The organism is Streptosporangium sp. OZ121, assembly GCF_051918885.1.
Taxonomy (GTDB): domain Bacteria; phylum Actinomycetota; class Actinomycetes; order Streptosporangiales; family Streptosporangiaceae; genus Streptosporangium.
In genome coordinates this window covers 169308-391433 of sequence record NZ_JBPXMC010000001.1, presented here as the reverse complement: position 1 = coordinate 391433, position 222126 = coordinate 169308, and the positions used below count along the sequence as shown (strand labels likewise).

Here is a 222126-nt window from a genome sequence, read left to right as displayed (position 1 = left end):
AGGAACCTGTACGTGTAGCGGAAGGAGACGTACGGGAGGCTCACGTCGGTGACCTCGAAACACCGCTCCACCGGTCCGCTTCCCGGGACGTCGCGGATGATCTGAGCATCGTCGGCGGCCCATTCCTCCCAGGCCCGGCGTTCGGGACGCCTGGTCTCGAACACGAGGTGGCCACGTGGGCGAAGCGCGGCGTGGATGCCTCGGAGGGTCCGTGTCCAGTCGTCGTCGGTGAGGAAGACCTGTGCCACGTTTCCCGTCATCACCGCGAGATCGGCGCCGAGCGCCGGAACCGCCGTGACATCGCCGTGCACCCAGGTGATCCTCGCGGCGTGATCCTTCGACCTCGCCACCTCGAGTGACGCCTCGGCCGGATCGACACCCACGACGGTACGGCCGCTCTCGGCGAGCAGGACGGCCAGGCATCCCGTCCCGCAACCGACGTCGAGCACACGGTCCGCGCCCAGCTCGCCGGCGATGTCGAGGTAGGCGGTCAGATCGTCGCGGTCCCCGTCGAAGACGTCGTAGACGGGTGCGAGACGAGGGTGAGCGAAGATCGCATCAGGCACCCGGCGACCATATCCGCGTTCAGGCGCTCCGGCGACGGATTATCGGCCGCCGGTGGTCGAGGGGCCGCGCCGGGCCTCCGGGTCACCGCGCGTCGAAGGTCGTCCTGGACTCCAGGATGCCGGCGGCGTTGCTCTCCGCCCAGCCGGCCAGGCCGCGGACGACCCCGAGCAGGTCGATCCCGCGCGGGGTCAGCGCGTAGTCGACGCGCGGCGGGGTGGTGTCGTGGACGGTCCGGGTCACCAGGCCGTCTCGCTCCAGCCCTCGCAGCGTCGCGCTGAGCATGCGCTGGGTGATGGGCTTGCTCATCCGGCGCAGTTCGTTGAACCGCCGGGTGGTGTCGCCCAGCTGGCAGATGACGACCACCGACCACTTGTCGCCGATCCGCTCGAGCACGTCGCGGACCAGGGCGCGGCCCTGCTCGCACACGGGGGTGATGTCGTCCGTCTCGATGGTCGGATGCGCCATGGTCGCCAGTATACGAGAGATACCTGGTTCTGTCCTGGGTGGTTCTCCCGGGGATACCTGGGCACGTTGAAGTGCTCTCTTGCCGCCGCCTCCGCTCCGATGCAATGGTACGAACTACAGACCTGGTATATAAAGAGAACTGCTCTGGAGCTGCGGCTATGCAAGTAATTGGGTTGTACGAGTTCGGGGGACCCGACGTGCTGCGGGTCGTCGACCTTCCGGAGCCGCACGCCGGACCCGGTGAGGTGCGGGTGCGGGTGCACGCGGCCGCGGTGAATCCGGCGGACACGCTGATGCGCGCCGGCGTGTTCGCGCAGGCGTTCGCCGGGGTGCCGGCCCCGTACGTCACCGGGATGGACATCGCCGGCGTGATCGACGAGATCGGCCCGGGGACGGAGACCGAGCTGTCCCCGGGGGAGCCGGTGATGGCGATGGTGATGCCGATCGGCCCGGCCGCGGGGGGCTACGCCGAGTACGTGGTGCTGCCGGCCGGCTGGGTCGTCCGCGCGCCGGCGGGCGTCGATCACGCGGCGGCGGCGACGCTGCCGATGAACGGGCTCACCGCGCTGCTGGCACTCGACCAGCTGGCGCTCGCGCCTGGCTCCGTCCTCGCCGTGATCGGGGCCGCCGGGACCCTCGGCGGCTACCTGGTCCAGATGGCCGCGCACGCGGGGCTGACCGTGATCGCCGACGCCGCGCCCGCCGACGAGGCCCTGGTCCGCCTGTCCGGCGCGACCGAGGTCGTGGCCAGGGGATCCGATGTCGTCGACCGTATCCGGGCCCGGTATCCGGACGGCGTGGACGCGGTCGCCGACACGGCGCTGGTCGGGCCGCGACTCCTCGACGCCGTACGCGACGGCGGCGTGTACGCCCGGTTCCGCACCGGCGATGAACCCGGCGGCCACGAGTTCGACGGCGACGGCCCGATCACGGTGCAGACGACGTTCGTCCCCGACTACGCGGGACGGACGGACAAGCTGGACCAGATCCGCCGGCTCGCCGAGGCGGGCGTGCTCGTCCCGCGCGTCGCGGCGACCCTGCCCGCCGCCGAGGCGGCCGACGCGCACCGGCGGCTCGAGGCCGGCGGCGCCCGCGGCCGGTTCGTGCTCACCTTCTGACCTCACCGACTCTCACTGACTCTCACCGACTCTCACCGACGAAACCTCACCAACTCTCACCGACAAAGGAGTAGTCATGTCCGCACGCTTCGCGGGGAAGGTCGTCCTGATCACCGGCGCCACCTCCGGCATGGGCCGTGCCGCCGCCGAGCGGATCGCCGCCGAGGGCGCGAAGGTCGTCCTGGCCGCCCGCGGCAAGGAGGCCGGCGACGCGCTGGTGGCCGGCATCCGCGCCGCCGGAGGCGAGGCCACCTTCGTCCCGGCCGACGTGACGGTGGAGGCCGAGGCGGCCGAGCTGGTCCGGCAGGCGGTGAGCCGGTACGGCCGGCTCGACGGCGCGTTCAACAACGTCGGCGCCGCCACCGCGATCGGCCCGGTGACCGGTATCGACGGCGACGCCTGGCACGCCGACCTGGCGCTCAACCTCAGCAGCGTCTTCTTCGGCCTGAAGTACCAGATCCCCGCCCTGCGGGACGCCGGTGGCGGCGCGATCGTGAACAACGCCTCCAACCTCGGCGTCGTCGGGGCGGCGGGCATGGCCTCCTACAGCGCCGCCAAGCACGGCGTCGTCGGGCTCACCCGCTCGGCGGCGCTCGATGAGGCCGCGGCCGGCGTACGGATCAACGCCCTGATCACCGGCGGCGTCGACACCCCGCTGCTGCGCGGCAACCTGGGCCCGACACCCGAGGAGTCCCTGCGCGCGGCCGAGGCGATGCATCCGCTCGGGCGGATCGCCCAGCCGGACGAGATCGCGGCGTTCGCGGCGTTCCTGCTGAGCGACGAGGCCAGGTTCATCACCGGGGCCGCGCTCGCGATCGACGGCGGGATGACCGCCGCCTGACGACGGATCCCGCCGTGGCGGGCGCCGGCCGCCGAGGCGCGGGCGGTGCGGGGCCCGCCGGCCACGGCGCCGTCGCGACCTTTCCCGACGAACGATCGACGTCTCATCCTCCGTGACCCCGTCACGGACAACCGTTCAGGAGCGCCACATGACCACCGCGGGTAACGACGACGCGCTGCGGCGCCTGGCCGACATCGAAGAGATCAAGCAGCTCAAGGCACGCTACTTTCGGCTCCACGACACCAAGAAATGGGACGAGTGGGTCAGGCTGTTCACGCCGGAGATCCATCTCGAGATCGATGGGACGGTGCTCCGCGATCCCGCCGAGCTGGCCCGCATCACCAGCGGCTGGAACGGGAACGCGATCGCCGTCCACCGGGGCTTCATGCCCGAGATCGACATCACCGGTCCCGACACCGCCACCGGCATCTGGAGCATGGACGACTATCTCGAATGGCCCGAGAGGGACGGTCTGCCGCAGGGGATGCGGGGCTACGGGCACTACCACGAGGAGTACCGGAAGATCGACGGCAGATGGTTGATCAGCCGCCTGAGGCTGGATCGCCTGAAGCTCGAGGTCTTCGAGGGCGGCCTGCCTCCCGTGTGAGGGTGATCCCCGAGCGCCCGATCCCGGGCTCGTCACCGGCTCACCAGCTCACCGGCTCACCGCGGAGGCCAGGGCGCGCACCCGCTCGGCGTGCCGGTCGTGGCCGATGACGACCGGTGGCTCGTTGTACGGCATGGCGTCGGAGGAACGGCGCAGCTTGACGTACTGCCCGCAGGCGTCGACGGCGTAGGGCTCCATGTCGTCCTGGAGCGCGCCGATCACCGTGATCCCGTACGTCTCGCCGATCCGGCGGAACAGCGCCACCGCCTCCCTGCGGTGCTCCTTGCCGAGGTTGCGGCCCAGCTCGTCGAGGACCAGGCACAGGTGCCCGCCGCCCGAGGACGCGATCGCCGCCGCGCAGACCAGCTTCACCGCCTTCTCGTCCATCAGCGCGGTGTTGGCCCGCCGGTTGTACGGCACGAACCCCTGCCCCTCGCCCCTGCGCCATTTGGGCGTCACCCGCCACGCCCAGCGCTGCTCGGGGTCGGCGGGCGCTGGCGGGACGGGGAACTCCAGCGTCGCGCCGTAACCGCCGTAGGAGGTGTCGAGCTTGTCGAACTCCTCGGCCACCCGGGTCAGCCGCGCCCTGATCGCGGCGGTCAGCGCGGACCGGTGCACGGCGGTGGACTGGGCCGCCTCCTCGGCACCCCTGGCGGCGGCCGTCAGGTCGCGCTGCCGGGTGACGATCTGCGTCTCGATCTGGCGGCGCCGGTGCCGCTCGTAGTCCTCCTGACCGCGCAGGTAGGACGCGAGCGCCGAGCACACGCCGGGGAACGTCGCCTGCTCGCGGGCGGTGCGCCCGGCGCCCGGCGCGGTCCTCTCCCTGACCAGGAAGCGCAGCTCCTCGGGCATCTCCTCGTCCTCGCCGGGGAAGGTGTCGCGCAGCGCCTCGTCCAGGCGGCGCTCGGCGGCCCGCCACCACTCCTCGGACGTCAGCGGGCGCTCCTGCTCGTCCAGGGCGCCCAGCCATTCGCGGGCTCCGTCGACGGTGCCGCCCCAGTCACCGGCCAGCGTGTCCAGCCCGAGCGCGTCGCGGTCGGCGGTGATCCTCGCCGCCTGATCCGCGGCCTGGTCGCGGTCGGACTCGTGCCGGGCCCTGCGGCCCTCCAGACGCTCGATCTCCATGTTTCTCGTACGGGCGCGGAAGTCCAGGGCGCTCGCCCGGCGTTCGGCCTCGTCGACCTTCGGCGCGATCCCGGCCAGCGCCTCGGACAGCTCGGTGAGCGCGGCCCGGCGTTCGGCCAGCCGCCGCTCGATGTCGGCCAGCTGCACGGACGCCTTCGCCCCGTCGAGCCTCCTGCCCGCCTCGGCCACGGCGTCCTCCGCGGCCCGTACGACCGCCGCCGCGCTCTCCTGGGTGTCACGCGCCCGGTGCAGGCGCTGCTCGGCCGCCTTGATGCGGGCCTCCCTGCCGGTGACCGCGACCTCGAACGATCCCACGACGGTGACTCCCGCCGCGCTGACCAGCACCGACCCGGGCAGCGCGCCCAGGGCGCGCGCGGCGGCCGCCAGGTCGGCCGCGTCGACGATCACCGCGTGCTCGTGCGGCCACCCGCGAGCTCCCAGCGCGGGGGCGGCCGCACCGTCTCGACGCGGCGCGGCCTCGTCGTCGCGGGCCTGCTCGGCGACGTCGATCGCGTCGAGCAGGCCGGTCGCCCCGACACCCGCCTCGGCGAGCGCGTTGAGCTGGGCCGCCGCCGGGCCGCCCTCGGCGTCGTCCAGCGCGGCCTTCGCCCCCTCGGCCTCCCGGTCGGCCACGCCCAGCGCCTTCAGCGCCTCGTTCAGCCGCGTCCTGGCCTCGGCCAGCTCGGCACCCGCCGCCTCCACGTCGCGCCCGTCGGCCAGGCGGCGCTGCTCCTCGAGACCGGGAATCCAGCCGCGCAGCTCGTCGACCGAGTTCTCCGCCACCGCCCGGTCGGCGTCCAGCTTCGCCGCGCGTGCCTGCAGGGTGGTCAGCTCCCTGCGGGCCTCGGCCAGCCCGCGCTCCAGGGTGTCGTCCTTGAGCGTGGTGATCTCGGCCCTGACCTCGGCGATCGCCTCCGTGGCACGGTCGCCCGCCGCGCGGACCCGCTCCAGCTCGGCCGCCAGCGCCTCGTCCCGCTGTCCGGCGTCGGCCAGCCTGCGCGCCAGTCGCCCCCGCCAGCAGCGCAGCGCGTCGGCCAGCCTGACCCGGGCCCGGTCACGCCTGTCGAAGGTCTCCAGGAGCGTACGGGACTCGCCCTCGAACTCCCGGAGCAGCTCCACGGCCCGCGTCGCCCGCACCCGCCTGGCGTGCTCGTCGCGGCGGGCCTCCCGCTCCTGGTCGAGCTCGGAGTCCAGGCCGGTCAGCGCGGCGATCGCCTCGAAGACCCGCTCGGGGGAGATCTCGTTGAGCGGCTGGGAGAGCAGGTTGGTGGCGACCTTGCTCCGTACCGAGGTCGACAGGAACGACACGCACCTGACGCGGTCGCCGTACAGGACCCTGGTCAGGTCGCGCGCCACCACGTCGCGGCGTCCCGCCGAGCGGGGCAGCGCCGCCCACAGCTCGTCGGCCCGCGCCACCCGCTCGGCCTCCGAGGCCGCCACCGCCAGGTGCACCCCCTGGATCCACCTGATCTCCAGATGCGGGGCCTCCTGGTTGACCCGCAACCACACGGTCACCGCGTCGTCCAGGGAGGCGCGGTCCGGGGAGCCGGTGTCCGAGGAGGCCGTGTCCCCGGTGTCCCCGGAAACCGTGCCCGAGGAGCCGCCAGAAGAGACGCCGTCCACGGGGCCGGCGTTCGCGGAATCGGTGTCCGCGGGGCCGGTGGGGACGGAGTCCGTGGGGCCGGAGCCGGTGTGCGCGGGGTCGGCCGCCGCGAAGACGCCGACGATGTAGCCGTGGTCGGCGCTGGCCCACGTCCGGCCACCGCCGCCCGCCGCGAGCTCGGCGTTGAACAGCAGCTCCGCGACGGATTTCGCCCCCGAGGCGAAACGCCACTGCTCGTCCCCGAGCAGCGCGGTGATCATCGCGATGAACGACGACTTGCCCGCGCCGTTGGAATCCTTCGGCCCCGCGCCCGCGACCACGATCAGCGTGCCCGGCACGGTCGGCACCGGGTGGGTCGAGAGCCGGGAGATGTTGACCGGCTGCACGGCGATCAGCACCCGGTCGCCCACCACGTTCTCGCTCGGGGCGGTGGCGCGGGTCGTCTCCACGGGGACCAGGGTCGCCTGCGTCCCGCCCGGGTCCCCGGCGGTCTCGGAACCCCTGGTCCTCCCGCTCCGGGCGCCCTCCGCCCGGACGTTCCCGGCGCGAGCTGCTCCGGTGGCCTCGCCCGGGGAGGCCTTTCCGGCCCCGGTTCCGGCCCCGGCCGTGCCGGTGCGGTTCTCCGTGGCCCTGGCTCGGCTCCCGCGTGAGCTCTTCTCGGCCTGGCTCCGCTGGTCGGTCAACCCCGTCGTTCCTTTCTTCCATCCTGCTTCCGGCGCCTGGAGCGCCGGGTCTCCGGCACCCGCCCCGGGGTCCGCTCATCGTGAGCGAGGGCCTCTTCGCGTCCGCTCGGCACCGGGCCCACCGGGGTCTTTGGCGCCACGCCTTCGCGAGGGGCGGTCTTTCCTGACCCGTTCACCGCCGGTTGGCCCGTACGGCCGCCGCCAGCGGGGTGTGCGGTCCCGCGGCGAGGATCAGCTCCTCCTGCAGGCGGCGCCTGGCCTGCGGGGTCAGCCGGTGGAACTGCGGCCCCGGCACGTAACCCCCGGCCTCCTCGCCCGCCTTCACCTGGGTCACCAGGCCCGCGTGGCGCAGGACGCGCAGCGCGGCGTCCAGCTCACCGATCGGCAGCCTGGTGTGCCGCCGGAGCTCGTCGACCTGGGCGGGGAACGGCGAGAGCCAGCTGTCGGCGGGCAGCAGGCCGTCGGCCCGCGGGATCGCCACCGAGTGGATCAGCACGAGCACCAGAACCGCCCGCTCGGACTCACCCAGAGCCGAGCCCGCTCCCGAGGTGGCACCCGTCCCCGGGACCGTTCCCGCTTCCGAGACCGTTCCCGGCGCCGGGCCCGATCCCGCCCCCGAGCCCGCCCCCGGCCCAGCGGGCACGCCCCCTCCCGCGAGCGTCTCGGCCGCGTAGCCCGAGGTCCACGCGTCGCGGTCGTGGACGAGGACCCGGCCGCGGCGCTCCAGCATCTCGGCGAGCGCACGGCGCAGCACCGGGTCGCGCAACGCGGGAAAACGGGCCTCGTGCACCGGCTCGGCCGCGTGCTCCACCGTCATGAAGGCCGCCACGACCTCGGCCCTGCGCCGCTCGTCGAACGGGCCGAGCAGATCCTCGTCCACCTCCTCGGGAACCGTGACACCGGCCCCCGCCTCCGCGCCGTCAAGGACGCCCTCGGCGACCGGGAGCACCTCCGGGCCGCCCGGAACCTCCTCACCGGCGGGCAGCCGGCGCATCAGCTCCCGCAACTGGGCGTGCGACGCGGCGGGCCAGGAGGCGCACCGGGGGCCGAGCCGTACGAGACCGCCGGTGACCTCCAGCCAGGCTGAGTCGTGCAGGCGGCGCAGCGCGCCGACCGCCCAGTTGCGCATGAGGTCGTCGCCGCGCCCGATCAGCGCCCGGTACGCCGACAGCACGTCGTCCACCGTGGCCGCGGTGCCGGGCCAGGGGTCGGCGGACAGGTCCGTCCAGCAACACCGCAGCGCCGCGGCCAGCACCCGCCGGGTCTCCCCGGATCGTTCCACCGCCATCGGCGCGACCTGGTATTCCTCCAGGAGCGACGGGGTCGCCCCGTCGGGCCAGACCGGCAACGCCAGGCCCGTCCCGTCGCCGCGCCCCAGCCGTGCCATCCCGGCGGGAGCCGCCTCTCCGGCTCCGAGCGGGAGGGGACCGCCCGCCCTGGCGCGGACGTGCGCCGTCCGGGACGGCTCGGTGCCGGCCGCCGGGGCCGTCGCGGCCGGTGTGCGTCGCGGATCAGCCGTCACCGCCGGTCCTTTCGAGGTGGCCGTGGGAGAGCCAGGCGGGCTCGCCGCCGGGGTCGGCGGTGAGCCCGTCGGACCAGCGCAGGCGGTAGGGGGAGTCGGGACGCAGGTCGGCGGAGACGAGGTCGGCCAGCAGCCGGCGGGCGGAGACCCACTCGCCGTCGGCGGTGAGCAGCTCCTCCAGCCGGACGGTGGAGCGCCCGGCGAGCGCGGCCTCGGCCACCGCGGTCAGGTGGTCGAGGCCGTCGGTGCCGGGATCGTGGGTGCCGGCGGGGCCGGGGTCGGGCAGGGCCGAGCGCGGGGGAGTGGGCTGGGCGGGTGCCGGGCGGGGGCTCTCGTCCACGGCCCTGACGATCGCCGCCGGGTCGTGCCAGGGGGCGGGGGCGTCGAAGACGAACCCGTCGAGCACCGCGGCCAGGCGCTCCCTGCTCGCGGTCTGCGCGAAGGTGCGCCAGGTCTCCGCGGGGAGCAGCGTCAGGTTCCTCGTCGTGCCCGCGGAGTCGGCCAGACGCCCGGCGGCGCGGCGCGAGGCGTCGCTGTAGGAGTAGATCGCGGCGCGCAGCTCGGTGCAGGTGCGGTCGAGGTCGGGCCAGCGGGTGAGGATGGTGCCGTGCAGGCTCTGCGCCCGCCGGGCGATCTCCTCGGTGCCCCACAGCTTGGGCGCCTGCTCGCGCAGCTCCTCGATGGTGCCGCCGGTCAGGGTGATCAGCTCCAGCGCCCACAGCCGGAAGGCGCGCGACAGGTTCTGCGCGCTGGCGCGGGCCTCCTCCATCGTCGTGCGGGGATCGGCCACGTTGAGGTCTTCGAGCGCGAGCAGGCGGTGCATCTCCGACTGGCCGCCGTCGTCCATCATCCGGCGGATGAACATCAGCCCCACCACGCTGGTGAACGACGCGCGGTAGCGGAGCTGGTTGGGCTTGGGGAACACCTCGCGGATCGCGCCGAGACCGCGCAGGACCCGGAGCCGGTTCTCGAACCGGTCGAGCGGGTAGGCCCGGCAGACGTGGCGCATCTGCTCGTGGGTCAGCCACTCCTCGCCCGCCTCGGCGAACGCCGCGAACAGCGTCTCGGCGATGTCGACCAGCGCGGGGTCGTCCACCACCGCGCCGCTGTCGCGGGCGAGCGCCGCGAACATGCGGCGGTAGGTCGAGAGCACGGCCTCCTCGGTGAGGGCCGAGTCGAGCGTGATCTCGTGGTTCGTCTCTGGCACGCGCCCTACCGTAAGGCTTGCGCCCGACAATCCTGACCCGGACCGCCGAGAAGTGGACGTGCCCTACGGGCGGACACGGCTGAACACGGGCCGCCCGGCCCGGCGCCGGCTGCCCGCTCGGGCCTCCCGCGGTCGTGACCACTCAGGCCGGACGTCAGGGGGCGGTGGCGGTCGCGGGCAGGACTCCGGCCTGCCGGAGCCGGTCGCGGGCGGCCTCGATGGCCTCGGGGGTGGTGGCGAAGACACGGCCGGCCCGGTCGAGGTGGGCGATGACGCCAAGGGCGTGCAGGGGCTGGTGGTGGCCCTGGCGGATACCGGAGACGTAGACGGTGATGCCACGGCGTTGCAGCCGCTCTATGGCGTCGCCGAGGACCAGGGCGCCGCTGGCGTCGATGGTGGTGACGCGGGACATGCGCAGGATCACCACGGAGACGGCGGCGACCTCGGACAGCTCCAGCAGGAAACGGTGGGCCGCGGCGAAGAACAGCGGCCCGTCCAGGCGGTAGGCGACGATGTGCTCGGCGAGCAGGGCGTGTTCCTGCTCGCTGTGGTCGCCGGGCAGCTCAGGATGGATCGGCGTCATGTCCAGGCGGACGTCGCGCGCGATGGAGCGCAACGCCAGCGCACCGGCCACGATCAGGCCGAGGATGACGGCCTGGACCAGGTCGAGCGCCAAGGTGGCGACCGCGGTCAGTACCAGGACGACGGCGTCGCCGCGGGTGGAGTGGATCATGGCTTTGACCGAGCCGACCTCCACCATCCGCACCGAGGTGGCCAGCAGCACACCGGCCAGCGCGGCGAGCGGGATCCGGGCGACCAGGTCGGCGGCGAGGAGCACGATCACGGTCAGGATGCCCGCGTGGGCCAGCGCGGCCAGCCGTGACTGGGCGCCGGAGCGGACGTTGACCGCGGTGCGGGCGATGGCACCGGTGGCCGGGACGCCGCCGAACAGCGGGACGACGAGGTTGGCCAGCCCCTGGCCGAACAGTTCCCGGTCGGGGTCGTGCCTGTGGTTGACGCTCATGCCGTCGGCCACGGCGGCCGACAGCAGTGACTCCAGCGCGGCCAGGGCCGCGACGGCGACCGCGGGGGCGAGCAGCGAGCTCAGCGCGCCCACGTCCATGAAGGCCAGCGAGGGAGCGGGCAACCCGGCGGGCAGGTCCCCGATGCGTGCCACCGGCGGATCGGCCAGTTGCGTCAGCAGGGTGGCGGCGGCCACGGCGAGCAGGGAGAAGGGTACGGCGGGCCGCCATCGCGCCCCCAGCAACATCACCGCGGCCACCGTCAGGGCGATGGCCGGGGCCCACCACAGCGGCTGGGCGAGGAAGTCCCGCGCGGCCTGCCAGGCCACGGCGAGGACCTTGTCCCCTTCCGGGGTCGGCACGCCCAGGGCGGCCGGAACCTGCTGCAGGCCGATCACGCAGGCGATGCCGATGGTGAAGCCCTCCACCACGGGGGCCGGCACCAGGGCCATGTACCTGCCCGCGCGGCCCAGCGCCAGCGCGATCAGCAGCAGCCCGGCCAGCACGCCGACCATCAGCACACCGGAGGCGCCGTGAGCGTGCATGATCGGCACCAGCACCACCGTCATCGCCCCGGTCGGGCCGGACACCTGCAGGCTCGAACCGCCGAACAGCGCCGCCAGTACTCCGGCGACCACCGCGGTGGCCAGGCCCGCCGCGGCGCCCATGCCCGAGGAGATGCCGAACCCCAGCGCCAGCGGCAACGCCACGATCGCCACCGTGAGCCCGGCCAGCAGGTCACGGCGGGGACGGCGGCCCATCGCGGCCAGTTCCCCGCCCTCGGGCAGCACACCGCGCAGGCGGGCCCAGCCCGAGGAGAGCAGGGGGATCACGAGGTGCCGGTCTCGGTCTTGATCAGCTCGCTCAGCAGCTCGTGCTGCCCGGTGAGCATCTGCGTCAACAGCCTGCGCGCCGCGCGCAGCAACTCCGCCACATCACCACCGGCCAGGGCGTAGACCACGGTGGAACCGTCGCGGTGCGCGGTGACCATCCCCGAACGGCGTAGCACGGCCAGATGCTGCGACAACCCCGTCGGTTCCACCTCGATGGCGGCCAGCAGGTCCCGCACCGGCATCGGCCCCTCCTGCAGCAGCTCCAGCACCCGGATCCGGACGGGGTGGCCCAGCAGCCGGAACAGCTCCGCCTTGGCCTCGTACAGCGGGACCGACATCACAGAGCGGTCCTCTCACCCGGCCCGGCCTCACCCTGGCCGATCGGCACACCCTGCGTGCGGGCCAATCGCGTCACATGCTCCCACTCCGCTTCGGCCGTCATCAGCTCGCCGACGTCGTCGCCGTGGCGGGCCGCCTCCAGCGCCGCGGCCGCCCTGCGTGCCCTTTCCCTGACCGCGGTAGCGAAAGACCCGTTCACGGCACACCCCTGATCTCGGTCTCGTCCAACGGCACCATCATGTACTCAATTGCGTAAGTTCGCAATTTATGAAACGTAGACAGGATACCGCGGTCACGGTCCCACCGCCTCACCGGCCCGGCTCACCGTCCGGGCCGCCCCGGTGTCATCGCCGGCCCGCCCGGTCGAGTTCGGTCCGTCGGCGAGGTCGGCGAGGTCGGCGAGCGGAGACAGGCCGGGGCCGGGAACGTGGGCGGTTCGGAAAGCGCGATGGGAGCGCGCCCACGATTCTCCGGCAACTATTCGCAACATTTAAGACAGATCGCAACATCCGACGTACGGTCGGAGAACCAACCCCCCGCGGTGACAAGGTGATGGAGATGGCGACCTCCACAGCACGCATCGACGAGGCCAAAGGCATTCTCGCCGCCAGGCTCAGGGCGCTCCGCGCCGACGCCGGGCTGACGGGGCGAGCGCTGGCGGCGAAGACCGGCCTGGACCACACCAAGATCTCCAAGATCGAGAACGCGGTCCAGATGCCCAACCAGGCGGACATCCGTACGTGGTGCGAGGCCTGCGACGCGGACGAGCAGGTGGTCGACCTCATCGCGGCCGCCCAGAACATCGACGCGATGTACACCGACTGGCGCCGCCTGGAGGAGAGCGGCCTCGGCCACGTCCAGCGCTCCTTCCAGCCGCTGTACGACAAGACCCACCAGTTCCGCGTCTGGCAGCATTCGGCCGTGCCCGGCCTGCTCCAGACCGGTGACTACGCCCGGGGCCACCTGCGCGCCATCATCGACTTCCGCGGCATCCCGGACGACATCGAGGCCGCGGTCGCGGCGAGGCTGAAACAGCAGGAGATCCTGCGCAACGGGAGCAAGCGGTTCGCGTTCATCGTCGGGGAGCAGGCGCTCCGCATGCCGCTGGTCGGCCCCGAGCAGATGGCCGCCCAGCTCGACCGGCTGGCGGAGCTGACCTCCGGCACCGCGAACGTGTCCTTCGGCATCGTCCCCGCGACGATCAGGCCGCCGCTCATGCCGCCGGAGAACTTCTGGATATACGACGCCAACCGGGTCCGCGTCGACACCGTTCCCGGCCAGATCCAGCACAAGGCCCCCAGCGACGTGGTCGTGTACGAGAAGGCGTTCCAGGCGCTGAGCGGTGCCGCGGCGTACGGGAAGGAGGCCCGCGACATGCTGCGGGCCGCGGCCGGTGGGTTCCGCGAGAAGTGACGCTCCACGGGGAGGGAAGCCCGCAGGAGGCGAAGATCGGTGAAGGGGATGCTCCGCGAGGGGCGAACGCGCAACATCACGCAACATCGTTGAGGCGGGCACCCGAAGATCCTTACCCTCGCCAGCGTGACCGTTGATCACAGAATCCCCGAAGACCTCGCGCCTCCTCCCGCCGAACTCCGGGCCCGTGAACTGGCGGCCCTGCTGGCCCGATCCCACAACATCCCGGCGGACGTCCACCGCCTGCCGTCCGGAAAGATCGTCATCTCCGTTTACTACGGCCTGGTCGCCCGCCTGGACGACGCCTGCCGCTTCTGGTGGATGGTCCCGGTGCCCGCGGACCGGGACAGGCCGCTGTGGACGAGTGCCACCACCCCGGTGGCGGCGGCGATACGGATAGCCGCTCACTACCGGGAACTGCGGGCCCGCCCGCTGGTCCACCTGATACGCGGCGGCTACCTGCTGACCGACGTCCTGATGGAACACCACGAGGCCGCCGCCCCGATCTGACGGCGCCGGCCGGGCCTGTCATGGTTCGACAGCTCTTGCCGAGCACTTCCTGGTTCGATGGCAGTCGCCGGTGTCGTCCCGGTTACGGACCGCAGCCGGAACCGCCTTCCCGGAGCCCGCCCCCGGCGTCCGGCGAGCACGAGGCCGGGCGCTCCGGAGAGAGGGCCGCGCGGCCCGTCGTGGCCGATGCCCGCGGCCGGTTCGACGGTTTCGCACGGGTCGCGCGGCCCTTTCGAGAGGGCGCCCGCCGGCCACCGGCCCTCATCGGGTGCGCGGTGAAGTCTCCGACCTGCGCGAATCACGGTTCAATGCCCCGTGTTTCGTGTTTAACTCGGACTTGCGGTAGTCACCCGACTTCCTTGGGTAGTGTCCCCGGGCCAGATGAGAGCGCGCGGTGTAGCAAGGGGGAGACGATTCATGATCAGCGTCCTGATCGCCGAGGACATGCATCTCGTCCGGGGAGCCATGGTCGCCCTGCTCTCCACGGAGAGTGACATCAAGGTCGTCGCCGAGGTCGGTCACGGCGACGAGGTGGTCCGCTCCTGCCTGCTCCACCGGCCGGACGTCGCGCTCATCGACATCGGCCTGCCCGGCACCGACGGTCTCACCGCGACGGCGGAGGTGCACCGCAGGCTTCCCGAGTGCGGGACGGTGATCCTGACCGGGCTCGCGACCCCGGCCGCGCTGCGCCGGGCGCTGGACGCCGGGGCGCGCGGCTTCGTCGTCAAGGACGCCCCCGCGGGACAGCTCGCGGGCTGCGTACGCCGGGTGGCCGCCGGTGAGCGGGTCGTCGACCCCGAACTGGCCGTCGCCGCCCTCAACGCGAAGAGAAACCCGCTCACCGCGCGCGAGCTGGAGGTCCTGCAGGCCGCGGCCGAGGGGGCGCCGGTCGGGGAGATCGCCGACCGTCTCTGCCTGTCCGGCGGCACGGTACGCAACTACCTGGCGCGAATCCTCAACAAGGTCGACGCCCGCACGCGGGTCGAGGCGGTGAGGATCGCCAGGGAGGCGGGCTGGCTGTGGTCCCACGACCTGACCGAACCGACCCTGAGCCGCTACCGCTCGCTCAACTGACCGCGCGCCCCGCCCCGCGGCCCCCGGCCGGGGGCTTCGCGGATCCGGCGCCCGGTGCCGGCCAGAAGCCGAGATTGTGGTCGGCGGCGTAGTCGACCGGTTTGATCGCGTCCGGCTCCAGGGACTGGGTGTACGGGACGGGGGCGGCACGGTCGAAGCGCTCCCAGCGGGGCAGCCCCTTTCCGTTGGGATCGCCCGTCCGGGCGAAGTTGGTCCAGTAGGCGATCATCTGGTCGGACAGCCTCCGCTGGGCCGGGGTGAACGTGACCGCCTTCTCGGTGAACAGGTACGGCATGTCGCCCGCGTGGTAGGCGCCCCAGGGAAAGTCCGTCCCCAACGGCAGGAACATCGGGGCCCGGCGGTCGGCGAACTGGTAGGCGTACGTCGGCGCCTTCCCGCTGAGCAGCCCGTTCTGCTCGAAGGTGGCCCTGGCCCACATGCGGTCGGTGATCACGGCGGCCCACGCCAGCCCCGGCGAGCCGTACCGGGCGACCGGATACTCCGCGCGCACCCTCGCCGCGTCCTTGCCGAACGCGGTTCTCAGCAGCCTGCCGTACCGCTCGGCGGTCACCGGCTTTCCCGCCGCGTCGTGGAACAACCCGACGAAGATCCGGTGCTCGTCGCGAGTCGCCCCGGAGATCACCGGAACCCGGTGGAAACGACCTGCCCGCAACTCCGCGGACGGCGGTCCGGGCAGCGTCTCGCCCCCGTAGGCGTATGTCTGGAACATGTTCATGATCTGCGGCACTTCGAGGATCTTCTCCACCGGCAGGGCCCGCAGGCAGCGGAGATCCTCGCAGCCGAGCCGCGGGGCCACGTACGTCCCCATCTTCTCGACCTCCGCCACCGGGCGCCAGGCGTAGGACGGGTAGGCGGGGACGCCCTCACCCATGCTGCCGGCGAGCATGTCCATCATGCCCTCGCCGCTCTGCATGACGGCCCGGTCGAACAGGCCTCCGCCGCCCGGCGAGGTCAGGTGCCCGCTGATGCTCAGCGCGCCCCACGAGACGCCGAACGCCGTCACGTTCGCCGGGTCCCCGCCGAACGCGGCGGCGTTGCGGCGCACCCAGCGCAGAGCCGCCTGCTGGTCCTGCAGGCCGTACGTGCCCGACCCCTCGAGCCCCGGGTACCCGAAGCCCCCGAACACCCCGAGCCGGTAGTTGATCGTGACGACCACCACGTCCCCGCGGGTGGCGATCCGGCGCACATCGCTGAGGTCGCCGGAGCCCAGGGCCCCGTCGCCGTGGATCCACACCATCACCGGCCGGTTCTTCCCCGGAGTGCGCGGCGCCGTCACGTTGAGGAACAGGCAGTCCTCGTCGGAGCCGGTCACCTTCGCGTAGTCGCTTCCCACCTGCGGGCACACGCTGCCAGGCCTGGTGGCCTCCCTGATCCCGCTCCAGGGTCTCACCGGCGCCGGCGAGTTCCACCGCAGCCCGCCCACCGGCGGGGCCGCGTAGGGAATCCCCTGGAAGATCCGGTGCTCGCCCGTCACCGTTCCCCGTACGGCTCCCGCGTCCGTCCGGACCACACTCTCGCCGGTCTTCTCCGGCGCCCGCGCCGCGGGCACGCCCGCGCACGCCGGCACCAGCATCGTCGCCGCCATCGCGGCACTCGTCGCCTTTCGTCTCATGCCCTCCACGCTGTCAACGGACGGGCCGCTCCAGCAGATCCATCGATCCCGAACGCCCCAGGACAAATGTCCTCACCTGAGCCGAGGCGGCGGTTCAGCCGAGGATCTGGACGTACCCGTCGGTCCCGTGAACGCGGATCCGCTGCCCGTCCCGGATCAGCCGGGTGGCCTGCTCCACACCCACGACGGCCGGCAGGCCGTACTCCCGCGCGATCACCGCCCCGTGCGTCATGAGGCCGCCCACCTCCGTCACCAGCCCGGCGACGGTGACGAACAGGGGGGTCCAGCTGGGGTCGGTGTAGGTGGTGACCAGGATGTCACCCGCCTCGAGGTCGGCCCGCGCCATGTCCAGGACGACGCGGGCACGGCCCTCGACGGTCCCGGCCGAGACCGGGAGGCCGGCCAGCGCGCCGGGCGGGGCGTCGTCACGCCGGTACCGGCCGTTGAGGGCCTCACCGTCCGAAGTGAGGACCCGGGGCGGTGTGAGCGCCTCGTACGACCGGAACGCCTCCCGCCTTTCCATGATGAGCCCGGCGTCCACGTCGCCGGTGCGCACGACTTCCCGCAACTCCGCGAACCGGAGGAAGAAGATGTCCTCCTTCTCGCGCAGGGTGCCGGAGCGGACGAGGCGATCGGCCTCCCGCAGCAACGCCTGCTTGTAGGCGAAGTAGCGGCTGACCATGCCGTACTTGGGGTACTCCCGGTATCCGGCGAAGGCGCGGACGCGGTCGATCATCCGCTTGGTCTCCTCGGCCTTCCGCTCCCCGCCGGGCAGGGCGCGCAGTCGCGTCAGAAGTTCCTGTTCCTTCCGCCGCGACTCCAGGCGTCCTTGCTCGAAGTGTCGTTCGCCGGCGCCCGGCTCGAAGTTCCTGACGTTGCCGAGGATGGCGGGCACGAGCGTGGCGGGACGCTCGCTCCAGCGGGTTCTGGTGATGTCGATCTCGCCCGCGCAGCGCATGCCGTACTCGTCGAGGTAGCCCCGGATGGCGTCACGTGCCTCCCGTCCGCCGGCCGGCCCGGCCAGCTCGTCCAGGAAGCCGTCGCCCTCCCGGCCCTCGGCCGCGACGCGGTGCAGGAACGCCACGACCTCCGCGTGCGGCCGGATCGTGTCCGCGACGTCGAGGAGCGCCAGCCCCATCTCGGAGGTGACGTTGTGGGGGACGGATTGGGTGAGCGCGTCGGCCGCGTTCTTCTCGCCCAGCCACGCCTCTAGGTGGTCGTTGAGCCACCAGGCCGCCTCCATCCCCGCCATGATCACTTGATGGCTCCGCGGATCGAACAGGATGCGCCTCAGCTCCGCGATGTCGGCCTCGATGAAGTCGAGCAGCGCCGGCCCGGACAGAGTCCGGATCTCGCTCCGCAGGGTGGCGACGGACGCCTGGCTCTGCCGGATCAGCTGGGTGACAACGGCCGGATCGGTCTCGATCGGGGCGGGTGGGCCACCGGCGGGCGCGGCGACGGAATCCTCGTCCGCGAGCAGGCGGATGAAGTCACCGCGGTCCAGGACGCTCTGCAGCGCGTCCCGGATCAGCGGGTCGGACCTCCCCAGGGTCCCGATGAGGTTCGCGCGACCGGCGGCCGTCGCCAGGACGGGGGCCACGTCGACGAACAGCCGCCCGCCCGCCTCGTGCATCGGCCGCGGGGTCGTCAGCTGCCACACGGAGAGTCCCAGCGGCTTCATCGCGTCGGTCATCATCTGCTGGTGACCGACGGAGACGTAGACATGGTTCTCCTGGTCATCGCTCCCGGGGAGGGGGAACAGGGTGGTGATCGGCCGGCTCTGGACGATGTGGAAGTCATCGCCGGCCAGGCACCATTCGATGTCCTGGGGCCTGCCGAAGTGCGCCTCGACGTGCCGGCCCAGCCGCACCAGGCGCACGACCTGCGCGTCCGTCAGAGCCGGCTGCGTCTGCCGCCGCGGCTCGACCGGCGCGTCATGGGTACCGCCTCCCGGCGCCGCCTGGACGGACCGCGGCTTGGTGGCGACCGCCGTGGTGACGACCTGATCGTCGCGCACCGTGTAGACGTCCCCGGCGACCAGGCCGGAGACGAGCGCCTCGCCGAGCCCCCAACCGGCCTCCACCGTGGCGATCTTCCGGTTCGAGGTCACGGGGTCCGCGGTGAAGAGGATCCCGGCCGCGTCGGGGAACACCATCCGCTGCACGACCACGGCCATCCGTACCTTGCGGTGGTCGAAGCCGTTACGGCGCCGGTAGGTCACCGCCCGCTCGGTGAACAGCGAGGCCCAGCACCTTCGGACGTGGTGGAGGATCGCCGGCAGGCCCACGACGTTCAGGTACGAGTCCTGCTGGCCGGCGAAGGACGCGGTCGGCAGGTCCTCGGCCGTCGCGCTGGAACGCACCGCGTAGGAGGCCCGCTCTCCGAGCCGGGCGAGCGATTCGCCGATCGCCGCCTCGAGATCGTCGGGAATCGCGACGCCTTCGACGGCGCGGCGGACATCGGCGCTCAGGGCGCGGATCGCCGCGCGGTCGTCCGGGTTCACGCGCGACAGCAGGTCGAGCGACGCGTCGACCGACGGCGCCTCGGCCACGATCCGCTGGAAGGCGTCCGTCGTGACGCAGAAGCCGTCCGGCACGCGGACGCCGTCGATTCGCGAGAGCTCGCCCAGTTGCGCCCCCTTTCCGCCGACGTCCGCGATGTTCGTCGAGTCGATCTCCTCGAAACCCAGCACGTAACCCAATTTCGTTGCTCCATTGCTTGTCGGGCCGGTTCGCAACGGGCAGTATGAGGCACTTTCCGGTGTCTCATGAGGCGCGCGGATCTGATAGAAAATGAAAGTGGCGGGGAGTGGCACGCGGCCTGACCCGGCCTCCCTTCACCGGCATCCCGGGCCGCCGTTCACGCTCGGCGGCGGTGATCTCCTGGACACCGGCCGGCGCCCGCACCGAGCCCCCGCGCCGGCCCCCGCGCCCTGCCCCGACCTGCCGCAGGGTGCGGTGGACGTGGACAGGGACGCGTACGCGGATCGCGGGCCCCCCGGGACGGACGGCCGGGCCCTCGGCGACGACCGGCAGGATCTCGATCGCGACGGACCCGGCCGGACGGTCCCGGTTCTGCTCCTTCAGAGGCTGCGGGCGGTGATGTCGCCGTGGGAGGTGGTGGCGCGGATGTCGAGTTCGGTGGTGCCGTTGTTCTTGAGGGCGTTGCTGACGCGGCCGTAGCCGGTGCCGGCGTCCAGGGCGGCCGAGACGCCGGCGGCGGCGGCGACCGAGATGTCGCCGGACTGGGTGCTGAGCACGACCGCGCCGCGCACGGCCTCGGTGATCCGGATGTCGCCCTTCGCGGTGCTGATCTCCGCGGGGCCGCTGAGCCGGCCGACCTCGACGTCGCCGTCGATCGCGGTGAGGCGGACGCTCGCGGCCTCGTCGATCTTGATCTGGCGGTACGCGCCTTCGAAGGCGACGTCACCGAGGCGTCCGACGCCGCGGAGCTCGGCGGCGGCGGCCCTGGCCTCGACGCGGGAGCCGGCGGGCAGCTGGACGGTGATCTCCAGGGATCCGGAGGGGCCGGAGAGCCGGTTGCCGAGGGTCGAGGTCGTGATCCGCAGGACGCCGTCGGCGTAGGCGACGGTGGTCTGCTCGGCGGTCTTGGTGTCGCGGCTCCTGGAGGGGTCGGCGGGCAGGACCTCGACGGTGGTGTCGGCGCGGTCCGCGGCGATGAACTGGACGCGTCCGGCGGGGATGTCCAGGACGGCGGAGATCGGGGCGGGGGTGTCGAACTTCTGCATCGTGCTCTCCCGTGCTCACTCGTTGTTTCTGACATTGGAAACGCTACGTTGCGTTCCTGAATCTGGCAACATGTTTGTTGCATGCAAAGGACATTTTCGCAGTTGAAAGCCCGTAAACTGTTGCAACGATCCTGATTCTAAAGCAACGGAAGATGCTCTGATCATTGCAATGAATGAGAAGTGAACGCTATGGTGAGGGGATCAGGGACCACCACGAAGGATCACCAGGGAGATCGCGATGCCGGGAGGCAGGCTCACCCAGCAGGACCGCTGGCAGATCGCGCTGGCGGCTGGCCGACAGCCTCCCCTACGCCGAGATCGCCCGGCGCCTCGACCGCCCGACCTCGACGATCACGCGTGAGGTGATGCGCAACGGCGGCCCTGCCGCCCACCGCGCCACCGAACGCCGCGCCAACCGGCGCAGGCCCACCTCCTCCCGAGGGCCGGACCCGGTTCCCCAGCCGCACGGACGCGACGCCGAGGCCGTGGCCGAGTACGAGGAGACGTTCACCACCGTCCTCATGGCCTCAGGCCTGACCAAGATGACGGCCCGGGTTCTGACCTGCCTGTTCACCACCGACGCGGGCAGTCTCACCGCGTCCCAGCTCGCTCGGCACCTCCAGGTCAGCCCGGCGTCCATCTCCAAGGCGATCGCCTTCCTGGAGAGCCAGAGCCTCGTCCGCCGGGAACGCGACGAACGTCGCCGCGACCGCTACGCCGTCGACGACGAACTCTTCTACCAGGCGACGATCGCCGGCGCCCGATCCAACGACCTGCTCGTCGAGACCGCACGCCAGGGCGTCGCCGTCCTCGGCCCCCACACCCCCGCCGCCGACCGCCTGGAGAACATCGCCCGCTTCCTCGACTTCATCAGCGAAAGCATCACCCGCGCCGCGGAACAGGCCCGCGAGGTCCTCCACACCAGACCAGGAAGAACCTCGAACGACACCGCCCGGCCAGGTCCGGATCACGGATAGGCAGCCGTCTCGATCGTCACGGCCATGAGACGAGGCCGGCCGCGGACGGCCGCCGATCCAGGAGTGCACACCCTGTCGAAAACGGACACGAACTCCAGGTTTATCGACAGGAGCAGGCCCGATCATGGTCCGCTCGGGCGGCTGTGCCGTAGATCTGGTGGAGGCAAGGAGAGCCACGCGGCCACCGAGGTCGGGGTGCACGCGTGGCGCGAACACACGTCACCACCAGCCGAAACGGAGAGTGCACACGAATGCGAGTCGAAGAGAACTCCCGCGGGCGACGGACGGGAACCGGCATGCGCACCTGGCGGAAACCGTCGAAGCTCGCGGCCGCGGCCGTGATGGCCGGATGCCTCGCGTTGACCGCGACCTCGGCGGCGGTCGCCGACGCGGGCCCGGCCCGGGAGAAGGCCGCGCTCACCTGTGGCGCCGGCGTGTTCCTCGACGGCCTCCGGGCCCTCGCGGTCACCGAGAACGGCCGCGACGAGGTGTTCATCACGAGCGGTGGCACGAAGATCTGGCCGGTGACCGGGCCCTACGTGTCGATGGCCGCGGGCCAGCGGGTCGAGGTCGACAAGTGCGTCCCCGTCGGCGCCCAGCTCCGCCTCATGGAGTACGACGACATCGATCCCGACGACCTCATCGGCGGCGTCACCATCAACCGGGACGCGACCTGGGACTACGAGTTCTGCTGCGGCGATGGCGGCCGGTACCGGCTCGGGGCCGTCCAGTAGCCCGCCCCCCGGCACGGCACCGCCTCCGGCCCGCTTCGGCCGGCCGGAGGCGGCGCGGTGCTCTCGCGGTGTTCCGAGGAGGTCTCGCGAGAGGTGCCGAGCCGGCCCGCCGGACCTCACCCCGCGGACGGCCGTCCGGACGCCGGCCGGTGACCGTGGAGATCTGGGAAGCCCTCACGTGCCGGCCTCCAGGCCGGTGTGGGCGGCCAGGAAGGCGAGCATGTCGGCGGCCAGGTCGACGGCGCGGCCCGCCGAGCGGGAGCCGTGGCCGACGTCGCCCTCGTGGCGCAGCAGGATCGGCCGCGAGCCCGACGTCGCCGCCTGCAGCGCCGCGCACATCTTGCGCGCGTGCATGGGGTCGACCCGGGAGTCGCCGCCGAACGTGGTCAGCAGCGTCGCCGGGTAGTCGACGCCGTCGACGACCCGGTGGTATGGGGAGTAGCCGAGCAGCCAGCCCAGCTGCTCGGGGTCGTCGGCCGAACCGTACTCCGAACGCCACACCGGGCCGAGCCCCGACCGCTCGTACCTGACCATGTCGAGCAGCGGCGCCGAGCAGACGGCGGCGGCGAACAGGTCGGGGCGCTGCGTCAGCGCGGCGCCCACCAGCAGCCCGCCGTTCGACTCGCCGCACGCGCCCAGCCGTGCGGGGGTGGTCCAGCCGTCCGAGACGAGTTTCTCGGCCGCCGCGGCGAAGTCGTCGAAGACGTTCTGCTTGCGCTCCAGCATGCCGTCGCGGTGCCAGGCCGCCCCCTCCTCGCCGCCGCCGCGCAGCTGGGCGAGGGCGAAGACCCCGCCCGCCTCGACCCAGGGCAGGATGTAGCTGGAGTACGACGGCGCGAGCGAGAGCCCGAACCCGCCGTAGCCGTACAGGATCGTGGGCCTGGGGCCCGAGCCGGGGCGGGCCAGCACGACCATCCGCACCGGCGTGCCGTCCGCGGAGGCGCAGACCACCTGGCGGGCCTCGAGCTCTGGCACCTCCACGGCGCCGGGCGCGGCGCTCCACAGCGACGTCCGCCCGGTGCGCGCGTCGTAGTGGTGCACCCCCGCGGGCGTGACGCTGTCGGTGTAGGTGAACCAGACCTCGTGGCCGCCCTCGGGGCGGGTGGTCATCCCCCCGGCGGAACCGAGGCCGGGCAGCGGCACCGAACCGCGCCGTCTCCCGGTCGCCAGGTCGTGGACGCTGATCTCGCCGACCGCGTGCCGGGTCCAGCCGACGAGGAGCGTCTGCCCGGCGATCGCGAACTCACCGATCACCGCCTCCGGATCCTCCTCGACCAGGCCGACCCAGTGCTCGGGGCCCGGCCGCGCCGGGTCGGCCACGCACAATCGCCCCCGTGGCGCGTCCAGGGTGGTGAGCAGGTACAGGCGCCCGTCGCGGCCGACGGCGGGCGCCGTCACCGCGCCCGCCCCCCGCTGGATCACCCGCAGGTCGGGGCGCTCGGGGGAGGAGGACGACAGGTCGGCCAGCCAGAGGTCGTTGCCGCCGCCCGCCGTCGCCGAGACCGTCAGCCAGCGGCCGTTGTAGCTGATCCCCAGCCCGTACGAGCGCTCCTCACCCATGATCACGGCGTCGTCCTCGGCGGGGGCGCCGAGCCGATGCAGGCATACCTGGCGGGAACGGACGTAGAAGAACGCCTTCCCGTCGGGCAGCCACGCCACGGGCGCGTACCGGCAGCGGTCGATCGGGCCGTCCACCGTCCGGCGGGTGGCGACGTCCATGACCCGCAGTTCCGACCGCTCGTCCCCGCTCCTGGACAGCTGGTACGCCACCAGCCTTCCGTCCAGGTCGGGCTGCCAGTGGTCGAGCGTGGTCAGCCCGCTCGGGTCGAGCTCCATCGGGTCGAGCAGCGTCTCCTCCACCCCGTCGGGGCCGGTGCGGTAGAGGACCGCGTGCTCCTGGGAGGCCGTACGGCGCAGGAAGAACCGGCTGCCGCCGCGCCACATCGGCGTGCCCACCGTCCCGGCCCCGGTCAGCGCGGCCACCCGCGAGTGCCACAGGTGGCGGCCCGGCAGCGTGCCCGCGTGCTCGCGCCAGAGCTCCTCCTGGGCGGCCGTCCAGCTCCGGGTCTCCGGGCTGTCGGGATCCTCCAGCCACCGGTACGGGTCGGGCACGGCGTGGCCGTGGAGGTGGTCGACGACCGGTTGCCGCTCGGCGGGAGGGTAGATCATCGGCTTCCTCCGATGTGGAGATCTCGGGCTCTGGACGGGAAACGCGGTGAGGACGTCACGGCACCAGCTCCTGCGCGCTCGACGGGTTCCACTGCCCGGCCAGGTCGGCGTAGAGCGGGGAGGCGGCGAGCATCTCCTCGTGCGTGCCCAGCCGGACGCTGGTGCCGTCCATGACGAGGACCCGCCGGGCCCGCAGGGCGGAGGTCAGCCGGTGGGCGATGACGAGCAGCGTGCCGCCCCGGCGGGCGAACGCCTCCTCGGCGCGGGCCTCGGCCGCCGGGTCCAGGTGACACGTCGCCTCGTCGAGGATCACCAGCCGGGCCGGGGCGAGATAGGCGCGGGCCAGGGCGACCAGTTGCCGCTCGGCGGGCGACAGCAGCCCCGAGTGGATCTCGGTGGAGTAGCCGCCCAGCCGCGCCACCAGGTTCGTCAGGCCGACCGCGGCCACCGCGTCGTCCACCGCCTCCGGCGAGGCGGCGGCCAGGTAGGTCAGGTTCTCCAGCAGGGAGCCGCGGAAGACGTACGCCTCCTGCGGGATCAGCACCCGGTCGGCGGGGTCGAGCCGGTCGGCGGGCACCCCGCACACCAGGACCTGGCCCGTCCCCGGCGCGAGCACCCCGGTCAAGAGCGCGGCGAGCGTGGACTTGCCGATGCCGCTGGGGCCCACGACCGCGATGTGGTCCCCCTCGGGGACCGACAGGTCCAGGCCGTCGATCACCGGCTCCGCGTGCGGGCCGTACGCGAACGTCACGCCGCGCAGCTCGGCCGCCCCCGCCCCGCCGTCGCCGCCGTCCCGTGCCGCGATCCGCCCGCGCGCCCGTACGGGCGGGTCGCCGTCGCGCAGCAGCCGGCCGAGCGCCACCCGCAGCCGGACCCCGTTGATGCCCAGCCCCTCCACGAGGTTGCCGAGCGCGGGCGTCAGCGACTGCGTGACGTAGGCCAGGGCGCCCAGGATCACCCCGGCGCCCGCGCCCTCACCCACCAGCCAGGGGGTCCCGGCCAGCACCAGCAGGACCGGCAGCCAGCCGCCCACCGCCAGCGACAGCGTGCGCAGCGCGGTCACCCGCGCCAGCGACCGGGCCGCGCGGGCCTGCTCTGCCACCCGCAGGCCGACGTCGCCCGCCACCCGCTCCTCGGCCCGGCAGGCGGTGATGTCGCGCAGCCCGCCCACCATGGTGGCCAGCGACCCGGCGGTGCGCTCGTCGGCCAGGATGAAGTCCCGCTGCCGCCTGGCCAGGGCGCGCAGCGACAGCAGGAAGATGACGAGACCGGCGACGAAGGGGGGCAGCACCAGCGCGAGCACCTCGGGCACGAGGGTCGCCAGCCCGAGCATGACGCTCACCACGGTGAACGCGAACGACCTGACCACCGTGATGACCGAGGCGAAGGCGTCGCGGGCCAGCTCGACCTGCAGGTTGGAGCGGGCCACCGCGGCCGCTCCCGGTCCCCGTCCGGACATGACCGAGTGGCGCAGCGCGTCGTCGACGACGTGCGCGAGGAGTTCCTCGCGGAACGGCTCCACGATCGCGGCGACGGCCATCACCACCTGCCGCGCGCCGACCGCGGCCAGCAGCCACACGCCGCCGAGCAGCGCCAGCCAGGCGAACCCGGTCGCGGGGCGTCCCGCGCCGAAGCCGTCGTCGATCGCCCGCGCGATGGCCAGGCCGATGACCAGGGAGGGCGCCGTCTCCGCGACGGACCAGCCCGCGAGCCTGACCAGCTGGTACGGGTCCCTCCTGAGCGCCCGCCGGAGGGGTCTGTTGACGACGTGCCCGTTCGGAGGGCTCACGACGTGCCCGCCCGGAAGGAGGCGCCCGCCTGGAACGACGCGCCCGCCGGGGAGGAGACGCCAGACGGGAAGGACGCGTCGTCCGCGGAGGACGTGTCCGCCTGGAAGACGGCGCGGTAGGCCGGGTCGGCCCACAGTGCCCGGTGCCCGCCGCACGCGCGCACCCGGCCGTCGTCCAGCCAGATCACCCGGTCGGCCGCCGCGGCGGTCGCCACCCGGTGGGTCACGATCAGGCGCGTGCGGTCGCGCAGCTCCCTGGAGAGCGCGCGGGCGACCTGGCGCTCGGTGACGGTGTCCAGGCTGGAGGTGGCGTCGTCCAGGACGAGCAGGCGCCATCCCTGCGCGAAGGCGCGGGCCAGGCCGAGCCTCTGCCGCTCACCGCCGGACATGGGCGCCTCCTCCAGCGGCGTGTCGTACCCCAGGGGAAGCCGCCGGACGAAGGCGTCGGCGCGGGCCGCCCGCGCCGCCGCCCGCACGACCTCGTCCCTCCCGTCCGTCCGGCCGTCCCGGTCGTCGTGCCGGTGGCCGGACCCGGTGCCGGTACGGGTGCCGCGACGGCCGCGGCCGGAGGCGCCGTGGCGGCCGGTGCCGGGGGTGGCGGCGGGAGCGTCGAGTCCCAGGGCGACGGCGGCGCCGACGGTGTCGCCGAGCAGCGCTGGGCGCTCGAAGGCGTATCCGACGGCATGGCGCAGCGCCTCGCGGGATAGGTCGGGCAACGGCACGCCGTCGAGGAGGACCGTGCCGTGCCGCGGGTCCACCAGCCGCCCGGCGACCGCGGCGAGCAGGGACTTGCCCGCCCCCGAGCGGCCGACCACGGCCACCGCCTGCCCGCCGGGGATGACGAGATCGACGTCGCGCAGGCCGCCCGCGTCGACGCCGCGAAGCTCGAGCGTGCCGGGACCGGGAGGCAGCGGGCGCGTGCCGTAGGCTCGCGGGCTCTCGGCGGTCAGCTCCTCCACCCTGGCCGCGGCGGCCCGCGCCCTGGCCAGGCGGCTGACGTAGCCCAGCGCCGAGCCGAGACCGGCGCCGAGCACGACGTAGCGGGCGGCGGCGTACAGCTCTCCGGCCGTGAGGTCGCCGGCGGCCAGGCGCAGCCCGCCCACCCCGAGCACGGCCACCTCCAGCAGCGGGACCACCGCTCCCGCCTGCACACCGGCCCGCGCGTTGGCCCGCCACATGTCCATGGCGTGCCCGCGCAGCCGGGGCAGGGCGGTGAGCACCCGCGCCCGCTCCTGGTCGGCGGTGCCGGCCGCGGCGATCGTACGGGCCCCGGCGAGGGCGTCGACCAGGCGGGCGGCGATGTCGCTCTGCGCCGCCTGGTAGTCGCCCGCGATGGAGGTGCTCACGGTGAGGAAGGCCCGCAGGACGAGCGCGATGAGGACGAGCCCGGCGACCAGCGTCACGGTCAGCAGGGGGTCGATGAGGGTGAGGGCCACCACGCCGCCCGCGGTGGGGATGACCAGCGCGGCCCCGGTGACGATCGACTCGGGGGCGCGCCCGATCTCCTCGGTGTTCAGGCCCATCCGGGTGACCAGGTCCCCCTCGGGGAACCGGCGGGTGATCACCGGCCCGACACCGAGCACGTTCCGTACGACCCGGTTCCTGAGCCAGGCCGAGGAGCGCGCGCCGCTCGATCCGGCGGCCCAGACGCCGAGGGTGTCGCAGAGCACGGCCAGGATCACGGCGGCGGCGCAGGCACCGAGCCAGGTCGCCGCGCCGGTGCCGCCACCCGTACCGGCCACGAGCTCGTCGACCGTCCTGCCCAGAATGAACGGGAGCGCGAGCTGCGCGAACGCGCCCAGGACGGAGGTGACCGCGAGGACGGCCAGCCAGGGTCCGCTACGCCGCACGGTCTCGGCCACCAGCCGGTCCGCTGCCCGCACGTTGGCTCCTCCCCGAACCTTCCCGACTTACCGAACTTCCCCGACTTCGTGAACTTCCCCGACTTCCCCGATGTGCCCGACGCCCCGAACGTCCTCGACGTCGCGGACCTCCCCGGTCTCCCGGCGTCCGCAGCGTCCTCAGCGTCCTCAGCGTCCTCAGCGCCCGCAGCGTCCTCGGCGTCCTCGGCGTACCGGACGCTGCCGGAACGGGAGTGCCCGGGACGGCCGCCGTCGCTGGCCGTCCCGGGCACGGGGTCTCACTAGTGGCAGAGCACGACGCTCAGGTTGCTGGGCTTGCCGGACTCGCAGCCGAGAACCGTCAGGGTGCTACCGCCACCGCCACCGCCACCGCCGCCGCCGGTGGGGGCCTCCAGGGACTGCAGGTCGAGAAGGACCATGGGATTGCCTCACTTCTGATGGGAACCGATATCGGGAAAACCGGGTGCCTAGTGGCAGAGCAGGAGGCTCAGGTTGCTGGGCTTGCCGGACTGGCAGCCCAGGACCGTGAGGGTGCTGCCGCCGCCACCGCCGTGGCCGCCGCCGTCGGGGGTCTCCAGGGACTGCAGGTCGAGAAGGACCATGGGATTGCCTCACTTCTGATGGGAACCGATATCGGGAAAACCGGGTGCCTAGTGGCAGAGCAGGAGGCTCAGGTTGCTGGGCTTGCCGGACTGGCAGCCCAGGACCGTGAGGGTGCTGCCACCGCCGCCGCCACCGCCGCCGGTGGGGGCCTCCAGGGACTGCAGGTCGAGAAGAACCATGTCGTTACACCTCCTTCGATGTCGATGTGTCGTGGGGGCCAAACCACCCGGCGGATCCGTGCGCGGACACCCCTGCCGGGGCGCTCGTGCCGCCGGGCGGCTCGATGAAGGGGAGGAACACCGGCCGGTCGTGCAGCACGGCGCTCATCGCGAACAGGACTCCGGCCGTACCGGTCGCGAAGTCCATGGAGAGCCTGAGCAGCTGGTTGCCGGGGAAGGCCAGCCCGCCGCCGTGGGGCAGCGCGTGCCAGTCCAGCCCGCGGAGCTGCTCGGCCAGGTCTGTGCGGCCGGTGTGGCCGGTGTGGGGGGCGTTCGGCTCGGGCCCCAGGCCCCAGCCGAGCCCGCCGATCATGCCGCTCCGGCCGGTGAACAGGCCGGACTGCACGAAGTAGCGTCCCCGGGTGACGCGCCGGCAGCCGTCGAGCGCGGCGCGGAAGTCCGCGTCCTCGCGGTGGGCCAGGTAGCGGGCGAGGACCAGGCCGATGCCCACCGACCCCTCGTCCAGGTAGGGCAGCGTGCGCCAGCCCTGGTCGACCTGGAGGGTGCCGTCCTCGCCGGTGACGCAGCGCCGCAGGTCCTGCCGGAGCGCCACGGCCGCCCGCTCGAGCAGCGACGCGTCACCGGTGCGCTCGTAGGCGTGCAGGAAGAGGAGTGCGGGTCCGGAGGAGCCGTACATCAGCCCGGCCCGGGGGTTGGCGCCGCCGCTGATCTCCGGCACGTCGTCGGGCCCGCCCAGCCTGTCGGAGCAGATGCCGGTGATCTGCAGGGCCACCTCGGTGAAGGTCCGCTCGCCGGTGGTCCCGCCCAGATGGAGAAGGTTCAGGCCCATGCCGGCCAGGCCGCTGAACAGCCCGAGCTCCAGCGACTCCCACTTCTGGCGCAGGCACAGGTCGGCGGTGTCGATCGCGTCCTGGCGGTGTCCGAGCAGGTCGAGGACGTAGGCCACGCCGTGCAGGCCGTCGTAGAACCCGATCCCCGTCCCCGGGTCGGGGGCCAGTGCCCTGGCGCGCAGCCAGTCCTCGTACTCGGGACGGCGCTCGGCTCCGGTGGCGGCCAGCGCGTAGAGCACGCCCGCCGCGCCGTACGCGAGGTTGACGCCCCCGCCGGGCTGGAACTGGGCGACGTCGCCGGGGAAGAGCCGGTCCTCGCGCTCGGGGGTGGCGCTCGCCAGGATGGACCTGGTCATCGCCTCCCTGAGCCGGGGCCAGTCGTCGAGCCCCGGCTTCGGGTACGGCGTGGCCGCCACGGGCTCGGGGCCCGCGACGGTCAGGACCGCCTCGTCGAGCACCTCGCGCGGTACGGGGAAGGTCTCGCCGATGATCCTGGCCAGCTCGGTCACCTTGGCGCGGTCGAGCGGCAGCATGATCGTGAGCTGCGGGGCGAACAGCCCGAGGCAGAGGCAGGCGAGGGCGTACAGGTCGACGTCGACGCCCTGCCGGTCGGCCGGCGCGCCGAACGCCGGGTGGGCGAGTGCCGCGCGGCCGCGGTCCTCGATGAGGGTCGCCACCTCGTAGTCGATCAGTGCCAGGCGGCCGTCCTCGGTCACGAGGATGTTGTTGGGGTGCAGGTCGCCGAAGACCACCCCGCGCCCGTGCAGGGACTCCACCGCCCGGCGTACCTTGGGGAGCGTGTCGAGCACCCAGCCGGTGTACTCGGCGATGGCCTCGTCGTCGCAGGTCGCCCTGGTCAGCGGGTACTTGTGCACGAGCTGCCGTTGGAGCGGGTTGCCGTCGACGAACTCCTCGACCAGGAAGTGGTGCCCGCCCAGGGTGAAGTAGTCGATCAGCGCGGGCACCGCGTCCAGCCCGGCCAGGCGCTCCAGCATGTCGCGCTCGTGCGCCAGCCGCGCCACCGCGTCCCGGCCGGCGGCGTCCAGGCCGGCGTGCGGACGGGCCTCCTTCAGCACGACCCGCTCCCCGGTGCGCAGGTCCTCTCCCAGGTAGACGCCGCCGCCGTTGGAGAACTGCATGACGCTCTCGACCCGGTACGGCAGTCCCTCGGTGGTGACCGCGTTGCGGGCGGCCACGTGGGGTTCGAGGAAGGCGGGCAGCGTCACCCAGGACGGCACGCCGAAGGCGGGCTCCCGCACGTCGGGGACGAGTCGCCCCTCACCGTCCTCGATGGCCAGCACCAGCTCGCCGTTGTCGGCCAGGCAGCGCCGTCCGGCGAAACCGCCGTACCGCACGAAGAGCGGGCCCTGGCCGTAGCGCAGGTCGCTGAGGATGTACGGCCCCTCGACGCCCCGCAGCAGCTCGTCGAGCTCCTTGAGCGTGAGCTCCAGCTGCGCCTCGTCCACCGGGTAGATCGTCACGAGCTTCCCGCTGGCGCCGCGGGGGGCGGCCTTGGAGTTCAGCATGGTCATGACCGGCAGGCTGCGCAGGAACTTGAACGCGATGTCGCGGGGGACGCAGTAGTCCCAGACCGCCTCTATGGCGCGGTCGGCGTCCTCGGCGCGGGCAGAGACGTGGATCTTCCAGCCCTGGGCGGGAGTGCGGCCGGCGAGCGGCGCGTAGTGCATCCAGGTGTCGGTCGCCTGGTGCTGCCAGCCGTCCGGGACGTCCCGGGCAGCGAGCGCGAAATCGGGGTGATCCCCCCGGCGGCCGTCAAGCGTGTCATAAAAAAGCGGGTCCGCCAGGCAATAAAGTTCATACTGGTCATCCACGGCATTCTCCCCTGCTGTCTTCCAGAAGAGAGAATTACGGATAACCCGAGAAACCACTAGTTACAAATTAAACCACTCGTATATGCGAAACTCACAGTGTCAACCGTGAAGGTGTGCGCTACCTGCGCTTTCGCGGCGGACGTGAAGGTTATTCGGAAAAATTACCAGGAACTTCGGCTATCAGGGTGAACCACCCGTCCGCGCCGCCGACCGCCCGCACCGTGCCGCCCAGCTCGCCCACGCGGTGGGTCAGGTTGTCCACGCCGCTGCCGGTGGAGTGCGCCTCCCGCCGGGGAGCCCCGTCGTTGACGACGGTCAGGCGCAGCCGGCCGTCGTGCTCGACCAGCTCGATCGCGCACCGCTTCACCTGGCTGTGCCGCAGCATGTTCGTCACGCCCTCGCGGACCACGGCGCCCAGCGTGGCGCTCACGGCCTCGGGAAGCTCGTCCACGTCCACCCGTACCGAGCAGTAGGCCCCGAAGCCCTCCATCAGGGTCCTGGCCCGCGCGGCCTCGCCGGAGAACGACAGCCGGTGACGGGCCTCCGACACGTTCCGTACGGCGTGCGCGGCCTGTCGCACCGCCCGCAGCACCTCTTCCAGGTCCTCGCGCAGGCGCGCGTCGCCGTTCGCCCTGCGGTGGGCCAGCTCTCCCTTGATGGACGCCAGCCAGAGCCAGTGCCCCACGATGTCGTGCATGTCGCGGGCGAACCCCTCGTACGCTCTGGTGAGCGCCCTCTCCCGCTCGGCGCGAAGCCGCCTGAGCCGCCGGAGGAGCGCGAGCGTCACGCCCAGCGAGACCAGCAGGACGCTCGCCCCGGCCGCTCCGACGAGGTAAGCGGGGTGGGGCATGGAACGCCTCTCGCAGGAGAATGATATTCCCGATGATAAACTCGAAAAATTATCTGAGCGTCATTCAGAGGTGCGGTTACGGGGCGTAACCAGGCGAGGGGTGAGTGCCTGGTAATTACCCCAACATCATGATATGCATCGCACAATTAGGCGAATCTCGGAGAAGTGGACACGCCGGGGGCCACGCTCCCGTTCCGGGCGCGCCGCCCGGACGGACGCCCGTCGTGACCGGACGCGGCCGGATCTCCCGAAGCCGCGGCATGGCGACGAACCGTTACGGCGAGTGACCGTTGAATACGGTTCCGCGCCCTTGCCGATCTCGCTCCCTCCCATACGCCGTCGTGATGAGAGGCCACCGCAGGGGCGGCCCCGGACGGCGGCGACGGCGGCGACGGCGGCGACGGAGAACATGACGGCGGACGCGAAAGGGAACCCGAGGGGCGCGACGGCGGGGCGGACCTAGCCGGAGCGAGGCGGGACGGAGCCGTTCAGAGCAGTGCGAACGCCGGGGGGAGCAGCAGATAGGACCCGGCCACCAGGCACGCGCCCGCCACCACCAGGAAAAGGAACACCCAGAACCCGCCGGGCAGGAAGGTCAGCCTGGCGAGCTGGTCGGCGTCGGAGTCGGGCGCCTGGTGGCGACGCCGCTTGCGCTGGAGCTCCACGATCGGCCGTACGCCTCCCAGCAGCAGGAACCACACGGCCAGGTAGGCCAGGATCGCGTCCATGTCGGGCGCGGCGTACCAGGTGAAGGCGAAGATGGCGCCCCCGGTGGCCAGCAGGCTCACCACGCCGAACAGGTTGCGGATCAGCAGCAGCATGCAGAACAGCAGCCCGATCACCATCGTGATCAGCACCGCCACGTAGCCGGAGGCGGTCAGCCACGCCCCGCCCAGTCCCAGCAGGGAGGGGGCGACGTATCCGGCGGCGGCGGTCAGGATCATGCCGAACCCCCGGGGCTTTCCCCTGGTAAGGGTCACGCCCGAGGTGTCGGAGTGCAGCCGGATGCCCTCCAGCTTGCGCCGGGTGAGCAGGGCCACCAGCGCGTGCCCGCCCTCGTGGGCGATGGTGATCAGCCCTCGTGACAGCTGCCACGAGGTGGACCACGACACCACGCCCAGCGCGACCAGGGCGGACAGCAGCACGACCCACAGGGGCGGCCCGGAACGGGTCGTGGTCAGGGTCACCCAGAGGTCGGACAACGCTCGTTTCTCCTTTGCGGCGTGAGAGCAAAGCGTCCCACGACTGCCGGTGTGCTGGCGATAAAGTCGGAACCGTGCCGAACATGATTCCGGAACTCGCGGACGCGGGCGTCCCCGCCCGGTGGCGAGGGCTGGGCCTGCCCGGTCTGGCGGACGTGCACGTCCGCTTCCTGCCGGAGCGGATGGAACGCCGAGTCTGGCACCATTTCGAGCACGGCAGCCCCTGATGGGGAACGGGTGGCCCCGAGCGTCCCCCACCCGTACGCCCACCGGCTCCACGCGCTCGACCGCCTCGGCCCCGGCGACGGCCGGCTCCGCGCGGTGTGCTGGCACAACGCGGGCAATCTCCCCGACCTTTCCGCGCACTACACTCGGTCGGCAGGATGTTGATGACCGGGAGAAACTCGTGAACGATCGGAACGCCGAGCTCATCAAGACGTTCTACGAAGCCTTCGCGCGCCGCGACGCCGCCGCGATGGAGCTCTGCTACCACCCCGACGTCACCTTCGGTGACCCCGTCTTCCAGGACCTCGAAGGACGCGACAGGGTCATGGGCATGTGGCGGATGCTGCTCGGCCGCAGCGCCGACCTCAACGTGACCGTCCGCGACATCACCGCCCGCCCGCACGAGGGCACGGCGCACTGGACCGGCCGTTACACCTTCGGCAAGACGGGCAGGAAGGTCGTCAACGAGGTCGACGCCCTCTTCCGCTTCGAGGACGGCCTGATCGTCCGCCACCACGACGACTTCGACCTCAGGCGCTGGTCCAAGATGGCGATGGGCCGGCCGGTCGGTATCGTCCTCGGCTGGACCCCGATGCTCAGGGCGAAGATCCGCACCACCGCGATGCGGTCGCTGCAGGAGTTCATGAGCGCCCGATGAGGAGAGACGCGTGACCGACCGGCGAATGCGGGGCCTGCGGAGCCTGATGCGCGGGCGTCCCGGCACCGGCCGGGAGTCTCCCGAGCGGTCGATGGATCCCAGGTCCGTCGGCGACGGGCGGCCGGTCCCGCCCCGATCGCGCGTCATCGACAACGCGATCTACGTCAACGGCCATCGAGCCGCGACCCCCGAGTCGCTGCCCGACGCCTTCGAACGTCTGAAGAACACCCCCGACAGCATGGCCTGGATCGGCTTCTACCGGCCGGAGGACGGTGTCATCCTCAACGTCGCCGAGGAGTTCGACCTGCACGAGCTGGCGGTCGAGGACGCCATCGTCGCCCACCAGCGGCCCAAGGCCGACCGCTACGGCGACACCCTGTTCGTGGTGCTCCGCCCGGCCCGCTACCTCGACGAGGCCGAGGAGGTCGACTTCGGCGAGCTGCACGTCTTCGTCGGCCGTAACTTCGTGATCACCGTGCGGCACAGCGAGGCGCCCGACCTGTCGCAGGTCCGCCGCCGCATGCAGCACGACCCCGAACTGCTCGGCCAGGGCCCGCAGGCGGTGCTCTACGCCATCCTCGACGCGGTCGTGGACGGCTACGCCCCCGTTGTCGCCGGCCTGCAGAACGACATCGACGAGATCGAGGTCCAGGTCTTCGGCAACGAGCCCGGCGTCTCCCGGCGCATCTACGAGCTGTCGCGCGAGGTGATCGAGTTCCAGCGGGCCACCCAGCCGCTCCTCGGCATGATCGAGGGTTTCATCGCGGGGGCCGCCAAGTACGGGGTGGACCAGGAGCTGCAGAGATACCTGCGGGACGTGGCCGACCACGCGATCACCGTCGCCGAGCGGGTCAGCGGCTTCCGCCAGATGCTCCACGACATCCTCGTGGTCAACTCGACCATGGTCGCCCAGGCCCAGAACGAGCACATGACCAACCTCACCGAGGCGAGCAACGCCCAGAACGAGGAGGTCAAGCGGATCTCCGCCTGGGCCGCGATCCTGTTCGCCCCCACTCTCGTCGGCACCATCTACGGCATGAACTTCGACGTGATGCCCGAGATCCACTGGAAGTGGGGCTATCCCTTCGCGGTCCTGCTCATGGCGGGCGTCTGCCTCACGCTCTATCTGGTGTTCAAACGCCGCGACTGGCTCTGACCCCGCCACGGGCCCCGGACCACCGGCCCGGGGCTCACGGCGAAGGACGCTCCCATGGTTCGTCAAGCGGCAGAAGCCAGATCTTCTTGTGCTGGCCGAGGCCGGCAGATCCCGTTGAGGACACCGCGGTCAGTCAGATGACGAGCCAGACCTCACCGGGAGGCGTTCACCTCCATCCTCGCTGTCAGCTGAGCTTGGCCAGGATCAGGTCCAGCTTGCCCTCCATGGAGTCCATCCGGCCTTCCACGGAGCCCATGCGGCCTTCGAAGGACTCCATGCGGCCTTCGAAGGACTCCATGCGGCCTTCAAAGGACTTCATCCGGCCTTCGAAGGCCTCCATCCGGGTGTCCATCTTCGCCTCAAGGCCGTCGACCTTGGCGTCAAGGTTGTCGACCTTGGTGTCGAGGCCGTCCACCTTGGTCTCCAGGCCGTCCACCTTGATCTCCAGGCCATCTACCTTGGTCTCCAGGCCATCTACCTTGGTGTCGAGGCCGTCCACCTTGGCGGAGAGGGCGAAGAGATCCTCCTTGGTGGCCATCCGGTTCATGATCTCTTCGAACATCGGCGCGGTGTAGGTCATGACCTCCTCGCGGATGATCTTGGGAAGATCGTGCAGTGTCTCCTTGATGTCCGCCAGGTCCCTGCCGGTCCTGAAGGCCCAGGCCTCCAGGTCCGCCACGCGCTGAACGGTGCTCTTGGTCGCCACGTCGGGCATGGTACCTCCTGCTCGGGGGAATGGAGGGTCGGCCTGCCGGCGGGCCGGGGCCGCGACCCGTGACGGCATGTGAGCAATTGAACACGTTCCGGTGGGGCGGTGAGGCCGATTCCGGGATTCCGGACCGAGGGGCGGATCAGCCGAGCAGCTTGCGGGCGGCCGCCTCGATCTCGGCCTCCGACAGCAGCACGTGCCGGGCCGCCTCACCCAGCGGGATGAAGCTGTCCGAGGAGGTCACCCGGGCGATCCTGCCGGTGAAGCCCGCGTCGAGCAGCTCGGCGACGATGCTCTCCGAGACGCCCCCGGTGCGGCGGGTCTCGTCGGCGATCAGCACCTTGCCGGTCAGCTCGGCGGCCCGCATCAGATCCTCCACCGGAAGGGGGGAGAGCCAGCGCAGGTCCAGGACCCGGCAGCCGTGCCCCTCGGCGGTGAGCCTCACCGCGGCGCGCAGGCTCATCCGCAGGCCGTTGCCGAAGGTCACGATGGTCAGGTCGCGGCCGTCGCCGTAGCTGCGGGCCCGCCCGATCGGGATGTGCGTCTCCGCCCATCGGGCCGGGGGAGCGTACGGGGCGAGCCAGCCGCTGTCGCCCTCCTCGAACATGTCGCGGGTGTTGTACAGGGCGATGGGCTCGAGGAAGACGCAGACACTGCCGTCGACACGGGCGGCGGCCAGGCAGGTGCGCAGCATCGAGGCGGCGTCGTCGGGCCGGGCGGGGGAGGCCACGACCAGGCCCGGGATGTCGCGCAGCGCGGCGACGGAGTTGTCGTTGTGGAAGTGGCCGCCGAAGCCCTTCTGGTAGGCGTAGGAGGCGACGCGCACCACCATCGGGTTGCGGAAGGCCCCCTGGGAGAAGAACTGCAGCGTCGCGGCCTCGCCCCGGATCTGGTCCAGGGCGTTGTGCAGGTACGCCAGATACTGGATCTCGGGCACCGGCAGCAGGCCGGAGACCCCGGAGCCGAGCGCGAGGCCGAGCACGGCCTGCTCGTCCAGGTGGGTGTCGAACACCCGGCCGGGGCCGAAGCGCTTCTGCAGGCCGCGCGTGACGCCGTAGACGCCGCCCTTGCGTGCCACGTCCTCACCGAAGACCAGCACGTCGGGGTGGGCGGCCAGGGAGTCGGCGAGGGTGCGGTTGACGGACTGGGAGAAGGTGAGCGGGCCCTCCTGCTCCGGGAGCCTGCCGGCGAAGGCCCTCGCCCTGGCCTCCGGGGCCGCCGCCCCGGTGCCGGCCGCGGCGACGGCCGCGGGAGTGCGCGGGGCCAGCGGCTCCACGATGTCGAAGGCGGAGACGAGCCGGGGCCGCCGGGAGCTCTCCATCGCCATCTTGAACAGGTGCTCGCGCGTCGTCTCGTACCGGAGCAGCAGCTCGTCGGGGGTGATCAGGCCTGCCTCGACGAGCAGCCTGGCGGTCGCCACGAGCGGGTCGCGCTCCAGGTCGGCGTCGATCTCCCGCTTGGTCCGGTAGGACAGCTCCACGTCCGAGCCCGCGTGGCCCATCAGCCGGACGGTGCCGACGCGCAGCAGGGCGGGGGCGCGGTGCGCGCGGACATGGTCGGCGGCGGCCAGTGCCACGTCGTGGACGTCGGCGAGATCGCAGCCGTCGGCCTCGAAATATCTCATCAGCGGGTGGTGGGCGGCCCTGATCCAGCCGTCGGGGGTGCGCACGCTGATGCCCAGTCCGTTGTCCTCGCAGACGAACAGGATCGGCAGCGCCAGCTTCTGGTACGAGCCGTAGGCGGCCGTGTTGAGGCCCGACAGGGCGCTGGCGTGGTTCATCGAGGCGTCACCGAAACTGCACGTCGCGATCGCGTCGGCGGGCCACGGCCCCGGCAGGCCGAGCTGGCGGGCGCGCTCGATGGCGAAGGCCACGCCCACCGCGCGGGGCAGGTGGCTGGAGATCGTGGAGGTCTGCGGGATCACCGCCAGGTCGGGGTGGCCGAAGACCTTGTGCCGCCCGCCCGCCATCGGCTCCTCGACCGAGGCGGTCAGGCCGAGCAGCACGTCGCGCAGCCCCTCCTCGGGCAGCCGGCCCGCCATCGCCGACCGGGTCAGGTAGAAGGCGCCCGACCGGTAGTGCAGGAGGGCGGGGTCGGTGGCGCGCAGCGCGGCGGCGACCGCGGCGTTGCCCTCGTGGCCGGCCGAGCCGATGGTGTAGAAGCCCTGGCCCTGCTCGCGCAGCCAGCGGGCGGTGACGTCCAGCAGCCTGCTGCCGAGCTGGAACTCGAACAGCTCGCGGCAGCGGGCGCCCGTCAGGGTCGTGCCCTCCCGCACGGGCAGGCCGGGATCGCGCGGCGCCCCGGGGGAAAGGGCGGTCACGGCCTCGGTGAAATGGGTCTCAACAGTGTCGCGCGCCACAGCCCGATTATGTCCCCCATGGATGGACGCCGTCCTCAACCTTGACATCTTTGATGCGTACGGACTCGCGGGCCGATCGCGTTTAACCATTATTCATGACAGCTTGTCAGGGTTGTTTTCACCGATCCGCCCGGTGAATGAACCGGGACCCTCATCCCAGGTCTGACCAGCACAAGGGGCGGAAGCCCCGAACGGTGGGAGCACATTCGTTTCCGGGTCCTGTGTTGCCATCCCCGGGCATCTCGCGCCCCTGTTGCCACAAGCCGTTCCTCCTGCGGACTTCTCCAGGGGGGTGTCTTTGCCATCCGCGGACACAGCGGCTGCCAGCATCTTCGGAGTTCACGTCCATCACACCAGTCACATCGGTCACATCAGTGGAGGCGCACATGCTTGGAAAACTGATTCTCACCGGGGCGGTGGGGGCGGCCGTCATGCTGCCGGCCGCCGCCCACGCCGCCGTGCCGTTTTTGGATACGGCGTCGCCCGTCCCTGCGCTTTCCGGCGACACGCCGGTACCCGGGATACCGGCCCCCGCCGCACCGGCCGCCTGGAGCGCACCGGCGCCCGGAAGCGCACCGGTGCCGGGGGCCGCATCGATGTCCGCGCTGTCACCCTCGGCCGAGACACCGCCCCCGCCCGCCCCGGTGTCGGGGACCGCCCCGGCGCCCACGGCCGGGGTACCCGGGACCCCGCCGCCGCCGGACGACCAGTTGCCGCCCGGCACCACCCCGCCGGTCGACACCACCCCGCCCGGCGCCGTCCCGCCCGGCACCACCCCGCCGGTCGACGCCGTCCCGCCCGGTGCCGTCCCGCCCGGCACCACCCCGCCGGTCGACGCCGTCCCGCCCGGTGCGGTCCCGCCGGTCGACGGCACCCCGCCGTCGGGCGTCGTGCCGCCCGTGGCCGTCCCGCCGGTCCCGGTCGCACCGGCTCCGGTGATATTCGCCGCGCCGGGCACCCCGCTCGCGGTCACGTCGGCCGTCGCCGCCTGGGCGAGCGTGCTCTGCACGCCGACCGCCGTCGTGGCGGTGGGGTCCTGCCTGTGACAGGTTCGTACCGGTGATCCGAGATCCAGGCCCGTGACCGCCCGGTTCCGGTGACATGCCGGTGACAGATCGGCGGCCGTGCCGGTGACCGGCCGCGGTACCGCTCCCGCGGGCCCGGGCGGCACGTGTTCCGGCCCTGACCGGTTATGAGCGCCCTCCCGCTTACGAGCGCCCTCCCGCCGCCCCTCGGGCGGGAGAAGGCGTCTTTGCCGATACGGACCGCAAAACGCGAAGAGTCTTGGAAAAGCACACCCTTCCCGGCAGGCGGATCGGAGAAGGATGGAAAGGAGTGACGGGGGAGAGGAGCCGTGATGCCGGTACAGGACGACGGGCGGCCGGTGGTCGCCGGATTCGACGGTTCGGCGGAGAGCCGGCTGGCCCTGCGGTGGGCCGTCGAGGAGGCCCGCCTGAGATTTCTCCCGCTGCTCGTCTGCCACGCCTGGCAGTGGCCCTACCCCAGGCTCTCCCTCGCCCCCGAGACCACCGAGGTCGTACGCCGCATGGGCAGGCGCGTCCTCGACAGCGGGCTGACGATGGTGCGCGAGCTGGCGCCCAAGGTGAGGGTGCGCGGGCAGCTGGTGGAGGGGACACCGGCCGCGGCCCTGGTGGGCCTGTCGGGCGCCGCTGAACTGATCGCGATCGGCCCGCGTGGCGCCGGCAATCCCGACGAGCTGAGGATAGGCTCGACCGTCGAGGTCGCCGCGCACGCCCACTGCCCGGTGGCCGTCGTCAGGCGGTCCGGCCACCCGCGCGCCGGCCGCGTGGCGATCGCGGTGGAGGACTCCGGCCTCGACTCGCCGGAGCTGGGCATCGCCTTCGAGGAGGCGAGGCTGCGCAGGGCGGCGCTACTGATCATCTGCCTCTGCCCCGAGAACGCCCACGACACCAGGCAGGCGGCCGTCCGCTTCAACACCGACGTCGCGGTGTGGGAGGAGAAGTACCCCACCGTCGAGGTGGAGAGCCTGATCGAGACCCGCTCCCACGTCGAGGTGCTCCGCCACGCGGCCGACCGTTCGGACCTGCTGGTGGTCGCCGACCGGGAGCGGGACGACCCGCTGGATCCCGCCATCGGCCCGGTCTGCCAGGTGATGCTGCGCGAGGCGCCGTGCACGGTCGTGGTGACCCCCTCGCAGGCGTGGCACCCGTCCCCGCGATGGGAACGCCTCGTCAGGAGTTAACGCTTCCTAACCCTGGGCGGCGGCCAGCGCCGCACGGGCCATGCCGCGCAGCAGCTCGGCCATCGCCGCGGGCGGCAGCTCGCCCGCGCTGTGCGGGGTGGAGTTGAGCAGCCCGAAGACGGCGTGGGTCGCGGCGCGCAGCCCGGCCTGCGGGCGTCCCGGGTAGAGCTCGCTCAGCACGGTGACCCACTCCTCGACGTACAGCCGCTGGAGCCGGCGGATCCGCCGCCGGGCGGGCTCGGGGACGTTGCCCAGCTCCCTGTCGTGCACGGTGATCAGCGCCGGATGGCTGAGCGCGAACTCGATCTGGCAGCCGAGCAGGGCGTCCAGCGCCTGCTCCGCGTCGGGGGCCTCGGTCACGCGGCGCGCGCCCGAGGTGTGCAGGCGCTCGCTGACGTCCAGCAGCATCTCCGCGAGCAGGGCCTCCTTGCCGCTGAAGTGCCGGTAGAGGGCCGGGCCCGAGGTGCCGACCGCGCTGCCGATGTCCTCGATCGAGACGCCGTGGAAGCCGCGCGCGGCGAACAGCTCCGCCGCGGCGTCCAGGATCTCCGCGCGTCGTGAGCCGCGGTTGCGGGTGGAAGGCTGAGCAGTCGTCACCCCTCGCATGGTAGACGGTAACGTTAATAATGACTAACATCTGCGATGGAGTTGATGACCGGTGACCCAGCGGCGGCGAAGCCGGGCGGATCAGACAGGCCGGGCAGGCCGGACGGGGAGGCTCGGATGAGTGGCTGGCCGGTGCTGCGAAGCGCCTGCGACCCGGGCGGCGAGGAGTTCAAGCGCAACGCCGAGGTCAACGAGCGCCTCGTCGCCGACCTCCGGGAACGCGTCGCCGCGGCGGGCCTGGGCGGCCCGGAGAGGTCGCGCGCCCGGCACGTCTCCCGGGGCAAGCTGCTGCCCCGCGACCGCGTCGACTCCCTGCTCGACCCGGGCTCGCGCTTCCTGGAGCTCTCCCAGCTGGCCGCGGGAGGGATGTACGGCGACGCGGCCCCCGCCGCCGGGATCATCACCGGGGTGGGCCGCGTCTCCGGGCGCGAGTGCGTCGTCGTCGCCAACGACGCCACCGTCAAGGGCGGCACCTACTACCCGATCACCGTCAAGAAGCACCTGCGGGCCCAGGAGGTCGCCCTCCACAACAACCTGCCGTGCGTCTACCTCGTCGACTCGGGGGGCGCGTTCCTGCCCAGGCAGGACGAGGTCTTCCCCGACCGCGAGCACTTCGGCCGGATCTTCTACAACCAGGCCACCATGTCGGCGCGCGGCATCCCGCAGATCGCCGCGGTCCTCGGCTCCTGCACGGCGGGCGGCGCGTACGTCCCGGCGATGAGCGACGAGGCGGTGATCGTCCGCAACCAGGGCACGATCTTCCTCGGTGGCCCGCCGCTGGTGAAGGCCGCCACCGGCGAGGAGGTCAGCGCCGAGGAACTGGGCGGCGGCGACCTGCACGCCCGCGTCAGCGGCGTCACCGACCACCTCGCCGACGACGACCGCCACGCGCTGCGGATCGTCCGCGACATCGTCTCCACCCTCGCGCCGCGCACGCCCTCCCCCTGGGAGCGCGCGCCCTCCGAGGAGCCCGCGCACGACCCCCGCGACCTGTACGGCATCGTCCCCGCCGACACCCGCACCCCGTACGACGTCCGTGAGATCATCGCCCGGATCGTCGACGGCAGCAGGTTCGGCGAGTTCAAGGCCGAGTACGGCGCCACGCTCGTCACCGGGTTCGCCCACATCCACGGCCACCCCGTCGGGATCATCGCCAACAACGGCATCCTGTTCGGCGAGTCGGCGCTCAAGGGCGCCCACTTCATCGAGCTGTGCGACCGGCGCAACATCCCGCTGGTGTTCCTGCAGAACATCAGCGGGTTCATGGTCGGCAGGGCGTACGAGGCGGGCGGCATCGCCAAGCACGGCGCGAAGATGGTCACCGCCGTCGCCTGCGCCCGGGTGCCCAAGTTCACCGTGGTCGTCGGCGGCTCGTTCGGGGCAGGCAACTACGCGATGGCCGGGCGCGCCTACTCGCCCCGGTTCCTGTGGATGTGGCCGAACGCGCGCATCTCGGTGATGGGCGGCGAGCAGGCCGCCAACGTCCTGTCCACGGTGGGCGACGCCGATCCCGACGCCATCCGCGCGCAGTACGAGGAGCAGGGCAACCCCTACTACTCCACCGCCCGCCTCTGGGACGACGGGGTCATCGACCCCCTCGACACCCGTACCGTCCTGGGCCTGGCCCTGTCCGCCTCGGCCAACGCCCCCCTCGAACCCGTCGGCTACGGCGTCTTCCGGATGTGACCGCACCCATGACCCACTCCACCTCCTCGGTTTCCCCGACCCACGCGCCGCCACCCCGCGGGGGCCGGATGTTCGACACCGTCCTCGTCGCCAACCGCGGCGAGATCGCCCTGCGGATCACCCGCACCCTCAGGAGGCTGGGCATCCGCTCCGTCGCCGTCCACAGCGACGCCGACACCGGGGCACGGCACGTCCGCGAGGCCGACGTCGCGGTGCGGCTTCCCGGCGGTTACCTCGACATCGACGGCATCCTCGCCGCCGCGGCGGCGACCGGCGCCCAGGCGGTGCACCCCGGATACGGCTTCCTCGCCGAGAACGCGGCCTTCGCCCGGAGCTGCGCGGAGGCCGGGCTCGTCTTCGTCGGCCCGCCGCCGGAGGCCGTGGAGGCGATGGGCGACAAGATCCGGGCCAAGGCCACCGTCTCCGCGGCCGGCGTCCCCGTCGTCCCCGGCGGCGCCGAACCCGGCGACGACCTGACCGAGGCGGCCGTACGGGTCGGCTTCCCCGCGCTGATCAAGCCCTCGGCGGGCGGCGGGGGCAAGGGCATGGTGCTCGTGCGCTCCGCGGCGGAGCTGCCGGAGGCGCTCGCCTCCGCACGGCGCACGGCCGCCGCCGCGTTCGGCGACGCGACCCTGCTGATCGAGCGGTTCGTGGAGAACCCCCGGCACATCGAGATCCAGGTGATGGCCGACGCGTACGGCGGCGTCATCCACCTGGGCGAGCGCGAGTGCAGCCTGCAGCGGCGGCACCAGAAGATCGTCGAGGAGGCGCCGTCCCCGCTCCTCGACGCCGCGACCAGGGCCGCCATGGGCGCTGCGGCGGTCGAGGCCGCCAGGTCCGTCGGCTACACCGGCGCCGGGACGGTCGAGTTCATCGTCCAGGGCGCGACCGGCGACTACTACTTCATGGAGATGAACACCCGCCTGCAGGTCGAGCACCCCGTCACCGAGCTGGTCACCGGCCTGGACCTGGTCGAGCTCCAGCTCAGGGTCGCCGCCGGCGAGCCCCTCCCGCTCACCCAGGACGAGGTGCGCCTCGACGGCCACGCCGTCGAGGCCCGCGTCTACGCCGAGGACCCCTCCCGGGGCTTCCTGCCGACCGGCGGCCGGGTCCTCGCGCTGCGCGAGCCGCCGGGAGTGCGGGTCGACTCCGGTCTGATGGCCGGCGGCCTGGTCGGCAGCGACTACGACCCGATGCTGTCGAAGGTCATCGCCTGGGGGCCCGACAGGGCGGCCGCCCTGCGGCGGCTCGACGGCGCGCTCGCGGCCACGGCCGTGCTCGGGGTGCCCACCAACATCGCCTTCCTGCGGGCACTGATCGGCCACCCCGCCGTGGTCGCCGGGGACCTTGACACCGGCCTCGTGGAGCGCCACCTCGGCGAGCTGGTCCCCCGCGACGGCGTTCCCTCCGTCCCCGACGACGTCCTGGCCGCCGCCGCCCTGGTCCTGCACCGCGAGCACGTGCCCGCCGTGTCCACCGGCAGGCCCGCCGACCCGTGGGACGTCCCCGACGGCTGGCGGCTGGGCGAGGCGGCCTGGACCGTCTACCGGCTGGAGACCCGTGATGGCGTCCGCGAGCTCAGGGTCCGCGGCCTGCCCGCCTCGGGAGCCGAGATCCGCCTGCCCGAAGCCGGCGTCGTGCGGGCGCGGCTGGCCGAGGAGGGCGCCGAGGGCGACGACCTGCTCGTCACCCTCGGCGAGACCGCGAGGCGCTACGCCGTCGCCAGGGACGGCGACGGCGGCGACACGATCTGGCTCGGCCGCGACGGAGACGCCTGGGCTCTCACCCGCCGCCACCTGGGCGACCCCGGCGACCGGACCGGCGCGGGCGGCCCGGGGGACGGGCAGGTCCGCAGCCCGATGCCGGGCACCGTCCTCGTGGTGAAGGCGGGCCTCCGGGAGCGGGTCGCCGAGGGGCAGCCGCTGCTCATCGTGGAGGCGATGAAGATGGAGCACACCGTGACCGCGCCGATCGGCGGGATCGTCGCCGAGCTGCGGGTCCGGGCCGGCCAGGCGGTCGCCATGGACGCCGTGCTGGCCGTGGTCCGCGAGGAGGAGCCGTGACGGCCTCCGCGCCGGTCGCGGAGGCCGTACGGGAACGCGGGGAGGTCGCGACGCGGGCGGTCAGGTGGGCCGTGAGGCACGGCGACGGAGAGGTCACGGCCGGATGGGTCGCCGAGGTCGCGACACCGGCGGCCCGTCCGGCCGTGCGGCGCGAACCGGTGAGGGTCCGGCCGTGCGGCGCGAACCGGTGAGGAGGGCATGATGCGCGAGCCGCAGCGGGTCCGGGCGGCGGGGCTGCCCGAGCGGGTCACGATCTACGAGGTCGGGCCGCGCGACGGGCTGCAGAACGAGGCCGCGGTCGTTCCCGTCGAGGTCAAGGCCGAGTTCATCGCCCGGCTGGCCGCCGCGGGACACCGCGTGATCGAGGCCACCAGCTTCGTGCACCCCAAGTGGGTGCCCCAGCTCGCCGACGCCGCGGAGCTGCTGGCTGGCATGGAACGGGTTCCCGGCGTGCGCTACCCGGTCCTCGTCCCCAACGAGCGTGGCCTCGACCGCGCCCTCGAACACGGCGTCGACGAGATCGCGATCTTCGCCAGCGCCACCGAGACCTTCGCCGGCAGGAACCTCAACCGGACGCTGGAGTCACAGTTCGAGATGTTCGAGCCGGTCGTCGCGCGGGCGCTGGCCCACGGCCTGAAGGTCAGGGCGTACGTCTCGATGTGCTTCGGCGACCCGTGGGAGGGCCCGACGCCCGTCGCCCAGGTCGTCTCCGTCGGGCGCAGGCTCCTCGACCTGGGCTGCTTCGAGCTGTCGCTCGGCGACACCATCGGTGTCGGCACCCCCGGCCACGTCGCCGCGCTGATCGAGGCCTTCGGCGGCCCCTCCCGGCTCGCGGTGCACTTCCACGACACCTACGGCCAGGCCCTGGCCAACACCCTCACCGCCCTGCGCGAGGGGGTGACCGTCGTCGACGCCTCCACCGGTGGCATCGGCGGCTGCCCGTACGCCGAGAGCGCCACCGGCAACCTCGCCACCGAGGACCTGGTCTGGATGCTGCACGGCCTCGGCGTCGAGACCGGGCTGGACCTCTCCTCGCTGGTGGAGACCAGCACCTGGCTGGCCGCGCGGCTCGGCCGCCCCAGCCCGTCGCGGGTCGTCCAGGCCCTGGGCGAGAACCCGTCCCGCACCACCGCAGAGAACGCCGAGGAGTGATCATGCCCAAGCTGACCGAGGAGTACGAGGAGCTTCGCAAGACCGTCGAGGCGTTCGCCCGCGACGTGGTGGCCCCGGTGATCGGGGACCTCTACGAGCGCGAGCAGTTCCCCTACGACATCGTGCGGCAGATGGGGGCGATGGGCCTGTTCGGGCTGCCGATCCCCGAGGAGCACGGCGGCATGGGCGGCGACTACTTCGCGCTCTGCCTGGCCCTGGAGGAGCTGGCCAGGGTCGACTCCAGCGTGTCGATCACCGTCGAGGCCGCGGTGTCGCTGGGCGCGATGCCGATCTACCGGTTCGGCACGCCCGAGCAGCGCGCCGAGTGGCTGCCCAGGCTGACGTCGGGCGAGATGCTCGGCGCCTTCGGGCTCACCGAGCCCGGCGGCGGCTCCGACGTGCCCGGCGGCATGCGGACCACCGCCGTGCTGGACGGCGACGAGTGGGTGATCAACGGTACGAAGGCGTTCATCACCAACTCCGGCACCGACATCACCGGCGTCATCGGCGTGGCCGCGATCACCGGCGAACTGGCCGGGGGGAAGAAGGAGATCTCCACCATCCTGGTGCCGTCCGGCACCCCCGGCCTCACCGTGTCGAAGAAGTACTCCAAGGTGGGCTGGAACTGCTCCGACACCCGCGAGCTCTCCTTCGACGACTGCCGAGTCCCGGCGGGGAACCTGCTCGGCGAGCGCGGGCGCGGCTACGCGCAGTTCCTGCAGACCCTCGACGAGGGCCGCGTCGCCATCGCCGCCCTGTCCACCGGCCTGGCCCAGGGCTGCGTGGACGAGTCGCTGCGCTACGTCCGCGAGCGCCGGGCGTTCGGCCACCCCATCGGCCACTACCAGGCCATCCAGTTCAAGATCGCCGACATGGAGGTCCGCACCCACAGCGCCCGCCTGGCCTACCACCACGCGGCCGAGAAGATGCTCGCCGGCGAGCCGTTCAAGAAGGAGGCCGCCATCGCCAAGCTCGTCGCCGGCGACGCCGCCATGGACAACGCCCGCGACGCCACCCAGATCTTCGGCGGGTACGGGTTCATGAACGAGTACCCGGTGGGCCGCTTCTACCGCGACGCCAAGATCCTGGAGATCGGCGAGGGCACCAGCGAGGTGCAGCGGATGCTGATCGCGCGGGAGCTGGGGCTCTCCGGCCTCTGACCTGCTGAAACCTCGATCACGCCGAAGGTCATTTGGTGGTTTAACTACCAACTGATGATCTTTCGGCGAGGGCTCAGTTCTGTCTCAGTTCTGTCCACTCGCGAGGCGAAGATGGCTCATGCGCTTGTCGATCGCCTCGCGGGCCCGCTCATATGAGGTTGTTTGCATATGGGCATAAACACGGAGAGTGAACGCCGGGTCGGAATGCCCAAGATACTCGGCAAGCTCGTTGATCCCGACCCCGGCGGGGAGGGTGACACTCGCGTAATAATGCCTGAGCTGGTGCGTCCCCTGCTTCCTGTTGGTGACGTATCGGCGTCGTCCTCGCGCGTCCTTCGCCAGTTCGGTGATGATCCCTACCTTGACCAGTGCGGGCTTCCAGATCGTCTCGTCGTAGTTCCGCTGGCGGATATGAAGATCATCGGTTAGCCATCGAAACAGCACGTTGTATGTTCGAGGCTTCCCGCTCAGCTTCTCCCAGGGAAGCGTGTACGGCCGTGGCTTGTAACGCTCAATATGGGAATGCAGGTATAGGGAAACCCATTCTGGCATCGGGACGACTCGCTCTTTGTCGTTTTTCGGCAAGGCGAAGACGAACTTACTTCCGAGCTTCTTAACCTGTCGCCGTACATGAATGACTTTCTCGTCGAAGTCGATATCTTCTAGTGCGAGCCCGAACCACTCGCCTGAGCGCATTCCGCATCCGGCGCCTAGAACAGGCATGGCACGGAGATGCTCGGGGTGGACGTCAATAATTGACCAGATCACGTCGTCCGGCCAGGCGATGATCTTTTCTTCGGTGTTCTTAGAGACCTTGATGATCCCTGACTTGGCTGGATTTTTCTTGATCTTTTCGTCTGCAAGGGCGAGGTCGAAGATTCCTTGCAGGACCAGAAGAACGCCTCTGACCGTGGACGTTTCAAAACGGCCGGAGAGTTCAGTGAGGAACTTTTGAATCTCTGACGGTTTGATTGAACCCACTTGGCGTTTTCCGTACTTCGGCTCTATGTGGAGCCGGTAGTGCGATTCGTAACGAATTACGCTTGACGGGTCGATTCCGGCCCGTGAGGTTATCCAGCGCTTGCCGTAGGTGCCGAAGAGAATCTTGCCTGCCGCCGCCTCGATATATTCGCCCCGAGCTAAATCCTCCTCCATCTTGCGAGCGTATTTCCTGGCATCCTCCTTGATGCGCCGTGTTGCGGTCTTTTCCTTGCCGTCCGGTCCGATCCAAACACCCTGCCATCGGCAGGCTTCGCGACTGCCGCCGTTGTCGGGATGTTTGGCGGTTTTCTTCTTTTCCAGCTCGCCGTCGACGTTTTCTACGGTGGCGAACCACAGGTCTCTAACCCGTGCCATTTGGCTCTCCTTGAGGGGGTGTCACTAGCGTCGTTTCGCCGCTGGGTAGCGTCGGTGATCCGTCCCGGCTGCATCCATTGCTGAATGCACAGCGTGTTACTTACGTAACTCTTCGACGTCTTTAGTGATCTTGAAGGCGCGCCTCGAATGTCCAAAGCTGACGCGATATGGTGTGGATAATGCGTCATGTACGTCAGATGCGTCAAGGGGCTTCGGGGTGTTCACCTGAGTCCCGCCTGGCATCTCAGGTACCTGGGGAGCCGCCACCCGAAAACAAAAATGCGCCCCCCGTGTAGGGGAGCGCCGGAGACAACCTCACCTACCCGCCGACCGGCTCTTAGGTTTGGCCGCCGTGCGAGCTGATCGAGCGGTAGGAAATGCCTCAACTTACTTGGAGCCGACAATATCATCTCGCCAAGCGTCTAGCCTTTCGCGCCCGAAAATCGACGGATCAGCGCGCTGGCTAGACGTTCCCCTGGGCCACAGTGCTGCGGTAAGCAGCCATTTCCAGATCCCCCGCGCCCTCCTGTACAGCCCCGACCACAGCGGCCTCGCCGTGGCCGTCTGGTGCCTGTACGAAACCCTCGAAGCCCCCGACCTCCTCGGCGGCCGGAAGCCTGCGCGCGCACGACGCTCATGGAGTGCCGAGCACCTCGGCACCACCGAACGCACACTCGACCGCGCCCGCACTCAGCTCCTCGCCGCAACGGTCAGCAGGCCGTGGCTCGTCCGCGAAGTGCGTGGCCGCAAACGCTCGACGCTTCACCGCGTGCTCGGCCGGCCCCGCGAAACCGGCGCACCCTACGCCGCGGTGCCCGCCTGGACGCTGGACCTCGTCCACGCCGGAACGAGCCGCCCCGAAGGGTCGGTGTCGCCGGACACCTGGCGCACCTACGCCGTCCTGGTCGACCGCCTCGACGTGCAAGGACACGACCTGACCGTTGCCCGCCTGGGGGAGTGGCAGAGCGGTTCGGCCGACACCGCGCGCCGCCGCCTGCACGAGCTGGAAACGGCTGGGTGGGCGGTGGTCCGGCGTACCTCGGGCCGGTGGATGCATGTGCGCGTCATCTACTACAAAGACCTGGTGGGGGGCACGGAACGGGGAGAGCGCGAGGAGACGACCCCTTGCGAATCCGGGGAGGCACCCCTCGCAGATCTGTCTACCCACCCCCTCGCAGATTTGACGAGTCAACCCCTTGCAGATCTGTCGACTCCATATGAGACACCTTCAGAGGATTCACCCTCAAAGGACACACCTTCAGAGGATGATCTTTCTCCTCTCGCCGTAGGCGACTACCTCGCCGTACGCGTGCACGCGCGTACGGCTGACGCCGAGAGGAAGATCAACGAAGGGGGAGTGCGTGCAGCCCCTCGGCGGGCCGGGCCCAGGCCCAAGGGCGCGCCGAGCGTCATGGCCCTGCTCCCGCTCGACTGGCAGGCCCGCATGACCGCTGCGGAGATCGAACGGGTCGTGACTGCCATCGAGGACGAGATGAGCACCGGCCGCACCGTCGCGGACATGCAAGCCCGCGTCCGTCGCCGCCTGCCTCACTGGCGCGGTCGTGAGGTGCGTCGTCCTGTCGCTGCTGCCCTGATCGTGGTCCGGCGCGGCTACGACTGTCCGCACCTGGCCTGCGAAGACCATGTGCTGCCGTCCGGGCAGGAGTGCGGGGCGTGCGCGGAGATCGGCACGCAGGTCAACCGGGCACGGCGGGCCGTGTCGTGACGATCCCGGACGTTCCGAAGGCCATGCCCGAACTAGTCGACCAGGCCCATCCCCGCTTCCAGCGGCTCGAGAAACTGGAATCCGCAGGAGCCTAGCAATCGGTGAGAAAGCCCGGCCGTACGCGATACGTAACGGACGGCCGGGCCGCTCGAAAAGCTGCCGAAGTGTCGGGCGCCGTCGGTAACTGCCTGCAGCTACTCAAGCGACCTCGGGCCAAAGAAGGTGTTCGCATCCGTCTTGGCGATTGCGCGCGCTTCTTTCTCTGAGATGCCGGAGGCCCCGCGCAGGTCCGTGCCACGCAGGTCCGCGGCGGCGAGGTCCGTTTCGCTCAGGTCCGCGCCGCTCAGGTCCGCGCCACGCAGGTCAGCACCGTACAAGCCTGCAGAGCTCAGGTTCGCGTCACGCAGGTTCGCGCCACGCAGGTCCGCACCGGTCAAGCCTGCAGAGCTCAGGTTCGCGTCACGCAGGCCCGCGCCACGCAGGTCCGCACCGTACAAGCCCGCGCGACTCAGATCCGCGTTGTACAGGAACGCTTCACTCAGGTTTGCATCGCTCAGGTCCACGCCGCCTAGGTTCGCTTCAAACAATTTGGCGCCTTTGATACGTGCCTCACTTAAATTGAAATAGGACGAAGGGGCGGGGTAAGTATCCGGTTGGTAAATCTTTTTTCTACGGCCGAAGACTGTTAGTGCCGCCTGGATTTCTGTTGAGGGTTTTTCTGAAAGTTTGGCTGTGGGTTTGGGGTCATGCTGTCGGACGAAAGCAGTAAGCACGTCGTAGATCGTTTGGTGGTCTCGGGGTGAGTCCTTCGCCAGGCGCTCCAGCGCGTAGATGCCACCTAAGCGGACATCGTCCTTGTCAGAGCCGAGCTGTTCAACGGCTTTGGTGTAGCGGTCGGTAATCTGCCCTTGCTCGGCGATGCTCTGAGCTTGGCGGGAGGTTTCGAGGCTCTGGGCGGTGTACCAGAGCCCTTGGGCGGTGAATACGACACCACCGATCACCACCAGGCCAGTTGCGGCTTGCACCAGAGTGTGGCGGGCGGCGTTGATTGCCTCAACACGTTCGTGCGCCGACAGCTCGCGCCGATCTTCCTCAGTCAGCGGGCGTCGCTCCCCGGCCAGTCGACGCGCTCCAGGGCCGAGCAGAAGCGCGAGCACCAGCGAGACGACTCCCGTTAGCGCGATGCCGAAGCAGACCCAACGCACCCAGTCCGGCACCGCCACGTTCAGCGCCACCATCCCCGCAGCAGCAGACGCACACAGGATGGCGATCACTACGAGGATCCAGAGCCACCGTTTCCCCGGCCGAGGCGTGGTCGGCTCGGGCTCGCTGGGCATCGGAGATTCCTCAACGCCCGAGGGCTCTGGTTCGGGGAGGGCAGGTGCTTGAGAGGAGGATCGCATCAGCTGTACCGCTGCGGCCCCCAGAGCCACGCCTACCAGCGCCCGCTTCACCCACTTGTCCGACATACCGCCATTCCACCTGTCGGTGCCGTCCGACGAGGAGCGAATCAGCCAGAAAGTCACTCATTGAAATCGAGTCGTATTGCAGAGGTAGCGGGCGGGCGTTTCAGGTTGGCGATGCCCGACGCGTCCGACGCGTCCGACGCGTCAGATCGTGTTTTCGTTCTCCATGTGCGTCACGTGTGCGCGTCTGAGCTTCACGGTGAGCGTGTTTCAGTGTGCGTCTGGTGTGATACGCGTGTGCGCGTCGCGCGTTCCTTAGAGACCGTTTCAGCGCTTCACCTGCAATGATCAAGCTGATTCCTTAAAGGTACGCATTGCTCTCGTGAGCTGATATGATCAGAACAGCACCACGCAAGATCGAAAAGCCTCCTACCAGCACAAACACCCCCGGAGAACAACGTGACCGCCACACTCGACACCGCCGAGTTCCACGTCCCCCTCCCCGCCGACGTGGCCGAAGACGCACAGGACGCCCAGGCCAGCGCCTTCCACACCATCGAGGCCATCGAGTGGTCCGCCACCGCGCACCTCATGAACGGCAAGACCGTCACCGCCGACGAATGGAACCGCGCACTCCAGGACGTGAGCAACCGCATCCGTGCCGTCGCACGCTTCATCGCCTCCGACTACGTCGACGAGGACGGCGGCACCTACGACGACCTGAGCCACTACCAGGGCAGCCAGGTCATTGCAGCGGCGATCTCCACCGCCTATGGCATCCTCGCTCGTGGGTAGCGGTTCCGATTCCCACGCAGTCCAGCACCGGCCCCCCGAACACATCGTTCGGGGGGCCGACCACATTAAGGAGCACCGGCAGTGACCACCGCGCCCAACTTCGTCGTTCCGCTCCGGATTCCGGAAGTGAACGGCACACGCCGGAAGTTCGTCGTCCTCGACGACAACAGTGACCTGACCTGCTACTGCGGCAACACCCCCTCGTACGCCGGATTCCGCGAGGTCACCCCCGAAGGCGTCTCGACCGACCCTGACGAGAACTGGCTGGGCCACTACGAATGCAGCGCCGTCGACTGCGGCGCCATGATCGACAGCTGGGCAGCGGTCAGCGTCGAGCCGATCGCCCTCGCCGACCAGCTCCTGACCAGCCTGCGCATCGTCGCCGAGCTCGACGACGACACCCAGCCTGAATACGCCGAGATCCACGCAGACCTCAAGCGAGCGCTCGTCACCCTGCTCGGCACGCAGTCGGTGGAGCCGGTCGAAGCTGGCTACTCGATCAACTACGCCCTCGACACCGGCCAGCCGATCGTGGCGGCCGTCTTCGAACAGGGCGGCTACCTCTAACCGCTGACCGCTCCACCCCACCGATCACCGGCCCCGCGAACACTTCGCGGGGCCGTTCACATTAAGGACACCAGATGTACGCGAACACCCTGCCCACCATGCGCGTCGCCGCCCAGGCATGTCGGGAGGCAGCGAAGAACGGCGTCCCCACCAAGGCCCTCGACACCATCGTCTGGTTCGCCAACGCCAGCGGCGTGTGGAACGACGAGACCCTCGACGCCAACAGGGCGAACGTCTACGACCTCGGCAGCCACACCTACTACAACCTCTGCCAGATGCACACAGTGAACACCGGCAGCTCGCCCTACCCGGACGAGTCCGACACGTTCGACGACATCACCGAGGAAGACCTGCCGACGTTCATCACGTCCGTCCTCAACTGGTTCGACGCGAACGACGATGCCGACGAAGCCACCCCGCCGGCCGGGGCGCCACCCGAGGTCCCCAACGGCTTCAAGATGGCTGAGCACCTGCTGGCCGTGATGCGCCTCGCCAACGCCTCCGACATCCCCGGCTTGCCCAATCAGACGGGGCGCCGCGAAACCGACGGCGTGTACGGACACACCCACGAGGCGCTGATCCGGCTCCTCCGCGTCATCGGCTGGCCCCGAGAGATGGCCGTCGAGGCGATTCTCCACGCCATCAATGAGGGCTGCACGATGAGCGCCGCCCTGTTCGCCTGCCAGACGGGCCGGTGACCGGCATGACCACCGCAACCGCGACCGTCACTGAAGCCCAGGCCGAGCAGGTCCGTGTCGCCATCGCGAACCTTTTCGGAGCCGACCCGGTCCTGATGGAAGAGGGATGGGACGACGTCGACGGCCGAGTCATCGCGTGGGAAGGCGACCCGTACAACTGGCCGCAGTACGTCCCCTATGGCGGCACCGACTGGGAGAGCGGCTACGAGTTCCCGCCGATCAAGCTGCCGGGCGGCGTCTGGATCGAGGCGATCAACCACTACAGCGTCGCCGTCCTCCGCGCCTGAACGCGGCGATGGCCGGACCCGCCACAGGTCCGGCCATCTCAACACCAACCACCAACAGCGAATCAACCAGCCCGGCAAAGCTGGACGTTTCTGATCTTAACGTACGAAACCACCGTAAAACGCCGAGCCGAACGGAAGATCATGAAGCAGGTCGTCGAAGCCCACCGTACGTACCGAATCGCGTTGCCGGAAGAGGACTGGTACGAGCCGACCCACATCAGCGACACGCACCACGTGGCGAAGCTGATCCGGGCCGCGCGCGGCTCCGGCCTGCACATCCAGGTCACCCCGGTCACCAGGCTCCGCGCCGCCAACGCCTGCTCCTGGTGCCGCGCCCGGCCGCGCGGCTGGGAGCACGACTGCGACGGCCCTTACGAGTACTCCGTATGCGACGACGACCAGTGCCGCGAGGCGCGACGCCGCGCCTACGAAGGCGAGATCGCCTACCCCTCGTACTACTAACCCCCGGAAAGGCACCACCACATGACCGCCACCACCCTTGAGCCCGGCGTCTACACGAAGAACGACCGCGTCTTCGAGGTCAAGAAGAGCCGCCGGTACGGGCTCCTGCAGGTGAAGCGCATCGAAGTCGTCGGCAAGAAGGTCCGCCGCAGGCCCGCGGGCATCTCCCTCCGAGAGCTCACCCCCGCCGACGCGATCGGCCAGGACGCCGCGGCCTCGTTCGGCAAGCAGTTCGGGATCTGCTGCATGTGCTTCCGGCTGCTGAGCGACCCGACGTCGGTGTCTCTCGGCATCGGGCCCGTCTGCCGCAAGACGTACTTCCCCAACCTCGGCCGCTAACCACCATGGGCCGCCCGGCCTGGGCGTGCCCTGACCTCTGAAAGGACTTCGGATGCTCGACACCAGCCGCTACCCCGACGACTACGACGACGAAGACGGCTTCTACACCGACGACAGCCCCGACATGGACGGCTTCGGCAACTGCTACTCCGACGCCGACCCCGGCCTGTAGAGAAAAGGACCACACCATGCCGTACCAGCCGAACCGCACCGCCACCCAGATCATCAAGCAGCTCACGGGCGCGGGATTCACCGTCAGCGTCCCCGGCGAGCCCAGCCGGGCCCGCTACACGCTGACCTTCTACCGGAGCGTGCACTTCGGCACCATGGACGTCAGCGCGGCGAAGGGGCGGGCGCTGCGGCTGTCCATGACCAACCAGCTCAACGGCAGGACCAAGACCGCCGAGGGCGCGGTCAAGATCCGCAAGCTGCTCAACGACCTCCCGCAGGAGTCGTGAGATGGGCGCCCCCGGCCGCATGATCATGACGACGAAAGCCGGACTGACCGGCTGGACCGTCACCTCCGAACCGTCGTACGGCGACGGGCTCACGCACCTGGTCTTCACCCGAGACGACTGGGAAATGACCGTGAGCTTCGACAGCCAGGCCCCGCGCTACGCCACCATCAAGCAGCCCGGCAGCAACTCCATCGGCGCCCTGTCGGTGACCATGGTCGACCAGTACCTCCGAGGCAACCGTCAGCGGATGTCCGAATTCCCGGCCGGTACCCGCGTCGTCTGCGGCGGCCGGCCCGGCACGGTCGGCCACATCCGGCCCACGCAGGACGGGGACGTGCGAGTCCTCGTCCGCTACGACGACCGCACCGTGGGCGAGCCGTCCACCACCCACCTCCAGCTCGAAGGAGCCGCCGCGTGAACGCCGTCATCGAGTACGACCCCATGCGAGGCAACCACGGCGACGTGCGGCTGCTCGTCGACGACCGCCTCGTGGAGAAGGCCGTCTACCGCAACGCGCCCGAACGCGAAGCCGGAGCGTGGGAGCTGACCATCCTCACCCCGGACGGGAAGCCCATCGACGAGTACCGCGGCAACCGCTACACGGCGGCGATGTCGGTTCTGCGTGAGCGGCTCCGCGTGGTCCACGGCGTCGCCTCCGGCGACATCACCGAGCGGTCCACCGCCAACCACTCGATGTAAGCGGAACCGATTCCCACGCCACCAACAGGAAGGAAACCCTCATGACCACCCTGACCGCGCCTCTGCGCGGAGAGCCGCTGCTGGCCGCCAGCATCGCCGCCATCGAGGAGGCCCAGGCCCTCAAGGAGCGGATCAAGGCCGGATCCGTCGACCCCGACCCGCGCACGCCGATCACGCTGTGGGACCAGCGCGTTTGGCGTAACGAACTCTGCATGCCTGGCTGGTACGGCACCACGCTGTGCCTCGCTGGATGGGCCGCCCAGCTGGGCGGAGGTGAGTGGTTCATCACCTACAGCCCGGACGGGCCGCTGATGGCCGGACAGCCCACCGACCTCCCCAAGTACAGGTGGGCGCCCCTGCTGGACTACATGGTGGCCGCGCCCGGCGATCCCGAGCACGCGATCACCGAGCACTCCGGCCACCGGATCATCCCCGTCCAGGCCAAGGCGATGCTCTACCTCGGCCTGAAGCCCATGATCTGCCGCGACGAGGACGGCGAAATCGAGCGCGGCGTCCACCACGAGATGTTCCTCGGCCACCTGACCTTGAGCGACCTGCGCCACTGGTACGACCTGCTTTACGTCCCCTTCTGACCCACCCCCGCGCGCTGGCCCCGCTCGGGCGGGGTCAGCGCGTGGAAATCGGAACTGATTCCCACGAGGAGAACCGTGATCACCATCAGCCACAGCCACGAAGAAGGAACCCTGCTCGACGGCTCCCAGAAGGGGGACGGCGTCTACGAGATCGTGAAGAAGCACGGCTTCAGCTTCTTCCCGTCGATCCGTGCCATCGGCATCCGCCAGTCGCGTGACCGGGTCGCCAACCGCTACCGGATCAACGCGGCGGCCGAGGCCCTGCGCGCCGCCGGGCACGAGGTGACCGTCGAGATCGACGACACCTTCCGCGACCGCGCCGACGTCCTCGCCGACCAGGGCGACCGGCTCGACGATCGCCGCCACGCCCTGGCGCGCAAAGCTGAAAAGCGCGGGGGCGAGGCCGACGCCGCGTTCAACCGGGCGGATCAGATCGCGGAGCGCTTCGCCGGAGGGCAGCCGATCCTCGTCGGCCACCACTCGGAAGGGAGGGCCCGCCGCGACCGCGACAGGGTCGACCAGGCCATGCGGACGGGCCTGGACAAGAGCAAGGAAGCGAAAGAGGTCGCGCGCCGCGCCAACGCGGTCGGCCGGAGCGCCGCCTACTCGGCCACGCCGGCCGTGACCGAGCGGCGCATCAAGACCGCCGAGTCCGAGCTGCGCGTCATCCAGAAGAACCTGGACGGCTACACCCGGCGGCACCTCGACCACGCTGGCGAGCCGTACTACATCGAGGACCACAAGCCCGCCACTGGCAACTACCGGGAGCAGCTGCTCGCCCGCCAGGCCCAGCTCAACAACCAGCTCGAATACGACCGCGCGCAGCTGCAGGCGGCGATCGACGCCGGGGACCACGTTTCCTACGGCCCGCATAACGTCCACGTCGGCGACACGATCCGCTCGTGGGGTGGCGCCCGCGTCGTGCAGAAGGTCAACAAGGTCACGGTGGTGGTGCCTTCGGGCTACTCCTGGCCCGACAAGGTGAAGTTCACCGACATCAAGCAGGTCGAGTGCCCTCACGGCGACGAGCCGGTCACGCTCGCTGCGAAGCCGCGCGCCCGCGCCGCCAAGAAGCACCCCGAGGTCACGGCGCCCACCCCGGCGGTCGACCTGGAGGAGCTGAAGAGGAAGGCAGCGACCGTGCTGCTCTCCGTGCCGCTCCGCTTGGAGGCGTTCGTCTCCCCGCCGGACATCGCGGAACTGGTCGTTGACCTCGCCCACGTCAAGCCCGGCATGACGGTGCTGGAGCCGTCCGCCGGCGCCGGGGCTCTCCTCCGGGCGGCGGCGGTGGGGCTCGGCGCGACCGTCGACTGCGTGGAGCTGGCCCCGCAGCTGGTGGCGTTCCTCCGAGACAGTGGGCACGCCCGGAGGGTCCTCCACAGCGACTTCCTCACCGTCGACCGGGACCTCCTGGACCCCGCCTACGACCGGGTCGTGATGAACCCGCCGTTCAGCGACGGCCAGGACGTCGCGCATGTCGCCTACGCCCTGAGTTTCGTCAAGCCGGGCGGCTACCTCGTCGCGGTCATGTCCAACGGGGTGACGTTCCGGAAGGACAAGGGCTACCCGGCGCTCCGTGACCTGGTGGAGGCCCGCGGCGGCGAGTTCATCACGCTGCCCGACGACACCTTCGCGCCGTCCGGGACCAACGTCAAGACGGTCATCGCGGTCATCCCGGCGCTCGCCGACGCGTAGAGGGCGAGCCCGTGCCTATCGGGCTCGCCCTGCCAGCACATCGTACGGCCCCGCCCGCTTTCCGCGTAGGCGGGGCCTTCCCCTCTTGATGATGCGAAGGACAGCACCACATGCTGAACCGATTTGTCGGCGTCGACGACCTGAAGATGACGGTCCAATACGCCGGTGGCGGAGGCGACTTTGAAGGTAGCCGCCAAGTCCCCGGCGTGAGCCTCCGTTTCGCCGCCAACCACGACAAGGACTGTGTCGACACGCACGCTGCTAACCACCCCGAGGGGGAGCACTGGCTGGGCGACGTGCAGCAGGCAGACGCCATCCATAAATTCCCGTACGCGCCGCTGTTCTGGTCCTCTCCGGCGTGCCCGGACTACAGCAACGCCAAGGGCGTCAAGCGGACCTTCGACAAGGAGAATCAGCTCGCGCTGTGGGGCGGCGAACTGACCGACGAACAGAAGAAAGCCGTCCGCTCCCGCGCCCTCATGGAGGAAACCGTCACCTACCTGCGGCACTGCCAGGAGGTTCACGGCAAGCCGGTGCTCGGCTTCGGAATCGAGAACGTCCCGCAGGCCCGGTTGTGGGCGTATTGGGACCGCTGGATCGATGAGCTCAAGAAGCTCGGCTACCCCCGCGGGCGGCTGATCGCGATCAACTCGATGCACATTCAGCCGCGGCTGACCCTGCCGAGCATGCAGTCCCGCAACCGGCTGCTGTTCGCGGCCGTACACGAGAGCGTCGGACGTGAGCCCGACTGGGACAAATGGCTACGGCCGCGCGCCTACTGCTCTCAGCACGAGGGGTGGATCCAGGCGGTCCAGTCGTGGAAGAAGCTCGGCCAGGACATGGGCGTCTACGGCATCAAAACCGGCCAGTACGTCTACCGATGCCCGCTGCACTCCTGCCGTGGGCAGATCGTGGAACCGCCCGTGCTGTCGGCATCGGAATGTATCGACTGGACCGACCTTGGCACTCCGATCGGCGACCGGCCCAAGACGGCGAAGAAGCCGCGCGGAATGGAAGAAGCCACGCTGCAGCGGATCGAGATCGGGGCCATGAAGCAGTGGGGAGCTTTCCTCACCCCGACCGGCGGCACCTGGAACAGCGACCCGTACAGCCTGGACGAGACGATCAGGACGGTCACCACACGGGAGAACACCGGTCTTGTCGTTCCTCTGGAAGGCCGGGACAAGCCGGCGGCCTCGACCGACGAGCCGATACGCACGCAGACGACGCGGCGAGAGACGGGGGTGGCGTTCCTGCCGCCGCTAGTCACTCCGATGCGTGGAGGCGGCGACAAGCACCAGGCCCGCCGCGCCGACGTCAGCCCGGTACACGCGGTCACTGCGGGCGGCAATCACCACGGGCTGATCATCCCGCCCGAGTTCGAGACGAGGCCGGAGCCGCTGCTCATGTCGTACTACGGCAAAGGCAGCGTCCTTCCGGTGTCCGACACGATCGGGACGATCCCGACCCGCGACCGGTGGGCGCTGCTGACCCCAGATGGCCGCCTCGACATCGACAAGATCCGGTTCCGGATGCTGAAGGTGCCCGAGCTCAAGCGGGCCCAATCCCTGCCCGCTGGATACATCCTCACGCCGAAGGACCAGCGAACCCAGGTGCGGCTGATCGGCAACGCCGTCCCGCCGCTCATGTCCGAGATGGCGATGTGTGCGGTGGTCGAGGCGATCAGGGGCGCCGACATCGAACGATTCGTCACCAGCGTCTGACCGGCCGACGTGCTGAGACCGCCGCTGTACCTGACGCCACCGAGCACCGAGCCGATCCGCGCGGAGATGCGCGCGGGCCGGCTCGGCGCCATCATCACCCCGGCGCAAGGCAACCGCATCCCCGCTGAAGGCATGGTCGGCATCGACAACGGAGTGTTCACCGGCAAGTACCCGGGCCGCAAGAAGTTCCTGGAGTGGCTGCGCCAGCTACGCGACAAGTTCGACGTTGAGAAGCGGTGCCTGTTCGTGGCCGCCCCCGACGTCGTCGGCAACGCGTACGAGACCGAGCTGTTGGCCCGCCCGATGTTGGAGGAGATCCGCAAGCTGGGATTCCCGGCCGGGCTGGTCGCGCAGGACCACATGGAGCTGAGCGCCTGGGATCCGTGGGATGAGGCGGACTGCTTGTTCGTGGGCGGGTCGACGGCGTGGAAGTTGTCGCCCGCCGCGGCGAACATCTGCCGGGTCGCGTCATCGCTCTGGAAACACATCCACGTCGGCCGGGTCAACTCCTTGTTCCGCTACCGGCACGCCGCGCACCTCATGGATGCGGACTCCGTTGACGGCACCTACCTGACGAAGGCCCCCGACAAGAACCTGCCCAAAGTCCTGAGCTGGCGAAAGAAGGTCTTCACCTCGTCGGCCTTCTTCGGCCATCGACTCCTCACCTCCGACCCCTGGGACGGCGGCTACGTCCTCGTTCCACCGCGTGAAGCCACCCAGCTCGACCTCTTCGACGCCCTGTCATGAAAGGAATCACCGTGTCTGCCATCAACCCCGAGACCTGCCTCCTGTGCTGCAGGCCGACGCACTACCGGATGCCGCAGCTCCTGCCGTACCTGATCGAGCGGGCATCGGACCAGGCCGGATTCATTCAGTTCGCCGTCGACGGAGGCCTCGATCCGGTCACCATCGCCGAGGCGGTGGAGGACACGGCCTACGACTGGAACCGGCTGATCGACGCGCTCGCCGAGGCCTGGCCCAGCACGCCCATGGAGGTCATCCAGGCGCAGGCCGCCGCGTTCGTCGCGGCGGCCCCCGCCTTCGGGTCCGCTTGACGGTGACGGGATCCGAGGAATGATCATCAGCCAGTTCGACGCAGAAAAGGCCACACGATGAGCAGAGCCAGAGCCGAACGGCTCGAACGTCTCCGCGAACTCTGCTTCACGCAGAAACGCCCCATCCCAGTGGGGGCCGCGGCCCGGCTGCTCGACGTGGACGAGCGCACCGCTCAGCGGTACGCCCGCGAGATCGAGGGCGGCATCGACCGGCGCACGGGCCGGTACAACGAGCTGTACCCGCTGATCCTGGCCCACCTGCAGAAGTACCCGCGTTCGTTGTTCACCTCGGGGGAGATCGCCCGCGTGATCAACCGCGTAACGGTCAGGTGGTGCCACTCGTCCACCGCCGCCACGACCCTCGGGCGGATGGAACGCGAAGGGCTCGTCACCTCTTCCAGCGGTGTCCGCTCCAACCTGTACTACGACACCCTGCAGAAGGTCATCTACTGGCGCCTCGCGGAGCAGGAAACCCCGTAGCGAGCTGGACGGGCGCTGACCTGCGGCGTTTCCTTCCCGCCGTCGACCTGCGCCCGTTCTGTCCGAAAAAAGCCCTAATGGGGCTTTACGGCATGTCTGTCTGGGCCCTACTTTTCAATATCAACAAGAGCTATGGGAGAGCACGTGACCAAGAGCGCGATCAAGAGCATGACCAAGAAGGAACTCACCGAGGCCGTCGCGGAGCGGCTCGGCGTGAAGAAGATCGAAGGCGTCAGGGTCGTCGAGGCCGTCCTGGACATCATCGAGCAGACCACCGCCTCCGGCAGGCCGGTGAACGTCAAGAACTTCGGCAAGTTCGAGCTGAACCACAAGCCCCCGCGTGAGGGCCGTATCCCCAGCAGCGGGGAAGTCGTGCCGTTCGAGGAGACGTGGACGCCGAGGTTCACCCCGGGCGCCGGCTTCATCGGCCTGGCCCGCCAGACGCAGAAGAACAAGCAGTAGAAGCGGCACCGACCCCTCATGAGGCGATCCGAGAAAGACGCGCGCCTGGCCGAGCTGTACGCGCAGGTGCCCGACGTCGGCTGTAAGGGCCTGTGTCACCACTCCTGCACAGTGATCCCGCAGGGGCCACGCGAGGGGCAGCGGACCCGGGCGGCCGGGTTCCGCCTCCCGCATTGGCAGGACGCGGCTGATCGGATGCTCCGTGGCGAGAACGTCGTCTGCCCTGCCCTGTCGGCCGAGAACCGGTGCCAGGTGCATGACGAGCGGCCGATGATCTGCCGCCTGTACGGCGCGGTCGAGGGCCTGGCGTGCCCGCATGGATGCGAGCCCGAAGGCGGTCTTCTACCGGCCGCCGAAGGGTGGCGCCTGAGGGACGCAGTCCTGGAGCTGTAGCACGGACGGGATGACGGGCGCGGGCCGCAGGGGCCGCGCCCGTTGACGGTATTGTTGAGTGACCAGAGGGACGAACCTTGACAGCCCTGGGCGTCGAGGCGAACGACCCTCAGGGCATCCTCGCCGCCTTGTAATGGATGACGGCGCACTGCTCAGATACCCGGACGGAGCTACCCATGCCGAGGGCCAGATGGACCGACGAGCAGCTGCAGGGGATTCGGGAGTCTTACCCAACGGAAGAGCCGGTCGAGGCGATCGCTGCGCGGTTGAACATGAAGGTTGAAGCCGTCGTCAACGCCGCCCGGACATTGGGTGTGCGCAGGCCCACCGGCTTGAAGCCTTCGCGCACCAAGTGGCTCCTCACCGAAGATCAGAAACGTGACCTGTTGGCCGCGTACGGCACCGATGAGCCTGTGGCCGAGATCGCTGCGAGGCTCGGCGTCCCGGACTATGTGGTCAGAACCCACGCCCAGGAGGCGGGCGTCCGCCGGCCAGCCAGCGCCCCTTCCGACTGATGTGCAGCTCCTCGAACGGCCCGCGGGATCGATCCCGCGGGCCTCACTCTTCTTCGGCGGCCGGCCCGAGCCGGTCGACGGTAGGGATGCCGAGCTTGTCGAAGTAGTCGTTGAGCGCGTCGTTGAAGAGGTCCGTGCCGCCGAGCTGTTCCTTCTTGCAGGCGGCCACGAGCCTGGCTCTGGTGTTGGGCTGGAGCCGGACGCCTATCTTGCGGGTTGTGTACCCGTTGGGTTCGGCAGGTACGAGGCCGGGGTTGCGGGGGATCGCCAGCTCGCTGTCGGGCTTCATGGTCTTGGGGATGCGCAGCTTGTCGCAGTAGGCGTTGATCGCGTCCTCGAACGTGTCTTGGAGGCTCCGCTGGGTCTGCTCCCAGAAGGCGGTGAGCCGGGCGTCGGTGTCTTCGCGCAGGTGCGCGCCGGTCTGCTTTAGCTTGGTCCAGACGGCTTCGCGGTGCCGTATCTGTGCAGGGCGTTGCCGTGGTAGCGGTTCCGATTCCGACGCGGCTGAAGTCTGAGGCGCGGATGCTTTCGTGCGGGGCATGTGGCGTGGCTCCGTGGCTGGCGGTGTGGCTGTGGTGGTGATGCGTGGCGTGTTTCTACGGTACGGCGTTTTACAGTTCTTGTCGCCTTTCCGTTTATGCGCTTTGTCTGATTTGTGCGCTATGTCCACTTGTTCAGCGAAGGTATACATGCATTCATTCATGGTATGATCACCGAAGGTGGTCGAGAGAGCGAAGCAAGATCACCACCGACCGAACCCCTGACCAGCGGAGAAACACCATGTCCACCACATCAAGCCCCGTGGGAATCGGTCCCGATTCCAGCAGGCGCGGCGAGTTCGTCGACTTCACGAACACCGACACTCGCGGTCTCGGCGTCATCGTCGAAGTCGTCTGGGACGGCGACTACGGAATGGCCAACCTCGTCAACCACAGCTACGAGCGCGACCGCGACGAAGAGACCTCCGCGAACGTCCTCGACCTGCGGCCCCCGACCGACGTGGAGCCCGAGGAGATGGTCCACCTCCTCGCCATCCGAGCGCGGATTCTCTCCCCGAACCCCGAGAAGCCTGTCGCGTTCATCCACGACGGGCACCTGATCTGCCCGGCCTGCGCCGCCCAAGACCGCATCCTCGAGTTCGCCGAGGCGTTCAAAGCCCACACGCTCACCGTGGACGGCGACACGCTCAGCGCCAGCAACGAAGCCGCCACCTTCGAGACCGACCGCTTCGAGTGCAACGCGTGCGGCGCCGAGGTCGAGATCCCCGACTCCATCAACATCATCCACAGCTGAGGAGCACCATGGAACAGTTCAACCTGGCCGACGTCGACGACGCCAGCGCCGCCCTGGACTACGTGTTCAGGCGGCTCAGGACGCCGCTCATCGTCCGTGCCGCCGCCGGACAGGGGCGGGTGCGCGCCATCGGGCTCATCCCCCGCACCGTCACCGCCTGGCACAACCCGGAGAGCTTCGCGCTGCAGGTGGACGACAGCGCCACCGGCCTCCCGATCACCTTCCACGGCGTCATCCAGATCGGCGAAGTCCCGCCCGCTACGGAGGGGCAGTGACCCCGCCGCGCGAGGAGTTCTACTACCTCGCCTACGCCTGGGACGTCACCACGGCGAAGGCCTTCGCCGCCGGCCGCGAACCCACCGGCAACCTCGTCGTGAAGGAGTGGGCCGGGATCCTGTCCACGATCGAGGTCGACAAGGACGCCGCCGCCACGGTGGACCTCGGGGAGCCGATCATCGTCGTGCCTATCGACGATGCCGGGCACTTCCCGATCGACGGCTGGCACCGCATCACTCGCGCCCTCCGCGACGGTGTTCCCGAGCTGAAAGCGGTCATCCTCACCGCCGACGAGGAGCGCCAAGCCCGCATCTACGGCGGCGACATGGGGCACCCGCTCCGGCGCCCGGCCCGCGCGTCCACCCGGGGGAGCCGATGAACCGAAACCCGGTGACTCCTCATGATCAGCGAGTGGCCCAGCGGGTCGCCAACGTCCTCGACTACGCCGGCCGCGTCGTCGCCGGGCTCCAGCGCGGCGACTGGGCGTGGGTCTCGGAGAAGTGCGACGAGTTGCGCTACGAGGTCGGGCTGCTCGGTACGCTCCTCTACCCCGACCACGGACGGCCGCCCCTCGACCCCGCGAAGGTGCGCGAGCGGGCGCTGGCCCTGCTGGCGGCCGACCGGGCCAAGGCCATCACCGACTACCTGGACGACGAGCGGGAGAAGACCACGAATGCCTGACTCCACGATCCTGGCCGCACTCAGCGGTCTGAGGTTGCTGCCCCGCGGGCGCCTCCCGGGATGGCGTGTCGATCTCGACACGCGCGTCCTGCTGTGCGACATGGATCCTGCGGCGCCTCTTCGCACGCGGCTGGACATGCTCCGCGTGTGGAGCGCGCTCCTGGGCGTTCCGATCGGCTACGACCGCCACTCGAACCGGTACCTCGCTGGTTACCTGCACGTGAAGGTGACGCGCAGCGGCGTAGACGCCAGGGTTCGGGCGTTCATCACCCACGCGGAAGCCGAATCGGCCGAGGTGCTTGATGTCCTTCACGGCCAGGAGGAGAACCACGATGGCTAGACCCCGCACCTACGCGCCTGGCGATCGGGTCGCCTTCAAGACTCACGACGGCACGGGAATCAAGTTCGGGCTTGTCGGCAAGGTCGTCGAGGTCATCCGCCGCAGCAACCCACCGTTCTTCGGTTACCTGATCTCCGTCAACGGACTCGAACCCACGGAGTTCCAGGGCGCGCTCGTCACGGACCCGCCGCGGCCACTGCTCGACGAGTGGCGGAAGTGGAACACCGAGTGCCTCGGCCGCGAGTTCGTCGCCGGTTTGAACGACAAGCGGCTTGCCCAGCTGCGCCGCGAGTATGTCGAGGCGTATCCGCGTCTGTCGCGGGACTTCCCGCATCACATCCCGAACCGAATGCCCGGCGTGGAGCCGCTGCACCACGTCACGATCACCCGCACCACCACGCGCCACACGAACCGCTCCAGCAACGGCGCGTTCGAGCGGCAGATCGCGAAGGTGGTGGTGGCTGCGCTGCACCTGCGGCTGGGGGCCGCGCTGCGTCGAAAGCCGGGCCTGGGCCGACCAGCTCAAGGGCGAGCACGAAGCCGCCCCCGACACCGAAAACCTATCGGCCATCGTGGGAATCGGTTCTGATTCCCACGGCAGCGCCGACCCCACTCAACACGGAAGGAACACCCCCATGAAGACCCACATCGCGTTCATCCTCGACGAGTCCAGCTCAATGTGGATCGTCAAGGAGGAGACGGAGAGCGGCCTGGCCGCGTTCCTCCAGGAGCAGCGCGACGTCCCGGGCGAGACCACGGTGTCGCTGTACCCCTTCAGCAACACCATGAGGGTGGCGTACGAATACCGGCCGCTGGCCGACGTCCCCGCGTTCGAGCTGAAGCCGGAGGGCTACACCGCGCTGCTCGACGCTGTCGGCCAGAGCATCCGCAGGATGCGGGAGCACTTCGCGCAGATGCCCGAAGGTGACCGGCCTGACCAGGTCATCGTGGTCATCCTCACGGACGGCGAGGAGAACGTCTCCCGCGAGTACTCGCGGGAGCGGGTCAAGCGGAGGATCACCCGCCAGACGGAGGTGTACGGCTGGACGTTCGTGTTCCTCGGCGCTGACCAGGACGCGTTCCGCGCCGCTGGCGGGATGGGCATCGGCCGCGAGTCCACGCTCTCCTACGGCTCCGACCGCACGGAGGAGAGCATGACCCGCGCCGGGATGACGGTGGCCCGCGGGACGAGGACCGGCACCTTCGCCTTCACCGACGACGACCGGAAGGCCGCCGAGTAAGGACAGCTCACCTCGGGGCGGCGGCCGGCTGGCCGCCGCCCCGCTCGTTTCGGCCAGCAGCGACACCGAGAGGAACAAAAAGATGGGTACGGACGTCAGCGCCTACATCACCCGCAAGGAGATTCAGCAGGTCGTGGGCCTCCTTGGGGTCACTCCCGAAGACTCCAACGAGTGTGTGTACATCGACTCGAACACCATCAACGGCCAGCACGAAAACCCTGTCGGCATCCACCGTGCGGCCCGTCAGGTCGCCGAAGAGCGTGACGACGAGGATTTCGACCCCGGCACCTCGCCCGAGCTGTTCGATATCGACTACGAATTCGACGACCACGACAACGCCAAGCGGGTGGTCACGGCGATCGAGGAACACGACCCGGACGCGGACCGCCGCATAGCCCAGGAGATCGTCCGGGCGCTCACCGAGAGGTTCGGAATCGAGACCCCCGGCCTGACCGACCTCGGCCTGACCGGCGACCAGGCCGCCGAGCTGATCCGCCTCGGCGCCGCGGTGTGCGTCGGCTACCAGCACGAGAACGACGCGATGGCGTGGGCGCTGGACTTCTTCGCGGACACGGACGCCATCGTTGACCTCGGCGCGGACTACTGGATGCGCCTCCCGGAGAAGTTCGGTCCGCAGTCGTGAGCCTCGACCCGTGGAGGCTCGTGGCGGACCTGGTCCGCGACTCCATGCAGGCCGCCCTGCGGGAGCGCGCCGACGAGCTGTTCGCGCAGGTCGAGGGGCAGCTGTACGCCAGCGGGTTCGTTCTCCGCAAGAAGGTGAAGCCGGCCCCGCCAGAGCAGCCCCGGCCCGTCATCCGGCGGTACACCGAGCCGGGCCGGGCCCGCACGCTGGTCGCGGTGGTGCCCTGCTGCGACCGGCGGGTCAGCTTGGAGCGCGACACGACACCCCTGGTGGTGTGCCTGCCGTGCCGCCGCGCGTACGACGTTGCGCTCATCCAGGAGGAGGACAGCGGATACGCAACGGGCGACGGCGGCTTCATCGCGGCCTTCACCGTCCGCGACGACCTCCCGGTGGCCGCGCGTCTACGCAGCAAGCGGCCAGCGGCGTAAGCCCCTGACGTGACGAAGCCCCGGCGCTGCCAGCGTCGGGGCTTTCGTGTTTCCAGCGGTCAGCCCCATGGAGCCTGTATAGGGAAAGTATGCTTACGTACCTGGAATGTAATACCGTGCTCGGCATGAACCGACGAGGACACCGCGGCCCCGTGCCGGTCTACCAGCAGATCGTGGCCAGCATCAAGGCCGACATCGCGGCCGGCGTGCTCAAGCCGGGCCAGCTGCTGCCCAAAGAGGACGACCTCGCCGAGCAGCACGACGTGTCTCGGGTGACCGTCCGCAGAGCTCTCGCCGTGCTCCGCGAGGAGGACGTCATCTACACCGAGCACGCCAAGGGGTCCTTCGTCGGCCCGAAAGACGCCCCGCAAATCCGGCCCCCGTGGCCGTTTGAGCAGGTGGCCGCGCAGGTGACTGAGCTGATAAACAGCGGCGAGTACGAGCCCGACACGGTGCTGCCGTCCGAAAACGAAATGATGGAAATGCACGGCGTGGCGAAGAACACCGTCCGAGCTGCCATGGATCTGCTGCGGGAACAAGGACTGGTCTACACAGTTCCCGCCATAGGGACGTTCGTTACAAAGCGCGACCAGGCAGAATGACGTGCGGAGCCGCCAAGAAGCTGCAGTTCACGGCGGCTCCGTGTCTATTCTCAGTCTCCGGTACGACCGTCCTGGAGACCCTGCTCGTAGGCGTCGGCTCTGGTAGGCCGAACGGGGCGGCGCCGGAGGACCGTCATGGTTGCGGCTCCTGCTGCGAGGCAGGCCAGTACCGCAAACACGGCAGTAGCGACAGGTGCGTCATCGGTCGGGTTGGTCAGGATTTTCTCGGCCATCACGATGTATGTACCTGTTCCGGCGAGGAAGGCCAAGGTGATCACGGCCACCACAGTTGCTGTTGCTCTCATGGTGCCTTTCTCGCGTTGTCAACTTTCCGTACTTACACGTCAACAGTGCCAGCGAGGCGGATGCCACGCTACGTCTACATCCTGGGATGACCCTACATCGTTACGGTTTCGCCCACCTCAGGCGGAATGAGGCATGCCGGATCGGCTTGTCCTCTTCAATCGTTCCATGTCGTATAGGTGGCATGTCGGGAATACGGCGCCCTGAAATTGTAGACAGAGGCGGCTGAAACTACTTCTATGGTCACTCATCGAGCGCGTGACACACCGCTCTAACAATCGGGGCGGGCGGTCAGTAGCGTCCGCCCATCTCGCATCACCTCCTGGGAGAGACCATGAAGACCCCGTTTGGCCTGCGCAGACTCCTCGCCACCGTGTCCACCGCGGGACTGCTGGCCGTGGCCGTGGCCCCTGCGTCGTACGCCGAGCCCACCCCCGCCCCCACGCCGACGGAGACGTCCGAGACGTCTCCGACCCCCACGCCGAGCCCCACCGCCTTCACCCCGAAGACGGTCACCGACACCCGCACCGAGACCACGAGCAGGAGGACGAACCCGAACGGCACCGTGACCGTCACCAAGACCGTGACCGTCACCACGAGCACCGTCACCCAGACCGTGACCACCGAGCCGGCCGGGACGCCGGACCTGACTCCGTCCCCGACGACGAGCGGACCCGTGGACCAGACGAACGGCCACACCGGCGGCATGTAGAGCACAAGATCGACAGCTGAGACCACTTCGTCGACCTGGAGGCACCTTGACCCGCCGTGATCGCCATTGGCTGATCAGCACGTTCAGCATGGCCGTGGTCGGCTGGGCCACCGCAGTTGGCACCGCGCTGCTTCCCGTCATCCATGACGTAGACGTCAGCGTGAACGGTGTCCTCCTGCTGCTCATGTGGGTTGTCACCATCCCGGCACCCACCACGGTTGTGCTCATCATGTGGCATCTCCACAGCATCGCCCTGCAAAAGGCCTACGAACTTGGGCAACGGCATGCACGGAACCTCGACAACATGCACAGGAAAATGTCACACATGGCTGCCATGCTGAATTGATCATCGGGTAACGGACAACAGGAAGTGATACTTTGCACCGGGTCCCCGGCCTCAGCGCAGGGCAGGAACGTATCTATCGCTACCTGCTCACCGAAGGGTTCACCAGCCACAACGACCTGGTGAAGAGGTTGGGGCCAGAGGTCGACGAGGACTTAGTCGATGACGACCTGTGGGTGCTACGGGAGCGGGGCCTGGTCCACAGTGATCCGCCGGTGGCGCGGCGCCCTTCGCGGGCGCTGCAAGGCGACCTCTTGGAGAGAGAGGCGCAGCTGCGGGAGTTGATGTCATACGTTGACGAGCTGGACGAGCTGTTCGACGCCAACAACTCCCCGGTCGATGGCCATCCCGTTGAGGTGCTGTCGACGCTCGACAGCATTCAGCAGTACTTCGAGCACATCCACGCCACGGCGCGGCATGAGGTCATGCAAATCGTTACGCATCCCTTCATGCCGCTGAGTCCTCCGAGCGGGCCGGCCATGTCCGCCGACGCCGACGAGGACCATCCGGCCAAATGTCGGGTCATCTACGAGCAGCGCGTCTTCGACAACGCCGCGGCGGTCGCCGGGCTCACGCATTCGGTGGAGCGGGGCTGCGAGATCCGCCTAGCGGATCGCCTGCCTCACAAGCTCCTCATCGGTGACCGGGCTCTGGCGATGACGCCGAGGTACCCGCGGGGTCACCACGACAGTCGGCCGATGTTGCTGGTTCATCCCGGCACGCTGATGGACTTCCTGGTCATGGTGTTCGAGACCGAGTGGGACCAGGCTTTGCCGATGCAGACAGATCCCGGCCAGTTCACAGAGAACGGCCGGGATCTGGATACGCAGGAGATGCTGATCGTGGAGATGCTGTCAGGTGGCGCTCACGTCGAGCGGATCGCCAGTGCTCTGGGGGTCCATAAGCGGACGGTGGAGCGGAAGGTCGGCGAGCTGAAGCAGAGGGCGGGAGTAGAGACCCTGTTCCAGCTCGGGACGCACGCCGGCCGCCACTGGTTGCGCTAACGGTCATCTCGGCCGCAAGATGTGCAGCTGCGCTTCGAAGGACTTCAGCGTGCTGTCGAACTGCGCCAGGAGGACTTTCTCCATCCGGGCGCGATCCTTGTCCGACGCGGGGAACGCGCGGACCTCTTCCAGCATCCGCTCCAAGTACTGCAGCACCGATTCTTGGGTGACGTCCAGGTCGATGGCCGCTGCCACCGGGTCCGCTTCGGCTTGGTTCTTGATGTAGTCGTTGAACAGCTCGGCCGCGGTGTCGTGGCCGGCCTCCCGTATGTCGTCGGGGGTGATGGCGTCAGTGCGCGAGAGGTCGTTGATCGCCGCGGCGGCGAACACGATTTCGCGGTCGCTGATCTTCTTCTTGGTACCGGCTTCGATGCGTCTCCAGTTGGCTTCGCTGAACACTTCGCCGGACAGCTGGGAGGCGCGCGTGGCGGCGGCGCGTACGGAGATGGCCCGCTTGAGCGTCCCCGGGCTATTTCGTCGCTCCTCGATGAGGCGTGCGATGGGTGGCGGTTGGCGTGTGGTGGGCATGGTGCTCGTACTGTCCCCTCGTGGCGGTTATTGCGCTATCAGAGCGTCGCGCAACGGTACCAATAAGAGTGTCGCGGAGTACACATGCAACCGTAACCTTTCGCTACTTTGTGTGACATTTCCTTCTGACGCGTCAGACGCATCGGACGCATTTGACGCACTTCTACGTTGATCTATGCGTCAAGAGACGGTAATGTCGGTCCTGTCGGTACACCTATGGATGATCAAGGCTCTTGATCGCTCACAGGACCGTGCACAGCCCTATGACGAGGAACGGAACCATATGAACGACACCAGCACCAGCACCGCCACCGCCCCGCAGATTCTCCGCTGGGAAGAGCCTGTGCCGCTCCGCTCGGCTTCTCAGGACCTCGCCCACCTCGCGGACGCCATTCGCGCCCAGCCCGGCAAGTCCGCAGTGATCGCGGAGCACCCCAACACCAAGGAGGGGAAGCGCATCGTCGCCACCCTCACCAACGCCGTGAAGTACAAGCGGCGGGGCTTCTGGCACGCTGACGGCGACTTCCACGTCACCACCCGCACCGAGCGCATCGACGGCGTCGGCGCCGACGCTGAGGGTGGCAAGGTCATCCGCGTCTTCGTCCGTTTCGACGCACGTGGGTAGCGGAACCGATTCCCACGTCCTGAGCAGCGAAGAGTACGTGATCGGCGTGGCTGCGCTGCGCGTAGCCGAACACCAGCGCTGCCCCGCCGGGCCCGTCTGGCACGGCATCCTCACCGAACTTCTCGACGGCGACGCGGCCGAAGCCGACCGCCTCGTCGTCGAGGCCCGCCGACAGCTCCAGACCAGACAGGAGGTCACCCAGTGAGATCATTCACCTTCGCCATCCCCGGAGACGACGAGCTCACCGACTACCTGAGGGCCATCAAGCCCGACGACCACAACCACCCCTACGCCCCCGCGGCGACGCTCTGGCCGCGCTACCGCGAGCAGGGCAACGCCGCCGAGCAGGCGCTCACCTGGGCCGACAACGACGAATACCGCTGGGTCGAGCAGAACGACAGGGGCGCCTGGTGACCACCCTGGTCACGCCGACCGGCCGGTTCCTCGGTCAGTGGCCGTCCAACACGCCGGAGTGGTACGCGGCCCGCGCGCACCGCATCGGCGGGTCCGACGTCGCCGCGATCGTCCGCCTGTCGAAGTGGCAGTCGCGATACGCCCTGTGGTGCGAGAAGACGGGGCTGGTCGAGCCTGACCCGCCGAACAGCCAGCAGTCGCGCGGCCACTTCCTGGAGCCGGGGGTCGCCAACTGGTTCGCTTATCAGCACCCCGACGTCGAGGTGGTCGAGGCGGGCACCTGGACTCACGTCGACCCCGAACGGGACTGGCAACTCGCCAACCCTGACCGGCTGCTCGTGCGTGACGGCCAGGTGGTCGCCGGGCTGGAGATCAAAACCGATGTCGACGGTCGCGACTGGGGCAAGCCGGGCACCGACGAGATCCCGCTGTACTACCTGACGCAGGTCAGGTGGTACATGGACGTGCTCGGCCTGGACGAGTGGTGGGTCGCCGTACTCGGCTCCCACCTGGAGTTCTCCGAGTACATCATCCGCCCCGACATCGACGACACCCTGTATCTGCGTGACGCGGCCGAGGAGTTCCTCCGGTCCATCGCGTGGGACGAGATGCCGACGATCGACGGGCACGATGCCACCTACCGGACGGTGCGCAAGCTGCACCCGCTGATCAATTCCGGCGAGAAGTTCGCCCTTCCGGACGACCTCGCCGCCGAGGTACTGCCCGCCCTGGCCGAAGAGAAGTCGGCCAAGGAAGCCGCACAGAAGGCCCGCGCGAAGCTGCTGGCCGCGATGGGGAACGCGTCCCATGCCTATTGGGACGAAGAGCCAGTCGCGCGCCGCCAGGCCAAGGGCGAAGGCACCCCTTACCTCGTCGTCGAGAAGAACCTGCCCGCCATCCCTGAACTGCTAGGAGCCGCAGCATGACCACTGACAACCTGCCTGGGATCCGCAACGCCGAGCTCGCCCAGCGGATCGAGTACTCCCAGCAGCTGGCCTTCTCAAGCCTCCTGCCCGCCCAGTACATCAAGCAGCCCGCGAACGTGCTGTGGGCGGTGGAGTTCGGCCGGTCGGTCGGGATCGACCCGATGACGGCGATCACCGAGGTCCACATCATCAAGGGCAAGCCGTCCTCGTCGGCGGGCCTGGTCAGCGCTCTGGTGCGCAAGGCCGGACACAAGATGCGGACCTGGATCGAGCGTGACGAGAACGGCGTCCTCGCCAAGGCCGTCTCGACGATCCACCGCAGCGACGACCCCGAATTTGAGTTCCGCTCCGAGTGGAACATCGCCCGCGCCCAGACCGCCGGACTGATCAAGCAGAACGAGAACTACGGGAAGTACCCGGAGGGCATGCTCGTGGCCCGCACGCAGACCGAGGTCGCGCGCATGGCCTGCAAGGAGGCCCTGTGCGGGCTCGGCTACACGCCCGAGGAGCTGGGCGCCACCGTGAACGAGGACGGCTCAGTCGTCATCACTGACGCACGCCAGGTAGAGGTCAAGCCGGGCCAGTCGATCCGCGAAGCCGCTGAAACCATCAACGACGCCAACGTCACCGTGATGGCCTCCAACACGCAGCTTCGCAAGCTCGCCGAGCTGATGACCGCCAAGGGCGTCACGGACAAGCTCGGCTACCTGCACGACGTGTTCCCGGACTACACGTTCCAGTCGGCCGCCGACCTGACGGCCGCGCAGGTCTCGGCGGCGGAGAACGCGCTCAACCGGGGTGAGCACCTGCCTGCCGCTGCGGAGACCGGTCAGCCCGAGGAGCCCACCGAGCCGCCCGCCGAGGAGCCGGTGGCCGCGCCGCCGGCCGGGGCGGCGGACGAGGAGCCCAGCCGGAAGGCTCAGCACACCGACATGGGCATCTGGTTCGGTGAGGCTGGGATCACCCATCACACGGGTACGGGCATGAAGGCGAAGAACGACGCGGCCCGCTTTGCGTGGATCGCCGAGCACCTGGGCCTGACCGTCACCTCCACCAAGGAGCTGAACGCCACCCAGGCCGACAAGGCGGTCCAGCTGCTCATGCAGCAGGCCGCCGCCCGCCGCGAGGACCTGAAGCAGCGGATCGTGATCGTCTGGACCGACCTGGGCGGCAACAAGCAGGATCTGACGCCCACGCTGGAAGCGGCGATGAATGTGGGCCTGAACCAGGCTGGCAACGCTGACCTGGACAAGTTCCTGAAGAAGCTCAACGACGGGGAGATCGTCCCGGGCGGTGCCCAGTGATCCACAACTCGATGTCCGGTGAGCAGTACGTCGTCCGCTTCCAGCGGACCGCCATGATCGTGCTCGCCGATCCACTGCCCGTGGACACCCTCGACCCCCGCTATTCGTCCTGCGTCGAGCACCGCACCGCGTGCGACTGCCGCGAAGCACTGCTCTCGGAGAACATCCGCGAAGAGCGTGACAGGTGGGAGCACGCCAAGCAGATCTTCAACGAGCTTCTGCAAGGCCACCCCACCTACGCCTACGACGAGCAGGGCCACCGGGACGAGCAGGCCCAGTGCAAATGCACCGGCTGTGTGATCGCCCGCCGCCTCCACCTCCGAACCATCGGCGATGTCGCCCGCGACCGCGAGGCATGGCGCCGCCGGAACGAACCGCCGTTCTGATCGAGCTCACCGGCCCCGCCGCGGCACGCGGCGGGGTCTCTCCACCGCCACTAAGAGGAGTCCCCAGTGAAGAGCATCACGGTTGAGTACGACGACGTGACCCCCGAGCGGATCGGCCGTTCGCTGACCGACACCGAGACCACCCTGTCGATCGGCAATCGCCGACTTCCCGCGCTGCTGACCGACCGGGCTTCCCTTCTCGAAGCCCTGAGCATCTCCGACGTCCTCCGCGCCGCGAACGACGCCTGGCGCGCGAACATCGTGGGCGCGCTTCGCGCCCTCGACGCCGCAGAGGCGGCCCGCGAGAACGCCACCACCTGACCCCTCGTCCACGCCACGACGACAGCAGGAGACCCCTGATGACGTACGGACACATCACCCCTCAGATCGCCACCGACGTGCTCGCCTTCTGGAACGGCGGCCGGATCTCCAGCCGGTTCCACCTTCACCTGCTGCAGGCCATCGCCGAAGCAGACGACACGGACCGCAGCAGACTCGCCGCCCAGTACCCCGCCTACGTGGCCGCCTACGAGCTGGCCGCACACACCGATGGAGGCAGGGACATCCTCCACGCCCGCACCACCGACAGGAGCGAATAGTGACCGCCCTGACCATGCCGCAGAGCCAGCTGGACGCCATCCGCTGGCACGCGGGGGAGACGGCGACCGCCTACACCAACCTCGGCCTTCCACCCAGCCAGGCAGCGCAGGACCGGCAGGCCCTCCTCGGTGAGCTGGACGCCCTCGCTCAGGCCGCCCGGAACTCGGGCGAGGCGCACCTGATGATGGGCGAAGGGATTCGGGACGCGATCCGCGCCGACCGCGACCACGGCCCGAACGCCGGGATGAGCATCATCACGAACTACGCCGACGCGGCCGGCCTGCTCGACGCCCTGGACGAACGGCTGCCCACCTTCTACGTCAACCGTGACGACGGCTACCACTGGCTGACCTGCGGCCGGTGCGAGGAGCCGCTGCTGCAGGTCGACGCCGGGACCTCCCTACCGCAGATGAACAAGGTCACGTGGGCCCACGAATGCACCACCCAGGACGCCGCGGCGGGGGAGCAGTGACGAAGCCCCTGATCCTCCTCGCCGCCATCGCCCTGGTGGTGCTCTGCATCGTGCTCACGAAGTGGATCGACACCCGCACCAAGGGCGCCCGCGCCGACCGCCGGACGCTCCGCCGCTACGAGGAGCTCGTGGCCGAGGTCCACGCCCTGGCCCTCGCCAACTCCGACCTCGACCCTTCCGCCCAGCTCATCGCGGAAAAGATCCGCACCTCCCACCCCTCCCGAAAGGCCGTCCGATGAAGCTCAAGACCGTTTCTACCCTCGCCCTGCTGGCCCTGGCCACCACGGCGTGCGCCTCCGTCAACACCGAGTACGACGAGACGGCGATCGTCTACTACGGCGCGATGGGCGGCGCGACGAAGTTCGAGAAGTGCATCGCCCCCGCGAAGCGGGAAAGCGTCAGCGTCAGCGACAACTCGTGGACCTACCCGTACGGGCAGCGGAGCTACGACTTCTCCGGCGCCGAGGCCGGAGAGTCCAAGCCGCTGAAGGTCGTGTCGCGGGACAACGTCGAGATGACCGTGAGCGGCCTGGTGACGTTCACGCTCAACACCGAATGCAAGACGCTGCAGGAGTTCCACGAGCGGATCGGCAGCAAGTTCTCAGCCTTCTTCTACGGCACCCAGTCCGAGGAGAGCCTGGTGGGCTGGGGCAAGATGCTGAACACCTACATGCGGGTGCCGCTGGACAGGGCGCTGGACGCCGCCTCACAGGAATTCGAGTGGCGGGGGCTGTTCAACGACCCGAAGGTGAAGCAGGCGTGGGAGAAGCGGGCGGGGGAGCTGGCCGCTCAGTTCATCAAGGAGACCGCGCAGGGGCAGTTCTTCTGCAGCCCCGCCTACGTCCCCGCCGCGGCGCCCGCCGCAGGTAGCGCCGCCCCGGCCACGCCGGCCAGCGGGTGCGGCAACATCGTCCTCACCATCCAGAAGCCCGAGCCGCCGGCCGCCCTGGTGAACGCGCTCGCCGCCGAGCAGATCGCCAAGACGGAGAACGCGGCCCAGACCCAGCGCAACGCCAAGGTCCGCACCGAGATCGAATCGATCAAGGACCTGGCCAGGGTCCTCGGCCCGCAGGGCGCCGTGCTCTGGCAGGCCATCCAGAAGGGGCAGGTCACCGTCGTCCCCGTCCCGCAGGGCACCGACCTGAACGTCACGGCAGGCAAGCCGTGAACCTCCCCACGAAGCTCCCCGCAGAGCTGACGCAGCAGCAGAAGGCGTGGGCCTTGGGAATCGGAACCGCTTCCCTCATGGCGTTCGCGCTGCTCGCCGACATGTGGGCGCTCGTTCTCGCGGCGCTGTCCCTGTCCGTGGGGATCTCGCTCGGCGTCATGGGCGGTGCTGAACTCGGCCGCCGGAGGAAAGCCCTCGAACTGGACACGGCGTGGGGGCACTACACCGCCGCTGCGGACCTGGTCGACCGGCTCCACGCCGACAACGCGGAGCTGAACCGTCGCGCCGTAAGCGTCGAAGCCGACCTGACGAGGTGCGTGGCCGAGAACGCCAAGCTCCGCGCGCAGCTCGCCGAGCAGGCGGGCAACGCTGCGTGATCGACGTGATCCACGACGTCCTGGCGGTGATCGGTGCGCTCAGCGTGCTGATCACCGTCGGGGCGTTCCTCCTCGGCGGGATGTTCCACCGGGACGCGCTCCGCCGCCAGCAGGCCCGGCGCGACCAGCGGGCCCAGCAGCCCGCCGAGGAGGTCGCCGCCGACCTCGCCCTGTGGTCCGACTACTGGACCGACCACGACCTGCACAAACTCGACCCTCTCAAGGAGGACAAGCAGTGACACTGCCCCGCGTGATGGGCTGGGACCTGGCCGCTGAGCAGTCCGGAGTTGCCCTGCCAGACGGCACCACCACGGTAATCAAGGCGAAGAAGGTCACCGGCAGGGCGCGGACCTTCGACGACGACATGAGGCGCCTCGACCTCGTTGACCGGCGCTCGACCGAGCTCATCGCCGCCTACGAACCGACCCTCGCTGTCATCGAGGACTACGCCGCGGGCATCCGGGGCAACCCGGTTCACCGGCTCGCCGAGTGCGGCGGCAAGGTCCGGTTGAACTGCTGGCGCGCGGGCGTGCCGGTCGCCCTGGTGAACGTGCAGCACGTCAAGGAGTACGCCACCGGCAAGGGCGGCGCGAGCAAGAGCCAGATGGCCACTGCGGCGCTGTCCCGGGCCGGCCTGGTCTTCCCCACCGAAGACGAATGCGACGCCTGGTGGATCCGCGCGATGGGCTGCGACTGGCTCGGGCACCCGGTCGTTGACCTGCCCAAGGCGCAGCGCGCGGTGCTGGCCAAGGTGAAGGACTGGCCGGAGATGGCCCGATGACGAAGCGCCGCGGCGTGACCGCGAACCTCGTCATCGTCGACGAGGCCACCCACTACGAACCGGCGGCCGACGACGTCGACGAGCTGGGCGACCTCGGCGTCCCGGTCATCGTCGAAGGCCAGGTCGTCGGCCACCAAGACCCGATTTTCCCCCTTGACCTGCCCATGCGAAACGGGAGCACCCAGCCATGAGCGCCATTCTCGAAGGCACGCTGTTCGAGGCCGCGACGGACGTCATTGACGAAGTGCTCGCGGAGAGGCGGCCCAGTGCTCTCGCCATCCTGCAGGCCCTCAACGACGCCGGATACGTACTCTTGCCGCCGGCCAAGCGGAAAAGCCCTGAGTGGCTGCCGGTGGGCGCCTCCAGCATGGACAAGGTGCGGCGGTGCGCGGAGGTCCTGGCCTCCGGCCTGTCGAACGAGGCGGCCGCCATGGAGCTGGGCGTGTCCGTGCGTACGGTCGAGCGGCACGCCGCGGCGGCCCGCGCTCTCGGGCTGCTGCAGCGGGGACGGCGGCGCAGATGAGGTGCCGTTCGTGCAGCAAGAGCTGCAAGACCCGGATCTGTCTCGCCTGCGTCAGGAAGCAGGCGGGAGTGACGCCGCCGGAACCCACGCCGGAGCCGGAGCCGGAGCCGCCTCAGCCGAAACCGGCTCGTGTGAGGAAGGCGCTGGTGCGGCAGAGGGCCATGGCTCCGGTCCGCTGGCACAAGGACGCCGCGTGCAGGGGGATGGACCTCCACCTGTTCTACGGCCCGTCCGACGACGAGCCTCCCGAGGGCACCCGCCAGCGGGAGGCCCGAGAGAAGCGGGCGAAGAAGGTCTGCTTGACCTGCCCCGTCATGGCGAAGTGCCTGGAGTGGAACCTTGAGTTCGGCCCTCACCAGTACGGCGTGGGCGGCGGGCAGACCGCTGAGGAACGCCGCGAGCTGCGGAAAAAGAAGCCGAGCGGCACGCGGGACGCGTCGTGACCGGGGGACTGAACCAGGACACCGAGAACGCCATCAGGGCGCTCGCGCATCGCGTCTACGAACGTGACCACCAGGACCCGGCGGAGCGGGCCACGCCCGTCGACTTCGCCTTGGAGTTCGTAACGGCGTTACGCGGCCGGGGCTGGCGCTGCACCAACGCCGGACAAGCCCCACAGACCACGGCCCGGTCAGGGCCGGACACCTACAGCAGGGGTGCGGCGCTCGCCCGCCAGCTCCTGCAGAAGCTCCCAGACGACGAATCGGAGAACAACCCGCATGACTGAGCAGCTGATCCCCTACGACAACTTCGGCAACCTGATCCGTGATCCCCGGGCGGAGCGCTTCCTCCACCCGGAGGTGCCGATCCACGAGCGGCCGGCCGAACGGTTCACGGCGACGCTCACCCTCGGCAAGTCCATCCGGACCGGCGCGTCCACGTACGTCACGTGGTTCGACGAGGAAGGCCACCTGTACCCGATGTACCTGTCGGCCCTGATGGAGGTCCTGAAGACCCAGGACCTTTCCAAGGGGGTCGTGACCGCCGAGTGGATGCCCGTACGGCAGGGCCTGTACTTCGGCCTGCGGCTGTACGTCGACTACGAGGCGCGTCGCGCGACGTACGCCTACGCCAGTGAGTAGCCCGTCCGATCTCGTGCTCGTCGACCGCCTGGCGCTGCGGGTCGCGCTCGACTTGCTGATGAAGATCAACCCGCGGCCTCGGTACGGCAGGGCCGCGATGTTTCGCCTCGCCCAGGCGCTCGCCGAGCGCTCCGAATGGGAGCACCTCGACGGCACCGTGTGCGTCGCCGGACACCGCGCGGACGCCCGCTGTGCCGAGGGCGGCGGCCCGGTCCGTATCCGCAAAGCCGCAGCTTCGAAGCGCGCGGCCTGCATCAACAAGGAGATGCCCATGGGTGACGCAGACGTCAAGGCCGCGGTCGTCGAGGCCGTTCGCGGCTTCGATTTCGGCGACTACGGCCTGGACAGCTTGGACGAACTCAAGGACGAGCAGTGGGTGCCCGACCTCGCCCAGGCCGTCGTCGACCGGATCGCGCGCCACGCCGCCGCGAAAGCCGAGGGCTGATGCGGCCCCACCCGATCTACCACCGTTGCGCCCTCACCCCTGACTGCAAGGAGATGATCCCGATCGACCACCTCATGTGCCGCCCCCACTGGAGACGGGTCCCCCGGGAGATCAAGGGGCGCGTCACCCTGACCTACCGGCGGCGCTCGGCCGACTGGGAGGTCTACGCGCAGGCCGTACAAGACGCCAAAGCCGCCGTCTGGAACACCCTTGGAAGGAACCGCTGATGTCCCCCTCGACTGAACCGCGCACTCTCACCGACTGGCGAGGCAACCCCTACACGCTCGGCACGCTGATCTTCTACCCGCGCATGTCCGGCCGCAGCTGCGAAATGGTCGAGGCGGTCGTCGTCGACATCTACGACGTCGTACGCGACCCCGACAAGTGCAGATGGGTCCGCTTCGACCCCGCCAACCCGCGCCACCAGGCCACTTCCAAGGGAGACCGTGTGACCCGCGTCGTGGTCCAGCCGACCGGGCTCGGCTCCCGCGACTTCTTCCGTTCTCACACTCGCCTGGCGCGTGACGAGGCGGGGGAGATGGTTCGGGACGAGCAGGGCGGACCCGTCTGGGAGACGCCCGAGATCAAGCCCGTCACCCTGATGATCACCAACAACGTCACCGTGCCCGCGCCGCGCGCTGGGCGGGCCGATGCGTAAGCGCTCCAACGCGGTCACCCTGGGCGCGCTCACCGCCTTGTCGGCGATGGTCATCGCGGGCTGCGCCATCGAGGGCGAGGTGGTCAGCGCCGACTGCTTGGACGCCTACGACTGCGCCGTCACGGCCGAGGAGGAGGTGACCGCCGACTGCGTGGACATCTACAGCCTCGCCGAGGACGGTTCCTACCAGCAGTTCGAGGACCGCTATTGCGAGGGGGGATCGCACCACGGCTACACCTACGTGTACGGCGGCAGCTCGTCCGGCGGGCGGATCCACGGCGCCACCTCGATCCGGCCGAGCAACGTCAAGATCACGTCCCGTGCTGGCCGAGTGATCGTCAGCGGCGGGTTCGGCGGCCGAGGCGGCGGGGGCGGCAGCTGATGAGCGACAGGTCAATCCTCACCACCGACCAGATGGAGCAGCTGAGCGACATCCTCCAGGGGATCCTCGCCAACTACGCCGTCAGCACCGACCTGGCCGCGCACATCTTGGCGAACTTCTCCGCCGAGGTCGACAACTGGTCCGGGGCGCGGCCGTTCGTCCTGGTCTACACCGGCTGGCGCGGCGCCAGCCGCGACCGGGTCCGCGCGGACCTTGACGACGTCCTCAAGCGGGTCGGCCCGTTCCACCTCATCGTCGGCTACAACGTCGAGGAGGACGAACCTGACGGAGGCGACCGGTACGCCTACGAATGGGCGACCACCACCCCCGGAATCACCGTGGAAACCCGGCCGGCGCCGTGGCACATCCCGAAGTTGAAGCGCGCGGCCGGCCCGTACCGCAACGGCCTCATGCTTGGCCTGGCCATCGGACGCGGCGGCCCGCACGGAGTCCTCGCCCACCTGCACAAGGAGTCGCGCGGCGCCGCCGGAACCGCCGCGTTCGCTGAACACCTCGGCGTCCCGATATGGAAGAGGCCCGCATGAGCAGCCCCGCCGGCCTCCCGCCGTTCTCCGGCGACGAGCCGACATGCCTGAAGTGCGGGTACGAGAAAGCCAGCACCATGTACCTCCACCACGGCGAATGCCGCCACACCCACCCCGGCGAACACCTCATCGAGGGCTTCAGGCCGAACGAGCGGCTGCACCGCGAATGCTTCCGATGCGGCTACGCGTGGGACGAAGCCATCGTGCCGCCCGAGCTCACTGCGGGGAGGACAGCATGAGCCGCGCCACCGACGTGAAAGACCTGCTCGACGAAGAAGCCAAGGAGCAGGATCTCCTCGTGGAGTCCCACGGCCAAAAGTGGAAGGTCACCAACCTCAATTCGGGGCTGGTGAAGTTCCTGCCGAAGAACGGGGCCGGCCGGTCCCTGAAGAACTTCCGCACGCAACTCCACAGCTTGCGTCCCCCGCCCAGTCCCATGCTCGCCGCCACCGAGGGAACCGACTCCATGCCCCGTGACACCTGGTGGAAGGTCGAAGACCTCATCGCCGCAGCCCGCATGCAAGGGCTCCGCCCCTACGTGTCCGGCGGCATCTTGTGCGTGCCCGGCGACCTCGACGCCCAGCCGATCGCCGAGATGCTGCGCGACCGCGAAGCCGAGGTCGTCGCCTACCTCGCCCCTGCCCACGCCCAACCCAGCCAGAGCGAAAGTGACCACATGCCGAAGATCGCCGACACCGCCCGCATCGACCGCACCGGGCCCGCGCGGAACATCGCGGGGGACGCGGAAGCCCTGTGGTCCCTCCTGCGGGAGGAGGCCCGCAAGCAGGGCGACAAGCCCGGAACGAACGCGGGCGTTCCCGGGGTGCTGTGGGCGGGTGCGCTCATCCGCATCGTGCAGGAGATCGGTGAGGGCTGGGACGCCATCCACGTGCAGGAGGTTCGTCAGTACCTGAACCGGACCGAGCACACACACTGCCAGCGGCCCAAGGCCAAGCCGCCCATCTGGTGGATCGCGGACAGTTGGAGCGACGGGGGACTCACCGTCACCCGCATCCCCGAAGCGTGCGACCTCGAGAGAGCGGAGCCGCAGCAGCCGAAGCCCGTCGCCGAGCCCGAGCCGGCTGCGGCCCCGGGCGGAGCGTTGGCCGCGCTGCGCGCCCTGGACCGGCGCATCACCACCGCCGAGCAGCGCGCCGCCGACGCGGAGAAGGCGCTCAACAAGGAACGGGGGGAGAAGTCGGACCTGCTGACCGAGCTGGACGAGGTGCGCGCCGAACGGGACCAGGCGGTGCGCGACCGCGATAAGGCGGTGGCTGAGCTGGACCTCATCAACGCCATGCTGGGCAAGCTCGGCCTCGGCGGCGCGTAGTGATCGGTTCCGATTCCCAGGGGGCGGAGGGGCTGAGTGTTTTCCGTCGTTGATGTCGGCTGGTGCAAGGGCTCGAAGGGGAAGCGGCCGTGCGGGCAGAAGGTCAGGTGGACGGAGACGGAGGCCGGGGTGCCGTTCGCGGTGAACCTGGCCCCGGACCCGGGCGGCAACGTGGCGGTGTTCCGCGACGTGCGGGGGAAGCTGCGTTCGCGTCGCGTCACCGACGACCGGCCGCTGTTGCCGTACGAGCGGCTGATGATGCCGCACGTCGCGACGTGCAAAGCACCCCCGAAGCCGAAGCCGCCGCCGCGGCGACCACCCAGGCCCACGCCGCCGGCGGGCGCCTACTACACGGTGCTCGGCGTCGACCGGGACGTGGACGAGGTCACCCTGAGGCGGGTATACCGTCGCCTCGCCCGGGAGCTGCACCCCGACATGAACCCGGACCCGGTCGCTCAGGAACGCTTCAAGGAGGTGGCGGAAGCGTATGAGGTGCTGTCTGACCAGGCGAAACGGCGGATCTACGATCTGACGGGCCGCCGCCCGAGATGAACGCCGGAATCGGAACCGCTTACGGTGGCTGGACGCCTCTTCCCTCAGTGGCTCCGCTGATAGACACGAAGGAGAGGCGGCTACATGCCGTGGTTCAAGGTCGACGACGCTTTCCACTCGCACCTGAAGGTCATGCAGACCAAGGCGGCGGCCCTGGGGCTGTGGGTGGTGGCTGGATCGTGGTCGTCGGCGAACCTGACCGAGGGGTTCATTCCGGACGCTGTGCTGCCTCGGCTGATGCCTGGCGCGAAGCGTCTCGCGAAGGATTTGGTCGAGTGCGGCCTGTGGGAACGCACTGACAAGGGCTTTACTTTTCATGACTGGGATGATTACAACCCCACCGCTGAGGAGGTGCGCGAGGACCGGGAAGCAGCGCGGGAACGCATGCGGAAGCTGCGGGCTCGGCGACGTGGACAGCAGGATCTAGCAGGGGAAACGTCGGAGTCGCGTGAGCTGCTGCCTGCCTCTGACGCGTCGGTTGTTCGCCCGAACATCCTGCGAACGTTCGCGGAACGTTCGGACGATGTTCGTAACCCCGTCCCGTCCCGTCCCGTCCCGGTCCAAAGTGCAAATACATCTAGTCAGTCATCTACAGGTAGTGGGGTGGTCGGCCACCAGACTGATGATCATGACTTTCATGAACTAGACGAAATGATCACCCGCCTGCTCGCTTCGCTCACGACGGACCCCATCACCGGCCACCACGCCGCATGGGTCCGGCAGACCATCCTCGGCAAAGCACGCGGACAGATCCGCGACCGCAGCGCCTACATCCGCCGAGCACTCCAACAAGACGCCCGCCCCTACCTGCCCCAGCAGCACACCGCCGCGGCGAACACCACCGGCCGCTGCACCACCCACCACCAGACGATGCCCTGCAGAGGATGCGCCGCCGACCTCAAGGCACGAAAGGACACCGAATGACAGCCCTCACGATCATCGCGGGCATCCTGCTGTACGCGGCCGGCTTCGTCGCCGCCCTCTGGCCATTCGTCCTGCTCATTGTCGCCTTCATCACCCCATGGGTGGGGCTCTACCGCATCACCACCCGAGACCGACGTGCACGAAAGCACACAGAAGCGGCATAAGATCACCCCACCCCACCACGGAAACCCGTCAGCGAGCCCCCGAGACATCCCCTCGTCGCTGACGGGTTTTTGGCGTTCCAGACGCGTTCTGATGCGTCTGACGCATACGACGCAGGCACATGCACCACGTACAACGCTCTGAGAGCTTCACTGAGGCGCGAACAGAGGGTGTCCGGTATCTCGTCTACCCCTCATGATCGAAAACGCTTACAGAGGATTACAGGGCTTTGGAGTGAATTCGAGAGAGCTGGAACTGGCTGTCTGGTCGGGAGGCGCGAAAGTCGGCCAGGATGCGCCAATCCACAAGGTGGCGAACGTGCGGATTTATCGAACGCGCGTTCGATATCGATTCGCCGGACCGTGGAATGCCAGGTCGGGGCTGTTCCTGAAATGTTATGTAGTTGGCTCAGAACCGTTATGTAGTTTCCGGCTCTCTGACCATAGGTTTCTCGGCATGCACACAGACACGAGAGCGACGATCACGGCAGGCGCTACCGGCGCCCTGCTCGCGTTCGCGCTGCTCCAGACACCAGGGGTCGCGACCTTCGTGACCGACCGCGCCGCACTCGCCATCGAACCCGGACCGCAGGGACCGCAGGGCGAGCCCGGACCCGCCGGACCCGCCGGACCCCAGGGACCCGCAGGACCCCAGGGACCGCAGGGACCCGCCGGACCCGCCGGACCTACCCCGACCACCCTGCCCCAGGGTCCCGAAGGTCCTGCCGGACCCGCCGGACCGCAGGGCCCCCCCGGACCGCAGGGACCCGCCGGGGTCAACGGCACCCCCGGACCCGCCGGACCGACCGGACCCGCCGGACCCAAGGGAGCCGACGGCACCCCCGGAAAGACCGGTGCCACCGGACCCAAGGGAGCCACCGGACCGCGCGGACTCACCGGACCGCGCGGACCCGAAGGGAAGCCCGCACCCACCCCCACGGGGCGGTATCTGCGCGGACCCGCCGGACCCGCCGGACCCGTTGGCCCGACCGGACCGCCCGGACCGCAGGGCGACGCCGGACCGCGCGGACCGCAGGGACCCGCCGGACCGCAGGCAACCGACGCGTCTTCCACGACGCGCCCGGACCCGCGCAACGACGCGACGGACGACGACACGACCGATCTCACGGGGACGGATCTCGTGGCGAACGCCGCGCCGTACGTGGCCGTGCCCCTCGCGCTGCTGTTGGCCGTCGCTGCGGTCGTGGTCGCGATCCGGCGACGCCGTAAGCCCGTGGGAATCGCTTCCGATTCCCACGCTCCGACCAGCGAGAACACCGACCCGACTACCGACGACCAGACCGACGCAACCGAAGTGATCAAGCCCCACACCGACCGCTAGACCCCACGCCCCGCCGCACCGTGCGGCGGGGCACCTCTCGAAAGGACACGCCACCATGGCGAGCACGACCCGCAAGACCAGCACCACCCCCAAGGCGACCGACGCGACCGACGCGCCGACCACCGACGCGCCGACCACCGACGCGCCGACCGTTGAGGCCACCCCCACCACCGACGCGCCGACCGAGACCACCGACGCGCCGACCGAGACCCCGGACGCGGTGGAAGTCGAGATCGACGAGAGCGCCGTTTTCGCGGAGCGCATGGAAGCGCTCTTGACCACCCTCGGAGAGGCCGCCAAGGGACACACCACGGGCAACAGCGGCCCCCTGGCGCTGTGCATCCGTAGCGCCGTCGAGAACTGCCGCCCGACCCTCCCGGAGTGGGCGGGAGCGATTGAGAACGGCCTCACGCCGTACGAGCCCATCCTCACCACCGACAAGGAGGGCAACACGAAGCGCGGCGGGAAGTACGCCATGCCGCCCCGCTTGAAGGCCGTTGAGAACTACGCCGCTGGACTGGAGTGGTTGGGCCTGTCGAAGACGGCCACCCTTGCCATCTGGGAGCCGACCGAGAACGAGCTGATCAGCCTGTTGGCGGAGGACGACAAGACCGCCGCAGCGATCAAGCGCGCGACCGCGAAGGACAGCGCGGCCAAGAAGCAGCGTGAGGAGGAGGTCAAGGCCACCACCAAGAACGCCGTTGCGGTCGCGAGCAGCATGGAGAAGATGAACCTTCCCGCCCTGGCGATCGACACCCCGGTAAGGGCCGTGGTCGCGGATGCTCTCGCGTCCGGACTGCTCACGTTCGCCCTGGTGAACGCCGCCATGGAGGCCGCGAAGCTGGAATTCCGCCTCAGCGAGACGCCGCCCGTTCCCGCCGAGTAACCCCGTGGGTGCCCGTGGCCACGGTCACGGGCACCCGCCCTCTCCCCACCACCACAGCCACGCCATGAAGGGTCACGACATGATCAGCAGGGACAACGCCACCCTTGCCAGGGACGCCGCCTACTACGCGATCCGCGCCGTTCAGACGCACACGGAGGACTGCGACAGCTGCAGCCCCGAGCCCGAGACCAAGCCCGAGCCGTGCAAGGTCATCGGGCACTACCGCGCCAACGCCGACAAGCTGTGTGCGGAAGCGCGACACGCCCTCACCGCCTACGCGCCGAAGGGAACGCAGGTCATTTACCAGGGCATGCACGAGGAGTTCCACGGTGAGTACACCGTCACCGGTCCGGCGCGTCACTGCGCATGGGGTGCGTACGACCTGACGCGCGATGACGGCCAGGTGTTGCACGCCGCGCCGCTCAACTCGGTTCACCTGACGGAAGCCGCAGCAGCCGAGCGCGACAGGATGAACGCCGCCCGCGCCGCCGTCGCCGCCGTCCTTCAGGTCCTGGAGTCGCGCGGCCTGGTCTTGAAAGTCACCGTGGACAGGACCGACAACGGCAAGGTGTTCATTGCCTGGTCATCGCTGGACTTCTTCCGGCTGCAGCAGCGCGCGGCGATGATGGAGAGCGCCGAGACGCGACAGTACCTCGCTGGCGCGTTCCGCCTGTTGACCACACTGCGGACCGCAGCGCAGCGGGACAGAAGCGAGGAAGTGAAGAAGGTGACCACGACAGCGCGCGCCATCTTGGCCCGCACGACGACGCGGAGGAACACGCCGCGCGCGTAGCGCGGACCGAACGCGCGAGCGTGGGAATCAGCACCGATTCCCACGCTTTCGCGCGAGACCCGACCCCCCTTGCCGACAGGGGGGAGGGGGTGCCTGCGTCTTGGTCCTGGACGAAAGTAAATGATCTTGTAGTGTTGTGGCCTTCGGTTCCCTCGGGAGGTGTGCGTGTCGGTTGCGTGTGTGGGTCCGTGTAATGCCAGGTCACGCGAGGTGTGGGGGAAGCATCTGGTTGCGCGGGAGCGTCATGCGGATGCGGTGGACGCGTGGGTGGTGGACGGCGAGGTGGGGGAGTGTCCGCCGGAGCCGGTGGCGCCTTCGGTGGTGTGGCTGCCTGGTGATCCGCTGGTGTGTGGGCTGTGCCGGGGGTCGACGCGGTCGGCTCTGCTGGAGGTGGACGCGCTGGCGTCGAAGGCGTCGAGGGAGGTTGATGGTCACCGGCCGCCGACGAAGTGGTCGCGGGTGTCGGGGTCGAGGCCGAAGCCTGCGGTGTCGCCGGTGGCGGAGATGCTGGATGACCTGGTGGGCGATCTCCTGCGGTTCGAGGATGGGTATCGCCGCGCGGTGCGGTGGCCTGCTCGGGTGTCGTTGGGCCGGGGCGCTGATGTGCGGTCGCGGTCGGTGTCGTATCTGGTGGATCACCTGCCGGGGGTGCTGGCGCGCGAGGAGTTCGTGGGCCTGGTCGACGTGTCGCTGAACTGGCTGCGGCGGCTGAGCGAGGAACCTGGGTGGTCGCCTGCGCGGTGCCGGTGCGGTGAGCGGGTGCTGAACTGGGACGCCCGGACGGGGTTCTTCGTGTGTTCGGCGTGTGGACGCCATGTGTCGCAGGTTGAGGAGCGGGGCCTGGTCGCCGACGAGGCCGGGTAGCGGTTCGGCTTGCGGCTGGTCACGGGCTGTGTAACACTTCGGTTCGACGGAGAGACGTGTGCCCTCAAGCTGATTGCTTGGGGGCTTTTCTGTTGTCCGGGGGTGATTGTGTCCCCTGTGACGGCGACTATGGCGGCGGCGCGGCTGGGCCGGTCTGCGGTGACGATTCGTCAGTGGGCTCGACGGTATGACGTCCGCCGGTTCGACGCCCGGGCGGGCGCCGCGGTGGTGTACGACTTCGCGGATCTCGCGACGATCGAGGGCTGTATCTGGCGGGGCGATCCGGTGCCGGCCACGCCGGAGGGCCGCGACGAGCTGCGAGCGTCGCTCGCGGTCGCGGCGGCTTAGCTGATGTAGTTGACGAGCACACCGATCGGGACGGACATGAGCAGGCCGGCGCCGAGAAACAGCATCTCGCGGCGTCGCTCGGCGCGGATGGTGGCTTTGGTCTCTCCGACGAGAATCTGCCGGATGTTCTCGGCCTGCTCCTGGTCGACGGCGAGGAGCCGCTGCTGTTCTTCGGCTTGGGCGATGAGTTCTTCGCGGGCGGCTTGTTGAGCGGTGAGGTCGCGCTGCAGGTCGGCCATGAGGGTGGCGGCTTCGGCGAACGCCTTGTTGACGCGCTCGACACGAAGACGGAGCCCTTCGCCGGGATCTTCCTCTGCGTGCGTGAGGCGCTGGTTCGTGCTGTGTCTCTCCATCAAGATGGCTATGACGGTCATAGGCACGGCGAACACGAGGGGAATAACAACTAAGTCCCATGGTGGCCTGCCGTTGACCTTGACGAAGAGCGCGATCAACGCACTTCCAGTGAAGAAGAGCGTGGCGGTAACGAACAAGCCAAAAGTGATGCGATTGAGTTTTCGTGGGTTCACTCGTCTATTCGATCGCGGCGAGATGGATGCGTGTCGGCTTGTGATCAGATCGCTACCTGACCACATGCGCGCTGGAATCGCGTTCGGTTTGATCATGCGTTCATGATCGCTAAGACAGGCACATAATCCAGGTTATGTTCCCCTTTGTCTGTTACCCTCGCGAGTGATCATTTGCCCTCGCGAAAGAAGATCAACATGAGCGACCCTCGCGCCAACGAGGCAAGCCAGTGACCGCCGAACTCGTCGCCCCCACGGGCGGCACCGTCGCGCGCCCCCTCGACCTCCCACCCCTCGTCATCGAGATCACCGGGATGTGGCTGGAGAGCCGCAAGTCGCCGAACACCCGGGCGGCATACCGGCGAGACATCCGGAAGTGGTTCCGCTACTGCGAGCGGACCGGCCTGGATCCGCTGGAGATGAAGGTCCGGCACGCCGAGCTGTTCGGACGGTGGCTGGTCGAGCAGGCGACAGAGGACGAGGAAGATCCGCCGAAGCCGAAGACGGTCGCGCGGGCCATGTCGACGGCGTCGGCCTGGTACAAGTACCTGATCAAGAACGACTACGTGAACGAGAGCGGCATCCCGGTGACGAACCCGTTCGCCGAGGCCGACCGGCCGAACATCCCCCGCAAGCACTCGGAAACGCAGGCGCTCACCAGGCCCGAAGCGCGCGCGATGGTCGAGACCGCCGACGCCGACCACGGCGGATCCCGGTTGCGCACCGCGGCGCTGATCCGGGTCCTGGTCGAGCTGGGGATTCGGATCACGGAGGCGGTCGACGCCGAGATCACGGATCTGGGCTACGCGCGCGGCTATCGGACGTTGAGCGTCACGCTCAAGGGCGACAAGCCGCTGATCCGGAAGCTGCCGGTGGAGACCGCTTACGCCGTTGACCAGTACCTGGCTGACCGGGCGGCGCGGGCCGGCGTGGAGCTGCGGGACCTGCGCGGTCCGCTGTTCGCGACCGCCTCGGGCAAGGCGTTCCGCCGGGAGAAGGCCTACGAGCTGGTCCAGCGGATCGCCAGGCAGGCCAAGATCGACGCCAAGGTGACGCCGCACACGCTGCGGCACACCTGGGCGTCGCTGGCCGAGGAACTGGGCGCGACGCCGCGCGAGATCCAGGAAGCGCTCGGCCACGAAAGCATCGATACGACCGAGATTTACCTGCACTCGCGGGACATGTTGGAGCGGGACCCGTCGCAGCTCGTCGCGGCGGCCATCGAGTAGGGAGGCCCCGGTGGCTGCTGCTACGCACGCCTGGCTCCACCTCTGCGGGGTGCTCACCGTGGGGGCGTGGAGGCGCGGCGCGGGCTGCGCCGGGTGCCGGATTTCCGTGGAGCACGCCGAGGACGTCCAGCAGTTCAAGCTGTCCCGAGTCTGGTAGGTCGGGCACGGAATTCGGACGTTCTTCACGAAGAGTCGTTTTCCGGACAGGGACGCGTGTGCATGCGCGTCCCTGTAGTCGTTTCTGACGGACGATCACGCGCACGCGCGTATGAGTTAGATCAGTCAGAAGATGATCAGCTCAGAAACGATCTCAGAGCGTCGCGCCTGATTACCGACGTTCCGCAGAACTGAATACGGAGGCCCCTCGCCGTGGTGCTACGCCCGCCGTTCTCCTACTACGGCGCCAAGGGCCGCCTCGCCCCCTTCATCGTCTCCCTGCTCCCCGCCCACGAGGTCTACTGCGAGCCCTTCGCCGGATCCGGCGCCGTCTTTTTTGCGAAGACCCGGTCGAAGATCGAGACCCTGAACGACCTCAACGGCGACCTCGTCACCTTCATGCGGATGCTCCGCGACCGGCCGCGCGAGCTGCAGCGAGCCATCCAGTTCACCCCGTACGCCCGCAGCGAGCACGCCGCGGCGAAGCTCGGCGACACCTCGGTATCCGACCTCGAACGCGCGCGCCGCTGGTGGATCCAGTGCAGCCAGTCGCGTTCCGGGGAGGCCGGGGCGTCCTGGCGGCGGCCGACGTCGCGGACCAGGGTCAACAACCCCGCCGGATCCAAGCGGGCCGGCGCGGCGCTGCGCTGGCACGCCGCCCGCCTCCGGGACGCGTTCATCGAGCAGGTCGACGCCTTCGAGCTGATCACCCGCATGGACTCGCCCGAGACGACGTTCTACCTCGACCCGCCTTACCTCCGGTCGACGAGGAACACCTTCGGCTCCGGCCACTACGTCAAGGAGATGGACGAGGCGCCCGAGCACCGCCGCCTCCTCGACATCATCACCCGGTGCCGCGGCGGCATCGTCCTGTCCGGCTACCGCTCGCCCCTGTATGACGAGGCCCTGGCTGGCTGGCGCCGCGTCGACTACCGGGTACGGCAGTCCGCCTCCGACGCCCGGACCCACGCGGTCGAGTCCCTGTGGATCAACCGGTAGCGGTGGCACTTCACCTCGTCCCCGTCACCTTCGCCCAGGCCAGCGCCCACGTTGAGCAGGAGCACCGCCACCACCGTCCGCCGCCGGGACACAAGTTCTCCCTCGGGGTCTCCGACGAAGATGGGGTGCTGCGAGGCGTCGCCATCGTTGGCCGGCCGGTCGCCCGAGGGCTGCAGGACGGCCGAACCCTGGAGGTCACGCGGACCGCGACGGACGGCACCCGCAACGCCAACAGCATGTTGTACGGCGCGGCCTGGCGGGCGGCGAAGGCCCTCGGCTACGTCCGCATGATCACTTACACGCAGGACGGGGAGAGCGGCGCGTCCCTGCGCGCCGCCGGCTGGCGGCCCGTCGCGCACTGCCCGCCCCGGCCCGGATGGAACTGCCCCTCCCGCCCCCGCGCGGCGAGCGGCAACGACAACATCGCGCGCACCCGCTGGGAGATCAGCTCCCAGTGACCTCCGTCTCACCCCTCGGAGAGCCCTCATGTACTGGCACGCCACCAACTACGCCAAGCAGGACGGCCGACAGCCGGGCCAGCTCGCGCACCGCTCCTTCTGGCTCGGCGACGCCCCTCGGCTCATGCTGTGGTGTCGCCTCCGTGGCCACCGCCCCGTCGTCGACGGCTACGACCCCCACCGGCCGGGCGGCGACGCCGCGCGCTGGGTGTGCTGCGACCGGTGCGGAGTCCGGCCCGAACCGCAGGGCAGCCCCGACCCCGAGCAGTACGCGGTCGGCGATCCGTACACCGGCCCGTACATCCCGCTGATCAGGGTCCTCGTGGCGCGCTCGATCGCCTCGGCGCTGGGCTTGAAGCCCACGCTGAACACCGACGACCAGGGGAGGCCCGGCCCGTGGCCGGACAACCCGGGCGGCACGGTCGGCGCTGAGGTGATCGTCGGCAAGACGTTCGGCGTGTTCTCCATCGCGGTGGAGGTCGGCTCCGCTGGCGAAGAGCACACCCTGTCCGCACACCTGCGAATCAACCCGCTGGGCGCCATCTACCTGCACACCGAGCGGTTCGGCACCTGGCTGCAGCGCCGCCTGATCCCGAAGGGCTACGACTCGCGGAGCATCAGCCTGGGCCTGGGCGACTGGCGGCTCCGCTGGCAGATCTGGGCGGTGAGCAACTCCTGGTCGCGGGACACGCCCCGCTGGCAGGACGGCTCCCTGAGCCTCGACCTGATGGAGCAGCTGCTCGGCCCGAAGCGCTACAGCTACGAGGACGTCGGCATGCCCGTGCTCGTCCCGCTTCACCTCGCCGAGGGGGAGGCGTACCAGGTGCGGCTCCGGCTCAAGCGGGTCCGGTTCGGCCGGCCGAAGGGCCGCCGCCCGAAGATGTCGTGGTCGGTGGAGTGGATGGCGGACCGCGGCATCCCCACCAAGCCGACAGAGCGCGACGGCGAAGGCGTGACGAGCGCGGCGGTCACGGTGCCTGACGAGTCGGTGGCCGCCGGCGCCTGGGACGTGACGGCGCGCGAGCTGATCACGAAGTGGATCGAGGAGCAGCGCGCCCGGTACGGCTACCGGCCGGGCAGCTCGGAGGCGGACGGCGACGCAATCCGCCCTTAGCGGTCGGGATGGTCGTCGGCGAAGTGCGCGGTGATGGCTTCCTCCACCCGGAGACGCCTGGCGTCGCCGCGGGCGTTGGCCCTCGCAGTGAGCGCTGCCGTCACGTCCTCTGCGGCGTAATCCAGCGGCAGCACGAGCCGTACAGGCTCCGTATCCGGGTTCTCGTCGTGATACCAGGGACACCCGTCGAGCGGACAGCGGATGCGCGCGGTGCCGCTGAGCGGGTGTGGGATCGAATACGGGAACTCCGGCGCCGGGATGATGCTCGGCGGCGCAGGTGGCGCTTTCGCCGCCTCCCGATGCGCGCGAAGAACATCATCCAGGCCGTCCTGACGTAGTCGCGCCACGGCGTCCTCGATCTCAGCGAAGTCGTCGCTCATTTCTCTCCTCGCACGGTGGCTTTGCCCTGCTGCTTGGGACCGCACCTGACCGTCGTGCAGGCGAAGGCCCGGCCCGCCCACGCGACTCCATCACATCATCTTGCCCTCGCCCGGAGGTGCCGTGTCCGCGCTCGTCCCCCAGACCTACCGCATCGTCGCTGTCGACGACCTGCAGCCGCACCCCGACAACCCTCACAAGGGCGACCTCGACGTAATTCGAGAGTCCGTTCGAGAAAACGGGTTCTACGGCGTGGTGCTGGTCCAGCAGTCCCGGATGCGGATCATCGCGGGCGAACACCGCTGGCGCTCCGCCCGCGAGGAAGGCCTGGTCGGGCTACCCGCCGTGCTGCTCGACGTCACCGACGAGCAGGCCAAGCGCATCATGCTGGCCGACAACCGCTCGGCCGAGTTCGGCGGCTACGACGATCAGGTGCTCGCCACCCTCCTCCAGGGCCTGCCTGACCTGAGCGGCACCGGCTGGTCCGACGACGACCTCACCGACCTGCTCGACGACCTCGGCGGCGTCGAGATCGTCACCGACGAGCCCGCAGACCCTCGGCGCTCCGCGCCGCCGCCCGCGCCCGAACCGGAGACCGCGAGCAGCAGCCGGCCGGGCCCGCCGCCGCCCCCCGCCGAGGAGCACGACCTCGAGGACGAGGAACACGACGACGCCGGCCGGGCGGACGACGCCCCGCCGCCCCGCCCGAAGGCGGGCACCACCGCGGACCTGATCCTCACGGTGACGGCTGCCGAGCACGACGAACTGACCGACCTCCTCGGGAAGGTCCGGGCCCGCGACGGCGAGGCCACGACCACCCAGATCATCATGGCGGCGCTCCGCGCCTACGCCGCCTGACACGAAAGGGCGGCGTTCCCCTCATGGTTGTCAGCAAGTCGCGGCAGGTCGAGATCTCCCAGCGCCGCCACCAGGCCGTACAGATGCGAACCGCCGGTGTGTCTCCCACGGTCATCGCGGAACGTCTCGGCTACTCGGGCGCGGCGGCCGTCAGCAAGGACATCGACCGCGCGCTGCAGAAGGCGGCCAAGCAGGAACACCTCGCCTCCGAGCAGCTGCTCAAGCTGGAGATCGACAGGCTCGACCGCATCATGGCGGCGCTGTGGCCGAAGGTCATCAAGGGCGACGTCAGCGCAGCCGAAACGGCGCTGAAGACCATCAACCGGCGGGCCGCCCTGCTGGGCCTGGACCTGATCAACCGCAACGGCGTCGCCGACACCGACATGGCGTCGCTGCTGGGCAGCATGCTGGCGCAGCTGCAGCAGCGCTACATCCCGGCGGATCCCGACACCGACACCATCGTTGAGGCCGACATCATCTCTGAGATCGAGTCCGGAGACGACGAATGAGCCTCGGCGAGGTCGTGTCGCTGTCGCCGAAGCAGGAACGCTCGATCGCCGAGTCGACCGCGCGCCTGAACATCTGGAGCGGCGCGATCCGGTCGGGCAAGACGATCGCCTCCCTGCTCAGGTGGCTGATGTACGTGGCGAACGCTCCTCGGGGCGGCGCCCTGGTGGTCGTCGGCAAGACGGCCGACACGATCGCCCGAAACATCTTCGATCCGCTGATGGATCCCGCGATCACCGGCCCGCTGTCGCGCCGCATCCTCTACACCAGGGGCGCGCCGACAGCCAACATCCTCGGCCGCCGCGTGGAGATCATCAGCTCCAACGACGCCCGCGCGGAGAACCGGCTGCGCGGCATGACGTGCGCCGGGGCCTACGTCGACGAGGCGACGCTGATCGAGCGGTCTTTCTGGGACCAACTCCTCGCCCGCCTGAGCGTCAAGGGCGCGAAGCTGTTCGCCTCGACGAACCCGGACTCGCCGACGCACTGGTTGAAGAAGCACTTCCTCGACCGGGCCGCCGAGCTCGACCTGGCTCACTGGCACTTCACCTTGGATGACAACCCGGCGTTGGACCCGCTCTACGTGGCGAATCTCAAGCTGGAGTACACGGGCCTCTGGTACAAGCGGTTCATCCTGGGCTTGTGGGTCGTCGCCGAGGGCGCGATCTACGACATGTGGGATCCGGACAAGATGGTCGTGGACTCGCTGCCGCCCATGGAGCGCTGGCTGAGTCTGGGCATCGACTATGGGACGGTCAACCCCTTCGACGCGGTTCTCGTGGGCGTCAGCGTCCCCGACCTGCTCGGGCAGCGCCGCATCTACCTCGCGAGCGAGTTCCGGTGGGATTCCCGCGTGGAGCGCCGACAGCTCACCGACGCTGAATACTCCAGGCGGCTCACCCGGTGGCTGGAGGACCAGCCTGACACCTACGGGCCGGGTACGCGTGGAGTTGTCCCCGAGTGGATGATTGTCGACCCGTCCGCCGCGAGCTTCATCACGCAGCTCCACCGCGACGGGCACGCGCCGACGATGGGCGACAACAGCGTGATCGACGGAATCCGCACCGTCTCCAACCTCATCGCCGCCGACCAGATGCGGGTTCACCGCTCCTGCGAGGGATTCCTGGGCGAGATCGGCTCGTACGCGTGGGACGACAAGAAGGCCGAGCGGGGAGACGACGCCCCGGTCAAGGTCGATGACCACGCGCTGGACGCCGTCCGGTACGCGCTGCACACCACGCAAGCCGCCTGGGTGCCGCTGATGGATCTCGCTGCTTAAAGACGCGCACCCCGGGCTGGGGGTGCGTCGCTCCGCGCGGACCTCCGTCCGCGCGTTGAGCACCGGTGGTCTCGGCTTCCCCGCAGTTGAGGGGCTGCGGGTGAGGCCGAGACCACCCACTTCTTCTGACCTCACCCGAGGAGAGACATGCCCGACTTCCAGTTCAACATCAGCAAGGGCAGGGCCACCGAGCTGTACACCCGGGTCAAGACCGGTGATCCGGCGACCAGCGCGCTGGTCCTGGTCGCTCTGGCCGAGACGGGTATCGAGACCGACGCGGTTCTCGAAGACAAGGACACGCTTGCCGATGTCCTGTCCGGCAGCACCAACGAGGCGACCAACGTCGGTTACGCCCGCAAGGTCCTGTCGGCCGCTGACCTGACCGTGGTGGTCCCCGACGACGTGAACGACTGGGTCGACCTGGCCCTGCCTGACGCGACGTGGGCCAACGTGCAGGCGGGTACGGACTGGTCGAAGGTCCTGGTCTGCTACCGGCCCGCGACCGGCTCCCCGGACTCGGCGATCGTGCCCCTGACCTCGCACGATTTCCCCATCAAGCCGGACGGCTCGAACGTCGTCGCCCAGGTTGACCCCAGCGGCTTCTTCCGGGCGGCCTGATGGCCAAGTCTGGATATTCCGCGCTCATGCCCGCCCAGGCCCTGCTCGTCGCCAACACGGCGCGGAGCATCCTCGGCGTGCTCGCCCCGAGCAGCTTCGGCCTCGACCTCAAGAAGATCCGGGTCGGCCTGTACGGCACCTCCGCGTCCGGCGTGCCCGGCGACATCGAGCTGTGCGCGGCGACGTTCGCGACCAGCCCGCCGGCCGCCTCCATGGCTTACGCCGCGGTGGTCACTCCGCAGCAGCTCTACGGCCGAGTCATCACCCCGGGGTTCCTCGCGGCGGCGTCGTGGACGACGGAACCGACCGTCCTGACCGTGCTCGACTCCTGGCCGCTGTCGCCCAACGGCGGCGTGGCCTTGTACGACATCCCGCTCGGCGACACCCCGGACTGCGCACCCGGTACCGGGTTCGTGCTGCGAGCGCGGTTCGCGGCGGGCGTGAACATCAGCGCGGGCCTGCAGGTCGAGCGAGCCTGAACGGAGGGCGGCCGAGATGCCCGTAGTCGAGAACTTTGACGGCGGTGTCGTTGTCCCCGTCACCGGCAACTGGGTCCGCACGATCGAGCGTGCCCGCTCGGGCACCCTCTCCCTGGCGAACAACATCATCGGCAACAGCCAGACCGCCGACGCGGTCATGCAGGTGCCGCTCAGGGCCACGACGCTCCAGTTCTGGTATTCCGTCTCCTCGGAATCGGGCTTCGACTTCTTCAAACTCATCATCGGCGGCGTCGAACGGCTGTCGGTCTCCGGTGAGATCGGCTGGACACAATCAGCGGTGTTCGACGTGTCGGCCGTCACGCAGGTCACTTTCCGCTACGTCAAGGACGGCTCGGATGCGGCCGGAAGCGATGGCGCGTACATCGACGACGTGACGTTCGAGCTGGCGCCGCTGACCACACCGATGACGAACAGCTTCAACGGCGGCACCAACGCCACCGCCATCACTGCGGCCAACTCGGGCGGTGCCAGCGGCAACGCGCTCACCAACATCGTCGGATCGCCGCAGTTCAGCAACGCCCTGGTGCGTGGCGAGTCCGGCCTGTCCGCCGTCAACGCCGTCGTCGGCGCCGACACCCACGTGGATTGGGTGAACGTACCGCCGTCCGGCGATGTTTTCTGCGCCCGCCTGTACATCCACCGCCTGGGAGTGTTCCCCGGGTATAAGGGCCTGTTCGCCCTCCTCGGACCATCCGGGGTCGTGTCGAAGTCGTGGATACACCCTGCTGGCCGAGTCGGCGTGTGGACAGGATCGACGACTGCGCAGGTGATCAACGCTCCCGTGGGCATCCCCGTTGGCCAGTGGGGGCGCGTCGAGTACCGCTACACCATCAACGCGGGCGGCACCGGCACCGTCGAGGTGTGGACCTACCTCGATCCGGAGTCCGACACCCCCGACGACTACTCCATCTCGGCGTCCATCGCCTGGCCAGGCGGTAAGCCGCAAGCTGCGGAATTCCACCTGCACCGAGATGCCGATAGCTACTGGCATCTCGACGACGTCGCGATCGGCCCGGCCAAGCTCGGCCCGGCCCCGTCCACGGCGAGCCTGCGACCCCGCGGTCCCGTGGGCGGCTCGAAGGCGGCACATCGGGTTGCCTCGTGGTGAGGGGGCCTGAGCGATGCCGCGTCTAGGCCGCAGCCTTCTCGGTCGCCCCATCCTCGCCCGCCGTCGCTCTGCGGGCCCGACCGCTGCGCAGGTCGTCGAGACCGGCGTCGCGCAGCCGCTCACCCGGGTCAAGGCCCGCACGCTGGGCCTGGTCATCGAGACCAGCACGGCGAGCCCGCTCATCCGGGCCAAGGCCCGCACGCTCGGGCTGGCCGCAGAGGCCGGCAGCGCCGCCCCGGTGCGACCGGTCAGGGTGCGCGCGCTCGGCCTGGTCGTCGAGACCGGACAGCCGGCGCCGATCACGCGCGTCAAGACCCGCGGCCTCGGCCTGGTCGTCGAGACCGGCACCGCCCGGCCCCTGCGCGGCTGGGCGGCGATTCGCCTGGTCACCGGAACCGGGCAGGCGCGGCCGATCAGTCCGGCTAAGGCCCGCACGTTGGGCCAGGTCATCGAGACGAGCACGGCCCAGCCGATCGGCTTCGCGCGCGGAGGGCGCCTGACCCAGGTCGTCGAGGTCGGCGCAGGCCTCCCGCTCGGCCGGATCAAGGTCCGGACGCTGGCGCCCATCACCGAAACCGGTACCGCGCAGCCCGTACAGCCGCAGCCGCCGCTCGTCGGTGTCCTCGGCCAGGTCGTTGAGATCGGCACGGCCAAACGAATGCTGCGCCTCACCCCGCCGCTGCACGCTGGCGCCCCCTACGTGCTGTGGCAAACCGGCTCGCCCTACGTGGCCTGGCAGGCATCGCCGCCCTACACCACATGGTCCGCCGATCCCCCGCGAACGTAGGAGGCCCGTTGGACCCGATCTCGTCACTGAGCCGCCCGTACCTCTACATCCCCGTCACCGGCGCATCCGGCTCCGAGGCGGTCGAGATTGCGTTCGTCAACGTCGGCGCCGAGCCGGCCGAAGACGACTGGCTCCCCGCGGAGTGGTCCGGCATCACCGCGAAGGGCGCGGTCGCGCGCATCCTCATCGGCCCCGGCGGGGTGGTCGCCCTGCCGGACGGCACCTACATGGCGTGGGTCCGCGTGAACGGCGCCGTTGAGCGGCCCGTGCTGCGCTCCGGCGCCGTCCCCATCATCTGACAGGAGAGACCCTCATGTCCCCACTGCCGACGACGGGCCGGATCGTCCGGTATCGCGGTAAGCACGGGCTGCACGCGATCAGGGCGGCGATCGTCACCGCCGACGTCCACACGCTGGACCCCGAAGGCGTCGCGGTCGGCGCGGTGCCCAAGCTCGACAGCGAGTTCCACGTCCACCTGTGGGTGTTCACCCCCGGGCAGATGGGCGGGTTCCACGAGTTCAACGTGCGTCCGGGGACCGAGCCGGGCACCTGGCACTGGCCGGAGCGGACCTGATGCCGCTGACTTCTCCTTCCTTCCGCGTGGGAATCGGAACCGATTCCCACTCTCTGTCCATCCAGATTGACGAGGTCGAGCTGCGCGCCGCCGCCGACCTCCTCGAAGGCGGGGAGGTCTGATGCCGCTTCCAACCGTTGATCAGGAGTGGCCGCCGCCCGCCATCCGCCCAGAGATGCGGCTCTATAACCAGTGGGGAGCGTGGTACTCCGGCTCCCCGGACCGGCTCGCCGAGGTGTACGGAGCAGGCGTATCGCCGGGCATCGGCCTGGACCTGAAGGGCTGGGACCGGCCGATGCGCGGCGGCGGTGTCATGGGCCGGGTCGCCCGCTGGTTCTGGGGTTCGCCGACGCCGGCCGGACAGAGCAGGAGCACGAAGCTCCACGTCCCCATCGCGGGCGACATCGCCGCCACGAGCGCGGACTTGCTGTTCTCGGAGCCTCCGACCCTGAAGGTCCCGGGCAAGAAGGGGCAGGCGCGGCTCGACAAGATCATGCACGAGGCCGGGATCTACGGCGGCCTGCTGGAGGCTGCCGAACTCGGTTCGGCCTACGGCGGCGTGTATCTGCGGATCGGCTGGGACACCGGCGTCGACCACCCGGTGTTCGACGCGCTGCCCGCCGACGCGGGTGTGCCGGAGTTCAGTAGCGGCCGGCTGTCGGCGGTGACGTTCTGGCGGGTCGTCCGTGACGAGGACCGTCAGGTGTGGCGCCACCTGGAACGCCACGAAAAGGGTCGCGTCTACCACGGCCTGTACATGGGCGATGAGGATCACCTCGGCCAGCAGGTGCCGCTGGAGGACCATCCGGCGACGGCTCACTTCGCGCCGCAGGTAGACGCCGAGGGCGGGTTCGATTCCGGTTACGAGCGGGGCCTGCTGGTCCACTACGTGCCCAACATGAGGCCTCACCGCCTGCTGCGGGGGACGTCGCTTGGCCGCTCGGATTACTCGGGCGTTGAGCCGCTGATGGACGCGTTGGATGAGACGTGGACGTCCTGGATGCGGGATCTGCGGCTCGCGAAGGCGCGCATCGTCGTCCCCGAGGTCTACCTGCAGAACACGGGCCGGGGCCGCGGGTCGATGTGGGATCCGGACCGGGAGATCTACTCCGGGCTCGGGATGCTGCCGCCTCCGGGCGGCGGCTCCAACATGATCACGATGTCGCAGTTCGCGATCCGCGTGCAGGAGCACGGCGACACGGCGAAAACCCTGATCGCGCAGATCCTTCGCGGCTCGGGCTACAGCGTGCAGAGCTTCGGTGAGGGCGGCGACGGCCAGGCCCAGACCGCCACCGAGATCCACATGCAGCGCCACCGGTCCTACTCCACGCGCGGCCGGAAGGTGGGCTACTGGACGCCCGCGCTGGCCTGGCTGTCGGAGGTCCTGCTGTCCGTCGACCACCACATCTACGGCACGAAGGTCAGCGCCGAGAAGGCCACCGTGTCGTGGCCGGACGGCGTCATGCCCGACCCTGAGTCGCTGGGCCGGACGCTCGACATGCTGGTCCGCGCGCAGTCGGCATCGCTGGACACCCGGATCCGGATGCTGCACCCCGATTGGGATGCCGACCAGGTGAAGGCGGAGAAGGAGATGCTGCGTGACGAGCTCGGGCTGAACGTGCCTGACCCGGCCGAGCTTTCCGAGATGTTCATCCCGTCCGCCTCCGGCGACGACGACTGATGGCCGGGACTCCGGCCGAAGCGGTAGCGCAAGGGCTGGAGCAGGCGCGACTCGTCGCCGCGATGTACGCCGACGCCGAGGAGGCGCTTCTCGCCCGGGTCGCGGCCCGTGTCGCTGAAGGGCTCGACGATGACGACACCTCCCTGTGGGAGGCGAAGCGACTCGGTGAGATCGGTCAGCTCCGGAAGGACGCAGAGCGGATCATCAACCGTCTGGAAGCGGCTGCGAAGGCGGCGGCGAAGCGCGCGGTGGTGGAAGCCTGGTCCGCTGGGATGGATTCTGCGGTGGTCGGTGCGGTGCTGGACGTCCACGACGAGAAGATCCGCAAGCGCTTGGAGCGGACGCTCAGGGACGCGCGGAAGGTCGGTTCGAAAGCGCTGGTCAACCCTGGTCAGGGTGTGGCTGAGCTGGCCGCGCAGACGGTGCGGTTGATCACCTCCGTTCGTCTCGGGGCGCTGCGCGCTGTTGATGACGATTACCGGCGGGTGGTCGCGGAGACAGCGGGCCGGGCGCTGGTCGGCGCGGAGACGCGGCGGGATGCGGCGCAGCGGGCGCTGAACAGGTTCGCCCAGCAGGGCATCACCGGGTTCCGCACGCAGGAAACCGCTGATCGCCCAGCTCGTACGTGGAGCATGCCGCAGTACGTCGAGATGGCGATGCGGACCGCGATGGCGAGGGCCGCTACCGATGGGCACATGGCGACGCTGCGGGACGCGGGCATGGACCTGGTGATCGTGTCTCGCCTGCCGTACACGTGCAAGCTGTGTGACCCGTGGGAGGGCAAGATCCTGTCCCAGTCGGGTCCGGCCGGGATCCGGCAGGAGCCGTCAGAGATCGACGACAGCCTCGTTGAGGTCGACGTCGCCGGGACGGTGCAGGAGGCCCGCGAGGCGGGGCTCATGCATCCGAACTGTGGTCATTCCCTGAGCGCGTACCTGCCTGGCGTGACCCGCCCTCGGGAGGTCGAGCCCAGAGCCGCGACCTACGGCGATGCGCAGAAGCAGCGCTACCTGGAACGGCAGATCCGCGACTACAAGCGGCGCGCGGCCGTCGCCTTGGACGCCGACGCCCGCCGCAAGGCGGACGAGAAGGTCGCCGAGTACCAGAAGCAGCTGCGCGAGCACACCAAGGCCGCGGGGCTGCGGAGGACTCCGGCTCGGGAGCGGGTCGACGCGCCACCGAGGAACCTGGAGCAGCTGCCGGACGCAGAGGTCAACCGGCTCAAGGAGCGGTTCGCCGGAGACGGCGAGATCACCGCCCGCCTGACGCAGGAAACGCAGCGGCGGGCGGACGAGCGCGAGGCCGAACGCAAGGCGGCCGGCCCCGCGGCGGCCGAGGACCCGATCGAGGCCCTGTCCCAGCTCGACGATCTGGGCGACCTGACCGACGAGCACCTGACGGAGCTGATGCTGCGCTACCAGGACGATTCGGACGGGATGGAGCGCGTGCTCGCCGAGCTGGACCGCATCGAGGCGGCCACCAGGGAGCGCGAACAGTGGTCGTGGAACTGGAAGGACGAGGAGACGCCGGAGGACCGGCGGATCTCGGACCTGATCGCGACGGGCCGCTACTCCTACATGGAGGCGTACGCCGAGGTGTACGGCTTGGATCCGGCCGAGCTGGAGCGTGAGGAGCGCCGCGCCTTGGTGCAGGCGGAAGGCTGGCCGGGCGAGGACGTCGACCAGACGATTCGCCGCATGTACGCCGAGTGGCTGGATCAGCAGTACGACGCGGCCGAGGCCGCAACGAACGGCGTCTTCCTCAACAAGAAGGGCCGGGCCAACGAGGTCAGCGACAAGTCGCTGTTCTCCGGGCCGGCCGCTCGGGCCCGCGCGTACGCGAGCGAGGAACTCAAGCGCTGGTGGCAGGACAACCCGCGGCTGACGCTCACCGAGTTCCGGGCGCTGTGGCTGAACCGAGATTCCGACAAGAGGGCCGCAGCGCAGATCCGCGCGGGCGGCGCTGGACGGGAGTTCGGCCTATGACCGAGACCGACCGCAGGGCAGCTGTCACGTTCGGCCGCCTCGCCGGTGAGCGCGGCATGCCGGTCACGTCCTGCCCGTATGAGGCGCGGGGCGACGGTCGGCAGCGGGCGCTGCGGCTGCTGTGGCTGCGCGTCTACTACCGCTACCTGCCTGGTAGCTGATCTTCGTCTTCCTCTCCATGGGCCCGCCAGGCGCGGGCCTTTTCCATGTCCGGCGACAGCCCCAGGAGGGCCATCTCGTCATGATCGAAAACACTCTGCCGACGACGCCCGGTGCGCTCCTCGGTCTCAAGAAGAACGGCCAGCCCATCCGCGTGCAGGCCGGTGGAGCTCCGGACGACGAGCCGGGCGAAGGCCAGCCGCAGGAGACCCCTCCGCAGGTCGAGGCCACGCCCGAGGTCACTCCGGAGGCCGACGCTGGCCGCCCCGACCCGAAGAAGGTCGACGATCTTCCTTCGTGGGCGCAGAAGCTCATCAAGGACACGCGGACCGAAGCGGCCGACTTCCGGACTCAGCTCAAGGCCATGCAGAAGGCCGCCAGCGATGCTACGGCCCAGGCCGGTCCCACGCCGGAGGAAGTCACCGCGCAGGCCCAGGCCGAGTTCGCCCAGAAGATCGGCAAGGCGCTCGGGCTGATCACCGAGGAGGAGCAGCCGCTCGACCCGCAGCAGGTCATCGAGAAGCTGTCCTCGGAGAAGGACCAGACGGCCAAGGAGCGCGACCAGGAGAAGGAGCGGCACCGCCGCGCGCTGATCGAACTCGCCGTTCACCGGGGCAGTACGAAGGTCGGCGCTGACCCTGACGCGCTGCTCGACAGCCGTTCCTTCCTGAAGGTCGTCCGGGATCTCGACCCGGACGGCGCTGACTTCTCCACCCAGCTCACCGACGCTATTCAGCTTGCGGTGGAGAACAACCCGAAGTTCAAGGCGGCCACCCAGGCGGGGCCGCCGGCGCGTTCCGGGGGGGAGTTCACCGGCGGGCCTGGTGGGCGCTCCAACGACCCGGAGCACAAGACCGTCGACGACTTCCGCGCGCAGCGCAAGAAGCGGCCGACCTCTTAATCCACGCCGGTAGCGGTTCCGCTGCCGATCCCTTTCTGCAAGGAGAAAAGGCCCGATGGCTAACAACTTCCTCACCCCCAGCGTGATCGCCCGCGCGGCGCTGGCCACCCTCTACGAGACCTGCGTCATGGCCCAGCTGGTCCACCGTGACTACGACGAAGATTTCGCGGCGAAGATCGGGGACACGGTCAACGTCAGGAAGCCGGCGGTTTTCCAGGCGAAGGAGTTCAACCGCGAGGTTGGCATCGAGATCCAGAACGCGACCGAAACCGGTATTCCGGTCACCCTGAACCACTTCGCCGACGTGAGCTTCGCCGTGACCAGCGAAGACCTCACCCTCCGGATCGAGGATTTCGGCACGCAACTGCTGAACCCCGCGATGGAGGCCATCGCCCAGAAGATCGACAGGGACATCCTGTCCCTGCGTGACGACATCACCCAGGAAGTCGGCGTGACCGGCCAGTTCGCCGGTAACCCGGTCGGCGTCAACGTGTTCGCGCACTCCAACCCGCGTAGCGCGATCGACGCCAGGCGAGTGCTCAACCAGCGAAACGTGCCCAGCGCGGACCGCTACCTCGTCGTCGGCCCGGAGATCGAGGCCCAGTGGCTGGGCGACCCGCTGTTCCACTCGGCGGAGACCCGCGGCGACACCGATGGTCTGCGTGAGGCCAACCTCGGTCGAAGGGTGTTCGGGCACGAGGCGTACCAGACGCAGAACATCTACACCCCGGCGCAGGTCATCGGGAACAGCACCACCGAGGTCGGCGTGTCCTTCCACAGGACTGCTTTTGCTTTGGTGACGAGGCCGCTCGTTCTTCCGCAGGGCGCGGCCAACGCCGCCGTCGCCTCGTACAAGGGCTTCGGTCTGCGCGTCGTCATGGACTACGACATCGACCAGAAGCAGGACGTGGTCAGTGTCGATTGCCTCTACGGAACCAAGACCATCGACGCCAACAGGGCCGTCCTCATCAAGGGCGTCGACAAGACCTCCTGACCCTGGCGCACCTACGCCGAACCTCCCGTGGCCTGCCGAAACGGCGGGCTTTTCGCATTTCCAGGAAGGAAGGTGCGCGATGGCCGTCAAGGCTCGTCTCACCGAGAAGATTCTCACTCTCAAGGCACCCGCCGCAGGCGTCCACGTCCTGTGGCGCGCCCCGGTCGCGTGCAGGGTCAAGGCGGTGCGGGCCTACCGCATCGCCGGGACCGGCGCCGTCATCAACGCCGCGAAGAACGGCGTCGACCTGTGCTCGGCCGACCTGTCGGTCACCACGGCATCCACCTGGATGTCCGGGGTCCTGGCCGCCCCGGCGGTGCTGAAGTTCGCCGCCGGAGACACGCTCACCGCTGAAGTGGTGTCGGTCGCTGGCACCCCGACAGACCTGGTCATCCAGGTTGACGTCGAGCAGGACGCCAACACCTGATGAGTGCTGCAGAAGTGATCGGTGACGGCTTCGTCTACCGGAACACGCGCACCGGCCAGACGATCGAGCGGGCCGAGCGGTCCGTCCGCCTGGACAACCTCGACGTCTGGCTGTGCCTCCAGGCACCCCAGCCCGCGCCGGGCCCGCTGGACGGGCCCGCCGCGGGTTCCGCCGCGGGCCCGGCCCGCCCGGCCGAGCACGAGAACAAGGCCGCATGGGTCGCGTACGCGGTCGCCCTCGGCATGGACGAGTCGGACGCGAAGGCGCTGTCGAAGGCAACGCTCATCGAGGAGTTCGGCCAGGACAACGAGGAGGACGACAATGGCTCGGACTGACCTGACTCCCGTTCCGATGCCCCGCGGCGGGCTCAACCTCAGTGCCGCGCTGACCCCCGCAATCGCGGATGGTCACGCGTTCGTTCACTCCGACCGGCGGCAGTTGCGGGTCAAAAACACCAACGCCGCCGCCCGCACGGTGACGGTACAGCTCCCGGCCACCGTGGACGGCCAGGACGTCGAGGACCGCGAGTACGTCATCCCGGCGCTCACCGGCGACGTGCTGATCCCGCCGTTCCCGGCCATCTACCGGCAGAGCAACGGGAAAGTGAACGTGGACTACTCCGCGACCCCTGACCTGTCGGTCGCCGTCTACGAGCTGCCGGTGACGTAGCCGATGACGTACGCGACTGCTGCCGACTACACGGAATTCACGGGGCAGAACTCGCCCCCTGCTGATATCGACCGGCGGCTGTCGCGGGCATCCGAGCGGATCGATGAGCTGCTGACCAGCGCCGTCTACCCGGTCGACGACGCGGGCATGCCGACTCGGCCGGCCGACGCCGACGCCCTCCAGCGAGCCACCTGCGCACAGGCCGCGTGGACGTTGGCGGTGGGCGATGAGTTCGGCGTCGCGTCCGCGTTCAAGACGGTCTCGATCGGTTCGGTGCGCCTGGAGCGCGGCGGTTCGGCCGACAGCGCGCCCGCCCGGTACGCGCCCGATGCGTCGTCGATTCTGCAGCTCGCAGGCCTGCTACCGGGCTACGTGATCGACGGGAGCCCGTGGTGATGCTCCCTGAGTGGCTGCTGCGGCACACCGCGATCATCGAACCGTTCGAGGGTGACGGCGCCTACGGCCCGATCTTCGGACCTGCGGTGACGGAGCGGTGCCTGGTCGACGACGAGCGGCGGCTCGTGCGTGACGCGCAGGGCGCCGAGACCGTGTCCGATACGACGATCTTCTTCCGTCCGGGCACCCGGTGCCCGGAGGGGAGCCGGGTCACGGTCAACGACCGGGTCACCACCGTCATCACGTCGTTCAACCGGGACTCCGGCGGCCTGCCCACCCCTGACCACGTTGAGGTGGTGTGCCGCTGATGGTCTCTCGCCGAGTCGAATTCAACGAGAAGGTCAGCGCTGAGCAGCTGTCCGCGCAGATCAAGCGGTCAGCGGTGCTCGGGCTCCGGAAGTCTGCCGAGGTGGTCCTGGCGACGGCCCGGCACAACACCCCGCACGAATCGGGCGACCTGGAGCGATCCGGCGCGCCCAGCGTGGACCCGACCAACCTGGTCGCAGCGGTGTCTTTTAACACGCCGTACGCGGTGCGCCAACACGAGGAAGTGAACTACGACCACCCGAAGAAGGGTGAAGCGAAGTACCTCGAAAACGCGCTCGCCGAGGAAGCCGACAACGTGCGGAAGATCCTCGCGAAGTACCTGGAAGGGGCGTTCCGGTGAGCTGGACCCGTGACCTGCTCACCGGCCTGGCCGAGCTGCTGGCCGCCGCCGCGGTGGGCGACTGGATCCCGAGCGGCATGTACGCCGACACGCAGACGGCCATCACGATCGGCGGTCTGCCCGCGAAGCCCGACGAGGCGGTCACCCTCTCGGTGTACGGCGTCGGCCAGGCGGGCGACGACGTCGAGCAGGCCGACTCCAGCGTGCAGGTGCAGGTCCGCATGCGAGCCAAGTCCGACCCGCGCGTGGTGGATGACCTGGCCGATGGGGTGTTCGACGCCCTGCATGGCCTGTCCAACGTGCGGCTTTCAACCGGCGTGCTGGTGCTGCTGGTGCGCCGTACGATCGTCGCTCCGCTGGGGCGTGACAGCTCCGGCCGGTGGGAGCGGGCCGACAGCTACGACCTGATGGTGCATCGGCCCTCGCCGAACCGCGACCTCTGACCTCCCTTTCTTCCCGCGTGGGAATCGGTTCCGATTCCCACGCTTCGGTATGCGCTCAACAAGGAGACGATCATGGCGCTGCGTTCCCTGCTGGCCAAGGACTGGGTCCTCGAAGTGGCCACCGGCCCCGTCGAGACCCCGACGTGGACCCCGGTGAAGGGCCTGACCAGCTTCAGCGAAACCACGGACGACAACACCGAGGACGACGGCGATTTCGAGTCGGACGGCTGGGGCTCCACCGTCGTCACTCAGCGCACGTGGTCCATCGAGGCCGAGGGCCGCCGTAAGCGCTCCGACGCCACGGTGTTCACCCCGGACCCCGGCCAGGAGCGGATTCGCCAGGCCGGCCGCGTGGTCGGCTTCGACGCGAACATCAAGGTCCGCTGGTACCGCAAGGACGGCGCGCCGGACGCCTACGAGGGCACCGCCACGGTGTCGGAATTCACCAAGGGCGGAGCGGTCACCGACCTGGAGCCGTTCAACTTCACCCTGCTCGGCCAGGGCCAGCCGGTCGAGATCGAGAACCCGGTGGCCGCGTGATGGCTACCTTCAAGGATCTCGACGAGTTCTTCGACGACTCGCTCCGGCTGCCGGTCGGCGGCCGGACGTACGTCATCCCCGCCCCGGACGCCGAGGTCGGCCTGCTGTGCCAGCGGCTCATGAACGCGGGCATCGCCGCTGAGGCCGGCGAGGCGGTCGACGGCGAGGAGCTGACCAAGCTGGCCGCCGTCGTCCTGGACGACGACCAGGAGCAGGACCTCTACAAGCGGATCCTCGGGCCCGTCTACGACGAGCTGTTCACCGATGGCCTGACCTGGCCGAAGATCCAGCACATCGGCACCACCGCGCTCATCTGGGTCGCGGCGGGCACGGACGCAGCGGTCAAGTTCTGGTCGACCTCGGGGGAAGCACCCGCCCCGAATCGGGCGACGAGGCGGGCAGCGGCGGCCCGATCGACCCGATCACGGGGCTCCGCGACTGGTACGACCCGGACGACGGCCTCGCGGTCGAAGGCGGCCACCAAGTCGCCTGGCACGACCTCCTGAGGCGCTGGCCGCTGGTCGAGGCCGATCTCCACACCGAGTACGGCGTCGACCTCGGCGAGCCCGGCCTGCTTCGGAGCAGGTCGTGGCGGTGGCTGCGCACCCGCTTGTTCGGGCTGCTCCTCGCTGACACTCGCATCGCCCGTGCTCTGACCCCTGACGACGGCAAGCGGGAGCGGGGTGGGAGAGCGTGGCGCTGAACGTCGGCGAGATTTTCGCCACGATCGACGTGAGAGACCGCGCGACGTCCGTCCTCCGGCGGATCTTCGGCGCCTTCAAGGAGCACGCGGGTAAGTTCGCCGGCCAGGCCGCTTCCATCTCCCAGTCCACGAGCGCCATGGGCGCGGGCTTCGTCACGAGCGCCATGCAGGCGTCCGTGATGGCCGGAGGGATGGCGGCCTCCGCGCAGAGCGCGATCGCGTTCACGGCGGCGCTGGCGCCCGCCGCAGGCATCGTAGCCGCGCTACCTGCGGCGTTCCTGCTGGCCAGGGCGGCGTTCCTGACGCTCACGGTCGCCCTGGGCGGGGTGAGCGAGGCCTTCAAGGCGGCGCTCGGGGACGACCCGGCCAAGTTCGAGGAGGCCATCGCAGGGCTTTCACCGGCCGCGCAGGCCGCCGCGCGGGACGTCCACGCGCTGAAGCCCGCCGTCGACGGGCTGAAGTCCTCGGTTCAGGACGCCTTTTTTGCCCCGCTGACGGGGCAGATCACCGCGACCGCAGCCGCCCTGATGGGCCCGCTGCAGTCGGGCATGTCGGGCGCGGCCGGACAGTTCGGTCGCCTCGGCGGCGAGGTCCTGAAGTTCGGGCAGAGCTCGGCGGCCGTCAACCTGGTCACCGGCGTCTTCCGGACGCTGACCGACACCGTCGGCGGGCTGGAGTCCGGGACGCTGCAGCGGCTGATGCAGGCCGTCGCGCGCTTCGTCTCCTCGACGCTTCCGGCCTTCTCCGGACTGGGCGACGGCGTCAACAGCCTGACCCAGCGGTTCACCGCCTGGCTGAACGCGGCGACGGAAGCCGGGAAGCCGCTGGTCTGGGTCCAGAACGCCCTTGCGGTCTTCATGGCCCTGGGGTCGCTTCTGGTCGACGTCGGCGGGATTGCCAGGTCGGTCTTCGGCGCGATGGAGACCTCCGGAGGCGGGGCGCTCGGCGTTGTCGGGCAGCTCGCCAGCGAGGTCAACGCCTTCCTGAAGACCGCTGAAGGCCAGCAGATGCTCGTCTCGATCTTCACGAGTCTTCAGCAGGTCGGCGGCGCGCTGTTCCCGATCTTTACGGCGCTCGCGGCCTCGCTTGCCCTGGTCGCACCGCACGCCGCGAAGATCGCGACGGCGCTCGGCCCTGGCATCGCCTCGACGGTGTCCGCGCTCGGGGTGGCGCTGGCCACGACCGGACCGAGCCTGACTGCCTTCGCGGCGGCGCTGTCCCTGGCGCTCGCCGATCCGGCCGTTCAGGAAGGGCTGCTTGCGCTCGGCCTGGGCTTCACCAACACGCTCACCACGATCACACCGCTGGTGCCCGTCGTCCTGCAGCTCGTCGCGGCGCTGGCTCAGATGGCGCCGGTTCTGCTGCCGCTGGCCGCGCTCGTCGTGACTGGCATGAAGATCAGCGGAATCGTCACCGCGATCATCAGCGCTGCCGGAGCGTTCGGACTGCTGGCCCCGGCGGCGACGACCGCCGCCACCGCGACGACGGCGGCCAGCGGCGGCATGGTGGCTTCCACGCTCACCGCCGCCGGCTCCATGGTCGCGTCGGCGGGTCGGGTCGTCGGGGGCTGGCTGCTGATGGGCGCTCAGGCCATGGCGCAGGCCGCGCGGATGGCCGCGGCTTGGCTGATCGCGATGGGCCCGGTGGGATGGGCCATCGCTGCGGTGGTCGCTGTGGTCGCGGCGATTGTCCTGAACTGGGACAAGATCAAAGCTGCGACCGCCGCCGCGTGGACATGGGTTCAGACCAAGATCAACGAAGCCGTCACCAAGATCAAGAGCATCCTGGCCTGGTTCGGAGAGCTGGGAGCCAGCTTCGACCGGTGGGTTGGAGCCGCCAAGGAGGCGGCGGTCCGCAAGTTCACCGAAATGGTCGTTTGGGTCGTAACCCTCCCATCTCGGATCAAAGCGGCTCTTGGCAACCTCGGCACGCTGCTGACCACTGCGGGCCGTGATCTGCTGACAGGTCTATGGCAGGGCGTGCAGGCGGCCGGCGCGTGGCTGAAGCAGCAACTCCTGGGCTTCTTCCGCAACATCATGCCCGACTGGGTGCGCGAAGCCCTGGGCATCGCGTCGCCGTCGAAGGTCTTCGCGGCGATCGGCCGGATGCTGCCCGCTGGTATGGCGGTCGGCATTCAGCAGGCGTCCGGCCTGGTCATGTCGTCGCTGGAGAAGCTGACCACGATGGTCAGCAAGACGACCATGCCCGACATGGTGGTGCCCGGCGTCAACGTCCCGGACGGCCTCGCGGGCGGCGCGGGCGGTCAGGCGTCGGCGCGGACGGTCATCCACATGACGAACTACTACCCGCAGGCTGAACCGACGTCCGTGTCGGTCAACCGCGGGCTCCAGTACACCGGCGCCCTGGGAGTGATCTGACGTGCCGACCTACACGCTCGACGGGGTAGCTCTCGACCACCCGAAGGGCTGTTGGAAGCTGAAGAAGGGCACCCAGCGCAGGCCTCTGCCCGGCATCCGGTCCGTCCACGTGACGATGCCGGGCCGGGCGGGGGAAATTCCGCTCGTCGGCCTGGACCACGACGCCACCACGCTCGGCCTGACGTTCGGGCTGACCGGCGCGACTCCGGCCGGCGCCGATGGTGGACACGAGCAGCTGGAACGCAACCTCGAAGCGCTGTCTGCCTTGGTCGGTGTGCGGCACAGGCTGATGTCGCTGAAGTACCAGGCCGGGGGCATTGTCCGCGTCGCCGACGTGGCGTTCGATTCGTCGTCGGATCCCGACGTCAACGTGGGCGCGGCCCGCGCCCGCCTGAGCGTCATCATGCGGGTTCCGGGCGTGTACTGGCGGGACGAGATCGAGAGCACGTGGGAGGGGTCGCCGAACGCCGCGTCTCAGGTTGTGACGCCTGTGGCCGAGTCCACGGGGCCGATCACCGACGCGGTGATCCGGTGGACCGGGCCGGCGGTCAACCCGCGCCTTACCGACGTCGCGACCGGCGGCAGCATCACCCGCCCGGGTGGTCTGCTGGCCGGCCAGCGGCTGCTGGTCGACTGCGCGGCCATGCGCGCCGCTGTGGTGTCGACGGACACATGGGACCTGACGGCCGGTACCGACGTGACTGGTGAGATCGACGCGACCGGCCCCGGCTCCGCGTTCCGCTGGTTGCACCTGACCTCGGCTGTCGCGGTCGGTGACCCGCACTCGCGTGTCCTGCTCGTCACCAGCTCGGCGACCTCAACGACTGGGGTGTCCACGCTGGAGATCCGGGGCCGCTCGTCTTACCTCTGAATCAAAGCCCCAGGTCAGAAGGCGTTTCTTCCTGTCTCCTTCAGCTCATAGCCAATAGGGATCTTTGTGCTATCGAGCCGGATACCTCACTATAAGTTAACATTAAGGGACAGTCAGATGTAACCGTTGACTAGCCTTATCTAAAGCTCGGGGATATGAAATAATGTCACGTGGTCATCCGCACGTTGATGTAATCCGCTTTAAAGCTCGCCATTAACTTCGGCATAGCTAAAAGCTCGGCTTATCGAATACTTTAAAGACGGACACACCGGCTTGTGATATTTGCTACGCTGATACCAGCGGAAAACGACGAAGCCCCGACCTGGCGTCAACCTAAGATCGGGGCCTCGCTCTCGCTGCGGGCTCGGCTAGCTGGCTGCTAGCTGAGCCCGTTTCTTTGAAGCAGCCAGTCCAGCAGGATCAACAGCAGCTGTACAAGCAGCAGCTTCTCCGCGCCTTCCTGGTCTCCAGGGCGTTGATCGTCGCCCACGGGCTTCCCCGCTTTCTCTCTTGGGACCGTTTGCCTGTGGAGGCGACCCGGTCCGCCCAGCCGCCCCCGGGGGACTGCTGCGCCGAAAGGGGCTGGCGATCAACGAGATAAAGGCTACCAATGATTCAATCCATTTGATACGTAAAGTGCTCGATGGTTGGCGCTTACGGTTATGGGATTATAAAAAGCAGTTACTCGGGTTTTCGGTCTGTCCCATTTGAATGATCAAGACTCCCGCTGTGTCCAAAAGTGTGCATTTTCAGTGCTCATATGGTTCATAGGGGTACATGCCAAAACATCCTCGCTCATGCCGAATGGTTATGAATCAATTTCGCTTGTTTGAAAAACCCCTGTCGCAGATCGAGTGCCGTCGTCCGGAGTGAGGTTCGCCTCTTCTCGCGGATGCTGAGCTTTGCTGCCTCCTGGCCCTTACCGGCCTCGGGTTGATAGGAGGTGCGCCTCGTGTTCGATCTACGGCTTGTCGTCTACTCCCCGAACGGGTCTCGGCTTGGCGCGCTCCCGCATCCGCTGAGCGTCGAGGCCGGATGGCCACTGGACGACGTGCCGAGCCTGAAGATTTCCTACAGCTCCCACGCAGTCGGCGCGGCAATGCTCGCCCAGCCGTGCGAGGTTGCGGTGGAGTGGTCGCAAGACGGCGCCACCTGGGCCGAGGGCACCGACAGCCGGTTCATCAGGATCAAGCGCCGCGGCGATGAAGTCGACCGGACGGGCCTGGTCCGCTTCGAGTTGCCGGGCTACTCCTGGCAGCTCCGCAAGATCGTGCTTTACCCCGGTGTGGCTGCGCTGGTCGACGGCAAGCGGCCCTTCCTGTCGGCCACGCCGGGCGCGATCCTGCAGACGGCTCTCGCGGAGGCGCAGGCGCGCGGCGCGGTGCCGGGCCTCGACTGGGATTTCACCTCGACGCACGACAGTGCGGGGGAGCCCTGGGACAAGGTCCTCACGATTTACTACCAGCCGGGCACCGACGCGCTGACGCTCCTGCTGAACCTCTCTGAGCAGGGCATATGTGACTGGCGGATGCTCGGCCGTGTCCTGCAGCTCTACAACGCCGACACCGAGTTGGACCGCGACCTCGCGACCGGCCCGGGGCCGGTGGAACTCCGGTTCGGGCGCGATGTCGTCGAAGCGCCGGATGACGGCACGCTGGAGGATGCCGCCTCCTCCGTGCTCGTCGTCGGCGACAACGGATTCGTGCACACTTTCGAAAACCCGACCGCTGTGCAGCCGTGGGGGCCGTGGGAGCAGTACGCCGGACACGGCGGAGTCTCCGACATGGGCACCGCGACGCTCCTCGCACAGGCCGCCCTGGAGCGGGCCGCCGCCGAGCGGGTGCAGCGCACCCGAGGCATCACCGTGTACGGAGCGCGGTGGCTACCCTGGCGCGACTACCGGCCGGGCGACCGCGTCCGCGCGCCCGGCGAAGGCGGCGCGCTGGAAAGCCTCCGCGTCCGCCAGGTCGCGCTGTCTCGCAACGCTGACGGCGTGGTCGGCGGCTCTCTGATCCTCAACGACCGGTTCCTCGAACGCGATATCCGACTCGCCCGCCGCACCGCGGGCATCGTCGGCGGCTCCACAGCGGATGGAGGCTCCGGAGCGCGTCCCGCCCCGGACAGCCCGCGGCCTCGCACTCCGGCCGCGCCCTCAGGCCTCATCGTTGACCCGCTCGCCTACCTCGACGCGGCCGGCGTGGCTCAGGGGCAGATCACCGCCACCTGGGGCGCGGTCATCGTGGACGTGAGCGGCGTCGCCCTGGACGTCGGCGGCTACCAGCTGTTCATGCGGGTCAACGTGACGGGCGAGCCGTGGTTCCTCGTCGCGACGACGGAGGCCGACGACAACTCGGTCACGTACTCACCGCTGCTCGTCGGCACCGAGTACGCGTTCAAGGTCCGGGCGGTCAACCTCGGCGTCGTCGGCGCGTTCTCGTCGCAGGTCGCGGTGACGATTCCCGACGACACCGACCCGCCGCCCGTGCCGACCACTCCGCAGCTCACGACGAGGCTCGGCGTCGTCCACGTCACGTGGAACGGGCTGGGCGTCGGCGCGGCGCCGATGCCGCCGGACTTCCTGCGGGTGCGGGTCTGGATGCAGAACCCGCTCGCGCCCGGATGGGCCGACATCGGATACCTCGACGCGGCCGGCTCGATCCTCGTGCCGGGCCTGCCGTACGGCGCGGACCGGCAGTTCCGGTTCAGCGCGGTCGACCGCTCGGGCAACGAGTCCGCAGCGTCGACCTCGGCGACGATCGCGACGGTGCCGCTCGTCCAGGGCGACGCCGCCAACGAGTCGATCACCACGGGCGCCCTGGTGGCCAACGCCGTCACCACGGACAAGCTCGCGGCCGGCGCGGTCGACGCGGGGAACATCAAGGCGAACGCCGTCACCGCCGACAAGCTCGCGGCCGTGCTCACCTTGTCGACGCGGCTGGTGGCCGGTGACCCAAGCGCGGCGCGCGTCGAGCTCAACAGCTCGGGCCTGGCCGCGTACAACGCGGTCGGCGTGCAGACGGCCAGCATCTCGGCGGTCACCGGCGCGGTGTCGATCGTCGGTCAGTTCGCCTCCGGGGTGACGGGCGCCCGGGTGGTGGTCAACCCCGCGGGGGCGACCTCGCCTGAGATTCGGTTCATCCCCGGCTCCGGCGTGAACGCCTCACGGATCTACAGCGACGGGTCGCTGTACACGGGCGAAGCGACACTGATCATGGAGTCGGGCACGAACCTGGCCAACACCGCGATGTGCCGCCTGATCCACGCGGCCGGTTTCTGGCGGGTCGCGATTCACGACCCGGTGACGCAGAACCAGCGCGGCGGCTACGTGATCGCGGATGAGACTCAGGCGCATGTCGGCTGGCTTCACCCGACCCTCGGCACGCAGAACTTCCTGTTCTCCCAGTCGGGGACGCTGCATCGCGGCACGTGGCAGATCGGCGGCGTGAGCGCCGGACTGATCATGCTCGACGTGACGATCACGGGAAACGGCACCTACCACGTGGTCAATTACGGCTTCACGCTGCTGACCACCCCGAGCTGCGTGTGGTCAGCGCAGCGCGGCAGCGGCGCGTCAGGCAGTTCCGCGCCGACCGACATGTACGTCTACACGCGTTCGCAGAGCGCCATCACGTTCCGGAGCCCGAGCGCTCCCGCCTCCACCGTCACGTTCTCGGTGTGGGCCTGGCGTACCTGAAAGGAGCCGCTCGTGCCGGACCAGTGGAAGGTCACAGGGGTGATCGAGACGGCCGACAACAGCGGTCGCATCCCAGCGTGGGAGGTCACGCTCACCCGCCTTTCGGATGACGTGTCTCTGGTGATGTTCCTGCCGCAGGTCGCCATCGAGAACGCCGCGGTGACGTACGGGCTGCAGTCCACCGACGAGGCGATCAGCGTGATTCTCCACCAGACGGTGCTGCCGCTGTACGAGTCGGAGGCGGTCGAGGCGAATCCGTGGCAGGTCAGCGCCGAGCAGGCCCGCGCCCAGGTGGTCGAGCGGATCGAGCACTGCCAGCGCGAGCACGCGACCGTCGAGATGGCGGCGCCGGCCCGCCGCGCGGCGGGCCGCAGCGCGCCGGACGCGCTGACTCCGCTGCGCGAGCACGTGCGAATCGATCCGGTGCGGTGCGCGGCGCTGCGCCTCGAAGCGATGAGGGGGTCTTGATGCAGGACATGGCTGTGGATCCGAACCGGGTCATCGCGGCGCTACGGCGCCGCGTCGACGAGCTGACGTATGAGGTCGTGGTCCTGTCGGCGGCCTTCGACCAGCAGCAGGAGCGCCTGAACCAGGCGGAGGGCAGGTCAGCGGGCTGAATCGGGGAAAACGAGGTGTCGCACGAGGTCCCCGACCGTGCTGCTGTCCTTCGCCCAGACCGTGCCCGGCTCGATGTAGCCGACCTCGACAGCTCCCGCTTCCGCAAGCAGGGCGGGCTGGCTTTCGTCGCTGTTCATGCCCCTCATGACACCACAGAACCGAGGGGAAGCAGTGCAGATAATTACGCCAGGTGGCCCGCAGCGGTATGCGTTGCGGCTGGCCGTTTACACCCCGAATGGTCCCCGTCTTGGTGTGCTTCCGCACCCGCTGGGGTTCGAGGTCGGGTTCCCTCTCGATGACGTCTCCTCGCTGAAGCTGTCCTACTCGGCGCACGCCCTGGGCGCGGGCCTGCTCGCGCAGCCGTGCGAGGTCGCCGTGGAGTACTCGACGGGCGGCGCGTGGGTGGAGCCCCCGGACGGCCGGTTCCTTCGCATCCGGCGCAACACCGACCACACCGACCGGACGGGCGTCTCCTCCTACAACTGCCCCGGCTGGTCCTGGCAGCTCCGCAAGGTCGTGCTCTACCCGCACGCGGAGATGATCGAGGGCAAGCGCCAGTTCAGCGGCGTCAGCGCGGGCGCGATCCTGAGGACCTTCATCGACGAGGGCCAGGCGCGCGGAGCCGTGCCGGGCCTGAGCGTCGACTTCGACGACGAAACCGACTCGGCCGGCCAGCCGTGGGACAAGGTGCTGACGCTCGCGCTGGAGCCGGGCGTCCCGCTGCTGACGATGCTGCTGAACCTCGCGGACCAGGGCATCCTCAACTGGCGGATGCTCGGCCGCGTCCTGCAGGTGTTCACCGAGGGCACGGAACTGGGCCGTGACCTCGCGGCCGGTGCGGCTCCGGTGGATCTGAGGCTCGGCCGCGACGTCGACCAGGCCCCGGACGACGCGACCTTGGAGGACGCGGCGAGCTCCATCCTCATCGTGGGTGAGGCTGGGCTGAACGTGGAGGTCACCAACCCGGCCGCGACGGTCCCGTGGGGCCGGTGGGAGACCCACCAGACTCAGGGCGGAGTGTCGGACACCGTCACGATGACGGTCCTCGGGCAGTCCGCTCTGGAGCGCGCTGCGCGGGAGCGCGTGCAGCTCACGCGGGGCATCATCCCGCATCTGGCCCGGTGGCTTCCGTTCGCCGACTACGGGCCGGGTGACGTCGTGCTTGCCCCCGGCGACGGCGCGGTCATGGCCCCGTTGCGTATCCGGCAGATCACTCTGTCGGTCGGCAAAGACGGCGATGTCGCGGGCAACTTGGTCCTCAACGACCGGTTCCTCGAACGAGACATCAGGCTGGCTCGACAGGCCGCGGGCATCCTCGCGGGCGGCGTGGGCTCCGGCGGGTCCGGCGCCGAGCCGGCCCCGGACTCCAGCGGCCGGGTTCCGGCGGCCCCGACCGGTCTCATCGTCGATCCGGTCGCGTACCTGGACGCGGCGGGCTACGCGCAGGGCCTCGCCACGGTGACGTGGTTACCGGTCATCGGCGACGTCAACGGCGTCGCGCTCAGCGTCGACGGCTACGAGGTCTACGCCCGCCGCAACCTGGAGGGCGAGCTGTGGTTCCTGGTCGCGCAGACCGCCTCCGGCGACACCACGGCGGCGGTCTCGCCGCTGGTCGTGGGCTGGGAGTACGGCCTGAAGGTCCGCGCCACCAACGACGGCGTGAAGGGCGTCTTCTCTTCGGTCACGGTGGCGCTGATCCCCGACGACGCGACTCCGCCGCCGGTGCCGAGCGCACCGCAGCTGTCCACCCGCCTGGGCGTGATCCACGTCGGATGGGACGGCCTGGGCGAAGACGCGGAGCCGATGCCTGCGGACTTCGACCGGACGAGCGTGTGGATGCAAGACCCGCTCGCGCCAGGGGCGACCGTCGTTGGGCACCTCGACGCGGCTGGGTCGTTGGTGATCCCCGGCCAGCCGTACGGGGCGGACCGGGAAATCTGGCTGACCAGTATCGACCGGTCCGGTAACCAGTCTGCGGAGTCCGAGCACGAGGTCATCGCCACGGCGGCCCTGGTCGACACGGACCTGATCGGCGAGGTCATCAACGGTGCCGAGCACATCATCTCGGGGTCGATCCCGGCGGATGCGAAGATCACGGCGGGCTCGATCACGAGCGCGTTGATCCAGGCGCTCGCGATCCAGGCCGGGCACATCCAGGCCAACGCCATCGAGGCCGACAAGATCGCCGCGGGTGCGATCGTGGCCGGGCACCTCGCGGCGAACGCGGTCACGGCTGGCTCGATCGCGGCGAACGCGATCACGGCGGCCAAGATCGCCGCCGACGCCATCACCGGTAAGACGATCACCGGCTCCGTGGTGCGCTCGGCCGCGACCGGCCAGCGGTTCATCCTCGACAGCGCCACGCTTGACCTGCGGTTCTACCCAGCCAGCGGCACCAACTACTCGCGCCTGTACGCGGTCGACGGCCTATACCCGGGCGAAACGACCACTTTCATCACGTCGGGCACCAACCAGTTCAACTCTGCCCGCGCTGAATTCCAGGTCGCGGCCGGTTTGATCAGGTTGCGCATCCGCGACAGCTCCGGTTCCGGCGACAACGGCGGCGGAATCGATATCGCGGAAGGTTACGGCCAGTACGGCTATAACGACGGCAGTACTTCCACCGAAACCTACATTCACACCAACGCGACCGGCCGTTTCTACATTCGCGGACGCGTCTGGGATATGGCTCAAGTGGAATCGTACGACGCCGTCAATGCCGGATCGGTGACCATCCCGTCCGGCAACAGCGGAGCGACATACACCTACGGCACGACGATGGCCTCCAACATGGGGCCCGTCAGCACGGTTCGCGACGGCGCATCTAACGCGAATTTCAACTGGTGCCTTGATGCGTCCAGCCAGACCGGATTCTCGCTCGAATGGTCACAGGGCGGCGGCGTGTATTCCGGAAAAGCCATCTATTGGTGGGCGCACCGCCACTGACCTGGGGGGAAGTCACATGGCAGAAATCTGGACGGTATGGGATGCCGAGCTTTCCTACACCGAGACCAGTCTCACACAGTCGGGCGGTGAGCGTCCCGAGCAGCGCGCTGCGCCGGACGGCGCCGAGCCGCTGTGGGGCGTTTATCGTGTGAAGCCGAACAATGAAACGCACATGCACATATTTCCTCATTCGACGTTCGAATGGAGAGCTGCCGAATACGGGATTGATCCCGATGACCTGGAAACGCTGCTCGATGTAATCCTGCATGAGCCGTGGATTCCGAGCCTGGACGACCCTTTCCTGTGGGAAAACCCGGACGCGGTGAAAGTCGCGGAAGCCATGCATGGTCTACCGACGTGCTGGACGCCGGGCGTACCCGACGCCGTGCGGCTGGAAGCGCACCTCACGCGGATCAACGCCGTCAAGGAGCACCGGGTGCGGCTGGAGCCGGAGAAGCAGCAGACCCGCCAGGAGGCGCTGGCCTTCGTCGGCGCGACCGCCCGCGCCGCAGCTGATCCGCTGGAGCCGATCAAGTCGCTGACGCGGCTTGATCCCCTGCGGGTCAAGAGCCGCAGCCTGGCGGTTGCCCGGTACCGCGAAAGCCTCCTGCGGACAGCTCGGCCGACGTTCGACTCGAAGCCGGCGGCAACGTTCGTCGGCAGGCAGAGGGAGCGCGCCGCATGAGTGAGTCGCCCTCCAGCGACCTGGCCCTTGCCCTGGCCAAGCTGTCGGAGATCACAGCCGTTGGCCTGGCCGAGATCAAGGGCCAGCTGGCGCTGCTCGTGCAGCGGGCCGACCACGCTGACCAGCTGCGGGCCGACCTCGCGCGGCGCGTCGACGAGGACCGCGCCGCCTCCGAGGCTCGCGACCTGGCGATGGAGGCCCGGCTCGACATCGTCGAGCGCGACGCCGTCACCCGTCAGCAGCTCGCCGACCGGACCCGGCAGATCATCGCGATCGTCGGCCTGATGGTGACCCTCGCGGGCGTGATCATCGCGCTGATCAGCCTGACCAGAGGCTGACCTTTCCCCTTTTCCCTCTCACCCCGGAAGGCGGTGACCCATGCCTGCTGTCGGCGTGGACTTCGACGGCGTGATTCATCAGTACGGCCAGGGCTGGCACGACGGGACGATCTACGACGACCCGGTGCCCGGCGCGTTCGACGCGCTGCGCTACCTCATGCAGCGGCACGCGGTGTTCATCTTCACCGCCCGCGACCCGATACAGGTCGCCGTGTGGATACAGGCCCGCAGCACCATTCCCGTCCAGGTCGACAACGAGGACATGCCCACCCCGCACGGTGAGAGCCACTTCTGGACGCAGCGCGGCGTGCTGCTCGTGACCCGTCGCAAGATCCCGGCCATCGCCTACATCGACGACAGAGGCATCCGGTTCGAGTCCTGGGATCAGGCCCTCACCGACCTGAAGGAGGTAGCACGATGACGCTGGACCTCGTCAGCCGCAGGAGCTGGGGCGCCCGCGAGCCGCGCGGCTCCTACGACCGGCTCACCTCCACCAAGGGCGTCAAGATCCATTACACCGGGGGCCACGTGGACCCGGTGACCCTGGCGGACCACGGCCAGTGCGTGGCGGCCGTGCGCGGCATCCAGGGCGGCCACATGAACGGCAACGGGTGGATGGACGTCGGCTACTCGTTGCTGGTGTGTAGCCACCGGAAGGTGTTCGTCGGCCGGGGCCTGCACCGCATCCCCGCGGCGAACGGCCCTGGGCTCAACAGCGGTCACTACGCCGTGCTCGGCCTGGTCGGCACCTCGGGCGTGACGGAGCCGCCGGACGCGATGCTGCACGGCATCCGCGACGCGATCGAGTACCTCAGGGACGAGGGCGGCGCGGGCTCGGAGATCAAGGGGCACCGCGACGGCTATGCGACCAGCTGCCCCGGCGGGCCGTTGTACGCGTGGGTGAAGCGCGGCGCGCCTCGCCCTGTCGGAAGCGGTTCCGCTTCCAACCCCATCATCAAGGAGGACGACGTGCCCGAGATTGTTTCCCTCGGCGCTGGCCGGGACCAGACCGTTCCGGCCGGCGGCGTGCTCGCGGTGCGCTGGCACACCGAGTTCGTCGACGACGTGAAGGGCCACGGGGCGGACGGCGCTGCCGTGCTCGCCCCTGGTTCCCGCTGGGCCCTCTGCGACGCCCTGGTGAAGCTCCGTGGCCTTCCCCCCGGCGCCGAGGTCGACGTCGCGTGGTCCCGGTACGACCGGGACGGCAAGACGTTCGAGGACGACGCGTGGGCTCTGACGTACACCGCTGACCCGGCGGGCCGCGTCGAGGCTTCGGTGGGCGGTCAGTTCGCTCTCGACACCTCCAACCAGCTGCGGCTGCGGATCCTCAACCCGGGCCCGAACGAGGTCACCGTCGAGAAGGTGACCATGGCCAAGATCGCCATGTTCAAGCGGTAGCCCGAACCCTTTCCAATCTGGAAGTAGTTCCCCCTGACCAGCCCATTCGCGGCTGGTTTTCGCATTTCTGGACCCCTTAGGAGGGGACATGCACGGCGAACCTGTCACCGAGAGCGTGCCGATCGAGCGGAAGGTCACCGCCGCCAGCGCGGGCTCGTACCTGAGCCTGCTCGCGGGCCTGACCGTCCTGCAGGCCGTCCAGGCCGACCTTGACCTGATCGCGTGGCTGCCGGACGCGCTGGAGACCCTGCTCATCCCGCTGCTGCCCGGTCTCGCCTCGTACCTGGCGGGCTTCAAGGCCCGGCACACCGCGCGGCCGGACCTGCCGCTCGATCAGCGGTAGGATCATGATCGTCTCGCGCCCGGAGCGACCCTCCAGGAGCCCCGCGAGAATGCGCTCGTCGTGAGGCGGCGCTCCATACGGCCGGACCCGGGATAAACCGGCCGTAGCTGGACTTCAAGAAGCCCCCGCCCGTCTCTTCGGAGACGGGCGGGGTCTTCTTCTTGTTAGCCACGCAAAAATGCCCTGCTCCTCATGAAGGAGGAGCAGGGCATTTGTTATTTGCTTGTAGGGCCCACGATTCCAGTTACCTTGCCAAGCACGACAATCGATAGGCCCCGCCCTCAACTGGAGTTCTTCCGGTTGAACTACTTAACTATGCCACATTGTGGCGACATGTCCAATCTCTGCCGTCAAATTCCGTCCCGTTCTGAGTAGATCTTTTTTTAGAAATACGCCACGCCGCTACTAGCAGAAATTTTACTATGCCTGGGGCTTGCCTTAACTATCACATTTGGCATGAAAGGGTACGCTCTGGAAACCAACAAAAAATTCGGGTGGCCCATCGAGTTTGCCAAGCACGACAGCCGCCCAACCACCCTCTCGGGGTTCGTTCAGGCTCTCCTGGGTGGACTCTCTTAGCCCCTCAGGGAGCTTGGGATGTTGAACAGGGACCCTTTCCGTCGTGACCCGGCAGAACGATCCGCTCAGAACATGCCTGAAGGGGCAGCTGCTACTGGCCCGCCCCATAGGGGCGGTCCTCCCGCTATCTACGACGGCTGCGGTTTGCTCGTGATCGCCATTCTGCTTACGGACAAGGTCGACGCGGAAAAGATCATCACCACGATGGGGCCGACGATGCTGATCAGCTCAGTGGGCTTCGTGCTCTTGTCGTTCGCGGCTGTGCTCTGGGTTACCCTTCAAATCATCAAGCACCTCGTATCGCGAGAATAACTCGAACTGCAGCGGCCTCCGTGCATCTTTTAAAGATTCACAGAGGCCCGCTCTTCGTCGTTGTCAGCCCTTGTAGTTGAAGATCTGCCGTAGCGTGTGCTGCACGGTGACGAGGTCCTTCTGGTCGGCCATCACCTGGTCGATCGACTTGTACGCCAGCGGGTGCTCGTCGACCAGGGCGCCCGCGCGGTCAGCGTTCCACGTCCGGTCGCCCATCGCCTCGGTCAGTGACTCGGCCGACAGCTCCCGCCGGGCCTGGCTGCGCGACATTCGGCGGCCGGCCCCATGCGATGACGAGTTGTAGGAGGAGGCGTTGCCCAGGCCCGTCACGATGTACGAGCGGGTGCCCATCGAGCCGGGGATGACCCCCTCGTCGCCCGCCGCGGCCTTGATGGCGCCCTTCCGGGTGATCCACAGGCTCTTGCCGTAGTGGTTCTCGCGCTGCGTGAAGTTGTGGTGAGCGTTGATCGTCCGTACGGCCTCGCCCTGGCCGACGACCTCGAACAGCGACGCCACCAGGACCTCGGCCATACGGGCGCGGGACGCCAGCGCGTACCGCTGGGCCCACAGCATGTCTTCGAGGTACGCGCCGAACTCCGGGGTGCCCTGCACGAGGTAGGCCAGGTCCGGGTCTTCGAGGGTGATGAAGTAGCGCCGCATCAGCTTCTTGGCCTCGCCGATGTGCTTGGTGGCCAGCTGGTTGCCGATGCCGCGGGATCCGGAGTGCAGCACCGTCCACACGCGGTCGCGCTCGTCCAGGCACACCTCGACGAAGTGGTTACCGGACCCGAGGGTGCCGAACTGGGCGAGTGTCGTGGTCTCCTGCTTGCCGGTGAGCGCGGTGTGGGGGAGGCCCACCGCGTGGAGCTCGGCGTCGATGCGCGGGTCAGCGTGGCCCTGGCCGACGCCGGCCGGGATCCGCTTCTCCACCAGCGGCATCAGCGGGGCCAGCGTGTCGGGCAGGTCCGCCGCGGTGAGGGTCGTCTCGGTGGCCACCATCCCGCAGCCGATATCGACGCCGACCGCTGACGGGATGATCGCGCCCTCGGTCGGGATGACGGAGCCGACCGTGGCGCCCATACCCACGTGCGCGTCGGCCATCAGCGCGACGTGACTCGGAACGAACGGCATGCGGGCGGCGCGAGCGGCCTGCTCGATGGTGCCGGACTCGATGTCGGAAGCCCACGACAGAAGACCCGGTGCTACCTGCTGCGGCATGAGGGGGCCGCCTTCCTGCTCGGTGATCTCGGCAGGCTACGACCGGCCACCGTTAGCCGCCACTGGCCCGAATTTCCCTGGGGCCTTTCCGTACGAGATCAAAACAGCGGCACGGGGTGTTCGCCGTCGTCGCCGAGCGGTGAGCCAGCGACGTCTCGAAGCCCGGCGACGGTGAGAGCGCCACCGCCAGGCAGATCACCGAGGAGTTTGCCGAGCAGGAGGCCAGCGCCAGCGGCGTCCCACAGGGCACGGTGGGGTTGTCCGCCGACGAGCTTGGTCACCTCGTCGGTCAGCTGGTAGCGGTCAAGAAGCGCGGTGAGGCTTCGCTTGCCCTCATGGACGCGTCTGGCGAGTTTCAGTGTGTCGATCAGGGCGGCCGGGCGGATGCCGGGGCAGCGCAGCGACAGCAGCCGCCAATCCACGTGCACGTTGTGGCCGACGATGTACGCCCCGTCCAGGAGGGCCGTCAGCTCCGGGGTGATGTGCTCCAGCGAAGGGGCGGAGGCGAGGACATCGTTGGTGAGGCCGGGCGGGGACCAGGGGCGGCGCGGGATGTGCCGCCCCGGGTTCACGATCGAGTCGTAGGCGCCCTGTACGTCCGGGCGCCCACCAGGCAGCGGAACTGCCCCGACTTCCAAGATCGCCTCATCTTCGCGGTCCTGGCTGCCGGTGCCCTCCAGGTCAAAGGCGACCAGGCGCGCAGCAGTCCATGGCTGGTTGTGCATGGTGCGTCTCTCCTGGTGGGTCAGTCGTCGTCGTAGCGGGCCGCGGCGATGAGCCGGTCTCGTGCCTCGTCGAGCTGCCGCTGCTCGTCAGGGCTCAGTACGTACCCTTGCAGAGCGCGGCCATGAGCGGCGTGGACATGCGGGTGAGCGACCTCCCACACCTGGTAGCCCAGCTCGTGCTGGAGGGCGTAGCGGCGCTGCTCACCCAGAGCGTGGGTGAGGACGTGGCCGTCCTCGACGAGGAACGGCGCGTCGATGTCGTAGCCGAAGGACTCCAGCGCGGCCCGGAACTCCTCCTCACTCGGCGCTTCCAGCGCTGCCCGGCACCGCCGGACCTGCTCCTCAGGGCAGATGTCGCAGATCTCCGGCACGCCCAGGTGCCCGTTGTAGTCGGCGACCTGCCACCCGTAGGTGACGCCACACGACGTCTTCCGGAACAGCGGGGTGGTGATACCCGAGGTGCGCCACGCCTGCACGACCTTCGCGTCCAGCTCGCCGGGCAGGACCTTGCGCCGCTGGAAGTCGTCTTCGTAGGGCACCTCCACTCCCAGCTCACGCAGGTAGGTGGCGTTTTCCTCCTTGTGGTAGTAGCCGGTGAACACGACCGCGTCCACGTGCCGGCCGACGTCCAGCACACCGGCCATGGTGTCGGCGTCGTCGTTCCAGCCGGGCACGATCGGCCGCCAGTACAAGATGACCTTCGTCCGCCGACGCAGGCGGGCCGCGGTGATGATGGAGTCCACCGTCGTGGTCGTCTTCGCGATCGGCTCGACCCGGGCGTCTCGGATCCCGGAGTAGGTGAACAGCAGCGTCACCCGCACGTTCCTGAGTGACTCCAGGACGTCCATGTCGGCCGCGGTGACGTGGAAGCGGGTGATGATGAGCACCAGATTGGTGAAGCCGCGCCGGTCCAGCTCCTCCAGCACGGCGAACGTGTGCGGCTTCACACCGGGCAGCATCGGGTCGGTCGCCTTGTTGAACAGCTGCAACGGCGTGGTGTGCGGCCGGAACGCCTCGTGTCCGACGAGCATCTCCACCGCCGCGGGGGTCGTGACGAGAAGCTGGGGGATCTTCACCTCGAAGTTCCCCCAGAAGTGGCGGACGCAGTACCCGCAGTCCAGCGGGCATCCGACGATGTGGTTCAGCGACAGTCCGGACTTGCGGTTGGTGATGATCTGAGCCATGTACGGGTCGAGGCCGGCCTGCTGTTTCGCAGGCATGACGCGAAGCGTCTTCGGGCCGATGGTCGGGGAGATGGACACGGGCTCTGCGGTCATCGTCGCTCCTGGGGGCGAAGAAGGTGATGGTGGTGGGGCCCGAACCACACCGCGAACTCCCGGGCGGCGCCGTGGGCGTCGTCGCTGGTGTGGACCAGGTTGTCGATGAACCTCCCTTCAGCGGCGGCGGCGGCGGTGGAGTCGATGCCGTAGTGGCCGCGGATCGTGTCGGGGGCGGCTTGGGCGGGGGCGTAGTGGCCCAGCAGTGCCCGGACCCGCTGCGGGGTGTCGTCGCTGTCACCTCGGCCGAGGGCGACCGTCACGGTGGCGCCGACGTAGTTGCGGCGCAGCTCGGCCACGACGTCGAACGGGAACCGGCCGCCGATTTCGATCATGTCGGCGTAGTGGGTGAGGATCTGCTGCTCGGTCACCGTGACCTGGCGGACGGCGGTGATCTCCACCTCACGGCCGATCCACGCCAGGATCGGCTCGACCAGGTTGCGGCGGGTCGCGTCGGGCTTGCACAGGATCACGGCCCATCGGCCCCACCCGCCCGCCGGCGTCACGGTGCGTCGGCCGTGGTGCGGTTGCGCCACCGGTGGGTGACCAGCCACCGGTATCCCGGGTCCAGGGCGTCGAGGATGTCGGGGGTGACGGGCCGGTCGGTGTGCTTGATCTGCCGGTGAGCCTCGAAGACCAGGAGGACCTGCTGCCAGTAGGGCGGCAGCCCGGTGGCTTCGATGGTGGCCGGGGTGTGGTGGACGGTGTTGGTTCGCAGCGCCTCCTCCTGCTCCAGCACTGTAAGCACCTCCCACCAGGAGGAGGGGGAGGGCATCATCGGCGGGGCGAAGACCGGCCGCTGGTAGCCGTCCTGGTGAGCCTCGGCCAGCAGGCGCCGCACCGCCTTGTAGTCGGGTTCGTTGACGTGCATCGACCCGACGTGATGGGTGTAGTGCCCGACCTGCACGCCCAGGAGGATGGCGGCGAACTCCTGCAGGAAGGTGAAGGCGTAGACGTCGGACACCATCCCCATGTAGGCGTCGTTGCCGCGCATGTAGGACGTCAGGTGCAGGCGGTTCTCACGCAGCAGGAACTGGGCGGCGATCGTGCACGACACGTCCGGGTTGGCCGGGTCGGCCAGCTCGTCGGGGCGGAAGAACCCCAGCACGGCCCGTTTGCTGTCGGGATCTTTGTGTAGCAGGTCCAGGACCCGATCCCACTGGGTGTGTCCGTCTCCGCCAGGGGTGAACAGGGCGCGGCCGTAGGCAGTGCCGGTGAGCGTTTGCCCGTCCGCCGAGTAGGTGCCCATCCCCGGCGCGTAGTAGCCGATCATGTCGAGGTCACATCGGCCGGACAGGTACCACAGGGCCTCGGCGAGGTTGTAGGCGATGTTCACCGGCCGGCGGGTGAGGAACGGCAGCCGGTCTCTGGGGTCGGTGATCCGATATGACACGTTCAGCAGTTCAGCGGAGGTGTTGCCTCGGGTGGCGATGCTGTGCTCGGGGCGGTTGGTGGTCGCGTCCAGCACAGCGATGTACGCGTCGTGGAAGGTGGGGAAGGTCGCGATGTCGAGCATGAGCATTCACCTCGATCATTTCTAACCCTCACTTTTCGTGCGGGTAGGCGGGCCGCCGCGTCTTCACGCGGCGCTTCGGCGTGGTGCCCCCTGGCTGCTCCCTCCCCTCGCCCGGGTGTGGCATAGAGGGATGGTGACGTGGGGTTCACCTACAGCCAGGGGGTGTTGTGCCCCGGTAGGGCGGCGGTCGGGCGAAGACCGTCCTCGGGGAAGGCTGGCCCTACCGGGAGCCTGTTACTGGGGCCGCTTGCGTCGAGTCGTGGTGAACAGCACGGCCAGGACCACCGCGTACAGCGCGATCCCCCCGGCGAGGACGGGCTTGGATACCGAGTCCGGAGAGGCCACCGTCCATCCGGCGAGAGCCAAGGTGAGGACGATGAAGAGCACGTTTCCGATGGTTTTAAGGCGCAACGGTGTCTCCGTAGGTGAATGGGAGGTCGAGCAGGAGGGGTTCAGCCCGCCAGGTGCGGCGCGGGCTGGAGGTCGTCGAGGCACACAAGAAGCTGGGTGGCCAAAGCCCGCCCGAGGCGGTCGTCGGACAGCGTCAGCTCGACCCCTTCCGCGAGGGGGAGAGCCAGCCCCCCAACGGGCACGTACAGGTTCGCCAGGACGCCGTAGGGCTTGTAACTGCCCACGGTGTAGGTGACCGCGGCCTTGCGAAGGTGGGGGCACTGCTCGATCGCTTCGGGGATGCAGTCCCGGCAGGTGGGTGGAGCGTTGGTGTATCCCTGGTCTGCTGACTTGCCGTCGTCGGAGAGCAGCCACGACCACCGCCCGGACTCCTGATCGCGTGCCGGCCTAGTGCATATTTGGCAGAGCCCGAGGTCGATGTACTGCCACTGACGGCGGGTGTGGACCTTGGGGAAGATGGGTCGGCCCCGCCGGTTCGTCTTCTGGCGAGCCCGCAGGACCCCATGGCCCCAGTCGCCTGGGCGAGGGCGTGCATGCCGCAGGCGCGGCCCGGTGGGGTGATTCACGAAGATGACGTGCTGCGGTAGGGCTTCGCCTTCGTGTGCGACGACGGCCGGGGCTCGAAGCTGCGTCGGTGCGGCGCCGGTCACTGCGGCTTCCTCTCCGGCCAGATCGTCCACCTGACCCGTGCGGCCAGGCACCCCAGCTCAAGGTCTCGGAACGTCGATTCGGTCACGTCAGCAGGGGCGCCCTCGGGGCTGCCCTTGCGTCGCGCCTCGAAAGTGCCGTCCGGGTTCTCTGTGACGTTGAACTCTGCTATCTCCGGCATCACGCCGCCTCTTTCGGCAGCGCCGTGAGAATCAGATCCACCACCGCGTGCGGCTGGTCGGCGTTCACCAGCTGGGCCGTGACGCCCACCGAAGGCAGGGAAACCACGTAGCAGTTGGAGCGGGTCCCCACGGTCACGGTCGCCACCTCCCAGCCCTCACGGCTGTGAGCGACAAGCTCGGGGGTGCGTCGCGTTCGCTGGGCCGGCGGCCACGGCACGCCGTCGTGAGCTATCTTCAGGGCGATCGTGTGGATGGCGAAGGTGTGAATTTCCTTCGCTTTCAGCAGTCGCTGCACGACGGCCAACGCCCTGTCGTGTCTCTCCGCCGTTGCGTCGCTGCACTCCTCGGGCGCCGTTTCCGGTGCATTCGCGGCGGACTTAGGGGAGCACGCAGTTTTGTTAGCCACTATGAGCCTCCAGCAATTTCCGTAACCCTTCAGGGTCGGAATGACGGAGCACATTTTCCTCATTTGCGGCATTGCTGTGCCGGGCACACCAATCGCCGTGACCGCCTTCTGGCGTGAAGTCCCGCCAAATGAGGTATTCGGGAAATTCAGCCTGCAGTATCTCGGCTGCGCTGGGCCCGAATATTAGGGTGGTGCGCTCGTCATCCACGAAGCCCAAAGTACGGAGAGAGGCCAGCGTGGTACAGCCACGGAGCGCCGTAGTTCGTCGGCGCCCCGCAATGAAGTACTACGTAGCGTGGTACCTCAGTCGGTCATGCCAAAGAAGTCAACGAGGGCTCTCTGGTCGGTGTTCAGCTTCCTTTTTGCCGTGCTGACGAGTTCTCTCGTCGCGTCGCGCCCGAGCTGCTGATAGCGCAGCCACTCCGGCGCCTCTTTTCTCAGCTTGGTCATGATCTCTGTTGCGCGAGACACATCACCAATTCGGGCGTTTGCGCGGGCCGCGTCCAGTAGTGCCCGGTTCCATGTGCTGGAGTCCGTCTTGCCGACTCCCTTCGGCAAAGCCTCGTGTAAGGCGACTGCCTTCCTGTGCTCACCCTCGATCATCGCGTTTTCCGTCTTGATGAGAGCCGCTGTCAGCGGGCCGAAGGACCGGCCGGCGCTCCGCTTGTGTTCGCGCCCCATCCGGGCACCGGCCATACCGGCCAGATTGGCGTACTCCTCTGCCTCGACCGGCTGGTTGTTGCGTATGGCGGCAGCCGAGGCCCGCGCCAGCAGCCATCCCCACGCTTCCAGCTCCTCCGGGGTGGCTCGACGCATGCCGGGTTCGATCATGTCGGCCGCGTGCAGGCACAGGTCCATGACCTCACGGAAACGCCCTTGCCGCATCATCGCCCATGCCTGGACGCTGATGGCGGCCCCGGCGAGCTGCATGTCGCCGATGGCCAGGGCATCGCGCTGAGCGCTCTGGATGGCGATCAGGGCCAGGTCGTGGGCGCGTACCTGGATGAGGTAGCGCGCCGCGAGGTTGGAGGCGTCGGAGCGGAGTCGCAGCGCGGCTGGCTGGGTGGGGTCGCCGTCCAGGCTGGTGACGTGGTGCCGGGCGGAGAGAATGAGCGACGGCAGGAGTGTGGCCAATTCGTCGTATCGGTTGCTGTGGTAGATCGCCCCGAGGGCGGACACGGCGGTTTCGAGTCGGGATAGAGAGATTTCGTCGGAGTCGGCGGTGCCGTACATCGGTTGACCGGCCAGATCCATTGCTGGGGCGATCGCTGCGCGGATGGGGGCCAGGACCATTTCGTTGGGCCCGTCGAGCATTGGCTCAGGGGGGCCGGGTTGCGCGAATGTCACGGTAACTACGCCCAGGGCAACCGCGAGGGCGTGATAGGTCTCCATGCGAGCAGTGCCGCCCTGTTCGATTTTCCGAACCACCGCGAGGCTGAGGTTGCTGGCGTGGGCCAGGTCCTCCTGTGTGAAGCCGCGGCTCATCCGAAGAGTGCGAATCTTATGGCCCAGATCGGCATACATGATAGCGTCGGCCATGGCCCTGTACCTCCTGAAGACTAGACATCCTCAGGCTAGACGTACAGGGCCTATTTTTGTCCAGGATTAGCCGCAAGTTATGCAGGGAAACAGCAGCATGCGGCGGCGGCTCAGCCGAGAGATAACGAATCGGGTCAAATCGGATTCGGTAAACGGACGGCCGTAAATAGGGCTTTGGCCTACTTATGCGGGCGGCGTCAGCGGCAGATCTTCTTCGAGAAGCTGGACCCGCAGCGGATTCGCGACGCACCGCTGCAGCGCGGTCCGGCGGCCGGCCTCGTCGCGCAGGACCCGCTCGACGGCCAGCACCCACGAGCCTTGGGACAGTTTCAGCTGGGCGGCTTCCTCTGTGCTGGCGATTTTCGCGCTGGTGCGCTGCCAGACGACAGCGACCGGGGGGGTTTCGTCGAAGGTCTCGTAGAGCCAGTACGTCTCTTCCAGGAGCACGGGCTGGTCAGCGATCGTGGCGCGCCGGGTGCGGTAGACGACGGTGTCGCTCGCGGCGATGTTCAGGGCGTGAGCGATGTCCGGCTCGGCGGGTTCTGGTCGAACCCCGGTGAGCACCACGAGGCCGTCGACGCCTGCGCGTCGGCAGGCCGCCTCCCAGAGGCCGAAGTCGTCGGCGGGGGAGATGCGCAGGGAGAGGTCCACGATGGCGGGCACCTCTTGGACGATCATGCCCCGGTTGGCGACGCGCCGGACGAGCTGTTCGTCCTTCAGGATCTCCATTGCCTTGGTGAAGGTCCCCTGACCCACTCCGCCGTATTGGGCGCGGAGGAGTTCGCTGTGGGGGAGTGGTTCGCCGGGAGGGTAGAAGCCGCTGCGGATCTTCTCGCGGAGATCGTCCGCGATCTCTTCGTAGCGCTTGCCAGGCACAGCGGCGTGCTCCTCTCGGGAAGACCTGATGCTAGTACGTGAAGATCAGCGGTTCTACCTGGGGTGTTGACAGGTGGCGTGCCGCTGCTGCACCATATCACCGCACCCCCTGTTATGATAAAAACAGGAGCTGATGATCCTTAAGGGATCGGTCTTCGCGCCAACGAAGAACCGCACCTACAACTACAAACGCAGCGGGCCCCGCCGGAGCGCCAACTCCGAACGAGGCCCTTGCACACAAGGTCTGCCCTCGCGAAAGGACAAACAGACCCGATGTACAGCCACATGGTGGCAGCGCGCCTGCGTGCTGTCACATCCAGTCCTGTCCTTATCGCCAAGCGCCTGCAGGAGCTCGACAAGATCGTGCTCACCCCGGCGGCGCTGTGCGTCCGCTCGTCCACGCCGGACGACTGGTACCCCATCACGAAGCTCGCGGACCGCTACGCGGCGGCTGCCGCCATCCAGTGCGAAGGCTGCCCTTTCACCTTCAGCGGCGACCTCGGGGGCGACCTCGGGCCGTGCCTGGAGCGGACGCTCCTCATGGAGCACGGCCGGCCGCGCCACCAGGTCGACGGCATCGCGGCGGGCACCACCCCGGAGGAGCGGATCGCGATCCGCTCGGCGGCGCCCGAGCCGGCCGAAGGTGTCGAGCTGGTCGAAGACGCCGAAGCGGTGGCGGCCTGATGTTCACGATCACGAGCCCGGAGCGCGAGCGCCGCCGCCTGCAGGCGGAGCAGGCGCGCATCGCCCGCGAGCAGCTGCGCGACCAGGCGCGGCTCGACAAGCAGCAGCGCCACGACGACGCCAAGGCCGAGCGTGAGCGCGCGGCCGAGCTGCGCGCCGAGCAGAAGAAGCGGCGGGGCCGGTCCCGCACCGAGCAGGACCGCAAGGACAGCGAGGACCGGTGGAAGCTCATCGGTGCCCGGTGGGCCGCGCGCGCGCAAGTCCTCGGCCGCCTGGCGGTCATGTCCGTCACCAACCTGGGCGTCAACCTCGTCGCTGTCGGCGGGCAGTACATGGTGTTCATCGCGCTCGGCGTACCGGCGTGGGCCGCGGCCACCGGCGCCGCGATCGTCGAGTCCGTCGCCGTCTACGTCTCCTGGCACGCGCACGTCGCGCTGCGAGAGGGGGATGCGGCGTGGGGCCTGCGCATGAGGTCGTACCTGATCGGTGCGGCAGCTGCCTGGCTGAGCTACACGCACGTGCCGGAGACGCCGGAGCTGTTCGCCGCCTGCTCGCTCATCTCCCCGTGGCTGTGGGCGATGCACTCGCGGCACCTGCACCGCCAAGACCTGCGCGAGGCCGGCCTGATCGACCCGAGAGCGCCGAAGTTCTCCCCGCTGCGGTGGGCGCTGCACACCAAGGAGACGTTCGCGGCGTTCCGCTGGGCCGTGGGCGAGGGCGTGCAGTCGCCTCAGGTCGCGGTGTCGGTGGTGCGAGAGCGCCGCGCCGTCCGCATGACGTGGGAATCGGTCGAGGACACCAAGGCGGCGGTGATCGCAGCGCAGCGCGCCACGGTCCAGCTGACCCTGACGCACATGGCCGCGCTGACGGAGGAGCTGTACGGCGCGGACCCGGACGCCGTCCAGGCGAAGGCGAACGCTGAGCGGTTCATCAACCGGGTCGGCGCCGGTCTCGTCCCGCGCTACGTCCCGCAGCTCGTCCCCGCCCTGGAGGCCGGGGACGGCGGCGGACCGTCCGCCACGAACGGCGCGGACGATCCGCACACGAAGTGGTGGATGAGGATGTTCCGCCTGCCGGGGACGGACGCGGACCAGGCGGACGAACAGGGCGCCGAGAAGGAGGCGGACGAGCAGACGGAGGACGCGGACGAGAAGCCCCGCCCGGCGGCGGACGAAGGCGCGGACGAGAAGCCCAAGCCGAAGGCGGACGAGAAGCCCGCTTCGCGCGGACGGCGAACGGGCGGACGGCGGACGAACCCGCGGACCGTCCGCGTCAGCAAGGGCGGACCGTCCACGCGGACGAGCAAGCCGTCCGCAGCTCCGGAAAGCGTGGACGACCTGATGCCGCTCGGCTTGCGCGTCGCGGACGAACTCGCGAAGAACTCCGTCCGGCTGACCCGCGACAACCTCCGCGCGGCAGTCCAGGCGACCGGACAGCCCATCTCCAACGACCGCACCGGAGCGCTGCTGAAGCGGCTCCGCGCCGAGGCCCCGTCCGCCCGGACGGGCGCGGACGAAAGCCGTCCGTCCGCGCGGACCGTCCGCGCCGCCAACGGCGGACCGTCCGCCGCTCGCATCGAGGCGCACGAGCGGATCGTCCGCGCGGACGAGACGCACACCGACACCCCCGGAGAGACGACATGAGCCCCGCCGACGCCATCAACGAGCGCAGCCTCTTCATCCAGATGTGGGACTACGGCACCAACGAGGCCGTCGACGCCTGGCTCATCTACCGGCCGGCTGACCCGCACTTCGTCCGCATCCCGATGACCGGCTCGGCGGCGGCGCTGGACGTTCCCCGCGCCGTGCTGCAGCAGGGCACGGAGCGGGAAGCGGTCTGCGCGGATCTGCTGGCCTTCCCGTCGATGGACGAGGAATGGGTGCTGTGGTCGGTCCAGGTCGGCGGCCTGCGGGGGAGGACGTTCCGCGTCTCCCGCGACCTGCTCGGTCGGCACCTGGCCGCCATGTACGAGCTGGTTCCGCTCGGCGCGGAGAACGACCGGAACGACTGGGACAACGCCCTGAAGGTCCTGCTTCAGTCGCCGTGAAATTCACTGTCCGTGACCAGATCCCGGTGGCGATTCACCTGCCCGAGACGACCGACCAGGCCCGATTCGAGGCCTCAACGCGCGGCTGTACGCGCAGCGCGCATGCGCGTAGCGCGGGCGCGCGCGAGGCCACCATAACCGATGTCACAGTCAGTAGCCAAAGCCGGGGGCGTGCTTGTCCAGAAAGTCCCGTGCTCAGCAGCGGAGAGAAGACCGCGAAACCAGGTACAGCGCCGCCATCGCGAAGGCACGAACAGGCAGGGAGAAGGCCGAAGCGTCCTGGGATTGGGTGCGCGCCGAAATGGCCGCCCTCGCGAAGGACGACCCCGCCAAAGCTGACCAGGGGTGGCAGTCCATCGCCGCTGATTTAGAACAGATCGCCCGCGACACCGTGAAGGAGGCAAACCGTGCGCCGCATGACATCCCCGTTCGCTCTCGCTGATGACGTCGAGCAGGAGACGGCCACCGTCTCCGAGCAGCTCGCCGAGGTCGTGCAGCTGCGCAGCGACCCCACGGTGGCCACGGCCACACCGGTTCGCCCTGCAGGGCTGCTCGCTCGGGCGGCTCACGCGAGCACCACAGCGCTCCGCCGGGTGGTCGACGCCGCCGGCCGGGGTTACGCGGACGTGCTGGGTGAGCGTCTGCCGTCGCTGGCCGAGCTGGTCGAGCAGTACAAGGCCGTGCCGTCCGTGCCGCGTGAAATCGGCGCGCTGTTCTGGGCGTACCGGGCGTATGGCGGGGTCGCGGTGCCGCTCACAGCCGCCGCGCACACCCTGCTGTGGCTGATCTGGTACCCCTCGCGCCTCGTCGAGTCGCCGCCGGCCCGGCTGCCGTCGCTCGTCGAGCTCGTCGACCAGTACGGTTCGGCGCCCCTCGACTCGGCGGTGCTTCGCGGCCTCTACCGCGCGTACGGGTTCGGCCTCGTCGTCCCGGTCAACGCCGTGGTGCAGCCGCTGCTGTGGATCCTCCGCTACCCCGCGCGGCTGTCCGTGGCCACCGCGCACACCCTCGTCGCCCTTCTGCTGTTCCTCATCTGAGAGAGGTCCCCTCATGCTCGTTGCCATCCTCGGAGGGCTCGCCTACACCGCCGTCCTGATCTGCCTGGCCCTGCCGCTGCGCAGGTGGGATGTCGACAAGCTCGTCGCCGGGCTGCTCATCGCCGCCGGGCTCGGCCCGGTGTTCCTCATCGTGTGGGCGGTCGACCTGGTGACCAACGACACGGCGACCATCGCCATCGGTGTGGTCGCGCTGTGCCTGCTGCTGTGGGTGGGCATCCACTACATCCGTGACGCCAAGGACGGCAAGGTCGACAAGCCGCTACGCGGCGTCGCACTTCTCCCGCTGCTCACCGTTGTGATCATGACGGCGACGGTGACGTTCACCTTCCTGGCTGAGCAGGCCGAGCGCGGCACCGACGCGATCATGTCGCAGGTGAACTGATGATCATCTCCTTCCTGCTGCTGGCCGCGCTGGTCGCGCTCATCGGCGCCATGATCTTCCGGAAGGACGCCCGCGTCGCCGTCAGCGGCGCGTGGCGGTCCGGAAGCCGACAGGCCGCCCAGGAGTTCCGCGCGGGCTACAGCGCGACCCGCAGGCGCTACACGCAGGCGCAGACGTACCTGCGGCGCGACAGCCCAGGGTGGAAAGACCCCCGCCGCTGGATGGCCGCGCTGCTCAAGACCTGCGGATGGGGCGCGGTCGCGGTAGGCGGCACCGCGTACGGCGGATACCGCACGGTCGTCGCGGCCAAGCGGGTCGGCCTCACCACCTGGCGAGGTGGCCGCGACAGCTACCGGGCCTACAAGAACGCCCAGCCGTTCGAGGTCGAGGTCGTCGAAGACCCGAACGTCGAGGTGGTCACCGAGCCGGCCCGGGACGACGAGCCCGCCGAGCCCCCGCCTGAACCTCAGCCCACCCCGGAGCCCGACCCGGCTCCGGATCCCAGCCCCCAGACCGAACCTGAACCGCAATCACAGGAGGACCCCGACATGGCATTCAACGGCGAAGCGAGCGGCCTGGCCAGCCTGCGCAGCCTCTTCGAGGGCGCGGCCGAGACCGCCGAGCAGGACGTCGTCGCGATCGACGGCATCCAGGCCGACCAGCTCAGCAAGCTCGCCGACAGCGGCGACGTCCTCACCAAAATCGGCGAGGTGTCCGAGACGGCCGGCCTGTACGCCCAGCAGCTCAGGGCCGTGATCGACGCGATCGACGAGCTGACCAACGGCTGACGGTTCGAGTCGCCGCCCGCCCCGCAGCACCAGGGCCGGGCGGGCGGCGGCTCAATCCGCCAACCTCCCCGCCTCCCCTCGACGAGGAAGAAGCACACGGTGCCCACCAAGCAGGACAAGTCCACCGCGCCGCCCACGCCGGCCGACGACAACCAGGCCCGCAAGGTCGCGGTCCGCAAGATCGCGTGGCGGCAGCGCCGCGCCGTCGCCAACCTGCTCCCGCTCGCGTGGATCGTCGGCCTGCAGAGCATCGCCGTGGTGATCTCGGTGGCCGCCGTGGTGCCCGGGGCGAAGCTCGGCGCGGTGCTCGCCGTCATCGCTTCGGTGCTGATCTGGTTGGAGCGCCGCGGCGGCAGCCCGTACTCGGCCGCGATCGTCGCCGGGGTGCTGTGGCTGATCCCCGCGTACCTGTGGGGGCCGTTCGGCTGGACGGCGCTGACGCTGTGGCTCGTTGGGCCGCTCGTCTCCGCGCCGTTCCTGCGTGACCACCAGACCCGGTTCCGGCACCGGCCCGAGCCGGTACAGGCCGCGGTCGTCGCCGAGGAGCCGAAGCCTGAGCTGGAGGCCGGGCCTGCACCGGAGCAGGTCAGGTACGAAGAGCGCGTCATTCCCAACAACCTGGTGTTCGCCGGTACCCGCCTGGACAAGCCGGAGCCGGTCGCGGGCGGGTTCACCGCGCGGATCATCGGCGAGCCCGGCAAGACGGAGCTGTCGAAGCTCCAGACCGGCACGGGGACGATCGCCTCGGCGTGGCGGGGCCGCCCGGATCAGGTGACGATCGAGGAGACCTCGGACGGCGACAACTCGCAAGCTCTGCTGACGGTCATCACCCGCGGCGACAACCTGCAGCGGGCCCGGTACCTCGAAGAGGATGGCGCCGCGATCGACGTGGCGACGGGCATCGCCCGCATCGGGTACTTCAACGACCTCCGGCCTGCTCACTGGTCATGGTGGACGACGTCCGGCGGCGCGCAGATGGGATGCAACTGCGGCACCACCGGCAGCGGGAAGTCCGGGTTCGGCAACTTGAAGATCTGCCTCGCCCACGACTGCCCGGTCATCGTGACCGTGCTGCTCGACGCGCAGGACGGCAGCTCACAACCGGACTGGAACGGCAAGACGCACCGCTACGCCGAGGGCGTCGAGAACGTGTTCGGCGAAGTGCAGGCCTTGGACTACGTGGCCAAGCGGCGCGCCCACTACATCTCGCACGCCCAGTGGTCAGACAGCCGGGGACGCGAGCGCGTCGGTAAGTCGTACCTGGTGCCCGGTGACCCTGACCTCGGCGGGATGGTCCTGATCTACACCCTCGTCGAGGAGGCGCCGCTGCTGTTCCAGGACGAGGTGTTCGGCCCCCGGGCGATCAAGCTGCTGGGGCCGGGGGCGAAGACCTACCGCAAGCCGGGCATCGGCCTGGACATCTTCACGCAGAACCTCGACTTGGGCGAGCTGGGCCGGAGCCGGTCGTTCCGCGCGAACATCGCTGGGGGCGGCAGCATCGCCGCGTTCCGTACGGGCGCCTCGACCGATCACAAGATGGTGGGCCTGGCCAACGACCCGTCGAAGCTGCCCGAGTACTTCCCGAACGGCGACAAGACTCACGGCCTGGGCTACCTGCGCGGCCTGGACCGCCGCCAGGCGACCATGCGCCCGCTGATCCCGCGCGATCAGTTCGAGATCGCGTCCCGTCCGGCGGCCGGCCGCTTCGACGAGGTGACCCTGGGCTTCTACGACGAGTACGCCGCCACGCTCAAGGGCGGCCGGAAGGCGTCCGCGCCGAAGGCCGCCCCCGCGCGGGCCACGTCGGGCGACGTGCAGGCCGCCTTGGAGGAAGTGCTCGCCGCCGCAGACGGGCCGCTGGATCTCGGGTCGATCGTCGCGGCCTGCGGCCAGCGGATCCAGGGTTGTTCGCTCGGTGAGATCAAGGCCGGGCTCGCGGCGCTGGAGTCCGCCGAGCTGGCGTGGCGCACCGGGACCACCTACGCCTACGTCGACCAAGGGAGGTGATGCGCCGACCGCACTCGTGACCGATGTTCATCGCCCTGGGCCGCCGAACCCGACCAAGAGAAGGACGGCCCAGGGCTCCTCAAAGAGGAGATACCACCATGGCACCAAAGCCCAAGATCACGAAAGAGATCGGGCCGTGGCCCGGCGAGGAGCGCCCTGCCCAGTGGCGAGAGCCGCAGAGCGTCCGCGACGCCTACGACATGACCCTCGCTCGCGAAAGAAGCCCGATCATGACCCGCGTCCGCTCCGCCGTCCTCGTCCTCGTCCTGACCCTCATCTTGCCGCTCACCGCGTGCGGCGACCCCTTCGCCGAGTCGTTCGGTGAGAAGGCGCCCGAACCGCCCGCCTGCTCCGCAGGGGTGACCTCACCATCGCCCGGTCCTGATCCGGTTCCGGCCGACTCGTACATCCCCGGCGACGCCCCCTGTTGACGAAGGAGAACTGTGATCATCAACGGTGACCGAGACGTCGAGGTCAGCGGCCCGCCGCTGGTCATCGTCATCGACGGCGAGAAGTTCGAGGCTCGCGCTCTGCAGCGGATCATCGCGCTGCGCTGGGCCATGGAGCAGTGCGGGCCCGCGGCCACCGTGGAGGCCGTGCTCAGAGCGGCCCTTCTGTTCGAGAAGCACCTGAGGTAATCCGCTGTTGTCCCGCCCGGCGGCCCCGGGCGGGACAACGCCCTGTTTGAAGAAAGGACAGTTCAATGGCCGTTTTCGCTGAGAACTCCGCCCCGTCCCAGACAGCTGTCCGCTTCTGGGCGCGGGTGTCGTGCGCGCTGGTCATCCCTGCGTGGCTGTCGGCCGTGCAGGTCGCTGCGCTCGTGCTCGACGTGGCGGGGCGTCAGGGGCGCCTGGTGATCCCTGTGGTCGTCATGGTGGTCTGCGCGGCCCTGTGGTGGCTGGAGCGGCTCGGAGGCAGCGCGGTGGGTGTGGCGATGACCGGAGGCGTGGCGTGGCTCCTGGCGTCCGTGAGCTGGGGTCAGCTCGGGGCGACGGTACTGATCGCGCTGAGCCTCGGCCTGCTCGCGACGCTGACGTGGAGCGCAACGCTCACGAAGTGATCGCCGAAGCGCCTCAGGCAACGCGCACATTGGAGAGATCTTCGGGGGGTTGCCGAGGCTTGGCGATACTTGCCGACGATTGCCGTTACGCACCTGACGCACTATTATTCACCTAATGCGTCATATGCGTCTGATGCGTCAGAGCGGGTAGGTCTGATCACCTATGAGATGAATAGGGGCTTTGCCCGAATTCATGGTGACGGCTGTTTCCCGGACTGAAGACCCTGAGGAGGGATCGGTGGCGGAAAAACACCTGACGCCGGGTGATCTTGCGCTACGGGTGGGCGTGCCCCTCGGCACGGTCTACCAGTGGAATTCGCGCGGTGGTGGCCCGCGCTTCATGAAAATTGGCAAGTACGTCCGTTACAAGATGGCGGATGTCACTGCGTGGGAAGAGTCCCAGTACGTGGATCAGGCGACTGGGTGACTTGGTGATGTTGGGCGGGTCGCTTCCAAGGGGATTTCACTGTGTGTGACCGGCGACTTCGCGGGCCTGGCGCGGCCGGTCGGCGTTTGATCTTGCTTCTAGTTCTGCCCCAGTTCTGCTAGAGGGCGGCTACCAATGGCAAATGATCACAAGTAACAACAAGAGATTTCCCAGCTCAGAGGGACAATGGCGACGAAGCCGCAGGGTAGCGAACTTCGTCGCCAAGATCCTGGAGATCGGCGAGGGCACCAGCGAGGTCCAGCGGATGCTCATCGCCAGAGAGCTCGGCCTGAGCGGCCTCTGACCCGCGGACACCTGGGACGGGGGAGGGCCGGTCCGGATGAAGGCCCTCCTTTCGCGCGGTGGCGAACCGCTCGCGCCGGCGAGGGTCTTTCCCCGGTACGGGCGGGGCGGCGGGGGCGGCCCGGTGCCTGGGGTCCCCTACCCGCAGTTGCCGAAGGCTTTGCGGCCGCCGGTCGCCTCGGCATAGTCCAGGCGGGTGTCCCGGGTGCTGCCCCAGTACGAGACGCACTTGCCTCGGGCCTTCACCTTGACCGGCCCGGCGTAGTACTTGAACTTGCCCGCGTCGGTCTTCGGCTTGCCGCCCCGCACCGTCAGGGTGGCGGTGGTGTAGGTGGCGGTCCGGTAGAAGGCGGTCTTGATGCTGACCACGCAGTTGTAACCGGTGCTGCGGTTGTACATGAGGTAGACGTGGCCGAAGGTGTCGCGTCCGGACTTGAGGGGACGGACGCCGTCCTTCACCCGGGTGAACCCCGCCCCGCAGACGCGCTCGGGAGTGTAGGGGGCGGAGGCCGCGTACGCGGTGTATGCCGGGTTCGCCGCGAGAACACCGGCGGCCAGGGCCGTCACGGCGACCATCTTCGGAACCGACCTGATCACTTGTCTACCCTTCGACGGTGGGCCGCGGCGCGTGCCGCGGCGGATCAACCTATTGATCTTGGCTCATATCCCTGCTTTCCGGCAACGGGCACCGGGACGCCGGTCGCGCGGGAGCCGGGGCTCTCCGGCCCCGGCCTTGCGACCGGGGCACGACTCCTCGCGGGTGTCGCCACCGATCCTCCGCGCCCGGCGCGCCCGGTGTGCCGTACGCGGGGAAACCGGCCCGGCATCGGGTCGTCGCCCTGCCTTCCCCCCGCCTCCCGTCCCGCCGATACCGGCTGAGGCGGTCGTGCGGAAGAGCGGCCCGGCCCCCGTGAGGGGCCGGGCCGCCCGGCCGGGCCGGGGTGTCAGTGCGAGGGGATCGTCGCGGTGAAGCCGCGGCCCGCGAAGGTGCCGGAGACGGCGGTGTCGTCCTGGGCCAGGAACGCCTTCCACGACAGCTCCAGCGCGTGCGAGCCGCCACCGTCGTCGCCGCCGGTGACGGTCAGCCGGGCCGTGGCACCGCTGCCCAGCCGGACCTCGCCGTTCACCGTGAGGTCGCCGACGAAGCGGACGTCCCGCAGCCGGACGGTGCCGGCCTTGTCGTCGTACGTCAGCCGGCCACCGCGCAGGCCCTCCTGCGTGGCCGGCGACCAGGGCGGGGTCCCGTGGGGGTTGCGCCTGGCGGTCGCGTCGGCGACGGTGGCGAAGGCGGCGGCGAGGACACGCCGCTCCTTCGCGGCCAGGCCGGTGCCCCGTGCCGGGGGCACCTGCGCCACGGTCCGGGGGAAGGAGCCGAGGGCGCGGTAGTTCGCGTCGTCGCAGCGGGGCCGGTCGTCGTAGGCGGCCGGATCGGTGAGGAAGGCACGCATCGCGCCGCGGACGCACTCGTTCACCCCGACGCCGGTGGTGAGGTTGTGGCCGGCGAAGCGTACCCGGGAGAAGGTGGAGTCCGGGAAGCGCCGGGTCACCGCGGCCGCCTCCGCCGGGGTGGTCGAGTCGAAGTCCCCTCCCAGGGCCAGGACAGGCACCTGAGGGTGTTCCGCGCCCGGCGGCACGGGCGGGCTGACGCGGGGAGCCGGCCAGTCGACGCAGATGTCCTGCATGCCGAGTATCGGCCTTCCCGGAGTCGGTCCGGCCAGGTCGGTCACGTCGAACGGCCGAAACGGGCGTTCCCTGTCGTAGTAGCGGGTCAGCCGCCGCCACCGCTCGTCGGCCGGGGCGGTGCGCTCGAACGGGAAGGCGGTGTCGGCGCACACGTAGGAGAGCAGGCCCGCCAGCTCCGGCGCGCGCAGCGGCTGGCCCGGCGCTTCGTCGACCACCCGCGTGAGACGGCGCAGCGGGTGCGGGTCGCCGTCCAGGTAGGCGGCGACCGCCGCGCTCGCCTCGCGGCCGATCATGGGTAGGTAGAGACTGTCCGGCAGCTTCGCGAGGGACGAGAGCCGCAGTTCAGGATCGGGATGGGCGCGCAGGTGCCGTACCAGGCCGGAAAGAAGGTCGGAGGGATCACCCGGCAGGCGGCGGCAGGCGCGTGAGGGGGCGCAGGCCACGTCGAGCAGGTCGGCGCGGGACCGGATCCGCGCGGCCACGTAGCCGTCCTCGCCCGTGGGCACCACGCTGTCGAGCAGCACGCCGGAGAGGGTGCCCGGGTGGCGGGTGGCGTACGCCTCGGCGAACAAGGTTCCGTATGAGATGCCGTAGAACGTCACCTTCGGCACGCCCAGGGCGTCGCGGACGGCGTTCATGTCGGTGACGGCCTGGTCGGCGGTGAAGAACCGGCTACGAGGACCGAGGTGGGCGGCGCAGGCCTTGACGGTCTCCCGGACCGCCAGGTCGAGCCCCGGGCAGAGCAGCGGGGCGGGCTTCCCCAGCCCGCGCGGCTCGACCACCAGGAGGTTCTGCCGGTCGAGCACCGGTCCCAGGGCCTCGGCCAGGGCCGGCACCGCGGGGAGTGCCGACAGCGGGCCGCCCGGATTGGCCAGCACGGTCCCGGAGGCCGGGCGGGAGGTGTCCTTCCTGGGCAGCCAGGCGAACGCCACCGTGATCCGCTCCGAGGCCGGGTCGCCCCAGTCGAGCGGAACCCGTATCTCCCCGTCGCAGCGGGTCTTCGCGGCGGCGCACGGATGCCGGAACCCGCCCGCGGCCCTCCCCGCCTCTCCGGTCGGCTCCCCGGTCGCGGTTCGCGCTGCGGCGGAGGGCGTGTCGTGGCCGCGGGCGGCGGCGTTCGGGGCGGTGAGGAGCGAGAGGAGAACCGTCCCGCAGGTTCCCGCCGTGACGAGCGCCGTCGCGGCCCGGCGTGTGATGGATCGCTGGTCTGCGTTCATGTTTCCAGGCTCGTCCACGACCGGGCCCCGTCCCTCACCACCGGGAACGGTTTCCCGCCTGGGAACCGGGCACCGGTCGCGCCCCCGTCTGGGAGTACGGTCCCAGACGGGGACGAGGAGCCGGGCGGTGCCCGGGAGGGGCAGCCGGTGTGTTCGAGAGGCGGCACCCCGGTCGTGGCGAGCAGCCCGAACGCGGCAGGGATGCCGGAGGGAGCGGCCGGTGTGCCTGGGAGGGGGTGGCCGGCGTCGCCTGCGGCGTGGCAGTGCCCGGGGGAGGCGCCGCAGAGGTCAGCCGGTGGTGCCCGGGGTGACGAAGCCCGCCTCGTAGGCGACGACCACGGCCTGGGCGCGGTCGCGGACGCCGAGTTTGGCGAACAGGCTGGTCACGTGGTTCTTCACGGTGGAGGCCGCCACGTCGAGCGTTTCGGCGATCTCCGGGTTCGACCGCCCGCGCGCGATGAGGACCAGCACCTCCCGCTCGCGGTCGGTCAGACCGGCGAGTTCGGGCGGCATCGTCGCGGGCCGGGGCCGTACGGCGCGGACGAAGGTGCCGATCAGCCGGGTCAGCAGCCGCGGCGCGACGACCGAGTCGCCGCGGTGCACCACCCGCACCCCCTCCAGCAGTTCCTCGGGGGAGACGTCCTTGGGCAGGAAGCCCGAGGCCCCGGCGCGCAGGGCGTCGACGACGTACTCGTCCAGGTCGAAGGTGCTCAGCGCGAGCACGCGCACGCCGGGCAGCTCGGCGGTGATCCGCCCGGTGGCGGTGACGCCGTCGGCCTCCGGCATGTGCAGGTCCATCAGCACCACGTCGGGCAGCAGGTCGCGGGCGAGGGCGAGCGCCTCCTCGCCGTCGCCCGCCTCTCCCACCACGGAGAGGTCGTCCTGGGCGTTCAGGATCATCCGGAAGCCGGAGCGCACCAGCGCGTGGTCGTCGACGACCAGCACCCTGATCATGTCTCCCCCTCCCGTTCGGCGGGTTCCCGTCCGGGTTCTTCCTGTACGGTCGCTTCCCGTTCCGCCGCCTCCCGCTCGATCGGCCTGCTCGCGGCCGGGGGGCGGCCGGCCGCTTCCCGGCCGGCCGGGCCTTCGCCGGCGTCTCGCCGTCCGTCCGTCCCCAGCACGGGGAGAGGCAACCGCGCGTGGACCCGGAAGCCCCCGCCCGGCAGGGGGCCCGTCTCCAGCCGCCCACCGCAGAGTGCCACACGTTCGGCCATGCCGCCCAGCCCGAAACCTCCACCGGAGTGGCCTTCGTACCTCTTCCCGGCAGCGGCCGTCCCGGGTCCGTCGTCGATCACCTCCACCTCGACCGCGGCGGGCTCGTACCCGACCCGCACCCTCACCGGGACGTTCCCGGCGTGCTTGCGCGCGTTGGTCAGCGCCTCCTGGACGATGCGGTAGATGGCGTGGTCGACCGCGGCGGGCAGCCTGCCGGAGGTGCCGGTCACCTCCAGGGAGGCGGGCTGATCCGCCTCGCGGGCCCGGCCGACCAGCGAGGGCAGGGCCGCGGCCCTGCGGGCGGGAGAGCCCGTCCCGCCGGGAGAACCGGGTCCATCGGGAGAGCCCGTCCCGCCGGGAGAACCGGTTCCATCGGGAGAGCCCGGTCCACCGGGAGGACCCGCCTTCCCGGGGAGGCCAATTCCCGCGCCGGTGGGGGAGCCGCCGTCCACGGGGGCGGCCCCCGGGCCGGCCGGGTCGTCCACCCGGTCGGCGCGCAGCACGTGAAGCAACTGCCGCATCTCCGCCATCGCCTCCCGCCCGGCGCGCTCGGCGCTGAGCAGGGCGGCCTCGGCCCCGCCAGGATCGCGGGCCATGGTCGTGCGCGCCGCCCCCATCAGGACCTGCATCGTGCTGATGTTGTGGGCGACCACGTCGTGCAGCTCGCGGGAGATGTGGCGGCGCTCGGCCCGTACGATCTCCTCGGCGAGTTCGGCCTGCCTCCTGCGGGCGGTCTCCCGGCGCAGCCGCACCAGCCTGCCCAGCCCGACGAGCAGCAGCGGGACGAACACCCCGAGGGAGCCGGAGTCCTGGCGTTCGGTCCCGGTGGCGAGCTGGACGGCCGTCGACACCGCCGGGTAGAACAGGCCCACCGCCACGGCCGCGACCCAGGCACGGCGGGCCGCGCCGTGGCTGCCCGCCGCGTACAGGGCGAGCATCGCCTGCAGGCCGTACCCCTGCCAGCCCGTCGACACGACGATCACGCAGTCGCAGACCACGGTGACGGCCACGACGGTGATCGGCCGGCGCCGCCACCACACCAGGGCCGCCGACGAGACGGTGAAGAACGCGAACGCCAGGACGGACATCCCCTGGGGGGAGAACCTGTCCTGCAGGACGGCCAGGGTGACGTACACCGCCCACACGCCCAGCGCGAGAAGCACGTCGGCGACGCGTGAACGGCTCGCCGCGGGCCATCTCCCCCTGAGCGCCGAGAGCCTGCCCGCGAACCACGCTCCCGTCCTCGCCCCCACTGCCTTGAGCGTGTCCCGCGCCATGCCGGACACGGTTCGTGTCGCCTCGGGAATCCTCACCGTCGCGGTCGTCCGCGGCGCGGCCACGTCCGGAACCGGGCCGGGTGGCCCGCGGAAGGAGGGATGAATCCGGCGCCCGACCGATCGGGGGCGTCGCGAGGGTGGGGGAAGGTCTCAGATGCCCGGGCCATAGGGAACCAGGGTTCCAGACCACGGGCCTCCAGGCCATGGCCTCCGGGACGGGCCTGGGGTAGTGAAACTTTCAACGCACGCCAGGGGCGTTCGCACAGGTCAGCGTGTAACGGTGTGAGGCGGCGCCTGTGCCCACTACGTCGGAGAGGGGTGCGGCACATATGGTGGGAGCGCTCCCATGCCTCCCTCGAAGGAGCCGTCCCATGCCAAGAAGGTCGATCCTGGCCACGCTCTGCGCGGCTCTGGTGATCGCGTCAGGTGCCGCGGTCGCCGTCGCCTCCGGCGCGTCCGCCGCCGACTCCCCGTTCTACGTCGATCCTGAGACCGGTGCCGCCAAGTGGGTCGCGGCCAACCCCGGAGACTCCAGGGCGCCGGTCATCCGCGACCGGATCGCCGCCGTGCCGCAGGCCCGCTGGTTCACCACCACCAACACCTCCACCGTGCGCGGGCAGGTGTCGGCGTTCGTCGGAGCGGCGCAGGGAGCGGGCAAGATCCCCATCCTCGTCGTCTACAACATCCCCAACCGCGACTGCAGCGGCGCGAGCACGGGTGGCGCGCCCAACCACACGGCCTACCGGCAGTGGGTCGACGAGGTGGCCGCCGGTCTCCAGGGACGCCCGGCGTCGATCATCCTGGAGCCCGACGTGCTCCCGATCATGACCAACTGCATGAACTCCTCCCAGCAGCAGGAGACCAACGCCTCCATGGCGTACGCGGGCAAGAAGTTGAAGTCCGCCTCGTCCTCGGCGAAGGTCTACTTCGACATCGGGCACTCGGGATGGCTGTCGCCGTCTGAGGCTGCCAACCGCCTGAGGGCCGCGGACGTGGCGAACAGCGCTGACGGCATCTCCGTGAACGTCTCCAACTACCGGTGGAGCTCCACCGAGATCGCGTATGCCAAGAACATCATCTCCGCCACCGGGGTCTCCCGGCTCCGCGCGGTGATCGACACCAGCCGCAACGGCAACGGCCCGCAGGGCAGCGAGTGGTGCGACCCGCCAGGTCGCGCGATCGGCACGCCGAGCACCAACGCCACCGGGGACTCGATGATCGACGCCTTCCTGTGGATCAAGCTGCCGGGCGAGGCCGACGGCTGCATCGCCGGGGCCGGGCAGTTCGTCCCGCAGCGCGCCTACGACCTGGCCATGGCGGCCCCGCCCGTCACCCCGAATCCCACGCCCACCCCGACGCCCACGCCCACCGTGACCCCGACCCCGACCCCGACCCCGACGCCGGGCGTGGGCAGGGCCTGCACGGCCGCCTACAAGCTGGTCGGCTCCTGGCAGGGCGGTTTCCAGGCCGAGGTGACCGTGCGGAGCTCCGGCACCGCGGCCGTCGCGGGCTGGACGGTGAGCTGGTCCTTCCCCAACGGCCAGAGCATCACCCAGCTCTGGAACGGGCAGCACACCCAGAGCGGCGCGAGCGTCTCGGTGCGGAACGTGTCGCACAACGGCAACCTCTCCCCGGGCGCCTCGGCGTCCTTCGGGTTCACCGGTAACTGGTCGGGGAGCAACGGTGCGCCCTCCTCGGTCAGCTGCACCGCCGCCTGACCCGGTGGTGCGGCCGTGATCCGGTACGGCTCGCGCGGTATGCCCCCCGCGCGAGCCGTACCGGATTCTCCCGTCTTCGCCGCGGTTCCGTGGCCGAAAGGGAGAACCGCTCCCTCGGGTTCGTTCCGCGCGTTACCCTGGGCTTTTGCCCGGGCGGTGGGTGCGCAGCGGGCCCGCCGGTGCCGCCTTCATGGCCGCGGTGGCCTTCGTCATGATCTGCCGCATGGTCTCGACCTCCTCGGGGGTGAGCCGGTCGATCAGGAAGGCGCGCACGACGGCCACGTGCCCCGGCGCGGTCCGCTCCAGGCAGCGCACGCCCTCCTCGGTGAGCACGGCCAGCACGCCCCGCTCGTCCGACGGGCATGCCGCCCGCGTGACGAGCCCCCTCCGCTCCAGCTGCCCGATCTGGTAGGTGAGGCCGCTTTTCGAAACGATCAGCCGGTTGGCCAGCTCGGTCATCCGCATCTGCCCGCCGGACTGCTGGGAGAGTTTCGCCAGGATCTCGTACTGGGCGTGAGTCAGGTCCGAGTCGGCTTTCAACTGGTCCTCGACGCGGCGCTCCAGGAGGTGTGTAGCGGCCACATAGGCCATCCACGCGGCCATCTCGCTCTCATTGAGCCATCTCGTGTCGCTCACCGAAACATTGTACGGCTTGTTCAAATTTGAACTAACCGCTATGGTTTGTACAAATTCGAATGACAGGAGGAGTCAACATGCTTGACCAAGTACGGCCGTACGTCCTGTTGCTTGCGAGGATCGCCCTCGGCGTGATCTTCGTGTTTCACGGTGCGCAGAAGTTCCTGACGACGGGATTGGCCCAGACCACCGCGTCCTTCGAGGCCTCGGGGATCCCGCTCGCGGCCGTCGCCGCACCGGCGGTCGCCTTCACCGAGGTCGTCGGGGGCGTCGCCCTCATCCTGGGCGCGGCCCTGCCCGTGTTCGGCCTCCTGCTCACGCTCATCATGCTCGGCGCCATCTTCTTCGTCCATCTCGCCAACGGCTTCTCGGTGAGAGACGGCGGTTACGAGTTCGTGCTCGCCCTCGCCGCCGGCACCCTGGCCGTCGCCTTCAGCGGCGGCGGGGCCCTCGCCGTCGACGCCCTCTGGCAGCGCCGCCGCCAGCCGGCCACCGTTTAGCCGCTCACGGGCAGGGCCGTCAGGGCGGTCAAGCCGGTCAGGACGGGCGCGGGCCGAGCAGGTGCGGCCGGAGACCGGGATTACGGATGCCGGGCCTTTCCGCAACCGGAGGGCCCGGCCGACCGGAATTCACGAGATCGAGAATCGCGAGATCCCACCCCGGACAATGGGCATAGCTATGCATGGCTATTTCGACAGCGCCCGAAGAGCTGGGGGTCGGCGTGCGTTTGCTCCAGAGAATCGGCAGGGATCTCAAGGCTCGGCAGCACATCGACGCGTACGCTCTCACGGTCGTCCTCTTCGCTTTCGCATTTCTCTCGATCTTCGCTGAAAAGCTGGACGTCGACCTCAGATGGGCGGTCCTGTTCTCCGGAGTCGGATTGCTCCTCTACCGGATCACCCTGCCCGCGGAGCCGGCCGAGTCGCCGGCCGGCCTTCTGCACGACCGTTCCGTGTACGACGTGGTGCCGCTGTCGTCGCTGCTCGCCCAGGCGCGCGACGTGCGCGTTTTCGCGCCGTCCGCGGTCAACCTGCTGTCGGCGCAGACCTGCGAGCTCATGCGCAACACGGTGCTCGCCCGGGAGCGAGGAAATGTCAGGATCGTCATTCTCGACCCCCAGGAGAAGGCGGCCGTGCGGCAGGCCGCGAAGCAGCTGGACGATTCGATCGAGTTTCCCGTGCAACGGCTCCCCGCCGCGCTGGACAGCACGATGGAACGCCTCCGGCTGATGAGCGGCTGGAAAACGGCGGGCGAGTTCGAATACCGGCTGCTTTCCTACAGCCCGGGATTCAGCCTCGTGCTCGTCGACCCGGAAACCCCCAGGGGCCGTGTCATCGTGGAGATCCACGGCTATCACAACGCGTCGACCTCCTCGCGCATGCACCTGGAGCTGACCCGCGGTCGCGACGAGCGCTGGTTCGCCTACTGGCTGAACCAGTTCGACCACATGTGGGAGGCGGCGAGGCGCGACGATGTCACGCCGTTCTCCGCAGGAGCTCCTCGGCCTGCTTGCGCAGATGCGGCGGAAGTCCAGGAGTGACCGCGCCGAGCGCCCGCGAGGCGAGCCTCTCCGCCGTCGCGGCCCCTCCCAGCAGGGCGTGGACGCGCGCGGCCCGCACCAGGACAGGACCGCTGTCGGACCCGTCGGCGAGCGCGTCGAGGATCTCCTGCTGGGCGGCGTCGAACCGCCGCTCCAGGGCGAGGGCCAGCGCCCTGGCGGCGATCGTGGCCGGCCGCTGGTGCCTGCGGACGAGGTCCAGGTCGCGCAGGGCCTCCGAGGCCTTTCCGAGGTCGGCCAGGATCTCGCCGCGCAGCGCGAGCGCCTCGGCGGGGGGCTCGTCCGCGAGCGCCACGGCCCCGTTGAGCAGGGCGAGGGCGGCGCGCGGCTGGCCCAGGTGCCACAGGGCCTGCCCGAGCGCCAGATGCGCGGGCAGGTCGTTGGGAACCCAGGACAGGGCGGCGCGCAGCCGCTCGACCGCCCTGTCGTGGTGTCCCTGTGACAGCCAGAGCCGTCCCTCCCCGGTCAGCGCGGAGGCGACCCCGTTGAACCGCTGGAGCGTCGCGAACATGCCGGCCGCCTCCTCGAACCGGCTCAGCGCGCTCTCCGCCTCACCTTCCGCCGACGCCACCTCTCCCAGGATCAGCAGGGCTTCGGCGCGCACCCAGGTCTCGCCGCTCCCCGCGGCGCGGACGGCCTCCTCCGCGAGGCCGCGGGCCGTCTCCCAGCCCTGTCTGGCCAGGGCCAGCCTCGCGTCGCCGAGATAGGCCGCCGGGTGCCGCGACTGGCGCACCGAGCCGATGAGGCGGTCGTGCTGCAGCTCGTACCAGCGGATTCCCAGCCGGTGCTCGCCCCGCAGGATGTGGGAGTCCTCCAGCGCCTTGGCGACGGCGTTCGGCATGCCGGCCGTCTCGTGCAGGCCCTCGTAGACGGTGTTGCGCGTCCCGTGCTCGGTGACGAAGGTCCTGCGCAACCAGGAGCGGATCTCGCTCGAGGTGACGCCGGACTCGGCCGAGACGCGCGCGAGCATCCGATCGCAGAAGCCGGTCAGGAACCGGTCGACGTTCACGTGCAGGTTCACGTGCTCCACGCTGATCTCCCGGAGGCCGGAGGGCAGCGACTCCCACAGCGCGGAGCAGACGACCTGCAGCTGGACCGGTTCGACGGTGTTCAGGGTCAGAGTGGTGGTCTGTCCCTCGTCGTTGGAGATCGGGACGGTGCGCAGGTCGTCGACGAGCCGTTCCGCGGCGCCGGGGGCGAAGAGCCGGCCGGTGCCCTCGAGCGGCCTCGTGGTGGCGTCGAGCGCCGCGGCGCGGGTGAGCGGCAGCAGCTGGAACCGCGCCCGCGAGCCCCGGCCCAGCGGGCGCTCGTGCGGCAGGACGGAGGCCAGATACTCCTCGCGCAGCGACAGCAGCAGGTGGAGGCCGTCGTGGTCCTCCACCGCACTCGCCAGCTGGCGCAGGAGTCCGTGGCGTTCCTCCTCCCGGTCGAGCGGGCCGCCGAACAGCTCCTCCGCCTGGTCGACGGCGACCAGGACGGGGACGGGGTCGCCGTACCTGTCGACGCGTTCCGGGCGTTCCGCCAGGAAGTCCGAGACCGTCAGCCCGGCCAGCGCGGGCAGCGGGCGGTCCGGAGCCCAGGCCGACAGCAGCGCCAGCACGTAGGGGTTGCCGGTCACCTTCGGGCGCAGTGCGGTGATGCCGCGGGGCGACACGCGGGCGACGGGCAGGACGTCGGCGCGCTCGGGCTCCACGCGCGGCAGGACACCCGCGTGGAGAAGGGACGTCTTGCCGACCCCCGACGCCCCGAACAGCACGGTGAGGCCCGTGGCCTGCCAGATGGTGGCGATGTCGCGGGCCTCGCGCTCCCGCCCGAAGAACAGCGCGTGCTCGCTCCGCTCGTAGGGGCGCAGCCCCACGTACGGCCGGATGGTCCCGTCGCCGCGGGTCGGGGTCGTCATGGCTTCCGTCCCATTCTCCGCTGGAGCTCCGCGCAGAACTCCGAGGCGGTCCCCAGGAAGATCGAGATGTTCCAGCGGTCGAGATAGTGGGTGATGTAGCGCCTGGCCTTGTCCTCGGCGGACTCGGCGGCCCCGGCGTCGCCCGCCGACCCGTTGACCTCGGGCATGAGCTGCACGCTCACATGCCGCCGCTTGTTGCTGCGGGGCGTGTTGCGCACCAGGCCGTGGAACAGCACCCGGAACGTCCAGTCCTGCAGGCTGTAGCCCACGAACAACAGCGGCCTGGTGGTCATCGCCCGCAGGATCGGGGTCGGCAGCGGGTGCCGCCCGTCGGTGGCGACGGCGTCCACCATGTTGACAAGGTACGTCAGGTAGTCGGCCTCGGTCAGCACCAGCGACGCGGGCTCCGCCCAGCTTCCGTGCAGGTGGTAGACGACGGGCCGCTCCACCGTCGGCTCCGGCAGGAAGGGGGCCGCGGCCGGGTCGGTGTCCCACCAGGGGGAGACGGCCACGTGGGGCTCCTTGCCCTCCGCCCGCAACGCCTCGGCCAGGAAGTCGTCGTAGTTCGTCGTGAGGAACGTCGTCACCGGGAAACCGGCCAGCAGCCGGTGCGGTTCCCCGGGATCACCCGTGGGAGGCCGCCCGTGCGAGCGCAGGTGGCCGCAGACCGTCTCCTTGAGGTCGACCGGATCGCGTACCACGGCCTCGCCGTACTGCATCACGCGGGCCAGGTCGCCCGCGTCGGCGAACGGATAGCCGTAGTGGAGGGCGTACCGGTTGCTGAGGACGGTGCCGGTGGGAAGGGTGCCGGCGCAGGCTCCCGCTCCGAGAAAAGGGGCGCAGTCACCCCTGCCGAGCTGGTCGATCAAACGTTCCCAGTCGGTGTCGTCCACGGCTCCACCATGTTTGTCGACAAAGAGCGTAAGTCTCGCACTCCAATGTCGCACATCGGTGGGTGGTCACAAAGGTTTTGATATGAACGAATCGAATCCGGCCACCGGGCCGGTGTCATCTTCGTCGACTATTTCCCGCAGCGCGAGGCCGAGAACGGAATCGCCGATCCCGTCAAGATCGGCCAGGTTCATCTCCGTGAGGTCGATCAGGCCTTTGCTGAAATCAGCGTCGGCTATGACGGCTTCATCGCTCATGCGGACTCCCTCGCACCCCCGCGTTCCCGGCTCTCCGTGTGTCCCCGCCCCGCCCCATCGTTACACTCTTCCGATGGTCAGGCGAGCGCTTCGGGAGATAATTTGAAAGACGGGGCGGTATGGTTTACGGATAATACTCCTTTTTAGGATGTGACGGTGATGTCTTTTGGGGCGTAGCCATAAGACTCTGACCCCCTCGTTTATGCGCTTGCGGGGGCCGGGAGTCTAGGCTGATCCCAAATCAGGCGAGTGGAGGCGGTCGCGTGCCCATTTCACAGTCGTCGGGATCTTCCCGGTCACCGGGACGCCAGCCCCAGGTCTGGGGCAAGATCCCCCAGCAGAACAAGAACTTCACCGGCAGGGAAGACCTCCTCGACAAGCTGCACACCGGGGTCACCTCCGAGGTCACCGCGGTGGTGCCGCACGCCCTCCACGGGTTCGGCGGCGTCGGCAAGACCCACGTCGCGATCGAGTACGCCTACCGCTTCCGGCACGAGTACGACCTGGTCTGGTGGATTCCCGCGGACCAGCCGATGCTGGTGCGCTCCTCGCTGGCCGCGCTCGCCCCGCACCTGGGGGTGCCCTCCTCCTCCGCGATGGGAGTGGAGGACGCGTCCGCGGCCGTGCTGGACGCGCTGCGCCGCGGCGACCCCTACTCCCGCTGGCTGCTCGTCTTCGACAACGCCGAGCAGCCCGAGGACATCAACGAGATCGTCCCGCGAGGTCCCGGGCACGTCCTGATCACCTCCCGCAACCACGCCTGGCAGAGCGTGGTCGACACCCTGCCCGTCGACGTCTTCAGCCGGGCGGAGAGCATCGAGTTCCTCAGCAAGCGGGTGCCCAGCTCGACCAGCCTCGACGACAGGAACCGGCTGGCCGAGCAGCTCGGCGACCTGCCGCTGGCCCTGGAGCAGGCGGGTGCTCTGCAGACCGAGACCGGGATGTCCGTCGGGCAGTATCTCCGGCTGCTGCAGGAAGAGACGGCCCAGTTGCTCGGGGCCAACAAGGCGTCGGACTACCCGCTGTCCATGACCGCGGCGTGGTCGCTGTCGGTGTCCCAGCTCAAGGCGAAACTGCCCGAGGCCGTGGAGCTCCTGCGCTGCTGCGCCTTCTTCGGGCCGGATCCCATTCCCCGTGACGTGTTCGGGGTGCTTCCCGACGACTTCGCGCCCGGGTCGCGCCTCGGCCCGCTCCTCGACAACCCGATCCTGCTGAGCAAGGGCATCAAGGAGCTGGGACGCTACGCCCTGGCCAGGATCGACTCCGACAACCGGACCATCCAGGTGCACCGGCTGGTCCAGGCGCTCCTGCGTGACGAGCTGAGCGAGGAGGAGCACGCGTCCTTCCGCCACGAGGTGCACCTGCTGCTGGCGGCGGCGTCACCGGGCCTTCCCGACGACAACGTCCTGTGGCCGCGCTACGCGGAGCTGCTCAGCCACGTGACTCCCGCGCAGGTCGAGGTCAGCCGCGATCCCCGCATCCGCCGCTTCGCCCTGGACGTCGTGCGCTACCTCTACTCGTCGGGGGGCTACCAGTCGGCGAGGAATCTCGTGGGGCGCCTGATCGAGAGATGGCGGGCCGACAGCGGCGACGAGGACCAGAACGTGCTCTCCGCGCAACGGCACTCCGGGATCGTGCTGCGCGAGCTCGGCGACTACCGGGCCTCCTTCGAGCTCAACCGCAGGACCCTGTCGCGCATGCGGGAGGTCCTCGGGCCCGACCACGAGGAGACCCTGCTGCTCACCAACAGCCACGGCGGCGACCTGAGGATGCGCGGCGACTTCGCGGCCGCCCTGGAGCACGACGAGGAGTCCTTGCGCCAGCACCGGGTGCTGTTCGGCCCGAAGCACCGCCGAACGCTGCGGACCATGAACAACCTGGCGCTCGACTACATGTTGCTCGGCGACTACCGGAAGGCGAGCGAGCTGCAGCAGAGCGCGTACACGCTGCAGCGCTCCAGCGATTCCAAGTCGAGCCAGCAGTCCATCCTCACCTCGTGGAACGGCCTGGCCCGCATCGTGCGGCTGCGGGGCGAATACTCGGAGGCCTGCGACATCGGCGAGGACGCCTACGACTCCAGCGTCCAGGAGCTGGGGGCCGACCACCCCAGGACCCTGCGCGCGGCCAAGGACCTGTCCATCGCCAAGCGCAGGGCGGGGCTGATCGACGAGGCGTTCGAGATCGCCCAGCGGACGTTCGAGCTGGAGGAGCGCATCTTCGGCCGCGACCATCCCGACACGCTCGCGGCCGCCCTGTGCCTGGCCAACGCGCAGCGCACCAGAGGGGAGATCGACGAGGCGCTGGAGCTGCTGCGCGACACGGCGGCCCGCTACCCCCGGAGATACGGGGACGAGCACCCCTTCATCTTCGGCTGCAACATGAACCTGGCACTGCTGCTGCGGGTCAACGGAGACGTCGAGGAGGCGACCGAGCTCGACCTGAGATCTCTGGAGGGCTTCGACCGCACGCTGGGGCGCGAGCACCACTACTCGCTCACCTGCGCGATCAACCTCGCCAGTGACCTCGCCGCCGGCGGAGACGTCTCCCAGGCCGGGCGGCTGGGCCAGGAGACCCTGACCCAGTTGCGGGAGCTTCTGGGCGTCGACCACCCGCTCACCCTCGCCTGCGCGAACAACCTCGTCGTCGACCTGCGGGTACTGGGTGAGGTGGCACAGGCGGAGACACTGGAGGCCGACACCTTCGAGCGCTACCGGCGGGTGCTGGGCGAGGACCATCCCGACACGACGGTGGCGCTGAGGGGGGAGCGGCTCGACTTCGACTTCGACCCGCCCGCCCTCTAACCGTTGCGCCGGAGCCAGCGCGCGTAGTGGTCGTCCGAGCGTTCCCGGCTCATGGCCCGCGCGCGGGCCGGCACGCTCTCCCGCGCCCAGCCGTCGAGACGCCGCGCCATCCCGGCGGTGAAGTTCTCCCCGGCGGGGGTCAGCCGCCCGCTGTCGAGGAGGGTGCCGGTGACGAGACGCGAGGCCTCGCGCCACTGGAAGAACTCCGCGTTCGCGCGCAGGGCCGCCTCCCCCGACTCCAGGCCGCGCTGGCGCATCCAGAAGCCGGCCACGCCCAGGAAGGCGTACGCGCCCTGGAGCAGCCCCGGCACGGGGCGGGGATCCTCCCGCCAGGGGGCGTAGTAGCGGGAGCCGTCGTCGGGCAGGGTCAGGGGGACGAGGTCGAGCAGGGCCGAGAGCTTCGCGTGCTGTGTCTCGTGCGTCAACGTGACCGCGAGCGAGGACGCGTCCGGCGGCGTCGACAGGGCCACGCAGCCGAAGGTCTCCCGCGAGGACGAGCTCGACTGGCCCCTGGTGGGCGCGGTCAGCGGCGTGAGAACCGTGATCGCCGTGGACACCTCCTCGGCCACGATCCGGTGGTGGCGGACCAGCAGATCCCAGGCCTGGTGCAGTGTCGACTGCCATCGCTCGGTCTCGGCCTCGCTGAGACGCCCGCCGATGTTGGTCGTCTCCGGCATCCGGTAGGGGTCGAGATCGTCGATGACCAGGTAGAGCGACATGCCGTCCGCCTCGCTGGACAGCGAGCGCAGCCCCCTCCACCCCGGGGCGTCCTGGCGCGGGTCGTGGGGAATCCGGACGATGGTCCCGGCCGCCGTGATCTCGGTGTCGTCGGCGGCGCACTCGACCGTGGCCGCCGAGACGGTCGGTGGCAGGATCGCCTGCCCCAGTGACGGCAGTGTGACCACCCCCTCCACCGCGGGCACGTCGATCTCGCAGGTGGTGCCCGAACGGATCGCCGCGGCGGCGGCGAGTGCCGCGAGCTGTCCCGGAGCCGCGGCGCCGTCGCCGGCGTCGAGCATCTTGACCGTCCGGCGCGCCCAGGCGCCCACCGACGGGTGACGGAGGACGGCGTTGACGATCTCGGGGTGGCGGCGCTGGACGGTGGCGAGCAGGTCGTAGGCGCGGCGGGTGGCGGCGCTGTCGGGATGGCCATTGGCCCGTGCGGTCTCCAGCACCCCGCGTACGAGGAGGACGTGCTTGCTGTGCTGTGCCGCGGAGAGTTCGGCGACCGCGGTGGTGCCTCCACCGCCGCCGGCGAGTTCCGAGAACGTCCCGGCCGCGATCCGGTGCTCACGTAGGTGCATCGTGCCCTTTCCCTGCCGTTTCGATCGGGCCGAAAGGTCGGCTTCGACCGTTTTCTTGATGTGCCCGATGAGCCGGAGGAGGTCGGGGGAGTAGACGGAGGGGTTGGCGAAACCGTGGCCGGAACGGTAACGGTGGGCGTAGAGGCCCCCACCGCAGACCCGGGAGACCGGGCAGGCCCGGCAGGTCGTGGACAGGGCCGACTCGCCGATCTGGCGGGCGGCGATCGAGGGCAGGAGCAGGGCGTCGTCGAAGGAGTCGCGGGTCACGTGCAGCCCGGTTTCCGGCGCTCCCTGGTAGGCCGACTTCAGGGAGTCCGACTGCTCGATGCCGCCGTCGGTCTCCACGACGACCATCCCCGCCGGGGACAGGCCTATCTGCTCGCTCGACGACGAGCCGCCGAGCAGCGCGTGGATGATCTCGTTGAACGTCCGGACCCAGGTTGGCCGCCGCGGCGCGGCGTACCACCGGTCGAAGACCGGGATCAGCCAGTCGGCGTACGGCGTCGCCTCGGTGTCCGGAGCCCGGCCCGGAGGCGGCGCCGACCAGTTGCCGTGCGGGAGCAGGAAGTCGACGGCCGGCGGGTCGAAGGCGAGGAGCGCCTCGTAGGCCCCGATCGGGTCGTTTCTGAGGTCGACGGTGCACAGCAGGCCGCTGAAGAGGTGCCTGAAGGCGGGCGAGCCCAGCAGGCCGAGGGCGCGCAGGACGTCGGCGTGGCTTCCCTGGCCGTTGGCGCGGCGGCGGCCGCGGTCGTGCATGGTCTCGTCGCCGTCGAGGCTCACCCCGACCCGGACGCCCAGCTCGTCGAAGAGCCGCAGGTAGGGGAGGTCGAGCAGGGTGCCGTTCGTCTGCAGGCCGACCGCGGTCCTGGTGCCGGGGCCGACCGCCGAGCGGACCAGCGTGACGAGCTCGCGGATCGCGTCGTGACCGGCGAGCAGGGGCTCTCCCCCGTGCAGGATGAGCTCCACGTCGGCCAGGTTGTGGCGGTGGGCGTGCTGAGCGATTCTCGCGGCTGTGGCGGCGAAGATCTCCCGTGACATTTGTTTCGGTCGGCTCTGCCACGAGGAGTCGGCCATTTCGTACATGTAGCAATATTTGCAGGCAAGATCGCACCTGCTATGGATCTTCAGGATGAACTGCCTGAACGGAGTCGGCCGCCAGCCGCCTGCCATCAGCTCTCCGACATCGAGAGTCGACGGCCACTCGTGCATCGCTGATCAGCCCCCTGCTGAGACCACGTTATGTGACGCCCGAAAGATGTTTACACGATAGATGATGGCCGGTCGCCGTTCCAGGCTGAGGGGAAAACCAGTGATCATGTCGGGGAAGGGTACGTATTATCGAGGCTGAAACTTGACTATTGGGGCAAACTCATGCCAGATAGGGAATGGCGCAAGAGAGGTGTGCCGCGTTTGCCGGAGAAACTTGAACCCGTAATCCCCTCACCCCGAAGCGTGTTCCCGGCGACGCTCGATGTCGGGGGATTACTGGACTCGGGATGGCGGCCGGCGGCTTTCCGGCAGTTCATCCTGAAGATCCACAGCAGGTGTGATCTGGCCTGCCGCCACTGCTACATCTACGAGATGGCCGACCAGTCCTGGAAGGCCCAGCCGCGGCGCATGTCGAAGGCGATCGTCGACTGCACGGCCAGGCGCATCGCCGAGCACGCGCTCGCCCACGAGCTGGCCGAGGTCGAGGTCATCCTGCACGGGGGAGAGCCCCTGCTGGCCGGGCCCGAACTCATCTCCCACGCCGTGCGCGCCATCAGGGGGGCCGCCGCCGACGTCGGGACCCGCGTCCGCGTCGGTGTGCAGACCAACGGGCTGCGCCTGGACGAGACCTATCTGCGGCTCTTCGACAGCCTGGAGATCCGCGTCGGGGTGAGCATGGACGGCTACGCCGAGGGCCACGACCGGCACAGGCGCTACGCGGACGGCAGGGGGAGCCACGCGATCGTCGCGGACTCGCTCCGCAGGCTGACCACCGGCCCCTTCCACCACCTGTTCAGCGGCCTGCTGTGCACCATCGACGTCCGCAACGATCCGCTGGCGACCTACGAGGCGCTCCTCGACTTCGACCCGCCGGCCGTCGACTTCCTGCTCCCGCACGGCAACTGGTCGACCCCGCCGCCGTACCGCCTCCCGGAGGCGGAGGCGACGCCGTACGCCGACTGGCTGATGCCGATCTTCGACCGGTGGTACGGCTCGGCCGCCGACCAGACGGAGATCCGGCTGTTCCGCGAGATCATGCGCCTGCTGGCGGGAGGCGCCTCGCGCAGCGAGACGGTGGGACTCTCTCCCGCCCGGATGGCCGTCGTGGAGACCGACGGCAGCATCGAGCAGTCGGACATCCTGAAGTCCAGCTACCACGGGGCGGCCGCGACGCGCCTGCATCTGCTCCGCGACTCGTTCGACGTCGCGCTCAGGCACCCCGCCATGGCCGCCCGGCAGATCGGCGAGCTCGCGCTGGCTCCCGTCTGCCTGGCCTGCGACATCCGTTCGGTCTGCGGTGGCGGGTTGTACGCGCACAGGTACAGCGAGGCCGCCGGTTTCAAGGGGCCCTCGGTCTACTGTCCGGACCTCTACCGGCTGATCACCCACATTCGTACAAGCTTCGCGAGAGATGTCGCCCGGCTGAAGGGAAGTCGATGAGGCTCGGTTCGCAGGGAGTGTCCGGCACGACGGTTCTCACGCTGGCGGCCGGCGAGGGGGGAGCCGAGGCCGTGGCCGAGCTGAGCGCGGTCCAGCGCGTCAAGAACAGGCTGTTGGTACGCGGTGTCGCGACCGAGGCGCGATCGGCGGGGCATCCCGGCGCCGCCCTGGCGGCTCGTGCCTACGACCTCCTGGCGGACCTGGAGGGGGAGGCGGGCGAGGAGGTCGAGCGCGTGCTGCGCTACCCGGCGGTGGGGGCGTGGGCGTGGCGGACCTACCGGTCCCTGAGGAGCGGGAACGGCACGCACGACGACCCCGCGCAACTGGGCGCGCTGGCCGCGGTGGCCGCGGTGCGGGCGCGGACCGCCTGCCGCGTCCGGCTGCCCGTCCGCGACGGCGCGATCATGCTGCCGTCCCTGGGGCGCCTCGTCCTGCCCGGCGGCGCGGGAGACGCGGCCGACGTCACGGTGAGGCCGGACGGGGACGGCGCCGAACTCGACGCCTGCGGCCTGACGGTCCGCGTCCACCCCTCCGGCGACCGGCCCGGCTGGCAGGCGCTGCACAGGCTCCGGGTGACCATGGGATTCGACCTGGTCGTCGACGACCTCGACCCGTACCGGTGGTCGGCGGAGGACGTCGTGGAGCCGCGGCTGGAGCGCGAGCGGCTTCGCGCGTGGGAGACGCACACGCGGGAGGCGTGGCGCGTCCTGGCCGCCCACCACGGGACCGTGGCGGAGGAGGTGAGCTCCGCGGTGTCGGTGCTCACCCCCGTCAAGGCGCCGGAGAGGGGACAGAACAGCGCCTCCTCGCGCGAGACGTTCGGGACCATCGCCATGTCGGACCCGTGGCACGGCGTGGGACTCGCCGCCACGTTCGCGCACGAGATCCAGCACGCCAAGCTCACCGCGCTGACCGAGGTGATCCCGCTGACCCTGCCGGACGACGGCAGGCGCTACTACGCGCCCTGGCGGGACGACCCGCGCCCCGTCTACGGCCTGCTGCAGGGGTCGTACGCCTATCTCGGGGTGGCGGAGTTCTGGCGGAGGCAGCACCGGTTCGAGCGGGACGAGGAGGCCTTCCGGGCGCGGGTTGAGCTCGCCCGCTGGAGGCGGGCCGCCTACGCGGTCACCGGCACGCTGCTGGCCAGTGGGGGCCTGAACGAGCGCGGGGAGGAGTTCGTGGCCCGGATGAGGAAGACGCTGGAGGAGTGTGCCGCGGAACCGGTGGACGCCGCCGCGGAGAGCCAGGCCCTCCGCGAGGCCGAGCACCACCTCGACGCGTGGAAGAGGCGCAACCCCCGGTTCCGGGCGGATTAGGCGGGGCGGAGCGGCGGTCAGATCGGCGGGGGGTCGAAGTCGCAGTCGATGCGGCGGCCCTCGCTCGCGAGGAGCGCGTCGGGGTGGCCGGCCTCCAGCGGGCGTTCGTACCGCCGCATCGTGTCTTCGTGCAGGATCTCGGCCTCCCGCTTCTCGCCGGCGGCCCTCAGGTCGAGGACGAGGTTGCCGGCGCAGGCCAGGCTCAGGAAGTGGTTCTCGCCGAAGAGGGCCCTCAGCCGGGCGAGCGTCTCCCTGCCGAGCGCGCACGCCCGGGCGGCCTCCCCCATCGCCGCGAGATCCGCCTGGAGGCTGACGGCGCACGTCAGCGGGTAGTGGTGCTCCTGGCCGACCTTGGCGACCAGGCCCTTCACCGCCCGCTCGTTCAGGCGTCTGGCCGTCGCGACATCGCCTCGCAGGCGATGCAGGATCGCCAGGTTGCCGCCGCAGGCGAGGCTGTAGGGGTGCTCCTCGCCGAACACCCGGGGGTAGAGGGCGACCGTCCTGTCGGCCGTCGCGAACGCCTCGTCGAGGTCGCCGACGGTTCGCAGGGCGTTGGAGAGGTTGATCGCGGCCGCCATCGTGTCGGGGTGCTCGTCCCCGAAGAGCCGCTGCAGGCGGGTGTGCGTGTCGCGCGCGAGGTCCAGCGCCTCGGCCACCTCTCCCGAGCGCCGCTTGGCGATGGACAGGTCCTTCGCCGTCAGCAGCGTGGCGTGATGGTCGAGTGTCAGCTCCTGGACGCCGTAGGCGTAGGCCTCCTCGCCCAGGTCGCACGCCTCGGTGTAGTCGCCGCAGAGCCGCACGGCCCTGGCCAGGCCGTTCCACGACAGCAGCAGGATGGTCCTGCCGATGCCGCCCCCCGCGTCGCTCATCTCCAGGTACGTCTCCTGGTGCAGGCGTCGCGCCTGCGTGTAGTCGCTGGTGAGGGCGTAGTCGAGGGCCAGGTTGTTGAGCACGCGCAGGGTGGACGGGTGGTCGGCGCCCCGGCTGGCGGCGTGGGCCGCCCGGGACTCCTCGTCCAGTCTCCTGGCGGCGATGAAGTCGCCGCGCGCCCGCAGGGACGCCCCGTAGCCGTTGGTCGTCAGGAGCGTCTCGTCGTGGCCGGGACCGAAGACCTCGCGCATGGCGTCGAGGGTCCGGTGGTCGATCTCGTACGCCGCGGAGTACTGGCCGAGCCCTCGCAGCACGTTGCCCAGGTGCTTGTGCGCGACGAGCACGTCCGGGTGTCTCGCCCCGCTGACCTCGGTCCATCTCTTGGCGAAGCTCTCGAGGAAGGCGCGGGCCGACTGGTAGTTGCCCGATATGTAGAGATAACGGGTGACGTTGAGGGCGAACTGCCTGACGGTGGGATCCGTGCACTCCTCCAGGCCGGAGGGGGTGACGTGGGCGACCAGCTCCTCGAAACGGCGCCACCTGGCGCTCTCGTCGGGATCGTTCGGGGCGCTGCCGGCCAGCAGCACGTGCACCTCGTGCCGGATCTCCGCCTGGTCCTCCTCCGGCAGGTCGTCGCGCAGGAGGGCCTGGATCAGGCGGTGGACCTGGATGGTGCGGGTGGCGGGCTCGATCCTGGCCAGCGCGAAGCGCCTCAGCTCGCTCAGCGCCGTGGCGAGCAGGATCGGATCGGACAGGATCTTGCCGAGCCGGGGGACGACGGCCTTGTTGCCCCTGCGGAAGACGTCGCGGGGAATGGGCTCGGGGCCGAAGAAGGCGCAGCACCGCAGGAGGGTGATGGCCTCGGGGAGGCGATCCTCCAGGAGCGACACCGACACCTTCCAGGCCGCCGTCATCGACAACGGGTATCCCGGCGCCCGGTTCGCCCCCAGCAGCCTGCTCGCCTGCTCGTCGAGCTGCTCCAGGTACTCGTCGACCGACATGCCGGTCTCGTACTGCAGCGCGCCGGCCTGCTCCAGGGCCAGGGGAAGGTCGCCGAGCTGCTCGGCCAGCCGCGAGGCGTCGTCGTCGGGGACCTCCCGGCGCAGGCGCTTCTTCAGGAACGCCACGCTCTCCTCGCGGGTGAAGACGTCGACCTGGAGGGTCTCGAAGTGGTCCTCCCACTTGGGGTTGCGCGAGGTGATCAGGACGTGGCCCGGCCCGCGCGGGATGAACTCCTGGACCTGCCCCGGCTCCTCGGCGTTGTCGAAGATCAGCAGCCAGCGCCGGTAGGGGACGCCGCTCTGCAGCGTCCTGCGCACCGCCTCGGCGGCCTCCTCGACGCCGGTGGCGGAGGCCGGCGGCAGGCCCAGGTGGGGCGCCATCGCCGCCAGCGCGGACGGCACCAGCACGCGCTGGTCGGAGGGGATCCACCAGACGAGGTCGTAGTGCGACCGGTAGCGGTGGGCGTACTCGATGGCCAGGTGGGTCTTGCCGACACCGCCCCACCCCTGCAGCGCCTGGGGCTGGGGCACGACGGCGGTGACGGTGCTGATGCCCTGGCGGAGTTTGACGAGCATGTCGTCTCGCCCGGTGAAGTTCCTGTTGCGGGGGGGCACCTTCTCCCAGACCTCGGGCTGTCGTTCCGGCACCGTGTTCGCCGCGTGTGAAAGCTCCACCACCTCGGGCCTCCGCCTTTTTCTAGCCAAAGGGATCGTACGGTCATCCTAAAGGTTGATTCGAAGAGTGGGGTATTACAGAATCACATTGAGGAAAAACACGGCCCGGGGATTTTCGAAAGCGGTGTCGCATCACACTTTTGGGACATCCGCAATCTCGATCCGGGCCAGACCGGATGCGACGCGACACGAATGGGAGCACGCATGCGCGATGACAATTCAAGGTCGGACGGTCTCGTCGACCTTGAGGGCCTCTCCCTGGAGAGGCTCACGGAGGTCGACGAGGCCTGGCTGCGGAGGATGCTGGAGCCGCTGCTGCTGGAGACGGCGGAGCCGACGGCGGGATTCACGAGTTCGATCTGAGGAATCACCTTGCCGTTTCACCCGGGTTGCGGCAGAAAGGTGATCGTGAATCATTCGTCCACTCCGGTCGCGTCGGCGATACGAGGGGTGCCTTCCCGCGCGGGGGGGATTGACCATGCCAATAGAGTCGTACGGCATCGAGTCCATGACCTGATTGGACCTCTTGTCCGTGAGGCGGTGCCCTGCGTGCACGACATGGGGGAGGCCGAGTGGGAGCGCCTGCTCGACCAGTTGAACAGCGGAGACTGCACGCCCTTCCTGGGATCCGGGGCGTGCGTGGGGACTCTGCCGACGGGGACGGCGCTGAGCCGCGACATGGCACGCCGATGGGACTATCCCTTCGAGGACGATCACGATCTCCCCCGGGTGACGCAGTTCGCGGTGATGAGATACGGGGATTCCGTATATGTGAAGAGGCGCGTCTGCGACGAGCTCGACGCCGGGGGCGCGCCCGACTTCCTGGACCCCCTGGAGCCGCACGGCCTGCTCGCGAGCTTCCCGCTCCCGGTGTACCTGACGACGAACTACGACGACTTCATCCTGCGCTCGCTCGAAGCGGTGGGGAAAAGGCCGAACGTGGCCATCTGCCCGTGGAACAAAGGGCTGGCCTACGCGGAGGATCTGTTCAGCAGCGAGGCGGGCTGGAACCCCAGGCCCGATGCCCCGCTCATCTACCACCTGCACGGCAATCTGCAGGATCCGGCGTCGATCGTGCTGGCCGAGGACGACTACCTGGAGTTCCTCACCAACCTCGCGGTGGACGGCGTCGCGGGCGGCCAGCGGATGCTGCCCACCTCCATCCTCGCGGCGCTGACCAGGAGGCCCCTGCTGTTCATCGGATACAGCCTGCAGGACTGGACGTTCCGGGTGCTCTTCCACGGGCTGTTGAAGGCCGTTCCCGGGATCAACCGCCGCAGGCACGTGAGCGTCCAGCTCGCGCCCTCGCTCGCCAGCACGAAGGCGGACGTGCTGGAGGTCCAGCGCCAGCTGGCCAGATACTACGAAGACTGGCGGATCTCCATCTTCTGGGGGACGGCGGAGGAGTTCTGCCGTGAGCTGCGCCGGCGGATGGGACCGGTACCGTGACCCCTGACGCGAGCCCCGGCCGAGACCGGCCCGACGTGGACGACCAGCCGTACGTCGGGCTGCGGGCCTTTCGCCGCGAGGACGGTTCCAAGTTCTTCGGCCGCGACAGGGAGGCCTGCGAGGTCTCCGACCTGTGGCAGGCCGGGCGCCTGACCGTGCTGTACGGGCCGTCCGGGGTGGGCAAGACCTCGCTGATCCAGGCCGGGGTGCTCCCGCTGCTGGACGCGGGCAGGACCGACATCCTGCCGATAGGCCGGGTGTCGCACGGCTCGCCCTTCCCGTCCGCCGCGCTCTCGCGGCACAACCCTCACGTGTTCGCGCTGCTGTCGTCGTGGTCCCCCTCGGAGACGCCCACCCGGCTGGCCGGGCTGACGATCCGCGAGTTCCTGAGCCGGCGCCCGCCCCGCCAGGACCCGTACGGCGACCCGGTCCTCACCCTGGCCGCGATCGACCAGGCGGAGGAGCTCTTCGGTGACTTCGCCCACCGCCAGCCGTACCGGGAGTGGTTCATCAGCCAGCTCGTCGAGGCGCTGGACGACGATCCGAACCTGCGCCTCCTCGTCTCGATCAGGGAGGACCACCTCGCCTCGATCCTCCCCCACGAGCCGAAACTGGCGGGCATGGCCAGGAACCGGTTCTCGCTGACCGCCCTCGACACGGCCGCCGCGGTCCGGGCGACCGAGGGGCCGCTGGAGGGGACGGGACGCTCTTTCGCCCCCGGCGCGGCGCGGGGCCTGGTGGACGACCTGCGCATGATCAGGGTCGGCAGGGCGCTCGGCGAGGAGGTCGTCGCCGACGCCAAGGCGGTCGAGCCCGTCCAGCTGCAGGTCGTGTGCTCGGCCATGTGGCGCTCGCTGCCCGAGGACGTGCGGGTCATCTCCTCCGACCACGTCCGCAGGTTCGCCAACGCGGACCGGTCGCTCACCGACTTCTTCGAACGGATGATCGCCGAGGTGGCCCGCGACCACTTCGGCGACGACGTCGCCGAGCTCAGGAGCTGGCTGCGCCGCTGCCTGATCACCGAGCTCGGCACCCGCGAGGTCGTCTACCAGGGGGAGACCGTCACCGCGGGCATGCCGAACGCGGTGGTCAGGGCGCTGGTCGACCGCCACATCCTGCGCGAGGACATCAAGGCCGGCACGCGATGGTGCGAGCTGTCGCACGAGCGCCTCATCCAGCCGATCCTGCAGAACGACCACGTCGTCGTCGCGCGGGCCGAGAGCCGCTCCCTTCCCGACGACTACCTGCGGGCCGCCGAGCTCTCCTTCCGCGACGGGGAGTTCGCCCTGGCCGCGAAGCAGGCGGAGGAGGCGCTGGCGCGGTGCGGGGACAACACCAGGATGCGGGCGGAGATCGAGTCCTTCCTCGGCAACGTCGCGCACCGGCGGGAGGACTTCGAGAAGGCCGTCTCCCACTACCGCACCGCCGCGGTCCACTTCGAGACGCTGGGGGCGACCTCGGCCGTCGGCGGCCTCCTCGCCGGGATCGGCCGGCTGCGGCTGGCCCAGGGACGCCCCTCGGCCGCGGTCCGGGAACTGTACTCGGCGATACGCCGGGTGCCCAACGACCTGAACATCGAGACCGAGCTCGCCTGGGCGCTCTGGTACGACGGCCATCCCGACGCGGCGCGCGACGTTCTCAACGACGTCCTGGGCAGGGAGGGGAACATCACCGAGGCGTTGCGAGCGCGGGGCGAGATCCTCGCCGGCCTCGGCCGGGCGGAGGCGGCGCTGCGTGACCTCGACCGGGTCCGGCCGCTGCAGTGGCCGTCCACCCGGGCCGCCCACGCTCTCGCGCTCGCCCTCCTGGGGCGTCTCCCCGAGGCGGAACGGGAGATCAGGGCCGTGCCGGCCGAGGCGGGAGATCACGGTCCGGCGTTGCTGTACGCCGCCCGGGTTCACGCCCTGGCCGGTGACGCCGCGTCGGCGGCAGATCTGGCCCGGAGGGCGAGGGCGGCGCGAGCGCCCGGCCTGCCTGCCCATCTCGCGGCGGAAGCGGATCGGCTGCTCGCCCGGTCGTGAGCATCCGCGCGCCCACCTGGGCACCGGTCGCCCTGACCCTCCTGGCAGTCCCGGCGAGACCCAGCCGCGCGTGGAGACGCAGCAGCGACGCGAACGTCACCCCTGCGGCGATGACGAACATCACGACGGTCAGGATGACGGCCGCCACCCGGATACCGAACACGGCGACCAGGATCCCGCCGAGCGGGGCGGCGACGCACACGGCGCCGTGCGCGACGAGCCGGTGCACGCTCATCACCCGTCCGAGCTTGCCCTGGTCGACGGTGTCGACCTCGAAGGTCCTGATGGCCACGTTGCTGAGCGCCCCGGTGCACCCGGTCAGCAGTATCGCGAGCCCGAAGAAGAGCGGACCCTCCCCGTACGCCGCGATGAGGAGCGCCAGCACCCATATCCACAGCTGGGCGAAGAGCGTGAAGTTCCTCGGTTCGAGCCTGAGGTAGGGGGCCAGGCCCGATCCCGCCACACCGCCCATGCCCCCGGCGGCCAGGACCAGGCCGACCTGGTACGAGGGCAGGTTCGCCGACCCGGCGATGAAGATCATGATGAGTGCGTTGATCATCAGGTTGGTGACCATGGTCAGGGCCATGGCCTTGCGCAGGAACGGGTGCCGGGAGAGTTCCTTGAAGCCGTCGGCTATCTCCCGCAGCAGGTGCCTTCCCGCCAGGCTCCGCACTCCGGCCACCAGCTCGCGGAGCGCGTGCGACAGCGGCCGGCCCTTCCCCTTCCCGGCCGCCACGCTGAGGGGGGAGAGGAGGGCGAGGAAGAACAGCGCCGCGTTCACCGCGAAGGACATCGCGTGCATGAGCCCGAAGAGCCATCCTCCGAGCGGCCTGCCGGCCAGCACCGCGATGTGTGAGATCGTCTCGCTCCTGGCCATCACGATGGAGGCCTGGTTCCTCGGGACGAGGGACGAGATCAGCGCGGTCTCCGCCAGCGAGTAGACCACCCACAGCGTGCCCTCGAGGAAGGCCGCCACCAGGAGGTGGGGCAGCGACGGATGGCCGAGGACGAGGGCGAGGAAGACGCTGAGGACGGTCAGCCCTCGCAGGGTCTCGGTGAGGAGCATGAGCGAACGCGGATCCACCCGGTCCGCCAGGACGCCCGCCGGAATGTAGAAGACCAGGATCGGGAAGGTCAGGGCGAAACTGGTCCAGCCCGCCTGCACCGGAGAACCGGTCAGTGCCAATGCCAGGAGGGGATAGGCGACGCTCACGGCTCGTGACCCCACGGTCGAGAACGTCATCCCCAGCCAGACGCGGGCGATTCTTATCATCGGCTAGCTCGACGTCGCTCTCTGATCCCGGGCCCTGGTGCGACCTGGTCGCCCACCGTCCCCGTCCGCGTTCTAGGGAACACCTCACAAGGCAATTCAGGGAGAGAGCTATACAGACTCCCGTTGTTAGGCGAACGATGACAATTTCTTGACAAGAAGCCGCAGGAATCGGCAGCAGTGTGAGCCTGTTCGGCAAAACAGGTCACACTGGTGTCACCAAGTCACTTGAGTCCCAAGAGCATAGCGCCGAAAAAGAGCAGCCGGGAATGGTCGGCCATTTCCGCGTCCGGAAAGCGGCATTCGGGAGCCGCCGGCGGAAACCCCGCCCCGGTGGTCGCCGCCGCCCGGCGTCGGGGCGATTCAGGCAGGTCGCCCGGCGCCCGGACCACTCGTGGCGTTCCCGGCCGCATCCTCGCGGCTCGCCCTCCGGTGCGGACCTGTCCCTTTCCCCCGGACCGTGGAAACGGCCCTGAGGGAAAGGGGCCGGAATCACGCGGGCAGCTGGGCGTCCAGGCGGTAGCCGTCCACGGTGACGTAGACCTGGTCGCCCGGGCGGGCGTTCAGGCGCATCAGGACGGGCTGCAGGGAGTCGAAGACGGGGTGGTCCCGCCAGACCAGGACCACCGCGTTGTCGCCGGGGCCGGTGACCGACAGCAGCGTGCCGGGACGCATGCCCAGCTGGGTGGCGTACCCCTCGGGCACGGCCACCGGGCCACCCCGCAGGTGGTCGCTGGTCACCTCGATGCGCTGCCAGCGGGTCGGGTCGGACGACGGGCTCGCGGGCGGGTGCAGCGGGACCCGCCGGCTGGTGATCAGATGTGGCCTGGAGTTCCCGCTCGCCAGGGCCGACAGCGTGGCCAGGGCGGCGCGGGGGTCGATGGCGCCGGTGTTCACCTGCGGGATCGGCTGCCCGCCGCGGTGGTGGTGGTGGCCGTTCGCCCCCGGGGTGCGGCGCGGCAGCTGCCTGACCGCCTCGGTGGCGCTCTCCTGGGGGGCCGCCTCCTGCGTGGCGCTCGCGGCGAGGGCGTCCAGCCAGGCCTGGACCGAGTGGGACCGGATGCCGAGCTGGTGCTCCATGAGCCTGAGCGCGTCGCTGTCGATCGGTTTGCCCGCCAGGAGCTGGCGGGTCCGTTCGCGCAGGCCGCCCAGGTCGCCCACGACGAGCCAGTCGTCCTGGAGCCGCCGGTCGGGCATGAGCGTGACCAGCACCCTCCACAGCGGGGTCCGCAGGGTGGGGACCTCGATCGGGTGCGCGGGGTCGGCACCGATGAGCTGGTCCTTGGTGGCGGCGGAGCCCAGCCACTCGGTCAGCCCGAACATGTGCCCGGTGAGCGGCGCGGACTCCGAGGAGCGCAGCCAGAGCAGGATGCGTTCCTCGGCGGCGCGCTGGGCCGCCGAGAGCGCGTCGCGGTCGGCGTTCAGCTTGTGCGCGAGCGCGCGCAGGCTGATCGGGTCGACCGCGAAGAGCCGTTCGACGGCGACCGCGCGCTCCAGCGGGCTCCAGTCCCTGAACATGTTGTCGACCAGGCGGACCAGCGGGTAGTCGCTGAGAAGGGCCTGCGGGCTGGGCGCGACCGGCTCCGGTGCGGCCGGTTCGGGGACCGGCGCCTGCCGCTGATCCTGCGCCGACGACGGCGCCGGCGGCTGGGCGGGGACCTGTGGCGCGGGTGTCTGCGCCGGGTCCTGGACCCGCTCCTGGAGCGGGACCTGCGCGTGGACGGCGGCCGGCACGGCGTGCTCGGCGATCCCCGGGACGCGGCTGAGCACCTCGCGGAACACGGCGGTGACCACGATCTCGGGGGAGGACGTCGCGGGCCCGGTCGCGGGCACGCTCAGGTCTCCCGCGGTCAGGCGGCGCAGGCGGTTCCAGCCGCCCAGGCCGGCGATGGCCGAGCGCGCGGGCTCCGGCCAGCCGGGCAGGGTGGGGTCGACCGTGTGGACGTGCAGCGCGGGCAGCACGTCGCTCAACGGCAGATGGTCCCAGCGTGACAGCGAGAGCCGGGCCAGCCGGTCGCAGACCCAGTCGAGCCCCGCGGCGCCGAGGGCCTTGGGCAAGGTGACCGACGACCACCAGCCGGCGGGCAGCCGGGGGTCGGCCAGGGCTTCGGCGACCTGCTGGGGGCGGCTCCAGCGCAGGGCCGGGACCAGATCACTCAGGCAGATCGATGACTCGGCATCCATCGGCGGACCGTAACCTCCCCAAAGTGACGCGTGTGGCTAATGGTGCAGCTTACGCCGCAAGCTATCAATTGGTGTTAAGAGGGTAAAGCTCCTTAGTACCCAAATCAGACGGAAGGACACGCGGACGTCCGCCCAGGACCGTCACGGCCTCCGCCCCGGCGCGGCGTCCGGCGTCCAGCGCGGCCTCGTCCGCGGCCCCGCTCAGCAGGGCCGTGAGCAGCCCGGCGGCGAACGCGTCCCCCGCTCCAATGGAGTCAACCACCTCGGTGGTGAGCGCGGGAACCCGAGCGGCCAACTTTCCGTCCCTGGCCATCAACGCGCCGCGGGATCCGAGCTTCACCGCCGCCGCGCCGTAGCGGAGGCTCAGGCTCTCGGCCGCCCCCTCGGCGGTGGCCTCGCCGGTGAGCAGCAGTGCCTCGTCCAGGTTGGGAATGATCAGCTGGGCGGTCAGGGTCTCCTGGACGAACCGCTCGACGCCGAACGAGCGCAGGAAACCGGTCGAGGCCGGGTCCACGCTGATCGAGACGCCGCGCCGGGACGCCTCGGCCATGGCGAGTCGGGAAAGCTGGAGCCCCGGCTCGGCGAACAGGGTGTACCCGGACAGGTGGAGATGACCCACCCCGTCGAGCAGGCTCTCGTCCCAGTCGCCCGTGCCGATGTGCCCGCCCGCGCCCCTGTTGGTGAGCATGGAACGCTCCCCGGTCACGTCGACCATGGCGATCACCACCGCGGTGGGCCGGTCGGGGTCGACCCGCAGGTGCGGCCGTACCCCGAATCGCCGCAGCTCGGCGGCGTGCCAGTCGGCGGTGTCGAAGCCCGCCCTGGTCAGGATCCGCACGTCGGCGCCCAGCCGGGCGGCCCAGGAGGCCGTGTTGGCCCCCGACCCCCCGGGGCGCAGCACGATGTCGGCGGCGGTGTCCGTCCCGACGGCCAGGCCGCTCCTGGCGGACCCACCGTGAAGTGCGACGACGTCGGTCACCACGTCGCCGATGACCAGCAGACCCGTTCCGGCCACGGTGTCCTCAGTCTCCCCGGCTCCAGGAGGCCGCGATCTGCCCGGCGACGCGGGCGTTGCCCCGCACCGCGGCCAGGTTCGCCTCGAGCGAGGCGCCGTCGGTGCCGCGCACCAGGTAGCCCAGCAGGAACGGGGTGATGGCCTGACCGGTGATCTGCCGCCGCTCCGCCTCGGCGAGGGCCCCGGCGAGGACCCGGTCGTGCAGCTCGGGGTCGAGCTGCTCGGGCAGCGGCACCGGGTTGGCGACGATCAGCGCGGTCTCCGGGCCGCCGAGCGCGTCCTGGGCCCGCATGATGCCCGCGGCCTCGTCCGGGGTCTCGATCCGCCAGTCGACAGGCTCGCCCGAGGAGTGCAGGTAGAAGCCGGGGAACTCGTCGGTGCGGAACCCCGCGATCGTGACGCCGCGCGTCTCCAGCCGCTGCAGGGTGGCCGGAACGTCCAGGATCGACTTCACGCCCGCGCAGACCACGGTGATGCGGGTCCGGCTCAGCATGTCGAGGTCGGCCGACTCGTCCTGGCTCTCGGTCCACCCGCGGTGCACGCCGCCGAGACCGCCGGTGGCGAAGATCCGGATGCCCGCCCTGGCGGCCAGGAACGAGGTGGCGGAGACCGTGGTCGCCCCGCTCGCCCCGAGCGCGGCGGCGGCGGGCAGGTCGCGGAAGCCCAGCTTGCGCAGCCCCCGCTCACCGGCGACGCGCTCCAGCTCGCTCTTGTCGAGACCGATGCGCGCCACGCCGTCCAGCACCGCGATCGTCGCGGGCACCGCCCCGGCCTCCCGGACGATCTGCTCCAGCTCCACCGCGACCTCGAGGTTGCGGGGCTGGGGCAGGCCGTGGGAGATGATCGTGGACTCCAGCGCCACGATCGGGGCGCCCTGCTCCAGCGCCTCGGCCACCTCGCTGGAGGGGCGGAGCATGCCGGAGAGGGACTGTCGGGTGGTACGCATGAGCTGGTTCTGTCTCCTTGTCCGAGGTCGTAATCATTGCTTGCTTTTGGAACGGTGTAAACGACACCGTCTTCCCCAAAAAGAGCACGTTACGGCGGTTGCGGGGAGACGTCCACCCAAAGATCAGCCAATGAACAGCACTCCGAGCAGTGAGATCCCGCCGATGATGACCGTGGCGATCCCGCCCAGGAGCAGCGACCGCCCACCCCGCACGAGCCTCCGCAGGTCGACACCGGTGCCCAGGGCGAAGAGCGCCGCCGCGAGCAGCACCGCCGTCAGATCGGGGACCACCCGGGTGATCCCGGCCGGCACCACGCCCAGGCTCCGCGCCGCCACGGCCGCGACGAACCCGGCGACGAACAGCGGCACCACCGGCGGGCGTCGCGTCGCCCGCCCGGCCTCGGGGTGTTCCGCCGCGGCACGGCGCGGGGAGGTCGCGGCACGGCGCAGGGAGACGGAGGTGAGCCCGACGATCGGGGCGAGCAGGACGACCCGGGCCAGCTTGACGGCCACCGCGCTCACCAGCACCCCCGCCCCGGCCGCCGCGCCGATCGCCGCCACCTGCGCGACCTCGTGGACCGAGGCTCCGGCCCACAGGCCCAGCTGGTGCGGGGTCAGCCCCAGCGCCCCCGCGAGCAGGGGCAGCGTGACGATCGAGACGCTGCCGTACAGGACGACCACGCTCACCGCGGCCGCCACGTCGTCGTCGTCGCTCTCCGCGACCTCGTGCATGGCGGCCACGGCCGCCGCCCCGCAGACGGACACGCCGGTCGCGATCAGCAGGGACCTGCGCGGGCTCACCCCGACACGGCCTCCGATCCACCGCGTCGCGGCGAACGTGACGCCGGTCCCCACGGCGACCACCGCCAGCGCCCGCCAGCCGAGCGCCAGCAGTTCCGGCAGCGCGATCTGCAGGCCGAGCAGCACGATCGCCAGGCGCAGCACCCGGCGGGCGGCGAACCCGAGCCCGGGGGCCAGCGACCGGTGCAGGCCGCCGAGGTTGGTGAGCGCGACCCCGAGGACCACCGCGATCACGGCGGCGCTCACCCCGGGAACGATCCTGGTCGCGGCCGTCGCCAGGACCACCGCGACGGCCGCGGCCCCGAGCCCCGGCGCGAGCGCTCCGAGTGTTGCGAGCACCCCGGGTCTCGGCGCCGGTCGTACGGGTGCCTGAGTGGTGTGCGCGGCGGGGTCGGGAGAACGCGTGAGCGGGGAGGGGGAGACGGGCATCCCCCGAGTGTCGGCGCGGCGCGGGGAGGCCGGTAGCCATCACCTTCCTGGAAGGTCATAGCCTGGCGCTATGAGCGAGCTGCCCGATCTCGAATCCCTGCGCCTGCTCGTCGACGTGGAACGCCTGGGCAGCCTCGGCCAGGCGGCCCGGGCCGCGGGCGTCGCGCAGCCGTCGGTGAGCAAGCGCATCTCGCTGCTGGAACGCCGCCTCGGGCTGCCGCTGCTGGAACGCACCCCGCGCGGGTCCACCCTCACCCCGCAGGGCGTGATGGTCTCGGCCTGGGCCGCGCAGGTGCTGGCGGCGGCGGAGGAGCTCGTGCGGGGGGCGGAGGCGGTACGGCGCGGCCGGGCCGCGCACCTGCACATCGCCGCCAGCATGACGGTGGCCGAGTACCTGCTGCCGCGCTGGCTGGGGGAACTCCAGGACCGCGAGCCCCAGGTCCAGGTCGGTCTGGACGTGCAGAACTCGGCCGAGGTGGCGAGGCTGATCGGCGGGAAGATCGAGCTCGGGTTCGTGGAGGGGCCCTCGGTCCCGGCCGGGCTGGTGTCGCGGGTGGTGGCCACCGACAGGCTCGTGGTGGTGGTCGCGCCGGGGCACCCGTGGGCGCGCCGTCGCACCCCGCTGCTCGCCGCCGAACTGGCCGCCACCCCGCTGGTCGTCCGCGAGCGGGGGTCGGGCACCCGCGAGACGCTGGACCTCGCGCTCACCGGCCACGACGTCGCCGCCCCGAAGCTGGAGCTCGGTTCCAACGCCGCGGTCAAGGGCGCCGCCCGCGAGGGCGCCGCCCCCGCCGTGCTCAGCGGCTACGCGGTGGAGGCCGAGCTGGCCACCGGCCGCCTGGTCGAGGTGCCCACGAGGGACATCGACCTCACGCGCCGGCTGCGGGCGGTCTGGCGCGACGGCCGTGCCCCCACCGGCCCCGCCGCCACCCTCCTCACGATCACCCTCTCCGCCGCCCGCGAGGGGCGGTGATCCGGATGGTCGCGAGGTGAGTGCGGGGGGCGTGCGGTTGCCTGCGGGCGGGGCGGCGGCGGGGCGTGGCGGCTGCCGGCGGGCGGGGACGGTGGAGCGCGTGCGGTTGCGCTTGTGGCTGCCGGTACGGCGATATTTAGGCATTTCTGGATTCGGGATATGGTGAGGCGCATGGTGATGGTCGAGACGCCGAGCGTGCTCTGCCCCGAGCCGCACTGGCAGACGGGTCTCTGACGGCCGCGTCCCCGGCCCCGCGTCCCCTCACCTCCCTTCATCGGGAAGACCTCACCTCATCGGGAAGTCTCGTGCTCCGCTCTCGCTACGAAGCCGTGATCGTCGGAGGCGGCCACAACGGCCTGGTCGCCGCCGCCTACCTCGCCCGCGCCGGGCGGCGCGTCCTCGTCCTGGAACGCCTCGGTCACGTCGGCGGCCTCGCCGTGTCGGCGCGGGCGTTCCCCGGGGTCGACGCCCGGCTCTCGCGCTACTCGTACCTGGTCAGCCTGCTGCCCTCGAAGGTCGTCGCCGACCTGGGGCTCAAGATCGCACTGCGCCGCCGCCGGTACGCCTCGTACACGCCGGTGGGGGAGACCGGGCTGCTGGTCGACAACGGCGACGCCGCGCGGACCGCGGCGTCCTTCGCCCGGGTCACCGGAGGCGACGGCGAGCTGGAGGCGTGGCGGCGCTTCTACGGGATGACCGCCGACGTGGCCGAGCGGGTCGCGCCGACGCTGCTGGAACCCCTCGCCGACCGGGCGGCGATGCGGGAGCTCGTCGGCGAGGAGGCCTGGCGCGACCTGTTCGAGCGGCCGGTCGGCGAGGTGGTGGACGAGCGGTTCGCCGACGACACCGTGCGCGGCGTGGTCCTCACCGACGCCCTCATCGGCACCTTCGCCGACCCCTCGGACCCCGGCCTGCTGGCCAACCGCTGCCTGCTCTACCACGTGATCGGCGACGGGACCGGCGACTGGAACGTCCCCGTCGGCGGCATGGGCGCGGTGTCGGGCGCGCTCGCCGACGCCGCCCGCGCCGCCGGGGCGGAGATCCTGACCGGCGCCGAGGTCCTCGCGGTCGACCCCTCGGGCGAGGTCGCCTTCCGCGACGCGGGCGGGGAGCACACGGTGACGGGCGAGCGGATCCTGGCCAACGTGCCGCCCGCCGTGCTCGCCCGGCTGCTCGGAGGGGCCGAGCCCGTCCCGGAGGGGGCCCAGCTCAAGGTCAACATGGTGCTCTCGAGGCTGCCGCGCCTGCGCGACCCCGGCGTGGACCCCGCGGCGGCGTTCAGCGGCACGTTCCACATCAACGAGGGCCGCGACCAGCTCGCCCGCGCGTACGCGGAGGCGTCGGCCGGGCGGATCCCCTCGCTGCCCCCGGCCGAGGTCTACTGCCACTCGCTGACCGACCCCTCCATCCTCGGCCAGGAACTGCGCGAGGCCGGAGCCCACACGATGACGCTGTTCGGCCTGCACATGCCCGCCAGGCTGTTCCGGGAGGACCCGGCGGGGGCGCGCGAGGCCGCGCTGCGCGCCACGCTCGCCTCGATGAACGCGGTGCTCGCCGAGCCCGTCGAGGACTGCCTGCTGCGCGCCCCCGACGGCCGGCCCTGCCTGGAGGCGAAGACCCCGGTCGACCTGGAGACCGAGGCGGGCCTGCCCGGCGGGCACATCTTCCACCGCGACCTGTCCTGGCCGTACGGGGAGCCGGGGCGGTGGGGGGTGGAGACCGCCTTCGAGCGCGTCCTGCTCTGCGGCGCGGGCGCCCGGCGCGGCGGCGGCGTCAGCGGCATCCCCGGCCACAACGCCGCCATGGCGCTGCTCACCTGAGCCGAACCCGGCCGGGGTGAGGTCGGCCGGAGTGGGGCGGCCGCCGGTGGAGGCGTTCATCCGGCTCTCATGAAAGACGTCTACCGTGGAGGCCATGGCCGATGGTGAGGCGGCGCGGGTGCTGGTCGTGGACGACGAGCCCGCGCTCAGGGAGGCGTTGCAGAGCAGCCTGGAGTTCGAGGGCTACCGGGTCGGCCTGGCCTCTGACGGCCAGGCGGCGCTGGAGGCGATCGACCGGGAGCCGTACGAGCTGGTCCTGCTCGACGTCATGATGCCCCGGCTGGACGGGCTGACCGCCTGCCGCAGGCTCAGGGCGGCGGGCAACCATCTGCCGGTGCTCATGCTCACCGCCCGCGACGCCGTGGGCGACCGGGTGTCGGGCCTGGACGCGGGGGCCGACGACTACCTGGTCAAGCCGTTCGAGCTGGACGAGTTGCTGGCGCGCGTCAGGGCGCTGCTGCGGCGCGGCGCCCTGAGCGCGCCCGCGGCCGATGACGACGCGGTCCTGACCTTCGGCGACCTGCGGATGGACGTCGCCGGCCGCGAGGTCACCCGGGCCGGCGAGCCGCTGGAGCTGACCCGCACCGAGTACCTGCTGCTGGAGCTGCTCATGGTCCACCCCCGCCAGGTGCTCACCCGCGAGCAGATCCTCAGCGAGGTGTGGGGCTTCGACTTCGAGCCGTCCTCCAACTCCCTCGACGTCTACGTCATGTACCTGCGCCGCAAGACCGAGATCGGCGGGCGTCCCCGGCTGATCCACACCGTCCGGGGCGTCGGCTACGTGCTGCGGGCCTCCGCGTGAACGGTCGCCGCTCCCTGCGCTCCCGGCTGACCCTGCTGGTGGCGGCGGCCGTGGCGCTGGCGATCGCGGTGTGCGCGGCGCTGTGCTGGTTCGTCGTGCGGGCCGAGCTGCTGCGGCAGGTGGACGGCTCGCTGGAGGGACGGCCGCAGGGCATGGAGTGGATCGGACCGTACTGTCCGGGAGGGCCGGGAGGGCCGCGAGGGCAGGGAGTCCCGGGAGTCCCGGGAGACCGGGGAGAGATGGCCGGCCACAGGCTGCCGTTCCGCCTGCCGCCCATCCAACTGGTCTACGCCGACGGCGGGAGGTGCGTGGCGGGTTCCACGCCCGTCAAGGTCACCCCGGCGGACCTGGCCCTGACCCACGGCCCCCTGGGCGGGCGGGCGTTGAGGAACGGCGTGACCGACGGCGGCGAGGAGGTCCGGGTGATGACGAGGAACGTCCGCCCGGGTCTCGCGGTCATGGAGTCCCGGTCCCTCGGGGAGGTCCGCTCCACCCTCGCCGCGCTCGCCTGGCTCCTCGCGGGGGTCACCGCGCTCGGCGTGCTCGGCGCCGCCTCCGCCGGGCTGCTCGTCTCCCGTACGGCGCTGCGCCCCGTCGGCCGCCTGACCGAGGCCGTCGAGCACGTCGCCAGGACCGAGGACCTCGACACCAGGATCCCGGTCGAGGGCACCGACGAGATCGCCAGGCTCGGCGTCTCCTTCAACGCGATGACCACCGCGCTGGCCGGGTCCCGCGAGCGCCAGCGACGGCTGATCGCCGACGCGGGCCACGAGCTGCGCACCCCGCTCACCAGCCTGCGCACCAACATCGACCTGCTGCTGCGCAGCGAGAACGCCGGACGCCCCCTCGACGCCGCTCCCAAGCGCAGGCTGCTGGCCAACCTCAAGGCCCAGTTCGAGGAGATGTCCACGCTCGTCGGGGACCTGCTCCAGCTCTCGCGCTCGGAGGACGAGCACGAGCCGCACGTCGAGGTCGCCTTCCACGACGCCGTCGAGGCGGCCGTGCGCAGGGCCCGGCTGCGCGCCCCCGACACCGCGATCGAGGTGGAACTGAGCCCCTGGTACCTGTGGGGTGACCAGGCCGCCCTGGAGCGGGCCGTGGTGAACCTGCTGGACAACGCGGTGAAGTTCTCCGCGGACCGGGCCGATCCGGTGAGGGTGCGGCTCCGTGACGGCGAGCTGACCGTCAGGGACCACGGCCCCGGCATCCCGGAGGAGGAGCTGCCGTACGTGTTCGACCGGTTCTGGCGGTCGTCCTCGGCCCGCAGCATGCCCGGCTCGGGACTGGGGCTGGCCATCGTGGCCAAGGCCGTGCGCGACGCCGGGGGAGAGGTGAACCTGGAGAACGCAGCGGGGGGCGGCACCCTCGCCCGCCTCCGCCTGCCCGGCTCTCCCACCCGGTCCCCCGCCGCCGCGGGCGCGTGAGCCGCTCGTACGGTGACCGGATACGGCCGGTGAGACCGGGGTGAAACTATTGACTGATTGGCCAATCAGGAGTAGTGGGGCGGTGGCCCCGCGCTGCTGTAGTCTTGCGCCGTGCACAGCGGAGGAGGAGCGCGCAGCAGCCGCGCCGACCAGGCCGACCATCGCCGAGCGGAGCTCCTTGAGGCCGCCAGGCGGGTCGTGCTGGAGCGCGGGCTGGCCAGCACCCGCGTCGCCGACATCGCCAGGGCGACGAACGTGAGCGGCGGGCTGATCCACTACCATTTCGCCACCAAGGACGATCTCATCACCGAGATGCTCCGCAGCACCAGCGACTCCGAGATCCAGCGGCTGAAGGAGATCGTCGCGGGCCCCGGCACCGCCGTCCAGCTCCTCGACCGGGTCCTGCGCTTCTACATCCCGGCCTCCCGCTCCGACCAGAGCTGGATCCTCTGGGTCGACGCCTGGGCCGTCGGGGTGCGCGAGGAGCACGTCCGCGCCATCCTGCTGGAGCTCGAGGGCGCCTGGATCGAGATCCTCAGCCAGGTGATCTCCGACGGCGTGGCCTCGGGCGAGTTCACCTGCGACGACCCCCTGGGCTCGGCCGAGCGGATCGACGGCATGCTCGACGGCCTCGTGGTCCGGTACACCCTGCACACCGGCAACATGTCGCGGAGCAGGATGCTCCACCACGCCAGGGTCGCCGCCGCCCGAGAGGTCGGCCTCGCCCTCTCCGACTTCCCCGACGCGCCGGCCGAGTCCTCCTAGAGCTCGTGTCGCCCCCCGTACTCAACCCCTGTGGTCAGTACACCTAGCCGAGGGATTCGGCGGCCTTGGACATCGGGCCTCCCGCGTCACCGGTGTTGAGCGTGCCGGCGGGCTCCACGAGCAGGATGGCCGTCTCCTCCTCGGCCACCGGGCAGTGCTCGACACCGCGGGGCACCACGTACAGCTCGCCGGGCCCGAGGACCACGTCCCCCTCCCTGAGCTGGATGGTGAGCCGGCCGCTGATGACCAGGAACAGCTCGTCGGTCTCCGGGTGGGTGTGCCAGACGAACTCCCCCTTGAGCTTGGCGAGCTTGATCTCGTAGTCGTTGAGGTCGGCGATCTTCTTCTGCGTCCACAGCTCGCTGAACCGGTCCAGCGCGCGGACGATGTTGACGGGATCCAGGGAAACGGACAATTCGCTGCCACCTTTCGAACAGGGCCGCCCCGGTCGGGGCGGTGGCCGATGTGACGAGCGTGGCCCACGCGCAGGCCGTCCGTCTTGTACGTTTCTGGCATGACCGCCCGCCGACCGCCGCCGACGATCAGGGCGTGGCGGCCGCCTGTCGCCGGCATCGCCGAGGTCTTCCACGCGCACTTCACCGACCACGCCTACCCGGCCCATACGCACGACACGTGGGATCTCATGATCCTCGATGCCGGGGCGGTCGACTTCGGGCTGGATCGTCACCGGCACGGCGCCGCCGACCCCGCCGCCGCCGTCGTGCTCCTGCCGCCGGGTGTCCCGCACGACGGCAGGACCGTCACCCCCGCCGGCTTCCGCAAGAAAGTCCTCTACCTGGACACCACCGTGCTTCCGGAACACCTGACCGGCAGGGCGGTGGACGCCCCGATCGTCGCCGATCCGCTCCTGCGTCACCGGATCCACCGGCTGCACGCCGCTCTCGGCCGGCCGGGGGAGGAGTTCGAGGCAGGATCACGCCTGTCGTTCGTCGCGGAGCGGCTGCGGTTCCATCTCGAGGCGTCGCGACCTCGTACACCCGGCCGTGAGGCGCACCGCCTCGCCGCCGGCCTGCGCGAACTGCTGGACGCGCGCGTCCGGGAGGGCCTGTCACTGCAGGAGGCCGCCGCCGTCCTGCACGCTCACCCGACCCACCTGATCCGGTGCTTCAAGCAGACCTACGGCCTGCCGCCGCACGCCTACCTCACGGGCAGACGTGTCGAACACGCGCGCCGGGCCCTGCTGAGCGGCCGGCGGCCGGCCGAGGTGGCCACGAGCGTGGGCTTCCACGACCAGGCGCATCTGACCCGGCACTTCGCCCGGCACGTCGGCACCACACCCGCCCGTTACGCCACGCGGACCTGAGGGGAGGGAGTCTCGTCCGGCCTCCGTCCGTCGCGGCGTGTCCGGGCGGTCAGGTCCGGGCGGTCAGGTCCGGGGGGTGGGCAGGGCGGCGAGCAGGAAGGCCAGCCGGGCCGCGGCGGCGTCGATGTTCTCGCTGCTGCCGAGCCGGTAACCCCACGACGTGATGAAGCCGCCGTCAGGGGAGCAGGTCACGGTCTCGGCCAGGGTGCTGCTGAAGCGGTTGCGGACGTAGACGTAGGCGGGATCGCCGAACGAGATCCGTTGTACGGAAAGGTCGGCGTGCAGTCGTATCGCGGCAACGAGTCTCTCGAGACAAGACAGCGTGTCCAGCATCGTGCGTCACCTCCGTCTCGACAGAGAATTGCACGATCTTGGGATGCTAATCAAGCAATTGCGGTGTTTGGTCGGCTGATTGTCCGGAGAAATCGTTGAGTACTCGGACGATCACCGATCTGGCATCTTCCCTGAAGGCCGCGACCTCGCAGAGTTCCTCGAAGGTCCGCGCGTAGAAGGCGACGTCCTCCGGGTCGCGCAGCAGCAGGTCCCTCGTCCTGGTCGGCACCGCCACGTGGTCGTCGTCGTAAATCCAGAAGCCGTTGAGCAGCGCCGAGGGCAGGGACGCCTCGAAGGGGATCACGCCGAACTCCACGTTCGGCAGCGCCGTCACCGCCAGCAACCGGTCGAGCTGCCCGCGCATCACGTCCAGCGGGGCGAGCCGGTGGCGCAGCGCCGCCTCCGGCATGACGAACCTGAACCGCTTGCTCTGGTCGTAGAGGATGTCCTGGCGCTGCATGCGCACCCGGATGGCCGCGTCGATCTCGTCGGGTGCCTGGTAGAGGCGCTTGATCCGGGTGAAGATGCTCCGGGCGTACTCGGTGGTCTGCAGCAGCCCGATGACCACGCCGGGCTCGAACACCCGCAGCCGGGTGGTCCGCGCCTCCACGTCGCGGATGTCCTCCTGGAGCGCCGCCAGCCCGCTGCGATGCCGCTGCCGCCAGGAGTCCTGGCGGTCCAGGAGGCTCGCGGCCTGCTCCACCAGCTCCCCGGCGATCTCGGGGGTGGCGCCCACGGCCTGCGCCCACCGGGTGACGTCGTCCTCGGTCGCGGTCTGGCGGGCGTTCTCGATCCGGGAGACCTTGGACGCCTGCCATCTCAGCCGCTCGGCCAGCTCCTTGCCCGACAGGTGGGCGGCCTCACGCAGGTGCCGTAGCCGCACCCCGAGTTCGGTTCTGGCCTGCTGGAACCCGGTCACACGATCTCCTCGGCCGTTCGCGCGAGCCGGATGGCGCGGCCGCCGTCCGCCTGTGCTCCCAGCGTGCCCACGTCACCTCCCGCATGGTGCGCACGACGCTAGCCCCGAGCGTGTGGATCAAGCCAGAGAGCACTCCTAATCGTGACCAATATTTACGGAAAGTACTCGGCGCGCGATGTCCGCGAGAAGCTCACGCGGTACCTCGACGGCGGTTTCGCCGTCCAGGACGTGGCGCAGATCGGCCAGCGCCGCCGCGTCGGTCACCCGGAGACCCTGCACCACGATGGTCCCGCGGTCGGTCTCGTAGAGGGAGGGACAGGCCCCCGCCTCGGAGGTGGAGCCAAGAAACCGGAGACGCATGACTGAATCCTTCCCCGAACCGCATTCTTGAAGCAATTGCGAGCAATCCTGGGACGCGAAAGGTTGCATGAAGGTTTCAAAAGGGCGGACCGGTGCCGGAGAAAGGGGCAGGGGGTGCTGGGGCGCGGGCCGGGAACAGCCCGGCGGACCTGATGGGTGAGGTGTTCCCCGCGACGGAGAACGCCAGGGCGGCGCCCCTACGCCGGGGCCGGAGTCTGGGCGGTTCCCGTGCGGGAGGCCCGCTCGATCGTGTCGACGAGCCGGTGCCGCCGCAGCGCGTGGTCGAAGCCGGGCACGGTGCGCGTGCCCTCGCGCAGATCCCGGGCGAAGCGCGCGTACACCTGGGCCACGCCCTGCGCCGTCGCGGGCAGGTCGCGCGGGACCGGGTGGAAGAGGCTGTCGGGCAGGGGGATGTCGGCGAGCGCCTGGGTGTCGCCCCGGCCTCCCCGCAGTCGCAGGTCCAGCGCCTGGAGGTTGCCGTTGACGCCGGGCGCGGTCAGGACGAGGTCGCCGTCGGTGCCGTTGATCTCCCAGTGGAAGTTGTCGCCGCGGGAGACGCCGCCCCGGTAGAACAGCGAGAGGGCCGCGCCGCCGCGGAAGGTGCCCGTGACGGACACCTGGTCGGCCACCGTCACCGGGATGGTGGAGCCGTCGTCGATCACCTGTGCCCGCGTGAGGCCGGCGACCAGGTTGGCCGAGACGGTCGTGAGCTCGCCGAGCACGACGTTCACCGCCTCCAGGGCGTGCAGCGCCGACGCGGTCAGGGGTGTCGCGCCGGCGGCGGCGTCGTAGAGGTAGGCGTGCGCGCGGTCGGTCACGGGGCTCCAGGCCAGGCCCGATCCGACCAGCGTCGTGCCGAGCACCTTCCCGACGTAGCCGTCCGCGACCAGGTCACGGGTGTGGCGGATCGCCGGAAGGAAGCCGCCCTGCAGCCCGATCACCGTGCGGACCCCCGCGGCCTCGGCCCGGGCGGCCAGGTCGGCCGCCTCCTCGGTGCCGACGCCGAGGGGCCACTCGCTGTAGACCATCTTCCCCGCCGCGAGCGCCGCGGAGATCAGCGCGTGGTGGTGGGGCACCTTGACCGACACCACCACCAGATCCACTCCGGGGTGGGCGATCAGGCCGGCGGGGTCGTCGAAGGCCGCCGGGACGCCGAACTCCTTGGCGGCCAGGTCGGCGGACGCGCGGCGTGACGTGCTGATGGCGCGCAACTCGTAGCCGGGGAGGGCCCTGAGCGCGGGAACGTGGCTGATGGCGGCCCAGCCGCCGACGCTCGCCCCGATGATGCCGACGCCGATGTCCATGATGCTCCTAGGGTGATGTCCGGCCGCCTGTGGCGAACGGGGTGTGCCGATGCCGTCTCTTCCTGTCCGCCGACGGCGAATATCTTGAATGATTGTTACAGATTCGGGCCGTGAAACATCAGTCGAGGCAGCCCAGGGCCGCCTCCACGACGCTCATCAGGTACCGGCGGTCGGGGTTGATCGCCCCCGTGACACGCAACCCGTGAATGAGGGTCATGAGGAACCTCGCCGAGTCCCGGGGGTCGCGGACGCCGACCGGCTCGCCGCGGTTCTGGGCCGCCGTGATCGCCTCGGTCAGCTCGTCCTCCAGCAGCGAGGTCGTCGCCCCCACCCGCGTGGCCACCTCGGGGTCGTGGCACAGCCGCTCGGTCGCGGCGCTGACGATCAGACAGGTCTGCTCGCGCCCGTCCCGCAGGATGGTCTCCACCAGATCGACCAGGATGTCGCGGATCAGCTCCCGTGCCGGGGTGCCGCTGCGCAGCAGGTCGACCAGGGGGAGCGCGTACCGCTCCCGGTAGCGGTCCAGCACCGCCTGATACACGCCCTCCTTGCTGCCGAACGCCGCGTAGAGGGAGCCGCGGCCCACCCCGGTGGCGTCGACCAGGTCCTGCACCGAGGTGCCCTCGTAGCCCTTGTGCCGGAAGACGGACATCGCCGCTTCCAGCGCGGCCTCCGTGTCGAACTCCCTGACCCGCGCCATGTCGCCCAAGCTAGCCTTATCTGGAACGAGCAGTCAAATTTCCTCCCGCTCATGCGGGCACCGCCCGCGCCTCGGCCGTCGACCGCGGCATCGCCCCGCCCGGCCCCGCCGCGCCCACGCCTCGGCCGGGCGCCGGACGAGAGCGCCGGCGCCGATTCCATCGCAGGTCACATGAACGTACGGGCGCGGGCGAACAGGTTCAGCGTGGTGGCGTGGAGCAGGTCCCCGATCTCCTTGGGAGCCTTGCCCGCGCAGGCGCGGGCGTGCGTGCCCTCCAGGACGATGCCGAGCTTGAAGCAGGCCATCACCGCGTACCAGTCGACGGCCGACAGATCCCGGTCGGACAGGGCCGCGTAGCAGTTGACGAGCTCGGCGGCCGTGGCCAGCCCGGTGACCCCGCCGGAGATCACCCCCACGCCGTCGGGGGCCGGCCAGGTGGCCAGCAGCCACCCCAGGTCCAGCAGCGGGTCGCCCACCGTGCACATCTCCCAGTCGACGATCGCGGCCACCCGGGGCCCGTCGCAGGCGAACATGAGGTTGGCCAGGTGGTAGTCGCCGTGCATGATCCCCGGGGTGAACTCCTTCGGCCGGTTGCGCTCCAGCCAGCCCGCGGTCTCCGCCAGCCCCGGGATGTCGGGCCCCGGATATCCCTCCAGGGCTCCGTAGCCGTCCAGCTCGCCCATCCAGCGGGGCACCTGCCGCTCCAGGAACCCCTCGGGATGGCCGAACCCGTCGAGCGCGCCGTGGTCCACCCGCCCGAGGTCGGCCAGCGCCGAGGCCGCCTCCAGTCCCATCCGGTGCCGGATCGCGGGGTCGCCGGCGTGCGGCTCGGGCAGCTCGACGGTGGCGTTGAACCCCCGGACCGGCTCCATCAGGTAGAAGACCGCGCCCATGACGCTCTCGTCGGTGCAGGCCGCGACCAGGCGCGGCGCCGCCACCGGCGTGTCGCGCAGGACCGCGAGCACCCTCGCCTCCCGGCGGAGCGCCTCGTTGCTCCTGGCGCGCGGGTGCAACGGCGGCCTGCGCAGCACGTACGACGCCCCGCCCCGCTCGAAGCGCACCATGACGTTCTGCGTCCCGCCCGTCACCGGCGCGACCCGCTCGAACGGCCCTTCCGGCAGCCCCCGCGCGTCCATCCACGCACCGAGCACGTCGAAGTCGATCGCGGTGACGTCGATGTGCGTGGACGTCATGCGCCCTCCTTGACCGAATGATGTTCTAGGTGGGGTGAATCTATGATTCCCGTCCGCGACGGTCAATAGTCTCCCGCTCCGGCGGAAGCGGCGTCCGCGTCGGCGGAGGCGGAAGGGGCCGCCCCCCGCACCCGGGCAGGAAGGGGGCGCCTCCCCGGCGAGACGGAGGTGTCGATGCGAGCGCCGTCGTGGCGGCGGATCGGAGTCGTGCCGGCGAGCCAGAGGAGGCGTCGCGGGATGCCGGCTCAGAGAAGGCGTCGCGGGATGTCGGCGAGCCCGGCGCGGAGTTCCTCCCCGAGGGCCTTGGCCTGGGCGTCGAGACGGGGACTCGCGGCCACGCCCCGGCCGAGGAGGCCGTGCACGACGAAGTTGAGGGCGAGCAGGTTGGGCAGCTCGAAGCGCTCGACCTTCAGGCAGGCGGTGAACGGCAGGAGTTCCGCCAGGCGTTCGACCGTCAGGTAGCCCTCCAGCCACCCGAACCGCTCCGCCGTACGGACCCAGACCCCCAGGTTGGCGTTGCCGCCCTTGTCCCCCGAGCGGGCGCCCACGATCGCGCCCAGCGCGACCCGCGCGGTCTCGCCGTCGCCGCGCCCGTCGTGCGGGGCGGTGTCGGTGTCGGTGTCGGTCTCGGCGTCGCTCCCGCGGTCCGCGGCCTCGCCGCCGCTCGCCACCCGTGCGGTCGTCACCTCCGGTGTGCCGGGCACCTCGGACAGGTCACGTGCACCGGACGCGCCGGGTGCGCCGGGTACGGCGGCGAGCTCGCGGCCGTCGAGCCAGACGCGGGCCCGCACCGTCTCCGCCGGGACGAGCGTGGGCCAGTAGACCCCGTACGGCGAGGCGTCTCCGGGCGGGGTGAGGCCGTAGAAGCCGGGATAGCTCGCCAGGCCGGTCTCGACCACGGCCGCGGAGAAGGCACGCCCCGCCCTCCGCCGGTCGGCGTCCATCACGGTGACACGCAACAGGGCGGTCCCGGTGAGCGGAGCGGTCCCGGGGATCGAGGCGGTTCCGGCGAGCGGGGTGGTCCCGGCGAGCGGGGTGAGCTCCACGTGGACCTCGTCGAACGACTCCTTCGGCACCCGCGACCAGATGGCCTCCTCGGCCAGCCGGGCCTTGGCCTCGATGTCCAGGCCGGTCAGGACGAGCGTCATCGTGTTGCGGTAGCCCGCCAGGTAGTTGACGGCGACCTTGAGCGTGCCGGGAGGGGCCTCGCCGCGCACCCCCGAGACGCGGACCCGGTCGGGGCCCTCCTGCTCCAGCCGGATCGTGTCGAAGCGCGCGACCACGTCGGGCCCGAGGTAGCGGGGCGACCCGATCTCGTACAGCAGCTGCGCGGTGACCGTGCCCACCGAGACCAGCCCCCCGGTCCCCGGGTGCTTGGTGACCACGCTGGAGCCGTCGGCCTCCAGCTCCACCAGCGGGAACCCGCAGCGCGCCAGGTCGGGCACCTCGCCGAAGAACGCGTAGTTGCCGCCGGTCGCCTGGCAGCCGCACTCGATGACGTGCCCGGCGACCACCGAACCGGCCAGCGCGTCGAGGTCGTCAGGGCCCCACCCGTACCGCCAGATTCCCGGCCCGGTGACCAGGGCGGCGTCCGTGACGCGGCCGGTCACCACCACGTCCGCCCCGGCCGACAGGGCGGCGGCGATCGGGCGGCCTCCCAGGTAGGCGTTGGCGGTCAGGGCGGGGGCGGGCAGCGGCTCACCGGTGTCCGCGTTGGGGGCGCCGCCCAGGTCGTGGCCGGTCAGGTCGTCGCCGGTGACGTGGGCGACCCTCACCGGCAGCCCGAGGCGCCCGGCCAGCTCGCGCACGGCCTCGGCGCACCCGGCCGGGTCCAGCCCGCCCGCGTTGGAGACGATCCTGACGCCCCGCTCCAGGCACGTCCCGAGGACCTCCTCCAGCTGCTTGAGGAAGGTCGGCGCGTAGCCGGGGCGGCCCTTCAGCCGGTTCCCGGCCAGGATCAGCATGGTCAGCTCGGCGAGCCAGTCGCCGGTGAGCACGTCGATGGGACCGCCCTCCACCATCTCCCTGGCGGCCGACAGCCGGTCGCCGTAGAAGCCGGAGCAGTTGGCGACGCGCAGCATCAGCCCTCCTCGGACCGGGACGTCACGGACGCGTCACCGCGCGCCCCCGGCTCGCCGTACGGCATCAGATCGTCTCCGGCGCGGGGATCCACGACGCGGACCGCTTCTCCATGAAGGCGGCGATCCCCTCCTGCCCCTCGGCGGAGGTGAACCGCCGCGCGGACAGCTCGGCCATCTGGCGCATGCCCTCCTCGACGCTCAGCCCGGGTACGGTCCGCACCAGCTGCTTGGTGAGGGCGAGCGCCTCGGGGCCGCCGCGCAGCAGCATGCCGGTGTAGTGCGCGACGGTCGCGTCCAGCTCCTCCTCGGGCACGGCGCGGGTGAGCAGCCCGATCTCCGTGGCGCGGGCGGCGTCGAACGTCTCGCCGGTGAGCAGGTACTCGGCGGCGGCGCGCGGGCCGAGCCGCCGCAGCACGGTCACCGAGATCATCGCGGGTACCACGCCGAGCCGCACCTCGCTGAACGCGAACGACGCGGAGTCGGGGGCGATCGCGAAGTCGCACGCCGCCACCAGGCCGAGCCCCCCGGCCCGCGCCGTGCCGTTCAGCCTGCAGACGACAGGCTTCGGGCTCTCCCAGATCAGGCTCATGATCTCCGGGAAAGACGCGGTCACCGGCGCCTCGTGCGCGCCGCCCGGCGCGACCCGCTGCTCCTTCAGGTCGGCGCCCGCGCAGAACACCGGCCCGGTCCCGGTGAGCACGATCACCCGGACGCTCTCCTCGGCCAGCGCCCAGTTGAGCCGGTCCTCCAGGTCGCCCAGCAGCCGCACCGACAGCGCGTTGCGGTTGCGGGGGGAGTCGAGGGTGATCGTCGCCACCCCGCCGGACAGCTCCCTGCGCACCAGGCGTTCCACCGGCCAGCCCCCGTCGCTCTTCATCTCGGTCCTTCCGTCGTCGAGACCCCCTCCCGGCTCCCGGGAACCGGGGGAGGAGGTCACGTCTGCTCCTCGATCACGGCCAGCACGGCCCCCGCCTCGACCTGGCGGCCCGGCGTCACGTTCACCGCCGCCACCGTGCCCGGCGCGGGCGCGGCGATCCGATGCTCCATCTTCATGGCTTCGAGCACCACGACCACCTGCCCCGCCCCGACGGTCTCGCCGGCCTTGACGTCGACCCGCAGCACCGTACCGGGCATGGGCGCCACCAGGGAGCCGGGCAGCACGTGTTCCACCGGTTCCGGCAGGCGGGGCAGCGGGGTGAGCCGTACGGAACCGAGGGGGGAGTCCACGTGCGTCACGCCGTCGTAGCGGGCGACGGCGAACCGGTGCCGCACGCCCGAGGTCTCCAGCACCACGAGCGAGGGCGTCGCGTCGACCAGGACCGTATCGGGAAACCCCTCCGCCCGCAGGCCGTCCCTGGTGATCCGGTAGGAGATCTCGGCCTCCGCGAAGGCGGCGCGCTGCGGCTGCGACACCACGTTGCGCCACCCGCTCGGCAGTCCCGCCTGCACGGTCGCCGCCGCCCGGTTGGCCGCCGCCCCCGCGAGCGCGGCGGCGAGGGCGGACAGGCGCGCGAGCTCCGGCCGTTCCCGGCCGGGCGCGGGGGACCCGGTGAGCCCGTGCTCCTCCAGGAAACCGGTGTGGGTGTCCCCGGCCAGGAACGCCGGGTGGCGCAGGACCTCGACCAGCAGGTCCCGGTTGGTGACGAGGCCGTGGATCCTCGCGCCCGCCAGCGCGGCGGCCAGCCTGCGCACGGCGTCGGGGCGGCTCGCGCCGTACGAGACGACCTTGGCGAGCATCGGGTCGTAGTGGACGCCGATCTCCGAGCCGTCCTCGACGCCGGAGTCCAGCCGCAGGCCGTGGCGCCCGCCGGGTACGGGCGCGAAGCGGGCGTCCACCCCGGGAACCTCGAAGCGGTGCAGCACGCCGCTCTGCGGAAGCCAGTCGCGGGCCGGGTCCTCGGCGTACAGGCGCACCTCGACGGCGTGCCCGGACGGTTCGGGCGGCGACGCGGGGAGCCGGGCGCCCTCGGCGATCCGCAACTGCCACTCGACGAGATCGACGCCGTACACGCACTCGGTCACCGGGTGCTCCACCTGCAGGCGGGTGTTCATCTCCAGGAAGGCGACCGTCTCGTCCCTGACGAGGAACTCGACGGTCCCGGCGCCGACGTAGCCGATGGCCCGCGCGGCGGTGACCGCCGCGTCGAGGAGCCGCGCCCGCGTCGCGGGGGAGATCGCCGGGGACGGGGTCTCCTCGACCACCTTCTGGTGCCGCCGCTGGATCGAGCACTCCCGCTCGCCCAGCGCCCACACCGTCCCGTGCCCGTCGGCCAGGATCTGCACCTCGATGTGCCGGGCGCCCTCCAGCAGGGGCTCGACGAACACCGTGCCGTCCCCGAACGCCGACGCCGCCTCCCGGCGCGCCGACTCGACCGCCCCGGGCAGGTCGTCGGTGAGCCGCACGACGCGCATCCCGCGCCCGCCGCCACCGGCCGACGCCTTCACCAGCAGGGGTACGGCCCATCCGGAGGCGCTCCCGCTCATCCGGGTGAACACGGCGTCCAGGTCGCCTTCCAGGTCGTCCGTCGAGTAGCCGGGTCCCGCGACGAAACCCGGCAGCACCGGGACCCCGGCCTCGGCCATCAGCGCCTTGGCCTCGATCTTGGAGCCCATCGCGGCGACGGCCCCGGCCGGAGGGCCGACCCAGGTCAGCCCGGCCTCCGGTACGGCCCGCGCGAAGGCGGCGTTCTCCGACAGGAAGCCGTACCCGGGATGGACCGCGTCGGCGCCCGACACGCGGGCCGCTTCGACGATCTTCTCTACCGACAGGTAGGTGTCGGCGGGCCTGACCCCGCCCAGCCGTACGGCGTGGCCGGCCTCGGCCACGTGCGGCGCGTCCGCGTCGGCGTCCGAGAAGACCGCGACGGTCTCGATGCCGAGGTCGCGGCAGGTACGGAAGACGCGGCGGGCGATCTCACCCCGGTTGGCGACGAGCAGGCGGCGGATCGGCGGGACGGTCACGTTCATGGGCATGGTCACGGTCACATCCGGAAGACGCCGAAGCCCGAGGGCCGCGGGACGGTGGCGTTGTCGAAGGCGGCGTTGTCGAAGGCGGCGTTGCCGACGGTGTCGCCGACGGCTGACAGGCACAGGCCCAGGACCGTCCGGGTGTCGCGGGGGTCGATCACACCGTCGTCGTAGAGGCGGCCCGACAGGAAGAACGGCAGCGACTCGGCCTCGATCTGGGCCTCGACCAGCTGCCGCATCGCCGCGTCGCCCTCCTCGTCGTAGACCTGGCCGCGCGCCTGGGCGGCGGCCCGGCCGACGATGGACAGCACCCCGGCGAGCTGGGCGGGCCCCATCACGGCAGACTTGGCGCTGGGCCAGGTGAACAGGAACCGGGGGTCGTAGGCCCTGCCGCACATCCCGTAGTTGCCCGCCCCGTACGAGGCGCCCATGACGATCGTGATGTGCGGGACGGACGAGTTGGACACCGCGTTGATCATCATGGCGCCGTGCTTGATGATGCCGCCCTGCTCGTAGTCCTTGCCGACCATGTAGCCGGTGGTGTTCTGCAGGAAGACCAGCGGGACGCGGACCTGGTTGGCGAGCTGGATGAACTGCGCCGCCTTCTGCGCCTCCTCGCTGAACAGCACGCCCCGGGCGTTGGCCAGGATCCCGATCGGACGGCCGTGCAGGCGGGCCCACCCGGTCACCAGGCTCCCGCCGTACAGGGGCTTGAACTCGTCGAACTCGCTGCCGTCCACCACCCGCGCGATCACCTCGCGCGGGTCGAACGGGATCCTCAGGTCCTCCGGCACGATGCCCAGCAGCTCGTCCTCGTCGTACAGCGGCTCGCGCACGGCGCCGGGGGAGACGCGGGACCCGCGCCGGTTCAGGCCCCTGACGATCCGCCGCCCGATCCGCAGCGCGTCGTGCTCGTCGGCGGCGAGGTAGTCGGCCAGGCCGCTGACCCGCGCGTGCATCTCGGCACCGCCCAGCGACTCGTCGTCGGCCTCCTCCCCGGTGGCCATCTTGACCAGCGGCGGCCCGCCGAGGAAGACCTTCGCGCGCTCCTTGACCATGACCACGTGGTCGCTCATCCCCGGCACGTACGCCCCACCGGCCGTGGAGTTGCCGAAGACCAGGGCGATCGTGGGGATCCCGGCCGCCGACAGGCGGGTCAGGTCGCGGAAGATCCGGCCTCCGGGGATGAAGATCTCCTTCTGGGTCGGCAGATCGGCCCCGCCCGACTCCACCAGGTTGATCAGCGGCAGCCGGTTCTCGAGGGCGATGTCGGCCGCCCTGAGCGTCTTGCGCATCGTCCACGGGTTGGACGAGCCGCCCCGCACGGTCGGGTCGTTGGCGACGAGCACGCACTCGACGCCCTCGACCACCCCGATCCCGGTGACCACGCTCGCCCCGACGGGGAAGTCGCCGCCCCAGGCCGCCAGCGGCGAGAGCTCCAGGAAGGCGGAGTCGGGGTCGACGAGCAGCTCGATCCGCTCCCTGGCCAGGAGCTTGCCCCGCGCGCGGTGCCGGTCGACGTACTTCCCGCCGCCGCCCGCCACGGCCTTGGCGTGCTCGGCGTCGAGCGCGGCCAGCTTGGCGAGCATCGCCTCGCGCCGCGCCAGGTAGTCCTCACCGGAGGTGTCCAGGCGGCTCATGAACCCGCTCCCTTGGTTGACACGGACGTCACATCGACGATCCGGCTCGTCGGCGTCGGCGTCGGCGTCGGCGTCGGCGTCGGCGTCGGTGCTTGTGCTTGTGCTTGTGCTTGTGCTTGTGACGGTGGCGACGGTGTTCGTGCCGGCGCCGGGCCCCACGCCGGAGCCGGTGTCAGGCCGATGGCCCGGGCCCAGAGCGTGGAGAGCGTCGCGACGGCGGTCCGCTCGTCGGCGTGCTCGCCGAGGTCCAGCCAGACGTGGGCGAAGTGCTCGACCATCCCGCCCAGCATCACGGCGGTCAGCCGGGGATCCAGCGACGGGTCGGCCAGCCCCTGCTCCTGCAGGCGCCGCAGCCCCTCCGCGCCCCGCCGCACGAAGACCTCGCGCAGTTCGAGCAGGAGGCCGCGGAAGCTCTCGTCGGTGACCGCGACCTGCTCCAGCATCCGTACCAGCCGGGAGTTGGCGGCCCACGCGCGCAGGTAGAGCAGGTTGGCGGCCTCGATGCGGGCGTACGGGTCGGCGGGGGCGGCCGGTCCGACCACGCTGGCGGTGAACATCTCGCCCACCACGGTCGCCGCCACCTCGCGGAACAGCTCCTCGCGCGAGCCGAAGTAGGTGTAGAAGGTGCCGTGCGAGACCCCGGCACGGGCGCAGACGTCGTCGACGCGCACGGCGTCGTAGCCCCGCTCCTCGAACGCCTCCCGCCCCGCCTGGACGAGCGCCGCCCTGGTGCGCCGCCCCCGGCTGCCGAGGGTCTCCGACTTGACGATCACGTCAAGTACGGTAGCCCACAACCGGTGCCCCCGCCAGGGGCGGCGCTAACGCCCGGGGGCGTTACGCGTTGTAGTTCCTCCCCAGGGGCCTACCGGGGATCGGCTTGGCGATGAGGGCGACGGGGATGAAGAAGCAGATCTGGCCGATCGCGAGGATGAGCGTCCAGAGGGCCTTCTCGTCGTAGTGGGCGGATGCCCTGGCGTACAGCTCGTCGGGGACGCGTTCCCCGAACGGGTTCGGGGAGAGGACGGCCTCCACGAGTTCCAGTGCCACCCGTTCGGCGTCGGTGAAGTAGGGGGCGTCCCGCCACGACGCCACGGCGGTGATGCGCTCCTCCGCTTCACCGGCCTTGCGGAGACCGTCGGTTTGCCGGACCGTGTGGTAGGTGCTGCCGACGATCTGCCCGGCGCGGAGCTGCACCAGGCCGATGGTGATCTGGGGAATCGAACCGTTCTGGACGGCCTTGATCATGGCTCCGGCGATTGACGTCACCTCGGGAAAGAACTGGGAGGGGTCGGGCAGACGCGACCGAAGGTCGCCCTGCTCGGCTGTCCTGGTTGTAGACGTCACGATGTCTTCCTCTCGATCTCAGCGGTGTTTCCGAAGCTCGCGCCGCGGTGGGGTTCGCCCTGCGCCACGCAGGGGACGATCACACGTTCCGGCGCGGGATCGCCGACGGCGATTCGCGTCCCGGGCGGGGTCGCCGCGTTCTCCCGCGTGCTGGATGGTGTCCGGGGACTCCGACGACACAACCGCCGAGAATGTGAGGCGACGCGCCGGCCTCACAGTTCGGCGCGCTGTCTCGTCGATCCGGTGAACGCAACCGCACCCAAGGAGCCGACGACACCATGACCGCCCCGTCCGAGACAGGAGACGACCAGCCGGATCCGAGCCTGAGCGCGATCATGAGCGAGCGGCGTCAGCTGATCAATCTCGCCTACCGGCTCCTCGGTTCCCTGGCCGACACCGAGGATGTCGTGCAGGAGACCTACGCCCGCTGGTACGCCATGTCGCGGCAACGGCGGGAGGCCATCGAGTCGCCCGGCGCCTGGCTGACGACGGTCGCCGGCCGCATCTGCCTGGACCTGCTCGGTTCGGCGCGTGCCCGGCGGGAGCGCTATGTGGGTGAATGGATCCCCGAGCCGCTGCCGGATCGTACGGAGTGGCTCGGCGGGCGGCCGGGCGGCACCACGACGGATCCGGCCGATCCGGCCGACCGGGTCACTCTCGACGAGTCGATCAACATGGCCTTCCTCGTCGTGCTCGAATCGATGACCCCGGCAGAGCGCGTCGCGTTCATCCTGCACGACGTCTTCCGCTACTCCTTCGCGGAGGTGGCCGAGATCGTCGGCCGTACGCCGGCGGCCTGCCGCCAGCTGGCCTCCTCGGCCCGCCGCCGCATCCGCGCCTCACAGGCTCCCCCGACCCCGGCGGCCCGGCGCGCCGACATCGTCAGGGACTTCAAACGGGCGTGGGAGGCCAAGGACATCGACACCCTCGTCGGCCTCCTCGACCCCGAGGTCACGATGATCGCCGACGGCGGCGGCCTCGCCAGCGCCCTGCTCCATCCGATCGAGGGCAGCGAGCAGATCGCGCGCTACGCCCTGGCGATCGCCGACATGGCGCCCGAGATGACGATTCTGGAGCGAACGGTGAACGGTCAGCCCGGTCTGGTCGCTCAGCGGGACGGCGTCACCGAGGCGGTGATGGCGTTCGAGGTCGCGGGTGATCGGGTCACGCGGATCTGGGCCGTGCGCAACCCCGAGAAGCTCCGCCCCTGGACGGCGACGTGGAAAGAACGCCGCCACGGCGACACGGCGGTTCACCGGATCCTTCCCGACGGACACCAAGAACCGGTGAACCGCGACAGCACCGGGACGAACCGCGAAAGCACGGGGGCGAGGCGACGCGCCGAACCATGAGGTCGGCGCGTCGCCTCACATTCTCGGCGGCTGTGTCGTCGGACTCCTGAGACACCGTCCAGCGACCGTTCAGCGGGTGGGAAAGCGCCGCCCCGGACGTCATCACCCCCCGTCTCAGCCTGCCGCGTAGCCGTCAAGGAGTCATCTGTGTTCTTGCGTGCCGTTATCGCTCTGCAAACCCTGGTCGTCTTCACCGCGCCGATCACCGCGGGCCTGTTGTTGTCCTCGCCCAGCGGACAGGCACTGCACAGCGCTTCGGCGTACGGGGTGTTCACCGTGTCGGTGGTGCACCTGGCCACCGCGATCCTGCTGTGGCGGCCGGGCGGTGGCTCGCCCGGGCCCATCCTGTACGCGGCCGTGTTTCTGGGGCTCACACTGGCGCAGGTAGCACTGGGCATCGCGCGGCTGAAGACCCTGCACATCCCGCTGGGCGTGCTGTTGTTCGGCCTGAGTCTCCTTCACCTCAGCCGGGTCCTGGCCGACCGTCGCACTCCCGTGGCATCCGTTGGTCCATGAGCCGGACGCGACGCCGTCCCCCTTCACCCGCTGAGGCTCTCAGGGTGGCCGAATATGCCAAGTTGCCGGCCTGGCGAACGCGCTCTCCCGGACCCCGGAGGCCGGAGCTCAGGAATCGATGTAAACCCAGGCGTGCAGGCCGGAGGCGAGCCTGACGAGCACTCGGCGGTAGTTGGCCACCTCGTGGTCGTCGGCGGCGGCCAGTTCGGCGTCGGTGACCTCGAACACCGTCCCCTCGACGGCGTGGGAGAGGTCGCCGGTCGCGCGCACGATCGGATGGCGGGCGGTGCCGCCGACCGCGACGACGCCGGGGTCGGTGATCTCCACCGTCGTCACCGTGTAGCCCGGCAGCAGGTCCGGGGTGCCGTCCAGCTCGCGGCCGAAGGCGGACAGCTGTACCTCGCGCTGGCGCAACGTCCCGTAGGAGAACAGATACGTGCGGCCCTGTGCGCTCTCGGACAACGGACGTCCCCTTTTCCGTGCCTCGGTGAACCCCCCACCCGCCGAGTCTAGAACGCGGCCGATCATTACTTCACATGGATGGTGACCCTCTTTTGAACGCGTTCAGCGCGCTGTACTACGGTGGTCCCACACGTTCTGGGGAGTCCGATGAAGATAGTGATACCCGGAGGAAGCGGTCAGGTGGGCACGATCCTGGGTCGTGCGCTGACGGCCGCGGGGCATGACGTCGTGGTGCTGACCAGGCGGCCGGCGCGTGAGCGTGAGGTCCGCTGGGACGGGGAGACCCCGGGACCCTGGGCACAGGAGATCGACGGCAGCGACATCGTGGTCAACCTGGCCGGGCGCAGCGTCAACTGCCGCTACACCGCCGCCAACCTGAGGGCCATGATGGACTCGCGCGTGCGCTCCACCCGGGTCGTGGGCGAGGCGATCGCGGCCGCCGCGCGGCCTCCCCGGGTCTGGCTGCAGATGAGCACCGCCACCGTCTACGCCCACCGCTTCGACGCGCCCAACGACGAGGCGACCGGCGTGCTCGGCGGCACCGAACCCGGCGTCCCCGGCTACTGGGCCCGCAGCGTCGAGATCGCGAAGGCGTGGGAGGAAGCGCAGGAGCGAGCCGAGACCCCGCACACGCGCAAGGTCGCCCTGCGCACCGCCATGGTGATGAGTCCCGATCGCGGCGGCGTCTTCGACGTCCTGCTGCGGATGGCGCGGCTCGGCCTCGGCGGCCCGATCGCGGGCGGCGCGCAGTACGTGTCCTGGATCCACGACCGCGACTTCGTCCGCGCCGTCGAGTTCCTGGCCGGCCGGGACGACCTCGCCGGGCCGGTGAACCTCGCCGCCCCCGACCCTCTGCCGCAGCGTACGTTCATGCGCGTGCTGCGCGCCGCGTGGGGTGTCCGGGCCGGCCTGCCCGCGACGAGGTGGATGGCCGAGCTCGGCGCGTTCGCGCTGCGCTCGGACACCGAACTCCTGCTGAAGAGCCGCAGGGTCGTCCCCGGCCGCCTGCTCGAAGCGGGTTTCGCCTTCGAACACGCCCGCTGGCCGGAGGCCGCCGGCGACCTCGTACGGCGCGTGCGCGCCGGGTCCGGCGTCACCGGGTAGGGCTTGGCGGATCAGGAGCCCTCGGGGCGGATGCCCAGTTCCTCGGCGACGTGCTTGACGTGCTCGTCGCCCATGCCGTTGCGGAAGGTTCTGACGGCGAGTTCCGAGGGGTCGTGGAAACCGAGCGCCCGCAGTGCCTCGACCGCCTGCGTGGCCAGCGGCCCGATGTCCGCCCAGACGACCGGTCTGCCGATCGTCCAGCTGACGCACTTCCCGGTGACCATGTCCGGAGTCCAGCCGATCTCGAACATTCGCCGCTCGCGGTCGGTCCTCGGGTTGTCCGGGTCGGGGTCCTCCGTCGACACCGGCCGGTAGTCGAGCGCGCCGGTGTCCATGAAGCCATAGTGATCCGTCATGAACTGCACCCCGCCGCGTTCCTTGTCGATCAGGATCACGGCGCTCTCGGTGGGGAGGGTCTGCAGCACCCAGTCCAGGCGCCGCCGCAGGTCTTCCCAGTCGGTACAGCGGGCGGGAGCGCCGGTGGCGGTGGGCCGCTCATCACGATCTTTCAAGAGGTACAGGGCGTCGAGGGGACCGTCGTCGCCCCACGACCAGCAGCGCAGCCGCTCCGGCGGCACGGCCAGGACGTCACGCAACGCGCCGATGACGGCCTCGGCGCGGCCCGTGAGGAATTCCAGGCCTCTCTCGTACCATCTCCAGCTGATGCTCCAGGTGGGACGGATCTGCGAGGTCCCGGTGGCCTCCAGCCTCCAGCCCAGCGCGTGGAGCCGCTCCCGCTGGACGTCGGAGAGCCCGCGCGCCTCGAATATCTCCGCGCAGACGTACCGGTCCATGAACTTGCTCGATATGACGTACGTCCCGGTCGCCGGATCGCCCAGGCGTACGCGGTCACCTGGCGCGTTGGAGCCGTCCGGGTACCTGACGATCCACGGGGGAGCCGACCCGGCCTCACCGGAGTAGGGCCGCGCCAGGACGTCCCAGATCGAAGCCCGCGTGTCGTCTTCGCCGCGGCCTCCGGAACCGTGAGTGTGCGCGCTCATTCACCACGTCCATCGGGCTCGTACGGAAAGGATCTTCCGCCCGATGCTAGCGGCCACGGCGGTACGTGCCGATCGAGCGGGCACGGGACGAGGCCCCGGGATCGGCCGTACCACGTGGTCGGAAACCACGCCCGGGAGGCGAGCGTTCGCCGGAGGGGCGACGTCCCTTCCGGCTGACGTGCGGCGTCTCGAAGGGTTCAGGAGATCGGTGGTACGCGCAGGCCCGCCTGGAGCGGTTCGCGGCGTGGTCGGCCCGGTTCTTTCGGGGTGCTTACGTCTCTCTTTCGGGGTGCTTACGGCTTTGCGCATCCACTCAACTTCGTGGCCGGCAACGCGCACGATGACGAGCGTCATGACCGACAGGAATGGAGTTTCCCCATGCGTCAATCGGCTCTCTACCGGGCCACCGGGGCGGCCGGCCTCGTCTGCGCCGTGCTGCTGGTGGTCAACATCCTGCGCCGCGCGGGCGCGCTGCCGGAGACCGCGCTCACCCATGCCGTCGCACCGTTCGGCGCGCTCGCCGGCCTCTTCGCGATCACCGGCCTCTACTTGCTGATACGCGGTACGGCCGGCAGGCTCGGCCTCATCGGCTACCTGCTCAACTCGGCCGGCCTGGCCGGGGCGTTCGCGATCGAGTACACCCTGCACTACGTCTTTCCGCTGCTGGGCAGGAGCACGATCGACGAGCTGTTGTCCGGGGGCACCGGGCGGGCGTTCCTCGTCACCTCGGTCGTCCTGATCGCGGGAGTCCTGACCTTCAGCGTCGCGGCCCTGCGCTCGGGCGCCCTCCCGGCCGTCGCGATCGCGCTCTACGCCGCCGGCATGATCCCGGGCTCGCTCAGGAACCTGGTGCCCGTACCGGTCTACCTGGCGGGCCTGGTGATCGCGGCCGTGGGCATCGCGTGGATGTCCGCGCGGCTCTGGGCCGCCGGGGAGGAGAGCGCCACCTTCCAGACCTCCGGCACCTGACAAAGGGGGCGGCAGTGCCCCGCGCTCAGCCGCGGTGGCTCAAGCCGCTCTTCCAGGACAGTCCATCTACGCCAAGGGGAACGTCCCGCACGCGTCTCACCGCGTTCGGCGTGCCCGCATCACCATCCACCAGCACGCACTCGAACTCGACCAGTCACTGGCCGGGCTGCTCGCCGAGGTGGAAGTTCTGGCTCGGCGACTCCTCGTGGTCGCACCCGCGTAGCGGTCTCGCTAGTCGAACTCGCCGTCCTTGACGCCGCTGACGAAGGTGTTCCATTGACCCGGGGTGAATCTCAGGACGGGGCCGGTGGGGTTCTTGGAGTCCCTTACGGCCTGACCGCCGCCGGGGAGTGCCGCGACCTCGACACAGTGGTCGCCCGAGCCGGAACAGGAACTCTTTTGCCAGGTGAGGGGCTGGGGGAGATCCACGATTACCTCTTAACCGAGTTGATCTATCAGGTTGGACAGGCGCGCCACGGACGAGTCTGGGCCGAGTGCGGACGAGCGTATGAGGTCGAAGATGAGCCTGTGGTGCTCAAGCTCTTCGGAGGTCTCCAGGTACAGGTCACTCGTCGCGGTCTCGATGTAAACAATGCTCGGATCGTTTTGATCCGGGAAATTCAATATGGTGAAAGCGTCGTCCATGGCGGCATGGGCTCCGACTGAATCCGGTAGGACTTGCGGGTAGATGTTCGGCTTGGCGCTCATTTCGATGATATGCCGCAGCTGCCGACGCATCACCGACGGACTGCCTACCGTTTTGGTCGGTGCGGCTTCATCGATCACTGCCCACAACGTGGGCGGGGCCTCGCTGTGCAGGACGGCCTGCCTCGCCAGCCGCGCTTCTACGCGGCGACGAATTTGTGCGCCTTCCATCACCCGGCCGCCTTTGAACGTAGCCGTGGCGTACTCCTCGGTCTGGAGTGACCCGGGCACGCGGAGATCCTCGTAGGTGTTGATCAAGGATGTCTCTGCTTCGAATCCAGCTAGGGAACCCGCCAAATGTCCTGGTAGTTGGCCTACCACCCCTTCTCGCGTGACTGGCGAGCCAGCGTCAGGACGGCCTCACGTTGTGCCGGCTCCGTCACCGAGTACAGGTCCGGAAGAGCCCGGATGTTTCCTAGATCGGGCCTGGTCCGCTTGTTTTCCTCCATCTTGTTGAGGCGGCCACGTGACCACTCCAGCCGACGTCCCGCCTCTTCAACGCTGAGCCCCGTCTGCTCGCGAAGACGGATGAGTTCGGCGGAGGGACGGCGTCGGCGGACTGTAGGACTCGCCATGATTTCCTCCCTTATTTCGAAAATGGGACATATTGTCGCATTGAAACTATCGCCTTGAAAGTATCTATGTGATCAGTCGCTATCGGGAGGATGCCCGTAACCGTGCGTGGGAGGGGGCGATTTCGGACGATCGCGAGCGGCGCATAGAGAGCACGTCGGCCATACGCGCGCGGCGCGCTGTCCATCGAGATTGAGGCGGGGCAGGGTGTGGCCGAGCCCGCTTCCGGCAGGCCCGGACTCGGAACACGGTCGCGGGCTGGCGATCGTCGCGGCCTACGCCGACCGGTGGGGAGTGGAGTCCGTGCCGGGTGGCAAGACCGTCTGGTTCGTCTCCGTGGAGCCGGGATCCCGATGAGCGGTCCGCTGTCCGTCCTTGACACGCCGGACGACGTGCGCGTCTGCGTACGCTGTGGCACCTGCATCGTCACGCTGGCCGCCGCCGTCCGTCATGGGCTCCCGTCGGACGCCGGTCAACGGGCCCCGCCGGGTGCCGGTCAGCGGAAGGAACGCCGGTGGGCGGCCGGGGTGGTGCTCAGCGCCTTGTGGAAGCGGCGGCGCAGGTTGACCGCCGAGGACAGGCCGACGCGCTGGGCGATCGTCTCCACCGGGAGGTCGGTCTCCTCCAGCAGGGCGCGGGTGCCGGCGATGCGCCGGTCGAGCAGCCAGCGGCCGGGGGAGATGCCGAGCTGCTCGGTGAAGTGGCGGCTGAGGGTGCGCGCCGACATCCCCGACCGGGCCGCCATGTCCTCCAGGGTGAGCGGCCGGTCGAGGTCGGCGGTTATCCAGGCGAGGAGCGGGGCGAGGGAGTCGGGGACCGGTCCTGCCGCGACGGTCCCGCTCGTAGGTTCACACCCGGGGTGATCTTGCAGCTCGTCACCGGATACCCGGGCTGGGACGTACGCGCCGCAGGGTGTTCAGGGGCGGTCGTCCGCGGGGGCTTCCTGGTGAGGCTGGACCGGTGTGGGGCGGGCGCGCAGGTGGGCGCGCTCTCCTTGGCGGCCGAAGAGGGCCAGAACTTCGACGGGGTGTTCGTCGGCGTTGCCGAACCAGTGCGGTGTGCGGGTGTCGAACTCGGCGGCCTCGCCCGGTCCCAGGGTCAGGTCGTTGTCGCCCAGGACCAGGCGCAGGCGCCCGTCGAGCACGTAGAGCCATTCGTAGCCCTCGTGGCTGGATTGTTCGGGCTGGAGAGACCGTGTCCGGGGGGAGATGATCAATTTGTAGGCCTGCAGGTTTCCGGCGCGCCTGGTCAGCTGCAGGAGCGTCATGCCGTTGCGGGTGACCGCCTTGAAGTGCAGCCGCGGGTCTCCCGTGTGGGGTGCGCCGATCAGCTCATCGATGGCCACACGCAGCTCCCGCGCGAGCGGCAGCAGCAACTCGAGGGTGGGGCGGCGCTGCCCTGATTCCAGGCGCGAGAGCGTGCTGATGGAGATGCCGGTCGTCTCGGAGAGCTGGGTCAACGTGATGTTGCGGTGGGTTCGCAGGGCCCTCAATCGGGGACCGACCGCCGCCATCGTCGCCGCTGTGCCCTCGTCCATGCCTCCAGTTTGCCACCACAGCAAGGATGTTTGCCGCATCGCCGTGCTGCCCCGACCCTGGTCGCAGGCACCCCGCCGGAGGTGACCTTCCCGCAGGAGAAGGGAGCGCCGGATGACCAGAAGCAGCATGCCCGGCGCACCCACTGAACATCATCGAGAGCACGAAGAAGGAACACCGTGAACAAGGACCTCGCCGACCAGACGGCACTGGTCACCGGAGCCACCGCCGGAATCGGCCGCGCCACCGCCCTGGCTCTGGCCGAACGCGGCGCCCACGTCGTCGTCCACGGCCGCGACCGCGAGCGGGCCGCCGACACCCTCCAGCGCGTCGAAGCGCTGGGCGGCTCCGCCCGCTTCGAACCCGCCGACCTCTCCGACCCCGCCGAGGCGACGGCCCTGGCCGAACGCGCCGGGGACATCGACATCCTCGTCAACAACGCAGGCGTCTTCCACTTCGCCCGCACCGCCGACACCGACCAGGCGACCTTCGACGCACACATCAACATCAACCTGCGCGCCCCCTACCTTCTCGTCCAAGGCCTGGCACCCGCGATGGTCCGGCGCGGGCACGGCGCGATCGTCAACATCAGCAGCGGTGCCGCCACCGCACCGGGCCTGGGCACCGGCATCTACGGCGCCACCAAGGCCGCCCTGGAATCCCTCACCCGTGTCTGGGCCGCGGAATTCGGCCCGGCAGGCGTCCGCGTCAACGCCGTCGCGGCCGGCCCCACCCGCACCGAAGGCACCGCCGCCTTCGGTGACGCCTTGGAAGCCGCCGGAAAGGCCGTCGCACTGCAGCGCCCCGCGGACGCCGAGGAGATCGCCGGAGCCGTCACCTTCCTCGCCTCCTCGGCCGCCGGCTACGTCAACGGCACCACCCTCAGCGCCATGGGCGGAATGCCCGCCCTCGGCTGATACCACGTGCTCAGCCGCAGTGGCTCCAGCCGCTCTTCCAGGTGATCGACCCGTACGAGCCGCCCCAGATGACGCACTTCTTGGCGGCGGGGAGCCGTACGGGGCCCGCGTAGGCGGTGAACCTGCCGGGGTCGCTCCTGGTGGAGCCGCCTTTCACCTTGAGGATCGCGTTCATCGCGATCTTGGAGGGGACCACGTACCTGGACTTGGTGACGACGCAGTTCCTGCCCTGGGCGGTGTTGTAGAGGAGATGGACGGTCGCCGCGCGGCCCAGGGCCTTGGAGCTGACCACCTTGTAGCCGCTGCCGCAGAGGCTGGTGGCCTTGTAGGGGTTAAGCTTCGGGCGCGGCTTGACGGTGGGCGTGGGCGTCGGCTTCGGGGACCACGAGGGCTTGGGAGTGCCGCTCGGCGGCGGGGACGTCGGCATGACGATGACGGTCGTCGGCCTGGGGGTCCGCGAGGGGGATCCGCCGGGTCCCGGCGTCGGACCCTCCGCGGCGGGGTCCGGATTCCCGGCCGCCCTGGAGGACGGCTGCGAGGTGCGCCGGGACGGGTGCGGCGTGAGCGCGACGACCGTCTCGGTCTCCTTCCGCGAGGCCGTCTCCGAGGGCCGGGCGGACTCCTCCAGGGCGTCGGGCGGGTCGCCGGGGATGAGCGTCGGCTCCTGGTCCGCGGCCTCCGACACGGCGGGAGTCGCCGCAGGCCGCGCCGCCGAGGCCTCACCGTCGTCCTGGAGGAGCACCACGGCCCCGGCGGCCACGCCGAGCGCGGCCACCACCGCCACCCCGGCGAGCAGGAGCCCCACCGGCAGGGGCGCCTTCCTCTCGCCGGGCTTCTGGCTGTTCTGCCGTGATCCGGCCTGTCCGGGACCGCCCGCCGATGGTCTCGTCTGACCCCGCCCGCCCTGTCGCGCGGTCGTCCCGGGCACGGTCGCGGGATCGACGCCGGGTGCGGGACCGACGCCGGGTGCGGGGTCGACGCCGGTACCGGGGAGGGGGAAGGCGGCCGGGCGCGGGACCGGGGTGGTGGGGCCCGAGCCCATCAGGTGGCTGACGAGCTGTTCGGCGGTGGGGCGCCGGGCCGGGTCCTTGGACAGGCAGGCCGCGATCAGGTCGCGCAGCGGCCCCTCCAGCGTGCCCAGTTCCGGCTGCGCGTTCAGGATCCGGTTGATCACGACGGCGATGGAGTCCTGGCCGAACGCGGGCGTGCCGGTCGCGGCGAACACCATCGTGACGCCCCAGGCGAACACGTCGGCCGCGGGCGTCACCTCGCCGGGACCGAGCTGCTCGGGCGCGAGGTAGGACGGGGTCCCCATCGCCACCCCGGTCGCCGTCATCCCCGGCGAGTCCAGCGCCCTGGCGATGCCGAAGTCGATCACCACCGGGCCCTCGGGGCCCATCAGCACGTTGGCGGGCTTGAAGTCGCGGTGCAGGATGCCCGCGCGGTGGATCGCCGACAGCGCGGTGGCCGTACTGACGGCGAGGCGATCCAGGGAGGCGCCGCGCCGGGGCCCCTCCCGGTCGACCAGCAGGCGCAGGGACGGGCCCGGGACGTACTCGCTCACGATGTACGGACGGCTGCCGGCGAGGTCGGCGTGCAGCACGGCCGCGGTGCAGAACCGGGCCACCCGCTGCGCGACCGACACCTCGCGCAGGAAGCGGGCCCTGGCCTCGGGATCGCCGGTCAGCCCGTGGTGCAGGAGCTTGACGGCGACCTGCTCGCCCCCGGGCCCCCGCCCGAGGTAGACGATTCCCTGACCCCCCTCGCCGAGCCGTCCGATCAGCTCGAACGAGCCCAGACGCGGTGGATCCTCCTCGGTGAGCGGCCTTGTCACGATGGTCCCCCGAACAAACCCCGGAAAAATGCTTTATATGCGACAGAACGCTACCAGCGTGAGCGGTGATGAAGATTCGTTCCGGTGGGGAAACCCGCTCAGATGGCCTTGCCGGGGTTGAGGATGCCGAGCGGGTCGAAGACCTTCTTGATCCCGTGGTGGATCTCCTCGGTGACCGGCCCGGTCTCCAGCGCCAGCCAGCGCCGTTTCAGCAGCCCGACGCCGTGCTCACCGGTGAGCGTGCCGCCCATCTCCAGGGTCTCCCTGAAGAGCTCGTCGGCCGCCGCCCACACCTGCGGCGGCGGCTCGGTCAGGGCGTGGTCGAAGATGAAGACCGGGTGCAGGTTGCCGTCGCCCGCGTGGGCGACCGTGCTGATCAGCACGTCGTACTTGACCGCGATCGCCTCGATCTTCTCGATCATGTCCGGCAGCAGGGAACGCGGCACGCACACGTCCTCCACCAGGCACTTGCCCAGCCGCTCCTTGGCCTGGTAGGCCATCCGCCGGACCCCGATCAGCTCCTCGGCCTCCTGTGCCGACGACGACACCGCCACGAAGGCCGCGCCGTTGGCGGTGCAGAGCTCGGCCATGCGCTCGGAGACCGCGGGGCCGTCCACCGCGTCCGACTGCGCGATCAGCATCGCCCGGGTCGACTCCTCCAGCCCGATGTTGCGCCAGTCGTCGATGGCCTTGAGCGTGTTGCGGTCGAGCATCTCCATCAGCGACGGCTGGCAGCCGGCCGCGATGATCGCCGAGACGGCGGCGGCGGCGTCCCTGAGGGAGGTGAACTCGGCCGCGATCGTCGCCGGGTGGACCGACGGGGCCCTGCGCAGCCGCACCGTCGCCGCGGTGATGACCCCGAGCGTCCCCTCGGAGCCGACGAACAGCCCGGTCAGGTCGTACCCCGTCACGCCCTTCACGGTGCGCCGGCCGGTGTTGATCACCCGCCCGTCCGCGAGCACGACCTCCAGGCCCATCGCCGAGTCGCGGGTCACGCCGTACTTCACGCACCGCAGCCCGCCCGCGTTGGTGGCCAGGTTGCCGCCGATGGTGGAGATCTCGTACGAGGAGGGGTCGGGGGCGTACATCAGCCCGTGCTCGCGGGCGGCCCGGTCCAGGTCGGCGGTGATGACGCCCGGCTCGACCACGGCCGTCTCGTCGGCGGGGGACAGCTCCCTGATGGCCGCCATCTTGTGCAGCGCCAGCACGACGCACCCCTCGACGGCGGTCGCCCCGCCCGCCAGGCCGGTCCCGGCACCCCTGGGCACCACCGGCACCCGGTGCTCGGTGGCCCACCTCATCACGGCGACCACGTCGTCCCTGGTGTGCGCCAGCACCACGGCGAGCGGTCTCCCCGGCTCCAGGAAGGTGCGGTCCCGCGCGTAGGAGTCGGTGACGTCGGGGTCGGTCAGCACCTTCTCCGGTGCGAGCGCTGCGACGAGTTCGGAGATAGCGGTCACACGTTGGACTGTACGGCCTCTGCCAACATGCCTTCTCCGGACAAAACGCACTTTATTGCAGTTTCGCAACATCATTTGGACTCTTGACTCTGACTTTACCTTCTCGTCTAATCTCCCGGTTCGGCGCGCTCATACGGCGTGCCGGTGAGTGGGACGCGTCCGGCCAACCCGGGCGCAGGGAAGGGGACACGTTGTCCGGCAGAGTCAGCAGAGGAGGCGCCGGCAGGCGTTTCCTCGCGATAGTCCCCGTGCTCGGCCTGGCCGTCACGGGACTGGCCGTGGGCGGTGCGTCGGCCGAGAGCGACACCTCGGTCGCGCGGTACCAGCCGACCGCGGCCGACTACTACATCAACTACGCGCCCCCCAGGGACGAGCCGGAGGTCGACGACCCGGCCGTGCCGTCGGCGAAGGCGCGCAAGGTCAGCCCGTCCAAGAAGATCGCCGAGAAGTACTCCGCGGGCAACCCCGTCGCCGCGCGGGTGCTGGCGGCCCGTGAGGCCCAGGCGATCAGGACGGGGACCAACCCGGCGGACTTCCTCTTCAAGAAGTCGAAGACCGTCAAGACGGCCAAGCTCCTCACGCTGCTGGTGGAGTTCAACGACAAGGCCAACGACGACTTCTCCGGTTTCTCCCGCCCGCTCGACGTGAACAGCGAGGACCCGGCCGAGTGCGTCACCGAGCCGGCGGGCACGCTGCTCAACGGCCCGCTGCACAACAAGATCCCCAACCCGGCCACGCTGTCCCACAAGGACAACAACAGCTTCTGGGTGCCCGACTTCAGCCCCGACCACTTCAACAAGATGCTCTACACCAAGCAGGGCATCACCCAGCGCGTCCGCACCGACCTGACCGACCCCCGGGACGGCCGCAAGGGCATCGACATCTCCGGCCACACCATGAAGAACATGTACGAGGAGATGTCCAAGGGCGCCTACACGGTCACCGGGCAGGCCAGCCCGTGGATCAAGGTCCCGCACTCCGAGGCCTACTACGGCGCGCGCGCCTGCGGCCAGCCGGTGCAGGACATGAGCGGCCACCCGGACAACCCGCTCGGGGCCGGCCAGCTCGCCATCGACGCGGTCAACACCCTGGTCGCCACCGACCCGGACTTCCCCTGGGCCGACTACGACATCGAGGACGTCGGTGACGCCGACGGCGACGGCAACTTCGCCGAGCCCGACGGCGTGGTCGACCACCTGGTCCTGGTCCACGCGGGCAAGGACAAGTCCTCCGACGGCGGCGCCGAGGGCACCTACGCGATCTGGGCGCACTCCAGCGCGGTGGCCGGCGGCTACCAGGTGCCCGGTGAGAACGTGAAGATCTCCAACTACATCGTGCAGCCCGAGGACTCCGGCGTCGGCGTCTTCGCGCACGAGTACGGCCACGACCTGGGCCTGCCGGACCTCTACGACACCACCGGCCAGGCCTCCTCGGCCGTCGACTTCTGGGACCTCATGTCCAGCGGCTCGCACAGCGGCCCGATCTTCCAGTCGATGCCCTCCCACATGAGCATCTGGAGCAAGTGGATCCTCGGCTGGGCCAACCCCAAGGTCTTCAACCCCGGCGACCGCGGCGGCCTGGTGACGATCGGCCAGGCCTCGCGCACGCCCAAGCTCACCCAGGACGGCGTCCGGGTCAACCTGACCAGCCCGCCGGTCACGATGGTCGAGCCGCACAGCGGCACCAAGACCTTCTGGTCCAACTTCGACCAGGAGTGGGCCGACGTCAAGATCGGCCGTGACGTCCAGGTGCCCGCAGGGACCGACCTGAAGTTCTGGATGTGGAACAACTACGAGATCGAGGAGGACTGGGACTACGGTTTCGTCGAGATCTCCACTGACGGCGGCACCACCTGGGCCCAGCAGAAGGTCTACACCGAGGGCGGCGCCCTGGTCTCCACCGACGACGACTACGCCGACCCCAACAAGAACCTCGCCACGTTCGGCGACAAGAAGTACGGCCTCACCGGCAACACCGACGGCTGGCGGCACGACTACGTCGACCTCGCCCCGTTCGCCGGCACGACCGTCAAGCTGCGCCTGACGTACAACACCGACGCCGCCTTCACCCCGCGCGGCTGGCACGTCGACGACTTCGCGCTCACCAACGGCGCCGAGACCGTCTGGAGCGACGACCTGGAGAGCGGCGCCGCCGGCTGGACGACCGGCCGCGGCACCTTCAACGGCACCACCGGCGCGGGCTGGGTCGTCAACGACGGCAAGCGCGAGGTCTCCCGGTTCTACCTGGCCGAGTGGCGCAACTTCGACGGGTTCGACAAGGGCCTGCAGTACACCTACACCACCAACTACTCGCGTGAGGGCGCGTGGAAGGTGGAGAAGGTCAAGTACAACGCCCCCGGCCTGCTCGTGTGGTTCCGCGACTCGAACTACACCAACAACTCGCTGGCCAACAACCTCGAACTGGCGCCGAGCATCGGTTCCAAGGGCAGCCTGCTCCTCGTCGACTCCCACTTCGACCCGCTGCGGCGGACCGGCGCGGCGGCCGAGAAGGACCCCACCACGCTCAAGAACATGAACGGCCGCGTGCAGACCTCGAACGCCGCCTTCTCCTTCTCCAAGACCTACCCCTTCACCGAGTGCTTCGAGGGGCCGGGCGAGCCCTTCAGCGAGTACTGCACCAAGGTGGCCGCGCAGAAGGGCGTCTCCGAGTTCACCGACGCCAAGACCTGGTACCCCGGGTTCGAGGCGCGCGGCACCAGCCTGTTCTACCGCGACTTCGACGCCTCCACGGTCGTCCCCTCCAAGGACGACCAGTCCTACAGCACCCGGGTCGTCAACGCCGACGGCACCCCGGCCACCGAGCTGTACGGGACCGACATGGGCAACGGCCACGTCCTCGGCTCCGGCAACCCCGGTGACGAGGGCAAGGCGCTGGGCGTGAAGCTCAAGCTGGTCACCCCGTTCCCGGGCAACCTCGGCGCGATCGTGCAGGTCACCCCGCCCAAGAAGTAGATCACCCCGCCCAGCGGGCACATGAGGGCCCACGGGCCCCGGGGCCCCGCCGTCACCGACGGCGGGGCCCTACCATTTGAACGGGCAACCACCCGATCGGATAGGGGCAGCGTGGGAGAGCTTCGAAGCAAGGCCGAGCACACCGAGGCCATCCGGACCAAGGGCAGGGTCTGCGTGGTCGTCAACACGCGCTCGCGCCGGGGCCGGCGCCACTACCCCGCCGTGGTCCGCGCGCTGCGGGCCCAGGGGTTCGACTCGATCCGCTTCTTCCCGGTGGTCGACACCAAACGCCTGCGCGCCACCCTGGAGGAGGCCCTGGCCGACGAGCCCGACCTGCTCGTCGTGGGCGGCGGCGACGGCACGCTCAGCGCCGCCGTCAAGCACGTCGCCCACCGCGACGTCGCCCTGGGCGTGCTGCCCCTGGGCACCACCAACAACTTCGTCCGCAGCCTCGGCGTCCCCCTCGACCTCGCCGGAGCCATCCGGGTCCTGCGCACCGGGAAGGTCGCCGACATCGACCTGGGCGTCGCCGGAGACCGCGAGTTCGCCAACCTGGCCAGTTTCGGGGTCTCCGTGGAGGTGGCGGGCAAGGTGCGGCACGGGGTGAAGCGTCTCCTCGGCCGCGCGGCCTACCCGCTCACGGCCCTGACGATCCTCCCGGGCCACCAGCCGTTCCGGGCCTTCCTCACCGTGGACGGACGCCGCCACGAGCTGCTCACCCACCAGCTCAACATCGCCAACGGCCGCTTCCACGGCGGCTGGCAGGTCGCCAGGGACATCAGCATCGACAACGGCCGCCTGGTCGCGTACCAGCTCGGCTCGGGCAAGCGCCTGCGTCTGCTGCTGGAGACCATGGTCCGCGCCGGCAGCGGCCGCTGGCGCAGCCTGGCGGGAGGCCCCTTCGTGGTGGGGCGTGAGATGTACCTGGAGACCGACCCGCCGATGGCCGCCGACGTCGACGGCGAGGTCCGCCTGATGACCCCCATCATGATCCGCACCGTCCCCAACGGCCTGCGGGTGATGGTCCCCGACGATTTCGTCGACTCCTGAGCCCGATGCGGCCCGATGCGGCCCGATGCGGCCCGGAGGAGCCCCGGGGAGCCCGGTGCAGACCCGGGAGCCGGGTGCCGTGGTGATTGGAACCGGTCTCAGCGGGTAGTCGGAGGTTTCCGACAGATGGAGGACACCATGGCATCGCTGATGGATCGGGTTCGAAACTATCTGCGCACCCCGCAGGGACAGCGGCACATGGAGAAGGCCAAGACGATGGCCCGCGACCCGCGTAACCAGCAGAAGCTGCGCGGGCTCCTCGCCCGCTTCCGGGGCGGCCACACCCGCCACTGACGCCGCCGTCCGGCGGCGCGCCAGGGCCCCGGCCGAGGGTCAGGGCCCCGGCCCCCGCACGGCCGTCGGCCGGGCGGGCAGCCGGTTCGCCTCTCCTCTCTGGTGAATCTTTACGGCTGTTTTCCAGTGATACGCCGGAATCTCGTCCTGAGCCTGTCGAGCAGCGGCTCCGGTGCCGGTAGGCCCTTCCGGTGCTCGTCCTCGTACCGCGCGGGTGCCTGCGGGCCGGCGTCCCGCGGGTGGTCCGGCCCGCGATCCTCCGGCCGCCCGGTGTCCGCCACGCCGGCGCCCGCCGTGGCGGGACTCTCGGGAATCTCAGGGATCTCAGGGACGCCGGGGAACTCGGGGACGACCTCCCGAAGGGCCGGAACCTGGGGGTGGCCGAGGTGCCGCGGCCGAAGGTCCTGCGGCCGAAGGTCCTGGGTCCGAAGGTCCGCCACGGCGGGCTCCGGCGGGCGGGGCCGCCGTATCCGCCGCAGGTCGGCCAGAGCCTCGGCCGCGCCGGGACGCTTGTTCGTCGCGTGGTCGCGCATCCGCCGCAGCAGGTCCATGACCTCCACGGGGACCTCCACCGGCGCCTCGCCGGAGGCGGGCTCGGCGTCGGGGGTGACCGGGGGAAGCCTCCCGGTCAGCAGCCGGAAGGCGATCACCCCGGCCGCGTACACGTCGGAGGCGGCCGTCATCCGCTCCGGCATGGCCTGGCACTCGGGAGCCGCGTAATGGGTGTCGAGGACGTTGGGCAGCTCGTTGGCCACGGTGTGCGCGCGGGGGCCCGGCTTGGCGTAGTCGAACCCGGTGAGCATGGCCCGGCCCTCCTCGGTCACCAGCACGCACGCGGGGCTGAGCGCCCGGTGGATCACGTTGTTGGCGTGCACGTGGGCCAGGCCCAGCAGCATGTCCTCCACCACGTCCAGCCGGGCGGCGGTGGAGAGCGTGGAGGCGGGGGCGGTGAGGTGCAGGTGCAGCGCCTGGCCGTGCACGTCGTCGAGGACCAGCACGAACCGGCTCTCGTCGTCGATGGCGAAGAAGTCGCGGGCCCGCACCACGCACGGGTGCGGGGGAATCCTGGTGAGGGCCTGGTAGGCGTTGGTGATCAGCCGTCGCTCGGCCGCCCTCGGTTCCTCCTCGGCCAGCGGGTCGGCCCGGTAGACGCGCAGCAGGACCGTCTCGCTGCCCGGGACCGTCGCGTTGATCGCGCGGTACTCGGTGACCCGGTTGTCGCCGCCCAGCTGCTCCTCCACCACCCAGCTGCCGAAGCGCGGCGGCGCCGTGGAGCGCCGCACGCTCCCGTTGAGCGCCTCGATGATCGCGGTGCCGTACGGCGCGGTGTCCGTGGTGTGGCCGCGCCTGACGCGGGAGGCGTCGCCCAGCGTGCCGATCAGCCCGGCGAGGTCGGTGACGTGCCGCGAGTCGCGGCCGGCCGGGTCGACCAGCTCCGCGTCGGTCCCGGTGAGCACCACGAGGCTGTCGACGTAGACCCGGTCCAGCTCGCGGCGCTCCTGGGTGAGCAGGCCCTTGAGCGCGCGCCCGTTGCCGCGCAGCTTGGCGACGGGGGAGCCGAACGCCTCCCGCCGCTGCGGGAACCAGCGGGTTCCCGCGACCTCGATCCGGCCGCGGGTGCCCTTGACGTCGATGACGCAGAGCGAGTGACCGGTCAGGACGATCACGTCCACCTCGAAGGTGTCGTCCCCGCGGGGCACCTCGATGTTGTGCAGCAGCAGCCAGTCGTCCGGGGCGTTGTCTCGCAGATGCGCGATGACCCGTCGCTCGGCGTCGTTGACCGGGCTTCCGCCGCCGACGATCTGTGCCATCTCTAGCGTGCCGCCTTTCTGATCGCGCTCATCGTGCCACGCACCATCCCAAGAGGCTCATCTTCGCCCGTACCTCTACTTTTCCACCACTGGGACACGCGGGCCTCCCTACGATCATGGCGTAGTCCCGGCCGCGAGGCGTGATCGACGTGTCCCGCGCTCCAGGAACGCCCGGTCCCGCCGCGGCCGATGCCCCGGGTGCCGCCGGTGAGCACCCGCGTCCCCCTGTGATCATCGCAGCCAGGCCCATGTTTGCCGGGGGAGGAGAGGGTAGACGTCCTTTCCTGTAGGGGAGGAGGCAGCCCATGACCAACACCAAGGAATCACTGCCGACGTCCGAGCTGATCCGGCAGATGTCGGAGCAGGTCTCGCGTCTCGTCAAGGACGAGCTGCGCCTGGCCAAGGCCGAGCTGACGGAGAAGGGCAAGCACGCGGGAATCGGCGTGGGGTTGTTCGGCGGGGCGGGAGTGGTGGCCCTGTTCGGGACCGGTGCCCTGGTCGCCGCGGTGATCCTGCTTCTCGCGCGGGTCATGCCCCCGTGGGCGGCGGCCGCGCTCGTGGGCGGGGTGCTGCTGGTCGTGGCCGGCGCGCTCGGGTTCTTCGGCAAGCGCCAGGTCGCCGAGGCCGCCCCGCCGACCCCCGAACGGACCATCGAGAGCGTCAAGGACGACATCGACGCGGTGAAAGAGAGGGCGCACCGATGACTGAGACAGACCCGGGCGGACCCGAGCGGCCCCAGGCCGTGGCCGGAACCACCGGATCCCGCAGGAAGGGCGTCGACGAGCCGGTGACGCCGGACGAGAGCGGATCGCTGAACATCCCGCCGAACCAGCCGGACGGCACGCCCCGCGAGGACCTCGGCGTCACCGGGTCCGAGCGTGACGGCACGCCCCGGCTTCCGGAGGGCGCGGCGCTCGCCGCCGTCCCGGACACCGCGGCGACGACCACCCCGTACGCCAACACCGGTGCCACCGGCGGCGGCGCGACGGGGGGCGGCAAGACCGTCGGAGACGACGGGAACGACACGGAGAGCGTGCGGCGGGACATCGAGGACGCCCGCCGCGAACTGGGCGACACAGTGGAGGCACTGGTGCACAAGACCGACGTCAAGGGCCGTTTGCAGGAGACCGCCGCTCAGGTGGGCGACGACCTGCGCAAGGCGGGGGCGGCGACCGCCACCACGGCCACCGAGATGGTGGAGCGGGTCAAGGTGGCCGCTCCCGAGATGGTCGGGCGGGTGAGGGAGGCGGCCCCCGAGGTCGTCGGCCGGGTCAAGGAAGTGACTCCCGTCGAGATCAAGGACGCGGCGAACAGGGTCACGACCGAGGCGGGCAAGCGCCCGGTGGTGACGATCGCGGCGATCGCCGCGCTCGTCCTGGTCGTCCTCCGCGTGCTGCGGCGAGGCAAGAAGAAGTAGATGACCGGCAGGACCGGCAGGGCCGCCCCCGGCGATTCGCGGGGGCGGCTCGCCCTTGTCCCCGAGACTCCCTCGGAACTGCCCAGGAGGGCATGGTGGGGAGTCCTCAAACGGACCGTCCTGGAGTTCCAGCGAGACGGCCTGCCCGACTGGGCCGCGGCCCTCACCTACTACGCGGTGCTGTCGATCTTCCCCGGTCTGATCGTGCTGGTGTCCGTGCTCGGACTGGTCGGCCAGGACGTGATCTCCACCATCCTGGCCCAGGTCGCGGCGCTCGCCCCCGGCGACGTCACGCAACTGGTGAAGGACCAGGTCGACCAGGTGCGCGGCAGCGGCGGCACGAGGGGTCTCCTGGCGATCGTCGGCCTGCTGGTGGCGCTCTGGTCGGCCTCCGGCTACATCGCCGCCTTCGTCAGGGCCGGAAACGCGATCTACGACATCCGGGAGGGACGCCCCCTGTGGAAGCTGACCCCGCTCAGGGTCGGGCTGACGCTGGTGGTCGTCGTCCTGATGGCCGCCGCGGCGGTGGCCGTCACCTTCACGGGAAGGCTCGCCGAGTTGGCGGGCGAGGCCCTGGGAGTCGGCCAGACCGCGGTCACCGTCTGGGGGTACGCCAAGTGGCCGGTCCTGGTGCTGATCGCCGCGGGCCTGGTGATGCTGCTCTACTGGGCCGCGCCCAACGTCCGCCAGCCGGGATTCCGCTGGATCAGCCCCGGCGGGCTGCTGGCGGTGCTGCTCTGGGTCGTCGTCTCCGCCGGGTTCGCGGCCTACGTCGCCAACTTCGGCTCCTACGACAAGACCTACGGCACGCTCGGCGCCGTCGCGGTGTTCCTGATCTGGCTGTGGCTGTCCAACATGGCGATCCTGCTGGGCGCCGAGTTCGACGCCGAGCTCATGCGGGAACGCCGGATCGCCGGAGGCCATCCGCCCGAGAGCGAGCCGTACGCCGAGCCCAGGGACGAGGCGAAGGAGGAGAACGGCGCCCTTCCCGGTCCCGGCGAACGCTGACCGGGCGCCGGTGGAACGGGGAGGTCGCCGGAGATCCGGCCGATGCCTGTGCGCGCAAGCGAGCCAAACTCATGTCTGTCGGGGTAATCTGACCGTTTCCGGGTGGGCGGCGGACCCCCTCCTCTCCGCCCACCCGGGCCTTCCCGCGACCGATGTCCCCGCCAGGTATCCGTTTGCGGCCCGGAAGGGCGAACTATGCTGATCTCGGACGCGCGCGGAGCCGCGCGCATGTAGCGTTCTCGGGCAGGACACGATGTTCTCGGGCAGGACACGATTCTCGGGGCAGGACACAGGAGGTCTCATGCGCCGTGCTCTCGGGGTCGCCGCGGGCCTCGCCCTCATCGCGGCCGCCCTGTCCCCGCTGCCGCAGGCCCAGGCCAGCTGTGTCACCGCCGCCAGGAAGTGCCAGGGCGAGCCGCTGATCGGCATCGAGCTGGCGGCCGGGGCGGCACCGCGCCCCGATTCGCAGGGCCGGGTCTCCTACACCCTCGACTACTCCATGACCTGGACCCCCTCCTTCGCCCCCTACTGGGGCGCCTTCTGGGTGGGGGGCCGCTTCCCCGAGGGCGCGCGGGGCCCCACCCGCGCGGTGCTGCTCGACGGTTCCGGCGCGCGGATCTCCGTCCTGCGCTGCCGCGAGCGCTCCGACGGCGTCTGGTGTGCCGCCGGAAGCCACCTCCCGCACCGGGGGCGGATCGTCTTCACGGCCCGCCTCGCGCCCGGCACCGAGGCCAGGGCCGTGGCCAGGCTCGGCTTCGACAGCTTCGAGGGGCTCGACCGGGAGGAGTCCGAGCGCGGTCTCAGCCGGACGCAGGCGCGGGAGAGATTCTGCGAGCACCGTTTCACCACGAACGTCACGACGACGCAGGCGCCCTGAGGAGACGAGTTGAACGCCGTACTGACCGGTGTGCACCACCTCAAGATCTGGGTGAGCGACCTGGAGCGGAGCCGTTCCTGGTACGAACGGGTCCTGGGGCTGGAGCACCACACCAGCTTCCAGGACGAGGACGGCGTGATCAGGGGCATGAGCTTCACGGTCCCCGGCGCGGCCTTCCAGATCGCGCTGCGTGAGAACCCCGACCTGGCCAGGGCGCTCTTCGACGCCGACCCCTTCGCGCTCCAGGTCACCCGTGAGGGGCTCGACGACTGGGTCGCCCGTCTCGACGGTCTCGGCGTCCCGCACAGCCCGGTCTTCCGGGGCTCGGCGGGCCACGCGATGGGCTTCGCCGACCCCGACGGCGTCCAGATCCGCCTGTACGCCCCGGACGAGGAGGTCCACGCCGCCCAGGTGGGCGCCGGAGGCGTCTACCAGGGCCAGGCACCCGCCCCGGCCCCCGCCCCCGAGCGGGACCAGGACTGAAGGGTCCCACCCCGGAGGTGGAGGCGGGCGACCGTCCGGCGTGCCCGGTTCGGGGGCGAGAGGTCAGGAACCGGCGGCCATGTCGAAGAAGCGCAGCTCCAGCCGTACGGCGCGGCGGAAGAAGTCGAGCACGCGCAGCCGCCCCTCCTCGTCCAGCCCGGGACCCAGCCGGTCCAACTCGTCGCGCAGGAAGTGCACCCAGGCGCGGAAGGCCGGGCCCTCGTGCAGCTCGATCCACTCGCGGTGCACGAAGTTGTCAGGAAGCGGCTCCTCGGCGCGGGAGGCCCAGCCGAGATAGGACCATTCGGCCACGCACAGCACGGCCAGGACGAGCGGGTATTCCAGGCTGGTCCTGGCCTCGTCCATCAGGGCGCGGAAGTCCACCGTGACCGGCTCCAGCTCCGGGGAGGTCATCTCGGCGGGGGTGGCGCCGAGGGCGGCGAGGGCCCGGTGGAAGTACGTCAGCTCCTCGGTGGTGGCGATCTCGCCCAGGAACTGGCCGAACGGCACCCGCGACTCGAAGCTGTCCGCGCAGGCCACGGCCGCCCCGAGCAGGGCGGTGAAGGAGTCGACGAACTGGAAGTCCTGGACCAGGTAGCGGCGCATCTCGTCGTCGGGGACGTCACCCCGGGTGATCGAGGCGGCGAACGGGTGGCTCACCACCGCCGTCCACTCCGGCTCGCTCAGCGAGCGCATCCACTCGCTGAAGGCGGGATCGACGGCACTCACGCGCCACTCGTCGTAGGGGATCTGCTCCACGGGGCCTCTTCTCGCGATCTCGGCATCTCGGCATCTCGATCAGCGTGAATGCTAGCCCCGCCGGGCCCGGCGCGCGGCGGTCCCGCGCATTCCGCGATCACCCAGGTCAAGGAGTCTTTGCAGGTCAGGACGGGTTCTTCTGGGGATCGTCGGGCACGTTCCGGCAGGACGATCCCGAAAGGGCACCCGGAGGGATGTGAGGCCGTGACCGAAGAGGCCGTGACCGGGGACGCGGCGACCGAAGAGGCTTTGACCGAACCGGTCGTCAACGCCGCCGTCATCTACTACTCGGCCACGGGCACGGTCTTCGCGCTGGCCAAGGCGGCCGCCGCCGCGGCGGAGAAGGCCGGTGCCGAGGTCCGCCTGCGCAAGGTCAGGGAGCTCGCGCCGGCCGAGGCCATCGCGTCCAGCGAGGGCTGGGCCGCCCACGCCGCGGCCACCCAGTACGTCGTGGAGGCCTCGCTGGAGGACCTGGAGTGGGCCGACGCGCTCCTGTTCGGCACGCCCACCCGCTACGGCAACCCCACCGCCCAGATGAGGCAGTTCATCGACACCACCGGCCGGCTGTGGGCCCAGGGCCTGCTGGTCAACAAGATCGTTTCGTCGTTCACCGCGAGCTCGACGGCCCACGGCGGGCAGGAGAGCACGATCCTCGCGATGAACAACACCTTCTACCACTGGGGGGCGATCATCGTGCCGCCCGGCTACGCGGACCCCGTCCAGTTCCGGGCCGGCAACCCCTACGGCACCAGCCACACCTCCGACAACGGCACGATCCCGCCCGGCGACGTGCAGCTGGAGGCGATGGACTTCCAGGCCCGGCGGGTGGTGGAGGTCGCCTCGGCGTTCCTCCGCGGGCGCCTGCCCTGACGGCGGCGTTCCCCCTCGATCGCCGGGTGACCGGGGCGGCCTCGCCGACCCGGCCGTTTCGGCCTACCCGGAAACCGGTACGGAGCAGGTCATTGACCGCCGAAACACCGGACGATTAGCGTCGAGGTCCCGGCGTCCAGGGGAGAGACCGTGACCGTGCACGAACCCGGCCTCGGCCGGTACTACGAGGACTTCGTCGTCGGCGACGTCTACCAGCACCCGCTCGGCCGCACGATCAGCGAGGCCGACAACACCTGGTTCACCCTGCTGACGATGAACACCAACCAGAACCACTTCAACGCCCACTTCGCCGAGCGCGCCCCGGTCGGGAAGATCATCGTCAACTCCGGCCTGTCCGTGGCGATCGTGCTCGGCATCTCGGTGATCGACGTCAGCCAGACCGCCCTGATGAACCTCGGCTGGGACGAGATCAGGCTGACCCACCCGGTCTTCCTGGGTGACACCCTGTACGCGGAGTCGATCGTGCTGGACAAGCGGGAGTCGCGGTCGCGGCCCTACGCCGGGATCGTCACCTGCAAGACCCGCGGCCTCAACCAGGACGGCGACGAGGTCATGTCCTGGCGCCGCGCGGTGATGGTCTACCGCCGCGACGCGCCGCAGGACAAGAACTACTTCCCGCGGGCCAGGACCGGTCCGCTCACCCCCTGACGGCCGTGTCCCTCCGGCGGGCCCGGACCGGCCCGTCCACCCCCTGAGGACCGCTTCGCGGAAAGGACCCTGTGATGGACTTCGAGCTCGACGAGGAGCAGCGGCTGTTCCGCCGGACCCTGCGGGAGTTCGTCGACAAGGAGATCGTGCCGGTCGCCTCCGAGTGGGAACGGGCCGGCCGCTACCCCACGGAGATCGTCGAGGGCTTCAAGGAGATGGGGCTGTTCGGGATCACGATCCCCGAGGAGTACGGCGGGCTCGCCCTGGACCGGGTGTCGTTCGCCCTGGTCTTCGAGGAGATCGCCCGCGGATGGATGGGCGTGGCCGGGGTGCTCGGCTCGCACTCCCTGGCCGCCTGGATGATCGCCAGGTACGGCACCGAGGAGCAGAAGGACGTCTACCTGCCGGAGCTGGCCACCGGCGCCCGCCGTACCGGCATCGCGCTGACCGAGCCCGCGGCGGGCACCGACCTGCAGGGCATCCAGACGCGGGCCGTCCGCGACGGCGACCACTACGTGATCAACGGCACCAAGACGTGGATCACCAACGCCAGGCACGCCGACCCGATGCCCGTCCTGGTCAAGACCTCCGTCACCGACCCCGCGCACCGCGGCATGTCCCTGCTCCTCGTCGAGGCCGGAACCCCCGGGTACACCGTCAGCCGCGACCTGCCCAAGCTCGGCTACAAGGGCACCGAGACCTGTGAGATCGTGCTGCGGGACGTGCGCGTCCCGGTGTCGGCGCTGCTCGGCGGGACCGAGGGGCGGGGCATGCAGCAGGCCCTGTCGGCCCTGGAGCTCGGCAGGATCAACATCGCCGCCCGCGCGGTCGGCCTGTCCCAGTGCGCCTACGACGCCGCGCTGAGCTACTCGCGCGAGCGCCACGCCTTCGGGCAGCCCATCGCGGACTTCCAGGCCATCCAGCTCAAGCTCGCCGACATGGCCACCGACATCCAGGCGGCCCGGCTGCTGACCTACTGGGCGGCGGTCCGCTCCGAGAGCGGCGCGGTGAACTCCGAGGCCGCGATGGCCAAGTACTTCGCCTCCGAGGTCGCGCTGCGCGCCACCACGGAGGCGATGCGGATCCACGGCGGCTACGGCTACTCGCAGGAGTTCGTCCTCGAACGCCTCTACCGGGACGCGCCCCTGATGGCCATCGGCGAGGGCACCAACGACATCCAGCGGATGGTCATCGCGAGGTCCCTCATCTCGGGTGCGGCCAAGCTCGGCTGGTGACGCCCGGTGACGCCTTGACGAGACGGTCCCGCTCCGGCGCCGCCGGGGGATCGTGCGGGCCGCCCGGCGTCTCCTATCCTGACGTGATGCCGGTTTCCGAAGTGGTGCCAGGTGAGGGCTGTCTGTTCTGTGCCATCGCGGCCGGGGAGCGACCGGCCCACGTCGTCCTCTCCGACGGCGTGGCCGCCGCCTTCCTGGACACGCGGCCGGTCTTCAAGGGCCACGTCCTCGTGGTCCCGCGAACCCACGCCGAGACGCTGGCCGACCTGCCGGTCGCGATGGTCGGCCCGTTCTTCGAGCGCGTCCGCGCCCTCTCCGCCGCCGTCGAGCGGGGCCTGGAGGCGGCCGGTACGTTCGTCGCGATGAACAACCGGATCAGCCAGAGCGTCCCGCACCTGCACACCCACATCGTTCCCCGCAACCGCAAGGACGGCCTGCGCGGCTTCTTCTGGCCCCGTACGAAATACGAGGACCCCGCCGAGGCCGAGTCCTACGCCCGCCGCATCCGCGAGGCCCTGCCGTTGGGGACCGAGCGGCCCTGAGCGCGGCCCTGACCGCGTTCCCGCACCGGTTTCACGGCCCGGCCGGACATGGGGCTCGGCGATGAGCGTCCGGCCGTCTCCGGCCGCGGGGAAGGCGGCGGGCGGACCCGCGCGGCCGGAAGGGTGACGCATCATCTTGATCTACAAGGTAAAGGGGTCGGGCCGGGTGCTCACCTCGTACCGCAGGGAAGATCCTGTTCAACCCTGTTCCGATGTGGAAGGAGGGTGTGATCCCGATGGGTGAGGCGCGGGCGTGGCCGGGCGTATAAGGTCCGGAGCGTGGAACCCCTCGTTGCCGTGTTGCTGGTCGCCGCCCTGGTCGGCGTACCCGCCCTGGTGCTGTGGCGGGTGCTGCGCGGGCGCAGGGAGCTGGGCAGCAGTCCCGCGGAGCGGGCCACGTTCGAGACCCTGCACACCGCCTCCCTGGCCGCGCCGCCGCTGCGGGCGGGGCTGACCGAGGCGGGGGCGCAGAAGGCGTCCCGCTATCTTCGGGAGCTGCTGGGCTCCCCGGCGCTGGCGATCACGGACGAGGAGCGGCTGCTGGTCTACGACGGCGAGGGCGACCATCACGCCCGCGAGGCGTTCGCCCACGCCGCCAAGACGCTCGCCGGGGGCCGGACCCGGGTCCTGGGCCCCGAGGTGGTCTCGTGCGAGCTTCCCGAGTGCCCGATCAGGTTCGCCGTGGTGGTGCCGCTCACCACCGACGGCAGGGTGGTGGGCTCTCTCGCCTCGTACGGCGGGCACGCCTCGGCGGGTCTGGTCAGGGCCGCCCACGAGGTCGCGAACTGGGTCGACTCGCAGCTGGAGCTGGCCGAGCTGGACCGGTCGAGGACGCGTCTGATGGAGGCCGAGGTCCGGGCGCTGCGCGCGCAGATCTCCCCGCACTTCATCTACAACTCGTTGACGACCATCGCCAGCTTCGTCCGTTCCGACCCCGACCGGTCCCGCGAGTTGCTGCTGGAGTTCGCCGACTTCACCCGGT

Annotated in this window: 246 protein-coding genes and 4 pseudogenes (2 of these 250 running past the window's edge); 169 read left to right on the top strand and 81 right to left on the bottom strand. The window is 70.1% G+C overall.

Annotated features, from left to right (window positions below):
- Together ACTOQ1_RS02010 and ACTOQ1_RS02005 are read right to left on the bottom strand one after the other, a co-directional pair.
- A protein-coding gene (locus ACTOQ1_RS02010; protein ID WP_440063967.1) for a class I SAM-dependent methyltransferase crosses the window boundary here: on the bottom strand, positions 1–566 show its 5' portion. Its footprint begins 163 nt before the window's first position; the window shows 566 of its 729 coding nt (coding positions 1–566); its start codon is at positions 564–566; the stop codon falls past the left edge of the window.
- A gap of 82 nt (positions 567–648) precedes the next feature.
- Positions 649–1032: a winged helix-turn-helix transcriptional regulator gene (locus ACTOQ1_RS02005; RefSeq protein WP_440063965.1), complete on the bottom strand. Its 384-nt coding sequence runs from the start codon at positions 1030–1032 to the stop codon at positions 649–651.
- A 158-nt stretch (positions 1033–1190) separates the two neighbouring features.
- Between ACTOQ1_RS02005 and ACTOQ1_RS02000 the strand changes: the two genes are divergently transcribed.
- The 3 genes from ACTOQ1_RS02000 to ACTOQ1_RS01990 all read left to right on the top strand — a co-directional run bounded on the left by ACTOQ1_RS02000 (position 1191) and on the right by ACTOQ1_RS01990 (position 3598).
- Entirely contained in the window at positions 1191–2150 is a 960-nt protein-coding gene (locus ACTOQ1_RS02000) for an NADP-dependent oxidoreductase (protein WP_440063964.1), read from the top strand.
- 76 nt (positions 2151–2226) lie between these two features.
- The gene (locus ACTOQ1_RS01995) at positions 2227–2991 is read left to right on the top strand and encodes an SDR family NAD(P)-dependent oxidoreductase (protein ID WP_440063962.1); all 765 of its coding nucleotides are present in this window, start codon (positions 2227–2229) and stop codon (positions 2989–2991) included.
- 148 nt (positions 2992–3139) lie between these two features.
- A complete protein-coding gene (locus ACTOQ1_RS01990) occupies positions 3140–3598 on the top strand; it encodes a nuclear transport factor 2 family protein (RefSeq protein WP_440063960.1) in 459 nt (152 codons plus the stop codon).
- A 48-nt stretch (positions 3599–3646) separates the two neighbouring features.
- On the opposite strand, the gene ACTOQ1_RS01985 is transcribed toward ACTOQ1_RS01990, so the two are convergent.
- The 6 genes from ACTOQ1_RS01985 to ACTOQ1_RS01960 all read right to left on the bottom strand — a co-directional run bounded on the left by ACTOQ1_RS01985 (position 3647) and on the right by ACTOQ1_RS01960 (position 12131).
- Entirely contained in the window at positions 3647–6775 is a 3129-nt protein-coding gene (locus ACTOQ1_RS01985; protein WP_440064756.1) for a chromosome partitioning protein ParA, read from the bottom strand.
- A 406-nt stretch (positions 6776–7181) separates the two neighbouring features.
- Positions 7182–8531 carry a hypothetical protein gene (locus tag ACTOQ1_RS01980; protein ID WP_440063958.1) on the bottom strand — a complete coding sequence of 450 codons (1350 nt, stop codon included), beginning with the start codon at positions 8529–8531 and terminating at the stop codon, positions 7182–7184.
- Positions 8521–9738: a hypothetical protein gene (locus ACTOQ1_RS01975; RefSeq protein WP_440063956.1), complete on the bottom strand. Its 1218-nt coding sequence runs from the start codon at positions 9736–9738 to the stop codon at positions 8521–8523. Before ACTOQ1_RS01975 ends, ACTOQ1_RS01980 begins: the two co-directional genes overlap by 11 nt.
- A 154-nt stretch (positions 9739–9892) precedes the next feature.
- On the bottom strand, positions 9893–11521 hold the full coding sequence (locus tag ACTOQ1_RS01970; protein ID WP_440064755.1) for a SulP family inorganic anion transporter: 1629 nt from the start codon (positions 11519–11521) through the stop codon (positions 9893–9895).
- Between the two features lie 68 nt (positions 11522–11589).
- Positions 11590–11931, bottom strand: a complete 342-nt coding sequence (locus ACTOQ1_RS01965; RefSeq protein ID WP_440063955.1) for an ArsR/SmtB family transcription factor — start codon at positions 11929–11931, stop codon at positions 11590–11592.
- The gene (locus ACTOQ1_RS01960) at positions 11931–12131 is read right to left on the bottom strand and encodes a hypothetical protein (RefSeq protein ID WP_440063954.1); all 201 of its coding nucleotides are present in this window, start codon (positions 12129–12131) and stop codon (positions 11931–11933) included. The genes ACTOQ1_RS01965 and ACTOQ1_RS01960 overlap by 1 nt, the downstream gene beginning before the upstream one ends.
- A gap of 359 nt (positions 12132–12490) precedes the next feature.
- Between ACTOQ1_RS01960 and ACTOQ1_RS01955 the strand changes: the two genes are divergently transcribed.
- From ACTOQ1_RS01955 to ACTOQ1_RS01945, 3 genes are all read left to right on the top strand, one after another.
- On the top strand, positions 12491–13345 hold the full coding sequence (locus ACTOQ1_RS01955; RefSeq protein ID WP_440063953.1) for a helix-turn-helix domain-containing protein: 855 nt from the start codon (positions 12491–12493) through the stop codon (positions 13343–13345).
- Positions 13346–13471: 126 nt separating this feature from the next.
- Positions 13472–13855: a hypothetical protein gene (locus ACTOQ1_RS01950; RefSeq protein ID WP_440063952.1), complete on the top strand. Its 384-nt coding sequence runs from the start codon at positions 13472–13474 to the stop codon at positions 13853–13855.
- 417 nt (positions 13856–14272) lie between these two features.
- Positions 14273–14929: a response regulator transcription factor gene (locus ACTOQ1_RS01945; RefSeq protein WP_362692920.1), complete on the top strand. Its 657-nt coding sequence runs from the start codon at positions 14273–14275 to the stop codon at positions 14927–14929.
- On the opposite strand, the gene ACTOQ1_RS01940 is transcribed toward ACTOQ1_RS01945, so the two are convergent.
- The 3 genes from ACTOQ1_RS01940 to ACTOQ1_RS01930 all read right to left on the bottom strand — a co-directional run bounded on the left by ACTOQ1_RS01940 (position 14922) and on the right by ACTOQ1_RS01930 (position 20310).
- Positions 14922–16562, bottom strand: coding sequence for a carboxylesterase/lipase family protein (locus ACTOQ1_RS01940; RefSeq protein WP_440063950.1), 1641 nt, complete (start codon positions 16560–16562; stop codon positions 14922–14924). The genes ACTOQ1_RS01945 and ACTOQ1_RS01940 overlap by 8 nt on opposite strands.
- 94 nt (positions 16563–16656) lie before the next feature.
- Positions 16657–19254 carry a rifamycin-inactivating phosphotransferase gene (gene rph, locus ACTOQ1_RS01935; RefSeq protein ID WP_440064754.1) on the bottom strand — a complete coding sequence of 866 codons (2598 nt, stop codon included), beginning with the start codon at positions 19252–19254 and terminating at the stop codon, positions 16657–16659.
- A 390-nt stretch (positions 19255–19644) separates the two neighbouring features.
- A complete protein-coding gene (locus tag ACTOQ1_RS01930; protein ID WP_440063949.1) occupies positions 19645–20310 on the bottom strand; it encodes a DUF4097 family beta strand repeat-containing protein in 666 nt (221 codons plus the stop codon).
- A gap of 238 nt (positions 20311–20548) precedes the next feature.
- On the opposite strand from ACTOQ1_RS01930, the pseudogene ACTOQ1_RS01925 reads away from it, so the two are divergent.
- Together ACTOQ1_RS01925 and ACTOQ1_RS01920 are read left to right on the top strand one after the other, a co-directional pair.
- Positions 20549–21287, top strand: a pseudogene (locus ACTOQ1_RS01925) (helix-turn-helix domain-containing protein).
- 296 nt (positions 21288–21583) lie between these two features.
- Positions 21584–22021 (top strand): hypothetical protein, encoded by a 438-nt coding sequence (locus tag ACTOQ1_RS01920; protein WP_440063947.1) that lies wholly within the window; start codon positions 21584–21586, stop codon positions 22019–22021.
- Between the two features lie 174 nt (positions 22022–22195).
- On the opposite strand, the gene ACTOQ1_RS01915 is transcribed toward ACTOQ1_RS01920, so the two are convergent.
- The 9 genes from ACTOQ1_RS01915 to ACTOQ1_RS01875 form a co-directional block, all read right to left on the bottom strand.
- Positions 22196–24190, bottom strand: a complete 1995-nt coding sequence (locus ACTOQ1_RS01915; RefSeq protein ID WP_440063946.1) for a prolyl oligopeptidase family serine peptidase — start codon at positions 24188–24190, stop codon at positions 22196–22198.
- A gap of 55 nt (positions 24191–24245) precedes the next feature.
- A complete protein-coding gene (locus ACTOQ1_RS01910) occupies positions 24246–25979 on the bottom strand; it encodes an ATP-binding cassette domain-containing protein (RefSeq protein WP_440063945.1) in 1734 nt (577 codons plus the stop codon).
- Positions 25976–27862 (bottom strand): ABC transporter ATP-binding protein, encoded by a 1887-nt coding sequence (locus ACTOQ1_RS01905; RefSeq protein WP_440063944.1) that lies wholly within the window; start codon positions 27860–27862, stop codon positions 25976–25978. Before ACTOQ1_RS01905 ends, ACTOQ1_RS01910 begins: the two co-directional genes overlap by 4 nt.
- 260 nt (positions 27863–28122) lie before the next feature.
- Positions 28123–28260 carry a SapB/AmfS family lanthipeptide gene (locus ACTOQ1_RS01900; RefSeq protein ID WP_440063943.1) on the bottom strand — a complete coding sequence of 46 codons (138 nt, stop codon included), beginning with the start codon at positions 28258–28260 and terminating at the stop codon, positions 28123–28125.
- A 48-nt stretch (positions 28261–28308) separates the two neighbouring features.
- Positions 28309–28443, bottom strand: coding sequence for a SapB/AmfS family lanthipeptide (locus ACTOQ1_RS01895; protein WP_362692965.1), 135 nt, complete (start codon positions 28441–28443; stop codon positions 28309–28311).
- Between the two features lie 48 nt (positions 28444–28491).
- Positions 28492–28623, bottom strand: coding sequence for a SapB/AmfS family lanthipeptide (locus ACTOQ1_RS01890; protein ID WP_440063942.1), 132 nt, complete (start codon positions 28621–28623; stop codon positions 28492–28494).
- A gap of 4 nt (positions 28624–28627) precedes the next feature.
- Complete coding sequence (lanKC, locus tag ACTOQ1_RS01885) at positions 28628–31285, bottom strand: class III lanthionine synthetase LanKC (RefSeq protein WP_440063941.1); 2658 nt, start codon at positions 31283–31285, stop codon at positions 28628–28630.
- A gap of 148 nt (positions 31286–31433) precedes the next feature.
- Positions 31434–32135, bottom strand: a complete 702-nt coding sequence (locus ACTOQ1_RS01880; protein WP_440063939.1) for a sensor histidine kinase — start codon at positions 32133–32135, stop codon at positions 31434–31436.
- Positions 32136–32623: 488 nt separating this feature from the next.
- A complete protein-coding gene (locus ACTOQ1_RS01875) occupies positions 32624–33337 on the bottom strand; it encodes a M50 family metallopeptidase (protein WP_440063937.1) in 714 nt (237 codons plus the stop codon).
- Between the two features lie 74 nt (positions 33338–33411).
- Between ACTOQ1_RS01875 and ACTOQ1_RS01870 the strand changes: the two genes are divergently transcribed.
- The 3 genes from ACTOQ1_RS01870 (at position 33412) to ACTOQ1_RS01860 (ending at position 35376) form a co-directional block, all read left to right on the top strand.
- The gene (locus tag ACTOQ1_RS01870; RefSeq protein ID WP_440063936.1) at positions 33412–33564 is read left to right on the top strand and encodes a hypothetical protein; all 153 of its coding nucleotides are present in this window, start codon (positions 33412–33414) and stop codon (positions 33562–33564) included.
- Between the two features lie 179 nt (positions 33565–33743).
- Entirely contained in the window at positions 33744–34220 is a 477-nt protein-coding gene (locus ACTOQ1_RS01865; RefSeq protein ID WP_440063935.1) for a nuclear transport factor 2 family protein, read from the top strand.
- A 10-nt stretch (positions 34221–34230) separates the two neighbouring features.
- Complete coding sequence (locus tag ACTOQ1_RS01860) at positions 34231–35376, top strand: magnesium and cobalt transport protein CorA (RefSeq protein ID WP_440063933.1); 1146 nt, start codon at positions 34231–34233, stop codon at positions 35374–35376.
- Between the two features lie 184 nt (positions 35377–35560).
- Here ACTOQ1_RS01860 and ACTOQ1_RS01855 read toward each other — a convergent pair whose 3' ends face one another.
- Both ACTOQ1_RS01855 and ACTOQ1_RS01850 read right to left on the bottom strand, forming a co-directional pair.
- Positions 35561–36091 (bottom strand): hypothetical protein, encoded by a 531-nt coding sequence (locus ACTOQ1_RS01855; RefSeq protein ID WP_440063932.1) that lies wholly within the window; start codon positions 36089–36091, stop codon positions 35561–35563.
- Positions 36092–36227: 136 nt separating this feature from the next.
- A complete protein-coding gene (locus tag ACTOQ1_RS01850) occupies positions 36228–38444 on the bottom strand; it encodes a thiamine pyrophosphate-dependent enzyme (RefSeq protein WP_440063930.1) in 2217 nt (738 codons plus the stop codon).
- Positions 38445–38830: 386 nt separating this feature from the next.
- Between ACTOQ1_RS01850 and ACTOQ1_RS01845 the strand changes: the two genes are divergently transcribed.
- A complete protein-coding gene (locus ACTOQ1_RS01845; RefSeq protein ID WP_440063929.1) occupies positions 38831–39490 on the top strand; it encodes a hypothetical protein in 660 nt (219 codons plus the stop codon).
- Positions 39491–39801: 311 nt separating this feature from the next.
- Positions 39802–40668: a universal stress protein gene (locus ACTOQ1_RS01840; protein ID WP_440063927.1), complete on the top strand. Its 867-nt coding sequence runs from the start codon at positions 39802–39804 to the stop codon at positions 40666–40668.
- Positions 40669–40674: 6 nt separating this feature from the next.
- Here ACTOQ1_RS01840 and ACTOQ1_RS01835 read toward each other — a convergent pair whose 3' ends face one another.
- Complete coding sequence (locus ACTOQ1_RS01835; RefSeq protein WP_440063926.1) at positions 40675–41274, bottom strand: SACE_7040 family transcriptional regulator; 600 nt, start codon at positions 41272–41274, stop codon at positions 40675–40677.
- A 117-nt stretch (positions 41275–41391) separates the two neighbouring features.
- Here ACTOQ1_RS01835 and ACTOQ1_RS01830 point away from each other — a divergent pair, with 117 nt between their 5' ends.
- The 5 genes from ACTOQ1_RS01830 (at position 41392) to ACTOQ1_RS01810 (ending at position 47335) form a co-directional block, all read left to right on the top strand.
- Positions 41392–42960: a carboxyl transferase domain-containing protein gene (locus ACTOQ1_RS01830; protein ID WP_440063925.1), complete on the top strand. Its 1569-nt coding sequence runs from the start codon at positions 41392–41394 to the stop codon at positions 42958–42960.
- Positions 42961–43028: 68 nt separating this feature from the next.
- Entirely contained in the window at positions 43029–45023 is a 1995-nt protein-coding gene (locus tag ACTOQ1_RS01825; RefSeq protein WP_440063924.1) for an acetyl/propionyl/methylcrotonyl-CoA carboxylase subunit alpha, read from the top strand.
- The gene (locus ACTOQ1_RS01820; RefSeq protein ID WP_440063922.1) at positions 45020–45214 is read left to right on the top strand and encodes a hypothetical protein; all 195 of its coding nucleotides are present in this window, start codon (positions 45020–45022) and stop codon (positions 45212–45214) included. Before ACTOQ1_RS01825 ends, ACTOQ1_RS01820 begins: the two co-directional genes overlap by 4 nt.
- Before the next feature lie 7 nt (positions 45215–45221).
- A complete protein-coding gene (locus tag ACTOQ1_RS01815) occupies positions 45222–46175 on the top strand; it encodes a hydroxymethylglutaryl-CoA lyase (protein ID WP_440063921.1) in 954 nt (317 codons plus the stop codon).
- Between the two features lie 2 nt (positions 46176–46177).
- Entirely contained in the window at positions 46178–47335 is a 1158-nt protein-coding gene (locus ACTOQ1_RS01810; RefSeq protein ID WP_440063920.1) for an acyl-CoA dehydrogenase family protein, read from the top strand.
- An 84-nt stretch (positions 47336–47419) separates the two neighbouring features.
- On the opposite strand, the gene ACTOQ1_RS01805 is transcribed toward ACTOQ1_RS01810, so the two are convergent.
- Positions 47420–48691 (bottom strand): tyrosine-type recombinase/integrase, encoded by a 1272-nt coding sequence (locus tag ACTOQ1_RS01805; RefSeq protein WP_440063919.1) that lies wholly within the window; start codon positions 48689–48691, stop codon positions 47420–47422.
- 556 nt (positions 48692–49247) lie between these two features.
- Between ACTOQ1_RS01805 and ACTOQ1_RS01800 the strand changes: the two genes are divergently transcribed.
- Positions 49248–50417: a hypothetical protein gene (locus ACTOQ1_RS01800; protein ID WP_440063918.1), complete on the top strand. Its 1170-nt coding sequence runs from the start codon at positions 49248–49250 to the stop codon at positions 50415–50417.
- A gap of 194 nt (positions 50418–50611) precedes the next feature.
- Here ACTOQ1_RS01800 and ACTOQ1_RS01795 read toward each other — a convergent pair whose 3' ends face one another.
- The gene (locus ACTOQ1_RS01795; RefSeq protein WP_440063917.1) at positions 50612–51691 is read right to left on the bottom strand and encodes a pentapeptide repeat-containing protein; all 1080 of its coding nucleotides are present in this window, start codon (positions 51689–51691) and stop codon (positions 50612–50614) included.
- Positions 51692–52282: 591 nt separating this feature from the next.
- Here ACTOQ1_RS01795 and ACTOQ1_RS01790 point away from each other — a divergent pair.
- The 18 genes from ACTOQ1_RS01790 to ACTOQ1_RS01705 all read left to right on the top strand — a co-directional run bounded on the left by ACTOQ1_RS01790 (position 52283) and on the right by ACTOQ1_RS01705 (position 63045).
- On the top strand, positions 52283–52618 hold the full coding sequence (locus tag ACTOQ1_RS01790) for a hypothetical protein (protein ID WP_440063916.1): 336 nt from the start codon (positions 52283–52285) through the stop codon (positions 52616–52618).
- Positions 52619–52699: 81 nt separating this feature from the next.
- Positions 52700–53185 (top strand): hypothetical protein, encoded by a 486-nt coding sequence (locus ACTOQ1_RS01785; RefSeq protein ID WP_440063914.1) that lies wholly within the window; start codon positions 52700–52702, stop codon positions 53183–53185.
- A gap of 74 nt (positions 53186–53259) precedes the next feature.
- Positions 53260–53883 (top strand): hypothetical protein, encoded by a 624-nt coding sequence (locus ACTOQ1_RS01780; RefSeq protein ID WP_440063912.1) that lies wholly within the window; start codon positions 53260–53262, stop codon positions 53881–53883.
- A gap of 5 nt (positions 53884–53888) precedes the next feature.
- Positions 53889–54170, top strand: coding sequence for a hypothetical protein (locus ACTOQ1_RS01775; RefSeq protein WP_440063911.1), 282 nt, complete (start codon positions 53889–53891; stop codon positions 54168–54170).
- A gap of 141 nt (positions 54171–54311) precedes the next feature.
- Entirely contained in the window at positions 54312–54632 is a 321-nt protein-coding gene (locus tag ACTOQ1_RS01770; protein WP_440063909.1) for a hypothetical protein, read from the top strand.
- Between the two features lie 21 nt (positions 54633–54653).
- Positions 54654–54971 (top strand): DUF6011 domain-containing protein, encoded by a 318-nt coding sequence (locus ACTOQ1_RS01765; RefSeq protein WP_440063907.1) that lies wholly within the window; start codon positions 54654–54656, stop codon positions 54969–54971.
- 188 nt (positions 54972–55159) lie between these two features.
- Positions 55160–55429 carry a hypothetical protein gene (locus ACTOQ1_RS01760; protein ID WP_440063906.1) on the top strand — a complete coding sequence of 90 codons (270 nt, stop codon included), beginning with the start codon at positions 55160–55162 and terminating at the stop codon, positions 55427–55429.
- A gap of 1 nt (position 55430) precedes the next feature.
- Entirely contained in the window at positions 55431–55847 is a 417-nt protein-coding gene (locus ACTOQ1_RS01755) for a hypothetical protein (protein ID WP_440063904.1), read from the top strand.
- A complete protein-coding gene (locus ACTOQ1_RS01750; RefSeq protein ID WP_440063903.1) occupies positions 55844–56128 on the top strand; it encodes a hypothetical protein in 285 nt (94 codons plus the stop codon). Before ACTOQ1_RS01755 ends, ACTOQ1_RS01750 begins: the two co-directional genes overlap by 4 nt.
- A 41-nt stretch (positions 56129–56169) precedes the next feature.
- A complete protein-coding gene (locus tag ACTOQ1_RS01745; RefSeq protein WP_440063901.1) occupies positions 56170–56721 on the top strand; it encodes a hypothetical protein in 552 nt (183 codons plus the stop codon).
- Positions 56722–56796: 75 nt separating this feature from the next.
- Positions 56797–58416: a DUF3560 domain-containing protein gene (locus tag ACTOQ1_RS01740; RefSeq protein WP_440063900.1), complete on the top strand. Its 1620-nt coding sequence runs from the start codon at positions 56797–56799 to the stop codon at positions 58414–58416.
- Between the two features lie 110 nt (positions 58417–58526).
- The gene (locus tag ACTOQ1_RS01735; RefSeq protein WP_440063898.1) at positions 58527–60140 is read left to right on the top strand and encodes a hypothetical protein; all 1614 of its coding nucleotides are present in this window, start codon (positions 58527–58529) and stop codon (positions 60138–60140) included.
- Positions 60141–60149: 9 nt separating this feature from the next.
- Positions 60150–60887, top strand: a complete 738-nt coding sequence (locus tag ACTOQ1_RS01730) for a hypothetical protein (protein WP_440063896.1) — start codon at positions 60150–60152, stop codon at positions 60885–60887.
- Positions 60888–60898: 11 nt separating this feature from the next.
- Positions 60899–61195, top strand: coding sequence for a hypothetical protein (locus ACTOQ1_RS01725; RefSeq protein WP_440063895.1), 297 nt, complete (start codon positions 60899–60901; stop codon positions 61193–61195).
- Positions 61196–61252: 57 nt separating this feature from the next.
- Positions 61253–61675, top strand: a complete 423-nt coding sequence (locus tag ACTOQ1_RS01720) for a hypothetical protein (protein WP_440063894.1) — start codon at positions 61253–61255, stop codon at positions 61673–61675.
- 132 nt (positions 61676–61807) lie between these two features.
- A complete protein-coding gene (locus ACTOQ1_RS01715) occupies positions 61808–62137 on the top strand; it encodes an HU family DNA-binding protein (RefSeq protein WP_440063893.1) in 330 nt (109 codons plus the stop codon).
- Between the two features lie 18 nt (positions 62138–62155).
- Positions 62156–62530, top strand: coding sequence for a YkgJ family cysteine cluster protein (locus ACTOQ1_RS01710; RefSeq protein ID WP_440063892.1), 375 nt, complete (start codon positions 62156–62158; stop codon positions 62528–62530).
- A gap of 176 nt (positions 62531–62706) precedes the next feature.
- The gene (locus ACTOQ1_RS01705) at positions 62707–63045 is read left to right on the top strand and encodes a hypothetical protein (RefSeq protein ID WP_440063890.1); all 339 of its coding nucleotides are present in this window, start codon (positions 62707–62709) and stop codon (positions 63043–63045) included.
- A gap of 43 nt (positions 63046–63088) precedes the next feature.
- Here ACTOQ1_RS01705 and ACTOQ1_RS01700 read toward each other — a convergent pair whose 3' ends face one another.
- Positions 63089–63586, bottom strand: coding sequence for a hypothetical protein (locus ACTOQ1_RS01700; RefSeq protein WP_440063889.1), 498 nt, complete (start codon positions 63584–63586; stop codon positions 63089–63091).
- A gap of 239 nt (positions 63587–63825) precedes the next feature.
- Here ACTOQ1_RS01700 and ACTOQ1_RS01695 point away from each other — a divergent pair, with 239 nt between their 5' ends.
- The 10 genes from ACTOQ1_RS01695 to ACTOQ1_RS01650 all read left to right on the top strand — a co-directional run bounded on the left by ACTOQ1_RS01695 (position 63826) and on the right by ACTOQ1_RS01650 (position 68549).
- Complete coding sequence (locus ACTOQ1_RS01695) at positions 63826–64338, top strand: hypothetical protein (RefSeq protein WP_440063888.1); 513 nt, start codon at positions 63826–63828, stop codon at positions 64336–64338.
- Between the two features lie 8 nt (positions 64339–64346).
- On the top strand, positions 64347–64613 hold the full coding sequence (locus ACTOQ1_RS01690) for a hypothetical protein (RefSeq protein ID WP_440063886.1): 267 nt from the start codon (positions 64347–64349) through the stop codon (positions 64611–64613).
- Positions 64610–64993: a hypothetical protein gene (locus tag ACTOQ1_RS01685; protein ID WP_440063885.1), complete on the top strand. Its 384-nt coding sequence runs from the start codon at positions 64610–64612 to the stop codon at positions 64991–64993. Before ACTOQ1_RS01690 ends, ACTOQ1_RS01685 begins: the two co-directional genes overlap by 4 nt.
- Positions 64994–65025: 32 nt before the next feature.
- A complete protein-coding gene (locus tag ACTOQ1_RS01680; RefSeq protein WP_440063883.1) occupies positions 65026–65295 on the top strand; it encodes a hypothetical protein in 270 nt (89 codons plus the stop codon).
- The gene (locus ACTOQ1_RS01675; RefSeq protein ID WP_440063882.1) at positions 65288–65635 is read left to right on the top strand and encodes a hypothetical protein; all 348 of its coding nucleotides are present in this window, start codon (positions 65288–65290) and stop codon (positions 65633–65635) included. Before ACTOQ1_RS01680 ends, ACTOQ1_RS01675 begins: the two co-directional genes overlap by 8 nt.
- Positions 65628–66224 carry a hypothetical protein gene (locus ACTOQ1_RS01670; protein ID WP_440063881.1) on the top strand — a complete coding sequence of 199 codons (597 nt, stop codon included), beginning with the start codon at positions 65628–65630 and terminating at the stop codon, positions 66222–66224. The genes ACTOQ1_RS01675 and ACTOQ1_RS01670 overlap by 8 nt, the downstream gene beginning before the upstream one ends.
- Positions 66225–66270: 46 nt before the next feature.
- Positions 66271–66876 carry a vWA domain-containing protein gene (locus ACTOQ1_RS01665; RefSeq protein WP_440063879.1) on the top strand — a complete coding sequence of 202 codons (606 nt, stop codon included), beginning with the start codon at positions 66271–66273 and terminating at the stop codon, positions 66874–66876.
- Positions 66877–66958: 82 nt separating this feature from the next.
- Positions 66959–67519 (top strand): hypothetical protein, encoded by a 561-nt coding sequence (locus ACTOQ1_RS01660; protein WP_440063877.1) that lies wholly within the window; start codon positions 66959–66961, stop codon positions 67517–67519.
- Positions 67516–67947: a hypothetical protein gene (locus ACTOQ1_RS01655; protein ID WP_440063876.1), complete on the top strand. Its 432-nt coding sequence runs from the start codon at positions 67516–67518 to the stop codon at positions 67945–67947. Before ACTOQ1_RS01660 ends, ACTOQ1_RS01655 begins: the two co-directional genes overlap by 4 nt.
- A gap of 125 nt (positions 67948–68072) precedes the next feature.
- A complete protein-coding gene (locus ACTOQ1_RS01650; protein WP_440064752.1) occupies positions 68073–68549 on the top strand; it encodes a GntR family transcriptional regulator in 477 nt (158 codons plus the stop codon).
- Positions 68550–68599: 50 nt separating this feature from the next.
- On the opposite strand, the gene ACTOQ1_RS01645 is transcribed toward ACTOQ1_RS01650, so the two are convergent.
- Positions 68600–68854, bottom strand: coding sequence for a hypothetical protein (locus tag ACTOQ1_RS01645; protein WP_440063875.1), 255 nt, complete (start codon positions 68852–68854; stop codon positions 68600–68602).
- Positions 68855–69186: 332 nt separating this feature from the next.
- Between ACTOQ1_RS01645 and ACTOQ1_RS01640 the strand changes: the two genes are divergently transcribed.
- The 3 genes from ACTOQ1_RS01640 to ACTOQ1_RS01630 are packed head-to-tail and all read left to right on the top strand — an operon-like array spanning position 69187 to position 70911.
- The gene (locus ACTOQ1_RS01640) at positions 69187–69564 is read left to right on the top strand and encodes a hypothetical protein (protein ID WP_440063874.1); all 378 of its coding nucleotides are present in this window, start codon (positions 69187–69189) and stop codon (positions 69562–69564) included.
- Between the two features lie 46 nt (positions 69565–69610).
- On the top strand, positions 69611–69910 hold the full coding sequence (locus ACTOQ1_RS01635; protein WP_440063872.1) for a hypothetical protein: 300 nt from the start codon (positions 69611–69613) through the stop codon (positions 69908–69910).
- Between the two features lie 32 nt (positions 69911–69942).
- Positions 69943–70911 carry a hypothetical protein gene (locus ACTOQ1_RS01630; RefSeq protein WP_440063871.1) on the top strand — a complete coding sequence of 323 codons (969 nt, stop codon included), beginning with the start codon at positions 69943–69945 and terminating at the stop codon, positions 70909–70911.
- Positions 70912–70914: 3 nt separating this feature from the next.
- On the opposite strand, the gene ACTOQ1_RS01625 is transcribed toward ACTOQ1_RS01630, so the two are convergent.
- Complete coding sequence (locus ACTOQ1_RS01625; protein ID WP_440063870.1) at positions 70915–71439, bottom strand: hypothetical protein; 525 nt, start codon at positions 71437–71439, stop codon at positions 70915–70917.
- A gap of 283 nt (positions 71440–71722) precedes the next feature.
- Between ACTOQ1_RS01625 and ACTOQ1_RS01620 the strand changes: the two genes are divergently transcribed.
- From ACTOQ1_RS01620 to ACTOQ1_RS01455, 34 genes and pseudogenes are all read left to right on the top strand, one after another.
- Entirely contained in the window at positions 71723–72064 is a 342-nt protein-coding gene (locus tag ACTOQ1_RS01620) for a hypothetical protein (protein WP_440063868.1), read from the top strand.
- A 37-nt stretch (positions 72065–72101) separates the two neighbouring features.
- Complete coding sequence (locus tag ACTOQ1_RS01615; protein ID WP_440063866.1) at positions 72102–72269, top strand: hypothetical protein; 168 nt, start codon at positions 72102–72104, stop codon at positions 72267–72269.
- Positions 72266–72478, top strand: a complete 213-nt coding sequence (locus ACTOQ1_RS01610) for a hypothetical protein (RefSeq protein ID WP_440063865.1) — start codon at positions 72266–72268, stop codon at positions 72476–72478. Before ACTOQ1_RS01615 ends, ACTOQ1_RS01610 begins: the two co-directional genes overlap by 4 nt.
- On the top strand, positions 72475–73404 hold the full coding sequence (locus ACTOQ1_RS01605) for a YqaJ viral recombinase family protein (RefSeq protein ID WP_440063863.1): 930 nt from the start codon (positions 72475–72477) through the stop codon (positions 73402–73404). The genes ACTOQ1_RS01610 and ACTOQ1_RS01605 overlap by 4 nt, the downstream gene beginning before the upstream one ends.
- Complete coding sequence (locus ACTOQ1_RS01600; protein ID WP_440063862.1) at positions 73401–74708, top strand: hypothetical protein; 1308 nt, start codon at positions 73401–73403, stop codon at positions 74706–74708. Before ACTOQ1_RS01605 ends, ACTOQ1_RS01600 begins: the two co-directional genes overlap by 4 nt.
- Positions 74709–74719: 11 nt before the next feature.
- Entirely contained in the window at positions 74720–75094 is a 375-nt protein-coding gene (locus ACTOQ1_RS01595) for a hypothetical protein (RefSeq protein ID WP_440063859.1), read from the top strand.
- 66 nt (positions 75095–75160) lie between these two features.
- Positions 75161–75415, top strand: a complete 255-nt coding sequence (locus ACTOQ1_RS01590; protein WP_440063858.1) for a hypothetical protein — start codon at positions 75161–75163, stop codon at positions 75413–75415.
- A gap of 38 nt (positions 75416–75453) precedes the next feature.
- Positions 75454–75693, top strand: a complete 240-nt coding sequence (locus ACTOQ1_RS01585) for a hypothetical protein (protein ID WP_440063856.1) — start codon at positions 75454–75456, stop codon at positions 75691–75693.
- Positions 75693–76166, top strand: coding sequence for a hypothetical protein (locus ACTOQ1_RS01580; protein ID WP_440063854.1), 474 nt, complete (start codon positions 75693–75695; stop codon positions 76164–76166). Before ACTOQ1_RS01585 ends, ACTOQ1_RS01580 begins: the two co-directional genes overlap by 1 nt.
- Positions 76163–76405, top strand: coding sequence for a hypothetical protein (locus tag ACTOQ1_RS01575; protein ID WP_440063853.1), 243 nt, complete (start codon positions 76163–76165; stop codon positions 76403–76405). Before ACTOQ1_RS01580 ends, ACTOQ1_RS01575 begins: the two co-directional genes overlap by 4 nt.
- Positions 76402–77334, top strand: coding sequence for an SPFH domain-containing protein (locus ACTOQ1_RS01570; protein WP_440063852.1), 933 nt, complete (start codon positions 76402–76404; stop codon positions 77332–77334). The genes ACTOQ1_RS01575 and ACTOQ1_RS01570 overlap by 4 nt, the downstream gene beginning before the upstream one ends.
- Entirely contained in the window at positions 77331–77711 is a 381-nt protein-coding gene (locus ACTOQ1_RS01565) for a hypothetical protein (protein WP_440063850.1), read from the top strand. Before ACTOQ1_RS01570 ends, ACTOQ1_RS01565 begins: the two co-directional genes overlap by 4 nt.
- Positions 77708–77950 carry a hypothetical protein gene (locus ACTOQ1_RS01560; RefSeq protein ID WP_440063849.1) on the top strand — a complete coding sequence of 81 codons (243 nt, stop codon included), beginning with the start codon at positions 77708–77710 and terminating at the stop codon, positions 77948–77950. Before ACTOQ1_RS01565 ends, ACTOQ1_RS01560 begins: the two co-directional genes overlap by 4 nt.
- The gene (locus tag ACTOQ1_RS01555; RefSeq protein ID WP_440063848.1) at positions 77947–78492 is read left to right on the top strand and encodes a crossover junction endodeoxyribonuclease RuvC; all 546 of its coding nucleotides are present in this window, start codon (positions 77947–77949) and stop codon (positions 78490–78492) included. Before ACTOQ1_RS01560 ends, ACTOQ1_RS01555 begins: the two co-directional genes overlap by 4 nt.
- The gene (locus ACTOQ1_RS01550) at positions 78489–78683 is read left to right on the top strand and encodes a hypothetical protein (RefSeq protein WP_440063847.1); all 195 of its coding nucleotides are present in this window, start codon (positions 78489–78491) and stop codon (positions 78681–78683) included. The genes ACTOQ1_RS01555 and ACTOQ1_RS01550 overlap by 4 nt, the downstream gene beginning before the upstream one ends.
- The gene (locus ACTOQ1_RS01545) at positions 78680–79015 is read left to right on the top strand and encodes an ECF-type sigma factor (RefSeq protein WP_440063845.1); all 336 of its coding nucleotides are present in this window, start codon (positions 78680–78682) and stop codon (positions 79013–79015) included. Before ACTOQ1_RS01550 ends, ACTOQ1_RS01545 begins: the two co-directional genes overlap by 4 nt.
- 146 nt (positions 79016–79161) lie before the next feature.
- Positions 79162–79458: a WhiB family transcriptional regulator gene (locus ACTOQ1_RS01540; protein ID WP_440063843.1), complete on the top strand. Its 297-nt coding sequence runs from the start codon at positions 79162–79164 to the stop codon at positions 79456–79458.
- Positions 79455–79742: a hypothetical protein gene (locus ACTOQ1_RS01535; protein ID WP_440063842.1), complete on the top strand. Its 288-nt coding sequence runs from the start codon at positions 79455–79457 to the stop codon at positions 79740–79742. The genes ACTOQ1_RS01540 and ACTOQ1_RS01535 overlap by 4 nt, the downstream gene beginning before the upstream one ends.
- A complete protein-coding gene (locus ACTOQ1_RS01530) occupies positions 79735–80097 on the top strand; it encodes a hypothetical protein (RefSeq protein ID WP_440063840.1) in 363 nt (120 codons plus the stop codon). Before ACTOQ1_RS01535 ends, ACTOQ1_RS01530 begins: the two co-directional genes overlap by 8 nt.
- Positions 80090–80542, top strand: coding sequence for a hypothetical protein (locus ACTOQ1_RS01525; RefSeq protein WP_440063838.1), 453 nt, complete (start codon positions 80090–80092; stop codon positions 80540–80542). The genes ACTOQ1_RS01530 and ACTOQ1_RS01525 overlap by 8 nt, the downstream gene beginning before the upstream one ends.
- A 53-nt stretch (positions 80543–80595) precedes the next feature.
- Positions 80596–80769 (top strand): hypothetical protein, encoded by a 174-nt coding sequence (locus tag ACTOQ1_RS01520; protein WP_440063836.1) that lies wholly within the window; start codon positions 80596–80598, stop codon positions 80767–80769.
- Positions 80769–81200 (top strand): hypothetical protein, encoded by a 432-nt coding sequence (locus ACTOQ1_RS01515; RefSeq protein WP_440063835.1) that lies wholly within the window; start codon positions 80769–80771, stop codon positions 81198–81200. The genes ACTOQ1_RS01520 and ACTOQ1_RS01515 overlap by 1 nt, the downstream gene beginning before the upstream one ends.
- Positions 81193–81582 (top strand): hypothetical protein, encoded by a 390-nt coding sequence (locus ACTOQ1_RS01510; RefSeq protein ID WP_440063833.1) that lies wholly within the window; start codon positions 81193–81195, stop codon positions 81580–81582. The genes ACTOQ1_RS01515 and ACTOQ1_RS01510 overlap by 8 nt, the downstream gene beginning before the upstream one ends.
- Positions 81582–82127 carry a hypothetical protein gene (locus ACTOQ1_RS01505; protein ID WP_440063832.1) on the top strand — a complete coding sequence of 182 codons (546 nt, stop codon included), beginning with the start codon at positions 81582–81584 and terminating at the stop codon, positions 82125–82127. The genes ACTOQ1_RS01510 and ACTOQ1_RS01505 overlap by 1 nt, the downstream gene beginning before the upstream one ends.
- The gene (locus ACTOQ1_RS01500; RefSeq protein WP_440063831.1) at positions 82124–82366 is read left to right on the top strand and encodes a hypothetical protein; all 243 of its coding nucleotides are present in this window, start codon (positions 82124–82126) and stop codon (positions 82364–82366) included. Before ACTOQ1_RS01505 ends, ACTOQ1_RS01500 begins: the two co-directional genes overlap by 4 nt.
- A complete protein-coding gene (locus tag ACTOQ1_RS01495; RefSeq protein WP_440063829.1) occupies positions 82363–83457 on the top strand; it encodes a hypothetical protein in 1095 nt (364 codons plus the stop codon). The genes ACTOQ1_RS01500 and ACTOQ1_RS01495 overlap by 4 nt, the downstream gene beginning before the upstream one ends.
- A 354-nt stretch (positions 83458–83811) precedes the next feature.
- Positions 83812–83988, top strand: a pseudogene (locus ACTOQ1_RS01490) (DnaJ domain-containing protein); the annotation flags it as partial.
- Positions 83989–84093: 105 nt separating this feature from the next.
- Positions 84094–84933 carry a hypothetical protein gene (locus ACTOQ1_RS01485; RefSeq protein WP_440063828.1) on the top strand — a complete coding sequence of 280 codons (840 nt, stop codon included), beginning with the start codon at positions 84094–84096 and terminating at the stop codon, positions 84931–84933.
- Positions 84930–85097 carry a hypothetical protein gene (locus tag ACTOQ1_RS01480; RefSeq protein ID WP_440063826.1) on the top strand — a complete coding sequence of 56 codons (168 nt, stop codon included), beginning with the start codon at positions 84930–84932 and terminating at the stop codon, positions 85095–85097. The genes ACTOQ1_RS01485 and ACTOQ1_RS01480 overlap by 4 nt, the downstream gene beginning before the upstream one ends.
- A gap of 1138 nt (positions 85098–86235) precedes the next feature.
- Positions 86236–86436: a hypothetical protein gene (locus ACTOQ1_RS01475; RefSeq protein ID WP_440063825.1), complete on the top strand. Its 201-nt coding sequence runs from the start codon at positions 86236–86238 to the stop codon at positions 86434–86436.
- A gap of 55 nt (positions 86437–86491) precedes the next feature.
- Positions 86492–87322, top strand: coding sequence for a hypothetical protein (locus tag ACTOQ1_RS01470; RefSeq protein ID WP_440063824.1), 831 nt, complete (start codon positions 86492–86494; stop codon positions 87320–87322).
- A 79-nt stretch (positions 87323–87401) separates the two neighbouring features.
- Positions 87402–88115, top strand: coding sequence for a hypothetical protein (locus ACTOQ1_RS01465; protein ID WP_440063823.1), 714 nt, complete (start codon positions 87402–87404; stop codon positions 88113–88115).
- Positions 88116–88370: 255 nt separating this feature from the next.
- Positions 88371–88979: a hypothetical protein gene (locus tag ACTOQ1_RS01460; protein ID WP_440063821.1), complete on the top strand. Its 609-nt coding sequence runs from the start codon at positions 88371–88373 to the stop codon at positions 88977–88979.
- A 117-nt stretch (positions 88980–89096) separates the two neighbouring features.
- Entirely contained in the window at positions 89097–89327 is a 231-nt protein-coding gene (locus tag ACTOQ1_RS01455) for a hypothetical protein (protein WP_440063820.1), read from the top strand.
- Here the strand turns inward: ACTOQ1_RS01455 and ACTOQ1_RS01450 are convergent.
- The gene (locus tag ACTOQ1_RS01450; protein WP_440063819.1) at positions 89324–89950 is read right to left on the bottom strand and encodes a hypothetical protein; all 627 of its coding nucleotides are present in this window, start codon (positions 89948–89950) and stop codon (positions 89324–89326) included. The two genes, ACTOQ1_RS01455 and ACTOQ1_RS01450, sit on opposite strands and share 4 nt — an antisense overlap.
- A gap of 131 nt (positions 89951–90081) precedes the next feature.
- On the opposite strand from ACTOQ1_RS01450, the gene ACTOQ1_RS01445 reads away from it, so the two are divergent.
- From ACTOQ1_RS01445 to ACTOQ1_RS01425, 5 genes are all read left to right on the top strand, one after another.
- Positions 90082–91080 carry a tyrosine-type recombinase/integrase gene (locus ACTOQ1_RS01445; protein WP_440063818.1) on the top strand — a complete coding sequence of 333 codons (999 nt, stop codon included), beginning with the start codon at positions 90082–90084 and terminating at the stop codon, positions 91078–91080.
- A 10-nt stretch (positions 91081–91090) separates the two neighbouring features.
- On the top strand, positions 91091–91237 hold the full coding sequence (locus ACTOQ1_RS01440) for a hypothetical protein (protein WP_440063817.1): 147 nt from the start codon (positions 91091–91093) through the stop codon (positions 91235–91237).
- A 212-nt stretch (positions 91238–91449) separates the two neighbouring features.
- Positions 91450–92235, top strand: a complete 786-nt coding sequence (locus tag ACTOQ1_RS01435; RefSeq protein WP_440063816.1) for a DNA adenine methylase — start codon at positions 91450–91452, stop codon at positions 92233–92235.
- A 2-nt stretch (positions 92236–92237) separates the two neighbouring features.
- Entirely contained in the window at positions 92238–92693 is a 456-nt protein-coding gene (locus tag ACTOQ1_RS01430; RefSeq protein ID WP_440063815.1) for an XF1762 family protein, read from the top strand.
- 28 nt (positions 92694–92721) lie between these two features.
- Positions 92722–93807, top strand: a complete 1086-nt coding sequence (locus ACTOQ1_RS01425; RefSeq protein WP_440063814.1) for a hypothetical protein — start codon at positions 92722–92724, stop codon at positions 93805–93807.
- Here ACTOQ1_RS01425 and ACTOQ1_RS01420 read toward each other — a convergent pair.
- Positions 93804–94187, bottom strand: a complete 384-nt coding sequence (locus ACTOQ1_RS01420; RefSeq protein ID WP_440063813.1) for a hypothetical protein — start codon at positions 94185–94187, stop codon at positions 93804–93806. The genes ACTOQ1_RS01425 and ACTOQ1_RS01420 overlap by 4 nt on opposite strands.
- Before the next feature lie 121 nt (positions 94188–94308).
- On the opposite strand from ACTOQ1_RS01420, the gene ACTOQ1_RS01415 reads away from it, so the two are divergent.
- The 28 genes from ACTOQ1_RS01415 (at position 94309) to ACTOQ1_RS01280 (ending at position 117541) form a co-directional block, all read left to right on the top strand.
- Positions 94309–95043 carry a ParB/RepB/Spo0J family partition protein gene (locus ACTOQ1_RS01415; protein ID WP_440063812.1) on the top strand — a complete coding sequence of 245 codons (735 nt, stop codon included), beginning with the start codon at positions 94309–94311 and terminating at the stop codon, positions 95041–95043.
- A gap of 23 nt (positions 95044–95066) precedes the next feature.
- On the top strand, positions 95067–95552 hold the full coding sequence (locus tag ACTOQ1_RS01410; RefSeq protein ID WP_440063811.1) for a hypothetical protein: 486 nt from the start codon (positions 95067–95069) through the stop codon (positions 95550–95552).
- Positions 95549–96829, top strand: coding sequence for a PBSX family phage terminase large subunit (locus ACTOQ1_RS01405; RefSeq protein ID WP_440063809.1), 1281 nt, complete (start codon positions 95549–95551; stop codon positions 96827–96829). The genes ACTOQ1_RS01410 and ACTOQ1_RS01405 overlap by 4 nt, the downstream gene beginning before the upstream one ends.
- A 147-nt stretch (positions 96830–96976) precedes the next feature.
- Positions 96977–97447 carry a hypothetical protein gene (locus ACTOQ1_RS01400; protein WP_440063807.1) on the top strand — a complete coding sequence of 157 codons (471 nt, stop codon included), beginning with the start codon at positions 96977–96979 and terminating at the stop codon, positions 97445–97447.
- On the top strand, positions 97447–97926 hold the full coding sequence (locus ACTOQ1_RS01395) for a hypothetical protein (RefSeq protein ID WP_440063806.1): 480 nt from the start codon (positions 97447–97449) through the stop codon (positions 97924–97926). The genes ACTOQ1_RS01400 and ACTOQ1_RS01395 overlap by 1 nt, the downstream gene beginning before the upstream one ends.
- Before the next feature lie 16 nt (positions 97927–97942).
- Positions 97943–99055, top strand: a complete 1113-nt coding sequence (locus ACTOQ1_RS01390; RefSeq protein WP_440063804.1) for a hypothetical protein — start codon at positions 97943–97945, stop codon at positions 99053–99055.
- A gap of 13 nt (positions 99056–99068) precedes the next feature.
- Positions 99069–99842 (top strand): hypothetical protein, encoded by a 774-nt coding sequence (locus ACTOQ1_RS01385; RefSeq protein WP_440063803.1) that lies wholly within the window; start codon positions 99069–99071, stop codon positions 99840–99842.
- A gap of 8 nt (positions 99843–99850) precedes the next feature.
- The gene (locus ACTOQ1_RS01380; RefSeq protein ID WP_440063801.1) at positions 99851–100141 is read left to right on the top strand and encodes a hypothetical protein; all 291 of its coding nucleotides are present in this window, start codon (positions 99851–99853) and stop codon (positions 100139–100141) included.
- A 14-nt stretch (positions 100142–100155) separates the two neighbouring features.
- On the top strand, positions 100156–100416 hold the full coding sequence (locus ACTOQ1_RS01375) for a hypothetical protein (RefSeq protein ID WP_440063799.1): 261 nt from the start codon (positions 100156–100158) through the stop codon (positions 100414–100416).
- Between the two features lie 121 nt (positions 100417–100537).
- Complete coding sequence (locus tag ACTOQ1_RS01370; protein ID WP_440063797.1) at positions 100538–102097, top strand: phage portal protein; 1560 nt, start codon at positions 100538–100540, stop codon at positions 102095–102097.
- Positions 102097–104082 carry a phage minor capsid protein gene (locus tag ACTOQ1_RS01365; protein WP_440063795.1) on the top strand — a complete coding sequence of 662 codons (1986 nt, stop codon included), beginning with the start codon at positions 102097–102099 and terminating at the stop codon, positions 104080–104082. The genes ACTOQ1_RS01370 and ACTOQ1_RS01365 overlap by 1 nt, the downstream gene beginning before the upstream one ends.
- A complete protein-coding gene (locus ACTOQ1_RS01360) occupies positions 104079–104243 on the top strand; it encodes an Rmf/CrpP fold protein (RefSeq protein ID WP_440063794.1) in 165 nt (54 codons plus the stop codon). The genes ACTOQ1_RS01365 and ACTOQ1_RS01360 overlap by 4 nt, the downstream gene beginning before the upstream one ends.
- Before the next feature lie 17 nt (positions 104244–104260).
- A complete protein-coding gene (locus tag ACTOQ1_RS01355; RefSeq protein WP_440063792.1) occupies positions 104261–105142 on the top strand; it encodes a hypothetical protein in 882 nt (293 codons plus the stop codon).
- Positions 105143–105197: 55 nt separating this feature from the next.
- A complete protein-coding gene (locus ACTOQ1_RS01350; protein ID WP_440063791.1) occupies positions 105198–106136 on the top strand; it encodes a P22 phage major capsid protein family protein in 939 nt (312 codons plus the stop codon).
- A 79-nt stretch (positions 106137–106215) separates the two neighbouring features.
- Positions 106216–106563 carry a hypothetical protein gene (locus ACTOQ1_RS01345; RefSeq protein WP_440063789.1) on the top strand — a complete coding sequence of 116 codons (348 nt, stop codon included), beginning with the start codon at positions 106216–106218 and terminating at the stop codon, positions 106561–106563.
- Positions 106563–106898, top strand: a complete 336-nt coding sequence (locus ACTOQ1_RS01340) for a hypothetical protein (protein WP_440063787.1) — start codon at positions 106563–106565, stop codon at positions 106896–106898. The genes ACTOQ1_RS01345 and ACTOQ1_RS01340 overlap by 1 nt, the downstream gene beginning before the upstream one ends.
- Positions 106885–107232 (top strand): hypothetical protein, encoded by a 348-nt coding sequence (locus ACTOQ1_RS01335; protein WP_440063785.1) that lies wholly within the window; start codon positions 106885–106887, stop codon positions 107230–107232. The genes ACTOQ1_RS01340 and ACTOQ1_RS01335 overlap by 14 nt, the downstream gene beginning before the upstream one ends.
- A gap of 3 nt (positions 107233–107235) precedes the next feature.
- Positions 107236–107628: a hypothetical protein gene (locus ACTOQ1_RS01330; RefSeq protein WP_440063784.1), complete on the top strand. Its 393-nt coding sequence runs from the start codon at positions 107236–107238 to the stop codon at positions 107626–107628.
- The gene (locus tag ACTOQ1_RS01325; protein WP_440063783.1) at positions 107625–107936 is read left to right on the top strand and encodes a hypothetical protein; all 312 of its coding nucleotides are present in this window, start codon (positions 107625–107627) and stop codon (positions 107934–107936) included. Before ACTOQ1_RS01330 ends, ACTOQ1_RS01325 begins: the two co-directional genes overlap by 4 nt.
- On the top strand, positions 107927–108295 hold the full coding sequence (locus ACTOQ1_RS01320) for a hypothetical protein (RefSeq protein ID WP_440063782.1): 369 nt from the start codon (positions 107927–107929) through the stop codon (positions 108293–108295). The genes ACTOQ1_RS01325 and ACTOQ1_RS01320 overlap by 10 nt, the downstream gene beginning before the upstream one ends.
- Positions 108292–108738, top strand: coding sequence for a minor capsid protein (locus ACTOQ1_RS01315; protein WP_440063780.1), 447 nt, complete (start codon positions 108292–108294; stop codon positions 108736–108738). Before ACTOQ1_RS01320 ends, ACTOQ1_RS01315 begins: the two co-directional genes overlap by 4 nt.
- Positions 108739–108810: 72 nt before the next feature.
- Positions 108811–109278 carry a phage tail tube protein gene (locus ACTOQ1_RS01310; protein WP_440063778.1) on the top strand — a complete coding sequence of 156 codons (468 nt, stop codon included), beginning with the start codon at positions 108811–108813 and terminating at the stop codon, positions 109276–109278.
- Entirely contained in the window at positions 109278–109784 is a 507-nt protein-coding gene (locus ACTOQ1_RS01305) for a DUF7426 family protein (RefSeq protein WP_440063777.1), read from the top strand. Before ACTOQ1_RS01310 ends, ACTOQ1_RS01305 begins: the two co-directional genes overlap by 1 nt.
- A gap of 187 nt (positions 109785–109971) precedes the next feature.
- Positions 109972–112359, top strand: coding sequence for a hypothetical protein (locus ACTOQ1_RS01300; protein ID WP_440063775.1), 2388 nt, complete (start codon positions 109972–109974; stop codon positions 112357–112359).
- A 1-nt stretch (position 112360) separates the two neighbouring features.
- Entirely contained in the window at positions 112361–113230 is an 870-nt protein-coding gene (locus ACTOQ1_RS01295; protein ID WP_440063773.1) for a hypothetical protein, read from the top strand.
- A 952-nt stretch (positions 113231–114182) separates the two neighbouring features.
- A complete protein-coding gene (locus ACTOQ1_RS01290; RefSeq protein ID WP_440063771.1) occupies positions 114183–116924 on the top strand; it encodes a hypothetical protein in 2742 nt (913 codons plus the stop codon).
- A gap of 12 nt (positions 116925–116936) precedes the next feature.
- Entirely contained in the window at positions 116937–117392 is a 456-nt protein-coding gene (locus tag ACTOQ1_RS01285; protein WP_440063769.1) for a hypothetical protein, read from the top strand.
- A complete protein-coding gene (locus ACTOQ1_RS01280) occupies positions 117392–117541 on the top strand; it encodes a hypothetical protein (protein ID WP_440063767.1) in 150 nt (49 codons plus the stop codon). The genes ACTOQ1_RS01285 and ACTOQ1_RS01280 overlap by 1 nt, the downstream gene beginning before the upstream one ends.
- On the opposite strand, the gene ACTOQ1_RS01275 is transcribed toward ACTOQ1_RS01280, so the two are convergent.
- Positions 117530–117679 carry a hypothetical protein gene (locus tag ACTOQ1_RS01275; protein ID WP_440063766.1) on the bottom strand — a complete coding sequence of 50 codons (150 nt, stop codon included), beginning with the start codon at positions 117677–117679 and terminating at the stop codon, positions 117530–117532. The two genes, ACTOQ1_RS01280 and ACTOQ1_RS01275, sit on opposite strands and share 12 nt — an antisense overlap.
- Positions 117680–117686: 7 nt before the next feature.
- Here ACTOQ1_RS01275 and ACTOQ1_RS01270 point away from each other — a divergent pair, with 7 nt between their 5' ends.
- The 7 genes from ACTOQ1_RS01270 to ACTOQ1_RS01240 all read left to right on the top strand — a co-directional run bounded on the left by ACTOQ1_RS01270 (position 117687) and on the right by ACTOQ1_RS01240 (position 124143).
- Entirely contained in the window at positions 117687–120488 is a 2802-nt protein-coding gene (locus ACTOQ1_RS01270) for a hypothetical protein (protein WP_440063765.1), read from the top strand.
- 16 nt (positions 120489–120504) lie between these two features.
- A complete protein-coding gene (locus tag ACTOQ1_RS01265) occupies positions 120505–121173 on the top strand; it encodes a hypothetical protein (protein ID WP_440063763.1) in 669 nt (222 codons plus the stop codon).
- A complete protein-coding gene (locus tag ACTOQ1_RS01260) occupies positions 121170–121511 on the top strand; it encodes a hypothetical protein (protein WP_440063762.1) in 342 nt (113 codons plus the stop codon). Before ACTOQ1_RS01265 ends, ACTOQ1_RS01260 begins: the two co-directional genes overlap by 4 nt.
- 40 nt (positions 121512–121551) lie before the next feature.
- Positions 121552–121932 (top strand): hypothetical protein, encoded by a 381-nt coding sequence (locus tag ACTOQ1_RS01255; protein WP_440063761.1) that lies wholly within the window; start codon positions 121552–121554, stop codon positions 121930–121932.
- Positions 121929–122909 carry a peptidoglycan recognition protein family protein gene (locus ACTOQ1_RS01250; RefSeq protein WP_440063760.1) on the top strand — a complete coding sequence of 327 codons (981 nt, stop codon included), beginning with the start codon at positions 121929–121931 and terminating at the stop codon, positions 122907–122909. Before ACTOQ1_RS01255 ends, ACTOQ1_RS01250 begins: the two co-directional genes overlap by 4 nt.
- 88 nt (positions 122910–122997) lie before the next feature.
- Positions 122998–123252, top strand: coding sequence for a hypothetical protein (locus ACTOQ1_RS01245; RefSeq protein ID WP_440063759.1), 255 nt, complete (start codon positions 122998–123000; stop codon positions 123250–123252).
- Positions 123253–123849: 597 nt separating this feature from the next.
- Positions 123850–124143 (top strand): hypothetical protein, encoded by a 294-nt coding sequence (locus tag ACTOQ1_RS01240; protein ID WP_440063758.1) that lies wholly within the window; start codon positions 123850–123852, stop codon positions 124141–124143.
- Positions 124144–124206: 63 nt separating this feature from the next.
- Here the strand turns inward: ACTOQ1_RS01240 and ACTOQ1_RS01235 are convergent, their stop codons facing one another.
- The 11 genes from ACTOQ1_RS01235 to ACTOQ1_RS01185 form a co-directional block, all read right to left on the bottom strand.
- Entirely contained in the window at positions 124207–125361 is a 1155-nt protein-coding gene (locus ACTOQ1_RS01235) for an RtcB family protein (RefSeq protein WP_440063757.1), read from the bottom strand.
- 98 nt (positions 125362–125459) lie between these two features.
- A complete protein-coding gene (locus ACTOQ1_RS01230; RefSeq protein ID WP_440063755.1) occupies positions 125460–126086 on the bottom strand; it encodes a 3'-5' exonuclease in 627 nt (208 codons plus the stop codon).
- 20 nt (positions 126087–126106) lie between these two features.
- Positions 126107–127363 carry a hypothetical protein gene (locus ACTOQ1_RS01225; protein WP_440063754.1) on the bottom strand — a complete coding sequence of 419 codons (1257 nt, stop codon included), beginning with the start codon at positions 127361–127363 and terminating at the stop codon, positions 126107–126109.
- Entirely contained in the window at positions 127360–127836 is a 477-nt protein-coding gene (locus tag ACTOQ1_RS01220; protein WP_440063753.1) for a nucleoside-diphosphate kinase, read from the bottom strand. The genes ACTOQ1_RS01225 and ACTOQ1_RS01220 overlap by 4 nt, the downstream gene beginning before the upstream one ends.
- Before the next feature lie 29 nt (positions 127837–127865).
- The gene (locus ACTOQ1_RS01215) at positions 127866–128879 is read right to left on the bottom strand and encodes a thymidylate synthase (protein WP_440063752.1); all 1014 of its coding nucleotides are present in this window, start codon (positions 128877–128879) and stop codon (positions 127866–127868) included.
- 234 nt (positions 128880–129113) lie between these two features.
- Positions 129114–129266 (bottom strand): hypothetical protein, encoded by a 153-nt coding sequence (locus ACTOQ1_RS01210; protein WP_440063751.1) that lies wholly within the window; start codon positions 129264–129266, stop codon positions 129114–129116.
- 65 nt (positions 129267–129331) lie between these two features.
- On the bottom strand, positions 129332–129940 hold the full coding sequence (locus ACTOQ1_RS01205) for a hypothetical protein (protein WP_440063749.1): 609 nt from the start codon (positions 129938–129940) through the stop codon (positions 129332–129334).
- A complete protein-coding gene (locus tag ACTOQ1_RS01200) occupies positions 129937–130119 on the bottom strand; it encodes a hypothetical protein (protein WP_440063748.1) in 183 nt (60 codons plus the stop codon). The genes ACTOQ1_RS01205 and ACTOQ1_RS01200 overlap by 4 nt, the downstream gene beginning before the upstream one ends.
- Entirely contained in the window at positions 130119–130424 is a 306-nt protein-coding gene (locus ACTOQ1_RS01195) for a hypothetical protein (protein WP_440063746.1), read from the bottom strand. Before ACTOQ1_RS01195 ends, ACTOQ1_RS01200 begins: the two co-directional genes overlap by 1 nt.
- Before the next feature lie 405 nt (positions 130425–130829).
- Positions 130830–132065, bottom strand: a complete 1236-nt coding sequence (locus ACTOQ1_RS01190) for a helix-turn-helix domain-containing protein (RefSeq protein WP_440063745.1) — start codon at positions 132063–132065, stop codon at positions 130830–130832.
- Between the two features lie 183 nt (positions 132066–132248).
- Positions 132249–132941: a GntR family transcriptional regulator gene (locus tag ACTOQ1_RS01185; protein WP_440063744.1), complete on the bottom strand. Its 693-nt coding sequence runs from the start codon at positions 132939–132941 to the stop codon at positions 132249–132251.
- A 273-nt stretch (positions 132942–133214) separates the two neighbouring features.
- Here ACTOQ1_RS01185 and ACTOQ1_RS01180 point away from each other — a divergent pair, with 273 nt between their 5' ends.
- The 12 genes and pseudogenes from ACTOQ1_RS01180 to ACTOQ1_RS01125 all read left to right on the top strand — a co-directional run.
- The gene (locus ACTOQ1_RS01180; protein WP_440063743.1) at positions 133215–133625 is read left to right on the top strand and encodes a hypothetical protein; all 411 of its coding nucleotides are present in this window, start codon (positions 133215–133217) and stop codon (positions 133623–133625) included.
- The gene (locus ACTOQ1_RS01175; protein WP_440063742.1) at positions 133625–135268 is read left to right on the top strand and encodes a hypothetical protein; all 1644 of its coding nucleotides are present in this window, start codon (positions 133625–133627) and stop codon (positions 135266–135268) included. The genes ACTOQ1_RS01180 and ACTOQ1_RS01175 overlap by 1 nt, the downstream gene beginning before the upstream one ends.
- Positions 135265–135672 (top strand): SsgA family sporulation/cell division regulator, encoded by a 408-nt coding sequence (locus tag ACTOQ1_RS01170; RefSeq protein ID WP_440063740.1) that lies wholly within the window; start codon positions 135265–135267, stop codon positions 135670–135672. Before ACTOQ1_RS01175 ends, ACTOQ1_RS01170 begins: the two co-directional genes overlap by 4 nt.
- 407 nt (positions 135673–136079) lie before the next feature.
- Positions 136080–136709, top strand: a complete 630-nt coding sequence (locus ACTOQ1_RS01165; protein ID WP_440063739.1) for a hypothetical protein — start codon at positions 136080–136082, stop codon at positions 136707–136709.
- 13 nt (positions 136710–136722) lie between these two features.
- Positions 136723–137112 (top strand): hypothetical protein, encoded by a 390-nt coding sequence (locus ACTOQ1_RS01160; RefSeq protein WP_440063737.1) that lies wholly within the window; start codon positions 136723–136725, stop codon positions 137110–137112.
- Positions 137112–137900, top strand: coding sequence for a hypothetical protein (locus ACTOQ1_RS01155; protein ID WP_440063736.1), 789 nt, complete (start codon positions 137112–137114; stop codon positions 137898–137900). Before ACTOQ1_RS01160 ends, ACTOQ1_RS01155 begins: the two co-directional genes overlap by 1 nt.
- Before the next feature lie 99 nt (positions 137901–137999).
- Positions 138000–139907, top strand: coding sequence for a hypothetical protein (locus ACTOQ1_RS01150; protein WP_440063735.1), 1908 nt, complete (start codon positions 138000–138002; stop codon positions 139905–139907).
- Between the two features lie 98 nt (positions 139908–140005).
- The gene (locus tag ACTOQ1_RS01145) at positions 140006–140338 is read left to right on the top strand and encodes a hypothetical protein (protein WP_440063734.1); all 333 of its coding nucleotides are present in this window, start codon (positions 140006–140008) and stop codon (positions 140336–140338) included.
- 12 nt (positions 140339–140350) lie between these two features.
- Positions 140351–140545, top strand: a complete 195-nt coding sequence (locus ACTOQ1_RS01140; RefSeq protein WP_440063732.1) for a hypothetical protein — start codon at positions 140351–140353, stop codon at positions 140543–140545.
- Between the two features lie 65 nt (positions 140546–140610).
- The gene (locus ACTOQ1_RS01135; protein ID WP_440063731.1) at positions 140611–140967 is read left to right on the top strand and encodes a hypothetical protein; all 357 of its coding nucleotides are present in this window, start codon (positions 140611–140613) and stop codon (positions 140965–140967) included.
- 238 nt (positions 140968–141205) lie between these two features.
- Positions 141206–141394 carry a helix-turn-helix transcriptional regulator gene (locus tag ACTOQ1_RS01130; RefSeq protein WP_440063730.1) on the top strand — a complete coding sequence of 63 codons (189 nt, stop codon included), beginning with the start codon at positions 141206–141208 and terminating at the stop codon, positions 141392–141394.
- A gap of 220 nt (positions 141395–141614) precedes the next feature.
- Positions 141615–141698: pseudogene (locus ACTOQ1_RS01125) on the top strand (acyl-CoA dehydrogenase family protein); the annotation flags it as partial.
- A 137-nt stretch (positions 141699–141835) separates the two neighbouring features.
- On the opposite strand, the gene ACTOQ1_RS01120 reads toward ACTOQ1_RS01125, so the two are convergent.
- The 4 genes from ACTOQ1_RS01120 to ACTOQ1_RS01105 all read right to left on the bottom strand — a co-directional run bounded on the left by ACTOQ1_RS01120 (position 141836) and on the right by ACTOQ1_RS01105 (position 147089).
- A complete protein-coding gene (locus tag ACTOQ1_RS01120) occupies positions 141836–142294 on the bottom strand; it encodes a hypothetical protein (RefSeq protein WP_440063729.1) in 459 nt (152 codons plus the stop codon).
- A 347-nt stretch (positions 142295–142641) separates the two neighbouring features.
- Positions 142642–144597 (bottom strand): alpha/beta fold hydrolase, encoded by a 1956-nt coding sequence (locus ACTOQ1_RS01115; protein WP_440063727.1) that lies wholly within the window; start codon positions 144595–144597, stop codon positions 142642–142644.
- A gap of 288 nt (positions 144598–144885) precedes the next feature.
- Positions 144886–145551, bottom strand: a complete 666-nt coding sequence (locus ACTOQ1_RS01110) for a response regulator (RefSeq protein ID WP_440063726.1) — start codon at positions 145549–145551, stop codon at positions 144886–144888.
- On the bottom strand, positions 145548–147089 hold the full coding sequence (locus ACTOQ1_RS01105) for a sensor histidine kinase (protein ID WP_440063724.1): 1542 nt from the start codon (positions 147087–147089) through the stop codon (positions 145548–145550). The genes ACTOQ1_RS01110 and ACTOQ1_RS01105 overlap by 4 nt, the downstream gene beginning before the upstream one ends.
- A 371-nt stretch (positions 147090–147460) precedes the next feature.
- On the opposite strand from ACTOQ1_RS01105, the gene ACTOQ1_RS01100 reads away from it, so the two are divergent.
- Positions 147461–148807 (top strand): glycoside hydrolase family 6 protein, encoded by a 1347-nt coding sequence (locus tag ACTOQ1_RS01100; protein ID WP_440063723.1) that lies wholly within the window; start codon positions 147461–147463, stop codon positions 148805–148807.
- Between the two features lie 132 nt (positions 148808–148939).
- On the opposite strand, the gene ACTOQ1_RS01095 is transcribed toward ACTOQ1_RS01100, so the two are convergent.
- Positions 148940–149443 carry a MarR family winged helix-turn-helix transcriptional regulator gene (locus tag ACTOQ1_RS01095; RefSeq protein ID WP_440063721.1) on the bottom strand — a complete coding sequence of 168 codons (504 nt, stop codon included), beginning with the start codon at positions 149441–149443 and terminating at the stop codon, positions 148940–148942.
- A gap of 77 nt (positions 149444–149520) precedes the next feature.
- On the opposite strand from ACTOQ1_RS01095, the gene ACTOQ1_RS01090 reads away from it, so the two are divergent.
- Both ACTOQ1_RS01090 and ACTOQ1_RS01085 read left to right on the top strand, forming a co-directional pair.
- The gene (locus tag ACTOQ1_RS01090; RefSeq protein ID WP_440063719.1) at positions 149521–149943 is read left to right on the top strand and encodes a DoxX family protein; all 423 of its coding nucleotides are present in this window, start codon (positions 149521–149523) and stop codon (positions 149941–149943) included.
- Between the two features lie 182 nt (positions 149944–150125).
- Positions 150126–150983, top strand: a complete 858-nt coding sequence (locus tag ACTOQ1_RS01085; protein WP_440063717.1) for a hypothetical protein — start codon at positions 150126–150128, stop codon at positions 150981–150983.
- On the opposite strand, the gene ACTOQ1_RS01080 is transcribed toward ACTOQ1_RS01085, so the two are convergent.
- The 3 genes from ACTOQ1_RS01080 to fxsA all read right to left on the bottom strand — a co-directional run bounded on the left by ACTOQ1_RS01080 (position 150919) and on the right by fxsA (position 154049).
- Positions 150919–152901 carry a tetratricopeptide repeat protein gene (locus tag ACTOQ1_RS01080; protein ID WP_440063716.1) on the bottom strand — a complete coding sequence of 661 codons (1983 nt, stop codon included), beginning with the start codon at positions 152899–152901 and terminating at the stop codon, positions 150919–150921. The genes ACTOQ1_RS01085 and ACTOQ1_RS01080 overlap by 65 nt on opposite strands.
- Complete coding sequence (locus ACTOQ1_RS01075) at positions 152898–153794, bottom strand: SIR2 family NAD-dependent protein deacylase (protein WP_440063714.1); 897 nt, start codon at positions 153792–153794, stop codon at positions 152898–152900. Before ACTOQ1_RS01075 ends, ACTOQ1_RS01080 begins: the two co-directional genes overlap by 4 nt.
- Before the next feature lie 66 nt (positions 153795–153860).
- Positions 153861–154049, bottom strand: a complete 189-nt coding sequence (fxsA, locus tag ACTOQ1_RS01070) for an FxSxx-COOH cyclophane-containing RiPP peptide (protein ID WP_440063713.1) — start codon at positions 154047–154049, stop codon at positions 153861–153863.
- Positions 154050–154312: 263 nt separating this feature from the next.
- Between fxsA and fxsT (ACTOQ1_RS01065) the strand changes: the two genes are divergently transcribed.
- The gene (gene fxsT / locus ACTOQ1_RS01065) at positions 154313–156850 is read left to right on the top strand and encodes an FxSxx-COOH system tetratricopeptide repeat protein (protein WP_440063711.1); all 2538 of its coding nucleotides are present in this window, start codon (positions 154313–154315) and stop codon (positions 156848–156850) included.
- Here fxsT (ACTOQ1_RS01065) and ACTOQ1_RS01060 read toward each other — a convergent pair.
- Positions 156847–159324, bottom strand: coding sequence for an FxsB family cyclophane-forming radical SAM/SPASM peptide maturase (locus ACTOQ1_RS01060; RefSeq protein ID WP_440063710.1), 2478 nt, complete (start codon positions 159322–159324; stop codon positions 156847–156849). The two genes, fxsT (ACTOQ1_RS01065) and ACTOQ1_RS01060, sit on opposite strands and share 4 nt — an antisense overlap.
- A gap of 282 nt (positions 159325–159606) precedes the next feature.
- Here ACTOQ1_RS01060 and ACTOQ1_RS01055 point away from each other — a divergent pair, with 282 nt between their 5' ends.
- Together ACTOQ1_RS01055 and ACTOQ1_RS01050 are read left to right on the top strand one after the other, a co-directional pair.
- Positions 159607–160803, top strand: coding sequence for an FxsB family cyclophane-forming radical SAM/SPASM peptide maturase (locus ACTOQ1_RS01055; protein WP_440063708.1), 1197 nt, complete (start codon positions 159607–159609; stop codon positions 160801–160803).
- Positions 160800–162119: an HEXXH motif domain-containing protein gene (locus ACTOQ1_RS01050; RefSeq protein ID WP_440063707.1), complete on the top strand. Its 1320-nt coding sequence runs from the start codon at positions 160800–160802 to the stop codon at positions 162117–162119. The genes ACTOQ1_RS01055 and ACTOQ1_RS01050 overlap by 4 nt, the downstream gene beginning before the upstream one ends.
- A gap of 17 nt (positions 162120–162136) precedes the next feature.
- Here the strand turns inward: ACTOQ1_RS01050 and fxsT (ACTOQ1_RS01045) are convergent, their stop codons facing one another.
- Positions 162137–164665, bottom strand: a complete 2529-nt coding sequence (gene fxsT / locus ACTOQ1_RS01045; RefSeq protein ID WP_440063705.1) for an FxSxx-COOH system tetratricopeptide repeat protein — start codon at positions 164663–164665, stop codon at positions 162137–162139.
- A gap of 204 nt (positions 164666–164869) precedes the next feature.
- Here fxsT (ACTOQ1_RS01045) and ACTOQ1_RS01040 point away from each other — a divergent pair, with 204 nt between their 5' ends.
- The 3 genes and pseudogenes from ACTOQ1_RS01040 to ACTOQ1_RS01030 all read left to right on the top strand — a co-directional run.
- Positions 164870–165028 (top strand): hypothetical protein, encoded by a 159-nt coding sequence (locus ACTOQ1_RS01040; RefSeq protein WP_362693074.1) that lies wholly within the window; start codon positions 164870–164872, stop codon positions 165026–165028.
- A gap of 195 nt (positions 165029–165223) precedes the next feature.
- The gene (locus ACTOQ1_RS01035; RefSeq protein WP_440064751.1) at positions 165224–166114 is read left to right on the top strand and encodes an SIR2 family NAD-dependent protein deacylase; all 891 of its coding nucleotides are present in this window, start codon (positions 165224–165226) and stop codon (positions 166112–166114) included.
- A pseudogene (locus ACTOQ1_RS01030) lies at positions 166111–167850 on the top strand (nSTAND1 domain-containing NTPase); the annotation flags it as partial. The gene ACTOQ1_RS01035 and the pseudogene ACTOQ1_RS01030, both read left to right, overlap by 4 nt.
- 100 nt (positions 167851–167950) lie before the next feature.
- On the opposite strand, the gene ACTOQ1_RS01025 reads toward ACTOQ1_RS01030, so the two are convergent.
- The 5 genes from ACTOQ1_RS01025 to ACTOQ1_RS01005 form a co-directional block, all read right to left on the bottom strand.
- On the bottom strand, positions 167951–169408 hold the full coding sequence (locus ACTOQ1_RS01025) for an MFS transporter (RefSeq protein ID WP_440063704.1): 1458 nt from the start codon (positions 169406–169408) through the stop codon (positions 167951–167953).
- 489 nt (positions 169409–169897) lie between these two features.
- Positions 169898–171589: a hypothetical protein gene (locus ACTOQ1_RS01020; protein ID WP_440063703.1), complete on the bottom strand. Its 1692-nt coding sequence runs from the start codon at positions 171587–171589 to the stop codon at positions 169898–169900.
- Between the two features lie 64 nt (positions 171590–171653).
- Positions 171654–172604 (bottom strand): carbohydrate kinase family protein, encoded by a 951-nt coding sequence (locus ACTOQ1_RS01015; RefSeq protein ID WP_440063701.1) that lies wholly within the window; start codon positions 172602–172604, stop codon positions 171654–171656.
- A 7-nt stretch (positions 172605–172611) separates the two neighbouring features.
- Positions 172612–173550: a pseudouridine-5'-phosphate glycosidase gene (locus ACTOQ1_RS01010; RefSeq protein WP_440063699.1), complete on the bottom strand. Its 939-nt coding sequence runs from the start codon at positions 173548–173550 to the stop codon at positions 172612–172614.
- A gap of 123 nt (positions 173551–173673) precedes the next feature.
- A complete protein-coding gene (locus tag ACTOQ1_RS01005; protein WP_440063698.1) occupies positions 173674–174780 on the bottom strand; it encodes a YeiH family protein in 1107 nt (368 codons plus the stop codon).
- Positions 174781–174850: 70 nt separating this feature from the next.
- Between ACTOQ1_RS01005 and ACTOQ1_RS01000 the strand changes: the two genes are divergently transcribed.
- From ACTOQ1_RS01000 to ACTOQ1_RS00980, 5 genes are all read left to right on the top strand, one after another.
- Positions 174851–175753, top strand: coding sequence for a LysR family transcriptional regulator (locus tag ACTOQ1_RS01000; RefSeq protein WP_440063696.1), 903 nt, complete (start codon positions 174851–174853; stop codon positions 175751–175753).
- Positions 175754–176058: 305 nt separating this feature from the next.
- On the top strand, positions 176059–177573 hold the full coding sequence (locus tag ACTOQ1_RS00995) for a phytoene desaturase family protein (protein WP_440063694.1): 1515 nt from the start codon (positions 176059–176061) through the stop codon (positions 177571–177573).
- 94 nt (positions 177574–177667) lie between these two features.
- Positions 177668–178375, top strand: a complete 708-nt coding sequence (locus tag ACTOQ1_RS00990) for a response regulator transcription factor (RefSeq protein ID WP_440063692.1) — start codon at positions 177668–177670, stop codon at positions 178373–178375.
- Positions 178372–179799 (top strand): sensor histidine kinase, encoded by a 1428-nt coding sequence (locus ACTOQ1_RS00985; RefSeq protein WP_440063691.1) that lies wholly within the window; start codon positions 178372–178374, stop codon positions 179797–179799. The genes ACTOQ1_RS00990 and ACTOQ1_RS00985 overlap by 4 nt, the downstream gene beginning before the upstream one ends.
- Positions 179800–179910: 111 nt before the next feature.
- Positions 179911–180564, top strand: coding sequence for a TetR/AcrR family transcriptional regulator (locus ACTOQ1_RS00980; RefSeq protein WP_440063689.1), 654 nt, complete (start codon positions 179911–179913; stop codon positions 180562–180564).
- Between the two features lie 43 nt (positions 180565–180607).
- Here the strand turns inward: ACTOQ1_RS00980 and ACTOQ1_RS00975 are convergent, their stop codons facing one another.
- Positions 180608–180979: a cupin domain-containing protein gene (locus tag ACTOQ1_RS00975; RefSeq protein WP_440063688.1), complete on the bottom strand. Its 372-nt coding sequence runs from the start codon at positions 180977–180979 to the stop codon at positions 180608–180610.
- 99 nt (positions 180980–181078) lie between these two features.
- Here ACTOQ1_RS00975 and ACTOQ1_RS00970 point away from each other — a divergent pair, with 99 nt between their 5' ends.
- Positions 181079–181888 carry an AraC family transcriptional regulator gene (locus ACTOQ1_RS00970; protein ID WP_440063686.1) on the top strand — a complete coding sequence of 270 codons (810 nt, stop codon included), beginning with the start codon at positions 181079–181081 and terminating at the stop codon, positions 181886–181888.
- 63 nt (positions 181889–181951) lie between these two features.
- On the opposite strand, the gene ACTOQ1_RS00965 is transcribed toward ACTOQ1_RS00970, so the two are convergent.
- The 12 genes from ACTOQ1_RS00965 to ACTOQ1_RS00910 form a co-directional block, all read right to left on the bottom strand.
- Complete coding sequence (locus ACTOQ1_RS00965) at positions 181952–182221, bottom strand: hypothetical protein (RefSeq protein ID WP_440063685.1); 270 nt, start codon at positions 182219–182221, stop codon at positions 181952–181954.
- Between the two features lie 46 nt (positions 182222–182267).
- Entirely contained in the window at positions 182268–183140 is an 873-nt protein-coding gene (locus tag ACTOQ1_RS00960) for a helix-turn-helix domain-containing protein (protein WP_440063684.1), read from the bottom strand.
- Positions 183141–183275: 135 nt separating this feature from the next.
- On the bottom strand, positions 183276–183500 hold the full coding sequence (locus tag ACTOQ1_RS00955; RefSeq protein ID WP_344745052.1) for a hypothetical protein: 225 nt from the start codon (positions 183498–183500) through the stop codon (positions 183276–183278).
- 197 nt (positions 183501–183697) lie between these two features.
- Positions 183698–184804, bottom strand: coding sequence for a Gfo/Idh/MocA family protein (locus tag ACTOQ1_RS00950; protein ID WP_440063682.1), 1107 nt, complete (start codon positions 184802–184804; stop codon positions 183698–183700).
- 118 nt (positions 184805–184922) lie between these two features.
- The gene (locus tag ACTOQ1_RS00945; protein ID WP_440063680.1) at positions 184923–185504 is read right to left on the bottom strand and encodes a TetR/AcrR family transcriptional regulator; all 582 of its coding nucleotides are present in this window, start codon (positions 185502–185504) and stop codon (positions 184923–184925) included.
- Positions 185505–185671: 167 nt separating this feature from the next.
- On the bottom strand, positions 185672–186697 hold the full coding sequence (locus ACTOQ1_RS00940; RefSeq protein ID WP_440063678.1) for a phosphotransferase family protein: 1026 nt from the start codon (positions 186695–186697) through the stop codon (positions 185672–185674).
- Positions 186698–186942: 245 nt separating this feature from the next.
- A complete protein-coding gene (locus ACTOQ1_RS00935) occupies positions 186943–188778 on the bottom strand; it encodes an acyclic terpene utilization AtuA family protein (RefSeq protein WP_440063677.1) in 1836 nt (611 codons plus the stop codon).
- 64 nt (positions 188779–188842) lie between these two features.
- Positions 188843–189655, bottom strand: a complete 813-nt coding sequence (locus tag ACTOQ1_RS00930; RefSeq protein ID WP_440064749.1) for an enoyl-CoA hydratase-related protein — start codon at positions 189653–189655, stop codon at positions 188843–188845.
- Between the two features lie 56 nt (positions 189656–189711).
- Positions 189712–191751: an acetyl/propionyl/methylcrotonyl-CoA carboxylase subunit alpha gene (locus tag ACTOQ1_RS00925; RefSeq protein WP_440064747.1), complete on the bottom strand. Its 2040-nt coding sequence runs from the start codon at positions 191749–191751 to the stop codon at positions 189712–189714.
- Between the two features lie 8 nt (positions 191752–191759).
- Positions 191760–193385 (bottom strand): acyl-CoA carboxylase subunit beta, encoded by a 1626-nt coding sequence (locus ACTOQ1_RS00920; protein WP_440063675.1) that lies wholly within the window; start codon positions 193383–193385, stop codon positions 191760–191762.
- Positions 193382–194158, bottom strand: coding sequence for a TetR/AcrR family transcriptional regulator (locus ACTOQ1_RS00915; protein WP_440063674.1), 777 nt, complete (start codon positions 194156–194158; stop codon positions 193382–193384). Before ACTOQ1_RS00915 ends, ACTOQ1_RS00920 begins: the two co-directional genes overlap by 4 nt.
- Positions 194159–194219: 61 nt before the next feature.
- A complete protein-coding gene (locus ACTOQ1_RS00910; protein ID WP_440063673.1) occupies positions 194220–194729 on the bottom strand; it encodes a carboxymuconolactone decarboxylase family protein in 510 nt (169 codons plus the stop codon).
- 278 nt (positions 194730–195007) lie between these two features.
- Between ACTOQ1_RS00910 and sigJ the strand changes: the two genes are divergently transcribed.
- Positions 195008–196081: an RNA polymerase sigma factor SigJ gene (gene sigJ, locus ACTOQ1_RS00905; protein ID WP_440063672.1), complete on the top strand. Its 1074-nt coding sequence runs from the start codon at positions 195008–195010 to the stop codon at positions 196079–196081.
- Between the two features lie 147 nt (positions 196082–196228).
- Positions 196229–196597: a hypothetical protein gene (locus ACTOQ1_RS00900; protein WP_440063671.1), complete on the top strand. Its 369-nt coding sequence runs from the start codon at positions 196229–196231 to the stop codon at positions 196595–196597.
- Between the two features lie 108 nt (positions 196598–196705).
- Here ACTOQ1_RS00900 and ACTOQ1_RS00895 read toward each other — a convergent pair whose 3' ends face one another.
- Positions 196706–197059 carry a gamma-glutamylcyclotransferase family protein gene (locus ACTOQ1_RS00895; protein ID WP_440063669.1) on the bottom strand — a complete coding sequence of 118 codons (354 nt, stop codon included), beginning with the start codon at positions 197057–197059 and terminating at the stop codon, positions 196706–196708.
- 147 nt (positions 197060–197206) lie between these two features.
- Here ACTOQ1_RS00895 and ACTOQ1_RS00890 point away from each other — a divergent pair, with 147 nt between their 5' ends.
- Positions 197207–198163 carry a TIGR01777 family oxidoreductase gene (locus ACTOQ1_RS00890; protein ID WP_440063667.1) on the top strand — a complete coding sequence of 319 codons (957 nt, stop codon included), beginning with the start codon at positions 197207–197209 and terminating at the stop codon, positions 198161–198163.
- Positions 198164–198174: 11 nt separating this feature from the next.
- On the opposite strand, the gene ACTOQ1_RS00885 is transcribed toward ACTOQ1_RS00890, so the two are convergent.
- Positions 198175–199164: a TY-Chap domain-containing protein gene (locus ACTOQ1_RS00885; protein ID WP_440063665.1), complete on the bottom strand. Its 990-nt coding sequence runs from the start codon at positions 199162–199164 to the stop codon at positions 198175–198177.
- A gap of 378 nt (positions 199165–199542) precedes the next feature.
- Here ACTOQ1_RS00885 and ACTOQ1_RS00880 point away from each other — a divergent pair, with 378 nt between their 5' ends.
- Positions 199543–200133, top strand: coding sequence for a hypothetical protein (locus tag ACTOQ1_RS00880; RefSeq protein ID WP_440063663.1), 591 nt, complete (start codon positions 199543–199545; stop codon positions 200131–200133).
- Between the two features lie 231 nt (positions 200134–200364).
- On the opposite strand, the gene ACTOQ1_RS00875 is transcribed toward ACTOQ1_RS00880, so the two are convergent.
- The 5 genes from ACTOQ1_RS00875 to ACTOQ1_RS00855 all read right to left on the bottom strand — a co-directional run bounded on the left by ACTOQ1_RS00875 (position 200365) and on the right by ACTOQ1_RS00855 (position 202948).
- Complete coding sequence (locus ACTOQ1_RS00875; protein WP_440063662.1) at positions 200365–200562, bottom strand: DUF397 domain-containing protein; 198 nt, start codon at positions 200560–200562, stop codon at positions 200365–200367.
- A 9-nt stretch (positions 200563–200571) separates the two neighbouring features.
- Entirely contained in the window at positions 200572–201096 is a 525-nt protein-coding gene (locus ACTOQ1_RS00870; RefSeq protein ID WP_440063660.1) for a DUF5753 domain-containing protein, read from the bottom strand.
- Between the two features lie 56 nt (positions 201097–201152).
- Positions 201153–201413, bottom strand: a complete 261-nt coding sequence (locus ACTOQ1_RS00865; protein ID WP_440063659.1) for a helix-turn-helix domain-containing protein — start codon at positions 201411–201413, stop codon at positions 201153–201155.
- 494 nt (positions 201414–201907) lie between these two features.
- Entirely contained in the window at positions 201908–202195 is a 288-nt protein-coding gene (locus ACTOQ1_RS00860; RefSeq protein WP_440064745.1) for a helix-turn-helix domain-containing protein, read from the bottom strand.
- Between the two features lie 132 nt (positions 202196–202327).
- Positions 202328–202948, bottom strand: coding sequence for a helix-turn-helix domain-containing protein (locus tag ACTOQ1_RS00855; RefSeq protein WP_440063658.1), 621 nt, complete (start codon positions 202946–202948; stop codon positions 202328–202330).
- 177 nt (positions 202949–203125) lie between these two features.
- On the opposite strand from ACTOQ1_RS00855, the gene ACTOQ1_RS00850 reads away from it, so the two are divergent.
- On the top strand, positions 203126–203863 hold the full coding sequence (locus tag ACTOQ1_RS00850; protein ID WP_440063657.1) for an SDR family NAD(P)-dependent oxidoreductase: 738 nt from the start codon (positions 203126–203128) through the stop codon (positions 203861–203863).
- A 10-nt stretch (positions 203864–203873) separates the two neighbouring features.
- On the opposite strand, the gene ACTOQ1_RS00845 is transcribed toward ACTOQ1_RS00850, so the two are convergent.
- Positions 203874–205697: a serine/threonine protein kinase gene (locus ACTOQ1_RS00845; protein WP_440063655.1), complete on the bottom strand. Its 1824-nt coding sequence runs from the start codon at positions 205695–205697 to the stop codon at positions 203874–203876.
- Between the two features lie 98 nt (positions 205698–205795).
- Positions 205796–207157: an FAD-binding oxidoreductase gene (locus ACTOQ1_RS00840; RefSeq protein ID WP_440063654.1), complete on the bottom strand. Its 1362-nt coding sequence runs from the start codon at positions 207155–207157 to the stop codon at positions 205796–205798.
- Positions 207158–207348: 191 nt separating this feature from the next.
- Between ACTOQ1_RS00840 and ACTOQ1_RS00835 the strand changes: the two genes are divergently transcribed.
- From ACTOQ1_RS00835 to ACTOQ1_RS00825, 3 genes are all read left to right on the top strand, one after another.
- Positions 207349–210129 (top strand): immune inhibitor A domain-containing protein, encoded by a 2781-nt coding sequence (locus ACTOQ1_RS00835; protein ID WP_440063652.1) that lies wholly within the window; start codon positions 207349–207351, stop codon positions 210127–210129.
- A gap of 111 nt (positions 210130–210240) precedes the next feature.
- A complete protein-coding gene (locus tag ACTOQ1_RS00830) occupies positions 210241–211179 on the top strand; it encodes a diacylglycerol/lipid kinase family protein (protein WP_440063651.1) in 939 nt (312 codons plus the stop codon).
- Positions 211180–211317: 138 nt separating this feature from the next.
- A complete protein-coding gene (locus ACTOQ1_RS00825; protein WP_362693218.1) occupies positions 211318–211473 on the top strand; it encodes a hypothetical protein in 156 nt (51 codons plus the stop codon).
- 110 nt (positions 211474–211583) lie between these two features.
- Here the strand turns inward: ACTOQ1_RS00825 and mads6 are convergent, their stop codons facing one another.
- Positions 211584–213284: a methylation-associated defense system protein kinase MAD6 gene (mads6, locus tag ACTOQ1_RS00820; protein ID WP_440063649.1), complete on the bottom strand. Its 1701-nt coding sequence runs from the start codon at positions 213282–213284 to the stop codon at positions 211584–211586.
- A 305-nt stretch (positions 213285–213589) separates the two neighbouring features.
- Here mads6 and ACTOQ1_RS00815 point away from each other — a divergent pair, with 305 nt between their 5' ends.
- The 5 genes from ACTOQ1_RS00815 (at position 213590) to ACTOQ1_RS00795 (ending at position 217069) form a co-directional block, all read left to right on the top strand.
- The gene (locus ACTOQ1_RS00815) at positions 213590–213988 is read left to right on the top strand and encodes a phage holin family protein (protein WP_440063647.1); all 399 of its coding nucleotides are present in this window, start codon (positions 213590–213592) and stop codon (positions 213986–213988) included.
- Positions 213985–214701 (top strand): DUF3618 domain-containing protein, encoded by a 717-nt coding sequence (locus tag ACTOQ1_RS00810; protein WP_440063646.1) that lies wholly within the window; start codon positions 213985–213987, stop codon positions 214699–214701. Before ACTOQ1_RS00815 ends, ACTOQ1_RS00810 begins: the two co-directional genes overlap by 4 nt.
- A complete protein-coding gene (locus ACTOQ1_RS00805) occupies positions 214702–215709 on the top strand; it encodes a YihY/virulence factor BrkB family protein (RefSeq protein WP_440063645.1) in 1008 nt (335 codons plus the stop codon).
- A 301-nt stretch (positions 215710–216010) separates the two neighbouring features.
- Positions 216011–216586 (top strand): hypothetical protein, encoded by a 576-nt coding sequence (locus ACTOQ1_RS00800; RefSeq protein ID WP_440063644.1) that lies wholly within the window; start codon positions 216011–216013, stop codon positions 216584–216586.
- Between the two features lie 9 nt (positions 216587–216595).
- Positions 216596–217069 (top strand): VOC family protein, encoded by a 474-nt coding sequence (locus tag ACTOQ1_RS00795; RefSeq protein WP_440063642.1) that lies wholly within the window; start codon positions 216596–216598, stop codon positions 217067–217069.
- A 63-nt stretch (positions 217070–217132) separates the two neighbouring features.
- Here the strand turns inward: ACTOQ1_RS00795 and ACTOQ1_RS00790 are convergent, their stop codons facing one another.
- Positions 217133–217828, bottom strand: coding sequence for a TenA family protein (locus tag ACTOQ1_RS00790; RefSeq protein ID WP_440063641.1), 696 nt, complete (start codon positions 217826–217828; stop codon positions 217133–217135).
- A 204-nt stretch (positions 217829–218032) separates the two neighbouring features.
- Here ACTOQ1_RS00790 and wrbA point away from each other — a divergent pair, with 204 nt between their 5' ends.
- From wrbA to ACTOQ1_RS00765, 5 genes are all read left to right on the top strand, one after another.
- Positions 218033–218698, top strand: a complete 666-nt coding sequence (gene wrbA, locus ACTOQ1_RS00785; protein ID WP_440063640.1) for an NAD(P)H:quinone oxidoreductase — start codon at positions 218033–218035, stop codon at positions 218696–218698.
- Between the two features lie 150 nt (positions 218699–218848).
- Complete coding sequence (locus ACTOQ1_RS00780; RefSeq protein ID WP_362693245.1) at positions 218849–219367, top strand: MaoC family dehydratase; 519 nt, start codon at positions 218849–218851, stop codon at positions 219365–219367.
- A 74-nt stretch (positions 219368–219441) separates the two neighbouring features.
- Positions 219442–220602 (top strand): acyl-CoA dehydrogenase family protein, encoded by a 1161-nt coding sequence (locus ACTOQ1_RS00775; RefSeq protein WP_440063638.1) that lies wholly within the window; start codon positions 219442–219444, stop codon positions 220600–220602.
- An 86-nt stretch (positions 220603–220688) separates the two neighbouring features.
- Positions 220689–221144 (top strand): HIT family protein, encoded by a 456-nt coding sequence (locus ACTOQ1_RS00770; RefSeq protein ID WP_440063637.1) that lies wholly within the window; start codon positions 220689–220691, stop codon positions 221142–221144.
- A 279-nt stretch (positions 221145–221423) separates the two neighbouring features.
- Positions 221424–222126 carry the 5' portion of a sensor histidine kinase gene (locus ACTOQ1_RS00765; protein WP_440063635.1) on the top strand. It continues 494 nt past the right edge of the window, so the window shows 703 of its 1197 coding nt (coding positions 1–703); the start codon lies at positions 221424–221426; its stop codon lies off the right edge, out of view.

Coding starts and splice junctions, on each gene's coding strand:
- ACTOQ1_RS02005 (WP_440063965.1), bottom strand. CDS start 1,032: ATGGCGCATCCGACCATCGAGACGGACGACATCACCCCCGTGTGCGAG.
- ACTOQ1_RS02000 (WP_440063964.1), top strand. CDS start 1,191: ATGCAAGTAATTGGGTTGTACGAGTTCGGGGGACCCGACGTGCTGCGG.
- ACTOQ1_RS01995 (WP_440063962.1), top strand. CDS start 2,227: ATGTCCGCACGCTTCGCGGGGAAGGTCGTCCTGATCACCGGCGCCACC.
- ACTOQ1_RS01990 (WP_440063960.1), top strand. CDS start 3,140: ATGACCACCGCGGGTAACGACGACGCGCTGCGGCGCCTGGCCGACATC.
- ACTOQ1_RS01970 (WP_440064755.1), bottom strand. CDS start 11,521: ATGGGCCGCCGTCCCCGCCGTGACCTGCTGGCCGGGCTCACGGTGGCG.
- ACTOQ1_RS01965 (WP_440063955.1), bottom strand. CDS start 11,931: ATGTCGGTCCCGCTGTACGAGGCCAAGGCGGAGCTGTTCCGGCTGCTG.
- ACTOQ1_RS01955 (WP_440063953.1), top strand. CDS start 12,491: ATGGCGACCTCCACAGCACGCATCGACGAGGCCAAAGGCATTCTCGCC.
- ACTOQ1_RS01945 (WP_362692920.1), top strand. CDS start 14,273: ATGATCAGCGTCCTGATCGCCGAGGACATGCATCTCGTCCGGGGAGCC.
- ACTOQ1_RS01940 (WP_440063950.1), bottom strand. CDS start 16,562: ATGAGACGAAAGGCGACGAGTGCCGCGATGGCGGCGACGATGCTGGTG.
- ACTOQ1_RS01930 (WP_440063949.1), bottom strand. CDS start 20,310: ATGCAGAAGTTCGACACCCCCGCCCCGATCTCCGCCGTCCTGGACATC.
- ACTOQ1_RS01920 (WP_440063947.1), top strand. CDS start 21,584: ATGCGCACCTGGCGGAAACCGTCGAAGCTCGCGGCCGCGGCCGTGATG.
- ACTOQ1_RS01915 (WP_440063946.1), bottom strand. CDS start 24,190: ATGATCTACCCTCCCGCCGAGCGGCAACCGGTCGTCGACCACCTCCAC.
- ACTOQ1_RS01900 (WP_440063943.1), bottom strand. CDS start 28,260: ATGGTCCTTCTCGACCTGCAGTCCCTGGAGGCCCCCACCGGCGGCGGC.
- ACTOQ1_RS01895 (WP_362692965.1), bottom strand. CDS start 28,443: ATGGTCCTTCTCGACCTGCAGTCCCTGGAGACCCCCGACGGCGGCGGC.
- ACTOQ1_RS01890 (WP_440063942.1), bottom strand. CDS start 28,623: ATGGTTCTTCTCGACCTGCAGTCCCTGGAGGCCCCCACCGGCGGCGGT.
- ACTOQ1_RS01880 (WP_440063939.1), bottom strand. CDS start 32,135: ATGCCCCACCCCGCTTACCTCGTCGGAGCGGCCGGGGCGAGCGTCCTG.
- ACTOQ1_RS01855 (WP_440063932.1), bottom strand. CDS start 36,091: ATGCCCGACGTGGCGACCAAGAGCACCGTTCAGCGCGTGGCGGACCTG.
- ACTOQ1_RS01845 (WP_440063929.1), top strand. CDS start 38,831: ATGCTTGGAAAACTGATTCTCACCGGGGCGGTGGGGGCGGCCGTCATG.
- ACTOQ1_RS01840 (WP_440063927.1), top strand. CDS start 39,802: ATGCCGGTACAGGACGACGGGCGGCCGGTGGTCGCCGGATTCGACGGT.
- ACTOQ1_RS01835 (WP_440063926.1), bottom strand. CDS start 41,274: ATGCGAGGGGTGACGACTGCTCAGCCTTCCACCCGCAACCGCGGCTCA.
- ACTOQ1_RS01830 (WP_440063925.1), top strand. CDS start 41,392: ATGAGTGGCTGGCCGGTGCTGCGAAGCGCCTGCGACCCGGGCGGCGAG.
- ACTOQ1_RS01825 (WP_440063924.1), top strand. CDS start 43,029: ATGTTCGACACCGTCCTCGTCGCCAACCGCGGCGAGATCGCCCTGCGG.
- ACTOQ1_RS01815 (WP_440063921.1), top strand. CDS start 45,222: ATGATGCGCGAGCCGCAGCGGGTCCGGGCGGCGGGGCTGCCCGAGCGG.
- ACTOQ1_RS01810 (WP_440063920.1), top strand. CDS start 46,178: ATGCCCAAGCTGACCGAGGAGTACGAGGAGCTTCGCAAGACCGTCGAG.
- ACTOQ1_RS01805 (WP_440063919.1), bottom strand. CDS start 48,691: ATGGCACGGGTTAGAGACCTGTGGTTCGCCACCGTAGAAAACGTCGAC.
- ACTOQ1_RS01780 (WP_440063912.1), top strand. CDS start 53,260: ATGTACGCGAACACCCTGCCCACCATGCGCGTCGCCGCCCAGGCATGT.
- ACTOQ1_RS01775 (WP_440063911.1), top strand. CDS start 53,889: ATGACCACCGCAACCGCGACCGTCACTGAAGCCCAGGCCGAGCAGGTC.
- ACTOQ1_RS01770 (WP_440063909.1), top strand. CDS start 54,312: ATGAAGCAGGTCGTCGAAGCCCACCGTACGTACCGAATCGCGTTGCCG.
- ACTOQ1_RS01765 (WP_440063907.1), top strand. CDS start 54,654: ATGACCGCCACCACCCTTGAGCCCGGCGTCTACACGAAGAACGACCGC.
- ACTOQ1_RS01760 (WP_440063906.1), top strand. CDS start 55,160: ATGCCGTACCAGCCGAACCGCACCGCCACCCAGATCATCAAGCAGCTC.
- ACTOQ1_RS01755 (WP_440063904.1), top strand. CDS start 55,431: ATGGGCGCCCCCGGCCGCATGATCATGACGACGAAAGCCGGACTGACC.
- ACTOQ1_RS01745 (WP_440063901.1), top strand. CDS start 56,170: ATGACCACCCTGACCGCGCCTCTGCGCGGAGAGCCGCTGCTGGCCGCC.
- ACTOQ1_RS01735 (WP_440063898.1), top strand. CDS start 58,527: ATGCTGAACCGATTTGTCGGCGTCGACGACCTGAAGATGACGGTCCAA.
- ACTOQ1_RS01720 (WP_440063894.1), top strand. CDS start 61,253: ATGAGCAGAGCCAGAGCCGAACGGCTCGAACGTCTCCGCGAACTCTGC.
- ACTOQ1_RS01715 (WP_440063893.1), top strand. CDS start 61,808: ATGGGAGAGCACGTGACCAAGAGCGCGATCAAGAGCATGACCAAGAAG.
- ACTOQ1_RS01710 (WP_440063892.1), top strand. CDS start 62,156: ATGAGGCGATCCGAGAAAGACGCGCGCCTGGCCGAGCTGTACGCGCAG.
- ACTOQ1_RS01705 (WP_440063890.1), top strand. CDS start 62,707: ATGCCGAGGGCCAGATGGACCGACGAGCAGCTGCAGGGGATTCGGGAG.
- ACTOQ1_RS01700 (WP_440063889.1), bottom strand. CDS start 63,586: ATGCCCCGCACGAAAGCATCCGCGCCTCAGACTTCAGCCGCGTCGGAA.
- ACTOQ1_RS01695 (WP_440063888.1), top strand. CDS start 63,826: ATGTCCACCACATCAAGCCCCGTGGGAATCGGTCCCGATTCCAGCAGG.
- ACTOQ1_RS01690 (WP_440063886.1), top strand. CDS start 64,347: ATGGAACAGTTCAACCTGGCCGACGTCGACGACGCCAGCGCCGCCCTG.
- ACTOQ1_RS01675 (WP_440063882.1), top strand. CDS start 65,288: ATGCCTGACTCCACGATCCTGGCCGCACTCAGCGGTCTGAGGTTGCTG.
- ACTOQ1_RS01670 (WP_440063881.1), top strand. CDS start 65,628: ATGGCTAGACCCCGCACCTACGCGCCTGGCGATCGGGTCGCCTTCAAG.
- ACTOQ1_RS01665 (WP_440063879.1), top strand. CDS start 66,271: ATGAAGACCCACATCGCGTTCATCCTCGACGAGTCCAGCTCAATGTGG.
- ACTOQ1_RS01660 (WP_440063877.1), top strand. CDS start 66,959: ATGGGTACGGACGTCAGCGCCTACATCACCCGCAAGGAGATTCAGCAG.
- ACTOQ1_RS01650 (WP_440064752.1), top strand. CDS start 68,073: ATGAACCGACGAGGACACCGCGGCCCCGTGCCGGTCTACCAGCAGATC.
- ACTOQ1_RS01645 (WP_440063875.1), bottom strand. CDS start 68,854: ATGAGAGCAACAGCAACTGTGGTGGCCGTGATCACCTTGGCCTTCCTC.
- ACTOQ1_RS01640 (WP_440063874.1), top strand. CDS start 69,187: ATGAAGACCCCGTTTGGCCTGCGCAGACTCCTCGCCACCGTGTCCACC.
- ACTOQ1_RS01625 (WP_440063870.1), bottom strand. CDS start 71,439: ATGCCCACCACACGCCAACCGCCACCCATCGCACGCCTCATCGAGGAG.
- ACTOQ1_RS01620 (WP_440063868.1), top strand. CDS start 71,723: ATGAACGACACCAGCACCAGCACCGCCACCGCCCCGCAGATTCTCCGC.
- ACTOQ1_RS01600 (WP_440063862.1), top strand. CDS start 73,401: ATGACCACTGACAACCTGCCTGGGATCCGCAACGCCGAGCTCGCCCAG.
- ACTOQ1_RS01595 (WP_440063859.1), top strand. CDS start 74,720: ATGTCCGGTGAGCAGTACGTCGTCCGCTTCCAGCGGACCGCCATGATC.
- ACTOQ1_RS01585 (WP_440063856.1), top strand. CDS start 75,454: ATGACGTACGGACACATCACCCCTCAGATCGCCACCGACGTGCTCGCC.
- ACTOQ1_RS01570 (WP_440063852.1), top strand. CDS start 76,402: ATGAAGCTCAAGACCGTTTCTACCCTCGCCCTGCTGGCCCTGGCCACC.
- ACTOQ1_RS01550 (WP_440063847.1), top strand. CDS start 78,489: ATGACGAAGCGCCGCGGCGTGACCGCGAACCTCGTCATCGTCGACGAG.
- ACTOQ1_RS01545 (WP_440063845.1), top strand. CDS start 78,680: ATGAGCGCCATTCTCGAAGGCACGCTGTTCGAGGCCGCGACGGACGTC.
- ACTOQ1_RS01530 (WP_440063840.1), top strand. CDS start 79,735: ATGACTGAGCAGCTGATCCCCTACGACAACTTCGGCAACCTGATCCGT.
- ACTOQ1_RS01520 (WP_440063836.1), top strand. CDS start 80,596: ATGATCCCGATCGACCACCTCATGTGCCGCCCCCACTGGAGACGGGTC.
- ACTOQ1_RS01515 (WP_440063835.1), top strand. CDS start 80,769: ATGTCCCCCTCGACTGAACCGCGCACTCTCACCGACTGGCGAGGCAAC.
- ACTOQ1_RS01510 (WP_440063833.1), top strand. CDS start 81,193: ATGCGTAAGCGCTCCAACGCGGTCACCCTGGGCGCGCTCACCGCCTTG.
- ACTOQ1_RS01505 (WP_440063832.1), top strand. CDS start 81,582: ATGAGCGACAGGTCAATCCTCACCACCGACCAGATGGAGCAGCTGAGC.
- ACTOQ1_RS01500 (WP_440063831.1), top strand. CDS start 82,124: ATGAGCAGCCCCGCCGGCCTCCCGCCGTTCTCCGGCGACGAGCCGACA.
- ACTOQ1_RS01495 (WP_440063829.1), top strand. CDS start 82,363: ATGAGCCGCGCCACCGACGTGAAAGACCTGCTCGACGAAGAAGCCAAG.
- ACTOQ1_RS01485 (WP_440063828.1), top strand. CDS start 84,094: ATGCCGTGGTTCAAGGTCGACGACGCTTTCCACTCGCACCTGAAGGTC.
- ACTOQ1_RS01480 (WP_440063826.1), top strand. CDS start 84,930: ATGACAGCCCTCACGATCATCGCGGGCATCCTGCTGTACGCGGCCGGC.
- ACTOQ1_RS01470 (WP_440063824.1), top strand. CDS start 86,492: ATGGCGAGCACGACCCGCAAGACCAGCACCACCCCCAAGGCGACCGAC.
- ACTOQ1_RS01465 (WP_440063823.1), top strand. CDS start 87,402: ATGATCAGCAGGGACAACGCCACCCTTGCCAGGGACGCCGCCTACTAC.
- ACTOQ1_RS01450 (WP_440063819.1), bottom strand. CDS start 89,950: ATGATCAAACCGAACGCGATTCCAGCGCGCATGTGGTCAGGTAGCGAT.
- ACTOQ1_RS01425 (WP_440063814.1), top strand. CDS start 92,722: ATGTACTGGCACGCCACCAACTACGCCAAGCAGGACGGCCGACAGCCG.
- ACTOQ1_RS01420 (WP_440063813.1), bottom strand. CDS start 94,187: ATGAGCGACGACTTCGCTGAGATCGAGGACGCCGTGGCGCGACTACGT.
- ACTOQ1_RS01410 (WP_440063811.1), top strand. CDS start 95,067: ATGGTTGTCAGCAAGTCGCGGCAGGTCGAGATCTCCCAGCGCCGCCAC.
- ACTOQ1_RS01405 (WP_440063809.1), top strand. CDS start 95,549: ATGAGCCTCGGCGAGGTCGTGTCGCTGTCGCCGAAGCAGGAACGCTCG.
- ACTOQ1_RS01400 (WP_440063807.1), top strand. CDS start 96,977: ATGCCCGACTTCCAGTTCAACATCAGCAAGGGCAGGGCCACCGAGCTG.
- ACTOQ1_RS01395 (WP_440063806.1), top strand. CDS start 97,447: ATGGCCAAGTCTGGATATTCCGCGCTCATGCCCGCCCAGGCCCTGCTC.
- ACTOQ1_RS01390 (WP_440063804.1), top strand. CDS start 97,943: ATGCCCGTAGTCGAGAACTTTGACGGCGGTGTCGTTGTCCCCGTCACC.
- ACTOQ1_RS01385 (WP_440063803.1), top strand. CDS start 99,069: ATGCCGCGTCTAGGCCGCAGCCTTCTCGGTCGCCCCATCCTCGCCCGC.
- ACTOQ1_RS01375 (WP_440063799.1), top strand. CDS start 100,156: ATGTCCCCACTGCCGACGACGGGCCGGATCGTCCGGTATCGCGGTAAG.
- ACTOQ1_RS01370 (WP_440063797.1), top strand. CDS start 100,538: ATGCCGCTTCCAACCGTTGATCAGGAGTGGCCGCCGCCCGCCATCCGC.
- ACTOQ1_RS01365 (WP_440063795.1), top strand. CDS start 102,097: ATGGCCGGGACTCCGGCCGAAGCGGTAGCGCAAGGGCTGGAGCAGGCG.
- ACTOQ1_RS01360 (WP_440063794.1), top strand. CDS start 104,079: ATGACCGAGACCGACCGCAGGGCAGCTGTCACGTTCGGCCGCCTCGCC.
- ACTOQ1_RS01355 (WP_440063792.1), top strand. CDS start 104,261: ATGGGCCCGCCAGGCGCGGGCCTTTTCCATGTCCGGCGACAGCCCCAG.
- ACTOQ1_RS01350 (WP_440063791.1), top strand. CDS start 105,198: ATGGCTAACAACTTCCTCACCCCCAGCGTGATCGCCCGCGCGGCGCTG.
- ACTOQ1_RS01345 (WP_440063789.1), top strand. CDS start 106,216: ATGGCCGTCAAGGCTCGTCTCACCGAGAAGATTCTCACTCTCAAGGCA.
- ACTOQ1_RS01340 (WP_440063787.1), top strand. CDS start 106,563: ATGAGTGCTGCAGAAGTGATCGGTGACGGCTTCGTCTACCGGAACACG.
- ACTOQ1_RS01335 (WP_440063785.1), top strand. CDS start 106,885: ATGGCTCGGACTGACCTGACTCCCGTTCCGATGCCCCGCGGCGGGCTC.
- ACTOQ1_RS01330 (WP_440063784.1), top strand. CDS start 107,236: ATGACGTACGCGACTGCTGCCGACTACACGGAATTCACGGGGCAGAAC.
- ACTOQ1_RS01310 (WP_440063778.1), top strand. CDS start 108,811: ATGGCGCTGCGTTCCCTGCTGGCCAAGGACTGGGTCCTCGAAGTGGCC.
- ACTOQ1_RS01305 (WP_440063777.1), top strand. CDS start 109,278: ATGGCTACCTTCAAGGATCTCGACGAGTTCTTCGACGACTCGCTCCGG.
- ACTOQ1_RS01280 (WP_440063767.1), top strand. CDS start 117,392: ATGCAGGACATGGCTGTGGATCCGAACCGGGTCATCGCGGCGCTACGG.
- ACTOQ1_RS01275 (WP_440063766.1), bottom strand. CDS start 117,679: ATGAACAGCGACGAAAGCCAGCCCGCCCTGCTTGCGGAAGCGGGAGCT.
- ACTOQ1_RS01270 (WP_440063765.1), top strand. CDS start 117,687: ATGACACCACAGAACCGAGGGGAAGCAGTGCAGATAATTACGCCAGGT.
- ACTOQ1_RS01265 (WP_440063763.1), top strand. CDS start 120,505: ATGGCAGAAATCTGGACGGTATGGGATGCCGAGCTTTCCTACACCGAG.
- ACTOQ1_RS01260 (WP_440063762.1), top strand. CDS start 121,170: ATGAGTGAGTCGCCCTCCAGCGACCTGGCCCTTGCCCTGGCCAAGCTG.
- ACTOQ1_RS01255 (WP_440063761.1), top strand. CDS start 121,552: ATGCCTGCTGTCGGCGTGGACTTCGACGGCGTGATTCATCAGTACGGC.
- ACTOQ1_RS01250 (WP_440063760.1), top strand. CDS start 121,929: ATGACGCTGGACCTCGTCAGCCGCAGGAGCTGGGGCGCCCGCGAGCCG.
- ACTOQ1_RS01245 (WP_440063759.1), top strand. CDS start 122,998: ATGCACGGCGAACCTGTCACCGAGAGCGTGCCGATCGAGCGGAAGGTC.
- ACTOQ1_RS01240 (WP_440063758.1), top strand. CDS start 123,850: ATGTTGAACAGGGACCCTTTCCGTCGTGACCCGGCAGAACGATCCGCT.
- ACTOQ1_RS01235 (WP_440063757.1), bottom strand. CDS start 125,361: ATGCCGCAGCAGGTAGCACCGGGTCTTCTGTCGTGGGCTTCCGACATC.
- ACTOQ1_RS01230 (WP_440063755.1), bottom strand. CDS start 126,086: ATGCACAACCAGCCATGGACTGCTGCGCGCCTGGTCGCCTTTGACCTG.
- ACTOQ1_RS01225 (WP_440063754.1), bottom strand. CDS start 127,363: ATGACCGCAGAGCCCGTGTCCATCTCCCCGACCATCGGCCCGAAGACG.
- ACTOQ1_RS01215 (WP_440063752.1), bottom strand. CDS start 128,879: ATGCTCGACATCGCGACCTTCCCCACCTTCCACGACGCGTACATCGCT.
- ACTOQ1_RS01200 (WP_440063748.1), bottom strand. CDS start 130,119: ATGCCGGAGATAGCAGAGTTCAACGTCACAGAGAACCCGGACGGCACT.
- ACTOQ1_RS01190 (WP_440063745.1), bottom strand. CDS start 132,065: ATGGCCGACGCTATCATGTATGCCGATCTGGGCCATAAGATTCGCACT.
- ACTOQ1_RS01180 (WP_440063743.1), top strand. CDS start 133,215: ATGTACAGCCACATGGTGGCAGCGCGCCTGCGTGCTGTCACATCCAGT.
- ACTOQ1_RS01175 (WP_440063742.1), top strand. CDS start 133,625: ATGTTCACGATCACGAGCCCGGAGCGCGAGCGCCGCCGCCTGCAGGCG.
- ACTOQ1_RS01170 (WP_440063740.1), top strand. CDS start 135,265: ATGAGCCCCGCCGACGCCATCAACGAGCGCAGCCTCTTCATCCAGATG.
- ACTOQ1_RS01160 (WP_440063737.1), top strand. CDS start 136,723: ATGCTCGTTGCCATCCTCGGAGGGCTCGCCTACACCGCCGTCCTGATC.
- ACTOQ1_RS01155 (WP_440063736.1), top strand. CDS start 137,112: ATGATCATCTCCTTCCTGCTGCTGGCCGCGCTGGTCGCGCTCATCGGC.
- ACTOQ1_RS01145 (WP_440063734.1), top strand. CDS start 140,006: ATGGCACCAAAGCCCAAGATCACGAAAGAGATCGGGCCGTGGCCCGGC.
- ACTOQ1_RS01135 (WP_440063731.1), top strand. CDS start 140,611: ATGGCCGTTTTCGCTGAGAACTCCGCCCCGTCCCAGACAGCTGTCCGC.
- ACTOQ1_RS01115 (WP_440063727.1), bottom strand. CDS start 144,597: ATGAACGCAGACCAGCGATCCATCACACGCCGGGCCGCGACGGCGCTC.
- ACTOQ1_RS01110 (WP_440063726.1), bottom strand. CDS start 145,551: ATGATCAGGGTGCTGGTCGTCGACGACCACGCGCTGGTGCGCTCCGGC.
- ACTOQ1_RS01105 (WP_440063724.1), bottom strand. CDS start 147,089: ATGGCGCGGGACACGCTCAAGGCAGTGGGGGCGAGGACGGGAGCGTGG.
- ACTOQ1_RS01100 (WP_440063723.1), top strand. CDS start 147,461: ATGCCAAGAAGGTCGATCCTGGCCACGCTCTGCGCGGCTCTGGTGATC.
- ACTOQ1_RS01090 (WP_440063719.1), top strand. CDS start 149,521: ATGCTTGACCAAGTACGGCCGTACGTCCTGTTGCTTGCGAGGATCGCC.
- ACTOQ1_RS01085 (WP_440063717.1), top strand. CDS start 150,126: ATGGCTATTTCGACAGCGCCCGAAGAGCTGGGGGTCGGCGTGCGTTTG.
- ACTOQ1_RS01080 (WP_440063716.1), bottom strand. CDS start 152,901: ATGACGACCCCGACCCGCGGCGACGGGACCATCCGGCCGTACGTGGGG.
- fxsA (WP_440063713.1), bottom strand. CDS start 154,049: ATGAGCGATGAAGCCGTCATAGCCGACGCTGATTTCAGCAAAGGCCTG.
- ACTOQ1_RS01060 (WP_440063710.1), bottom strand. CDS start 159,324: ATGGCAGGCGGCTGGCGGCCGACTCCGTTCAGGCAGTTCATCCTGAAG.
- ACTOQ1_RS01050 (WP_440063707.1), top strand. CDS start 160,800: ATGAGGCTCGGTTCGCAGGGAGTGTCCGGCACGACGGTTCTCACGCTG.
- ACTOQ1_RS01040 (WP_362693074.1), top strand. CDS start 164,870: ATGCGCGATGACAATTCAAGGTCGGACGGTCTCGTCGACCTTGAGGGC.
- ACTOQ1_RS01035 (WP_440064751.1), top strand. CDS start 165,224: ATGGGGGAGGCCGAGTGGGAGCGCCTGCTCGACCAGTTGAACAGCGGA.
- ACTOQ1_RS01025 (WP_440063704.1), bottom strand. CDS start 169,408: ATGATAAGAATCGCCCGCGTCTGGCTGGGGATGACGTTCTCGACCGTG.
- ACTOQ1_RS01020 (WP_440063703.1), bottom strand. CDS start 171,589: ATGGATGCCGAGTCATCGATCTGCCTGAGTGATCTGGTCCCGGCCCTG.
- ACTOQ1_RS01010 (WP_440063699.1), bottom strand. CDS start 173,550: ATGCGTACCACCCGACAGTCCCTCTCCGGCATGCTCCGCCCCTCCAGC.
- ACTOQ1_RS01005 (WP_440063698.1), bottom strand. CDS start 174,780: ATGCCCGTCTCCCCCTCCCCGCTCACGCGTTCTCCCGACCCCGCCGCG.
- ACTOQ1_RS01000 (WP_440063696.1), top strand. CDS start 174,851: ATGAGCGAGCTGCCCGATCTCGAATCCCTGCGCCTGCTCGTCGACGTG.
- ACTOQ1_RS00990 (WP_440063692.1), top strand. CDS start 177,668: ATGGCCGATGGTGAGGCGGCGCGGGTGCTGGTCGTGGACGACGAGCCC.
- ACTOQ1_RS00970 (WP_440063686.1), top strand. CDS start 181,079: ATGACCGCCCGCCGACCGCCGCCGACGATCAGGGCGTGGCGGCCGCCT.
- ACTOQ1_RS00965 (WP_440063685.1), bottom strand. CDS start 182,221: ATGCTGGACACGCTGTCTTGTCTCGAGAGACTCGTTGCCGCGATACGA.
- ACTOQ1_RS00955 (WP_344745052.1), bottom strand. CDS start 183,500: ATGCGTCTCCGGTTTCTTGGCTCCACCTCCGAGGCGGGGGCCTGTCCC.
- ACTOQ1_RS00950 (WP_440063682.1), bottom strand. CDS start 184,804: ATGGACATCGGCGTCGGCATCATCGGGGCGAGCGTCGGCGGCTGGGCC.
- ACTOQ1_RS00945 (WP_440063680.1), bottom strand. CDS start 185,504: ATGGCGCGGGTCAGGGAGTTCGACACGGAGGCCGCGCTGGAAGCGGCG.
- ACTOQ1_RS00940 (WP_440063678.1), bottom strand. CDS start 186,697: ATGACGTCCACGCACATCGACGTCACCGCGATCGACTTCGACGTGCTC.
- ACTOQ1_RS00935 (WP_440063677.1), bottom strand. CDS start 188,778: ATGCTGCGCGTCGCCAACTGCTCCGGCTTCTACGGCGACCGGCTGTCG.
- ACTOQ1_RS00930 (WP_440064749.1), bottom strand. CDS start 189,655: ATGAAGAGCGACGGGGGCTGGCCGGTGGAACGCCTGGTGCGCAGGGAG.
- ACTOQ1_RS00925 (WP_440064747.1), bottom strand. CDS start 191,751: ATGCCCATGAACGTGACCGTCCCGCCGATCCGCCGCCTGCTCGTCGCC.
- ACTOQ1_RS00920 (WP_440063675.1), bottom strand. CDS start 193,385: ATGAGCCGCCTGGACACCTCCGGTGAGGACTACCTGGCGCGGCGCGAG.
- sigJ (WP_440063672.1), top strand. CDS start 195,008: ATGACCGCCCCGTCCGAGACAGGAGACGACCAGCCGGATCCGAGCCTG.
- ACTOQ1_RS00890 (WP_440063667.1), top strand. CDS start 197,207: ATGAAGATAGTGATACCCGGAGGAAGCGGTCAGGTGGGCACGATCCTG.
- ACTOQ1_RS00885 (WP_440063665.1), bottom strand. CDS start 199,164: ATGAGCGCGCACACTCACGGTTCCGGAGGCCGCGGCGAAGACGACACG.
- ACTOQ1_RS00880 (WP_440063663.1), top strand. CDS start 199,543: ATGCGTCAATCGGCTCTCTACCGGGCCACCGGGGCGGCCGGCCTCGTC.
- ACTOQ1_RS00865 (WP_440063659.1), bottom strand. CDS start 201,413: ATGGCGAGTCCTACAGTCCGCCGACGCCGTCCCTCCGCCGAACTCATC.
- ACTOQ1_RS00855 (WP_440063658.1), bottom strand. CDS start 202,948: ATGGACGAGGGCACAGCGGCGACGATGGCGGCGGTCGGTCCCCGATTG.
- ACTOQ1_RS00825 (WP_362693218.1), top strand. CDS start 211,318: ATGGCATCGCTGATGGATCGGGTTCGAAACTATCTGCGCACCCCGCAG.
- mads6 (WP_440063649.1), bottom strand. CDS start 213,284: ATGGCACAGATCGTCGGCGGCGGAAGCCCGGTCAACGACGCCGAGCGA.
- ACTOQ1_RS00815 (WP_440063647.1), top strand. CDS start 213,590: ATGACCAACACCAAGGAATCACTGCCGACGTCCGAGCTGATCCGGCAG.
- ACTOQ1_RS00810 (WP_440063646.1), top strand. CDS start 213,985: ATGACTGAGACAGACCCGGGCGGACCCGAGCGGCCCCAGGCCGTGGCC.
- ACTOQ1_RS00805 (WP_440063645.1), top strand. CDS start 214,702: ATGACCGGCAGGACCGGCAGGGCCGCCCCCGGCGATTCGCGGGGGCGG.
- ACTOQ1_RS00800 (WP_440063644.1), top strand. CDS start 216,011: ATGCGCCGTGCTCTCGGGGTCGCCGCGGGCCTCGCCCTCATCGCGGCC.
- ACTOQ1_RS00775 (WP_440063638.1), top strand. CDS start 219,442: ATGGACTTCGAGCTCGACGAGGAGCAGCGGCTGTTCCGCCGGACCCTG.
- ACTOQ1_RS00770 (WP_440063637.1), top strand. CDS start 220,689: ATGCCGGTTTCCGAAGTGGTGCCAGGTGAGGGCTGTCTGTTCTGTGCC.